The organism is Microbacterium sp. LS_15 (assembly GCF_041954735.1).
Taxonomy (GTDB): Bacteria; Actinomycetota; Actinomycetes; order Actinomycetales; family Microbacteriaceae; genus Microbacterium.
Window position 1 is genome coordinate 56236 of sequence record NZ_JAVAYD010000001.1, and the last position, 223539, is coordinate 279774.

The following is a 223539-nucleotide window of genomic DNA, read 5'->3' on the forward strand; positions in this document are numbered from 1 at the left end:
GGACACGCACGGATCAGCCTGAGCGTCGAGCGCGACAACGTCGCCCGCAACCTCTATCGCGCCGAGGGGTTCACCGTGGTCGCGCAGAACGGGTCGCGGCAGACCATGGCGCGCGGCACGAGCTGACGTCGCCGTCGAATCCCCGGAATGCCGCGTCATTGCGGGGCTATGTCGGGTGCTGGTCGTAACGTGAGAGCATGGCCAGGAGCACCACGAAGTCAGCGCGCGCGTCCGAGAGCGCCCCGCCTCGCCCCAAGAGGCAGGCGGCTCCGAAGGCCCAGGCTGCGCCGAAGAAGTACATCGACGATGTCGACAAGCCCCCGGTGATCGTCCGCGCGTGGGGCGGTCTCGCCCACGGCGTGGGTGGCCTCTTCCGTGCCTTCGGTCCCGAGACGCTCGAGAAGGACGACCGTCGCGACGGCTTTCCGTTCCTCCTGGTGCTGCTGGCGATCGCCGGCGCGGTGAACGAGTGGTTCTTCATCGGCAGCGAGGTCGCCGCGAATATCAGCGCGTACTCCGTCGGCCTCTTCGTGGGGCGGGTCGCGTTCATCATGCCGGTCCTGCTCCTGCTGCTGGCCGGTTGGCTCTTCCGTCATCCCTCGTCCGTCCACGACAACGGACGCATCGGAATCGGCTTCGGGATGTTCGTGCTCGCGCTGTCGGGCATCTTCCACGTGGCGGGTCCGCGACCGCATCCGAACCAGGGCATGCCGGCCCTCAGCGAGTCCGGCGGCCTGCTCGGATGGCTGATCGGGCAGCCCCTGACGTATCTGACGGACATCCCGGCGTATCTCGTGCTGTCGCTGCTGGTGGTGCTCAGTATCCTGATCCTCACGAAGACGCCGCCGAACCGCATCGGCCAGCGCCTCGGCGACCTCTACGCGTGGATGTTCGACGCCGAGCGCACCGAGAAGCCGGCAAAGGATGCCGCGGCGATCGATGACGCGGACAAGGTCGACGACCCCGACGTGCTGCCCTGGTGGCGGCGCAACAAGACCGGTCGCGAGGAGGATCCCGACGAGGGGACGCTCGGCTCCGACGACATCACGGCGCTCCTCGGGACCCAGGAGGCTACGCCCGCCTACGACCAGGCCGTCACGGTCGCCAACCCGTACGACGCGGCGACGGAGGTCCTGTCCGACGTGCGCTCGGTGACCGACGCGCTCGCGGAGCAGCAGACCACGGCGCTCCTCGACGACGAGTCGGACACGGGCGAGATGCCCGAGCTCCCGGGGCTCGACGGCTTCGGCACCGACGGCCCCGGCGACGGCGGCCCTCAGGCTCCGGTCGCGCCGTACATCCTCCCGTCGCCCGGCGTGCTGGCGGAGGGCCCGCCCTCGGTGGCCCGCTCGGAGGCGAACGACCGCATCGTCGAGCAGATCACCAGCGTGCTGTCGCAGTTCAACGTGGATGCGAAGGTCACGGGGTTTTCCCGCGGTCCGACGGTCACCCAGTACGAGGTCGAGGTGGGGCACGGCGTCAAGGTCGAGAAGATCCTGCAGCTGAGCAACAACTTCGCGTATGCCGTGGCATCCAACGACGTGCGCATCCTTTCGCCGATCCCCGGCAAGAGCGCCATCGGCATCGAGATCCCCAACACCGACCGCGAGACGGTCGCGCTGGGAGACGTGCTCCGCTCGCAGGCGGCGCACAAGAGCACGCACCCGCTGACCATCGGCGTGGGCAAAGACGTCGGCGGCAACTTCGTGGTCGCGAACCTCGCGAAGATGCCGCACCTCCTCGTCGCCGGTTCGACGGGTTCCGGTAAGTCCAGCTTCGTGAACTCGATGATCACGAGCCTGCTCATGCGCGCACGTCCCTCGGACGTGCGGATGGTCCTGATCGACCCGAAGCGCGTCGAGCTCACCAGCTACGCAGGAGTGCCGCACCTCATCACGCCGATCATCACGAACCCGAAGAAGGCCGCCGAGGCTCTGCAGTGGGTCGTGAAGGAGATGGACATGCGGTACGACGACCTCGCGTCGTTCGGGTTCCGCCACATCGACGACTTCAACAGGGCCGTCCGGGCCGGCGAGGTCGAGGTGCCCGTCGGCAGCGAGCGCGTGCTCAAGCCGTACCCGTATCTGCTGGTGGTCGTCGACGAGCTCGCCGACCTCATGATGGTTGCTCCACGCGACGTCGAGGACTCGATCGTCCGCATCACGCAGCTCGCCCGTGCGTCCGGCATCCACCTGGTCCTCGCCACGCAGCGCCCAAGCGTCGACGTCGTGACGGGTCTGATCAAGGCCAACGTCCCATCGCGTCTCGCCTTCGCCGTCACCAGCGTCACCGACAGCCGTGTGATCCTCGACAGCCCCGGTGCCGACAAGCTCATCGGTCAGGGTGACGCCCTGTTCTCGCCCATGGGGTCGTCCAAGCCCTTCCGTCTGCAGGGTGCGTGGGTCGACGAGAAGGAGATCGACGCGGTCGTCAAGCACGTCACGCGTCAGGCTCGTCCCGAGTACCGGCCGGACGTGCAGGAGGCCATGGAGCCGAGCAAGAAGAAGGAGGTCGACGAGGACATCGGAGACGACCTCGAACTCCTCCTCGCCGCGGCCGAGCTCATCGTGTCGTCGCAGTTCGGCTCCACGTCGATGCTGCAGCGCAAGCTGCGCGTCGGCTTCGCCAAGGCGGGCCGCCTGATGGATCTGCTCGAGTCGCGGGAGATCGTCGGCCCGTCCGAGGGATCGAAGGCCCGCGACGTCCTCGCGACCCCGGAGCAGCTCCCGCAGGTCATGGCGAAGCTCCGCGGTGAGGACGTGCCGGCCCCTGCCGGTGCCACCCCCGCAGCGCCGGCCGCTGCGGGAGCCGCTGCCCCGCGCGACCCGGTCGAGGCGCAGTTCGAAGGCCTGCCCGAGGTCGAGGCCGATGGCGATGAAGACGCCTGGGGACTGACGGGGCGCGACTGATGGCGATACCCCGGCAGCTGCCCAACGCGATCACGGTCGCACGCATCCCCCTCGCGGTCGTCTTCTTCGTCCTGCTCCTGCTCGGCGGCACCTACGGCCTGACCGATCTGGCCGTTCGCTGGATCGCCGCGGTCCTCTTCATCGTGGCCATCTCCACCGACTGGGTCGACGGCTACCTCGCCCGGCGCTACGACATCGTCAGCGATTTCGGCAAGCTCTGGGATCCCATCGCCGACAAGCTCCTCACCGGGGCCGGTTTCATCGGCCTCGCCATCCTCGCCGAACTCAACTGGTGGGTCGTCGTCGTGATCCTCGTGCGCGAGTGGGGGATCACCATCCACCGCTTGATCGTCGCGAAGGAGCACGTGGTCGCCGCGGCGTGGATGGGCAAGCTCAAGACCGCCGTGCAGGGTGTCGCTCTCGGATGGGCGCTGCTGCCCTTGCACGTGGTGATCGGCCTGTGGCCGTGGGTGCTCGTGACGGCTGTGCTCATGATCATCGTCCTGATCCTCACGGTGGCGAGCGGGATCGACTACATCGTCGCCCAGGTCAGAGGATCCAGGCGGTTGGCGTGACGATCGCCTCCGACGTCGTCGAGGCCCTCTCGGCCCGCGGATGGACGCTGGGCGTGGCCGAGTCGTTGACGGGCGGCGCCGTCGCCGCGGAGCTCGTCAGCGTCCCCGGCGCCTCGGCAGCGCTCTGGGGTGCCGTCGTGGCTTACGCGACTCCGGTCAAGCACTCGTTGCTCGGGGTCGACGAGGCGCTCCTGTCGGAGCAGGGGCCCGTTCACCCGCGCGTGGCGCTGCAGATGGCTGACGGAGTGCGCCGCGCCGTCGGTGTCGGACGACCGGCCGACGTCGGGATCGCGACGACCGGCATCGCCGGCCCGGACTCGCCCGACGGTCAGCCCGTGGGCACCGTGCATGTCGCGGTCGTGACTCCGGAGAGCTCCGCGAGCGAATCGTTCCGATTCGACGGCGACCGCGTGAGGATCCGCGCCGCTTCGGTGGACGCCGTGCTCTCGCTGCTCCGTCGGATGACACGGGAATAGCGAACGGGACGTGCCGGTTGTCGTAAATGTGCTCACACCGAAAGCACAGCGTGCAAGGGTAGATTTTGTGACAGTCGATACGACTAGACTGACGATTCCATCGGGGGAGACCTCGAGTAGGCGATCTGGGAGGAGGTTCCGATGATTCTCGTACGGCAGGAAATCGGCGATGTTCTGAGGGACTTCCGTCTTCAGAAGGGGCGGACGCTCCGCCAGGTCGCGAGCAAGGCGTCTGTCGCCCTCGGATACCTCAGTGAGGTCGAGCGTGGACAGAAAGAGGCCTCGAGCGAGATCCTCGCGTCGGTGGCCGATGCGCTCGACGTCCCGATCTCGACGATCATGCGCGAGGTCGGTGACCGCATCTCGGTTCTCGAGGGCATCCAGGTGTTCCCCGACGTCGTCCCCGACGACCTCGTGGCTGCTGTCGAGCCCGAACTCTCGCTCCACTGACATCGAGTCCCCGACTCTTCATGCGTCGTAGTGAGTTCCTCCGCGCTGTGGAGGCCGAATTCGGTGGGCGTGCGTCGTCCCTGGTGAGCGACCTGGTGCTCACAGGATTGTCCGGTCGTACGGCCGAGGGTGCCCTGGACGCGGGGATTCCTCCGCGCGACATCTGGCTCGCGCTGTGTGCTGAGACGGATGTGCCTCTCGAGCGCCGCCACGGCGCCGGGCGGCTCGAGCCTCGCAAGCGCTGAGCCGCGACGGCGGAGCGGAGCGGCTTCGAGATCCGCGACGTCTTCCTCGGCGTGTCGTCGAAGATGTGTTCGAAACAGGCGTAACGTTCTGCACAAGTGGTTCGGAGGCCACGTTCTCCCCGTTCATTGGGCTCACGCGATGCAATGTCGGTGGCCCCTCGTACGGTGATAACAGGCCGAAGAGCCATACGCCTTGTCGGAGAGTTCGTCCCGATCCCGGGACGACCGCGACAGCCTACAGGCGGCACCACGCGAGCATAAGGAGCACGTCATGCCATCACCCGCAGACCGCGAGAAGTCCCTCGAGACCGCACTCGCTCAGATCGACCGCCAGTTCGGAAAGGGCTCGGTCATGCGGCTGGGCAGCGATGAGCGCGCCCCCGTCGCCGTGATCCCGACCGGTTCGATCGCTCTCGACGTCGCTCTCGGCGTCGGCGGGCTCCCGCGTGGCCGCATCGTGGAGATCTACGGACCCGAGTCATCGGGTAAGACCACGCTCACGTTGCACGCGATCGCCAACGCCCAGCGCTCCGGCGGCATCGCAGCGTTCATCGACGCGGAGCATGCGCTCGACCCCGACTACGCCGCCAAGCTCGGCGTCGACATCGACGCGCTCCTCGTCTCGCAGCCCGACACGGGTGAGCAGGCGCTCGAGATCGCCGACATGCTCGTGCGCTCCGGCGCGATCGACCTGATCGTGATCGACTCCGTCGCAGCCCTCGTGCCCCGTGCTGAGATCGAGGGTGAGATGGGAGACTCGCACGTCGGCCTTCAGGCTCGCCTGATGTCGCAGGCGCTCCGCAAGCTGACCGGTGGTCTCAACCAGACCAACACGACGATGATCTTCATCAACCAGCTGCGCGAGAAGATCGGTGTGTTCTTCGGATCGCCGGAGACCACGGCCGGTGGAAAGGCGCTCAAGTTCTACGCGTCGGTGCGCATGGACATCCGTCGCATCGAGACCCTCAAGGACGGCACCGACGCTGTCGGAAACCGCACCAGGGTCAAGGTCGTCAAGAACAAGATGGCTCCTCCGTTCAAGCAGGCGGAGTTCGACATCCTCTACGGCGTCGGCATCTCCCGCGAGGGCAGCCTCATCGATTTCGGCGTCGACCACGGCATCGTGAAGAAGTCGGGGTCCTGGTACACCTACGACGGAGATCAGCTCGGACAGGGCAAGGAGAACGCCCGCACGTTCCTGATCAAGAATCCCGACATCGCTCTCACGATCGAGACGCAGATCAAGCAGAAGCTCGGGATCGGCGGGCCGGCTGCTGCTGCTCCCGGTGACGAGCTCGCCGAGCGTCGTCCCGCGTAGAAGCCATGCGCAGGCAGTTCGACGGTCGGGGAACGACTGCTCCTATGACCGGAGCGTGCGATGAGTGATCATCATGGGGGCGAGTCCGAGCGGCTCGCTCCCGTGACGCCGCTGTTCGGCAGGCGGCGCGGGGCATCCGAATCCGACGACGCGGGGGATCGGATTCCGCGCCTGGACGAGCACGGGTCGCGCTCGCACGGGTCGCGCTCGCATACGACGGGAGACGGCGTCTCGGACAAAGCCCGTCGCGCAGCCGAAGTGGTCGTCCCGCGACGCACCGGCGATGCGGGACTCTGGCGGTCGACCTGGAACGGCGACGACCTCAGCGGATCGATGGCGGAAGAGGCGTCGGACGGTTCCCCGAGCGAACGCCATCCTGCGCGGGGTGCGGCAGGACGAGGTCCCCGTCTGCGTCCGCTCAACGCTGTGCCCGATTCTTCGAGCGATGCATTCGGAGAGGCGGGAACGGGCGCGCGGTCTCCGCACAGCGATGAGGAGATCCGTGCGGCAGCGGAGGAGCTCCTCGTGCGCAAGCTCCGCTCGCGCTCGCTGTCGGTCTCCGAAGCGCGTCTCGTGCTGCGAGGCTACGAGAACGACGGTCGCCGTCTCGATGCGCACCAGGTCGACGATGTGGTCGCGGAGTTCGAGCGGCGCGGCTATCTCGACGATGCCGTGCTCGCCGAGCAACTCGTCACCGGGGGAGTGCAGCGCAAGGGGCAGGGGCGCGTCGCTCTCACTCGTGCGCTCGCTCAGCGAGGAATCCCGCGCGAGGTCATCGACGCCGCTCTCGAAGAACTGCCGGATGACGACGCCGAGCGTGCCCTCGAGTTCGCCCGGACCAAGGCGACGTCGCTGGCCCGGCTCGATCCCGACACGGCGCTCCGCCGTCTTGTGGGGCAGCTCGCGCGCCGCGGCTACAACGGCGGAGTCGCCATGAGCGCGGCGAAGACCGCGCTGGCGGAAGCGTCCGGCCGCGGGTCGAGCGGAGTGCGCTTCGTCGACTCGGACTGATTCCACGACGATCGGATCCTCGCTGCCCGCTCGCGCTCCGTCGAGCACAGCCGGTGTCCCGTCGACACGCTCGTAGAATGGAATCATCATGAGTATCCCGCGCAGCGAGCCGACGATCATCTCCTCGTCGTCGGCGGCGATCGACCACGACGGCAGACAGCGTTCCTACGAGGTGCGCACCTTCGGCTGTCAGATGAACGTGCACGACTCCGAGCGTCTCTCCGGGTCGCTCGAGAGCGCCGGTTACATCCGGGCGGATGTCGGCGACGAAGCCGACGTCGTCATCATCAACACCTGCGCGGTGCGCGACAACGCAGCGGGCAAGCTGTACGGCACACTCGGACAGCTCGCTGCTGTCAAGCGGCGCAAGGACGGCATGCAGATCGCCGTCGGCGGGTGCCTCGCGCAGATGGACAAGCAGGCCGTGCTCGACAAGGCGCCATGGGTCGACGTGGTCTTCGGCACGCACAACATGGGCTCGCTCCCCGGACTGCTGGAACGCGCACGTCACAACGGCGAGGCGGAGATGGAGATCCTCGAGTCGCTCGAGATCTTCCCGTCGACGCTTCCGACCAAGCGCGACTCCGCCCACAGCGGGTGGGTGTCGATCTCCGTCGGCTGCAACAACACCTGCACGTTCTGCATCGTCCCGAGCCTGCGAGGCAAGGAGAAGGATCGCCGACCCGGCGACATCCTGAACGAAATCCGGCTGCTCGTCGAAGACGGCGCGATCGAGGTCACGCTGCTCGGACAGAACGTGAACTCCTACGGTGTCGAATTCGGTGATCGACAGGCCTTCGGCAAGCTCCTCCGCGCGACCGGCGAGATCGAGGGACTCGAGCGCGTCCGCTTCACCAGCCCGCACCCCGCGGCGTTCACCGACGACGTGATCGACGCCATGGCCGAGACTCCGAACGTGATGCCTCAGCTGCACATGCCGCTGCAGTCCGGCAGCGACCGCATCCTCAAGGCCATGCGCCGTTCCTACCGGAGTGAGAAGTTCCTCGGCATCCTCGAGCGCGTTCGCGACCGGATCCCGCACGCCGCGATCACGACCGACATCATCGTCGGATTCCCCGGCGAGACCGACGAGGACTTCGAAGACACCATGCGGGTCGTCGAGCAGTCGCGCTTCGCCAGCGCCTTCACCTTCCAGTACTCCATCCGAGAGGGCACTCCGGCGGCCACGATGGCGGATCAGGTGCCCAAGGCAATCGTGCAGGAGCGTTACAACCGTCTCATCGCCCTGCAGGAGCGCATCTCCCTCGAGGAGAATCAGAAGCAGGTCGGTCGCGAGGTCGAGGTGCTGGTCTCGACAGGCGAGGGCAAGAAGGATGCCGAGACGCACCGCCTCACCGGACGAGCGCAGGACAACCGACTCGTGCACTTCGAGGTCACCCCCGGCTCCGACCTTCCGCGCCCCGGCGACGTCGCGACGGTGACCATCAGCCACGCGGCGCCGTTCCACCTGCTCGCCGACGATCCGACGGGAGCGCCCCTGCGCATCCGCCGAACCCGCGGTGGCGACGCCTGGGACCGCGCCCAGGCGGAGTCGTGTGCGGTGCCCGCTCCGGCGTCCTCCGGCGGAGCACGAGCGGTGTCGCTCGGCCTCCCCACGCTTCGCGTCGGCGTGTGACCGCAGACAGCGTCGCCTCGGCGTCGGGCACTCCGAAGCTGTGGGTCGTCGTCGGTGCGACGGGGACGGGCAAGAGCGATCTCGCCCTCGACCTCGCCGAAACCCTGCGTGCGCGAGGCAACCGCGCGGAGATCATCAACGCCGATGCGATGCAGCTCTACCGGGGCATGGACATCGGCACGGCGAAGCTGACGGTCGACGAGCGTCGCGGCATCCCGCACCACCTGCTCGACGTGCGCGATGTCGACGAGGAAGCGGCCGTGGCCTGGTACCAGCCGCTCGCACGCGCCGCGGCGGCTGACATCCACTCCCGTGGAGGCGACGCGATCCTCGTCGGCGGATCCGGTCTGTACGTCTCCAGCGTGGTCTTCGACTTCGCGTTCCCGCCACGCGACACCGCTGTCCGCGATCGACTCCAACGAGAACTCGACGACAGCGGTCTCGACGCGCTGCTCGCCCGGCTGAGGCGACTCGACCCCGCCACGGCGGATCGCATCGACGCCAAGAACGCGCGACGAGTGATGCGAGCCCTCGAAGTGCTCGAGCAGGGGAGCGCGACCCACGGGGCCGCACTCCCGTCGGAGCCTGCGCTCTGGCACCCCGACACCCGAATCGTCGGCCTGCACGTCGACAGGTCGCACCTGGTCGAGCGTCTCGACGAGCGCGTGGAGCGGATGTGGCGGGCGGGTCTCGTCGAGGAGGTCGCCGGCCTCCGCTCCCGTGGGCTGGAGCGCGGCGCGACCGCTCGCCGAGCCATCGGGTATGCCCAAGCCCTCGCGCAACTCGACGGGCAGCTCTCCGAACGCGAGGCGATCGAGCAGACGCAGGCGCTCACGCGTCGATACGCGCGTCGACAGGTCTCCTGGTTCAAGCGGTACGCCGATCTCGAATGGCACGACGCGCCCATCGACGCGGGATCACTCCTCTCGAGGTGAGTCGAGCTCACCGAGCGGCGCCCGTGCAGCAGGCGCGGTGTGCGCCGCGAATGTCGGAGGTCGGTGGGAACCTGGCGGCATGACCACCCACTTCTACACCGCGTCGAGCCTCGACGGCTTCATCGCGACAGACGATCACTCCCTCGACTGGCTGCTCTCGCAGGACATCGACCAGGACGGCCCGATGGCGTACCAGGAGTTCGAGCGGGGGATGGGTGCCCTCGCGATGGGTGCGTCGACGTATGAATGGGTGATGCGACATGAGCAGGGCACGTGGGGGTACGCACAGCCGACGTGGGTGTTCACGCACCGCGACCTCGACCGCCCGGAGCAGGGCGACATCCGCTTCGCTCAGGGTGACGTCGCGGCCGCGCACGCGGAGATGGTCGAGGCCGCCGGCGGGAAGGACGTCTGGGTGGTCGGCGGGGGAGACCTCGCGGGGCAGTTCGCCGACGCCGGGCTCCTCGACGAGGTGTGGGTGCAGTACGCCCCGGTGACCCTCGGCTCGGGCGCTCCACTGCTTCCCCGTGCGCTCACCCTCGAGCTGCGGGAGGTCGCCCGCAACCGCGCCTTCCTGTGTGGTCGCTACCGCGTGGTCAAGGACTGAGACCGCGCGATCCTAGACTCGGAGGATGGCCTGGAGCATCCGCGCATTCGACGATCGTGACACGGAAGCGGTCATCGCACTCTGGGAGGAAGCCGGTCTCACCAGGCCCTGGAACGATCCGCGCCGAGACATTCAACGGAAGCTCCAGGTGCAGCCCGAGCTCTTCCTCGTCGCCGTCGACGACAGCGACGACAGCGACGGCACCGACGGCATCACACCGCGCATCGTCGGTACGGTGATGGCGGGGTACGACGGACACCGCGGCTGGCTGTACTACCTCGCGACCGCTGTGAGCCATCGGGGGCGCGGTGTCGCCCGCGCCGTCGTCACGGAGGCCGAGCGGTTGCTCCTCGCCATGGGGTGCCCGAAGATCCAGCTCATGGTCCGCGAGGGCAACGAATCGGTGCTGGCCTTCTACGACAGCCTCGGATACGAGCGCTTCTCGGTGAGCAACACCGGCAAGCGGCTGATCGTCGACGCATAGCCGCGATCCCTAGACTGGAGGCATGGTCGCATTCACCAAGGGGCACGGCACGGGCAACGACTTCGTCATCATCGCCGACCCCGACGGCACGCTCGAGCTGAGCGCGGAGCAGGTCGCTGCGCTCTGCGACCGTCACTTCGGAATCGGCGCAGACGGCATTCTCCGCGTCGTGCGTTCAGCGGCGATCCCGGAGGGACGTGCCTCCCTCGACGAGGAGCCCGCCGCCGAGTGGTTCATGGACTATCGGAACGCCGACGGATCGCTCGCGGAGATGTGCGGGAACGGCATCCGCGTCTTCGCCCACTACCTGCTGCGGTCGGGCCTCGCGACGCTGGAACCCGGATCGACCCTTCCGATCGGCACCCGCGCAGGGGTCCGCGACATCACCCGCAGTGACACCGGATACCAGGTCGACCTCGGCGCATGGCGACTCTCGGGCGGCGACCCGCTCGTGAAGGCCGACGGCCTGGCGGTCACGCGTCCGGGACTCGGCATCGACGTCGGCAACCCGCACGTCGTCGTCGCTCTCGCCGAAGACGCCGAGCTCGCCTCCCTCGAACTGCACCGCGCGCCGGAGCTCGACCCCGCACCGCCGCACGGCGCGAACGTCGAGTTCGTCGTCCCCGCCGAGCCGCTCGTGCGGGACGGGATCGGGCATGTGCGCATGCGCGTGTCCGAGCGAGGCGTCGGGGAGACGCTGAGCTGCGGCACGGGAGTCGCGGCGACGGCATTGGCGGTCCGCCACTGGGCGGGCGCGCACGCGCCGGATCACTGGCGGGTCGAGGTCCCGGGCGGCGTGCTGGGCGTGCGGATGTTCCCCGCGGAAGACGGAGAGCACGTCGGCCTCTCCGGACCGGCACAGCTCGTGTTCAGCGGCGAGGTCGAGCTGGTCTGACCCGCCCTGCTCGCCGGCGTGTCAGTCGTCGTCGAGGGGCACCGTGATGGGCTCGGTGGGCGGGGTGCCGTGCTTGCGCACCTTGAGCACCCGGTATCCCTTGGCCGTGGCGGTGCGGTAGACGCTGAAGCCGGGGTGGAAGGTCGCGCCGATCCAGCGCTGGAGCGAGTCCGCGCCGAGATTGCGCTGCACCACGAGCCAGGCGTCGCTGCGTTCGTCGAGGCGTGGGATCCACTTCTCCAGCAGGCCGTGCAACTCGTTCTTCCCGACGCGGATCGGCGGGTTCGAGCGGATGGAGCGGAACATCACGTCGCCGGGAACATCTTCAGGGCGACGGGCGTTGACATTGGTGAGGCCGAGAGACGCCGCGTTGCGGCGGACCAGGTCGAGAGCACGCTCGTTGACGTCGACCGCCCAGACGGTCGCGTGCGGCGAGGCGAGCGCCATCGACAGGGAGATCGGACCCCACCCGCTGCCGAGGTCGAGAAGATGGCCTCCCGGCGGCACAGGAGGCGTATTCGCGAGCAGGACCGCAGTTCCGGCGTCCAGCCGATCCGGGCTGAAGACGCCACCCGCTGTGGTGACGTCCAGCTCGCGGCCTGCGAGCGATACACGGATCGTGCGCAGGTTCTCAGGACTCGCCGGGGCCGCAGTGAAGTAATGGTCGGACCCCATACCGTGAGCGTAGCGGACAGCGCGGGCTAAGGTTAAGGCTCGCAACCAAACCCAGAGAACAGGGACGGATGACGGATACCACGACACACTCGACCGGCGACGACGCGCTCGACCGCGTGCTCTCGAACGCCGAACGGCGCACCGAGCCGCGAGTCTTCGGCGCAGCGCAGGCGCTGCAGGACCGCGAGACGGCGGCGCACGCGACATCGGACGGGGAGCAGTGGGACCTCGAGGATCGTCACGCGCTCCGTCGCGTCGCGGGGCTCTCCACGGAGCTCGAGGACGTCACCGAGGTCGAGTACCGGCAACTGCGGCTCGAGAACGTCGTCCTCGCCGGCGTGTACCCGCAGGGTGCGCAGGACGATGCCGAGAACTCGCTGCGTGAACTCGCCGCCCTCGCCGAGACGGCCGGCGCCGTCGTTCTCGACGGAGTGCTGCAGCGTCGACCGCATCCCGACGCCGCCACCTATCTCGGGCGCGGCAAGGCGCAGGAGCTCAAGGACATCGTCGCGGCGGTCGGCGCCGACACCGTGATCGCCGACACCGAGCTGGCGCCCAGCCAGCGTCGCGCGCTCGAGGACGTGGTGAAGGTCAAGGTCATCGACCGCACGACCGTCATCCTCGACATCTTCAGCCAGCACGCGAAGAGCCGCGAGGGCAAGGCGCAGGTCGAGCTCGCTCAACTCGAGTACCTCCTGCCGCGTCTTCGTGGGTGGGGTGAGTCCATGAGCCGTCAGGCCGGTGGCCAGGTCGGCGCCGGCGGCGCGGGCATGGGCTCCCGCGGACCGGGTGAGACGAAGATCGAGCTCGACCGTCGCCGGATCCGCACCAAGATGGCGCTGCTGCGCCGGCAGATCCGCGACTTCGGTCCCGCTCGCGAGGCGAAGCGCGCCGAGCGCAAGCGCAACACGATCCCTTCCGTCGCGATCGCCGGGTACACGAACGCCGGCAAGTCGAGCCTCCTCAATGCGCTCACGAGCGCGGGCGTGCTCGTCGAGAACGCGCTGTTCGCGACTCTCGACGCGACCGTGCGTCGATCCGAGACGTCCGACGGCCGCGTGTACACGCTGACCGACACCGTGGGGTTCGTGCGCAACCTGCCGCACCAGCTGGTCGAGGCCTTCCGGTCGACGCTGGAGGAGGTGGGCGACGCCGACGTCGTGCTGCATGTGGTCGACGGTTCGCACCCCGATCCGGCGGGTCAGCTGCAGACCGTTCGCGATGTGATGGGCGATGTCGGGGTCAGGGACCTGCCCGAGCTGGTCGTCTTCAACAAGGCCGACCTCATCGCACCGGACGAGCGCCTTGTGCTGCGGGGCCTCGAGCCGAAGGCGCACTTCGTGTCGTCGCGGTCGGGCGAGGGCATCGACGAACTGCGCGCGGCGATCGAGGAGGCTCTGCCGAAGCCCGCAGTCGAGGTGCACGCGGTCGTCCCGTACGATCGCGGTGACCTCGTCGCGGCGATCCACGAGACGGGCATGCTCCTGTCTGTGGACCACCGGGAAGACGGGACCCTCGTGCACGCGCGGGTGTCGGAGCGGCTCGCCGCCGACCTGGAGCCCTTCGCGGTCGACGCCTGACGGTCAGGCAGGCCAGGGCAGAGGGTCAGCGGGCGAGGAAGCGCGCCTCGACCGTCGCCGAGATGACGATGTCCTCGGGCTCGTACTCCATCGCCGGCGTCGCGTCGGCCGCGTAGGCGGCGCCTCTGGACGCCTTCATGATCACCGGGGGCATCGGCGATGGCTGCCCGCTCGAGATGAGGCCGACGTCGGCGATCTCACGGGGTGTGACCTCGACCAGCCCCAGTGCGCCTGCGTAGGCCTCCGCGCGCGTCACAGCGACGCTGACGGCCTCGGCGGCCACGGTCCGCTCGGTCTCTGCGCGGGTCGCGGGCGTGAGGTGCCAGTCCACCCAGCCGAGCTCGACACCGTCCCAGGGCGAGACCTCGGAGACCCATTCCGACAGGTCAGGCGCCTCGGCGAACGTGGCGGTGAGGTCGATGCTCGCGTAGTACACGGGAGCGAGGCGCTTGCCCTCGGTGTTCCAGGGGCGCTCGGCCCGCACGGAGAGTCGCTTGCTCGTCCAGTCGACCACCGCTCCGGTATCCGCCCTGCTCGTGATCGAGTCGCGCACGGGCTCGGTGAGCCGCGTCACCCGGTCGACGACGGCTGCGCGATCCGGGCCGTCCGCGCGCACGCTGACCTGGATGGTCGCCCGTTCAGGTGCGATGCGCGTCTCGTGTTCTCCGCGGACCGTGATGGTGACTTCGCTCATGACCGCGACTCTACGCCAGGAGTTCGGAGGGGGACGGAATGGCAGAGACCGCTTCGACGTTGTAGTCTGTGATGCTCGGGGACTTCGCTCCCCGAGGTGAAAAATCCACAGAGTGACAGCGGCTCCTTCGAGAGAAGGACCACGGGGCTGATCGGTTTCGACAGCGCCTGTGAATCCACGAGAAGCGGGCCGAGGATGCAGAGTTATCTCGTAAACGCTCTCTGCAAAACAATAGTTGCCGAAACCAAGCGCAACGACTTCGCCCTCGCTGCCTAAGCGAGCCCGATAGTCCGTCAGACCGTATGTGATTCCGATACGGATCCTGGCGTCATCTAGGAATCTTGCTGCGTGACGGCGTCTGGACGTCACGTGGGACTCTTCCCAGGCTGGGCTCGTCGACTTGGGTGTCTGTGACAAAGGTCGGAGCCGAGCAGAACGCTTCCACAGACTGCGCCCGGAGAAGGCGTGGAGACTCAGCGTTGGACGGGGGTTCGATTCCCCCCAGCTCCACCAGGTCGCTGTCACACGGAACGAGGCCCGCCTCCCTGGTATCACGAGGGAGGCGGGCCTTCTCTGCGTACAGGAGGTGCGCAGCGGCGAGGTCAGGAGGTCGGGACGAGACCGGTCCCGACTGCCGTCGGAGTATGCTGCGGACCGGCATCCCTTTCAGTCGGCAAGGAAGGTTACGCCCGACCTTCGCATCACGCCATGGGGTGTGTCGCCGGGTTCGATGAACGTACGGTCGGAATTCAGAGCCGATCCCCGAACGCGGAATGGGGTTCCGACGGGGCGCTCCGACGGAGGGGTTCTCACATTCCGGTGGCGTCGTCTGCTTCGTGAGAACCCCTCCTTTGTCGAGGATCGGGCGATCTGCCGAGCGACGGACAACCTGCGAGTGCACACATCTTGAGGGCGTATCGTCAGTGGATGAGTGCACAACTGAAGAACGATTCCCCGCTCGGCCTCGGTTCCGTCCTGGTCGGCTCCCTACCGCCGACGCTGATGACGGACGACGCCCCCGATCGGTACACCGTCGAGGCGGTGTTCACCAGGCAAGCGGACCGCGACGAAGCCGCTGCGATTCACGACGGTGCGACCCGCGATCACCTGACGTCGTCCGGGTTTCCCACCGTCGAACTCCGCGTATCGGACCGACGCCTCGAGATCGCCAACACCAACCTCGAAGAACTCCGCGACGGTCTTGCCACCGTGATCGCAGACCACCTCGCCGCGATCAGCCTCGCCCTGCGCGCTGAACGAGAGCTGGCCGCGCTTCGATTCAGCGAAGCGACCGAGCTCGAACAGCGACGCGCAGCCGCCGTCGCGGATCTCGCCGAATCCGTGGTGTTCTCCCGCCCCGCCCACCCGGCAGCACACGACGCGATCGTGGCGAGCGGACCCCGCTGAACTGCCCGATCGCCGCGGCGGGGTCCGCCCGTCCCCATGGCACGATGATCCCACCGTCGACACCCCCGCACCACCCCGTGTCCGCGCGGGGGCTTCGTCGCGCCCGCGTACTCCGCGGCGCTGGCACGGGATCAGCGGGAGCCGTCGAGGGCGTCGAGCGCAGCGCGCGCCGCTGTCACGGCATTCTCGGCCTCGTCGGCGGCCCGCGACGCCTCTGCGCGGCGTTCGCTCGCGTCTGCGGCATCGGTCATGGCGTGTTCCGCCTCCCTGCGGGCGCGGTCGAGTTCTTTCTCGAGCTCGGCCACTCGCGAGGTGAGGTCGTCGATTCGGCCGGCCGCTTCCTCGGCGACGCGTTCGGCCTTGGCGGCATCGCGCGCAGCCCGCTCGCGGGCCTGCTCCGCCTCGCGCACCGCCCGTTCCGCGTCGCGGCGCGCGCGGCGGGCCTTCAGTTCGTCGGGCGGTGCCGAGGGCGCGAGCGGCGCGGAGGGGAGGCCGCCGCCGACGATCGTGTCCATGGCGTCGGCGAACGTCCCGGTGGGCTCGAGCTCCCGCACCAGCCGGCCCGAGGCGACAGCGGCTGCGGCATCCGGGTCGAAGAACGCCGCGGAGATCGTCTGCTGCACGGCATCCCTCGTCGACGGGGTGACCCGCTCGCCTCTCGATTCCGCGAGATCCGCCGCGGCTGCCGCCAGCCGGGCGGTGAGCGCGCGGCGATCGCGTCCGAGCTGCGCGAGTGCTTTCGCGTCGAGGTCCTCCTGCGCCTCGCGCAGCTCCGCCGCGAGCTGCAGGGCCTCGCCGAGCTGGGACGCGCGTTCGCTGGCGAAGACGTTGACGACCCAGGCGGCGACGGACGGCTTGCGCAGGGCGCGGATGCCGGTCGCCAGCGCCTTGTCCGACGTATCGGCGGCTCGGGCGTTGCGTGCGGCGATGAAGTCGCCGAGCGGCTGGGTGTAGAGCTCGGCTGCGATCTCGGAGAGGGAGGATGCCGCGCTCATGCGAGCGAGGTTACACCGCGGCGGACTCGCCCACCTTGTCGATGGCCGCGGTCTCTGCGGGCTCGGGCACGAGATACATCCCGGTGGGGGTGTTCGCCGTGTAGGCGAGAGCTTCGACCCAGGCGCGGTTGACGGAGGGAGAGCGGCTGCCGAAGTACTTGAAGACGATCGAGCTGCCGGAATGGATCCAGACCGTCGTGCGGCCACCGCCGACGCTGGAGTCCTCGCGCCACGAGAAGGGGAACGGCTCGCCACGGCGCAGCTTCGCGGTCATGACCAGCTGGATGTGGGTGAGGGCGCGGTCCTCGATCTCGACCTTCGGTCCGCCCTCGTAGATGAACTTGCCCATCCTCGGTCCTTCTGCTGCGTCACCACGGAGCTTGCATCACAAGGCACGATCGGGTGATCGCTGAGTGGAGATGGTCTCACTCTCACACGCCGCGACGCAGCCGGTATGCCGGCGGCGAGGGTGGCGTGCTTCCTCTTCGCCCGGTGTAATCACCGGTGCGCGGAATGTGCTCTTCAGCCAGCCCAGTCGATGAGGATGAGTCCCTGGCGGGTATCGGCGAACTTCACCCATCCGTCACCGAACAGGTACGTCATGCCGTAGCCGTCTTCGTCGGTGCCCATCGAGAACTGCGGGTTCTCGGTCAGGTAGATGCCGTCGGCACCGTCCTCGCGTGTCCAGCCCTCTCCGAGTAGCGCGGTCTGCGCGCGCGACGCGTCGTCCGGATCGATCTGCGACCACCCGTACAGCTGGCCGTGGTCGGATGCGACGCTGTAGTCCGCCCAGAAGCACAGCAGACCGTCGGGGAGCGGCACGTCGCCGATCACGAATTCCTTCTCCTCGAACGTCCACCCCTGTGAGGTGAGTGCGTCGACGGTGCCCGGCGAGATGATCGTGTCGCAGGCCGGTTCCGCAGCGTCAGCGGTCGGAGTCGGCGACGACGCGGGCGCGGGCGTCGCACTCGGCGTCGGCTTCGGCGCATCGGGCGTCGGCGAGGCGTCCGAGTCGGGCGTCGCCCCGCACGCGGTGAGCGCGAGGGCGAGGAGAAGGATGCCGAACACGGCGGCGGGGATGCGGGGCTTCATCGCTGGCTTCCGGATCAATCGTGCAGGAGCTCGAGGAACGCGTCGTGGAGGACGCCGTTGGTGGCGAGTGTCGACAGGTCGGAGATCGTCTCCGCGCCGTCGAAGCCGGTCATGCGTCCGCCGGCTTCGCGGACGATCGGCACGGCCGCCGCGATGTCGTACTCCTTCACGTCGAACTCGGCGACCATGTCGATGCGGCCTTCGGCGAGGAGCATGTAGGCGTAGATGTCGCCGTAGGCGCGGTCGCGCCACACGCGGTCGGCGAGGCGGAGGAGCTGGTCGCGGTGACCGGCGCGCGTCCACTGGGCGATGCTCTGGAAGCTCACACTCGCGTCATCGAGGGAGTCGACCGCCGACACCTCGATGCGCCGGGGGTCGTGATCGGTCGCGGTCCACGCGCCGAGGCCCGCAGCGCCCCACCACCGTCGTCGGAGTGCCGGCATGCTCACCACTCCGACCTGCGGCACGCCGTCGATCGCGAGGGCGATCATGGTGCCCCAGAGCGGCACGCCCCTGAGGAAGTTCGCCGTGCCGTCGATCGGGTCGATGATCCATTGCCTGTGGGTGTCGCCTTCGGCGCCGAACTCCTCGCCGAAGACGCCGTCGTCAGGGCGCTCGGTCGAGAGGACGTCGCGGATCGCGCGCTCGGTGGCGAGGTCGGCATCCGTCACGTGCGAGCTGTCCGCCTTCCTCGACACCTGCAGGTCGGCGGAGTCGAAGCGGGGCAGGGACTGCGCGTCGGCGGCGTCGGCCAGCCGGAGGGCGAGCTCGAGGTCGCGGGACAGGTCGGCGGCAGCGGGGGTGGCGGTCACGCCTCAAGGATAACCGGCGTCGTTTCCAGGCGAGCGGCAGCGGCGACATGCGGCGACACGCGCGGGCTCGATGCGCCCCGGCCTCGATTTCGCCCAGCGCTCGTCGGCTGGTAATGTAATTCCTCGGTCGGGGAATCACCCGGACCACGCACCTCTAGCTCAATCGGCAGAGCAACTGACTCTTAATCAGTGGGTTCAGGGTTCAAGTCCCTGGGGGTGCACGGATCAGCCTCGGAATCTCTCGCCAGATTCCGGGGCTTTTTCGCGTCCACGGCGCCCCGTGCCGGCGGGCGCTCACACCACGGCGACGACGGTTCCGTCTGTCAGAAGCGTCAGGGTGTCGAACGTCAACGGCATCACGGTGTGCGGAGGACCGGCCGCCGCCCAGATGACATCGTGGTCGCGCAGTGCCTCGTCGATGAACGTGCGCAGGGGAGAGGGGTGCCCGACGGGCGCGACGCCGCCGATCGCCTGTCCGGTGGCCTCACGCACGACGGCGGGCGGAGCCATGGACACGTCGACCGCCCCGATCGACCGCGCGAGAACGTCGAGGTCGACGCGATGGCCGCCGCTCGTCATCACGAGGATCGGCGCGCCGTCGGCCTCCAGCACCAGGCTGTTCGCGATCGCCGCGACCTCGCAGCCGATGGCGTCGGCTGCCGCCCTGGCCGTCCGAGCGGAGTCCGGCAGCACCCGGATCTCCGCCTCGACGCCCGCGCGGGCGAGGTGCTGGCGGACGAGGATGCTGCGCTCGGAGAGATCGGCCATGGCCCCACCGTACCGAGACGGTGGGGCCATGCGATCACGCGGCGTCGCCGATGAGGATCGCCGCGGCATCCTCGGTCTCGGCGTCCGCAGGCTCGTCGTCGATGTGCGCGAGAGCCTTGCGTCCGAGGAACACGGTGAGAGCGGCGATGAGCACGGCCGCAGCGGCCACGAGGTACGGCACGGTGGCGTTGAGCGCGTGCCACAGGGCTGCGGCGAGCGGCGGCGCCATGGCTCCGCCGAGGAACCGCACGGCCGAATAGGCGGAGGAGGCGACGGAGCGGGGCAGGTCGGTGGCCTCCATGACCGCCTCGGTGAGCACGGTGTTCATGATGCCGAGCAGCAGACCGCCGATGACGATGCATGTCACGAGCGCGGCGGCGGACGAGACCAGCAGCCCGGCGACGACGAGGTCGACGGCGAGGAGCGGGAGGACGAGGAGGATGACGCGGGTGCGCGGCATCCGGCGCATGAGGAAGGGTGCGACCCAGACGCTCGTCACAGCCAGCGCTACGCCCCAGCCGAAGAACGTGAACCCGATGCCCATCGCACCGAAGCCGAGGGGGAACGGCGAGAACGCGAGCAGGATGAAGAAGCCGATGTTGTAGAACAGCGCGGCGACCGCGAGGATCGCCAGGGCCGGACGCCGCAGTGCCGTGAACGGGGCGGAGAACGGCACGGGTGTGCGCTTCTCCTGCGGGCCGCGCAGCAGCACGAGAACCGCCACGAACGCGATCGCCATGAGCACCACGACACCGAAGAACGGGGCGCGCCAGCTCTGCTCGCCGAGGATGCCGCCGAGCAGCGGACCGATGGCGATGCCCAGACCGAGCGCGGCCTCGTAGAGCACGATCGCCGCGGCGCTGCCTCCGGACGCGGCGCCCACGATCGTCGCCAGCGCGGTGGAGATGAAGAGCGCGTTGCCGAGTCCCCATCCCGCGCGGAAGCCGATCACGGCGTCGACGCTGCCGCTCAATGCGCACAACAGCGCGAAGACCACGATCAGTGCGAGGCCGATCAGCAGGGTGCGCTTCGCGCCGATGCGGCTCGAGATCCAGCTGGTGACGAGCATCGCGACGCCCGTCACGGCGAGGTAGCTCGTGAAGAGCAGCTCGGTCTCGAACGGACTCGCCTGCAGGGACTCCGCGATCGCCGGGAGGATCGGATCGACGAGCCCGATGCCCATGAAGGCGACGACGCAGGCGAAGGCGACTGCCCAGACCTGTGCCGGCTGCTTCCACACGGAGGTGGTGGTACTGCTGCTCACTGCGATGCTCCTGTCGAGTCGGTGGTGGTGTGCGCGGCGAGGATCTCGGCGGCCCTGGTCAGGGCTCGCCAGTCGTCGGCGTCGAGATCGGTGAATCGCGGTGCCAGGGTGTCGCGGAACTCCTCCCGCCACGCGTGCAGGGCGCGGGATCCCTCCGGAGTGATCGCGACCGCGGTGGCCCGGGAGTCCTCGGGGACGGGGGAGCGCAGCACGAGGCTCTCCCGCTCCAGTGCGCCGAGCAGTCGCGTCATGCCGGGCTGCGTGGTCCGCGCGGCCTGGGCGAGCTCGCCGACCCGTCTCGGTCCGTTCTGCTCGAGTAGGCTCAGGACGCGCCACTGCGCGGCCGGGGCCTCGTTCCCGGCGTCCTGAGCGGCGATGCGCGCGAGGGCATAGGAGGAGAGGACGAGCGAGGGGATGACGTCCTGGCGATTCATACCATGAAGTATATACCCAATGGTATGTAAAGGAGGTCAGCGGCGTGCGCCCGAGATCCGCGCTGACAGCTGATGGGCGTGCGCGAGCAGGATCCGTCCGAGCTCGGGCGTGCGATCGGGGCTGAAGCGGAACTCCACGCCGGTGAGGCTGAGGGCCCATTCCGGGCGGCCCTGGCGATCGAAGACCGCTGCCCCCAGGCCCCAGCTGCCCTCGACGATGAGCCCGGGGTTCACGGAGTAGCCGCGCTCCTTGGTCTCGACGAGGCGGGTGCGCAGCGCTGCCTCACCGTGCGTGCGACCCCATCCTTCCGCGAGTTCGGGGTGGCGGTCGAGGTAGGCATCCACATCGTGGTCGGGGAGGAAGGCGAGGATGGCCAGCCCGGCGCTGGCGACGCCCAGCGGGAATCGCACGCCTTCGCTGAGCACGAACGACCGGATCGGGAACGAGCCCTCCTCGCGCAGCAGGCAGACGGTCTCATCCGCCCGTCGCACCGAGAGGAATGCGCTCTCCTCGGTCTTGACGGCGAGCGAGCGCACGATGTCGCGAGCAAGTGCCGTGATGTCGTACCGGGCCGCCGCGACAGATCCCATGAGGAAGAGCTCGGGCCCCGGCATCCAGCGTCCGGTGTCGTCGGAGCGGTCCACCAGACCCTCGGCGCGCAGCGCGGACAGCAAGCGGTGCGCGGTGGACCGCGAGAGGTCGGCCGCCTGCGCGAGCGACTGCAGGCTCGCTCCGTCCGCGCCGCCGGCGGTCACCAGCCGCAGCAGCGAGGCGGCGCGGGCGATCGCCTGCGCCCCGGGGACGGTGCGGATCTGTCGTTCCATAATGTGGACGCTAGGTGAGAGAGCGGCCACATCGCAAGAGCGGGCTTCCTCCGAGGCCCGCGGAGAGCGCACGCTGGACGAAAGCACGTCTTCGAAGGAGCACACGTGATCGACAAGCAGTGGGCGTCCGCCTCGGACGCCGTCGCCGACATCCCCGACGGAGCATCGCTCGCTGTCGGCGGTTTCGGACTCTCCGGCAATCCGATCGCCCTCATCGAGGCGCTGCTCGCGCAGGGCACGACGGGCCTCAGCATCGTCAGCAACAACTGCGGCGTCGACGACTGGGGGCTCGGAATCCTCCTCCGCGCCCAGCGCATCCGCAAGATGACCTCGTCGTACGTAGGGGAGAACAAGGAGTTCGAGCGGCAGTTCCTCTCCGGCGAACTCGAACTCGAGCTGACCCCGCAGGGCACCCTCGCCGAGAAGCTGCGCGCAGGCGGCTCCGGCATCGCCGCCTTCTACACGCAGACCGGAGTCGGCACGCAGGTCGCCGAGGGAGGACTCCCGCGCCGCTACCGCTCCGACGGAACCGTCGATGTGGCGTCACCGGCGAAGGACGTGCGGACGTTCGACGTCGCAGGCACGCCCCGTGAGTACGTCCTCGAGGAGGCGATCACGACCGACTTCTCGCTCGTGCACGCTCTCGCGGGCGACCGCCACGGCAACCTGATCTTCAACAAGGCCGCCCGCAACTTCAATCCGCTGGCCGCCATGGCCGGGCGCGTCTGCATCGCGCAGGTCGAGCGCCTCGTCGAACCGGGCGAACTCGACCCGGACAGCATCCACCTCCCCGGTGTCTTCGTGCATCGGGTCGTCAAGGTCGGCACCGACATCCCCAAGCGCATCGAACGGCGCACCGTCGCCACGGAAGGAGCCTGACATGGCGCTCACGCGTGACGAGATGGCCGCGCGCGCCGCGGCCGAGCTCGAGGACGGCTCCTACGTGAACCTCGGCATCGGGCTGCCGACCCTCGTACCGAACCACGTGCCGTGCGACGTCACGGTCGTGCTGCAGTCCGAGAACGGCATCCTCGGGGTCGGACCCTATCCGACCGAGGATGCTGTCGACCCCGACCTCATCAACGCGGGCAAGGAGACCGTGACCGTGCTCGCAGGCGCCGCGTTCTTCGATTCGGCGACGAGCTTCGGGATGATCCGCGGCGGGAAGATCGACGCCGCGATCCTCGGAGCGATGCAGGTGTCGGCGAGCGGCGACCTCGCGAACTGGATGATCCCGGGCAAGATGGTCAAGGGACCGGGCGGCGCCATGGACCTCGTGCACGGAGCCGCGCGGGTGATCGTGCTCATGGAGCACGTCGCGAAGGACGGGTCCGCGAAGATCGTGAACACGTGCAGCCTCCCCCTCACCGGTCGCGCGGTGGTCGACCGGATCATCACCGACATCGCCGTGATCGACGTGACCGCAGAGGGTCTCGTGCTCGTCGAGACAGCTCCGGGAGTCACCGTCCAGCAGGTGATCGACGCCACCGAGCCGCCGCTCATCATCGCCCCCGCACTCGCACACTGACCGCGAGCCGACCGCAGACATCGGAAGGATGCCGACATGACACACCACACCGCACCCGACGACCACGACGTCGTGATCGTCGCCGCAGCGCGCACCCCGCAGGGCCGCCTCAAGGGGCAGCTCGCCCGTTTCACCGCCCCGGAGCTCGGCGCTCTCGCGATCCGTGGCGCCCTCGAGCGGGGAAGCGTGGATGCCGCCGACGTGGATGCCGTGATCGTCGGTCAGGTCCTCGCTGCCGGGTCGGGGCAGAACGCCGCTCGCCAGGCCGCGATCGGCGCGGGCATCGGCTGGGACGTGCCCGCGCACTCCGTGAACAAGGTCTGCTTGTCGGGCCTCACCGCGATCATCGATGCGGCACGGATGATCCGCACCGGCGATGCCCAGGTCGTGGTCGCCGCGGGGATGGAGTCGATGACGCGCGCCCCGCACCTGCTGATGGGGTCGCGCGACGGATGGGCGTACGGGTCGGTGGAGGTGCTCGACCACATGGCGTACGACGGACTGACCGACGCCTTCGACCGCGAGAGCATGGGGGCGTCGACCGAGCGGCACAACGAGCGCTACGAGGTGTCGCGAGAGGCACAGGACGCGGTCGCCGCGCTCTCGCATCAGCGTGCGGCGGCTGCCCAGCAGGCCGGAGTGTTCGACGCGGAGATCGTGCCCGTCGAGGTGCCGCAGCGCAAGGGGGAGCCCCTCGTGGTGTCGACGGACGAGGGCGTGCGCCCCGACACCACGGTCGAGTCGCTCGCGGGACTTCGAGCGGCGTTCGCCCAGGGCGGTTCGCTGACCGCCGGGAACTCGTCGCAGATCTCCGACGGCGCCTCCGCCGTCGTGGTGACCACGCGCGGCACGGCGGCCGCGAAAGGCTGGGACGTGCTCGCCACCGTCGGCGCGAGCGGTCAGACGGCCGGGCCGGACAACTCACTGCACGCGCAGCCGGCTCGCGCCATCGAACAGGCCTGCGAGAAGCAGGGCATCGCTCCCGCCGACCTGGACCTCGTCGAGATCAACGAGGCGTTCGGAGCCGTCGTCGCGCGGTCGCAGTCCGAGCTCGGCCTCGACAGCGCGGTCGTGAACATCCACGGCGGCGGCATCGCGATCGGGCATCCGATCGGCGCATCGGGCAACCGTCTGGTCGTCCACGCCGTGCACGAACTGACGAGGCGCGGCAACGGAGTGGCGGCCGTCGGACTGTGCGGCGGCGGCGGTCAGGGCGAAGCGCTCCTCCTCACCCGCTGAGGGGCCGCCTCACCCGGTGAGAGCGAGGCGGTGGACGGTCAGCGCGAGCGCTTCAGTTCCTTGGAGAGGTTCTTCTCCTTCTTCTCCCGCTCCTTCTGCTGCTTGGCGTAGACGGGGGAGTCCTTCGAGACCGGCTTGCCCTGCTTGGCGCGCCGGGTGTCGATGACGGCGCCGATCGCGAGGGCGAACGTGATGCCCCAGCTCACCCACGCGAGCGCGGCGCGCCAGGTGATCGGCGTCTCGCGGGAACCGCGGAGCAGGGAGGCGCCCGACATGATCGCGCCGAGGAGTCCGGTGCTGGTGAGGTAGTTCATGCCACACACGCTACCCGGCGTGCGGCGCGGCTCGCCCAGCCTTGACAACCCGGCGCGACCCTGTCAGGGCGCGCGGCAGCCGGAAGCCGTCCAGCGACAGCCGATCGGAGCGCGGTACCATGGAGGGGTCGCGGCTGGTCCGCGGCCGCACCCGTGTATCTACCGGCCGCCGGCTCCCCGGCGGACAGCGGCGGCACCCGACCCCGCGTCCGCGGACGCGCGAGAGCCATGACACACGCTTCCTCCTCGACATCCTCCGTCGACACGGCGACGCCGCCCGCCTCAAGCCTCATCCGCACGGCGGGCATCTCCTACTTCCTCATCGCGTTCATCGCGCGTCTGCCTTTCGCGATGATGGTCGTCGGCGTGCTCACGGTCGTCGTCTCGGCGCGGGGCTCCCTGTCGCTCGGCGGGCTCACCTCCGCCGCGGTCGGCCTCGGCACCGCATGTTTCGGGCCCCTGCTGGGCGCGGCCGCCGATCGGTTCGGTCAGCGCTTCGTGCTGGTCGCTCTCGCGATCGCCAACGGTGCGATGCTCGTCGTGTTCACCCTCGTCGTCTACGGCGAGGCCGCCGATCTCCTCGTTCTCGTCGCCGCGTTCGGCATCGGCGCGACCGCGCCGCAGGTGGCGCCGATGTCGCGCTCCAGGCTGGTGACGATGATCACCGAGCGGATGCCGGAGTCGGTGCGTCCGCGCACGCTGTCGGGAACCATGGCGTATGAATCCGCCGCGGATGAGACCGTGTTCGTGTTCGGGCCCTTCCTCGTCGGCATCCTCGCGTCCGTGATCGCGCCCTGGGCGCCCCTCATCGGAGCGGCCGCGCTCACCGTCCTGTTCGTGGGAGGCTTCGCGCTGCACCCGAGTGCCAGGGCCGTGTCGATCCACCGCGGCGACGACGGGAGGGCGCCGTCCTCGGCATCCGAGCTGCTCCACCCCCGGGTGCTCGTCGTCGTCCTCGGCATCCTCGGCGTCGGGATGTTCTTCGGGACCACGCTCACGTCTCTCACCTCGTTCATGGCCGATCGGGGTGCGTCGGAGGAGGCCGGACTGCTCTACGGCGTCATGGGCGTCGGTTCGGCGCTCCTCGCACTCGGTGTGGCCTGGCTTCCCGCGCGGTTCACGCTGCGCGCCCGCTGGCTCGTCTTCTCGGCGATCCTGCTCGGCGGAACCCTGCTGCTGCTGCTCGTGGACGCCCCGGCGACGATGATGGTGGCGCTCGCCATCATGGGCGTCGGCATCGGGCCGACGCTCGTGACGCAGTACAGCCTCGGAGCCGCTCGCAGCCCGCTCGGACGCTCGGCGACCGTCATGACCATGCTCGGATCCGCGGTCATCGTCGGGCAGTCGATCGGCGCAGCCGTCGCGGGGGAGCTCGCCGAGAACCTCGGAACGGGGGCTGCGCTCGCGCTCCCGATCGCCGCGGCCGGGGTAGCGTTCGCCGCGGCGCTTGTCAACTGGCGCCTGAGTGGCACAGCACCTCGCGTAGCCTCGGTCTGAGCCTCTGTAGCCTGAGGAGCACCGCACCGGATCGTCAGGAGCCTTCCCCCATGCCCGCAGATTTCGTCGTCGTCGCCAACCGCCTCCCGGTCGACCGCATCGTCGGTCCGGACGGCGCGGAGGAATGGCGGACGTCGCCCGGCGGTCTGGTCGCAGCCCTCGAGCCGATGATGCGCAGCGCCCGCGGAGCCTGGGTCGGCTGGCCCGGGCAGCCCGACGCCGAGCTCGAGCCGTTCGAGATCAACGGCATCGATCTGGTGCCGGTGTCGCTGAGCGCCGACGAGGTCGCCGATTACTACGAGGGCTTCGCGAACGACACCATCTGGCCGCTCTACCATGACGTGATCGCGCCGCCGCAGTACCACCGGGAATGGTGGGACGCGTACGTGCGGGTGAACCGCCGCTTCGCGGAGGCCGCCGCATCCGTCGCGGCCCAGGATGGGACGGTGTGGGTGCACGACTACCAGCTGCAGCTCGTGCCGCAGATGGTGCGCGACCTGCGTCCTGACGTGACGATCGGGTACTTCCACCACATCCCGTTCCCGGCGCACGGCCTCTACGCCCAGCTGCCGTGGCGCGACCAGGTGCTCACCGGTCTGCTCGGGGCGGACGTGATCGGGTTCCAGCGTGCTCAGGACGCCACGTACTTCCTCACGGCGGTCCGCCGTCGCCTCAAGTACGAGGTGAAGGGCTCGAACGTCGCCGTGCCGACGGCCGACGGTGGCACACGGTCGGCGGTCGCCAAGGCGTTCCCGATCTCCATCGACACCGCGCCCTATCTCGAACTCGCGGCCCGCCCCGACATCAGGGCGCGTGCGCAGGAGATCAGGGAGAGCCTCGGCAACCCCTCCAAGATCCTGCTCGGCGTGGACCGGCTCGACTACACGAAGGGCATCCGTCACCGCATCAAGGCGTACGGCGAGCTGCTGGAGGACGGTCGTCTCGACGTCGAGGACGTCACCCTTGTGCAGGTCGCGAGCCCCAGCCGGGAGCGCGTCGACGCCTACGTGCACCTGCGTGACGAGATCGAGCTCGCGGTCGGCCGCATCAACGGCGACCACGACACGATGGGGCACACGGCGATCCGCTACCTGCACCAGGGGTATCCGCGCGAGGAGATGGTCGCGCTCTACCTCGCGGCGGACGTCATGCTCGTGACGGCTCTCCGGGACGGCATGAACCTCGTCGCCAAGGAGTACGTCGCCACGCGCGCCGACAACAGGGGAGTGCTGGTGCTCAGCGAGTTCACCGGCGCCGCCGACGAGCTCAGACAGGCCGTGCGCGTGAACCCCCATGACATCGCAGGGCTGAAGGACGCCATCATGTCCGCGGTCGAGATGACGCCGGCCGAGCAGTCGAGGCGGATGCGATCGCTGCGCCGCCGGGTGCTCGAGAACGACGTCACCGCGTGGTCGAATTCCTTCCTCAAGGCTCTCTCCGAGGTCAGGGCGCGCTGATCCGGACGGCCATACTGGAGGGGACCCGTCGATTGGAGACTCTCCCGTGACCCGCAGCTGGACCCCCGGATCGTCCGACCCCGTCCTGAGCGCCATCGCCGCGACACAGCGGCTGGTCGTCGCACTGGACTTCGACGGGACGGCGTCTCCGCTCGTTCCCGACCCGATGGCCGCGCGGGCGCTCCCCGAGGTCGCGGCGCAGGTCGCGCGCCTCGCCGAGCTCCCCGACACGGTCGTGGCCTACGTCTCCGGTCGGAGCATGCACGATCTGCGCGTCATCACGGAGCACACCGACGACTCGCTCATCGCCCTCGCCGGCTCGCACGGTGCGCAGTACTGGTACCCGGGAGTGGGCGACGCGGACGCCGACGGTCCCGCGACGGCCGACGGCGATCGCGAGGAGCTCTGGGCCGCCGCCCGCCCCATCATCGACCGATACGAGGGTGCGGAGCTCGAGCCGAAGACGTTCGGGATGGGGGTCCACACGCGTACAGCCACCCGCGAGGTCGAGAAAGCGGTGTTCGCCGAGATCGACGAGCTGGTCGCCGCGCGCTTCCCGCACTGGCGTCGTCGCTCCGGCCACCGCGTCCTGGAGTTCTCGTCGCGGACGGAGGGGAAGGATGCCGCGATGGCGGCGCTCCGCGCACACTTCGCCGCCACTGCGATCCTCTTCGCCGGCGACGACGTGACCGACGAGGACGCGATGCGCGTGCTCGAGGGCGAAGATCTCGGCGTGCGGGTCGGACCGGGGGAGACCGCGGCGACCCTGCGTGTGGAGAACCCACAGGAGATCGCCCTCCTTCTGGGCGCCCTGGCGGACGAGCGCGCTGCCCGTCGGGAATAGACTTCCGTCATGTCCTCGCCTGACACCGCCCCTCACGAGTCCATCGATATCAAGCCCCGCAGCCGCGTCGTCACCGACGGCATCGAGGCGACGACCTCTCGCGGCATGCTCCGCGCCGTCGGCATGGGCGACGCGGACTGGGACAAGCCCCAGATCGGCATCGCCTCGAGCTGGAACGAGATCACCCCCTGCAACCTGAGCCTCGACCGGCTCGCCCAGGGTGCGAAGGAGGGCGTGCACTCCGGCGGCGGATACCCGCTGCAGTTCGGCACCATCTCGGTCTCGGACGGCATCTCGATGGGCCACGAGGGCATGCACTTCTCCCTCGTGTCGCGCGAGGTCATCGCCGACTCCGTCGAGACCGTGATGATGGCGGAGCGTCTCGACGGCTCGGTGCTGCTCGCCGGCTGCGACAAGTCGATCCCCGGCATGCTCATGGCCAGCGCCCGCCTCGACCTGTCGAGCGTGTTCCTGTACGCGGGATCGATCGCGCCCGGCTGGGTGAAGCTCTCGGACGGCACGGAGAAGGACGTCACCATCATCGACTCCTTCGAAGCCGTCGGCGCCTGCCGTGCGGGGCTCATGAGCGAGGAGGACCTCAAGCGCATCGAGTGCGCGATCGCTCCGGGCGAGGGCGCGTGCGGCGGCATGTACACGGCCAATACCATGGCGTCCGTCGCCGAGGCGCTCGGGCTCAGCCTTCCCGGCTCCGCGGCACCGCCCGCTGCCGACCGTCGTCGCGACTACTTCGCGCACCGGTCGGGCGAGGTCGTCGTGAATCTGCTCCGCCAGGGGATCACCACCCGCGACATCCTCACCAAGGAGGCCTTCGAGAACGCGATCGCCCTCGCGATGGCCCTCGGCGGCTCGACCAACGTGGTCCTGCATCTGCTCGCGATCGCCCGCGAGGCCGACGTCGAGCTGAGCCTGCACGACTTCAACCGCATCGGCGACAGGGTGCCGCACGTCGCCGACATGAAGCCGTTCGGCAAGTACGTCATGAACGACGTCGACCGTCACGGCGGCATCCCCGTCATCATGAAGGCGATGCTCGACGAAGGGCTGCTGCACGGCGACGCGCTCACCGTGACAGGCAAGACGCTCGCCGAGAACCTCGCAGAGCTCGACCCGCAACCGATCGACGGCGAGGTCATCCACACGTTCGACAACCCGATCCACGCCACGGGCGGGCTCACGATCCTGCACGGCTCGCTCGCGCCCGAGGGCGCCGTGGTCAAGACGGCCGGCTTCGACGCCGCGGTGTTCGAGGGACCCGCACGCGTCTTCGAGCGCGAGCGCGCGGCGATGGACGCCGTCGCCGATGGGTCGATCGAACCGGGCACGGTCATCGTCATCCGCTACGAGGGACCCAAGGGTGGACCCGGCATGCGCGAGATGCTCGCCATCACGGCGGCCATCAAGGGCGCGGGGCTCGGAAAAGATGTACTACTCTTGACGGACGGACGATTCTCAGGCGGCACAACCGGCCTGTGCATCGGCCACATAGCACCCGAAGCGGTGGACGCAGGTCCCATCGCCTTCGTGCGCGATGGTGATCTGATACGGGTCGATATCGCAGCTCGCTCTCTCGACCTACTCGTCGACGAGGCGGAGCTCGCCTCCCGCCGCTCTGGCTGGGAGCCGCTTCCCCCGCGCTATACCCGTGGCGTTCTTGCCAAGTACTCGCGTCTCGTGCGGTCCGCCGCCGAGGGCGCGACGACCGGCTGATCCGATCCGCCGGACGGGTTCCCGACCCCGTCTGGGGACCGACGTCGCCCACAGACCATCAGAAGGAAAGTCATGACTGCTGACTCCGTCTCGGCCGTGCCGAGGCCACCCGCACCCAAGTCGTCCGCTCCCGAGATCACCGGGGCGGAGGCCGTCGTCCGCTCGCTCGAACTGCTCGGCATCACCGACGTGTTCGGTCTGCCGGGTGGCGCGATCCTCCCCGTCTACGACCCGCTGATGGACGCGAAGCAGCTGCGACACATCCTGGTCCGCCACGAGCAGGGGGCCGGACACGCCGCCGAGGGATACGCGTCGTCGTCGGGAAAGGTGGGCGTGTGCATCGCGACCTCCGGACCGGGCGCGACCAACCTCGTCACCGCGATCGCCGACGCCTACATGGACTCCGTGCCGCTGCTCGCGATCACCGGCCAGGTGTTCTCGACCCTCATGGGCACGGACGCGTTCCAGGAGGCCGACATCGTGGGCATCACGATGCCGATCACCAAGCACTCGTTCCTCGTGCGGGATGCCGCGGACATCCCGGGCGCCATCGCCGCCGCGTACGAGATCGCCTCGACCGGCCGCCCCGGCCCCGTGCTCGTCGACATCACGAAGGACGCGCAGCAGGCCGTCGCCCCGTTCGTGTGGCCTCCCAAGATCGACCTTCCCGGCTACCGCCCGGTGACCAAGGCGCACGGCAAGCAGATCCAGGCCGCCGCGGCGCTGCTCGCCGAGGCCAAGAAGCCCGTGCTGTACGTCGGTGGCGGAGTGATCCGCGGTCGCGCCTCGGCCGAGCTCCTCGCCCTCGCCGAGACCACGGGCGCACCGGTCGTGACGACGCTCATGGCCCGCGGCGCGTTCCCCGACTCGCACCCGCAGCACCTGGGCATGCCCGGCATGCACGGCACGGTCCCGGCCGTGCTCGCGCTGCAGGAGGCCGACCTGCTCGTGTCGCTCGGCGCCCGGTTCGACGATCGCGTGACCGGCAAGGCGTCCCTGTTCGCGCCGAACGCCAAGGTGGTGCACGTCGACATCGACCCTGCCGAGATCTCGAAGATCCGCACGGCCGACGTGCCGATCGTCGGCGACGTGCGCGACGTGCTCGTCGACCTCGAGAGCGCGTACCGCAGCGCAGCCGGGGGCACCGCTCCCGACACCGAGGAGTGGTGGTCGTACCTCGACGGCCTCCGCACCGAGTTCCCGCTGGGATACGCGCCGACCACCGACGGCCTCCTCGCGCCGCAGTACGTGATCCAGCGCATCGGCGAGCTCACGGGCCCGGAGGGCATCTACGCCGCGGGCGTCGGCCAGCACCAGATGTGGGCCGCGCAGTTCATCAAGTACGAGCGTCCGAACGCCTGGCTGAACTCCGGGGGAGCGGGCACCATGGGCTACTCGGTCCCCGCCGCCATGGGCGCCAAGGTGGCCGAGCCCGACCGTCACGTGTGGGCGATCGACGGCGACGGCTGCTTCCAGATGACCAACCAGGAGCTCGCCACCTGCGCGATCAACAACATCCCGATCAAGGTCGCCGTCATCAACAACTCCTCGCTGGGCATGGTGCGCCAGTGGCAGACCCTCTTCTACGACGGGCGTCACTCGAACACCGACCTGAACACGGGCCACGGCACCATCCGCATCCCCGACTTCGTGAAGCTCGCCGAGGCCTACGGGTGCCTCGCGATCCGCGTGGAGAAGGAGGAGGAGGTCGACGCCGCCATCAAGCTCGCGCTCGAGACGAACGACCGTCCCGTCGTGATCGACTTCGTCGTGAGCGCCGATTCCATGGTGTGGCCGATGGTGCCGCAGGGCGTCAGCAACAGCTACGTCCAGTACGCGCGTGACCACGCGCCCGCATTCGACGAGGAGGACTGACCATGACGACGCACGTGCTGAGCCTCCTCGTGGAGGACACCCCCGGCCTGCTGACGCGAGTCGCCGGACTCTTCGCCCGACGGGGCTTCAACATCCACTCGCTCGCGGTGGGCGTCACCGAGGTGCCGAGCATCTCGCGCATCACGGTGGTGGTCGATCTCGACGACCTGCCTCTCGAGCAGGTGACCAAGCAGCTCAACAAGCTGATCAACGTCATCAAGATCGTGGAGCTCGACTTCTCGACGTCCGTGCAGCGCGAGCACATGCTCATCAAGGTGCGCACCGACAACACCACCCGATCGAACGTGATCGAGGTCGTGAACCTCTTCCGCGCCTCCGTGGTCGACTACGCCTCCGACGCCCTCGTCGTCGAGGTCACGGGCGACCGCGGCAAGGTCGAGGCACTGCTCCGGGCCCTCGAGCCCTTCGGCATCAAGGAGATCGCGCAGTCCGGTCTCCTCGCGATCGGCCGCGGCGGCAAGAGCATCACCGAGCGCGTCCTGCGCGGCTGACCCTTCACCAAGCTCAGGGACCACGTGTCCCGATCAACCACGAACAAGGAGAAAGAACCAGTGAGCACCGAGATCTTCTACGACGCTGACGCCGACCTGTCCATCATCCAGGGCAAGAAGGTCGCGATCGTCGGCTACGGCTCGCAGGGCCACGCCCACGCGCAGAACCTGCGCGACTCGGGTGTCGAGGTCGCGATCGCCCTCAAGGAGGGCTCGAAGTCCGCGCCGAAGGCGGAGGAGGCCGGCTTCGCGGTCAAGACCGTCGCCGAGGCCACCGAGTGGGCCGACCTCATCATGATCCTCGCGCCGGACCAGCACCAGCGCACCATCTACAGCGAGTCGATCGCCCCGAACCTCACCGCGGGCAAGACTCTCGCCTTCGCGCACGGCTTCAACATCCGCTTCGGCTACATCGACGCTCCCGAGGGCGTCGACGTGATCCTCGTCGCGCCGAAGGCGCCCGGCCACACGGTGCGCCGCGAGTTCGTCGCCGGCCGCGGCATCCCCGACATCATCGCTGTCGAGCGCGACGCCTCCGGCAACGCCTGGGCGACCGCCCTCTCCTACGCGAAGGCGATCGGCGGCACCCGTGCCGGTGTCATCAAGACGACCTTCACCGAGGAGACCGAGACGGACCTCTTCGGCGAGCAGGCCGTGCTCTGCGGTGGCATGAGCCACCTCGTGCAGGCCGGCTTCGAGACCCTCGTCGAGGCGGGCTACCAGCCGCAGATCGCGTACTTCGAGGTGCTGCACGAGCTCAAGCTCATCGTCGACCTCATGTGGGAGGGCGGCATCGCCAAGCAGCGCTGGTCGATCTCCGACACCGCCGAGTTCGGTGACTACGTCTCGGGCCCGCGCGTCATCGACGAGCGCGTCAAGGAGAGCATGAAGGGCGTTCTGTCCGACATCCAGTCTGGCGCTTTCGCCAAGCGTTTCATCGAGGATCAGGACAACGGTGGCGAGGAGTTCCTGGCGCTGCGTGCCAAGGAGGAGACGCACCCGATCGAGGCCACCGGCAAGGAGCTGCGTTCGCTCTTCGCCTGGAAGCAGCAGGACGAGGACTACGTCGACGGCAGCGCTGCGCGCTGACGGCGACGTAGTCCTCGGAAGGCTGCGCTGGTCTGGCCGCTGCGCGGCCGCCGGCCTTCGGTCTGGGTCGACGGCAGCGCTGCGCGCTGACGGCGACGTAGTCCTCGGAAGGCTGCGCTGGTCTGGCCGCTGCGCGGCCGCCGGCCTTCGGCCTGGGTCGACGGCAGCGCTGCGCGCTGATCGACCGACGAACAGCAACGGGCCCGGTGCGAATCGCACCGGGCCCGTTCTGCGTCCGGATTCACTCCGCGGGCGCGGCGTCCTCCACCTGGATCGGCGCGTCCGCCGGATCGGCCCACACGGGCGCGGGCAGGGGGGTGTCGATCTGGCCGTTCTGGATCGCCCGCAGCGCCTCGGTGATCTCGTCGGCGTTCTCCGGCACGGCGAGACCGCAGGTCCGCAGCTCCGAGGCGAACTTCAGCGTGAGTCGGATCTTGCCGGCCTCGACGGCCTCGGCAGTCGTCCCGGTGAGCTTCTCGCTCCCGGTCTGGATGTCGGAGACCTCGTCGCACACGTGGTAGACCGCGCCCCCGGCGACCCACACCACCTCGTCCTTCCCGAGCAGCTGGATGACGGTGGACTGGTCGGCGGTGTACTGCTCGACGGAAGGCGGATCGAAGTCGATCCCCAGGACGACGGCAAGGGCGGCGAGGACGATGCCCACGACGCCGGCGGTGGCCTTCTGCCCCTTGTTCATGTCCTTGTTCAGGAAGATCAGGATGATCAGCGGGAGGAAGGCGACGATCGCGATGATCGCGCCGAGCTGGTTCTGCACGAAGAAGCGGACCTTGTCCGACTTTCGCGCCGGGTCCAGCCGGTTCGCCTTCTTCCAGAGGATCGAGCCGGTGATCGACAGCGCCGCGATCACGACGAGCATGACCAGCAGCGTGATGAACGCCCACTGGGGGAACTGGGCCGTGGCGTTCTGGCTCTCCAGCAGGCCGGTGTCGGTGTCGCGGACGAACGTGCCGTCCTCGCCGACCACGACGCGCTGACGCAGCACCCAGAAGATGGCGACGGCCTCGGCGGCGATCGCGACGGCCCACAGGGCGACCGCGATCCATCGGAACGCCGTCGCCTTCGATCTGGCCCGCGCGGTCGGCGTCCAGCCCGCTGCGGGCTCTCCGGCCGCGCCGGTCGACCGCGAACGGTCTGTGCGATTGTTGTCCTCGGTCACTGCGATCCCTCCCCACCGTGGGCGCTTCCCGGCCCGGATACCCCCGAGCCTAGTGGAGCCGGTGTCCTACGCTGGAGACATGACATCCGATTCCGACGACGATGCCCTGAGCTGGGACGGTGACGAGGGTCGCACCTCGAAGCGACCGCCTCGAGAGGATGCCGGTCGGCCCTCGCCCGTGCAGGATGCCGCAGCGGAGCCGTCGGTCGTCGAACCATCGACCGAGGCCGCGCGGTCGTCGGATGCCGCGGCTCCGGTCGACGCGGAGAGCGACGCGGGCGTCCTGCTCGATGACGAGCGCCCCTCTCTGAGCACGGGCATGCTGCTCGCGCTCGGCGTCGTCGGCGGGATCTACCTCCTCTACAGCGTCGGCTGGGTCGTGGGCGGCCTGCGACTCAAGCCGCTCGCGAACTTCTTCGTCGCCGATGCGATGTTCCTCCCGTGGTTCGTGCTCGCCGTCGCGGCACCGGCGCTCTGGTTCCTCGCCGGGTGGGTGCTCACGCGCGGCAAGGCGACCTGGACCCGTCTGTCCGTCCTCCTGCTGGGAGTGGTTCTGCTCGTGCCCTGGCCCTTCGTGACGGTGGGGGCGATCGGATCATGACCGCCACGCGTCCCGCATCCCCGACTCCGTCGTCGCCCCGCTGGGTGACCGGGCTCGTCCTCGGCCTCGCAGGCCTCTTCTACGCGTACGCGATCTGGAACGCGATCGCGCACCTCATCACGATGGCGCAGAGCGGCATCGACGGCGCCGGGTGGGTGACGCTGCTGTTCGGCGTCGTCTTCCCCGCGATCGTCTTCGTGTTCGCGTACCTGATCGGTCGCCGTCGTCGTGCCGGCGAGCTCGCGCTCGCGCTGCTGGCCGGTCTGGGCATCGTGGCGGTGTTCTGGCTGAGCCTGCTGGCCTACAGCCTCACGCTGCCGACCGCCTGAGGCGTCGTCGTCCGTCACACGTCCGGGAGGCGGGGGAGCGCTCGGGTACAGTTGAGGTGATCGCGCCCCCACGGTGTGCGGCGCATCGGCCCCTCCCGCCTGTCGCGCTGCCCCGAAGGATCCACTGTGCCGAAGCCCGTCGTGCTCATCGCCGAAGTTCTCTCTCCCGCCACGATCGAGGCCCTCGGCCCCGACTTCGACGTCAGGCACGTCGACGGGACCGATCGCGAGGCCCTGTTCGCGGCCCTCGCCGAGGCGAACGCGGTGCTGATCCGCTCGGCGACGCAGATCGACGAAGAGGCTCTCGCGCACGCTCCGCAGCTCAAGGTCGTCGCCCGCGCCGGCGTCGGACTCGACAACGTCGACATCAAGGCGGCGACCACCGCCGGTGTCATGGTGGTGAACGCCCCCACCTCGAACATCGTCTCGGCCGCCGAGCTCACCGTCGGCCACATCCTGAGCCTCGCCCGCCGTATCCCCGCCGCTCACGCCTCGCTGTCGTCCGGCGCCTGGAAGCGCAGCTCCTTCACCGGCGCCGAGCTGTTCGAGAAGACCGTCGGCATCGTCGGACTGGGCCGCATCGGCGCCCTCGTCGCGGCCCGACTCGCCGCGTTCGACATGCGGGTCGTCGCCTACGACCCCTACGTCACCTCCGCGCGCGCCCAGCAGCTCGGCGTGCAGCTGCTCTCGCTCGACGAGCTGGTGGCGGAGTCCGACTTCCTCACGATCCATATGCCGAAGACCCCCGAGACCACGGGCATGATCGGCGCAGAGCAGTTCGCAGCCATGAAGCCGACGGCCTTCGTGGTGAACGTGGCCCGCGGCGGCCTCATCGACGAGGAGGCGCTCCATGAGGCGCTCGTCGCAGGTGAGATCGCGGGCGCCGGCCTCGACGTGTTCACGTCCGAGCCGCCGGTCGAGGGCGGCTCCGCGCGGGCGCTCCTCGACCTGCCCAACGTCGTCGTGACCCCGCACCTCGGCGCGAGCACCGAGGAGGCCCAGGAGAAGGCGGGCGTCTCGGTCGCGAAGTCGGTGCGTCTCGCGCTCGGCGGCGACCTCGTGCCCGACGCGGTGAACGTCGCCGGCGGTGTCATCGACCCGTACGTGCGTCCCGGCATCTCGCTCGTCGAGAAGCTCGGCCAGATCTTCGCGGCTCTCGCGACGTCGCCGCTCACGAGCCTCGACGTCGAGGTGCACGGCGAGCTCAACGACTACGACGTGAGCGTCCTGAAGCTCGCGGCCCTGAAGGGCGTGTTCACCAACATCGTCAGCGAGACCGTGTCGTACGTGAACGCTCCGCTGCTCGCCGAGCAGCGCGGCATCGCGGTCCGCCTGCTCAAGGACGACGAGAGCGACGAGTACCGCAACGTGATCACGCTGCGGGGCGCCCTTTCCGACGGCTCGCAGCTCGCGGTCTCCGGCACGCTGACCGGTCCGAAGCAGACCGAGAAGCTCGTCGGCATCAACGACCACGCGCTCGAGCTGCCGATCGAGAAGCACCACGTCGTGATGCTCTACACCGACCGCCCCGGCATCGTCGCGGTCTACGGCCAGAAGTTCGGCGAGGCGGGCATCAACATCGCCGGTATGCAGATCGCGCGACTCGCCGCGGGAGACCAGGCCCTCAGTGTCCTCACGCTCGACTCGCCGGTGTCCGACGAGCTGCTCGACGACGTCCGCGACGTGATCGACGCCGACCTGTTCCGTCAGATCGAGATCACCGAGGTCTGATCGGAACCGACGAAGAGGGAGGATGCCGCGCACCGCGGTGTCCTCCCTCTTCTCTGTCCGCGCCGCCGGTCAGGGCGCCGTGGCGCGAAGGACCAGCGCGAGCAGCGCCTCCAGCTCCTCGCGGTGGGGTACCAGGTGCTCCTCGCCGTTCACGTCGAGGGAGTTGTTGAAGTACAGGCCGTCGCTCACGAGCATCACGAGGTCGAGACTGGCGCGGTCGCGCACGTGCGGGCGGATCGTGTCCTCCCAGCGCCGTCGGACGTGGCGGAGGGCGTCGCCGGCCGCGACGGAACCGCCCTGGGCGAGGCGTGACGTGGCGATGAGGGCGCGGTCGAGCGCGTCGTCCTCCATCACCGAGGTGCGCACGTAATAGGCGACGGGACCCTCGTCGTGCGCGTTCATGCGTTCGAGGTCTGCCGTCGTGAGCCTATCGAGACGGTCGAGCAGGCCGGCGACGAGGTCGTCCTTCGAGCCGAAGTGATAGAGGAGGCCGCCCTTCGAGACGCCGGCTTCCTTGGCCGTGGCGTCGAGGGTGGCCGTTCGCTCGCCGTCGTTGATCACGATCTTCTCGAACGCGTCGAGCACGCGCTCGCGGGCGAGGGGAGGTCTGGGCATCGGGGTCCTCTGCTCGGCGGATTCCTGTCTTCACGGTACGCCAGGGGAGCGGTGATTCTGTTACTATACCATCCGGACGGTTTAGATTCAGGCCGCCGCAACTCGAAAGGTGTTCCTCATGACCCGCACGGCGTCGATCCCGACGACGGAGACGGAAGCCCCCCGCGTCGGGGCCCGCGGCTGGGCGGCTCTCGTCGTCCTCATGCTGCCGGTGCTGCTCGTCTCGGTGGACAACACGGTGCTCAGTTTCGCCCTGCCCGAGATCTCCATCGCGCTCGGCCCCTCGGGGACCGAGCAGCTCTGGATCATCGACGTGTACCCGCTCGTGCTGGCCGGGCTCCTCGTGACCATGGGAACGCTCGGCGACCGTTTCGGACGCCGCAGGATGCTGCTGATCGGCGCGACCGGTTTCGCGATCGTGTCGGCGCTGGCGGCGTTCGCGCCGACCGCAGGTCTACTCATCGCCGCACGTGCCCTGCTCGGCTTCTTCGGAGCCATGCTCATGCCGTCGACACTGTCGCTGCTGCGGTCGATCTTCCAGAACCGCGACCAGCGGCGTCTCGCGATCGCGGTGTGGGCGTCCGCGTTCTCGGCGGGTGCGGCGCTCGGTCCGATCGTCGGCGGCTTCCTGCTCGAGCACTTCGCGTGGGGATCGGTGTTCCTCATCGCGGTTCCCGTGCTGATCCCGCTGCTCATCGCCGCGCCGCTCCTCGTACCCGAGAGCCGCGACCCCCACCCCGGACGAATCGACCCGGTCAGCATCCTGCTGTCGATGGCCGCCATGATCCCCGTGGTCTACGCGATCAAGTCGTTCGCGGTCGACGGTCCGTCGCTCACCGCGGGCGGCTGGGCGCTGCTCGGCGTGATCATGGGGTACCTGTTCGTCCGACGCCAGCTCCGAGCCGACATCCCCATGCTCGACATGGCGCTGTTCCGCCGAGGCACGTTCTCGGGAGCGATCCTCGTGAACCTGCTCAGCGTCGTCGCACTCGTCGGCTTCCTCTACTTCGTCTCCCAGCATCTCCAGCTCGTCCTCGGGCTCTCGCCGATGGTCGCGGGCCTGGCGCTCGTGCCCGGCATGGTGGCGATGATCGTCGCCGGCCTCAGCGTCGTGCCGATCTCGCGTCGAGTGCGCCCGCACGTCCTCGTGCCGGCCGGCCTGGTGTTCTCGGTCGCCGGATACCTTCTCGTTGCCCTGTCGACCGAGGATCACGGTGTGGCGCCGCTCATCATCGCCTTCGTCGTGCTGGGCATCGGCATCGGCGCCGCCGAGACCATCTCGAACGAGCTGATCCTCTCGAGCGCTCCGGCTGCGAAGGCCGGAGCAGCGAGCGCCGTGTCGGAGACCGCCTACGAGCTCGGAGCCGTGCTCGGCACGGCCGTGCTCGGCGGACTCATCACCGCGTTCTACCGCGGCGCGCTCGTGGTGCCGGACGGCATCCCCGCCGACGCCGCGCACGCGGCATCCGAGACCCTCGCCGGGGCGTACACGGCTGCGGCCGAGCTGCCGGGCGAACTCGGCGACGCCCTGTGGGCTGCGGCATCCGCGGCGTTCGGCTCCGGTGTGCTCGTGACGTCGCTGATCGGTGCGGGACTCGTCGTGGTCGCGGGGGTCATCGCCGCCGTCACACTGCGCAAGGCGCCCTCTCACTGACCGCTACGCTGGGGGGACCGGTCCGCTCGACGCCGCCAGGCGGAGCAGGCCGGTCCGTCCCGATGCAAGGAGTCCCATGTCGCGTGTCGTGAAGCTGGCCGTCATCCCCGGCGACGGGATCGGCCCCGAGGTCATCGCCGAGGCCGAGAAGGTGCTCGACGCGGTCACGGCAGACGCAGACGTGACGTTCGACAAGACCCGGTTCTCGCTCGGCGCAGACCGGTTCCTCGCCACGGGCGACACCCTCACGGACGACGACCTCTCGGCCATCGCCGCGCACGACGCGATCCTGCTCGGGGCCGTGGGGGGAACCCCGGGCGACCCGCGTCTGAAAGACGCCAACATCGAGCGCGGCCTGCTCCTGAAACTGCGGTTCACACTCGACCACTACGTGAACCTGCGTCCGTCGAAGCTCTTCGCCGGCGCCCCCGGCCCGCTGGCCGAACCGGGCGAGATCGACTTCGTCGTGGTGCGCGAGGGCACCGAGGGGCCGTACGTCGGCAACGGCGGAGCGATCCGCACGGGCACCCCTCACGAGGTCGCGAACGAGACGTCCGTCAACACCGCCTTCGGTGTCGAGCGCGTCGTCCGCTACGCCCTCGACCTCGCCGAGCGTCGGCGCAAGAAGGTGACGCTCGTGCACAAGACGAACGTGCTGGTGCACGCGGGCGCCATCTGGCAGCGGATCGTGAACGAGATCGCCGCCGAGCACCCCGACGTCTCCGTCGACTACCTCCATGTCGACGCCGCCACGATCTTCCTCGTGACCGATCCGTCGCGCTTCGACGTGATCGTCACGGACAACCTCTTCGGTGACATCCTCACCGACCTCGCCGGAGCCGTCACGGGCGGCATCGGCCTCGCAGCCTCGGGGAACATCAATCCCGACGGCGCGTTCCCCTCGATGTTCGAGCCCGTGCACGGTTCGGCGCCCGACATCGCCGGTCAGCAGAAGGCCGACCCCACGGCCGCGATCCTCTCGATCGCCCTCCTGCTCGACCACCTCGGCCTCCCGGAGGAGAGTGCCCGCGTGCACGCCGCCGTCGAGGCCGACATCGCCGCCCGGTCGGGCGCGCGAACGACCGCGGAGATCGGCTCCGCGATCACGGCACGCCTCTGAACAGCAGGCGTAGGCTGAAGCGGCGCGACGATGCGCCCACCCACGAGGATTGGATGAAGACATGACGACCATCGATGCCGAGACGACCGTGGCTCCGTTGGAGTTCGCGGTGACGAAGAACCTCAACGCGGCCACCCCGGCGCGCGTCGCGGAGGTCCTGGAGAACCCCGGATTCGGTGTCGTGTTCACCGACCACATGGTGGACATCTGCTGGTCGGCCAAGGGGGGATGGCACCGTCCGCGCGTGCAGCCCTACGGTCCGATCCCGCTCGATCCCGCAGCATCCGTCCTGCACTACGCGCAGGAGATCTTCGAGGGCATCAAGGCCTACCGGCACGCCGACGGCTCGATCCACACCTTCCGCCCCGACCGCAATGCGGCGCGCATGCAGGCGAGCGCCAGGCGTCTCGCTCTGCCGGAGCTGCCGTCCGAGTACTTCGTCCAGTCGCTGCGCGAGCTCATCGCCGTCGACGGACGCTGGGTGCCGTCCGGAGCGGACCAGAGCCTGTACCTGCGCCCGTTCATGTTCGCCAAGGAGGCGTTCCTGGGCGTGCGTGCCGCGCAGAAGGTCGCGTACTACGTCATCGCCAGCCCGGCCGGCGCCTACTTCACCGGTGGCGTGAAGCCCGTGCGCATCTGGCTGTCGGAGGAGCACGCCCGCGCGGGTCGCGGCGGCACCGGCAAGGCCAAGACGGGCGGCAACTACGCCTCCAGCCTGCTGCCCCAGGCGCTCGCGAGCCAGAAGGGCTGCGACCAGGTGGTCTTCCTCAACGAGGACGACAACGTCGAGGAGCTCGGCGGAATGAACGTCGTGTTCGTGTTCAAGGACGGCCGCGTCGTCACGCCGGAGTCGGACAGCATCCTCGAGGGCATCACTCGCGACTCGCTGCTGCAGCTGGCCGAGGACCGCGGCTACACGGTCGAGAAGCGACCGATCTCGATCACGGAGTGGCGCGAGGGCGTGGCCTCCGGAGACATCGTCGAGGTCTTCGCCTGTGGAACCGCTGCGGTGGTGACGCCGATCGGTGCACTCGTGGGCGACGGATTCGACGAGCCGCAGCCGCTGGGCGAGCTGGCCCTCTCGCTGCGCGAGGAGCTCACCGACATCCAGTACGGACGTCGCGAGGACCGGCACGGCTGGCTCGTGCGCCTCGACGGCTGAGCGTTCCGGCGCGATCGGGCTGGATAGGCTGGATGCATGAAGATCGCGCGGTTCAGCCATGACGACGCCATCCTGTTCGGGATCGTCGACGAGTCCGACCTCGTCGTCCTGACGGGCGACCCGCTGTACGCCGGGTACGAGACGACCGGTGACCGCGTGCCGATCGCGGATGCCGTCATCCTCGCTCCCGTGATCCCTCGCTCCAAGATCGTGTGCGTGGGCAAGAACTACCACGACCACGCCGCCGAGATGGGGGGAGAGGCGCCCGCCGAGCCCCTGCTGTTCCTCAAGCCCAACACGTCGGTGATCGGCCCGGGCGACGCGATCGTGCGACCCTCCATCTCCGAGCAGACCGAGTTCGAGGGCGAGCTCGCCGTGGTGATCGGCCGCGTCGCCAAGAACGTCTCCGCCGAGAACGCTCTCGACCACGTGCTCGGCTACACGATCGCGAACGACGTGACCGCTCGCGACCTCCAGCGCAAGGACGGTCAGTGGACGAGGGCGAAGGGATTCGACACGTTCTGCCCGCTCGGCCCGACCATCAACACGGACTTCGACCCGTCGACCGCGACGATCCAGACCCGGGTGAACGGCGAGGTGAGGCAGCAGGCGCCGCTCAGCGACATGATCCACTCCATCGCCGACATCATCGAGCACGCATCGGCGGTGTTCACGCTGCTGCCCGGCGACGTGATCCTCACCGGTACGCCCGCCGGTGTGGGCACGTTCAGCGCGGGAGACACGGTCGAGGTCGAGATCACCGGCCTCGGTATCCTGCGCAACGCCGTGCGCGACGCCTCTCCTGCGTCATGAGCGATGTCGCCCTCTCGGCGGCGCAGGTCCTCGGCGTTCAGCGGCGCACCGTCCTGATCCTGTCGATAGGGCAGGTTCTGGGTGGCATCGCATTCGGGGCGACCGTGTCGCTGGGGGCTCTGCTCGCAGCCGACATCTCGGGCAGTGACGCGCTCTCGGGTATGGCGACGGCCTCCGTGACACTGGGTGCCGCGCTCTGCGCCATCCCGCTGGCCCGGCTCGCCGCGCGGGTGGGGCGCCGCCGGGCTCTGACCCTCGGCAACCTCTTCGCGCTGGTCGGCATCGCCGTCGTCATCACCGCCGCCTCCCTGCGGCTCTTCCCGCTGCTGCTCGTCGGCATCGTCATGATCGGAGCCGGGAACGCCGGCAACCTGCAGTCGAGGTTCGCCGCGACCGACCTCGCCTCTCCGCAGCATCGGGGCAGGGATCTGTCGATCGTCGTGTGGGCTACGACCATCGGCGGGGTCGCGGGACCGCTGCTCCTCGGCCCGGGCGAAATCGTCGGAGAGATCATCGGGATGCCGCCGCAGACGGGCTCGTACGCCTTCTCGTTCGTCGCGCAGTGCGCGGCCCTGGCGCTGTATCTCATCGCCCTGCGCCCTGATCCGCTGCTCACGGCGCAGAGGCTCGCTGTCGCGGCAGCAGCGACCGTGGGCCGTGTCATCGAGGACCGCCCCGTCGTGGCGCGCTACGCCATCTTCGCGATCGCCGGCTCGCACGTCGTCATGGCCTCGGTCATGGCGATGACTCCCGTGCACCTCGCTCACATGGCGCACGGCGCACACGGCATGGCGCCGACCCCGGCCGACGTCTCGGCCCTCGTCGGCATCACGATCGCCCTGCACGTCGGCGGCATGTATGCGCTGTCGCCGCTGTTCGGCATCCTCGCCGACCGCTGGGGGAGGCTGCGCGTCGTCCTGCTCGGGCAGGTGCTGCTCGGCGGCGCTCTGGCCTTCGCCGTGTTCGTGAACGATCAGGAGTGGGGAGTCATGGTCGCGCTGATCCTGCTCGGACTCGGCTGGAGCGCCGCCACGGTCGCCGGTGCGGCGCTGCTGACCGAGGCGAGCGCCCCCGAACTCCGCACACGGCGGCAGGGACGCAGCGACTCGCTGATGAGTCTCTCCGCCGCGGCCGGTGCCGTGCTCGCCGGCGTCGTCCTCGCGAACTTCCAGTACGCCGGGCTCGGGATCGCGGCCTCCGTGCTCGTCGTCGCGATCGTCGCGCTGTCGCCGCTCGCCGTGCAGCGCCGCCGTGAGGAGATCACGACCTTGTGAGCGACAGGGCGATGTCGTGAAGGATTGGGCTGGTTCGGGCGCCGGTTACGCGGCGTCGTACGAATCCCTCTGCGTCGGTACCCTTCCGATGCTGCGTCGGAGCCTGGGCGCGGCTGACGGACGAACGATGCTGGACGTCGGCTCGGGGACTGGTGCGCTGGCCGCGGAGTTCCTCTCCGCTGGGTGGGACGTCACTGCGTGTGAGCCCGAGCAGACGTTGCGTGCCGTCGCCGCGCAACTCCGCCCCCAGCTGGCGCTGGTCGCGGGATCTCTTCCTGCGCTTCCGTTCCCTGATTCGGCATTCGACGTCACAGTCGCCAACTTCGTGCTGAACCACGTTAGCGACCCCCGCGCCTCGGCGCGCGAGCTCGTCCGTGTCGCCCGCACAAGGGTCGCAGCATCGATCTGGTCGACGTCACCCTCCTGGTTCTGGCGCGAGGTATATGACCGGGCCGGTCTCGCACCGATCGAGGCCACGCGGCTTGCGGCGGAGATGGACTTCGATCGATCAGCGGCGGGATTCGCCTCGATGCTCGAGGACGCCGGGTGGGCAGGCGTCGAGGTCGCAGAGCGCACCTGGACCTGGTACGCCTCGCCGCGGGAGCTCTGGGCGTCGGCGGAGGGGGGAGTAGCCACCGCCGGTGCGTTCTATCGTGCTCTGGATGCCGACGGGAGGGTGGCCTTTCGTGGCGGCTTCGACGCGGTCTGCGCCGACCGATGTGTCGGCGATCACGTCCCGCTCGAGCACACGGCCGCGATCGCGACCGCGCTCGCCCGGTGATGCAGCGCCGGCGCGCGGGGAGCACGACGCCTGCGCCGTAGAATCGAAGGGCTATGGCTACTCCTCACCCCCTCACGACGACGGCCAGCGGCGCCGACGTCCGCGTGCGCTTCTGTCCCTCGCCGACCGGTCTGCCGCACGTCGGCATGGTCCGCACCGCTCTGTTCAATTGGGCCTACGCCCGACACAACGGCGGAAAGATGGTGTTCCGCATCGAGGACACCGACGCCGCGCGCGACAGCGAGGAGAGCTTCCGACAGCTCGTCGACGCGCTCACCTGGCTCAAGATCGACTGGGACGAGGGCGTCGAGGTGGGCGGCCCGCACGCCCCGTACCGCCAGTCGGAGCGCCACGACATCTACCGAGGTGTCATCGACAAGCTGCTCGCGACCGGGGCGCTCTACGAGAGCTACTCGACCGCCGAGGAGATCGATGCCCGTAACGAGGCGGCGGGCCGTGCCAAGCAGCTCGGCTACGACAACTTCGACCGGGAGCTGACCGCCGAGCAGAAGGCCGCGTTCCGCGCCGAGGGGCGTCAGCCCGCGCTGCGCCTGCGCGTGCCGGACGAGGACGTCACGTACGTCGATCTCATCCGCGGCGAGGTGACGTTCCCCGCGGGGTCCTTCCCTGACTTCGTCGTGGTGCGGCCCAACGGCATCCCGCTGTACACGTTCGTGAACCCGGTCGATGACGCGCTCATGGGGATCACCCACGTGTTGCGCGGCGAGGACCTCATGCCGTCGACTGCCCGTCAGCTCGCCCTCTACGCGGCCCTCATCGACGCAGGCGTGACGACGTTCGTGCCTCGCTTCGCTCACATGCCGCTCGTGCTGGGGGAGACCGGCACGAAGAAGCTCTCGAAGCGCGACCCGCAGGCCGATCTGTTCCTGCACCGCGAGCGCGGGTTCATCCATGAAGGGCTGCTGAACTACCTGGCTCTGCTCGGATGGTCGATCGGCCCCGACCGCGACGTGTTCTCGCTGGACGAGTTCATCGAGGCGTTCGACATCACGAACGTCAACCCGAACCCGGCGCGCTTCGATCAGAAGAAGGCCGAGTCGATCAACGGCGACCACATCCGGATGCTGGGGGAGAAGGACTTCGCCGAGCGCACCATCCCGTACCTCGCCGCCGCGGGGCTCTTCGACGAGCCGACGCACGAGCAGCTCGTCCTCGCCTTCCGGGCGGCGCCGCTCGTGCAGGAGCGCGTGCAGCTGCTGGGCGATGTGCCGGGGATGCTCGGCTTCCTGTTCGTCGACGAGGTGTCGTACGACGCTGATGCGCTGAAGGGGCTCCCGGCCAATGCCGCGGAGGTGCTGCAGGTCTGCGTCGCGGCTCTCGAGCCCGTCGAGGAGTTCACCCCGGAGAAGATCCAGGATGCTCTCGCCACCGCCCTCGTCGAGAACCTCGAACTGAAGCCCCGCGTCGCCTACGGCCCGCCGCGCGTCGCGATCACCGGTCGGCGTGTGTCGCCGCCGCTGTTCGAGTCCATGGAGCTGATCGGGAAGGACGAGTCGCTTCGCCGCCTCCGCGGTCTGGCTGACGTCCTGTCTCAGTGACGGCACGCCCGGGTAGGCGACCGGAGTGAGGCGTTTTGGCATTCCGGTCGCCGCTCGGGTAGGCTTGACTCTCGGTGCGAGGCTCCGGTTTCGCCCTTGGGGTATGGTGTAATTGGCAACACGGCTGATTCTGGTTCAGTTGTTCTTGGTTCGAGTCCAGGTACCCCAGCAGAACGAAAACCCCCGCTCAGGCGGGGGTTTCGTCGTTTTCGGTCAGTTCGCCACCGATGCGGCGGCGACGTGCTCCGACGCGGTTCAGGTCGAGGGCCCGTCACCGACGATCCCGCCGAGCGTCGTCAGACACACATCGACGATGAGAGGCCGAGCGACCTCGGCGGTGGTCTGGTCCTGGTACGTCAGGGCCAGGGTGACCAGCACGCCGAGGGCGCCGGTGACTCGGGCCCGACGATGCAGGCTCGAGGCCTCGTCGATTCGGAACATGTCCGACACCAGCGCTCCGATCCGCGCGAGTCCGGCGAGCAGCCGCTCGTCTTCGATCGGCGGGAGGGAGGCGAGCACGACCCTCGCCCACCCGGGGTGGCGGAGGGCGAGCTCGACCAGGGCCGCGATGGTCGCCGCGTCTCGCGCTCGGTCGTCGTCGAGCCCCGTCACCTCGGCGTGCACGCTCTCCGTGAGCCGTACGCACTGGTCCAGAGCCGCGTCGATGAGAGCATCCTTCGAGGGGAACCTCCGGAGCAGGCCGGTCTTCGAGAACCCGGTCGCATCAGCCACGGCCTGGATTGAGGTCTCTCTCGCTCCCCGGCGCGCGACGAGCGAGGCCGCCGTGTCGAGGACGGCCTCGTCGATCTCGGCGTGGGTGGGCCGCACCGGTCGTGACGAGAGGATCATGCGCGCACCGTCGCCGACCGCCCGCGGAGCACGAGGGCGGTGACGCCCACGAGCAGCTCCCACGCGAGGATCGTGTACACGGCGATCCGCTCCCACACGCCGTCGGCGAGCAGGGTGAACGCGGCGGAGTTCGAGTCGACGAGGAGCATCACCAGGCCGAGCAGCCCGATGACGCCGAGCGCGACGGATGCCGAGCCCAGCCATCGCGGGGACTCCCGCAGCGCGGTCCTGCCCGCGACGATCGCGGCGACGTTGCCGGCGATGATCGCCATCGCCGCCCCGAGCACATGGAGCGAGATGAGTCCGTTGTCGGCGTTCGTCTGGCTGCCGGGGAACAGCCCGACGAGGATGATGCCCACGGCGTGCACGAGGGCTGCGCCGAGGAACCATCGACGTGCACCGCGCCGCCAGCCGCCTGCGCGGACGGTGAGGGCTGCAGCGCTCGCGAAGAGCACGCCGTGCAGCACGAAAGCGGCGTTCATCACGAGGTGCAGCGGCGAGTCGATCGTGCGCCCCTGGAACTGTCCGACGTCGGGGACGCCGAGGTCGCTGATGTAGTTGGTGGCGTACGAGTACCCGGGGAAGGCTGACGCACTCACCGCCTCCGCGACGAGGTAGATCGCGGCGGCGAGGATCCACAGCACGGCACTCTTGGACTGAATCGGTCGCATACGGACCATATTAGTCCGCAGCGCCGTGTGCGATCAGAGCGGCGTATCGACCCTCCATTCCCACGCGCACAACGTGGACGGACCGCCCATAGTGGGCCGCGAGCGACGCCCCCCACACTGAACGACAACAGGTCGACCGCCGCCGGCGGCCAGGTCAGAGACGGAGCATCATGGAGTCGTTCGAGGTCGCAGTCGTCGGGATGGGAGCGCTGGGCAGCGCCGCCACCTATCACCTCGCCCGTCGAGGAGCCAGGGTGGTCGCCTTCGAGCAGTACGAGCTCGGTCACGTCCGCGGCGCGTCCCACGACACGTCCCGGATCGTGCGCACCTCGTACGGGTCCTCGGCGTACGTGCGCCTCGCACAGTCGGCCTATCGCGACTGGGCGGACCTCGAAGCCGAGTCGGGGGAGCGCCTGTTGACGATCACCGGCGGCATCATCATGCTCCCCGTGGCCGGCCCGTACTCGGCATCCGACTTCACCGCCGCGCTCACGGAGTGCGATGTCGAGCACGAACTGCTCTCGCCCGCCGAGGTGCACGCCCGGTGGCCGCAGTTCCACGTGCCCGACGATGTCGAGACCGTCTACACCGCCGACACCGGCATCGCGCACGCGTCTCGCACCGTCGCCACACTGCAGATGCGCGCTCGCGTCCACGGAGCCGACATCCGCGACCGCACCCCCGTCGTCGCGCTCGAGCCGGACGGCGACGGCGTCATCGTGCGCACAGCCCAGGGGGACATCCGCGCGCGGAAGGTCATCGTCACGGCCGACGCGTGGACCAACGAACTGCTCGAGCCCCTCGGCGCGGCCATCCCGCTCGACATCATGCAGGAGCAGGTCAGCTACTTCCGTCCCGAGCACCCCGAACAGTACGACCGCTCGTCCTTCCCCGTGTGGATCTGGGAGGACGACGAGTGCTACTACGGCTTCCCGACGTACGGAGAGCCGACGATCAAGGCGGCGCGCGATGTGTCGGAGAACCGTATGACGCCGGCCACCCGGTCGTTCGTCCCCTCGCCGGAGCTCATCGAGCAGCTCACCGGTTTCATGCACGACGTGATCCCCGGTTCCGGACCGGAGCTGCGCACGGTGACCTGCCAGTACGCCCTCACCAAGGACCGTCGGTTCGTGCTCAGCGCCCTGCCGCAGCACCCCGACATCATCGTCGGACTGGCCGCCGGACACGGATTCAAGTTCACCCCGGCCCTGGGCAGGGTGCTCGCGGAGCTCGCGCTCGACGGCGAATCCACCGACGACCTCAGCGAGTTCGCCGCAGCGGACGCGATGATCCTCGCCTGACCGGGAATCCGCTCGTGACCCGGTATATCCTCCAGCGCATCCTGTCGTCGCTGCTCGTGCTGTTCATCCTGTCGGTCCTCGTGTTCTCGATGGTGCGGATCATCCCGGGCGACCCGCTCGCGGCCTTCGTCGACCCGGCCAACCCCGATCCGGCGAAGCTGGCGGCGCTCCGCGAGGAGCTCGGTCTCGACCGGCCCTGGATCACGCAGTACTTCGCGTGGCTGCTGGGTGTCGTGCAGGGGGACTTCGGGCGGGCGATCACCGTGCCCGGTGAGGTCTCGGCGCTGATCGCCGCCCGCCTGCCTCTCAGCCTGACCCTCGCCGTCATGGCCACCGTGTTCGGCACCGTGCTCGGCATCCCGGCCGGCGTCCTCGCGGCCACGCGCTGGCGCCGGGTTCCCGACCACCTGGTGCGCGGGTTCTCGTTCGTGCTCCTCGCCACCCCGCCGTTCGTGCTGGGAACGGTGCTGGTCCTCGTCAACTCCCTCACCCTGAGGCTGCCGCTCGTGGGGTACTCGGGCGCCGCGAACGACCCGCTCCGCGCGATCGGAGTGCTGATCCTGCCGGCGCTCCTCATCGGCATCGTCCTCGCGGCGATCGTGGCGCGCTACACCCGGGGAACACTGCTCGACACGCTCGGACAGGACTTCGTGCGCACGGCACGAGCGAAAGGCGCCTCCGCCGGCGTGCTGGTCGGGCGCCATGCGCTGCGCAACGCCCTGATCCCCGTGACGACGGTCATCGGTATCGAGCTGGCAGCCCTCGTCGGCGGCACCGTCGTGATCGAGGCCGTCTTCTCGCTCCCGGGGATGGGGTCGCTGCTGCTCACCGGCATCCGCTCGTCCGACTACCCGATCATCCAGGCCAGTGTGCTGCTGATCGGCGTGGTGTACGTGGTGATCAACTTCGCCGTCGACCTGCTGTATCCGCTGATCGATCCCCGAGTGAGGGTGCACGCACGATGACCGTCACAAGAGAACTCGCCCTCGCCGAGATCGCGGGAAGGCGCTCGCGCCGCCGTCGCTTCGGCCCGTCGTTCTGGAGCGGAGCGGGGATCCTCGCGGTCATCCTCGTCGTCGCCGGCTGGATGACGCTGTGGCCCCTGCACGACCCGTTCGTCGCGGCGGGGCCTGCCCTCCGACCGCCGAGCCTCGACAACCCGCTCGGCACCGACAACCTCGGCCGCGACACCTTCACCCGACTCGCCCTCGCCGCGCGCACCAGTCTCGTCATCTCCGGCGCGGCCGCGCTGCTCGGTGCCGTCATCGGCACCTTCTTCGGCCTGCTCGCCGGCTACGTCGGGGGATGGGTGGACGCCGTGATCATGCGCATCGTCGACGCGGTGCTCGCCCTCCCCGCGATCCTCGTGGCGCTCGTCGTCGGAGTCGTGATCGGCAACGGGCCATGGCCGCTCATCCTCGCCCTCGGGCTCGTGTTCGCCCCCGGTTTCGCACGGGTCATGCGCGCGCCGGTCATCGCCCTCCGGGAGCGCGACTTCGTGCTCGCCGCCACTCTGAGCGGCGTCCGGCCGGCCAGGGTCATCGTGGAGCACCTGCTGCCCAACGTGCTGACACCGCTGTTCGTGCAGTTCGCGTCGGTGGCATCCCAGGTCGTTCTCATCGAGGCAGCCCTCAGTTACCTCGGTCAGGGCGTGCAGGCTCCCGAGCCCTCTGCGGGGCGCATGATCAGCGAGTTCACGCGGTTCATGCAGATGAACCCGCTGCTCATCATCCTTCCCTCGCTCGTGATCATCCTGCTGTCCGCGGCGTGGAACCTCCTCGCGGACGGCCTGCAGGACTATCTCGCGCCACGCCGCGAACCCGCCTTCTCGCTGGGACGGCGGACGAAGCGCCGCGACTCCGCGAACCCCGACCGCACCACCACACCCATGCACCACACCCGAACGGAGTAGAGGTATGAACAGACGACACTGGGCAGGGGTGGCGGCACTCGCCGTCGCGACCCTGACGATCGCCGGATGCACGTCCGGCGGCGGCACCGGCAACGGCGGGCAGGACGCGGGCGACCCGGTCGCCGGCGGCACCCTCACCTGGGGTGTTCCGGCCGAGCCGTCCGCAGGCGGGATCGATCCGATGGTCGCCTCGACCATCGCGGCCGAGGTCATCTACTCGATGGCCTACGACACCCTGCTGACGCGCGACGACGACGGAACGATCGAACCCGCGCTCGCGACCGAATGGGAGCAGACCGACGACACGACCTGGGTGTTTCAGCTGCGCGACGACGTCATGTTCGCAGACGGCACCCCGTTCGACGCCGGGGACGTCGTCTACTCGTTCGAGACCCGCAAGGACGGCGGCACGAACGCGACCTACCTCAGCCTCATGGAGAGCGTCGAGGCGACAGGTGACTACGAGGTCACGTTCCGCTTCAGCGCACCGGACGGCACGTTCCTCGACGCGGTCTCCGCCCGGCAGACCTTCCTCATCGTCAGCGAGGAGGCGTACGGCAATGCCTCGGAGGAGGAACGGCAGACGAGCAGCGTCGGAACCGGCGCCTACCAGGTGACGGAATGGAACCAGGGTGTCTCGGTCACCCTGGAGAAGAACGAGAACTACTGGGGCGAGGAGCCCTACATCGACACGATCGTGTTCGAGCTGTACCCCGACGAGAACACCCTCCTCGCCGCCGTGCAGCAGGGCAGCGTGCAGGCCGCGGCGTTCATCGACGGCAGTCTCGCGCAGCAGGCGGCATCGTCGGGGTTCACGCTCGGTGACGCCGCGTTCCGCCAGAACCTCGCGGTGTACGTCAACCCCGAGTCCGGGCCGCTGGCCGACATCGACGTGCGACGGGCCTTCTCGCTCGCGCTCGACCGGCAGGCGATCGTGGACACGGCGATGCTCGGCAACGCGGGCATCTCGTTCGTGCCACCAGCGGGAGACCCCGGAGCCACCGACGCGACCACTCTGCCCTACCATGAGCGCGACGTCGACGAGGCGAAGCGCCTGCTCGCGGAAGCCGGACAGCCGAATCCCGAGATCACCCTCAGCTACATGGGCGATGTCGCCGCAGCGCACCACCCGGTCTACGAGATGATGCAGCAGCAGCTCGCCGAAGCGGGCATCACCCTCAACCTCAAGGCGACGCCCCTCGCGGAGATCTCGCCGATCTTCACCACCGGCGAGTCGTGGACCGACCTCGTGGCGATCCCCGGCAGCCCGCGTGCCTCGGCCGCCTACTACCTCGAGCCGGTGCTGCTCGAGGGCGGCTACTACAACCACTGGGACGGCAACCCCGACGCCGACAAGGCGCGCGAGCTGCTCGTGCAGGCGAAGTCGGCGGCGACGCCCGAGGAGTACGCCGACCTCATCGCGCAGCTCGCGACGGAGGCCGCAGACAAGGCGCTCGAGTTCGTGCCGGCGGCCGTGCCGGTGTACTTCGAGGTGTGGGACTCGAACAAGCTGCACGACTACGAGAATGACGCGTTCTACGCGCGATCGGCTCTCGACCACGCCTGGCTGACCCAGTGAGGCCCCGCCCCGACGCCGCGCATCCTGCGGCGTCGGGGCACCCTACCCGCACGCTCGACAGGAACGAGAAGCGCATGACCGAAGACACCGACGCCCTGCGCGTCGACGACCTCAGCATCGCCTACGGCGGCGCCCCGCCCTCGGTCTCCGGCGTCTCGCTGCGCGTGCGCAAGGGCGAGATCGTCGGGGTCATCGGCGAGTCGGGCAGCGGCAAATCGAGCATCGCCCTCGCCATGATGGGCCTGCTGCCTGACTCGGCGCGCGTGACGGCGCGCAGGCTCGACGTGGCCGGCAAGGACATGAACGACGCGGGCGAGCGCGACTGGGCGAAGATCCGCGGCCTCGCGGCATCGATGGTCTTCCAGGAGCCCATGTCGGCACTCAACCCCTGCATGCGCATCGGCGCGCAGATCGCCGAGGTCCTGCAGATCCACGGGAAGGCTGACCGACGCCAGGCCAGGTCGCGGGCACTCGAGATCCTCCGACTCGTGCAGATGCCTGACGCGGAGAAGCGCCTGGACTACTACCCGCACCAGCTGTCGGGCGGACAACGGCAGCGCGTCGTGATCGCGATCGCCGTCGCAGCCGGACCCGACCTCTTGGTCGCAGACGAACCGACGACCGCCCTCGACGTGACCGTGCAGGCGCAGATCCTCGACCTCATCCGCACCCTGCGGGACGAGACGGGGATGGGAGTGCTGTTCATCAGTCACGACCTGGGCGTGATCGGACAGCTCTGCGAGCGCGTCGCGGTGATGTACCGCGGGCGGGTCGTCGAGTCCGGATCGGCTCGCCGGGTGCTCGACGATCCACGGCATCCCTACACCCGCGCTCTGCTGGAGAGCATCCCTCGTCCGTCGGTGCCCGTGCGCTCGCCCCTCGCCGTCATCCCCGCCGTCAACGACTTCGCCGAGGTGGCGCCCGTTCTGGAGGAGGCCTCATGAGCGACGACGTCCTCCGCGTCCGCAACGTCACGCAGCGCTTCGGTCACGGCAACGACACCATGACAGCCCTCGACGACGTGAGCCTCACGGTGCCACGAGGACAGACGCTGGGTCTGGTCGGCGAATCGGGGTCGGGCAAGAGCACCCTCGCGCGGGCCATCCTGCTGATGCGCACGCCCACCGCCGGCACGATCGAGTTCGACGGGACCGACGTCACCGGCCTGCGCGGCAGTGCCCTGCGGCGCCATCGCCGTCGCGTCCAGATGGTCTTCCAGGACCCGAACGACTCCTTGGATCCGCGCTTCACGGTCGCTCGATCGATCGCCGAACCGCTGGTCGCGGCCGGCGTCGGCGCGAAGGAGCGCCGGCGACGGATCGCCGACGCCCTCGACCGTGTGGCGCTGCCGATGGATGCCGCGGGACGCTACCCGCACGAGTTCTCCGGCGGACAGCGTCAGCGCATCGCGATCGCCAGGGCGATGGCGGCCGAGCCCGAGTTCGTCGTCCTCGACGAGCCCACGTCGGCCCTCGACGTGTCGGTGCAGGCCCAGGTGCTGAACCTGCTCGTGCAGCTGCAGAAGGACTCCGGGGTCACATACCTCTTCATCACCCACAACCTGTCGGTCGTGCACCACATCGCGCACCGCGTCGCGGTCATGCATCGAGGCCGCGTCGTCGAGGAGGGCACGGGGGAGCAGGTCATGAACGCCCCCGAGCACCCCTACACGCGGACACTGCTCGAATCGATGCCCGTGCTGTACCGGAGCTGACTCACGAGAGGAGACAGCCATGCGCGTTCAGAAGCGCGGCGGCGACCACCACGACTGGGAACTCTACGACGGTGCCGGTCGCATCGGCATCGAGTGGTTCTTCCGCCAGACGACATCGCTGCCCATCTCGGTCATGATGTACCGGCTGGAACCCGGAGCCGAGGAGGGACAGCACCACCACCTGGGTGGCGATCCGGACAGCTGCTCGCCGGGCAGCTCGGACGAGCTGTACGTCGTCACCAGGGGCGAGGTCGTCGTCACCTCCGGCGACGATCGGCGCACGTTAACGCCGGGCGATGCGTTCTACGCACCGGAGGGCATGCGTCACGGCGTGCGGAACGAGTCGGATGCCGTCGCCGAACTGGTGCTCGTGTTCGGTCCGCGCGGCCCGCACCCCTTCCCGCAGACGGGGCTGGAGGTCTTCGACGCGGAGGCGGAGCGCTAGGAACTCGGAGCGCGCAATCGCTCGCGCAGCTCGTCGAGCCTCACGGCGATCCCGATGCGGAACATCCGCTCGTCGTCGCGCCATCCCGGCCCGAGCACGTGATCGAGTCGGTCGAGACGCTGGAGGATCGTGTTGGTGTGGAAGTTCAACGCGCGCGCGGTGCGGGTCGGGCTCGCATTGTGGCGCACGAAGGCTCGGAGCGTGCCGAGGAGATCCGCGTTGCGATCCGCGTCGTAGTCGCGGACGGCGCCGATCGTGTCGCGCAGGAAGGTCGACAGGCCCTCCGCGTCGGCATCGAGCACCGCCGAATAGGGGAGGAAGTCCTCGACGTGCGCGGTCAGGCCGTCGAGACCGAGCGCCGCCAGCAGGCGCGCGGTGCGTCGCGCGGAGAGGAACGCGGCGGGGAGCGGGTCGCGATGCGGCGGAGGGACGACGAGGGTCACCGCATCCTGGATCGCCGCCGAGACCTGGGACCGCAGCTGCTCGAGATCGACATCGACGCGGGTGTGCTCGCGAGCGGCGACGACGAAACCGCGATACTCGCCCACGAGCGCGCGGTCGTCCAGCGAACGAGACAGCGCGCGTGCGGCAGCCGCCTGCTGGTCGCCGGGCACGGACAGCAGGAGCAGCGAGTCCAGTGCGCCGAGATCGACGGCGAGCCGCCGCGCGCGACGCTCGACGTCGGACCGGCGCTCCGGCACGTCGTCGAGCAGATCGGCGATCAGCTCGCTGCGCACCCGGCGGTCGGCCCCGGACGCCGCCTCCTGCTGCAGCTCGAGCAGCGCCCCGACCTGCGCGGCGCGCTCGATCGTGCGCAGGTCGACGGCACCCAGCTCGAAGGCCCCGTCGCCGAGCAGCAGGGCGCCGAAGTGCCGGCTGCCGGCGGTCAGCGCCGACACGGCGCGCACCCCGGGGCCGGCGATCGGCACGCAGTGTCCGTGGCGTCGGCTTTCGGCGAGAGCCGACCGCACCGGTTCGCCGAGCGACAGCATCCCCGGGGCGAGGGGGAGTCCGGCCGCGGCGATCACGTTCTCCTGCGCGTCGATGATCGCGACGGCCCGGCCGAGTGCCGAGGCCAGCGTCTCGGCCACCGGGGCGAAGCCGCCGCCGGCGAGCACCGCCTGGACGAGCTCCTGATGCACCGTGTTCGCGCGGTCGCGCTCGACGAGATGGGCGGTCAGGCTCTCCAGCGTGCGGCGGCTCGCGTCCTCCGAGTCGCGCAGGTCCCGCAGCGTCTGCGTCGTCTGCAGGATCACCGACGCATGGTCCGCCAGGGCGGACAGCAGCGCCACCTCGTCGGGGGAGAACTCCTTCTTCTCGCGATTGCCGACGAACAGCACGCCGAGCACGTCGTTGCTGCTGAGCATCGGCACGCCGAGGAGCGAGACGAGTCCTTCGGCGGACACCGCATCGTCGATCCCCGCGTCATGGCGGTCGGCGGTGTACGTCGCGTAGTCGGCCGCCCAGTGGGCCGAGCGCGACTCGACGACGACGCTCGCGAGCCCGCGCCCGGGCGGCACGCGCAACTGCTGGAACGACGCGCTCACGGACCCGCTCGTCTCGCGCACCCGAAGCTCCGCCGTGTCGGGGTCGAACTCCGACAGGTACGCGAGATCGACGCCCATCATCTCCCGCGCGCGCTGCACGAGTCGGGCGAGCACAGCATCGCTGTCGCGCAGCTCGGCGAGCTCGCGCGCGCTGGAGAAGAGGGCGGTGAGTTCGTGCTCGCGACGACGCAGGCGCGACAGTTCGCGCTGGGTGCGGGCCACACGCTCGGCGAGCAGCGCCGCATCCGCCTGACCCGCGCCGAGACGGCGCAGCGCGTCGCTGACCCCCGTCGGGCCGACGAGCGCAGGGTCGTAGGCGGCGTCGAGGAGCGAGGCGATCGCATCGTCGTGCTCGGGCATCGTCGTCCCTTCCGCGGTGGTCTGCGCCGGCGGGCGCCCGAGTTCAGTGTCGAGCATGACCGTCGTGGTCTTCAAATCCGGTCGGCGCTGCGCTGCTCCTCGCCGCGCGCGGCGGTGCGCAGCAGTGCGCCGGCGAGGTCGGGCCACAACTCGTGCGGGATGAGGTGCCCCATGTCGGGGTGCACCTGCAGCTCAGCGCCGGGCACGGCCTCGGCGATGTCGACCGCTCCGGCCCAGTGCAGCACATCGTCGTCGCGCCCGTGGAAGACCAGCGTCGGCGCCCGCACGCCGCGCAGATCCTCGAGCCGCTCGGGCGCGCGTCGCAGCGCCGCCCACTGCCGCGAGAAGCCGGCCGGGTGGTAGCCGCGGTCGTAGGCGTCACCGGCGGCGCGCACGTGCCAGTCGACCTGCGGGTCGTACCGACCGGGGGCGCCCGCCTGCACCGCGGCGGCGGCGAAGGCGACCGCCTGCTCCCTCGACACGCGCACCGGCGGCTCGGCGAGCTCCGGGCGCTCCCCGTGCAGCACGTATCGAGGTGACTGCCCGGGGAGGGTGGAGAGGAGCCCGAGGCTGCGCACGCGCTCGGGGTGGTGGATTGCGAGCATCTGCGCCATCATCCCGCCCATCGAATGCCCGGCGATGTGGGCGGACGCGACGCCCAGTTCGTCCAGCACGCGCAGCACGTCCTCCGCGAGATCGATCAGGTCGTAGCCGCCGTCGACCTCGTCGTCGTCACCGAACAGCTGCGACAGCCCGGTGTCGCGGTTGTCGAAGCGCACGACCCGCAGACCTCCGTCGACGAGCAGCCGGATGAACTCCTCGTCCCAGCTGAGGAGTTGCGCCCCGCCGCCCGAGACGAGCACGAGGACGGGGGAGTCGTCGGCGCCGAAGACCTCGAAGTAGAGGCGCACGTCGGCGGATTCGGTGTACGGCATCGGTTCTCCTCGCGCGTCGGGATCGGGGTCGAGCGTCGGGTGTTCTGCGAGTCTAGGTTCGCGACAGGGCGGGAGTGATGTGTCGACCGCATATACGAGCGCCCTGGCGATGAGCGTTCCACCCATCGTCGCCCCTGTCGTGCGCTCCTAGTGTCATCTGTGACCCCAGCGCCGCGGACCCGGCGGCTGGATGGAAGGAAGGTGGCCGATGCCGACCAACAGCCGAATCTCCGGACTGCGCGATCACACCCCCGACGAGCGGCTCTCGCTCGTCGCGGAAGGAGCCGGGATCGAGCCGGACTCCCTGAAGGCGTTGCGTCCCGATGACGGCCTCTCGCTCGCGCAGGCCGACCACATGATCGAGAACGTCGTGGGGATGGTCGGCATCCCGGTCGGCGTCGCCACGAACTTCACGATCGACGGCGTCGACCGGCTCGTGCCGATGGCGACGGAGGAGCCGAGCGTGGTCGCAGCGGCGTCGAACGCCGCCCGCATGGCCCGCGACCTCGGCGGCTTCACGACCTCGTACACCGGCGACGTCATGATCGCGCAGATCCAGGTGCTCGACGCCGTCGACCCTCACGGCACGCGCTTCGCGCTGCTGGAAGCCGAGAGCGAGCTGCTTGCGCTCGCGAACGAGCAGGACCCGATGCTCGTCTCGCTCGGCGGCGGCGCCTTCGCCATTTCGGTGCGGGTGCTGCCCACCCGCGCCGGCACGCAGGTCATTGTGCACCTGCACGTCGACGTGCGCGACGCGATGGGCGCGAACGCCGTCAACACCATGGCCGAGGCGATCGCCCCGCGCATCGCCGAGGTGGCCGGCACGCGGACCCTGCTGCGCATCCTCACCAACAAGGCCGAGCTGCGCCTCACCCGCGCCCGCGCCGTGTTCGACGCCGAGATGCTCGGCGGAACGCAGGTCGTCGACGACATCGTCGCCGCGAGCGCGTTCGCCGAGGCGGACGCCTACCGTGCCGCCACGCACAACAAGGGCATCATGAACGGCATCACGGCGGTCGTGCTCGCGACCGGCAACGACACCAGGGCCGTCGAGTCCGGATGCCACTCGCACGCCGCGCGCGCCGGCGGCTACACCGCGCTCTCGCAGTTCGAGAAGGATGCCGACGGCAACCTCGTCGGCACCCTGGAGGTGCCCCTCGCGGTCGGCCTCGTGGGCGGCGCTACGCGGGCCCACCCCACCGCGCAGGCCGCCGTGCGCCTGCTCGGCGTCGAGACGGCCCGCGAGCTCGCGAGCGTGATCGCCGCGGTCGGCCTCGCGCAGAACCTCGCCGCGTGCCGCGCGCTCGCCGCCGAGGGCATCCAGCGGGGGCACATGACCCTGCACGCCCGCACGATCGCCGCCTCGGCGGGCGCGGAGGTCGACGAGATCGGCGCGGTCGCCGCGCGCATCGTCGCCGACCGCCGCATCCGCGTGGAGCACGCCCGCGAGGTGCTCGCCGAGCTGCGCGCCGGGGCATCCGCATGACCGACGCGCTGCCCGCCCCTCGGGTCGTCCGCGAGGAGGGCCTGCCGGCCCGCGTCACGGTGTTCGAGGTCGGCCCCCGCGACGGCCTCCAGGCCGAGACCGACATCATCCCGGCGCTGATCAAGGCGCAGCTGTGCCGACGGCTGTACGCCGCGGGCAGCCGTGACGTCGAGGTGACGAGCTTCGTCCCGCCGACGTGGATCCCGCAGCTCGCCGACGCCGAGCAGGTCGTCGCGGCGCTCGAGGTGCCCGAGGGCGCCCGGGCCGTCGGCCTCGTGCCGAACCTGCGCGGTCTGCAGCGCGCGCTCGACGCCGGCATCCGCGAGGTGTCCGTCGTGGTGAGCGCGACCGAGTCGTTCGCCCAGGCGAACCTCAACACGACCCGCTCGGGCGCGATTGACCGCGCGGTCGAGGTCATCGCCGAGGCGACCCGTCAGGGTGTGCCGGTGCGCGGCTACGTGTCGATGGCGTTCGGCGACCCGTGGGAGGGCTCCGTCGAGTCCGACGCCGTTGTCTCGGCGGCCGGCGCCCTGCACGAGGCGGGTGCCCGCACCATCGCCATCAGCGACACGATCGGCGTCGCGACGCCCGGTCACACGGCGTCCATTATCGGCGAAACGCGGGCCGCCGGCGTCCCCGTCGAGGCGATCGCGCTGCACCTGCACGACACCTACGGGCAGTCCCTCGCCAACGTGCACGCGGCCCTGCGCCTCGGAGTCGCGGAGTTCGACGCGTCTGTCGGCGGACTCGGTCGGTGCCCGTACGCCAAGGGCGCGACCGGTAACCTCGCGACAGAGGATCTCGTGTGGATGCTGCACGGGCTGGGCATCGAGACGGGACTCGATCTCCGGGCCCTCGCCGCCACCACGCTGTGGCTCTCCCGGCTCCGCAACGTCCGCCCCGCGTCGAACGTCGCCCGCGCGTTCGCCGCCGCGGGGCTCGACGCCCCCGAACCCGCACAGGAGGTCACCACCGCATGATCGACACCACCCTCCCCGCACCCGGCGCCCTCGCCGGCGTCACCGTGATCGACCTCTCGCGTGTGCTGGCCGGTCCCTACGCGTCACAGACCCTCGCGGACCTCGGCGCGACCGTCATCAAGGTCGAGAACCCCCGCGACCCCGACGTCTCGCGCGGCTTCCCGCCGTACCTGACCGATGGCGACGAGGAGTTCAGCGCCTATTACGCGCAGTACAACCGCGGCAAGCTCGGCGTCGGCCTCGACCTCGCGACGCCCGAGGGCAAGGAGGTCCTGAAGGATCTCGTCCGCGGAGCCGACGTGCTCGTCGAGAACTTCCGTCCGGGCACGATGGAGAAGCTCGGCGTCGGCTACGAGGTGCTGCGCGAGGTCAACCCGCGCCTCGTGTACACCGCCATCTCGGGGTACGGCCGCACGGGCTCGCGCAGCCGGCGCCCCGCGTTCGACAACACGGCGCAGGCCGCGGGCGGCATCTGGTCGATGAACGGCTACGCCGACCAGCCGCCGGTACGCGTCGGCGTCACGATCGGCGATCTCTCGGCGACCCTCTTCGCCGTGATCGGCACGCTCGCGGCCCTGCGTCACGCCGAGGCCACCGGCGTCGGCCAGGTCGTCGACGTCGCGCAGGTCGACAGCATCGTCGCGCTCACCGAGACCGCCGTGGTCGACTACACGGTCACGGGCAACGTCGCGTCGCCGCAGGGCAACGCCCACGCCTGGGTGCGACCGTACGAGCTGTTCGACTGCGCGGACGGCCAGGTGTTCTTCGGGGCGTACACGGACAAGCTCTGGAACGCGAGCTGCGACCTCTTCGGCACGCCCGAGCACAAAGAGGATCCGGAGATCGACACCATGCGCAAGCGGTTCGACGACGACGTCTACGAGCGGCGCGTCAAGCCGATCGTCGCCGGGTGGCTCGCGAGCCGCACGAAGCAGGAGCTCGAAGACCTCGCGGGCGATGTGGTGCCCCTCACCGCGATCAAGACGATCGGCGAGGTCGTCGACGACCCGGGGACCGCCGAGCGCGACATGATCGTCGAGGCCGACTACGGAGACCTCGGCGTCCTGCGCATGTTCGGCCAGCCCATCAAGCTGTCGGAGACACCCGCGACCCCGGCCCGCACGGCCAACAGGTTCGCCGAGCACGCCGACGAGGTGCTCGCGACGTACGCGGGTTACGACGCCGCGCGCATCGCCGAACTGCGTGCCGCAGGGGTGCTGCCGTGAGCCCGTCGCCGCGGGTCGTGCGCACCGAGCCGATCACGACGGGCACGGTCGAGGCGTACCGCGGCACGTTCGCCGCATCCGATCCCGTGCTCGACGCGGGCGATGTGCTGCCCGCGGGGTGGGAGGGCGTGTTCTTCCCGTTCGCGGTGCCGCTCGCCGACCTGCGCCCGGACGGCACGCCCGCGCGGGACGGCGTCGTGCCCGAGATCGACCTGCCGCGACGGATGTACGCCGGGGAGACGACGGAGTTCCTGCGGCCGATCCGCGTCGACGACGAGGTCACGCAGACCACGACGCTCGGCGGCGTCGTCGAGAAGTCCGGCTCGCGCGGTCGGCTGACCTTCGTCGACATCGCCCGCGAGTACGCGGTCGACGGGGAGGTCGCGGTGCGCAGCGTCTGGCACGACGTGTTCCTCGAGGCGGCCGACCCCGATGCGCCGCAGCGTGCCCCGCAGCCGCAGCCGCAGGTCGCGGCCGAGGCCGACTGGGTCGAGGAGATCTCCCTCGACGCGCGGCAGCTGTTCCGTTTCTCGGCGCTCACCTTCAACACGCACCTCATCCACTACGACCGGGCGTGGGCGCGCGACGTCGAGGCGCTGCCCGACCTCCTCGTGCACGGACCGCTCACGCGCATCCTGCTCATGGACGCGGCCCGGCGCCACGCCGACGGACGCGTGCCCGCCCGTCTCGACGTGCGGGCGATCGCGCCCATCCTCGTCGACCGGCCGCTGCGGCTCGTGGGGGGCGGCGCGACGGGCGACGGCCTGCGCGTGACGGCTCTCGACGCCGACGACGTCGTGCTCGCCACCGCCGACATCGCGTTCTCCGACCGCTGACACTCTTCCCCCGGGCGTATCGCTGTGCACACAGCACAGTTCACGGACAAGCACTGTCGCGACAGAACATTGCCGCCACCGCCGTGTCTCCGTAGCGTGAATACGGCGGATTGACGCCGTCGCCCCTCGGCTTTCGAATCGCTTGATGTGCGACTTCGACCCGACGATTTCCGCAATTCAAGCGATTCGAAAGTTCACCCGACAGCCACCCGACAGCCCGACCTGGAGACGCCATGAGGCACAACCCCGACTACGCGCTCGACGACGTCGACGCCGTGCGCGCGCTCGTGCGCGAGAACCCGTGGGCGACGATCGTCAGCCACGTGCCGGGTGCGGGACTCGTCGCCTCGCACTACCCGGTGCTGCTCGAGGAGGATGCCGAGGGCATCGTGCTGGTGAGCCACGTCGGCCGCCCCGACGAGCGGCTGCACGAGCTGGGACGGCACGAGACCATGGTGATCGTGTACGGCCCGCAGGGCTACGTCTCGCCGGGATGGTACGAGTCCTCTCCGGCGGTCCCCACGTGGGACTTCGCTGTCGCACATCTGCACGGCACCCCCGAGCTGCTGTCCGACGAGGAGAACCTCGCGGTGCTCGACCGGCTCGTCGCTTGGTTCGAGAGCCCGCTTCCCGACCCGTTCCTCATGCACCGCACGCTGGAGAACACCGCGTACGCCGAGCGGATCGTGCACGGCACGGTGGGCTTCCGGCTGCGGGTGGAGCGCATCGACGCCAAGGACAAGATGAGCCAGGACAAGCCGGCGGCCGTCATCGCGCGCGTCGTCGAGGCGCTGCGCCGCCCCGGCCCCTACGAGAACCCGAAGCTCGCCGACCGCATCGCCGCGGTCAACCATGAGGTGCTGCAGGCACAGGAGGAGACAGCATGACCGCGTTCGTCGGAGTGCAGGACATGGTCGAGTGGATCGCGCGCCGCGGCGCGGAGGCCATCATGACCGAGATGGCCGACACGATCGAGGCGGACTTCCGTCGGTGGGAGTCGTTCGACAAGAGCGAGCGGGTCGCGAACCACACCCCGTTCGGGGTGATCGAGCTCATGCCGATCAGTGACCCCGACACGTACGCCTTCAAGTACGTCAACGGGCACCCGTTCAACCCGGGGCGCGGGTACCAGACCGTGACGGCGTTCGGGGTGCTCGCCGATGTGCACAACGGCTACCCGGTGTTCCTGGCGGAGATGACGATGCTCACGGCCCTGCGCACGGCGGCGACCTCGGCGATGGTCGCCCGTCGTCTCGCGCGCCCCGACTCCAGAACCATGGCGATGATCGGCGCGGGCAGCCAGGCCGAGTTCCAGGCGCTCGCGTTCCGCGGTGTGCTCGGCATCTCGCGCCTGCGCGTCTTCGACGTCGACCCCGCGGCCTCGGCGAAGTTCGTGCGCAACCTCGAGTCGCGCGGGTTCGACATCACGGTGTGCTCCTCGGCGTCCGAGGCGGCGGCCGGCGCCGATGTCGTGACGACGTGCACAGCCGACAAGGCGGTCGCGCAGGTGCTGACCGACGCCGACGTCGCCCCGGGCATGCACATCAACACGATCGGCGGCGACTGCCCGGGCAAAACCGAGCTGGATCCGCGGATCCTGGAGCGCGGGCCGGTGTTCGTGGAGTACACGCCGCAGACGCGGGTGGAGGGGGAGATCCAGAACGTCGCGGCGGACTTCCCGGTGACGGAGTTCTGGCGGGTGCTGGACGGCACGGCGCCGGGCCGCACCTCGTCTGAGCAGGTGACGATCTTCGACTCGGTGGGGTTCGCGCTGGAGGACTTCTCGGCCCTGCGCCACCTGCGCGCGGATCTCGCCGGCAGCGGGCTGGACACCGAGATCGACCTCGTCGCGACGCCCGACGACCCCAAGGACCTGTTCGGCTTCGCGACCTCGCCCGTCCCCGTCGCCTGACGCCGCGAGAACCCCGACCCTGCGCCCCGGGCGCCGAGAGGAGCACGATGTCCGAGACCCTCACCCTCCGCGGCGCGCGTCCGTACGACGGCGGCGAGCCGATCGACGTCGTGGTGCGCGACGGCCTCATCGCGGCGATCACGCCCCAGGGCGCGACGGATGCCGTCGGCGAGGTCGTCGACGTCGCCGGGCGCTGGATCGGGCCGGGGTTCTGGGACGCGCACGTGCACTTCACGCAGCACGTCATCCGCCGCCGCCGGCTCGACCTCACCGAGACCCGCAGTGCCGACGATGTGCTCGCGATCGTGCGCAGGGCGCGCGCCGAGGGGGCGCCGCTCACCGACGGGATGCTGATGGGCTACGGCTTCCGCGACGGTCTCTGGCCCGTGCCCGCCACCCTCGATGCGCTCGACGCGACCGTCGCCGACGTGCCGGTCGTGCTCGTGAGCGGCGATCTGCACTGCGGTTGGATGAACCGGGCCGCGGCCGCCCGCTTCGGCGTGGAGCTCGACGCGACGGGTGTGCTGCGGGAGGGGCCGTGGATCAGCCTGCTGCACTCCTTCGACGAGGCCGCGCACCTGCCCGCCGACGCCTACGCCGATGCGGCGGACGCCGCAGCCGCCCGCGGCGTGGTCGGCATCGTCGAGTACGAGAACACCGACAACGTGTCCGAGTGGTCGGAGCGCACGAGCGCGGGGCTGCGCAGTCTGCGCACCGACATCGCGGTGTGGCCCGACCGGCTCGAGTCCGCGATCGCGGCGGGGTATCGCACGGGCGACCTCGTCGACGACGCGGGCCTGGTGACCTTCGGGCGGCTCAAGGTCGTCGTCGACGGGTCGCTCAACACCCGCACCGCCTGGTGCTGGGACCCGTACCCGGGGATGGATCCCGGCCACCCGCACGCGTGCGGACTCGAGAGCGTGCCGATCCCCGAACTGCGCCGGCTGCTGCACCGGGCGCGCGGCGCGGGCATCGAGGCGGCCGTGCACGCGATCGGCGACCGCGCCAACACGGAGGTGCTCGACACGTTCGCGGAGCTCGGCATGAGGGGCGTGATCGAGCACGCGCAGCTCGTGCGCGACGACGACTTCGCCCGGTTCGCCGAGCTCGGTCTCATCGCGAGCGTGCAGCCCGAGCACGCGATGGACGACCGTGACGTCGCCGACCACCACTGGGCGGGCCGCACCGCCCGCGCCTTCGCGTTCGGGTCGCTGCACCGCTCCGGTGCCGCACTGCTGCTGGGGTCGGATGCTCCCGTCGCGCCCCTCGACCCGTGGATCTCACTCTCCGCCGCGACGGCCCGCAGCCGCGGCGACCGTGCGGCGTGGCATCCGGAGCAGCGGCTGCCGCTCGACGTCGCGCTCGCGGCATCCGTGCGCAGCGCGCTCGCGGTGGGAGAACCCGCCGACCTCGTGGTCACCGACCGCGACCCGTACGCCAGCGACCGCGACGAGCTGCGCGGCATGCCTGTCGCCGCGACGCTGCTCGGCGGCCGATTCACCCACCGGGAGCTGTGAGATGAGCACACTGACCTTCACGAACGGCCGGGTCTTCACCGGCGAGTCCGAGACGGCGTTCGCGTCGGCGTTCCGCATCGTCGACGGACGCGTCGACTGGGTGGGCGACGCCGCCGAGGTGGCCGACGCCGACGCCGTCGACCTCGGCGGGCGCACGGTGCTGCCGGGCCTCATCGACAGCCACACCCATCCCGCTCTGCTCGCCGGCACCGCGGCCGCCGTCGAGTGCTTCCCGCCGGCCGTGCGCAGCGTCGACGATCTCGTCGCCGTGCTGCGGGGCCACGCCGACGCGGTCACCGATCCCGGCGCGTGGGTGCTGGGCCGCGGCTTCGACGACACGAAGTTCCCCGACGGACGGATGCCGACGGCCGCCGACCTCGACCGGGTGAGCACCGACCGGCCCGTGCTCGTGTGGCGCTGCGACGCCCACTCCGCCGTCTGCAACACGCGAGCGCTCGAGCTGGCCGGCATCAGCGCCGAGACGCCCGACCCCGACGGCGCCCGGTTCGAGCGCGACGCCGACGGCACCCCGAACGGCGTGCTCACCGAGATCGCCGCGGTGAACGCCGTCGCTGAGTGGATCCCCGCCCCGACCGCCGACGAGCAGATCGACGCGCTCGTGACGATCGGCGAGGAGCTCGCCTCGCGCGGCATCGTCGCGGTCTGCGACCTGCTGTCGTCGCGCATCGACCGCCCGCTCCAGACCTTCCGCGCTGCCGCGCAGCGCGGGCTCCGTGCCCGGGTCGCGCTCTACCCGGGATGGGACCCCGCAGCTCCCCTCGCGGATCTCGACCCCGTCGACCGCGAGGGCGAGGTGCGCGTCGGCGGCGTCAAGGTCGTGCTCGACGGCGCGTACTCGAACCGCACCGCCTGGGTGCACGAGGCGTACCCGGGGTCGTGCGACCACGGTCTGCGCCTCGTCGACGACGACGATGTGCTCGCCGCGGGGGAGTGGGCGCGCCGCAACGGCGTGCAGCTCGCCGTGCACGCGATGGGCGACCGGGCCCTCGACCGCGTCGTGGAGCTCTTCGAGGGGCAGGAGCCCTGGCTCGACGGCATCCCGTCGGTGCGCATCGAGCACGCCACGATCGTGAGCGATGCGTATCTCTCGCGTCTGCGCGCGGCACGGATGCGGTTCGGCATCGCCACACACACGGTGTTCTTCTTCGCCGAGTACGACGGGTACGAGAAGGCGCTGCGGGTCGAACAGGTCCCTGACGCGTATCCCATCGCCCGGCTCTTCGCCGGGCTCGATCCGCTCGCTCTCTCGTCCGATCGCCCCGCCACCGCGTGGAGCGGCGCCGACGACGTGATGCTCTCCGTCGAGGCCGCAGTGCGCCGCCGTACCTACAACGGCGTCGAGTTCGGCCCGGAGGCGGCGATCACGGTACCCCAGGCGCTGCTGCTCTACACCTCGCGGGCGGCGCGTCTGTCGCCGCTCACCGGTGTCGGGATGCTGGCCCCCGGGTTCGACGGCAGCTTCGCGGTGCTGGAGCGCGACGTGTTCTCGGTGGCGGCCGACGAGATCGCCGACGTGCGCGTCGCCGAGACCTGGATCCGCGGAGAGCGGGTGTTCCGAAGGGAGAGGATGTGACCGACGCGTCCTTCCGCCCCCTCGAGGGCGTGCGCGTGATCGATTTCACGAGGCTGCTCGCCGGGCCCTCGGCGACCATGACGCTCGCGGAGCTCGGAGCCGAGGTCGTCAAGGTCGAGCAGCCGGGGTCCGGCGACGAGACCCGGCACTGGGGTCCGCCGTTCGTGCACGGATCGAGCGCCTACTTCCAGGCGATCAACCGCGGCAAGCGCAGCATCGTCCTCGATCTCACCGCCGAGGCGGATCGGGAGGTCGCGCACGCGCTGATCGCATCGGCGGACGTCGTCGTGGAGAGCTTCCGTCCCGGAGTCGCCGACCGGCTGGGCATCGGCGCCGAGGAGATGGTCGCCCGCTTCCCGGCGCTCGTGTACGCCTCGATCAGCGGCTTCTCGCAGACGGGACCGCTGTCGGCGGAACCGGGGACGGCCGTGACGGTCGAGGCCGAGTCCGGTCTCATGCACGTGACCGGCTACGAGGGCGCGGATCCCGTGCGCTCGGGGGTCGCGATGGTCGACATCGCGACCGGCATGGCCATGGTGAACGGGGTGCTGGCTGCGCTGCTGGAACGCGAGCGCACGGGCCGGGGTCGACGTCTGGAGTTCTCGCTGTTCGCGACGGCTCTCAGCGCGCTGGGCACCGTGATCGCCTCGTCCTCCGCGGGCGGGCCTCCTGCCAAGCCGTGGGGGAGTTCGCATCCGTCGATCGTGCCGTATCGCGCGTTCGCGGTGGCGGACGGGCACGTCGTCCTCGGGGCGACGAACGACCCGATGTTCGCGCGGCTGATCGCCGCGCTCGACCTCGGTGCCGAGCTCGGTGGCGAGGGGTGGGCGCGCAATCGCGATCGGGTCGCGGGTCGAGCGGAGATCGAGGGCGTCCTCGCCGGACGCCTCGCCGATCTCGACCTCGACGTCGTCGTCGAGCGCCTGCGAGCCGCCCGCGTCCTCGTCGCACAGGTGCGCAGCCCCGAGGAGGCCGCGCGGGGAGCTCAAGCCGCGGCGCTGGGGATGATCGACGACGACGACGGGGTCACGATCGCCCGCTCCGCGCTGGCGACGAACGGCACGGCCAGACTGTCGAGGGCCCCCGTGCTCGACGCTGACGGGCCGGCGCTCCGAGCCGAACTGCGGTCGTGATCACGGTCCACCGACTGCGCGGATCACCCGTCGCCGAGCAGGCGCACCCGGCAGGCGAGCTCGACCGCGAAGCGGGCGTCGGGGTCGTCGAGGTCGATGCCGAGCAGTTCGCGGATGCGCCGCATCCGATACCCCACCCCGTTCGGATGCAGCATGAGCTCGCGCCCCGCGTGCACGAGCGAGCCCCCGTGCGCGAGGTACACGAGCAGCGTGCGCACCGACTGCCGTGCCCGATCCGCGCCGAGCTCGTCGAGCGGACGCAGGATGTCGTGCAGGAGCTCGCGGCTGATGGGCGAGGCGTACACGTCGAGCAGCACGCGGCGTAGACCCGTGACGTCGGTGAGCTCGACGCCGCCGAGGCGCCCGGCGGCGATCGCCGACTCGGCCGCGATCCGGGCCTCGGCGGCGGACTGCCGGAGTCCCAGCGCGCCGAGCTGCGGGGTGCCCAGGCCCAGGGTGTAGGCCCAGTCGGCGCCCGCGAGCTCCTGCGCCCGCTGCTGGATCCGCGTCGCGATCTCGCGCACCCGTCGCTGGTGGTCACCCGCGCCGTGCTCCTCGGTGCACACGAGCACGAGGTCGTCCTGCAGGAACGCGACGTGCCACATCTCGTCGCGCGCCTCGACGAGCTGCAGCGCGAAGAGCTCGAGCGCCGGTTGCACGCTGCGGGGCGCCCGCGCGTCGGGGTCGGCGCGGCGGGTCGGGCTGAGCCATGCCACGACGTGCGAGCGGGCGAGCGGCAGCCCGAGACGTGCGGCCTGCGCCACGAAGCCCTCGGCCCGCGAGGGGTCGGCCAGCACGAGCTCGACGAGCAGGTCGGCGCGCGACTGGGTCGGAGCGTAGCGGTCGCGGCTCTGCCGCTGGGCGACGCGCGAGAGCAGCGACGCGATCACCGGCAGGGCCACGGCCGTCGCGCCGTCCGACGACCCGGCGACGAGGCGTCCGATCGGCACCTCGCCGATGAACACGGCGTCGGAGTCGGTCCAGGATGCCGCGGGGTCGGCGACGATCGACAGCTCGACCCCGAGCGCGCCGCCCGCGGCCGACAGGATACTCTCGGTCGAGCCCTCGGGCGACGCGGCGGCCGCCGAGGCCAGCTCGATCGCCCTGGCACCCCGCATCATCGCCTCGGACGCCCCTCCCGAGATGGCGCGGTCGATCGTCTTTGCGAGCTCGGCGGCCGGCACCCCGGTGGCGGAGAACACCGGCACACCGCCGCGTTCCGCGAGCACCCGCGCCGTCTCGGCGAGCGTCAGCGACGCGGTGAACACGAGCCCGGCGAGGCCGCGCGCGCTCGCCTGCCGCAGGGCCACGTCGATGCGGAACGGCGGCGGCTGCTCCTCCTCGGTCAGGATCGCGAGCGTGCCCTCGGACAGTCCGTCGAGACGGTCGATCGCGGCGAGGTCGACGCGCACCACGCGCCGATCGTCGGCGGGCCCTGCGTGGAGCCGCAAGCCGAGTCGGTCGGCGTCGTCGCGCAGGTCGACGAGTGTGTACTGTGCCATGCGCACAGTATGCACGGAAACACTGGATGCGGGGAACATTGCCCACCGCCGGATGCCTTCGTACCGTGAACACATGGCTCAGACTCCTCCCGCCGACCTCGTCGCGGCGCCGATCACCGAGATCACGGCAGACGACATCGCCGCCCTCGGCGTGGGAACCGCGATTCTCGGTACCGGCGGCGGCGGCGCCGTCTACACCGCGCAGATCACCGTCGAGAACGCGCTGCGCACGCACGGCGCCGTGCCGCTCGTGCAGGTCGACGACCTCGGCCCCGACGACGTCGTGATCCTCATGTCGGGCATCGGCGCCCCCACGGTCGGCATCGAGATGCTGTCGGCGTCGGGCCAGATCCACGCGCTGCTGGCGGAGGCGGAGCGGCTGCTCGGACGCCCCGTCACGACCCTGATGGCCGCCGAGATCGGCGGCAGCAACGGCATCCACCCCATCGGCTGGGCGGCCCGGCTGGGCCTGAAGGTGCTCGACGCCGACGGGATGGGCCGCGCGTTCCCCGACGCCGCGATGGTCGCGATGAACGTCGCGGGAGTGCCGTGCGAGTGGGCCGTGCAGAGCGACGTCGTCGGCAACATCTCGGTCATGAAGACGATCGACCTGCACTGGCTCGAGCGCCATGCCCGTGCGCTCACGGTCGCGAGCGGCTCGATCTGCATCGCCGCGCACTACCCCCTCACCGCCGACACCGTGAAGGGCGCGGTCATCGAGGGCACGGTGACCGCGGCGATCCGCGTCGGCCACGCCCTCCTGTCGGCGTCCGACCCCGTGACCGCGATCGCCACCGAGCTCGACGCGCGCGTGCTGATGACGGGCAAGATCACCGACCTCGACCGCCGCACGGTCGGCGGGTTCGTGCGCGGCTCGGTCACGGTCGCGGGCACCGGCGCCGATCGCGGGCGGCTGCAGCGCATCGAGCTGCAGAACGAGAACCTGCTCGTACTCGAAGACGGCGAGGTGCTGGTGAGCGTCCCCGACCTCATCACGATCATCGACGCCGAGACCGGGCACGCGATCACCACCGAGATGCTGCGCTTCGGCCAGCGGGTCTCGGTGCTCGCCTGGGCGTGCGACCCGATCTGGCGCACCCCGCGCGGGCTCGAGCTCGCCGGACCAGCGGCGTTCGGCTACGACCTCCCGTACGTCCCCTTCGAAGGAGCGACCCGATGACCGCGCGCGACCTGTCCATCGGCGTCGACGTCGGCGGGACGAACACCGACGCCGTGGTGCTCGACGGCGACGGCCGGGTGCTCGCGTGGACCAAGCGGGCCACCACCGACGACATCACGGGCGGCATCCGCGCCGGCATCCGCGACGTGCTCGCCGCGATCGGCGACGACCGCTCTCGCGTCTCGCGCGTCATGCTCGGCACCACCCACGCGACCAATGCGATCGTGCAGCGCCGGCAGCTCGATCGCGTCGCGATGATCCGCCTCGGCGCTCCGGCGGCGACCGAGTACCCGCCGCTCACCGGCTGGCCGTCCGACCTCGTGCAGATGGTGCTCGCGGGCTCGGCCATGCTCGGGGGCGGCCACATGGTCGACGGCACGCCCATCGCGCCGCTCGACCGCGACGGCATCCTGCGCTTCGTCGACGGCCTCGACGGATTCGACGCGATCGCCGTCGCCGGGATCTTCAGTCCCTCGTCGCCGGAGCAGGAGCTCGAGGTCGCCGAGATGCTGCGCGCCCACCTCGGGCAGGACACCCGTGTGTTCCTCAGCCAGGACATCGGCCCGACGGGTCTGCTCGAGCGCGAGAACGCGACCCTGCTCAACGCGGCGCTGTACAGCGTGGCGCGCTCGGTCACCGAGGCCCTCGTGACGGTCGTCGCCGAGGAGGGGCTCGACGCCACGACCTTCTTCGCGCAGAACGACGGCACGCTCATGTCGCTCGACTACGCGGCGCAGTACCCGGTGCTGACGATCGGCTCGGGTCCTGCGAACTCGATCCGCGGCGCCGCGTACCTGTCGGGGCACGACGACGCGATCGTCATCGATGTGGGCGGCACGACCTCCGACCTCGGCGTGGTCGTCGGCGGCTTCCCGCGGGAGTCCACGCTGCCCCGCGAGATCGGCGGCGTGCGCACGAACTTCCGCATGCCCGACGTGCTCAGCGTGGGGATCGGCGGCGGCACGATCGTCGACGTCGCGTCAGGCCGCGTGGGCCCGGACTCGGTGGGATACCGCATCGACCGCGAGGGGCTCCTGTTCGGAGGATCCACCCCGACGCTGACGGATGCCGCCGCTCTGGCCGGCAGTCCGGTCGCCGGTCGCCGGCTGCCCGCCCTCTCGTCGACCGTGTCGTCGGCCCTGGAACGCGCGCTCGCGCTCGTCGCCGACCGCCTCGACGAGGCCGTGGAGCGGCTGTCGCTCGGCCGCATGGACATCCCGCTGGTCGTGGTCGGCGGCGGAGGCTTCCTCGTGCCAGACAGCCTCGCCAGCGCCGGCAGCATCCTGCGTCCCGACCACGGCGGCGTCGCGAACGCCGTCGGCGCCGCGATCTCGCTCGCCGGCGGCCGTGCCGACCAGATGGCGCCCATGGGCGACCGCGAGTCCGCGATCGAGCAGGCCTCCGAGGCGGCCGTCGCGAAGGCCATCCAGGCCGGCGCCGACCCCCTGCAGGTCTCGGTCGTCGAGGTCCTCGAGACGCACGTCCCCTACACCACGCAGCCGACCGTGAACGTGACGGTCAAGGCGGCAGGCCCGCTCGCCCGGCTCGCGGCCGATATGCCCGTCCGCTGACGGTCCGGCCCGACCATCCCTCCCGCACCGACGCTTCACCCCACCCGAATCAGGAGATCGCTATGAAACGCAGTACCGCACTACCCGTGGCCGCCGCTCTCTCCGTCCTCGCCCTGACGCTGACGTCCTGCGCGGGCTCCTCTGATCAGGCCGGTCCCGACGAGGGCGACTTCGTCTCGGGCGGCACGTTCGTCACCGCCGTGGGCGACGATCCGGGCGACTTGAATCCGCTCAAGGCCGTCTCGCCCGACACGTTCTCGGTCGTGAGCATCGCCTACGAGTCGCTCATCGCCGTGACCGACGAGGGCGAGCTCGTGCCCTGGCTCGCCGAGAGCTGGGACGAGACCGGCACCGAGGTCGTCTTCACCCTCAAGGACGGCATCACCTGTTCCGACGGGTCGGAGTTCACCGGGCAGACCGTCGCCGACAACCTCAACTACAACGCGGATGCCGCGAACGCCACGTTCTCGTACGGCTCGGTCATCGACGAGAGCATCTCGGCCACGGCCGACGGCAACACGGTCACCGTCACGAGCACCGCGAACAACCCGTTCCTCGCCGTCAACGTGGGCACGATCATGCTCGTGTGCGACGCCGGTCTCGCCGACACGACCTCGCTGTCGGACACGACCGACGGCACCGGGCTCTACGCGCTCAGCGACATCAAGCCCGGCGACACGTACACCTTCTCCAAGCGCGACGACTACACGTGGGGTCCCGACGACGTCACGAGCGAGACCGCGGGTCTGCCCGACGCCATCGAGGCGCGGGTCGTGACCGACGAGAGCACCGCAGCAAACCTGCTGCTGTCGGGCGAGCTCAACGCCGCGACGATCTCGGGCGCCGACCGCTCGCGCCTCGACGGTGCGGGCCTCACCCACACGGGTGTGCGCAACCCCGTCGGCATGATGCTCTTCAACGAGAAGGAGGGGCGTCCTTTCGCCGATCCGCTCGTGCGCGAGGCACTGTCGACCGCGATCGACCGCGACGAGGTCGGCACCGTGATCGCCGACGGCGAGGGACTCGAGTCGATCTCGCTCGTCACGAAGAACCCGCTTCTGTGCGTCGCCGACGAGCCGGAGTGGACCCTGCCCGACACCGACCTCGACAAGGCGGGCGAATTGCTCGACGAGGCCGGCTGGACGCTGGGATCCGACGGCCTGCGCGAGAAGGACGGCCAGCCGCTCACGATCAAGTTCGTCTACAACGCCCCGACCTCGACCCACGCGGCCGCGGCCGAGCTGGTCAAGCAGACGTGGGACGAGCTGGGTGTGACGACCGAGCTGCTCGCGAACGACGCGGCGGCCTGGTCGGAGCAGCTGTTCTCGACGTTCGACTGGGACACGGGTTGGGTGCAGGTCGCTCCCGGCGGCCCGATCGTGCTCTCGACCTTCTTCGACGGCGCGACCCCCGACCAGGGCGGCCTGAACTTCATGTGGGTCGACAACCCCGAGTACTCGGAGCTCGTCGCCGAGGGATCGAGCGCGACCCCCGAGGACAGCTGCGCGATCTTCCAGGATGCTGAGAAGCAGCTCATCGAGCGCTTCGACGTCTTCCCGGTGATCGACAACATCCTGCCGACCTACCAGTCCGGCGCGGTGTTCGAGCAGCCGAACTTCATCCAGCCGACCTCGATCCGGATGCTGGGCTGACATGACGACGACTCCTCCTCCCGTGACCGCCGAGGTGGTCGACACGACCACGGCCGCCCTGGCGGCGCGGGCGGAGGAGCGCCGTCTGCGTCGGGGGCTCTCCCCGCGCACCGCGTTCCTGCTGCGACGCCTCGGCCGACTCGTCATCTCCCTGGCGGTCGTGGTCGTCGCCTCGTTCCTCCTCATGTACCTCGTGCCCGGCGACCCGGTGCGCGCGGCTCTCGGACAGAGCGCGACCCCGCAGCTCGTCGAGGCGACTCGCGCACAGCTGGGACTCGACCGGCCGATGGGCGAGCAGTTCCTCCGGTTCGTCGGCGGGCTCGTCACCGGCGACCTCGGCACCTCGGTGCGGCTGCAGCGGCCCGTGATCGACGTCATCGCGCAGCGGTTCCCGACGACGTTGCTGCTCGCCGTGCTCGCGTTCGTCATCGCGATCGTCGGAGCGCTCCCCGCGGGTATCGGGGCGGCCGTCCTCGCCCGCTCCGGTCGCCGCCGCGGCCTGTCGATCGCCGTCTCGGCGGTGCTCGGCATCCTCATCGCCGTGCCGAGCTTCCTCGTGTCGGTCGCGCTCATCGCGCTCTTCGCGGTCGAGCTGGGCTGGCTCCCCGCCGCCGGGTGGGGCAAGCCCGCCGACGCAGTGCTGCCGGTCGTCGCGCTCGCCATCGGCCCCATGGCCTACCTCGTGCGCATCGTGCAGGTCGAGATGCTCGCCGTGCTCGACACGACGTACATGACCACGGCCCGCGCCAAGCGGCTTCCCCGGCGGCTGCTGTACCTGCGGCATTCGCTGCCGAACATCGTCACGTCGACCCTGACCGTCGGCGGCCTGATCCTCGCGGGACTCACCGCGGCGACCGTGCTCATCGAGACCGTCTTCGCGATCCCCGGGCTCGGCACCATCATGGTGTCGTCGGTCGGCGCGAAGGACTACCCCATGGTGCAGGGCGTGGTCATCGTCTACGCCCTCATCGTGCTCGGGGTGAACCTCGTCGTCGACGTGATCCTCGCCACCATCGATCCCCGATCGTCGATCACGGAGGGCTGAGACATGACCATGCGCTCCCGCTTCCTCACCCCGACCGGGGTGTTCGCCCTCGTCGGCACGGCACTGCTCGTCTTCCTCGCCGTGGCCGGTCCTCTGCTGTGGGGGTCGGCGGCCGACACGACCGACGTCTCGTCGCGACTGCTCGGCGCGAGCGCCGCCCACCCGTTCGGCACCGACGAGCTGGGCCGCGACATCCTCGCCCGGGTGCTCTCGGCGACGCGCCTCACGCTGCTGCTCACGCTCGGCGCGACGGCGATCGCACTCGCCGGCGGCATCGTGTTCGGCCTCGTCGCCAGCATCCTGCCGCGCCACCCGCGCCGCCTGCTCACCGGACTGCTCGACATCCTGCTCGCGTTCCCCTGGCTGCTCATGGTGCTGTTCTTCACCGTGATCTGGGGAGCGACGGCCACGGGCGCGATGCTCGCGATCGGATTCGCCGGCATCCCCTCCTTCGCCCGACTCGTCTACAACCTCGCCTCCTCGGTCTCGGGCCGTGACTACGTGCGCGCCGCCCGGGTGGTCGGCGTCGGCCCCGTCGGCATCCTGCTGCGGCACGTGCTGCCGAACATCGCCAACCCCTTCTTCGTCAACGCCGCCGCCACGGCGAGCGTGACGCTGCTGTCGTTCGCGGGCCTGTCGTTCCTCGGACTCGGCGTGCAGGCCCCCGCCTACGACTGGGGTCGCATGCTGCAGGAGGGCATCCTGCGCATCTACGTCAACCCTCTCGCCGCGATCGGCCCCGGCATCGCGATCGTGCTCGCCGGTCTCGTCTTCACGCTGCTGAGCGAGGCGGTCGCCGCGAGCCGGGGTGCAGGATTCCGCGCCGTCGCGGCGCGGGCCGCGGGCGCCGTCACTCTCTCGGCGCGACGCACGGGTCGCACGGTCGTCACCGCGGAGCCCACGGGCGAGATCGTGGCCGAGATCCGCGACCTCCGCATCGCGTTCGGCACCGCCGGCGGCGGCACGGTCGAGCGCGTGCGCGGCGTCGACCTGCGCGTCGCCCGCGGCGAGATCGTCGGCATCGTGGGGGAGTCCGGATCGGGCAAGTCGCTCACGGCGATGGCGCTCGCCGGACTGCTCGGCGATGATGCGATCATGTCGACCTCGTCGCACCGCTTCGACGACCTCGACATGACGCGTATGCCCACCGCCGCCGACCGGGCTCGGCTGGGCGTCGAGCTGGGCATGATCTTCCAGGACCCGCTCACCTCGCTCAACCCCGCGCTGACGATCGGGCGCCAGCTCACCGAGGTGCCGGAGGTGCACATGGGGATGCGGTCGAAGGAGGCGCGTGCGCGTGCAGCCGACGCCCTCGGCGCCGTCGGCATCCCGAACCCGGCCTCGCGGCTCTCGCAGTACCCGCACGAGTTCTCGGGCGGCATGCGCCAGCGGGCGATGATCGGCATGGCACTCACGGGGCGTCCGCGCCTCATCATCGCCGACGAGCCGACGACCGCGCTCGACGTGACGGTGCAGCGCCAGGTCATGGGCGTGCTGCACCGGGCGCAGGAGGAGACGGGGGCGGCGATCGTCTTCATCTCGCACGACATCGCCCTGGTCTCGGCGTTCTGCGACCGCGTCATCGTGATGAAGGACGGACGGATGGTCGAGACCCTCGCCGCCGACCGCATCCGCGAGGATGCGCAGCATCCGTACACGCAGGCCCTCATCGCGTGCCTGCCCGACATGACCAGCGACCGCACGCAGCCGCTGCCCGTGATCCCGCCCGGGCTGCGGCCCGAGGCGCTCGACGAGCCGGAGTCGACGCCGGTGGCGGACGCCCACGACCAGGAGGTGCCGGTGTGAACGCGCTCGAGATCGACGGGCTCAGCGTCCGCTACGGCCGCACCCGCGTCGTCGACGGGGTGAGCCTCGCCGTGCCGAAGGGCCGCACAGTCGGGCTCGTGGGCGAGTCCGGATCGGGCAAGAGCACGATCGCGGCCGCCGCCGTGGGCCTCGTGCGTCCCGAATCCGGGTCGATCCGCGTCGACGGCGTCGAGGCGACGGGTGGCGGGTCGGCGGCACGTCGCGCCCGCCGGCGCATGCAGCTCGTCTTCCAGGACCCGTTCTCGGCGCTGGACCCGCTCATGCCGATCGGCGACTCGATCGCCGAGGCGCTGCGCGCGACCGGCCGCCGCTGGACCCGCGCAGAGCGCATCGCCCGCGTGCGCGAGCTGCTGGCGCAGGTGCACCTCGACCCCGAGCGCGCCGGCGAGCGCCCGGGGGCGTTCTCGGGCGGGCAGCGTCAGCGCATCACGATCGCCCGCGCTCTCGCGGGTGAACCCTCGGTGCTCATCGCCGACGAGGTCACGAGCGCGCTCGACGTGTCGGTGCAGGGTGCGATCCTCAACCTGCTGCGCGAGGTGCAGCAGGACCTCGGCCTGTCGATGCTCTTCATCTCGCACAATCTCGCGGTGGTGCGCTACATCAGCGACGAGGTGTGCGTGATGCGCCATGGCACGCTGGTAGAGAGCGGACCCACCGAGGAACTCCTCGCGCACCCCGCCGACCCCTACACGCGGGACCTGCTCGATGCGGTCCCGGTTCTCGGAGAGAGGATGCACTTCGGATGACATCTCACAGCGGCACCCCGCCCACGCCGACCGCGGGTGCCGCGGTCGGCGCCTTCGCGACCGAGGCCGAGGCCCTGCGGGCAGACCTCGTCGCGGTGCGCCGCGAGCTGCACGCCGCGGTCGAGATCGGTCTCGAGCTGCCGCGCACGCAGGAGATCCTGCTGCGCGAGCTCGACGGTCTGGGGCTGGAGATCACCTGCGGCGCGTCACTGTCATCCGTCACCGCCGTGTTGCGCGGCGGACGTCCCGGACCCGTGGTGCTGCTGCGCGGAGACATGGACGGGCTGCCGATCGCCGAGGCCACGGGGCTGCCGTTCGCCGCGACCTCGGGGGCCATGCACGCGTGCGGGCACGACCTGCACATGGCGGGCGTGCTCGGCGCCGTGCGGCTCCTCGCCGCGCGCCGCGAAGAGCTTCCCGGCACTGTCGTCTTCATGTTCCAGCCGGGCGAGGAGGGTCAGGCCGGCGGCCGCGTCATGATCGAGGAGGGCGTGCTCGACGCCGCAGGCGAACGGCCCGTCGCGGCGTACGCGATCCACGTCGACAGCGCCACCCCGAGGGGGCAGCTCGTGACGCGCGAGGGCGCCATGATGGCGAGCGCGAGTGCGCTGCGCATGACGCTGCACGGTACGGGCGGTCACGCCGCATTCCCGCAGCTCGGGATCGACCCGGTCCCCGTCGCAGCGCAGCTGATCCTCGCGGTGCAGACCTTCGCAGCGCGGCGCCTGCCGGCGACCGACCAGGCCGTCATCTCGATCACGCGCCTGAGCAGCGACTCGGAGGCGAGCAACGTGCTGGCCGCGGCGGTGCATCTCGAGGCGAACATCCGCACGCTGTCGATGGCGACGCTCGACACCGTGCGCGGTGAGCTGCCGACCATGCTCGCGGGTATCGCCGAAGCGAACGGATGTCGGCTGGAGACCGAGTTCATCGCGTCGTACCCCGTGACCTACAACGATCCTCCGGAGACGCGGGAGGTCCTGTCGGTGCTCGACGACCTCGTCGGCTCCGAGAGGGTCACGCGGTTGGCGGCACCGTCGATGGCCTCCGAGGACTTCTCGTACGTCCTGCAGGAGGTCCCGGGAGCCCTGGTGTTCGTCGGCGCAGCCCCCGACGGGGGACCGATGCCTTTGCACTCCGAGCACGCGGTCTTCGATGATGAGGTACTTCCGCTGCAGGCGACGGTTCTCGCCGAGCTGGCGTGGCGCCGACTCGCGCGGGGCTAGACCTGGTCGGTCCGGCCTCGCGCGAGTCGGCGGGTCAGCGGCGGCTGTCCGCGCGCGGGGTCAGCGCTGTGGCGCCTGCGACCTGGGCGTCCGTCGTCGCTGACGCGCGGGGGAGCGTCTCCGGCAGAGACGCGATGCCGATCACGCCGATCACGCTGAGGCCCACGAGGTAGGCGGCGACGAGCCAGGGCGTGCCGCCCGTGAGCCCGACGAGGGCCGTGGCGACGAGCGGCGCGGTGCCGCCCACGAGCGCCGCGGGGATCTCGCGGGAGATCGCGATGCCGCTCCACCGCATGCGCGTGGGGAAGAGCTCGGCGAGCATGGCGGCACTGACGCCGATCGTCGCTCCCTGCACGATGGCGAGGCCGAGGATCAGGCCGAGCGCGACGAGCACCGAGTTCTCGGTCTGGAACAGGAGGAAGAGCGGGAACGCGAACACGATCGCGAAGATCGCGGCGCCCAGCAGCACGGGTTTGCGGCCGATCCGGTCGGCGAGCCTCCCGAACCCGAGGGTGGCGGGGATGGTGAGGAGCTCGGCGACGATGAGGCCGATGAGCGCGTGCGTGGGATTCACGGTCAGGGTGCCGGTCGTGTACGAGATCGAGAACGTCTGGACGATGTACACCCACGGCAGGGCGAACACGAAGAACGCCATACCGGCGAGCAGCGTGCGCCAGTGCGAGCGCACCGCGAGGGCGAGCGGCGCGTGCGACACGGTGCCCTCACGCTCCGCCGCCTCGAACGCCGCCGTCTCCTTCACGCGCAGACGGAAGTAGAGGGCGAACGCGACGATCACGATGCTCGCGATGAACGGGATGCGCCAGCCCCACGCCTGGAACTGGTCGGAGGGCAGCAGGCTGATGAGCGCGAACGTCGAGGTCGCGAGAGCCATGCCGAGATAGACGGAGGCTCCGGGGAAGCCGGCGATGAACGCGCGGTTCCGCGTGTCCGACGACTCGCTGGCCATGGTCATGGCGCCGGCGAACTCGGCCCCGGCGCCCGCGCCCTGGAAGAGACGCAGCACGATGAGGAGGATCGGCGCCCAGATGCCGATGGTCTCCGCGGTCGGCAGGAGCCCGATGAGCGTGGTGGCGATACCCATCATGAGCAGCGTCGCGAGCAGCGTGCCCTTGCGACCGATGCGGTCGCCGAAGTGGGCGAAGACCAAGCCGCCGATCGGACGCGCGCCGAAACCGACGGCGAACGTCGCGAAAGCGCCGAGGAGCCCGGCGAAGTCGCCCCCGCCCGGGAAGAACAGCGGCGCGAACACGAGGGCCGACGCGAGACCGTACAGCGTGAAGTCGTACCACTCGATGATCGTTCCGACCGAGCTTCCGATCACGGCTCGGCGTCGCTGGTCTCGCGGATCCAGTCCGGGGCGGTCGATGTCGTCGGCGATGTCGATGTCCATGGCACTCCACTGTGTCGGGCACGCCGGTCGTCGGCGGCGATCTCCAGGCTAGGAAAACCGGACTCGCGACCTCATGTGCGCGGAGCACACCATCGGGTCGGGATGGTGGGCTCAGTCCACACCGTCGTGCGAGCGTCGGCTGCTCACCGCGCTGTCGCTGCGCACCACCGTGTGCGCGGGAGCCACGGGAACGGCGCCGATGTGGTGGCGCGGGCCATGGTTCGCGCAGGCGGCTCGCTGACACGCTGGAGCCACGGCGTCGACGAGGACGCCGTGGAAGGAACGCACCCATGACATCGGCATCCACCGCCCCGCGCGGATCGACCGGATCCTCGGAACCGAACCCGGCCCCGTCCTCGCAGATCCGCACCATCGTCGCCTCGAGCGTCGTCGGCACAACCGTCGAGTGGTTCGACTTCTTCGCCTACTCGACGGCCGCCGCGCTGATCCTCAACTCCCTGTTCTTCCCCGACTACGACCCGTTGGTCGGCACGATCCTCGCCTTCGGCGGCATCGCGGTCGGCTACTTCGGCCGTCCACTGGGCTCCATCATCTTCGGGCACTTCGGCGATCGGATCGGACGCAAGAGGATGCTGGTGCTGTCGCTCGTTCTCATGGGCGTCGCCACGTTCCTCATCGGCCTCCTGCCGACCTACACCGCGATCGGGATCGCCGCTCCGATCCTGCTGATGGTGCTCCGGTTCGTGCAGGGGTTCGCCCTCGGCGGCGAGTGGGGCGGTGCGGTCCTGCTCGTCGTCGAGCACGCCGAGCCGCGGCGTCGCGCCTTCCTCGGCAGCTTCCCGCAGGTCGGTCTCGCTCTGGGGCTCACGCTCTCGACGCTCGTCTTCCTTCCGCTGGTGGCGCTGCCGGGTGACGCGTTCTCGACGTGGGGCTGGCGGGTGCCGTTCCTCATCAGCGCGGTGCTGGTGCTCGTCGGCCTGTTCATCCGGCTCCGGATCACCGAGACCCCGGAGTTCGAGAAGATGCGCGAAGCCGGACGCGAGGCGCGTGTTCCGCTGTGGGACACGCTCAAGACGCACCCGGGTCAGGTGATCTTCGCGGCGTTGAGCTTCGCCGTCATCGGCGCGGTGTTCTACATGCTGTTCACGTTCAGCCTCACGTACGGCACCCGCTTCGTCGGTCACACCCAGCCGGAGATGCTGACGATCGCGACGGTGTGCTCGGTGCTGGCGCTGGTCGGACTCCCGCTCGCCGGCCGGCTCGCCGACCGCTTCGGCGTGGCGCGGGTCTTCGCCGCGGGCACCGTCGTCTCGGTCGTGCTCGCGTTCCCCGCCTTCTGGCTCATCGACACGGGCAGCCTCCTCGCCGCGTACGTCGCGTACATCGCGACGACGGTCGGCTTCTGCGCGACCTACGGCACCCTCGGCGTGCTCTACGCCCAGGCGTTCGACGTGCGCATCCGCTACACGGGCATGTCGCTCGCGCTGGGCATCGGCACCATCGCCGGCTCGGCGTTCGTGCCGATCATCTACCTCGAGCTGCTCGACGTGTTCGGCGGCTCCTGGGCGATCGCCCTCTACATGGTGGTCGCGGGACTGGTGACGCTCATCTCGGTCACGGTGCTGCACCGCCTCACCCGTCGCGCTGCCGGACGCGACGGCGAATCATCCACGACCGAAGGAATCACCCGATGATCGACGACACCACGCGCCACCTCCTGAGCGGATGGGCCGGCATCGACGCCGCGCCCGGGTCCCTGGCGGGGGTGGTGGTGGTCGACGTCACGCGTGTGGTCGCCGGGCCGTACTGCTCGATGATCCTCGCGGATCTCGGAGCCACCGTGATCAAGGTCGAGAACCCCGACGACCCCGACTACACCCGCACCTTCCCGCCGCTGCTGCCCGGCACGGACGGCGAGTCTCTGAGCGGCTTCTTCGCCCAGTTCAACCGCAACAAGCTGGGGGTCACCCTGAACCTCAAGAGCCCCGGCGCCGCCGAGGTGCTCGACCGGCTCGTACGACAGGCCGACGTGGTCGTCGAGAACTTCCGCCCGGGCACGATGGAGCGGCTCGGACACGGGTACGACCGGCTCAGGGAGGTCAATCCTCGCCTCGTGTACGCCGCGTTGAGCGGGTACGGGCAGACCGGTCCGTATCGGCTGCGTCCCGCGTACGACAACAGCGCGCAGGCCACGGGCGGCCTGTGGTCGATGAACGGGGAGGCGGGCCGACCGCCCACGCGCGTCGGGACGATCATCGGAGACCTCGCGGCGAGCCTGTACGGGGTGATCGGCATCCTCGCGGCGCTCAGGCACGCCGAGCAGACGGGCGAGGGGCAGCTCGTCGACATCTCGCAGCAGGACTCGGTGCTGACCCTCACCGAGAACGCGGTCGTGTCGTACACGGCAGAGGGCATCGTGCCGGAGCCGCTCGGCAACGAGCACCCGTTCGTGCGCCCGTACGAGCTGTTCCCCTGCAAGGACGGGTTCGTGTTCTTCGGCGGATACACCGACAAGTTCTGGCGCATCTCGTGCGAGACCTTCGGAAGCGCGGCCGATTGGGCGGACCACCCCGACCTGCAGGCGATGGCCACGCGGTTCGATGCCGACGTGTACCGCGAGAAGGTGCGCCCGCTCGTGCTGGGATGGTTCGCCGACCGCACGAAGGCCGAGCTCGAGGGCCTCGCCGGCGACCTGGTGCCGCTGAGCGCGGTCAAGGACATCGGCGAGGTCGTGGAGGACCCGCAGATCGCGGCGCGGGGCATGATCGTGGAGACCGAGTACCCCGGCCACGGATCGCTGCGCACGTTCGGCTCGCCCGTGAAGCTCGACCGGACGCCGCCGCAGACGTCGGGAGCGGCGCCTGCGCGCGGCGAGCACACGGACCGGGTGCTCGCCGACCTGCTCGGGTTCGCGCCGGACGACGTCGCGGCACTGCGTGCGGAGGGTGCGATCTGATGTCGATCCGGCTGGAGAGCGACGGCGGTATCGGGATCATCACGATCGACCGCCCCGAGAAGCTCAACGCGCTCACACTGTCGATGTACGACGAGCTCGGGGCCGCCTTCGCCGAGGTCCGCGACGATCCGGGCATCGGGGTCGCGGTGCTCACGGGGGCCGGCGACAGGGCCTTCTGCGTGGGGGCCGACCTCGGGGAGTCGATCCCCGCTCTCACCGCGGAGAGGTTCGACATCAGCGAGTGGGATGCCGCCCATCAGAAGCACTCGACCCTCGAGAAGCCGGTGATCGCGGCGATCAACGGACTGTGCCTGGGCGGCGGTTTCGAGATCATGCTGTCGACCGACATCCGGCTCGCAGCCGCCGAGGCGCAGTTCGCCCTGCCCGAGACGGGGGTGGGCGTGGTCCCGGCCGGCGGCACGCTCGTGCGACTGATCCGTCAGATCCCGTACGCCTTCGCCATGGACCTGATGCTGCGGGGCACCCGCATCGATGCGGAGACGGCGCTGAGATACGGCCTCGTGAACCGCGTCGTACCCGGAGCAGACCTCATGAACGAGGCGATCGGACTCGCGGAGGAGCTGCTGCAACGCAGCGGGACCGCCATCGCCACGGTGAAGCGCGCCGTGCGCGCCCTCGCCGACCTGCCGGAGGACGAGGCGTTCCGGCAGGAGGCCGCTCTCGGTCAGCAGGCGTTCGCGAGCGACGACGCCCGTGAGGGTCTCGACGCGTTCGCGACGCGACGGCCGCCGTCGTTCCCGTCGCGCACGGCGATGCGGGTCGGCTCGCCCTCATAGACTGCTGGCAGTCCCGATCGTCGCTGCCCGAGGAGACGCATTGACCGACACAGCAGTGAGCCCCGCCGCGCTCGTGCGCGAGGTCCTCGCGGCGACGCGTGCGCAGCCGGGCGAGCGCACGACGGCCGTGAGCAGGATGCTCGTCGAGGCCGACGTGCCTGCCGAGGAGCGCGACCAGCTCGTCGCGGCGGTGCGCGACTCCCAGCAGCAGACCGCGCGACTGCGTCGGCGCGCGACCGAGCTCGAGGCGCTGTTCTCGACCGCGCGCGAGCTCGTGCGACTGCAGGACGTGACCGACGTGCTGCGCCGGCTCGTGGAGCGGGCGCACGAGCTCATGGGCACCGATGTCACGTACCTGTCCGAGGTCGACAACGAGCAGGGCGATCTCCGCGTGCGGTACTCGGCGGGCACCGTCACTCCGGAGTTCCGCGACCTGCTGGTGCCTGCCGGCTACGGGCTGGCGAGTCTCGTGGCGGAGACGCGCGAGCCGGCGTGGGTCAGCAGCTACCCGGACATGGCCGAAGCTCCGCACGACGCGGGCATCGACACCGCGGTCGAGCGGGAGGGACTGGTCTCGTTCCTCGGTGTTCCTCTCGCCATCGGCGACGAGGTGCTCGGCGCGCTGTTCGCCTGCAACCGGTTCTCGCATGACTTCACCCCCGATCAGGTGCTGCTGCTCTCGGCGTTCGCCGACCACGCCGCGGCCGTCCTGCACAGCGCGCGGGTGCTCGCGGAGAGCGCGGCAGCGCGTGCGCACGCGGAGGAGGCCTACCGCGAACTCGAGCGGCACGTGTCGGCGACGAGGGTCGTCGGAGCCATCCATGAGGAGCTGACGGCGGCGGTGATGTCGGGTGCCACCGTCATCGACCTCGTCTCCACGCTCTCCGATCGTCTCGGTCGCCTGGTCCGTGCGGTCGACGAGGCTGGCCGCCCGCTCGACGCGAGCGCGGACACCCGGGCTGCGCTCCCGTCTCGACGATCACTCGGCGACGCGATCCGTGAGAGCAGGACGAGCGGTCATGCCGTGCTCGTGCAGGGTGAGGAGGGCGCCCGGTGGCTGGTCGTCGCGATCATCGGCGTCGATCGGGTCCTCGGGGCGATTCTCGCCGAAGACGCCGACGCGGCGACCCATGACGTCGCGCGTCTCACGATGGAGCGTGCCGCGCAGGTCGCAGCCCTCGTCTCCTTCAAGCGCGACGCCGTCTCGGCGATCCGAGCGGAGCGTCGGGCCCGCGTGCTCGCCGCAGTGCTCGACGGGGATGCCGACGCCGCGGCACTGGCCGTCGAGCTCGCCGAGCCCGTCGTGGCGGCCGCGGTGCTGGATGTGCGCGGACACGAGGGAGCCCTCGGGCTGGCCGCGGAGGCGGTCGGCGACGAGGGAGTGGTGGCGGTGCGTGACCACCGACTCGTCGTGGCATGGACCACCGTCGACGTCGAGGGCGTCACCGAGCGCGTGCGACGCGTGCTCGCGGACCGCCTCGGCGATCCGGGTCTCTCCGCGGTAGTCGTGTCCGCCGTGGAGGGCGTGGCGGCGCTGAGGTCGTCCGTCGACCGTGCGGCCCGCGATCTGCGCTTCCTCGATCCGCTCGGCATCCGCGGCGTCACGGTGCGTTCTGCCGACTTCGCCCCGTACCACGTGCTGACCTCGGGCGACCCTGACGCCGCGGCTCGTTTCGTCGACAGTGTGCTCGGGCCCGTGCGAGCGTGGGACGAGCGACGAGGCACAGTGCTCGTCGAGACCCTCGGCGCCTATTTCGACCGGGGCGAGAGCAGACAGGCCACGGCCGCCGCGCTGCATGTGCACCCGAACACGGTGCAGCAGCGGTTGGATCGCATCTGGTCGCTCCTCGCGGGCGAGGCCGACGACGCGGAGTTCCGTTTTCGACTTCAGGCGGCCGTGCGTCTCGAACTGCTCAGACGCGCTCTGCGCTGAGGCCGGCCCGGCGACGCGTCACTCGCACTCTCCGAGGAAGCCGAGGTAGCAGACGGCCTCGTGGGTCTCGGCGGGACGGTAGTCGTCGTTCGATACCTGTCGGGTGTCGATCTCGGGCGTCCGCGTCAGATTCCCATACGTGCCGAGTGTCGCGACGTACGCGCCTTCGCTGTCCTGCGCCCGCATCTGGCTGATCGCGTTGCTGTAGTCCGCGCAGATCGCCGTTGCGGTCTCGGTCAGCTCCACACCGGCGCAGTTCGCGTCGTAGCTGGCCTGCAGCAGGTTGGTGCAGTCGGTCCAGTCCTGGTTGACGTAGCAGGGGTTCACGGTGTCCATAGAGACGTCGTAGCGACCGGTCTCGTATTCCTCGCTGTGGAAGGTCTCCGGCTGCTCCGGCACGTCGACCTTGGTCCAGTGCCGTGCCGTCGTGAAGGCCGTGACGACGACGATGGCGATGATCAGCAGCAGCGCACCGAGGATCGACAGAGTCACCCACAGACCCACGTTGCGCTTCTTCGCCGGGGCGCCGTCCGACGGCATCCCGGCATACTGCGTGGTTGCAAAAGAAGGGGAGCCGGGGTCGCCGCCGGCGGTCACCGCCGTCGGAGCGTACGCCGCCGTCGGCTGTGCGTCCGGTGCCGGTGCACCGGGGTACGACGATGTGGGAGCGCCCGGGTACGGCGCGGTGGGAACGCCCGGGTACGGCGACGTGGGCGTCTGGGCGTGCTGCGGGGCAGGGGAGAAGGGCGGCGGTGCGGCGTCGAAGCCCGGCGCGGCCGCGGGTGCGCCGGCAGCCGGTTCCGGCGAGACGGACGGCGCAGCGGGTGGCGGGGGAGTCTGCTGCGCGGCGGCGGGCTGGAGGGAGAGCCAGTAGGCGTACCAGCCCTGAGAGGATGCCGGATCGTCGGCGACCTGCTGCGCTTCGACGTCACTGAGCTGCAGACCCAGCGGGCCGCGCATGTCCGCTCGCTTGAGGGCCTCACGGAACTGATCGAGTGACATCGTCATACACATGAGGATGGCAGACGAGCGTCGCCGTCGACAATCCGCGGCGGGCGTCGGCAGCTGCCTAGAGATGCGGAGCGCACTATCAGATCGCCCGCATCCGACGCCACGCCCTTTCCGCCCGCGGTGGCGTCGGGCATCGTCGATACCGTGCCGAGACGACCGATCAAGGGAGGCTGCGCATGGCGCTGACACGAGTGGTTCCGGGGGAGGAGCCGGGTATCCGTCGTGTGCGTTCGGGGTCGGGGTTCCGCTATCTCGATGCCGGAGACCAGCCGGTCGCCGAGGCCGACCGCGAACGCATCCAGGATCTGGTGATCCCGCCGCGCTGGACCGATGTGTGGATCGCGGCCGATCCGCTGGCGCACATCCAGGCCGTCGGCACCGATGACGCCGGCCGTCGCCAGTACCTCTATCACCCGCTGTGGCGCGCGGGGCGCGACCAACGCAAGTTCGCCAGAGCGCTCCGCCTCGCGGCTGCCCTGCCTTCGGCCCGCCGACGGGTGACCCGCGCGATCGGCGAACCGGGGCTGTCGAAGGAGCGCGCTCTCGCCGTCGCCTTCCGTCTGCTCGACGACGGAGCTCTGCGGATCGGCTCGGAGCGCTATCTCGTCAAGCACGGAAGTCGGGGCCTGAGCACCCTCCGTCGCCGCGACGTGCGGATCGACGGGAACACGGTGGCGCTCGAGTTCCCCGCGAAGAGCAAGCAGCTCGCGTCGATCGAGATCACCGACGGGCCGCTCGCCGAGGCGCTGTCGGAGTTCGCGGTGGGCTCTCCGCGAGCGACGCTGCTCGCGTATCGCAAGGGCCGCCGACGCGTGCGGCTGACGTCGAACGAGATCAACGCGTACCTGCGGGAGGTCGCCGGGGCGGCGTTCACCGCCAAGGACTTCCGCACGCTGCACGGGACGATCCTCGCGGCCGACGCCCTCGCGCGGATCGGTCCGCTCGAGGGCAAGAACGAGCGCCGCAAGGCGGAGCGGCTCGCCGTGCAGGCGACGGCGTCCGCCCTGGGCAACACGATCGCCGTCGCCCGCAACAGCTATATCGACCCGCGGGTGTTCCGTCTCTACGCGCGCGGTCGAACCCTCGATCTCTCGGTATCTCCGGAGACCGCGATCAGACGACTGCTCGGCAAGTGATCACCGTCGGACGCCCGCGCCTGCTCGGCCGGGGCGGCCGAGGCGAGGCCGGATGACAGGATGGAGCCATGGACACAGCCAACCTCACCCGCGAGGAGACCGCCGCGCGATCCGCGGCGATCACCGTGCGCGGCATCCGCATCGAGCTCGATCTGACGGGCGCACCCGAGCGGGCTCGCCCGGGTTTCCCGACCACGACGACGCTCGAGTTCTCCTCGACGGACGAGTCGACCTGGCTGGACTTCATCGGGCTCTCCGTCGATCGCCTCGTCGTCAACGGCCAGGAGCGCGACATCGACTACGACGGTGCTCGCATCCGCCTCTCCGATCTCGCCGCCGACAACGTGGTGCGCGTCGAAGGCACGGGCGCGTACAGCCGCTCCGGCGAGGGGCTGCACCGGTTCCACGACCCCGCCGACGGGCTCACCTACCTCTACACCCAGTACGAACCGGCCGATTCCCGACGGGTGATGGCGTGCTTCGAGCAGCCCGACCTCAAGGCGTCGTACACGTTCGTCGTCGATGCGCCGGCCGGGTGGCAGGTGCTGTCGAACCAGTCGGCGACCTCCGTCGACGTGGGCGTCGGAGTGCAGCGCGTGGAGTTCGCCCCCACGCTTCCGATCTCGAGCTACATCACGTCGGTCGCGGCCGGCCCCTACACGAAGGTCGACGGCGCATGGCAGCGCGACGACCAGAGCATCGCGCTCGGCGTGTTCGTCCGGCAATCGCTCGCGCAGTACCTCGAATCCGACGAGATCCTCGAGATCACGCGGCAGGGCCTGGACTTCTTCACGGATGCCTTCGCCTACCCGTACCCGTGGGGCAAGTACGACCAGATCTTCGTTCCGGAGTACAACCTCGGCGCCATGGAGAACCCCGGGCTCGTGACCTTCACCGAGTCGTACCTGTCGCGCGGCGCGGCGACCGACGCGCAGCGAGCCGCCAGGGCCAATACGATCCTGCACGAGATGGCTCATATGTGGTTCGGTGACCTCGTGACCATGAAGTGGTGGGACGACCTGTGGCTCAAGGAATCGTTCGCCGATTACATGGGCGCGCATGCCTCGGCGGTGGCGACCCGGTTCCATGACGCGTGGGTGAAGTTCGCCGCGAGCCGTAAGGCGTGGGCGTATCAGCAGGACCAGCTGCCCACCACGCATCCGATCGTGGCCGACATCACCGACCTCGAGGCGGCGAAGCTCAACTTCGACGGCATCACCTACGCCAAGGGCGCTGCGGTGCTCAAGCAGCTCGTGGCATTCGTGGGCGACGAGGCGTTCTTCGAGGGCGCGCGACGGTACTTCGCGGCCAACGCCTACGGCAACACCACGCTCGACGACTTCCTCGTGCAGCTCAGCGCCGTCTCCGGCCGCGACATGACCGAGTGGTCACGCGCGTGGTTGCAGACCACCGGCCTGTCCACGCTCCGGCTCGACCGCTCGGGCGACAGCCCGGTGCTCGTGCAGCAGGATCCACGGCCGCATCGCCTGCGGATCGGTCTGTACGACCGCGTCGACGGTCGCATCGTGCGGCGGGACCAGATCTCGCTCGACATCTCCGATGAGCGCACCGAGGTCGAACTCGCGGAGGCCGACCTCGTCCTCGTGAACGACGACGACCTGACCTACGCGAAGGTGCGTCTCGACGAGCGCTCGCTCGCCACGGTCGAGGAATCCCTGTCGATGATCGAGGACCCGCTGGCCCGTGCTCTCGTGTGGTCGTCGCTGTGGAACGCCACTCGCGACGGCGAGCTGGCCGCCTCGCGGTACACCGCGATCGTCCGGGCCCACGCTCCGGCCGAGTCGAACATCGGCCTCCTCGTGGGCGTGCTCGCCAACGCGGCCTTCGCCATCCGTCACTTCGTCGCCGACGCTCGTCGCGGCGATGAGCAGCGGCTGTGGGTGGAGGCGACGTGGAGCGCTTTGCAGCATGCCGAGCCCGGGAGCGACGCGCAGCTCTCCTGGGCGCGCGCCCTCGCCGCGGCATCCGCCTTCGACGACGTCCGGCACGTCGAGGTGCGGGGAATCCTCGACGGCGGAGCGCCCGAGGGCCTCTCCGTCGACCCGGATCTCCGCTGGCAGTTGCTCACCGGACTCGCCACGACCGGGCACGCCGACCTCGCCGACATCGATCGCGAAGCAGAGGCCGACGACACCGGCAGCGGCCGCACGGCCGCCCGCCGCGCCAGGGCATCACGACCGGAGGCCCCGGTTCGCGCGCAGGCGTGGCGCACGGCGTGGGACGATGAATCGCTGAGCAACGATCACCTGGATGCCGAGATCGGCGGCTTCCGCGCCGGAGGCCGCCGCGACCTCATCTCCGGCTTCGATGACGAGTACTTCGCGCGCATCGCCGACGTCTGGCGGACGAGGAGCATCGAGCTGGCGCAGCGTCTGGTCGTCGGGATGTTCCCGGCCGCGGACTCGCTCGAGCCGGTGGACGGATGGCTCGCGCAGAACACCGACGCTCCGGCGGCGCTACGGCGGATCGTCGTGGAACAGCGCGATCACCTCGCTCGCGATCTCCGCGTGCGCGCAGCCCAGTAGTCGCTCAGGAGGACGCGAGCTCGCGCGCTGCGCGCTCACCGAGAGCGCGCAGCGCGGGCCGATCGTCGCTCTCGGTGAGGAAGACCGCCGTCAGGTACGCCGCCCAGGCGCGAGCGCGCACCCACGTGTCGTCGTCGTATCGCCCCGCCGCGGCGGCGACGAACGCCGAGCGGCCCTCGGGATCGAAGAGGAGCCAGCTCGCCGCGAGGTCGTAGGCGGGGTCGCCGGAGGTGACGTCGCCGAAGTCGATGAGCGCGGCGAGAGATCCGCTCACCACGAGGACGTTGCCCGGGTGCAGATCGCCGTGGATCCAGACCGTCTCGGATGCCGGAGCGGCGGCGACTCCGGCATCCCATGCCGATTGCATCGGCTCCGTCTCGTCGAGCCGCGCGAGCCGCGTCCGCATCGCCCTGTCTCGCACCGGGAGCGGCACGCCGCGCACCGGGTTCCGCGGCGCGTCGGCGGGCGCGGGCCGATGCAGGGCGCCGAGAGCCCGGGCCAGGTCCGGCGCCCACGGCGTGTTGGCGCGCATCCGCGGTCCGAGAGCAGGAGTGCCGTCGATCCACGGAACGACCGACCAGGGCCAGGGGAACGCCTCGGTCGGCGCACCGTGGACCACGGGCTCCGGGGTGCGGATCCCGAGCTCGGCCAGACGCGGACCCAGTATCGGAAGCGCTCGCTGCTCGTGTCGGATCAGCGACGAGGCGAGCGCCCGCCTGGGGACCCGCACGGCGAGCTCGTCGCCGAGTCGCCAGATCGCGTTGTCCCAACCCTCTGCGACCTTCCTCAGCGGGAGGTCCGCGAGCCGCGCCGAGTCCTTCTGGGCGCGCAGAAGCGCGCGGACGTCGTCCTCGTCGATGCGGCGTTCGGCGGCGGGGGAGTCCGCCACCGTCAGAGGTCGAGCGAGTCGTTCGGCTCGAGTGCGAAGAACTCGCCGCCGTTCTGCTCGGTCGCCCACTTCAGGCGGTCGCGGTGCATGGACTTGCCAGCGACCGACAGGGTCATGTCGTGCGTGCCGAACGCGCGGCGCGGCTTGACCGCGAGCACGTAGTCCATGGCCTCGCCGATCTTCAGCCACGGTGCGCCGAGAGGAGCCGCGAGCGTTCCCACCTCGACGCCCTCGGGCACCGCGTACGAGTCGCCGGGATAGTAGAACTCGCCGTCCACGAGCACGCCCACGTTCTCGGGCACGGGCAGCGACGAGTGGATGACCTCGTGCGTCCCGCCGAAGAATCGCAGCTCGAACGGTCCGGCCGTCACGGTGTCGCCCGGAGCGACCACGGTGATGTCGTATCCCTCGGCCGCCTTCGCGACTCCGGCAGGGCCGAAGATCGGCGTGCCTGGTGCGGCGCGCAGGATGCGGTCCAGGTGCTCGGGCGTCCAGTGGTCGGGATGTTCGTGTGTGAGGACGACGGCGACGAGACCGCTGAGGTCGTCGAGGGGGCTGGTGAAGGAACCAGGATCGATCAGCAGGACGTCATCGCCCTTGTCGATGCGGAGAGCGGCATGTTCGAATTTCGTGACGCGCATGAGCCGAGTCAACTCCGTTCCGATCGGTCTCGCAAACGGCTTGACAGCCCGCCACGCCCGGGATCCCGCTCCCTTCGGCCTCGATTTGGCGCAGTGAGAATCGCCGTGGCATACTTGAACGGTTGTCGCGGGACGGAAACGCTCCGCAAGACGGCCCCATCGTATAGCGGCCTAGTACGCCGCCCTCTCACGGCGGTAACGCGGGTTCGAATCCCGCTGGGGTCACACAACACGCGAAAGCCCTCGGTTCTCCGAGGGCTTTCGTCGTTTCTAGATCCCGAGCCGCCCGACGAACGCCGGCTCCGAGCGGGAGCTAGGTGTTCGGCCGTCCGGTCGCCCGCGTCGAGCCCGTGAGCCAGAGCGCGACGACCGTGCACGCCAGCGAGAGCGCGGCGAGCGGAAAATCCAGCCCGTACGTCGTGATCGCGATGATCGGAGCGATGAACACCAGGACGGCGATCACGCAGATCCGCATCCCGGGGAACCGGGGGGTGCCGGGGCCCGGCGCCGCCTCGAACCGCACGAGCCACAGCGACGCCGCCCAGACGACGGCCAGGACGAGCAGCAGGAAGAGCGGTCGCGTCCACCACCAGACCGCGCTACCCGGCGCGGGCATCGGCATCGGAAGCAGCAGCTCGATCCCGATCAGGATCATGATGACCGGCAGGTGCCAGAGGTAGATGGTCATGAGGCGCGAGCCGACCACGAACACCACGCCCTGCGCGGCCCGGGTCTCCATCAACGCGGTGAGGGGTCTGTGCAGCAGGGTGAGACCCGCCGCCTGGATCACCGCGAGGACCGCCATCGGCGTGGTCGGCGGCCACTGATTGCCGAGCATGCTCCACGAGTAGCCGTCGAGCGAGACGAGGCCCCACAGCGCCAGATACCCGCCGGTCATGACGAGCACGAGCTGCCACCACGACCGACGCGAGAACCAGCCGTCGAAGAGGAAGAAGCCGACCTGCTGCGCGAACAGCCAGACGAACACGATGTTCGGCACCCCGAAGAGCTCCTGCCCGGCGCCGTACCCCTCGGGAGGCACGGGTTGGATGCCGAGCAGACCGCCGACCACGATGTAGCGGAACCCGTCGACGAGCAGAGCGAGGCCGAGCAGCACGAGCAGCACGCGCGCGCCGTACCTCTCGTGCAGGCGCATCATCGTCGGTGCGGCCGCCTGCACGATCAGGTAGGCGGCGAGGAACCACAGCGGCGAGCCGACGCCGACCGCGACGACATCGACGAGCGCGGGGTCGACGCCCAGCAGGCGCACGGCGCCCAGCGCGACCGTGAAGAAGACGAACAGCGGCACGGCAGGACGAGCGAGACGAGCCAGGCGCACGCGAACGAACGAGTCGGCGCTCTCCCCGCGGCGCTGCGCGGAGCGCCACCCGGCACGTGCCGCATAGCCGCCGACGACGAAGAAGAGCGGCATGATGTTCGCGACCCACGTGGCTGCGCTGAACCAGGGCTGCGCCTCGACCGTCCGCTCGATCAGCAGCGAGCCGTCGGACGCCCGCCCCACCCCCGTGAAGAGGATGTGCACGAACACGACCAGCACCACGCAGACGACGCGGGCGAGGTCGAGAGTGAGATCGCGTCCGACCGGTATCGCGCGGGCGGTCGTATCGGTGGCGGCACTGCTCATGCCGACGACTCTAGCGGCGGGCGTCGTCACGGCCCGCTTCTTCCGTCGTCCGTCGTCAGTCGTCAGAGGAAGCTGGCGCGGCATCAGCTCGCGCGAGGCGGCGCTGCCGACGGACGCGACGGACGAGCCAGACGATCAGCGCCACGACGGCGGCGACCGCGAGCCACGGGAGGAGGAATCCGATCGCGATCACCAGCGCGTTGAGCGAGACCACGAGACCGTTCCAGCCGGCGAGCAGGCCGTCGCCGAAGCCGGCCGGGTCGGCCGTGGTCGGTGCGCCCGCTTTCGTCAGCTGCACCTGCACGCTCGACATCGCCACCTGATCGTCGAGGGCGGCGAGCTGCTGCTCGTAGGACTCGAGCTGCGCCTGGCGGTCGGTCAGGGCGACCTCCGCCTCGATGAGCTCCGAGACGCTGCCCGACTGCGCCATGAGTTCCGTCAGCCGCTGGACCGACGCCTTCGTGGCGTCGACGCGGGCTCGAAGGTCGATCGCGGTCGAGGTGACGTCCTGCTTCGAGATCGATGACGACACGACCTCGCCGGAGTCGCCCAGCTGGTCGATGACCGCGGTCAGGTCGGCGGACGGGATCCGGATGCTGATCCAGCCGTACCCGGAGTCGGGCGGCGCGGGCATCGAGGTGTCATCGACCGCGAGACTCCTCCCGACCTCGGTGCTCTCGATGTAGCCGCCCCGTTCCTCTGCGAGCGTGCTGATCTCGTCTGCCGCCTTCGCGATGTCCTTCACTTCGAGGGTGACGTATCCGGTCGCCACGATCTCGCGGTCCGCTCCGTCCACGGCGCCCGGCACGACCACTGCGGTATCGGCCCCCGGTGCGGCCTCCGAAACGCCCTGAGGGGCGCTGCGATCGGGTGAACCCCCACTCGAGTCCTGCGCAGTACCGCCCGTGAGCATCTCACCGCCCTCCGCCGTGCTCGCCGCGCTCCCTCCCACGCTGTCGAGGATGGGCGGCGTCACGAGCACGCCGACGACGAAGGCTGCGGCGATGCCGGCCCCGGTCAACCAGCGGCGACGGCGGACGCGCGAGCGGTCGGCGGTCGGCGCAGGGCGGGGCCGTTCCGCGGCGATCTCGTCGAACACGGCGCCCTCGATGCGGGCGACGGCTTCGTTCGAGAGTTCCGGTAGGTCAGGGGTCTTGTCGTTCATGCGTCGCTCGCTTCCTTGACGGCACCCCGCAACTGGGTGCGCACTCGCGAGAGACGGTTCCGAACGATGGCATGGCTGACCCCGAGCTGTTCGGCGGCGGCCTGGTACGCATAGCCCTCGGCGGCGCAGAGCCGGAAGATCTCCCGGTCGAGCTCGCCGAGCGTCCCGACCTCCTCCGCGATCCGGTCGGCAAGGGCGGCCGTGATCACCTGCTCCTCGACGCTCACGGTCGCGGGCAGCGTCTCATCGACGCCATCCGCCGTGTGAGCCTGGTCACGACGACGCTGGCGCAGGCGGTTGGCCGCCTGGAACCGGCAGATCGTCGCGAGCCACGGCAGCGCGGACTCGCCCTGGAGTTCGAGTCCTGGCAGCTTGCGCCACGCCGTGACGAAGGTCTCCTGCGTCACGTCCTCGGCATCGGCGGGTGCACCGACGATCCCGTGGGCGATCCAGTAGACCGGTCGCACATACGAGCGGTACAGCTCGCGGAAGGCGCTCTCGTCGCCTGCTGCGGCCTGCGCCACCCATCTCTGATCACTCGTCTGCACGGCATCCTGCTTCCGTTCGGTGTCTCTCACCCGGAAAGTGTCGGCGGATGCCCTATCGTCTCAGAATCAGTGCGCGGATGTGCCGCTCGCGCCGGCCTGCGCGGCCTTGATGGTGCTCTGCGACATCTTGTCGATCCAGGCGAGGGCCAGGGCGGACACGATGAAGACCATGTGGATCACGACCTGCCACAGCACGCCGGTCGGCGTGTAACTGCCCAGCCCGGCGGCCTCGGCCTTGCTGATGCCGTCCTCGTCCATGTTGCCGACGGCGATGAATGTCTTCAGCAGGTGGATCGAGGAGATGCCGATGATCGCCATCGCGAGCTTCACCTTCAGGACGTTCGCGTTGACGTGCGAGAGCCACTCGGGCTGATCGGGGTGCCCGTCCGTGTTGATGCGCGACACGAAGGTCTCATAGCCGCCGATGATCACCATGATCAGCAGGTTCGCGATCATCACCACGTCGATGAGACCGAGCACGCTCAGCATGATCGTGGCTTCGTTGATGTGCGTGATGTTGTGCATCACATCGTCGACGATCAGATGCCAGAGCTCCACCATGAAGACGACGACGTAGACGATCTGAGCGATGATCAGGCCGATGTACAGAGGCGCCTGCAGCCAGCGGCTCACGAAGATGAGCGATCCGATGGACCGGGCCCACGGGTTGCGAGCGGTGGTCTCGAGCGGCGCGGCGACGGGGCCGGCGTTGTCGATGGGAGAAGTCGGTGTCACAGCGACCATTCCACCACGGCTGCGGGTCTAGCATGGACATCGCGAGGGGGAGTATCCCGGATCCGCGCGTAACGTCATCACGAGCATCGGCGAAGCTGCTCCGGGCGCGCGACGCACCTGTGTGCGGGGGAGAGACTTTCGGTCTTTTCCGTGCCTCCCGAAAGGTCCCGTGTGACTGTGGACATCCCTCTCTGGTTCGAGATCACCTCGATGGTGGTGCTGAGCCTCATCCTGCTCGGCGATCTGCTGCTCATCCGTCTGCGCCCGCACATCCCGTCCACGAAGGAGTCGACCCTCTGGGTGGTCTTCTACGTCGGGCTGGCGCTGCTCTTCGCCGTGATCCTCGGCAACGTCGCCGGCTGGCGCAACGCCGGGGACTTCGTCACGGGCTGGGCTCTGGAGTACAGCCTCTCGGTCGACAACCTCTTCGTCTTCGTGCTGATCATGGCCCAGTTCGCGGTGCCGCGTCGGCTGCAGCAGCAGGTGCTGATGGTGGGCATCATCATCGCCCTCGTGCTCCGCGGCGCCTTCATCCTCGTCGGCGTCACGATCATCGAGCACTTCTCGCCGATCTTCTACATCTTCGGCGCCTTCCTGATCTACACCGCCATCAAGCAGGCGATGCCGGAGGGCGAGCACGACGACGACGTCAAGCGGGAGAACTTCATCGTCCGGCTGCTGCGTCGCCGCATCGACATCAGCGAGACCTACGACGGCTCGAAGATCCGCACCACGGTCGACGGCACGCGCATGTGGACCCCGATGATCATCGTGTTCATCACGATCGGCGTGACCGACCTCATCTTCGCGATCGACTCGATCCCGGCGATCTTCGAGATCACGACCAACGGCTTCCTCGTGTTCGCGGCGAACATCTTCGCGCTCATGGGTCTCCGGCAGCTGTACTTCCTGCTCGGCGACCTGCTCGACCGCCTGCGCTACCTCCACTACGGCATCGCCGTGATCCTCGGGTTCATCGGCGTCAAGCTCATCCTGCACGCACTCCACGAGAACGAGCTGCCGTTCATCAACGGCGGCCGGCACGTCGAGTGGGTGCCCGACATCGACAACCTCGTCTCGCTCGGGGTAATCGTCGTCTCGATGACCGTGGCGACGGTCGCGAGCCTCGTGGCATCCGCTCGCGAGAAGCGCGCCGAACGGATCGCGCCGTCGGTCGAGTGAGCGCCTCACCCCGCTGACCAGAGCTGCTCCGCCTCGAGCGTGAGATCGATGACCTGACGCAGCAGGGCTCCGACCGTGGTCGACTGCAGCAGCGTGAACTGGTCGTATTCGCCGAGCGGAGCGATCGCGGCGAGCTGCCAGGAAGCGGCGAGCGGATCGTCGGAGATCTCGGTATCGGCGTCCCACCGTCCGTCGACCCGGGAGAGCACGCGCCGCACGATCGCTTCCGCCTCGGTGCGCAGCGGAGTCAGCGCGTCGTTCCAGCTGAGGTCGGCCAGCGGCGACACCGCGGCGCGCGGGTAGGGGTCGTCGTCGAGCCACTGGTCGATCGTGAAGCGCTGCGTCCCCACGGCGACGGTGTGCAGCACCTCCGCGCCGGCCGTCACGCTCACCAGCCGAGCCATGGTGCCGATGCCGCTTCGTCGATCGCCCCCGCCCACCTCGTGTCCGCGCTCGATGAGCACGACGCCGAACTGCGGGTCGTCGTCGTCGAGCAGGTGTCCGATCATCGTGAGGTATCGCGGCTCGAACACCCGCAGGGGGAGCGGGGTGTACGGGAACAGCACCGAGCCGAGCGGGAACATCGGTATCGCAGTCATGACCCCAGTCAACACCGCGCGACGTACAGTGAACAGATGCGCAGACCCCGCCCCGACACTCCCGGCCCCGGACAGGAATCCGTCTGGGACTACCCCCGTCCTCCCCGGGTCGAGCGCGTGGCGGAGCGCGTCACGATCACCCTGGGCGGCCAGGTCATCGCGGACACGACGGATGCCGTGCGCGTTCTCGAGACCAGCCACCCGCCGGTGTACTACCTGCCGATCGCCGACTTCGTCGACGGCGCTCTCGTCGACGCGCCCGGGTCGTCGTTCTGCGAGTTCAAAGGAGCGGCTCGGTACCTGGACGTGCGGGGTGGCGGCGTGGTCGCCGCGGGGGCCGCGTGGAACTATCCGCAGCCGTCGCCGGGTTTCAAGGTGCTCTCCGACAGGGTCGCGGTGTACGCCGCGCCGATGGACGCGTGCACGGTGGGCGACGAGGTCGTCACCCCGCAGCCGGGAGGCTTCTACGGCGGGTGGGTGACCTCGACGGTCGCCGGTCCCTTCAAGGGCATCCCGGGCTCGATGGGCTGGTAGCCCGACAGTCGGAACCGCGCTCAGAAGGCCCGCAGGTTCGCCTGGAGTCCGCCCTCGACATATTCCCGGCGCAGGATGCCGCGGCGGCGCAGCACCGGGACGAGCTCGTCGAGCGTGCGGTGCAGCGTGACGGGGTGGAAGTCGCCCCACAGCAGCACGCCGTCGTTGCCCCAGTCGCCGAGCTCCTCGATGAGGTCGGCGAACTCCTCTGCCGTTCCGACGAACCCTGACCGGTCGGTGATGCGACCCGCCTTGGCCAGCGCGGTGAGGTGCGCGCGGAGCGGTGCGTCGTCACCGCGGTCTCCGACCAGGCGCTGGATGCTGCCCCGCGAGACGTGCGGTCCGAAGATCGACAGGTCGAGCGGACGGTCGAGATCCAGCGCCGTGAGATCGGTCTCCAGGTCGCTCGACTGCTTGCGCGCGATCTGCACGAGCGCGGCGTCGTCGGGGTGGGCGGACGCGGCGACGATGCGGTCTGCTTCCTCCGAGGAGGCGGTGATCACCGGCTGGATCGCGAAGAGGATCTTGATGTCGTCCGGTGCGCGCCCCGCGGCGACGGCGGCGTCGTGGATCTTCGCGCGGTACGCCCTGACCGACGCTTCGTTCAGAGGGGCGAGCGCGAGCTGCACGTCGGAGTTCGCACCGGCGAAACCGAGGCCGCGCCCTGACCCGCCGGGGGAGACGATGGCCGGCTCCCCGTCGGTGAAGGGGATCGCGTTGAGCGGGCCGTCGAAGGAGTAGTACTCGCCTCGGTGCTGCGTCGCGGAGAGCCGGCTTCCGTCGGCGTACACGTCGGTCGACCGGTCGGCGACGAGCGCTCCTTCCTCCCAGCTGCGCCAGAGGGAACGGATGCCGTCGAGCCACTCCTCCGCACGGTCGTAGGCCTCGTCATGGCCGAGCTGCGCGGCGTCCGAGAAGTGCCTGGCGCTGCCCGTGTCGGTGACGACGTTGAGGCCGAGGCGGTGTCCGCTCAGGTGCTGCAGCGTCGCGAACTGGCGCGCGGCCGTGTACGGCAGGTATGCCGCGGGGTTGACGGTGGGCACCACGCCGAGGTGACGTGTCGTCTGGAAGAGATACGGCGCGAGCAGCAGCGGGTCGTGCTTGGGTCCCCCGAATGCATGCCGCACCCGGAGGTCGATGGTCTCTGGCGAACCCATCGACGGCGCATCCTCGATGATGACGAGGTCGAAGCCGGCCTGCTCGAGGGTGCGTGCCGCCTCCTGGTAGATCTCGGGGCGCGTCCAGTCGTAGCCCCAGTCGAGCGAGGGGTAGCCCCATCCCTGCGGTCCGAATCCGCGGGCGAGGAACCACCCGAAGTGCTGAGGCCTGCTCATGCCACCGCCTCGCGGGCGGGTGCGAGGACGCGCGTGAGGTCGGCGATGAGGTCGGCGACGTCTTCGATGCCGATCGACAGACGCAGGGTGCCGGCACGGACGCCGAGCACATCGCGCTCCTCGTCCGTGCGCGAGGCGTGGCTCGTGGTGCCGGGGTGCAGCACGAGAGAGCGCACGTCGCCGATGTGCGTCATGTGCGTGAAGACCCGGACATCCTCGACGAAGGCGCGCGCTGCCTCGAGCCCGCCGCGCAGGGTGAACGTGAAGATCGACCCGTATCCGCCGGTCAGGTAGGTGTCGGCGAGACGGTGGTGAGGGTGGCTCTCGAGGCCGAGGTAATCGACGCTCTCGACGGCGTCCTGCGCGGCGAGCCAGCGGGCCACGTCCAGCGCGTTGCGCGACTGCCGCTCGACGCGGAGGCCCAGCGTCTCGGCGCCCTGCCCGATGAGGAAGGCGTTCAGCGGAGACGGCGATGCCCCGAATCGCGGAGCGACCGACTCGCGGGCGTACGCGAGTCGTGCGTTGCCGCCGTGTCGCGCAGCCACGCTCGCGAGGCCACCGCGCCCAGGCAGCACGAGGTGCGGGGCGTTGTGTCCCGCCTTCGCCGCATCGAACCGCCCGTCGTCGACGAGCACACCGCCGAGTACCGATCCGTGCCCGGCGAGGAACTTCGACGCCGAGTGCACGACGATCGCTGCTCCGTGCTCGATCGGACGGCAGAGGTACGGGGTGGCGAGGGTGTTGTCGACGATGAGCGGGATGGCGGCCTCGTCACCGACCGCGCTGACGGCGGCGATGTCGAGCAGGTCGTTCCGCGCGTTCGCGATCGACTCCGCGAACAGGGCTCGAGTGTTGGGCCGGATGGCCTCTCGCCATGCGTCGGGATCGTTGATGTCGTCGACGAAGCTCGTCTCGATCCCCAAGCGGGTGAGGTTGTCGAGGAAGAGCCCGCGCGTCCCCTCGTAGATGTGCGTGGATGAGACGATGTGGTCTCCGGCTCCGGCGACCGTGAGCAGCGCGGTGGCGACGGCGGCCTGACCGCTCGCCACCATGACCGCGTCCGTGCCGGACTCGAGGGCGGCCAGCTGCCGCTCGACCGCGCGGACGGTCGGGTTGCCGGTGCGGGTGTACCCGAAGCCGTCGCCCGTGCCGAAGTGGTTGGCCGCGTGATCGAAGTCGTCGAACTCGAAGCCCGCCGTGAGGTAGATCGGGGTCGCGCGCGACGCCGCCGGCTGCTGATTCCGGGCGGCGTGGACGGCCTTGGTGGCGAAGCCGAGGGAGTCGTCGGTCATGCGGGTGCCTCTCGATGGTGCGGGTCACAGTACTGTGTCACGGCGTGACTCGCCGCGCGGAAGCGGTGGTAACCTGACGTCATGCGGATCGTGCTCCTTCTTAGCGGCCGCGACGAGACCTCGTTCTGAGCCCCTCCTCGTCGCGGAGTCCATCGTGGGCCGAACCGCCAGCTTCAGGAGAACCGCATTGAACACCCCCGCATCGGAGTCCGCTCCCGCACGCCGCAGGACACTGGCCGAGAAGGTCTGGGACGACCATCTGGTCGTCAAGGGCGAGAGCGGCGAGCCAGACCTCATCTACATCGACCTGCACCTCGTGCACGAGGTGACGAGCCCGCAGGCCTTCGACGGTCTGCGCGCAGAGGGGCGTCCGCTCCGTCGCCTCGATCTCACGATCGCCACGGAGGACCACAACACCCCCACGTGGGAGATCGACAAGCCGATCGCCGACCTCACGAGCCGCACCCAGATCGAGACGCTGCGGCGCAACGCCGCCGAATTCGGCGTGCGGCTGCACTCGCTGGGTGACGCCGAGCAGGGCATCGTGCACGTGGTCGGTCCGCAGCTCGGCCTCACGATGCCGGGCATCACGGTGGTCTGCGGCGACTCGCACACCTCGACGCACGGTGCGTTCGGAGCCATGGCCTTCGGCATCGGCACCAGCGAGGTCGAGCACGTCATGGCCACGCAGACCCTGCCGCTCAAGCCCTTCAAGACCATGGCGATCAACGTCGAGGGCACGCTGCGCCCCGGCGTCACGGCGAAGGACATCATCCTCGCGGTCATCGCCAAGATCGGCACCGGCGGCGGACAGGGCTACGTGCTCGAGTATCGCGGCAGCGCGATCCGCGCCCTCTCCATGGAGGGACGCATGACGATCTGCAACATGTCGATCGAAGCCGGTGCCCGTGCGGGCATGGTCGCGCCGGACGAGACGACGTTCGCGTACCTCGAGGGGCGTCCGCACGCGCCGAAGGGACAGGACTGGGAGGATGCCGTCGCCTACTGGCGCACGCTTCCCACCGACGACGGCGCCGAGTTCGACGCCGAGGTGTTCATCGACGCCGACGACCTGGAGCCGTTCGTCACCTGGGGCACCAACCCCGGCCAGGGCAGCTCGCTGTCGGCCTCCGTGCCCGACCCGGCGCAGATCGCCGACCCCAACGAGCGCGCCGCCGCCGAGCGCGCGCTCGAGTACATGGACCTGGCTCCCGGCACACCGCTCAAGGAGGTTCCGGTCGACGCCGTGTTCATGGGGTCGTGCACGAACAGCCGCATCGAGGACCTGCGGGCCTTCGCGTCCATCATCAAGGGCAAGAAGAAGGCCGACGGCGTCCGCGTCATGGTCGTCCCCGGCTCGGCACGCGTGCGGCTCGAGGCCGAGGCCGAGGGGCTCGACCAGGTCATCAAGGACTTCGGGGCGGAGTGGCGCTTCGCCGGCTGTTCGATGTGCCTCGGGATGAACCCGGACCAGCTCGCACCCGGAGAGCGCTGCGCGTCCACCTCGAACCGCAACTTCGAGGGTCGTCAGGGCAAGGGCGGCCGCACGCACCTCGTGTCGCCGCTGGTGGCCGCGGCGACCGCGATCCGCGGCACGCTGTCCAGCCCCGGGGACTTGATGAGCGATGCGTCGACGAGCACGGCGACGCAGGTGGAGGTCTGACCATGGAGAAGTTCACGACGCACACCGGTATCGCCGCACCGCTCAAGCGGTCGAACGTCGACACCGACCAGATCATCCCGGCCGTCTTCCTCAAGCGCGTGACCAAGACGGGCTTCGACGACGCCCTCTTCCACGGCTGGCGGCAGGAGCCCGACTTCGTGCTCAACCAGGACGCGTTCCAGGGCGCGAGCGTGCTCGTGGCAGGTCCCGACTTCGGTACAGGATCGAGCCGCGAGCACGCGGTGTGGGCACTCCGCGACTTCGGATTCAAGGTCGTGCTGAGCCCGCGCTTCGCCGACATCTTCCGGGGGAACTCGGGCAAGCAGGGCCTGCTCGCTGCGACCATCTCGGAGGAGGATCTCGAGCGCATCTGGGCCGAGATCGACCGGAATCCCGGTGTTTCCATCACCGTGGACCTCGAGCAGCGGACCGCGTCGATCGGCGACATCCAGGCCGAGATCGGTATCGACGATTACACTAGATGGCGGCTCATCGAAGGGCTCGATGACATCGGGCTCACCCTGCGCAACGAAGACAAGATCGCGCAGTTCGAGGCCCGTCGCGAGTCGTGGCGGCCCCGGACTCTCCCCGTTCAGTGAACGGAGGGGCGGGGGAGCCGAGGGCGACCCCGCCCCGAATTCCTTGAACGAAGTGAGGCCCGAATGACGACACCTGTGCGCGACGCTCTCCCCGACGGGGTCCCCCCGCTGACCGGAGACGTCCTCGCCATTCGAGGAGGGCGACCGCTGCGCGGTCGCGTCGACGTCAAGGGCGCGAAGAACCTCGCGACCAAGGCGATGGTGGCGACTCTGCTGGGCGAGACCGCCAGCACGCTGCGCGACGTCCCAGCCATCAGCGACGTCGCGGTCGTGCGGTCGCTGCTCGAGGTGCACGGGGTTCGTGTGGCGGAAGGCGACGAGCCCGGATCGCTCACCTTCGACCCGAGCGACGTCGAGTCGGCCCACTTCGAGGAGATCGACGCCCACGCCGGAGCCTCGCGCATCCCGATCCTGTTCTGCGGTCCGCTGCTGCACCGGCTCGGACAGGCGTTCATCCCCGATCTCGGCGGATGCCGCATCGGCGACCGTCCCATCGACTTCCACCTCGACGCGCTCCGAAAGTTCGGCGCCACGGTCGAGAAGCTGCCGAGCGGCATCCGTCTCTCCACGGGCGGAGCCCGACTGCACGGCGCGAACATCCACCTGCCGTACCCGAGCGTCGGCGCCACGGAGCAGGTCCTGCTCACCGCGGTCCGCGCCGAGGGCGTGACCGAGCTGCGCAATGCGGCGATCGAGCCCGAGATCATGGACCTCATCGCGGTGCTGCAGAAGATGGGCGCCATCATCTCCTACGAGCCCAACCGTGTGATCCTCATCGAGGGCGTGGAGAAGCTGCGCGGGTACGACCACCGGTCGATCTTCGACCGCAACGAGGCGGCGTCCTGGGCGTCGGCAGCGCTCGCGACGGACGGCGAGATCTTCGTCGGCGGCGCGAAGCAGCAGGAGATGCTCACGTTCCTCAACGTCTTCCGCAAGGCGGGCGGCTGGTTCGACATCCAGGAGGACGGGATCCTCTTCCGTCGTGAGGGCGACCTCAAGCCGGTCGTGGTGGAGACCGACGTCCACCCCGGCTTCATGACCGACTGGCAGCAGCCGCTCGTCGTCGCCCTGACCCAGGCCAAGGGTCGCTCGATCGTGCACGAGACCGTGTACGAGAACCGCCTCGGCTTCACCGACGCCCTCGTCAAGATGGGCGCGGACATCGTCGTGCACCCGCGCGGGCTGCAGGCCGGCCCGCGGCGCGTCCCGCGTCGCGACCTCGAGCAGGCCGCCGTCATCACCGGTCCGACGCCGCTGCACGGCGCGGACATCGTCGTGCCGGACCTCCGCGGCGGCTACAGCCACGTGATCGCGGCGCTGACGGCCGAGGGCGAGTCGAAGGTGTCAGGAGTCGATATCCTCAGCCGCGGCTACGAGAAGTTCCTCGCCAAGCTCGACGCTCTCGGCGCCGACTTCGACGTCCTCCGGTGACCCCGATGGGTTCCCGGTCGACGGAGACCACGCGACCGAGCCTGTTCTGGCCGCTCGCGGTGATCGTGATCCCGCTGATCTCGCTGTTGGCGAAGATCCGCATCACGGGTGCCGAGAAGCTTCCGCAGAAGGGCGCCTTCGTCCTCGCGCCGAACCACTACTCGGAGTTCGACCCGCTGATCGTGGCGCTCGCGGTGTGGCGCATCGGTCGCGCACCGCGGTTCATGGCCAAGGAGAGCCTGTTCCGTGTGCCCGTACTGGGATGGTTCCTCACCCACACGGGCATGATCCCGGTCGCGCGCACGTCGTCGGCGTCGGCCGCCAAGCAGACGATGAAGCAGTCGGAGGAACTCGTCGAGCACGGCCGAGGGGTCATCGTCTACCCCGAGGGCACGCTCACGCGCGACCCCGACATGTGGCCGATGCGCGGCAAGTCGGGCGCGGTCCGGCTCGCTCTCGCCGACGGCATCCCGCTGATCCCCGTGGCCCATTGGGGCACTCAGGCGATCATGGGGCGCTATCAGAAGGGCCTGAGTCTCTGGCCGCTGCGCAAGCGCGTGGAGGTCGTGGTCGGCGACCCCGTGGACGTCTCGGACCTCCGCGGTCGCGCGGGCGAGCCTGCAGCGCTGAACGAGGCCACCACCAGGCTCATGAATGCGATCACGGCTCTGCTCGAGGAGCTGCGCGACGAGAAGGCGCCGGCGGAGCGCTGGAACCCCACTGCCCACGGACAGAAGGAGACGGGTCGCCTTGACTCCTAAGCGGACGATTCCGAGCGGTCCCCGGGTCGCGGTGATCGGCGCCGGGAGCTGGGGGACCACCTTCGGCAAGATCCTCGCCGACGGCGGGGCGCAGGTGACCATGTGGGCGCGTCGCGCCGAGCTGGCTCACGAGATCGACGAGGCCAAGCGCAACTCGAAGTACCTGCCGGGCATCAACCTGCCGCGCACGATGAGCGCGACGCACGAGCTGGCCGTCGCGATGCGCGACGTCGACCAGGTCTACCTGTCGGTGCCGAGCCAGTCGCTGCGCGAGAACCTCAAGGCGCTGCGCCCGCTGCTCGCGGGCGGTGACGCCAAGATCGTCAGCCTCATGAAGGGTGTCGAGCGCTCGACGGGTCTGCGCATGAGCCAGGTCATCGAGCAGGAGCTGCGGTGCGATCCCGAGCGCATCGCCGTGGCATCCGGCCCGAACCTCGCGCTGGAGATCGCGCGCGAGCAGCCGACGGCGGCCGTGATCTCCTCGCGGAGCCAGGAGACAGCGGAAGAGGTGGCGCGGGCCGCACGCAACGACTACTTCCGCACCTTCGTCAACACCGACGTCATCGGCACCGAGTTCGGCGGCGTGCTGAAGAACCTCATCGCGGTCGCCATCGGCATCGTCGACGGGGTCGGTTACGGCGAGAACACCAAGGCGTCGATCATCACGCGAGGGCTGGTCGAGATGACGGACTTCGCGGTCGCCAACGGCGCCCATCCGGAGACGCTGCAGGGGCTCGCCGGGCTCGGCGACCTCATCGCGACGTGCCAGTCGCCGCTGAGCCGCAACAACACGGCCGGGCGCCTGCTCGGCCAGGGATACAGCTTCCAGGACGTGGTCAAGCAGATGCAGCAGACGGCCGAGGGGCTCGCCTCCGTCGCGCCGGTGCTGCAGCTCGCCCGCGAATCCGACGTGGACATGCCCATCGTCGAACAGGTGAAGATGGTGCTCGACGGGAAGATGGATCCCCGCGACATCGCACCCCACCTCACGACGGACGACGACACCCCGCAGGGGGAGAGGACCAACCATGGACAAGCAGAGGGTGGTGGTGCTCTTCGGCGGGCGCTCCAGCGAGCATTCGATCAGTTCCGCAACGGCGGGCGGGGTGCTGGGCGCGATCGATCGTGATCGCTACGAGGTGATCCCCGTGGGGATCACGCGTGAGGGCGCCTTCGTCCTCGAGGACGACGACCCGACGAAGTTCCCGTTGGATGCCGCGCATCTGCCAGAGGTCGTCGACAACGGCACCCGCGTGCTGTGGCCGGAGCCCGGCGGCGACCGCACGCTGCGCGTGGTGCAGGCCGACGGCACGGTCGACGGTCTCGGCGAGATCGACGTGGTGCTGCCCATCCTGCACGGACCGCACGGAGAGGACGGCACGATCCAGGGCTACTTCGACACCCTCGAGGTGCCGTACGCCGGCGGCGGCGTCCTGGACTCCGCGCTCTGCATGGACAAGCACTTCATGAAGGTGGCGCTGCAGGCCGCGGGCATCTCCGTCGCCCCCTGGCGCACCGTGCGTGCCAGGGAGTGGGCGTCGCAGCCCGACGCCGTCCGCGCCGCCGCTGCGGAGCTGGGCTCACCGCTCTTCGTGAAGCCTGCCCGCGCCGGATCGAGTGTCGGGGTGTCGAAGGTCGAAGCGCTCGACGAGCTCGATGCGGCCCTCGCCGTCGCCTTCGCGGAGGACGACAAGGTGCTCATCGAGACCGGTGTGGTCGGGCGGGAGATCGAGGTGGCCATCCTGGAAGGCGCCGAGGGCATTCGAGCATCGCTTCCCGGGGAGATCGTGCTCACGTCGCGCGGGTTCTACGACTTCGAGGGCAAGTACCTCGGCGGAGACGGCGTCGACGTCGTGTGCCCGGCCGACCTCGACGACGCACAGGTGGCGGCCATCCAGGACGCGGGTATCCGCGCTTTCGACGCGGTCGACGGTCGCGGCCTGGCTCGCGTCGACATGTTCCTCACCGCGTCGGGCGAGCTCGTCGTCAACGAGCTGAACACGATGCCCGGTTTCACTCCGATCTCGATGTTCCCCAAGTGCTGGGTCGTCTCGGGTCTGAGCTACGGGGATCTCATCTCCGAGCTGATCGAGGCCGGCCTGCGCCGCTGAGCGCGACGGCTCGGCCGGCGGTCAGCCCTCGGTCGAGCCGTCGTCGGCGCTCTCGTCTGCGCCGTCCTCGGTCGGCACGCGATCGGTGCACCGCGCCGTGGCGGGCGCGAGACCGGCCCGGATGCTCGTGGACAGCTGTTCCACGACCGTCCGGAAGTCGATCTCCGAGCCTCGGCGGATGATGACCTCGATCGCCGGGTCCCGTCCGTAGGTGACGAGACGCTGCCGCTCCTCCTCCTGGTCGAGCACGAGCCAGTCGACCCCGCCGATCGTGGTGCACACGTCGGTCGACGGCGCGGGGGGCTCGACGCCGCAGCGGAGCACCACGGTCGGATCGCCCCAGGCGCCCGTGGCCTGCGCGTCGGTCCACACCCGGTCGAGTTCGCCCACGGCATCGGGCAGGAGCACCGAGACCTCGGCGCACGCCGGGTTGTCGGCGTCGTCGGCCGGCTCGAGGTGGATGGTGGTCGAGCATCCGGCGAGGCCGGCTGCGGCGACCAGCATGCCCGCGACGAGGAGAAGACGGCGAGAGGTGGGCATGCATCCAGGCTACCTTTGACAGCATGCCCTCCCGACCCGATGCCGACGACCCGCGCCTCGGCGACCTGTCGGAGGGGGAGATCCTCCGAGCCATCCTCGCGCGCACGGCGCAGGCGTCGCACACGCTGATCGGCCCCGGCGACGATGCGGCTGTCGTGGCCGCACCGTCGGGCTCCGTCGTCGCGACCACCGACACCCTGGTGCACGGGCCCGACTTCCGACTCGCCTGGTCGAGCGGATTCGACCTGGGATGGAAGGCGGCGGCGGTCAACCTCGCCGACGTCGCGGCGATGGGCGCGCGTCCGACGGCGCTCCTCGTGGCACTGGCCGTGCCGCGCGATCTCCGGCTCTCTTTCGTGGAGCGGCTCGCCGACGGTTTCCGTGAGGCGTGCGCGGCGCTGGCTCCCGGCTGCGCGGTGGTCGGCGGCGACCTCACCGTGTCGGATGTGCTCACCGTCGCGGTCACGGCTCTGGGTGACCTGGAGGGCCGTGCTCCGATCACGCGCAGCGGTGCCCGTCCCGGAGACACGGTGGCGGTCGCGGGTGAGCTCGGGCACGCCGCGCAGGGACTCCAGCTGCTCTTCGGCCGGTTCCGTGACGGCGAGATCCCGGTGCCGGTCGATGTCGCGGTGCTCGGCGACGGCGACCGTGCGGCCCTCGACGCGCAACTGCGTCCTTCGCCCCCGATCGGGTTGGGTCCGATGGCGGCGACAGCCGGCGCGACGGCGATGATGGACGTCTCCGACGGACTCGCGCTGGACGCGCGGCGCATGGCGGCGGCATCCGGGGTGACGATCCACCTGTCTGCGGCGGCGCTCGGCGACGATCCGGTGCGTGCTCTCGCCGGGGGTGAGGACCACGCGCTGCTGGCCGCGTTCCCGGGCACGGTTCTGCCGCCCGGCTTCCGACGCATCGGCGAGGTCGGGGATCGATCGGACCACGACCTGCTCCTCGACGGCGATCCGGTCGACGTCAGCGGCTGGGACCCGTACCGAGACTGGGACGCGGCGTCAGGCTGAGGAGTCGGCCCCTCGGGGCGTCGCCCACCACAGGGTCGTGTCGCCGTAGGTCTTCTCGCGGAGCAGCTCGAGTCCGGCGGCGGAGAGGTCGGGCGGGGTGGACCGCCTCGCGCGTTCGATCACGACGAGTGCCTCCGGGGCGAGGAGCGGCGCGAGTGCGAGGAGGTCGCCGTTCATGGCCTCATCGCCCAGATCGTAGGGCGGGTCGGTGAAGACGAGGTCGAAGGGCCCCGTCGCACGCTGCAGGAAGGCGCGGACGCTGCTCTGGTGAACGCGTGCGGGGGAGAGGCCCCCGGCTTTCGCCACGATGCCGGCGTTGCGGCGGATGATCCCCACCGCGGCGCGACCGTGTTCGACGAGGTCGACGGACGCGGCGCCCCGGCTCGACGACTCGAGGCCGAGGGCCCCCGAGCCGGCGTACAGATCGAGGACACGAGCTCCGGACATCGCGTCGGCGGATTCGAGGGCGCCGAACAGCGATTCCCGCACCCGGTCGCTCGTGGGGCGGGTGCCGCTTCCCGGCACGTCCAGTCGGGCGCCCCTGGCGGCCCCGGCGATGATCCTCGTCACCCGTTCACGATACGACAGCGTCCGTGCACGCCGTGTCGGCGCCGCCTTCTAGACTCGGACCATGCCGCTCTCGCTCGACACGTCTCTGCAGGAGGCGCTCGGCGCGACCCCGGCGAAGGCGCTCGACCGGGCTTTCGGTATGGCGACGGTCGGCGATCTGCTCTCGCACTATCCGCGACGGTACGCGGATCCGGGAGAGCTCACCCCGATCCGCGAGCTCCCGATCGGCGAGACCGTCACGATCGTCGCCGAGGTGCTGTCATCGAGTGCTCGGGCGATGCGCAATCGACGTGGCGCGATGGCCGACGTCGTGATCGGCGACGGCATCGGGAAGATGTCCCTGACGTTCTTCGCGAAGAATCTCGGGGCGGCGAAGTGGCGGTCGGAGGAGCTGGCGGTCGGCCGCCGTGGCGTGTTCTCCGGCAAGGTCGGCGAGTTCAACGGGGTCACCCAGTTCGCGCATCCCGAGTACGAGCTCTTCGACGACGAGGACGCCGCGCGGCGACGCGCGGACGCGCGTGCCGCCGTCCTGATCCCGATCTACCCGGCGACCTCCAGCCTGCAGACCTGGCAGATCGCGAAGTTCGTCGGCAGGGTCCTCGACGACCTCGGGGATGTGCCCGAGCCGCTCGCCCCCGACGTCCGGTCCGGGGAGGAGCTGCTGACGGCACGCGAGGCGCTCGAGCAGATCCACCGTCCCAAGACCCGCAATGACATCGATCCCGCCGTCCGCACGCTGCGCATGCACGAGGCGCTCACCCTGCAGACGGCGCTGCTGCAGCAGCGCGACGCGGTGCGGGCCCTCTCGGCCACGACGCGGCCGGCCGCGCCCGGGGGACTCCTCGAACGCTTCGACGCGGCGCTTCCGTACTCGCTCACGCCCGACCAGCAGACCGTCGGCGACCAGATCGCGCACGACCTCGTCGGGTCATGGCCCATGAACAGGCTCGTGCAGGGCGAGGTGGGCTCCGGTAAGACCCTCGTCGCGCTTCGCGCCATGCTCCAGGTCGCAGAGTCCGGTGGGCAGGCAGCGCTCATCGCACCGACGGAGGTGCTTGCAGGGCAGCACCTCCGATCGATCACGAAGATGCTCGGTCCCCAGCTCGCGCCGCTCGTCATGCCGACGCTGCTGACCGGGCAGATGCCTGCGGCGGAGCGACGCAAGGCCGCGCTGCGCGTCGCCTCGGGCCAGTCGCTCATCGTCGTCGGCACGCACGCGCTCCTCGGCGAGAAGACCACCTTCGCCGACCTCGGTCTCGTCGTGGTCGACGAGCAGCACCGCTTCGGCGTGGAGCAGCGCGAGGCGCTCCGCGCCAAGGGGTCGAGTCCGCACGCCCTCGTCCTGACGGCGACGCCGATCCCTCGCACAGTCGCGATGACGGTGTTCGGCGACCTCGACACATCCGTCATCCGCACGATGCCGAAGGGGCGCGCGGGTATCGAGTCGTTTGTCGCGCCCCTCGCCGAGCATCCCGGCTGGTTCAACCGCGTCTGGGAGCGCGCCGCAGAGGAGATCGCGCAGGGCCGTCAGGTGTTCGCCGTCTGCGCGGCGATCGACACCACGAAGAAGACCGCCGAGGTGGGTGAGCAGGCACTCCTGCAGGGCGAGGGCGCGGCCGGTCCCAAGTGGGGCGTGGTGCAGCTCGACGAGGCGCTGGCCACGCATCCGACCCTCGGCGGTCTGCGCAGAGCGGTCCTCCACGGACGCATGCCGTCGGATGAGAAGGACGCCGTGATGCAGTCCTTCGCCCGCGGCGACATCGACCTGCTGATCGCCACGACCGTGATCGAGGTCGGCGTCGATGTGCCCAACGCCTCGACCATGATCGTCCTCGACGCCGACCGCTTCGGCGTCTCGCAGTTGCATCAGCTCCGCGGGCGCGTCGGGCGAGGGGGCGTGCCGGGCCTCTGCCTCCTCGTGACCGACGCCGAGGCGGGTTCGGTCGCGCGTGAACGCGTGGATGCTGTCGCTGCGACGCTCGACGGATTCGCCCTCGCGGAGGTCGATCTCGAACTCCGCGGAGAGGGCGACGTGCTGGGAGCGGCCCAGGCCGGAGTGCGCTCGTCGCTCAAGCTGCTGCGCGTCGTCAAGGATTCCAAGCTCATCGTGCGGGCGCGAGAGCTCGCCGAGGCGATCCTCGCGGACGACCCCGATCTCACGGCGAATCCCGGCCTCCGAGCCGCGATCGCGCGTCGCGTGACGGAAGAAGACCGCGCCGCGCTCGCGAAGAACTGACCTCACTTCGAGGTGCCCTAGGCTGGATGCATGAGCAGCCGGATCGCCGTCGTCCCGGGTTCCTTCGATCCGCCCACCCTCGGTCATCTCGATGTGATCAGGCGCGCGGCGAAGCTGTACGACGAGCTGCACGTGCTCGTCGTCCACAACCCCGGCAAGGAAGCCATGCTGCCGATCGCGCAGCGCATGTCGCTGCTGGAACAGTCGATCGCCGAGGACGGGATGGACGGCAACGTCATCGTCGGGTCGTGGAGTATGGGCCTGCTCGTCGACTACGCCCGCGACGTCGACGCCGGCGTGCTGGTCAAGGGCATCCGCTCGCAGGTGGACGTCGCCTACGAATCCCCGATGGCGATCGTCAACCGCCATCTCGCCGACATCGAGACGGTGTTCCTGCTGCCGGATCCTGCGCACGCCCTGGTGTCGAGCTCGCTCGTGCGGCAGGTCGCCGGGCTCGGCGGAGACATCTCGCCGTTCGTTCCGCCGGCCGTCGCCTCGTTCCTCGACACCGGCTCCCGCGGGATCTGACCGTCCCTTCGCCGGGCCTCCGCACTCAGGCGCCGACCAGCCCCGGGCCCCGCCGAGCCGGTAGCATTGCGGGGTGCGTTCCCGATTCAACGGCCCCTTCGTCCTCCCCGTCCGCGACATCGTTCGCAAGCCGGGGGAGATGCGCGAGCATGCCTTCACGGTGACTCTCGCCGAGCCGTGGGGCGAGGGAATCGTGTCCTTCGCCCAGGGTTCCGAGCTCGATCTCGATGTGCGGCTCGAGTCGGTCCACGAGGGCATTCTCGTGTCCGGCGCGGCTGATGCGGAGTACTCCGGAGTATGCGGTCGGTGCCTCACCGACATCGCCCGGCCCGTCGAAGTCGAGTTCCAGGAGCTTTTCGCGTATCCTGGTGAGGAAGAAACTGACTTCGAGGTTCAAGACGACCACGTGGATCTTGAAACTCTTGTCAGGGATGCGGCCGTATTGTCGCTTCCATTTCAGCCGGTGTGTCAGCCGGATTGCCCCGGGCTCGACCCGGTCACGGGCGAGAGGCTGACCGAGAGCACCGGATCGGAGCAGGCAGCTCCCATCGATCCTCGATGGAGTGCGCTCCAGCAGATCACAGACCAAGACGGCGCGGCAGAGAGCAGCGCCGCCGAGAAAGAAGAGAGCTAGTCATGGCTGGTAACCCCCCGAAGCGCAAGGTCTCCCGTTCCAACACCCGCTCGCGTCGCGCGCAGTGGAAGGCCGAGGCTCCCGCGCTCGTCAAGACCGTCGAGAACGGCAAGGTCGTCTACAGCCGTCCTCACCAGGCGAAGGTCGTCACCGACTCGCAGGGCACCGAGCTCTTCCTCGAGTACAAGGGCCGCAAGGTCGCTGACGTCTGAGTCGCGACTCCCGATCGTGACAGAGGTCCCTGGGGGGACGAGACCTCTCCCTGAGAAGCTCCGCGTCGATATCGACGCGGAGCTTCTGGAGTTGGCGCTCACCCACCGCTCATACGCCTACGAGCACGGCGGTATCCCTCACAACGAGCGCCTCGAGTTCCTCGGCGACTCGGTGCTCGGGCAGGCGGTGACCGTGATGCTGTTCACGAGCCACCCCGAGCTCGATGAGGGGGCTCTGGCGAAGCGTCGCGCGAGCGTCGTGTCGACGGTCGCGCTGGCGGAGGTCGCGCGGGGTATCGAGTTGGGCAACCACCTGCTGCTCGGCCGCGGCGAGGAGCAGACCGGCGGGCGCGACAAGGACTCGATCCTCGCGGACACGATGGAGGCCGTCATCGGCGCCACGTTCCTGTCAGCCGGCCCCGATGCCGCGACGGAACTGGTGCTGCGGCTGACCGAGCCGCTGCTCGCCGATCCCGAGCGCTACGGCGCGGCGATGGACCCGAAGACGAGCCTGCAGGAACTCGCGGCCCGCCTCGGGCTGACCGCTCCGCAGTACTCCATCGAAGCCAGCGGTCCCGACCACGACCGTCGCTTCACCGCGACGGTGACCGTCGGTGACGTCAGCATGAACGGGCTGGGCAGCAGCAAGAAGACGGCAGAGATGGCTGCAGCGCTGAGCGCGTGGCGTCTGCTCGACGAGCGTGCCTGAGCTCCCCGAGGTCGAGGTGGTGCGCGCCGGGCTCGCCCCCGCCGCGATCGGCTCGCTCATCACCGCGGTCAGCGTGTTCGATGAGCGCGCACTGACCCGGCATGCGGCGGGCGCCGAGGACTTCGTCGCCCGGCTCGAGGGACACCGGTTCGCTGCGGCCGACCGGCGCGGCAAGTTTCTGTGGCTCCCGCTCGACTCCGGTGGCACCGCGTTGATCGCCCACCTGGGCATGAGCGGGCAGATGCTGCTCCGCGCGCCCGATGCGCCGGCCGAGCGGCACGAGCGGATCCGGATCAGCCTCGAGCACCCGACGCACGGTGAACTGGCCATGGTCTTCGCCGATCAACGGACGTTCGGATCTCTGGCCGTCGACGAGCTGCGCGACGACGGGCCGTCGCGGATCCCGTCGCAGGTGCTCCACATCGCGCGCGATCCGATGGATCCGCTCTTCGACGACGCGGCGTTCCTCGCCGCGCTCCGGCGCAGGAGCAGCGGCATCAAGCGTGTCCTCCTGGATCAGCAGGTGATCAGCGGAGTCGGCAACATCTATGCCGATGAGTCGTTGTGGGCGGCACGCATCCACCCGGAGACCGCCGCGTCCGCCCTCTCGACGCCGGCGGCCTCGCGGCTGCTCGCCGAGATCCGAGCGGTGCTGGCCAAGGCCCTCGCCGAGGGCGGCACGAGCTTCGACGCGCAGTACGTCAACGTCAACGGTCAGGCCGGGTACTTCGCGCACTCCCTCAACGCGTACGGACGCGGGGGTGAGCCGTGTCCGCGGTGCGGCGGCCCGATCCGCCGCACCGCGTTCATGAACCGGTCGAGCCACTACTGCCCGCGCTGTCAGCGCCGCCGCTGACGCGACCGGCGCTCACGCCGCCGCGAACGACCGCGCCAGCAGCGGTCGGGTCGCGCGCGTGCTCGCCCAGACGACGCCGATCCCGATCGTGACGACCACGACGATCGTCAGCACCGATTCCGGTGCCGTGATGAGGGCGATCCCGAGCAGCGGGAAGACCAACACCGCCGCGCACAGCGCCGAGCCGATCGCGGTGATGAGCAGCGGCGACATGATCGCGCGGCGTCGTGCGCGGTCGACCGTCTCGAGCGGCATCCCCAGGTGGTGCAGGCTCCGGTGGAGCTCGCGCTGATCGAGGATCGCCGCCGCCTGGTTCACGCCCACCGACGCCGCGACCATGAGGAACGACGCCACGAGCGTGATGATGAGGCCGGTACGCATGTCGACGGCGAGAGCGGCTTCGTCGGAGGCGGCATCCCCGCTGCCGAGCACATTCATGAGCGAGACTCCGGTGCCGGCGAACACGGCCATGAAGCTCGCCATCGCGATCCCGCTCACCTGGCGCCACGCGCTCTTCGGGGAATCGAGCACGAGACGAGCCGCCAGGAGCCGTTCCGGATGCTCGGCTCGACGCAGCTGCCGCGAGGCGATGACCTTGATGACCCACGGGCCCAGCACGTTCACGACGGCGAGCGCGATCGCGAAGAGCACGGCGAGCACCGTGATCGTCGTCACGATGCCGGCCACCGAGGGGAAGATCTTGATCAGCACGAACACCAGAGCGAGGACGGAGACGCCGATGAGGGCGCGGAACCAGTGCGCGTTCGACGCGGTGGTGCGCATGCGAACGCCGAGAGGCGAGATGATCACCCGGCGGAGACCGAGCGCGGCGCTGGCTGCCGCGACGAGGAGGATGCCGCCGACCACCGCGAGCACGACGAGCGGCGGGAGCACGACGGCCTCAACGCCCAGCGCCTCCCCGCGGAACGGGATCAGGCCGATGAGCGGGCTGATCGCGAGGGCGACGAGCACTCCGACGGTGGCGCCGGCGGCGGCCACCAGCACGGACTCGACGACGGTCGCGACACCGACACCCAGGGGCGTCACCCCGAGAAGGCGCAGGGTGGAGAGACGCTCGTCGCGTCGCCGAGCCGAGAGACGGGCGGCGGCTCCGCCGAGGTTCGCCAGCGGGACGATCAGGAGCACCAGCGCGATGGCGGCGAGTGCCTGGTAGACGGGCGCGAACTCGTCGGTCCAGCTCCAGAAGGACTGCGCGCCGCCGACCACGGTGAGGACGAGGGCGGTGACGATCGCGAAGGCCGTCGCCGGGAGTGCGAGGAACGCCGTCTGGCCGCGTGCCGGACGAAGCAACAGGGCGAGGACGCGCGGATTCATGCGGACACCGCCGGGGAGACGACCTGGCCGTCGCGCACCGAGACGATCCGTGAGCAGCGGGACGCCACCTCGGGGTCGTGGGTGACGACGAGGAGCGTCCGCCCCTGACCCGTGGTCGACCAGAGCAGGGCGTCCATCACCTCGTGCGAGGTGTGCGAGTCGAGCGCACCGGTCGGTTCGTCCGCGAAGACGAGCTCGGCGCCCGTCGCCTGCGCACGCGCGATCGCGACACGCTGCGCCTGGCCGCCGGAGAGTTCGCCGATGCGACGGTCCTCCATTCCGGCGAGTCCGAGTGCCGCGAGCCACGATGCCGCGTGGTTCACGGCATCCGCTCTCTTCACGCCGTTGATCATGGAGGCGAGCGCGACGTTCTCGACGGCGGTGAGCTCGGGAATGAGCAGACCCTGCTGGAACACGAAACCGAAGCGCTCGCGTCGCAACCGTGATCGGGCCGACTCGCCCAGGGCCGACAGCTCGACGGGGTGTCCGGTGGTCGGCTGGAACGTGACGGTGCCGGAGTCCGGGGTGACGATGCCGGCGAGGACGTGCAGGAGCGTGGTCTTGCCCGATCCGGAAGCGCCCATGATCGCCACGGACTCGCCGGAGCGGACAGTCAGGTCCACCCCGGCGAGCGCGCGCGTGGTGCCGTAGGACTTCGTGAGGGATCGGGCTTCGAGGACGGATGCGTTCATGCTTCCAGCCTCGCCCGCCGCTTCGCGTACGTCGTCGGCTTCCCGGATGATCCGTGGGCGTCCCCCTACATCGCTCGGATGATCCTCACGAGAGCCGCTTCTGCCAGGCGCCGGCGTACGACACCGCTCGGAAGCCGAGGGCTTCGTTGATGCTCAGCATCGGACGATTCTCCTCGGCGTTGAAGGTCGATACGGCGGGGGAGTCGGGCATCAGCTCCCGCCAGCGCAGCAGGTTCGCGCACTTGACGATCATGCCCAGCCTGTGGCCGCGGTGCGCGCTGGATACGAGGGTGCCGAACTGGTGTGTCGTGGCCGTGCGGTCCGCCCCGATCAGCAGCTCGTTGTACGCCACGAGATCGCCGGTCGGCACATGCTGCACCGCCGTGACCGCGAACGCCTGACCCGCGGAGGTCAACCTCGCGTCCCGGCGTTCGACGCGCTGTGCGTCCCATTCCTCGGCGACGAACTGCATGTCGCCGCTCGGCGCATCCGTCGACAGACGCGCGAGGATCCCCGCATACCCGTCCCGGTACTCCTCGGGGGTCGGTGCCATCCATTGCACGATCCGATAGTCCGGCCCGGCGACGGCGAGGGCTTCGTCGAGGGCGCCCTCGATCACGGACGGGTCAGCGCGCAGATCGAGTTCGCTGTTGCGTTCGACCTGCTCGCACACGAAGCCGTCTGCCTCGAGCGCGTCGGAGAGAGCCGTGGCCGGGAGCCGGCCCCACCCTGTCCGGGGCACGATCATATGATCCGTCTCGATCGGGCGGTGCAGTGACCACGCCTGGATGAGGGACCGGCCATGTGCGCGCGCCTCCTCTTCCGCGCGGGACAGGAGAGCATTCTCGACTCCCATTCCGGCGAAGCGGCGCGCCACGAGCACGTCGATCTCAGCGGCCTGCGCATCGGCCTCCCTGGCGTAGTCGATCGTGATCATGCCGGCGATCCGGTCGTCGATCCTCGCCACGAGACCGGTGTGCAGCGTGTCGGTCTGGTCCTGCCACGCCGGCAGCATCTGCGCCGCGTTCGGAGCGAGGTCGGGGATGCCGGTCGCCTCATCGCAGACGAGGCGATTGAGCTCGCCGTAGGCGAGGAAGTCCCCCGCGTCGTCGCTCTCGAGGGACGCGGGCACGATGAGCGGCGTGATCGTCAGTGTGGACGTGGTCATGAGAGGTCCTTCCGCCATGCGCCTTCGTACGCGATGGCCTCGAAGCCCATGGCTTCGTTGATGGAGAGCATGGGCCGGTTCTCCTCGGCGTTGTAGGTGACGACGGCTCGCGACTGCGGGGCGAGGTCGCGCCACGTGGCGAGCGACGCGCACTTGACCAGCTGCCCCAGGCGGTGCCCGCGGTGCTCGCGGAGCACCAGTGTGTCGTGCTGGTGAGTGGTGGCCGTCATGTCGGGTCCGATGCCGATCTCGGTGAAAGCGGCCAGCTCGCCGCTCTCGAGATGCTGCGCGACGGTGACGAGCAGGCGTTGACGCATCTCGACGATGCGCTTCTCCCCGGCGACGACGCGCTCGGCGTCCCACCTCTCCTCGTCGGCTTCCAGGCCCGCGGAGGGAGCGTCGGTCGACATCCGGGACTTCAACCACGCGTAGCCGTCGAGATGCTCGGGCGGGGTGGGCACCTCCCACTGCAGCACACGGTATCCGACGGCTGCGCGGACGGCGTCGTCGTGGAGGGCGGCCGAACGGCCCGCGGCGGGACCATCGAGGTCGAGCCGACTCACCCGGTACACCTGTTCCAGCGAGAAGCCGTGGCGCAGCAGGAACCGGGAGACGTGGTCGTCCGGCACGCTTCCGTGTCCGGTGCGCGCGGTGATCCGGTCGCCCGAGGATGCCGGCTGCTCGGTCCAGTTCTGGATGACGGTCCTGCCGTGCTGCCGGGCTGCTGCTTCGATGTGAGGGAGCACGGCGGTCCCGATGCCCCGGCCCCACACCCGCGGGTGGATCTCGATGCTCGCGATCGCCGTGCGCGACCCCTCCTCGCGGGGGATGTCGACGACAGCGCGTCCGACGATCTCGCCCGCGACGCGGACGGCCCAGACGGTCGTGGTGCGTTCCGGACGCGACCTCAGCAGTGGCAGCAGTGCCTCGGGCTCGAGGTCCTGTTCGTCGCGTCCGGTGATCGCGCGATAGACGTCGTTGCGGACGCGGGCGAGTTCGCGGAACTCGCCCGCGCCTGCCGCATCCGCCCGCGCCGGGAGCACGAGCGGATGCAGCGTCGCATCTACGGTGAGCACGATGCTCATGATGTCCTTCCGATCAGCGCAGCTGGCGCTGCAGGTCGAAGGTGAGCAGGGCGTACGTCTCGGCGACGGAGCGTTCCCGTCGGTCGAGAGCGAGCAGATCGCCGGAGACGCGGGACGAGCGGCGTTCCCGTCGCGGGCGCTGCGCCCTCTGCAGCAACCACAGGCCGATGCGGAGGGAGAGACGGTCTGCGAGCGCGAGGCGACGCAGGTCGTCGGGTGCGGGGATGTGGAGGACCTGCTGGTCCTCGGTATCCGGTGGGTGGGTGGTGGAACGGTGCAGCGTGATGTTCACGATGATTCCTTCGAGGGGTGATGGTGTGAGTGCGGTGACGCAGACGGCGCAGACCCCTCGAGAGGAGGGGTGGCGCGGTGGGAGCACGAGCCCGGGAGGTCGCGGAGCGGGGAAGCCGGGGTCGGCGGGAAGCCGTGATCCTGAGGATCAGGGCGAGGCGGCACGATGACGCGCCAGTCGGACGCCCGATAGCGGGCGGAGTCCTGCTGCCGCGGCTCTAGGACAGAGCGCTGCTACGACGGACGCCGGCGGTTACCGAGTGCGCAAGGCGCGGCGCAAAGGGCGCGGCGAGGCCTGTGGCCTGTGCGTTCAGCTGAGTGATCATCATCGGTAACCTCCTTTCGTGTGGCGATCCGGAGGTTCACGGTAGCGAAAGCTCACAGCTGACGTCAAGCATCCCGGGCGTGTCCGGCGTGTCGCGGCGTCGGGACGATCGCCTCCGCACCGCGCGGGATGCCGGTCCTGGCGCGGGATTCCGGTAGCGTATGGGCGTGATCCAGCCCGGAAGCGCGGTACGCGCATGCATCTGAAGAGCCTGACCCTCAAGGGGTTCAAGTCCTTCGCGCAGCCGACCAGCTTCGTCTTCGAACCGGGCGTCACGTGCATCGTCGGGCCGAACGGCTCGGGCAAGTCGAATGTCGTCGATGCTCTCGCGTGGGTGATGGGGGAGCAAGGCGCGAAGACCCTTCGCGGCGGGAAGATGGAGGACGTCATCTTCGCCGGTACGTCGACGCGAGGTCCGCTCGGCCGTGCGGAGGTGCAGCTGACGATCGACAACGCCGACGGCGCCCTGCCGATCGAGTACGCCGAGGTCACCATCAGCCGCACGCTCTTCCGCAACGGATCGAGCGAGTACGCGATCAACGGCGAGTCCTGCCGACTGCTCGACGTGCAGGAGCTGCTCAGCGACTCGGGTCTCGGCCGCGAAATGCACGTCATCGTCGGCCAGGGGCGCCTCGACACCGTCCTGCAGGCTTCGCCCGAGGACCGTCGCGGCTTCATCGAGGAGGCCGCCGGGATCCTCAAGCATCGCCGGCGCAAGGAGAAGACCCTGCGCAAGCTCGATGCGATGGAGACGAATCTCACGCGTCTGAGCGATCTCGCCGGGGAGATCCGCCGCCAGCTGAAACCACTGGGCCGTCAGGCCGAGATCGCGCGCGAGGCGCAGACGATCGCAGCGGTCGTGCGGGATGCCAAGGCGCGGATCTTCGCCGACGACGTCGTCGCCCTGCGCACAGCGTTGGCCGATCACACGCGGACGGAGCATGAGCGTCACACCGAGCGGCTCGTGCTCTCGGATCAGGCGGAGGCCGTGCGTGCGAACATCGCGCGCCTCGAGCAGGACCAGAACTCGGTGGCCGTCGATCAGGCTCGCGGGGTGGCGTTCGGGCTCGAGCAGGTGCAGGAGCGCATGCGCGGTCTGTACACGCTCGCCAACCAACGACTCGCCCTGCTCGGGTCCGAAGAGGACGACGCCGCGGTGACCGCGGTGACCGTCACGCAGAGCACGATCGACGAGGCCAAGGCGGAGATCACGGAGATCTCCGCAGGGCTCGGCGACGCGCAGGATGCCGCGGCGGCCGCCAGCCGCGAGGTCGTCAGCGCCCGTGCAGAGCTCGACACGCTCGACGTCGAAATCGCCGAGCAGAGCGCCCTCGTCTCGGAATACGACATGCGGTTGACCTCGCTGCGCGGCGCCGCGGATGCTGCGGCGTCCGCTCTGGCGGCGGTGCGCGGCGCAGTGCTCCGGCAGGAGAACGCTCTCGAAGCCGCGCACACCCGACGCCGAGAGGCCGCAGAAGCGCTGGAGGCCATCGATACCGCGGAAGCCCCCGAGGGCACCGCCGCCGAGTACTCGGCCGCCTACGAGAGCGCGCAGCGCGCGGCGACGGCCGCCGAGGCCGAGCGGGAGACGCTTCGCGAACGGCTGCACGCGGCGGAGCGCGAGGTCGACGCCCTCACGGCGAAGGCCGCGGCCCTGGGAAGCGCCCTCGCCCTGTCCGGAGGGGCGGCCGAGATCGTGAAGACCGGGGGAGACGGCATCCGCGGTCTCGTCGGCGACGCGGTCCAGGTGAAGTCCGGGTTCGAGGCGGCGATCGCCGCCGTGCTCGGCCCGCTGGCGGAGGGCGTCCTGGTGGACGAGGCGGCGCAGGCCTTCGCCCTGGCATCCGATGCCGCGTCGCAGGGCCGGGGAGTCGTCGACTTCGTCGTCGCCGATGCGATCCGGCCTGCCGTCCAGCTGCCGGAGCTTCCGGGGGTCACGCCCGCCGTCGACACGGTCACGGCGCCCGCCGGGGTGCTCGGCATCCTCTCGCACGTGCTCATCGCCGGCGACCTCGACGAGGCTCGCGCAGCGCGCAGCGCGCTGGACGCTCTCGGTGACACGACGACGACCGTCGTGACGACCACGGGAGACGTGGTCACGGCGCAGACCCTCCGCACGGGATCCGGCGGAGAGCGGTCGCGACTCGAGCTCGCTGCGGAGCGGGATGCCGCGAAGGAGCGCCTCGCGGAGGTGCAGGTCGTCGTCGACTCGCTGCGCGAGGCCCGCGAGGATGCGAACGAGATCGTCGAGACGACGCGGCGGCAGTCGAAGGACGCGCTGCGCGCCCTGCGCGAGCACGATGCGGCGCTCGCGAGCCATGCGGAGCAGGTCAACCGGATCACGGTCACCCACGAGTCGGCGGTCGCGGAGTGCGACCGGCTCGGGGCGGGACTGGCTCAGGCGCAGTCCGCCGTGGAGGAAGCAGAGGCGAAGGCTGCCCGCGCGAAGACAGAGCTCGACGAGGCGGTGTCGGCACCCCGGCCCGTTCTCGACGCCTCCGCCCGAGACGGTCTGCTGGAGGCTCTGGAGCTCGCGCGCGAGGGCGAGGTCAGAGCCCGCCTGGAGATCGAGACGTTGCGGGAGCGCGTCCGCGCGGCCCAGGCACGGGTCGCGAGCCTGGAGCGTCAGCGCGAGCAGGAACGGGATGCCGCGGCGGAGGCAGCGCGTCGCGCGGTGATCCGTCGCGCTCAGCGGGAGGCGGCGTCGGGCGTCGCGTCAGAGCTCCCGCGCATCCTGGACTCGATCGACCGCTCCGTGGCCGAAGCCCGCCTCGCGTTGGGGGAAGCCGAGGCTGCGCGCTCCGCGCAGAACGAAGAGCTGACCGCTCTCCGTGCGCAGGAGACGTCGCTGCGCGAGCGCCTCGCAGGCCTCACCGAGAGCGTCCACGGCCTGGAACTGCAGATCCACGAGAAGAAGCTGCACCTCAACAGCCTGCTCGAACGCGTCGCCTCGGAGCTGGCCCTCGACGAAGATATTCTCGTCGCGGAATATGGTCCGGATCAGCTGGTTCCGCGGGATCCCGGGGCCGAGCCGGCGGACGGCGAACTGCTCGACGACACGGCCATCCTGTTCGACCGCCGCATCCAGCAGCGTCGCCTCGCCGACGCCGAGCGCAAGCTCGCTCAACTGGGTCGCGTGAACCCCCTCGCGCTCGAGGAGTTCGCGGCCCTCGAACAGCGGCATGCCTTCTTGACCGAGCAGCTCGCCGATCTCACGCAGACGCGGCAGGACCTGCTGACCATCATCGCCGACCTCGACGAGCGGATGCAGACGATCTTCGCCAGTGCGTTCGAGGACACCAAGGAGGCCTTCGGGCAGGTCTTCCCGCTGCTGTTCCCCGGCGGCTCGGGCAGCATCTCCCTCACCGACCCCGACAACATGCTCACGACGGGCATCGAGGTCTCGGTCCGACCCGTCGGGAAGAAGATCGAGCGGCTGTCGCTGCTCTCCGGCGGTGAGCGCTCCCTTGCCGCAGTCGCACTCCTCGTGGCGATCTTCAAGGCGCGGCCGAGCCCGTTCTACATCCTCGACGAGGTCGAGGCCGCGCTCGACGACGCGAACCTCGGTCGTCTGCTGACCGTGTTCGAGCAGTTGCGTGAGAGCTCGCAACTGCTGGTCATCACGCACCAGAAGCGCACCATGGAGATCGCAGACGCCCTCTACGGCGTCTCGATGCGACAGGACGGCGTGTCCGCCGTCGTCGGGCAGCGCGTCGGCGACCGCGCCGCCGCTGCCGCGGTCTGAGCGGCCCCGCGCGGATCAGCGACTGAGAGACCTCTCGAACTCCGCGACGGCAGGCGCGAATCCAGGCAGATCCTGCGGTCGATGTTGCGCGCCGGTCAAGACGACGTGGTGCGCCCCGCCGATGGAGAGGATCTCTGCGATGGACTCGTACTCGTCGTTCCATCCGCCGGTGACGACCAGCGTCGGGACGCCGTCGATCATGCGCGTTCGCACGCCGTGTCCCCACGGCACGTCGCGGGCCGCCCAGAAGGCCGCCACGGGTTGCTCTGCAGGCCAGCGTCCGGGATCGAAGGACCCTCCGAACATCAGCGGTCTCAGCATCGCCCAGAACCCCGCCAGGTCGCCCGAAGCGGCCAGGTCGCGCGCATCGGTCACGATACCGATGTGTCGTTCGATCGACTCGGTGCCGCGCGCCAGGTCATAGAGCGCGGGTTCGACGAGCACGAGACCTGCGACTCGGCGGGTCGTCGAAGCGAGAGCCGCAGGCACGGCCAAGAGGGAATGGGCGAAGACGACCGCGCCATCGGTATCCAGGGCGGCTTCGACGAGGGTCGTCTGATCGGCGACCAAGGCTTCCACCGGCATGGCCGCCGCCCGGTGAGAGGCGCCTGAGAGGGAGGGCCACGCGCGTTCGACAGCGCGCTGGGAGCTGTGGAGGAGGACCCGGGAGAAGGGCATTCCAGGATCGTAGCCGTAGGCTGGAGTCATGGCGGAGAAGTCCTGGTCCCTCACCCGTGCGCTGCGCGGGATGTTCGTCAAGCCCACGATCGACGAGACGACGTGGGAGGACCTCGAGACAGCGCTCATCACCGCGGATTTCGGTCCCGACATCAGCGAGCGCGTCGTCGACGAGCTGCGCGGCAAGGTCGAGCGCTATCGCACGACCGACCCGAAGGACCTGCAGCGCATGCTGCGGGAGACGCTCGAGGAGCACTTCGCGAAGTTCGACACGACGCTGAAGCTGACGGAGCGTCCGGCGGTCGTCCTCGTCGTCGGCGTCAACGGCGTCGGCAAGACCACGACGATCGGCAAGTTCACGAAGTTCCTCCGCGGCTACCAGCGGAGCGTCGTGGTCGGAGCGGCGGACACGTTCAGGGCGGCGGCGGTCGATCAGCTCGCCACCTGGGCGCAGCGCGGGGGAGCGGCGATCGTCCGTCCCCAGCAGGAGGGGCAGGACCCCGCATCCGTCGCGTACCAGACCATCGAGTTCGCGCAGCGCGAGGGCATCGAGATCGCGATCATCGACACCGCTGGACGCCTGCACACCAAGGGCGGGCTGATGGATGAGCTCACGAAGATCCGCCGGGTCATCGAGAAGCAGGCCCCGATCAGCGAGGTTCTCCTCGTGCTCGATGCGACGACGGGTCAGAACGGCGTCATGCAGGCCGAGGCGTTCCTGCAGCACGCCGGGGTCACCGGGCTCGTCCTGACCAAGCTGGACGGCTCTGCGAAGGGCGGTTTCGTCCTCGCGGTTCAGGAGCGCACCGGCATCCCCGTCAAGCTCCTGGGCCAGGGCGAGGGCATCGACGACCTCACCGGTTTCACCCCTCACGTGTTCGTGCAGTCGCTCGTCGGCTGACGACACGACGTGCACAGGACTACCGCCGCGACCACGAGGCTGGTTTCATAGCGTTATGGCGATCGAACACGATTACTTCGGACTCTTGTCGTCGGGCCCCGACGGCTCGATCTTCTGGTCGGAGACCGTGGAACTCGGCGATCAGAGTGTCACGGTCGACCTGACGGCTCCTGATCAGGATGACGTGTCGGCCGATGCCCTCGACATCGCGGCGTCTCTCATCGCCGGCCTCGAGACGGTGGACGGCACCGCCCGTCGCAGCATGCTCTCCGAGGTCGACGACCGCACCAGCGAGGTGACCGAGTACATCCTGCAGCAGCAGGAGGCCTACGGCGAGGAGCTCGAAGACGTGTTGATCGACGTCAGCGGCGACGCTGCTGTCGACATCATCCGATCGCTGCGGCTCATGAGCATGACGATCCTGGCGGACGAGCACGGTGGTTCCGAGCCGTTCGCTGTGCTCGAGTACGCGCTCGACGCCGACACGACCGACGACGTGCTGCTGGTGAACCTCGGCTCCGACGGTGCCGTGCTGTCGGTCATGAGCGCCGACTGACAGTCGGCGTTCTGCCCGATCTCAGACCGCCTGGGCGAAGCCGAGGTCTGCGCTCTCCGCGATGTGCGCCAGGTGGGCCGGGATCTCGCGTCCCTTCGACGTCATCGACTGCGCCCACAGCCGCCCGGCCCGGTACGACGAGCGCACGAGCGGTCCGGCGAGTACACCGAGGAAGCCGATGCGCTCCGCCTCCTCCTTGAACTCGACGAACTCCGCGGGCTTCACCCAGCGTGCGACAGGGAGGTGTCGCGGCGACGGGCGGAGGTACTGGGTGATCGTGATGATGTCGCAGCCGGCCTCGTGCAGGTCGTTGAGCGCCTGGACGACCTCTTCCGGCTCCTCGCCCATTCCGAGGATCAGGTTGGACTTCGTGATGAGCCCGGCGTCCCGTCCCTGGGTGATCACGTCGAGAGAGCGCTCGTACTTGAACGCCGGGCGGATGCGCTTGAAGATCCGCGGGACGGTCTCCACGTTGTGGGCGAAGACCTCGGGGCGTGCCTCGAAGATCTGGCCCAGGAACGCGGGGTCGGCGTTGTGCTCGTTCGCGAGGAGCTCGACCCCCGTGTTGGGGTTGAGCGCATGGATCCGCCGCACCGTCTCGGCGTTCAGCCAGGCGCCGGTGTCGGGCAGGTCGTCGCGCGCGACGCTCGTCACGGTGGCGTAGCGCAGGCCCATCCGCTGCACGCTCTCCGCCACGCGGCGGGGCTCGTCCGTGTCGTAGGCGTCCGGCTTGCCGGTGTCGATCTGACAGAAGTCGCACCGCCTCGTGCACTGCGAACCGCCGATGAGGAACGTGGCCTCGCGGTCCTCCCAGCACTCGAAGATGTTGGGGCAGCCGGCTTCCTGGCACACCGTGTGCAGGTCTTCGCTCTTCACGAGCGAGTGGAGAGCCGTGTACTCCGGGCCCATCTTGGCCTTGGTCTTGATCCACTCGGGCTTGCGCTCGATGGGAGTCTCGGCGTTCCGGATCTCGAGTCGGAGGAGCTTGCGCCCCTCGGGTGCGGCGGCGGTCATGCGGGGGCTCCTGCGAGGTCGGCGGTCGAGTAGACGGCGGTGAAAGCGGAGGCCACGGCATCCGCGATGTCGGAGGGGGAGACGTCGGCGCCGACGACCTCGCTCACGGTGGTGACCCCGGCGTCGGTGATCCCACAGGGGATGATGCCGCGGAAGCCGGACAGCGTGTTGTCGCAGTTGATCGCGAACCCGTGCATCGTCACACCCTGCTGCACCCGCACGCCGATCGCGGCGACCTTGTCCTCGGAGAGAGGGCGGCGCACCCAGACGCCGCTGCGCCCATCGACCTGGTAGCCGTCGACCCCGAGGGGGCGCAGTACGTCGATGAGCACGCGTTCGATCCTCCGGACATGCGCCACGACGTCCATCGGCTCGGCGAGCCGGACGATCGGGTAGCCGACCAGCTGTCCTGGGCCGTGCCAGGTGATCTTGCCGCCCCGGTCGACATCGATGACGGGGGTGCCGTCCTGCGGCCGCTCGTGGTCCTCCGTGCGCTTACCGGCGGTGTAGACCGCCTCATGCTCGAGGAGCAGCAGCGTGTCCGGCCGCGAGCCCGCGACCACATCGGCGTGGACGCGCCGCTGCAGGTCCCAGCCCTCCGTGTAGGGCACGTAGGCCGGTGCGAGACCGGCGGTGACGACGTCGAGCATGCGAGCACTCCCTCGTGAGGCGACCGTGGCATAGATGGATCGCGTCTAACAATACTCCTCCGGGTGAGGTCAGGGCGCTCCGCGGTCGCCGCGCGATACCGTGTCCTCATGACGACGACGAGCCGAGCAGGGCGCCCGAAGGCGTCGTCGCGCGAGACGCTCGCCGAGGCGGCGTGCGAGCTCTTCCTCGAACGCGGGTACGACGCGACCTCCGTCGCCGACATCACTCAGCGCGCGGGAGTCAGTCGTTCCAGCTTCTTCAACTACTTTTCGTCGAAGAGCGACGTGCTGTGGTCGGGTCTCGATGCACGCATCGACGGAGTGGGCACGGCCCTCGGCGAGCTCGGCGACCGCGCGGATGCCGCCGCGGTCCGGTCGATCCTCGTCGACGCCCTCCGCGGGTTCGCTCCCGATCCTCTCGCGCTGGCGCTCCGCAACCGTACGGCCATGGGCCTCGACGAGGAGCTCGCCCGCGACAGTGCGCTCCGGCTCGCGCGCCTCGCATCGATCGTCGCCTCCGCCGCATCCGGATCCGGTTTCTCCCGAATCCGCGCCGATGTCGTCGGTGCGGCCCACGCCGCCGCCGTGCTGTCGTCCCTCCGCGCGTGGGCGGAGCAGGGAGCGGGCTACTCGGCGCCGGAGACGGTGCTCGCGGACGCGCTGTCGAACCTCGAGGACCTCCGCTGGGGCTGACGCGGACATATCGGCGCGCGCCGGACATGTCCTGAGTGAACCCACCGAGAGGAACGCTCATGGACACGCACACCTTCGAGACACTGCTCGACTCATCAGCGCCCGCACGGCGCACGCTGGACCCGCGAGACGTGCGTGGACTCGTGTTCCGAGCGCGCTCTCAGGCGCGGCGAGTCGCACGTCGATCGCGGACGCTTGCCTTCGGCGGCGCGATCACCGCGCTTCTGGTCGGTGGATCCGGTCTCGCGGTCGCGTCCAGCGGGTGGCTCTGGGGGGACGGGCTGGAGAATTCCGATCGCAGTTACGCCTACACCTCTCCGACCTGGGGCGAGTGCGAGCTGCGGGTCAGCGGGTACGCGATCTCGAACCCGTTTCTGCAGGCCGATGTCAACACCGCCGTCGATGACTGGTTCGCCCATGCCGACGCGGAGGCCGCCGCGGCTCGGTACGTGCCCGAGTACCTGGATTCGATCCGCGCGAGCAACGCCGAGGCAGGCATGGATCCGGACGGCCCGCGGCAGGCGGATCTGGATGCCTGGCTCGCGCACGAACAGGCGCTCGGCGAGGCGCTGCACGACGAGCTCGTCGCCCGGGGCTTCGACAGCGCGGCACTCGCTGGTGCCTCCGCGCACAGTCAATTGCACTGCGACGGCGAGGACTGGGGCGGGGAGCGATGAACGCCCATGATCGGCGGCTGGTCGTCGCGTTCGAGACCAGTGCCTCGGATCTGCTTGCGTATCTCGAACGCCGCGTCGGCCCGGACGACGCAGCGGACCTCCTCGGCGAGACGATGGTCGTGGCGTGGCGCCGCGTGAAACAGCTGCCCACTGATGCGGAGGGTGCGCGGATGTGGCTGTTCGGCGTCGCCCGGGGCACTCTGCTGAACCACGCGCGGGGAGTGCGACGGCGGTGGGCGCTCGTCGATCGGATCCGGCTGGCGCCGAGTGCGTTGCACGCCCCCGGCGCCGACCAGGGGGCGGAGGTCAGGGACGCCATCGACCGCCTCGATCCCGACCTCGCCGACATGGTGCGACTCGTGCACTGGGATGGCTTCTCGCTCGCCGATGCGGCGTCGCTGCTCGGCATCCCGTCCTCGACGGCGCGTGGTCGCTACCAGCGGGCCAAGGCCGAGCTTCGTGCCGCGCTGAGCATCGAGGCCCCGCTCGCGTAGAATCACTAGAACCATGGCTACGTTTGGCACGCTCTCCGATCGGCTCACCGATACCTTCCGCAATCTGCGCACGAAGGGAAAGCTCAGCGCGGCCGACGTCGACGGCACCGTCCGCGAGATCCGTCGCGCGCTCCTGGACGCCGACGTCGCCCTCGCGGTCGTCAAGGAGTTCACGGCGAAGGTGCGGGAGCGCGCTCTCGGCGACGAGGTGAACAAGGCGCTGAACCCGGCGCAGCAGGTCGTGCAGATCGTCAACGAGGAGCTCGTGCAGATCCTCGGCGGAGAGCAGCGTCGGCTGCAGTTCGCGAAGACCGCTCCGACAGTGATCATGCTCGCCGGACTGCAGGGTTCCGGTAAGACGACGTTCGCGGGAAAGCTCGCCAAGCAGCTCGAGGGCGAAGGCCACACTCCGCTGCTGGTCGCGGCCGACCTTCAGCGCCCCAACGCCGTGAACCAGCTGCAGGTCGTCGCCGAGCAGGCCGGGGCCACCATCTACGCGCCGGAGCCGGGCAACGGGGTCGGCGACCCGGTCAAGGTCTCGCGCGACGGCGTCGAGCACGCCCGCCGCCAGCAGCATGACGTCGTCATCATCGACACGGCGGGCCGTCTCGGCGTCGACGCCGAGCTCATGAAGCAGGCCGCCGACATCCGCAAGGCGGTGGATCCCGACGAGGTGCTCTTCGTCATCGACGCCATGATCGGGCAGGATGCGGTCAACACCGCGAAGGCCTTCCAGGAGGGCGTGGATTTCACCGGCGTCGTGCTGTCGAAGCTCGACGGCGATGCGCGCGGTGGTGCTGCGCTGTCGGTCGCGTCGGTGACCGGCCGGCCGATCATCTTCGCCTCGACGGGCGAGCGGCTCGAGGACCTGGAGCCGTTCCACCCCGACCGGATGGCGAGCCGCATCCTCGACCTCGGCGACATCCTCACCCTCATCGAACAGGCCCAGCAGGCCTTCGATGAGGAAGAGGCCGCCAAGATGGCGGAGAAGCTCGCGACCGAGCAGTTCACCCTCGAGGACTTCCTCGACCAGCTTCAGCAGATGAAGAAGATGGGGTCGATGAAGAAGATGCTCGGGATGCTCCCGGGCATGGGGCAGATGAAGCAGCAGCTCGAGGACTTCGACGAGCGCGAGATCGACCGCACCGAGGCGATCATCCGTTCGATGACGCCGGGGGAGCGGCGCAACCCGAAGATCCTCAACGGTTCCCGCCGCCTCCGCATCGCGCGCGGGTCGGGAATGACGGTCACGGATGTGAACCAGCTGGTGCAGCGCTTCGATCAGGCCGCCAAGATGATGAAGACCGTCGCCCGCGGTGGCACGCCGAACATCCCCGGCATGGGTCCGGTCCCCGGCATGGGGCGTCCCGGTGCGTCGTCGAAGCGCGGCAAGAAGGGCAAGGGGAAGTCCTCCGGGTCTCGGTCGGGCAACCCGGCGAAGCGCGCGGCCGAGAACGCCGGGCTCGCTCCGGCTTCCACACCGACCGGCTCGGGCTTCGGACTCGGCGGCGGGTCGAAGGCTCCGTCCGAGGCCGACCTCGCTGAGATCCAGAAGCTGTTCGGCAAGAACTGACGCGGCTCAGACTCTCGCATCGGCGAGTTCGCCGGGCGTTCCCGTCTCCTGCGTGGGCAGGCGGCGAGGACGCACGGAGAGTTGACCGGCCACGAGCGCGACCAGCACGACGGCGATCCCGACCGCCTGCACGGGTGTGAAGACTTCACCGGCGATGGTCGTGCCCAGGATGGTCGCGACCACCGGAGACAGCAGCGCGAGCAGCCCCGGTGCGATCACGGGGAGCTGCTGGATGCCGCGGAACCACAGCGTGTACGCGACGAGTCCGCCGACGAGCCCCAACCAGAGGTAGCCGAGCACAGCGCCGCCGTCGACGCGTGCCGGGAATCCTTCGAAGAGCATGGTGAGGGGGAGCAGGAACAGCCCGCCGGCCGTGAGCAGCCAGCCTGCGTAGCCGACGGCACCGACCTCTGCGGGACGGCCCCACCTCTTCGTCAGGATCATGCCGAGCGCGGTCGACGTCACCCCGCCCACAGCGGCGAGGACGCCCACCAGGTCGAGCTGCGCTGTGGGGCCGAGGACGACGAGTGCCACCCCGACTGCCCCTGCGACCGCTGCGGCCGCGGTGGTCGGACGGATGCGGTCGCGCAGGACCATCGTGCTCATCGCGAGCAGGATGAGCGGCTGCACTCCGGCGACAGCCGCGGCGACTCCGCCCGGAAGCCGTTCCGCTGCGAGGAACAGCAGGGGGAAGAACGCGCCGATGTTCAGAACACCCAGGACCAATGACTTGGCCCACCATCCGCCGGACGGGAGGCGTCCGCCGATCGCGAGAGCGATGAGACCTGCGGGCAGGGCGCGGAGCAGGCCGGCGAGCATCGGGTGCCCCTCGGGCAGCAGCGATGTCGTCACGAGGTACGTGGTGCCCCACGCGATGGGGGCGAGTGCGGTGAGCAGGAGGATGGTCGGCCGGTTCATATCCTCAGCCTGACCCTGGTCGATCGATGAGTCCAACGCACTGTTGTCATGGCAACCATGAATAGCGATCATGGAGGGATGGACCTGCAGCAGTTGCGCTACGTCGTGGCCGTCGCCGCGACGGCCAGCTTCACCCGGGCCGCTGCGACCTGTTTCGTCACCCAGTCGGCGTTGAGCCATCGGATCGCAGCTCTCGAACGGGAGATCGGGCAGCGGCTGTTCGTTCGCACCAGTCGCAGCGTCGCGCTCACAGAGGCCGGTGAGGCCTTCCTTACGCACGCCCGGGCGGCTGTGTCGTCCGCGGACCAGGCGGTCGAAGAAGCGGCCGCGGCATCCGGAGCGATCGTCGGGGTGCTGCGGCTCGGCGTCATCCCGACGGTCACGGCGATCGACGTCGCCGGCACGCTCCGTGCGTATCGAGCGGCGCATCCGTCGTCACGTGTGGAGATGCGGATGGGGAACAGCGACGCGCTGATCGCTGCGATTCGCTCTCGGGAGCTGGATGTCGCCGTCCTGGGGTTGCGCGAAGGGGCTGTCCCCGACGGCGTGGCATCCCGGACGCTGGCGACCGAGAGGTTGCAGGCCGTATTCTCCGCAGACCATCGCCTCGCAGCGGCGACCTCCGTCGACCTCGCGGACCTGGCAGGAGAACTGTTCGCCGACTTCCCCGCGGGGACCGCGGGACGCATGCAGAGCGATGTCGCGTTCCGTGCCGCGGGCGTCGAGCGCGATGTGGCCTTCGAGGCCGACTCGGCCGAGCTCATCCTCGACCTCGTCGCATCCGGGCTCGCCGTCACCCTCCTCGCGCCAGGCGTGGTCCGCCGCTCCGTCGCGCGCGTGGCAGCCGTCGACGTGCGCGACGGACCCGCGCGGAGCGAGTACCTCGCGTGGCACGCGACAGACCCTCGGAGCGCCGCACGAGCATTCCTGAAAATCGCGAGCGATCGACCAGCCTGAGCCCGTCCGGGCCTGCCTGAGCTGCAGAACGGGCCCGGAGGGAATCCTCCGGGCCCGTTCCGTCACTGCGATGACATCACTTCACGTCTTCGTCGACCCAGTCCATCGACTTCGTGACGGCCTTGCGCCACAGACGCAGCTGACGGTCGCGCTCGGCTTCGTCCATCGACGGCTCCCAGCGCTTGTCCTCCTGCCAGTTGGCGGACAGGTCGTCGAGGCCGCTCCAGAAGCCCACGGCGAGGCCGGCGGCGTACGCGGCGCCGAGCGCGGTGGTCTCCGCGACGACGGGGCGCACGACGGGCACACCGAGGACATCCGCCTGGAACTGCATGAGTGCGTCGTTCGCGACCATGCCGCCGTCGACCTTCAGCTCGGACAGGTCGACTCCGGCATCCGCGTTCACCGCGTCGAGGACGTCGCGTGTCTGGAACGCCACGGCCTCCAATGCCGCCCGCGCGATGTGGTTCTTGTTCGCGTAGCGGGTGAGGCCGACGATCGCGCCGCGGGCATCCGGACGCCAGTACGGAGCGAACAGACCCGAGAACGCGGGGACGATGTAGACACCGCCGTTGTCCTCGACCTTGTCGGCCAGCTCCTCGACCTCAGGGGCGGACGAGATGATGCCGAGCTGGTCGCGCAGCCACTGGATCAGCGATCCGGTGACGGCGATCGATCCTTCCAGGGCGTAGTGCGTGGGCTGGTCGCCGAGCTTGTAGCCGACGGTCGTGAGCAGTCCGTTCTTCGAGCGGACGATCTCCTCGCCCGTGTTGAAGATCAGGAAGCAGCCCGTGCCGTAGGTGTTCTTGCTCTCGCCCTTGTCGAATGCGGCCTGCCCGAAGGTGGCCGCCTGCTGGTCGCCCAGGATGCCGGCGATCGGCGTCTCGCGCAGGAGCGACGAGCTCTCGGCCGCGCCGTACACCTCGGAGGAGGAGCGGATCTCCGGCATCATCGAGCGCGGCACGCCGAAGGCCTCGAGGATGTCGTCGCGCCACTCCAGCGTCTCGAGGTCCATGAACATCGTGCGCGAGGCGTTGGTGACGTCGGTCGCGTGCACGCCGCCGTCGATGCCGCCCGTGAGGTTCCAGAGCACCCAGCTGTCCGTGGTGCCGAAGAGCAGGTCCCCGGCCTCCGCCTTCTCGCGAGCACCGTCGACGTTCTCGAGGATCCAGGTGATCTTGGTTCCCGAGAAGTAGGTGGCGAGGGGAAGACCGACGATCGACTTGAAGCGATCGACGCCCTCGTCGCCGGCCAGACGGTCGACGATCTCCTGCGTGCGGGTGTCCTGCCAGACGATCGCGTTGTAGACAGGCTTACCAGTGGTCTTGTCCCACACGACGGCGGTCTCGCGCTGGTTGGTGATCCCGACTGCGGCGATGTCGTGGCGGGTGAGATCGGCGCGGCTCAGCGCCAGACCGATGACCTCCTGCACGTTGCGCCAGATCTCGGAGGCGTCGTGCTCGACCCAGCCCGCCTTGGGGAGGATCTGCTCGTGCTCCTTCTGTCCGGTCGCGACGATGCTGCCCTTCTTGTCGAAGATGATCGCGCGGCTCGAGGTCGTGCCCTGGTCGATCGCGATGATGTAGTCAGCCATGGATGTTCTCCTTCGAAGTCAGGTGGCGGTTCAGGCGAGGCCGAGGAGGGCCGGTGCGGCGACGGCGGCGAGCACGCCACCCACGAGCGGACCGACGACCGGGACCCACGAGTAGGACCAATCGCTGGAGCCCTTGCCCTTGATCGGCAGAATCGCGTGGGCGATGCGAGGACCGAGGTCACGCGCAGGGTTGATGGCGTAGCCGGTCGGTCCACCGAGCGACGCGCCGATGCCGACCACCACGAGGGCGACGGGAAGAGCGCTCAGCGGTCCGAGGCCCCCGGGCACGCCGATGTCGGCGACGCCGTAGTCGGCGAACGCGAACACCGCGAAGACGAGCACGAAGGTGCCGATGACCTCGGTGACGAGGTTCCAGCCGTAGGAGCGGATCGCCGGACCGGTCGAGAACACGCCGAGCTTGTTCGCGGGCTCGGGCTCCTCGTCGAAGTGCTGCTTGTACGCGAGCCACACGAGGATGGCACCGACGATCGCGCCGAGGAGCTCGGCACCGGTCGCCGTCGCGAACTGCGAGAAATCGATCTTGCCGGCGACCAGCAGGCCGATGCCGACGGCGGGGTTCAGGATCGCACCGGAGTACGCCGAGGCGAGGACACCCACGAAGACCGCGAGACCCCATCCCCAGTTGACCATCAGGAAGCCGCCGCCGTAGCCCTTGTTCTTGGCCAGGGCGACGTTGGCGACGACACCACATCCGAGGAGGATCAGCAGCGCTGTGCCGACGAACTCCGACAGGAAGTAGAGACCGAGATTCACATCAGTCATGTCTTCTTTGACCTTTCTCGCGTGCCGGAGCCCCTCTGCTCCGGCACTTTTCTTTTATTGTGGTTCGTCGCGAGGAGGGCGACGGTCGGAGGATCCCGTCAGCCGCGGGTGCGGGACGGGATGTGAAGTCCGTGGCGCTCGTTCAGCAGCGTCCGAGTCTCCTCGACCTCGGCGTCGTGACGGTCGCGATCCCAGTCGAGCAGCGCCGCGAGGGCGTCCGCCAGCTCGTCCAGCACCCCGGCGTCCGCGTTGCCGGTGAAGGCGATGCTGGTGCGACGCAGGACGACGTCCTGGAGCCGCGCGACGAGTTCGTTGCGCACCATCCACTCGAGCTCGCGCGTCGAGAGGTCGCCGCCAGCCAGGGGCGCGTCATCGCCCTGCTCGACGAAGGTCCAGACCTCCGCGGCGCGGGTGCCGTAGCGCGCGAGCAGCTTCTCGGCCCGGTCGCCGGCGCCGGCCAGGTTCTCCTGGATCCAGATGCGACGAGCCTTCTCGGTGCGCGGGAAGTCGCGTCCGCCTCCGATCGCGCGACCGGCGGTCGAGACGGTACGGGAGCGCCCGAGAAGGTCGAGCACGACATCGGAGAGCGATTCGCCGAGCGCGCGGAACGTGGTCCACTTCCCGCCCACGAGGCTGACCAGCGGGGTCGCGCCCTTCCTGTCGACCTCGACGCGGTAGTCGCGCGAGACGAACCCCGGTGCCGTGTCCTCATGGCGGGGGAGCGGGCGGATGCCGGAGAAGTTGAACACGATCTGCTCGCGAGTCACGGCGATCTGCGGGAACACGTGGTGGATGAGGTCGAAGAAGTAGTCGATCTCCTCCTCGGTGCACACGGGGACCTCGCGCGGGTCGGCGTCGATGTCGGTGGTGCCGACGAGCACCCGTCCCTTGAGCGGGTAGATCAGGACGATGCGTCCGTCGGAGTGCTCGAAGAAGATCTCGCGGCCCCGAGTCGCTTCCAGGAGCTCGGGGTGGTCGAGCACGATGTGCGACCCCTTGGTTCCGCCCATGAAGTGCGTGTCGGTGCCGAGTGCGTCGTTGGTCAGATCGGTCCACGGGCCCGAGGCGTTGACGACGACGTCGGCGGCGACGGTGAACTCGGTGCCGCTCTCGCGGTCACGCAGCACGACCTTGTCGCCATCGCGCGACACGGCTTCGACGTAGTTCAGCGCCACCGCGCCCGGGTGGGCTGCGCGGCCGTCCTGCAGCACATCGAGCGCGAGGCGCTCCGGGTCGTGCATCGACGCGTCGTAGTACGTGGCGGTGTACTTGATGCTCGGGTCGAGCGAGGGCAGCTCGGCGAGCGAGCGCTTGCGCCCGAGGAAGCGGTGACGCGGGACCGTGCCGCCGTCGCGCGAGAACGTGTCGTAGATCGTGAGGCCGATCTTGATCAGGAACGCACCGCGCTCCTGCGGCTTGCCGCTCTTGTGCGTGAGGAACCGCAGAGGCGCCGACAGGATCCCGGAGAACGTGGAGTAGATCGGGATGGTCGTCTGCAGCGGCTTCACGTAGTGAGGCGCGATCTTCAGCAGTCCGTTGCGCTCCTCGACCGACTCGCGGACCAGGCGGAACTCGCCGTTCTCCAGGTAGCGGATGCCGCCGTGGATCATGTGGCTCGACGCGGCGGAGGCCCCGGAGGCGAAGTCACCGCGCTCGACGAGGACGACATCGACGCCCTGGAGCGCCAGATCACGGAACGTGGAGATCCCGTTGATGCCTGCTCCGATGATGAGGACGCTCGTGCGTCCTGCTTCGCGAACGGCGCGAACCTCTGCGCGCTCCGGTGACGAGTGTGTCGACTCGATCATCTTCGACCTCCCTGTATTGCTTGCCCCCAGCATCGACCCGTGCGACCCTCACGCGCAAGCCCGTTGCACATATGTGCAAGGATCGGTGTCGAGGAGGTCGCCATGCCACACGCAGAGCCCGGATCCCGCGACTCCAAGCTGATCGCGGCGCTCACCGCAGCGCAGCTCTACTACATGCAGGACAAGACCATGGAGGTCATCGCGAAGGAGCTGAAGACCTCGCGGTCCTCGGTCTCCCGCCTCTTGAGCTTCGCGAGGGAGAGCGGACTCGTCGACATCCGCATCAATTCCCCGCTGGAGAGGCTCGGGATGCTCGAACAGCGGATCCGCGATCGACACCGGGTCGTGGCGCACGTCGTGCCGACGCCGGAGATCGTGAGCGAGGTCGAGCGGCTCGAGCGCGTCGCCCTCACGGCCGGCCGCCTGCTCTCGCAGTTCGTGGATTCGAACATGATCGTCGGGGTCGCGTGGGGATCGACCATCAGCGCGGTGAGTCGCGAACTCACCCAGAAGGAGACGCACAACACCACGGTCGTGCAGCTCAACGGAGCGGGCAACACCCAGACGAGCGGCGTGGAGTACTCCAGCGACATCCTGCAGCGGTTCGGCAGCGCCTTCGGCGCGCAGGTGCAGCAGTTCCCCGTGCCGGCCTTCTTCGACGACCCCTCGACGCGTGAGGCCATGTGGCGCGAGCGCAGCACGCGGCGGGTGCTCGACCTGCAGGCCAAGATGGACATCGCCGTCTTCAGCCTGGGCTCGCCGGCGGCCGAGGTCCCGAGCCGCGTCTACGTCGGCGGTTACCTGAGCCGCGACGACTACCGCAGCCTGCGCGAGGACCACGCGATCGGCGACGTCGCCACGGTGTTCTTCCGCGCGGACGGCTCCTGGAAGGACATCCGGGTCAATGCGCGCGCGACCGGTCCCGGTCTCGACAGACTGCGACGGGTTCCGCGGCGCGTCTGCGTCGTGTCCGGCATCCCGAAGCTCGCGAGTCTGCGTGCGGCGATCGCCGCAGACCTCGTCACAGATGTCGTGCTGGACGAGGGGCTGGCCCGCCGCCTGGTGGAGGACTGAGATCAGGGCCTCTCGGTCGAGGCCTCAGGACCCGACCGGAACTCCCTGATCAGATGCTGCACCACGGCTCGGAGGTCTCCGCCGGTCGCGTTCGCGATCGTGAGCTGGCGCTCGTAGCTGGCACCCTCGCTGAGGATCGTCGAGATGCTGCCGAACTCCCGCACGCATCCGAGTTCCACAGCCACCGGGGCCAGTTCGTCGAGGACCTCCGCGATGTGGTCGCGGACCGGGCGCTGCGCTCCCGCGGCATCGACGATGAGGCGTGCATCGAGCCCGTAGCGCGCCGCGCGCCACTTGTTCTCCCGGTGATACCAGGAGGGCATCGTCGCCCGTTCGCGTCCCTCGTCGATCTCGCGCGAGAGGTGCTCGACGAGAACCTGCACGAGTGCGGCGACGGCAGCGAGCTCCGGCAGGGTCGATAGTCCGTCGCACGCGCGGATCTCGATCGTCCCCCAGCGGGGAGCGGGACGGATGTCCCAGCGCACCTCGGTGGCGTCTGCCATGACACCGGTCCTGACCATGTCGTCGAGGTACGCCTCGTAGGCGGCCCAGTCCTGCAGTTGCCAAGGCAGGCCGGCGGTGGGGAGCTGCTGGAAGACCAGCGCGCGGTTCGAGGCGTACCCCGTGCGCTCGCCCGCCCAGAACGGGCTCGAAGCCGACAGTGCCTGGAGGTGGGGGAGATAGGCCGAGAGCGCGTTGATGATCGGGATGACCTTGCGCTGATCCTCGATGCCGATGTGCACGTGGATACCCCAGATCATCATGTTGCGCCCCCACCACTGGGTGCGCTCGATGAGCGTGTGGTACCGCGTCTTGTCGGTGACCTCCTGGTCGTACCACTGAGCGAACGGATGGCTGCCGGCGGAGAGCAGCTCGACACCGGCGGGGTCTGTCGCGGTCCGCACAGCGGCGATGGCGTTGGCGATGTCGTCGACGGCGTGCGCGACGGAGTCGCCGATCCCGCTCGTGACCTCGATGGTGTTCGTGAGCAGCTCGCCTGTCACCGTGTACCGTTCCTCGGCACTGTTCGCCTCGAGGACCTCCAGCAGCTCGGGGGCGCGCCCCACGAGGTCGCCCGTCGCCGGATCGGCGAGCATGAGCTCCCATTCCAGGCCGACGGTGGAGCGGTCTGAGGCGGCGAACTCGACTGTCACCCGCACAGTCTGGCACGCGAGTCGTGCGACACGACCGGGATCGTGTCCCCGCGTTTCGCGACTGGCCGCGGAGTCTGGCAGAATAGAGGGTCGGACGACGTGCTCGACCCTCTATCCAGCACGAGTCCTCCCTCTGAGCTTCCGCCGGATGTGCACCCCACTCTCCAGGCGACCGGTTCGTTTCCTTCCACACAATTCAGGAGAATCGTGGCTGTCAAGATTCGTCTCAAGCGCCTGGGCAAGATCCGTGCGCCCTACTACCGCATCGTCGTCGCCGACTCGCGCACCAAGCGCGACGGTCGCGTGATCGAGGAGATCGGCAAGTACCACCCCACCGAGGAGCCCTCGTTCATCGAGATCGACTCCGAGCGTGCGCAGTACTGGCTGTCCGTCGGCGCCCAGCCGACCGAGCAGGTCACCGCGCTCCTCAAGATCACGGGCGACTGGGGCACCTTCAAGGGCGACAAGGACGCGAAGTCCACCCTCAAGGTCGCCGACGAGAAGACCGCCTTCGAGGCGGACTCGTCGAAGAAGTCGGTCATCAAGCCCAAGGCGGAGAAGAAGGAGGAGGCTCCCGCAGAGGAGGCTCCCGCCGCCGAGGCCGACGCGGAGGCCGCTGAGGCTCCCGCCGCCGACTCCGAGTAATCCGCCGTGCTCGCCGCCGCGCTCGAACACATCGTCAAGGGGATCGTCGATCACCCTGAGGATGTCCGCATCAACGCCTCCACGTCGCCGCGAGGCGATCTCCTCGAGGTGCGTGTGCACCCCGACGATCGTGGACGCGTGATCGGGCGCGGCGGCCGCACCGCGAAGGCTCTGCGCACCCTCGTCTCCGCCCTGGCGGACGGGCGGCGCGTCCGCGTCGACGTCGCGGACGACTGACGTGGTGCCGAAAGACCGCAACCAGGGCAAGAACCAGCTCCGGGTGGGGCGCCTCGTCAAGGCCCACGGCCTCAAGGGCGCGTTGAAACTGGAACTGTACACCGACAACCCGGAGCGTCGCTTCACCCCGGGCGCCGAGTTCACGTTGCAGGTGCCCGAGGCATCTCCGTGGCACGGCAAGACCGTGACGGTCCGCGAGTACCGCGTCATGAACGCGAACTCCGTCGTCTTCTTCCAGGACGTCGACGATCGAGACGCCGCCGAGAGTCTCGTGCGTGCCATCCTCTGGATCGACCAGGATGCCGATGAGCCCGAGGACAACGCCTGGTACGACCACCAGCTCGTCGGGCTGGACGTCGTCCGCGACGACACCGTCGTCGGTCGTGTCATCCGCGTGGAGCACCTGCCCGCCCAGGACCTGCTCATCGTCAAGGCGCGCGAGCAGGAGATCATGGTCCCGTTCGTCGAGGCCATCGTCCCCACCGTCGACATCGCCGCCGGACGGGTCATCGTGACACCCCCGGCCGGCCTGTTCGAAGAGCTGCCCGACTCCGAGGACGCCGCGGATGCCGACGCGGAAGCGGATGCCGGTGAGTCGTCCGGCTCCGACGCGACCCCCTGAGCGCCGACCGGATCCTCTCGTGCGCATCGATGTCGTCTCGATCTTCCCGTCGTACTTCGACGGTCTGACCCTCTCACTGCTCGGCAAGGCTCGCAGCACGGGGCTGCTCGATCTGGCCGTGCACGATCTCCGCGACTGGACCCATGATCGTCACCGCACGGTCGACGACACCCCGTACGGCGGCGGTGCGGGGATGGTTATGAAGCCGGAGCCGTGGGCCGCGGCCATCGACGACCTCGCGCCGATCGACGCCTCCGCTCGACCGACCATCATCTTCCCGTCGCCCGCCGGCGAGGTGTTCACGCAGGCCACGGCGCGCGAGCTCAGCGAACGCGAGCACCTCATCTTCGGATGCGGACGCTACGAGGGCATCGACGAGCGCGTCTTCGAGTACGCGGCGGCACGGGGCGAGATGCGACTGATCAGTCTCGGTGACTACGTTCTGAACGGGGGAGAGGTCGCCACGATGGCGATGATCGAGGCCATCGGTCGCCTGGTCCCCGGAGTCGTGGGAAACCCCGAGAGCCTCGTCGAGGAGTCGCACGAGGACGGGCTGCTCGAGTACCCGTCGTACACCAAGCCCTCCCTCTGGCGGGATCGCCCGGTGCCCGATGTCCTGCTCAGCGGCAACCACGCCGCGATCGCCACGTGGCGTCGGGAGCAGCAGCTGGAGCGGACCAGGCTCCGCCGTCCCGATCTGCTGCCGGGCGACGCGTCCTAGAGCATCCGCTCACCGCGGGTGCTCGACGTTCCGCTCCGTCTGACCGTGTCGGACCAGGAGCACTCGCTCCGGCACGCGACGGTCCTGCGGGCTCATGCCCTCAGGACGGCACAAACGGTGCACGGCGTCGACGCACGGAGGCGATGCACCCGACTGGTACCGTCGGAGCATGGTCGATGAGGCGCTGGCGAGATCGTTCGAGGGAATCGGCGCGGACTACGACCGATACCGGCCCGGGTTCCCGTCGACCGCGGCAGATTCCATCGTCCCGCGACACGTCGATGTCGCACTCGACCTGGGAGCGGGCACGGGCAAGTTCACCGAACATCTGATGTCCCGCGCGAATCGGGTCATCGCGGTCGAGCCATCGGTCGCGATGCTCGATGTCCTCCGCGAGAAGCTGCCAGCCGTTGATTCTCTCGAGGGCAACGCGGAGCAGATCCCGGTCGCCGACGCGGCGGTGGACGTCGTGGCGGTGGCGCAGGCCTTCCATTGGTTCGATCGGGTGCCCGCGTGTGCCGAGATCGCGCGGGTGCTGAAGCCTGAGGGCACGCTCGGCCTGCTGTGGAACCGCTCCGATCCCGCGTGCTCGTGGGACCATGCGGCCTCGCGCGTCATCCATCCGGCCGTGGGCGAGGCCGATGAGACGACCAGCACGGCGGAGGAGCTTCCCGGGTTCCGTTTCGACCGTCTCGAATCGTTCCGCTGGGTCGAGCGGGTCACCCGCGCCGACTATCTCGCGCGGTGGTCGACCGTGAGCACGTTCCTCATCGCCGATCCGCCGGCGAAGGCGGCGATGACAGCCGCGATCGAGGGGATCCTGGACGCGGATGCCACGACAGGCGGCCGCGAGAGCTTCGACCTGCCGCACCTCACCGACGTCTTCCTGTACACCCGCGCATGAGGATCTGGTCGCTGCATCCCCAGTACCTCGATCGTCAGGGGCTCGTGGCGTGCTGGCGGGAGACCCTGCTCGCGCAAGCAGTCATCGCCGGACGCACCCGCGGGTGGGACAGGCACCCGCAGCTCGAGAGATTCCGCGCCGCACCCGAACCGCTCGACGCGCTCGGTTCTTATCTCGAGGGCATCGCGATCGAAGCCGACGAACGCGGGTATCGATTCGACCGGAGCCGAATCGATCGCCCGGCAGCCCGCCAGGCCGCCGCGCTCTCCGTCACGACCGGTCAGCTCGCCTTCGAATGGGGGCACCTCACGGCGAAGCTCACGGTGCGCAATCCCGACCTCCTCGAGGTCTGGTCGGGCGTGACGACGCCCGAGCCGCATCCGCTGTTCCATGTCCTCGACGGGCCGGTCGCAGGCTGGGAGCGCGCGTCGGAGGAGGAGTGAGCGCTGCGGCGTCAGGCCACCCCGAGGAACGATCGATCGGTGAGCACGATCGGCCCGTCGGCCGTCACGGCGACCGTGTGCTCGGAGTGCGCGCCGCGCGAGCCGTCGACGCTGCGCAGCGTCCACCCGTCTGGATCGGTGACCAATTCGTCGGTCGTGGCGAGCAGCCAGGGCTCCAGGGCGAAGACGAGTCCCTCGCGCAGGGGGAAACCGCGGCCGGCACGGCCGTCGTTGGGGACGTGCGGATCGCCGTGCATGATGCGGCCGACGCCGTGCCCGCCGAAGTCGGTGTTGATGGAGTACCCCTCGCCGTGTGACACCGCGGCGATGGCGGCCGAGATGTCGCCGATCCGGTTGCCGATGACCGCCGCATCGATCGCGGCGGTCAGCGCGCGCTCGGTGGTGTCGATCAGCCGGAGGTCTTCGTCGCGGGGTGTTCCGACGACGAACGAGACAGCCGAGTCGGCGACCCATCCGTCGACCGACACCGCGAAGTCCAGAGAGACGAGATCGCCGTCGCGGAGCGTGTAATCGTGCGGGAGCCCGTGCAGGACTGCGTCGTTCACCGAGGTGCAGATGACCTTGCCGAACGGGCTGGCGCCGAACGAGGGGTGGTAGTCGATGTAGCAGGACTCCGCGCCCGCCTTGCGGATCATGTCGTGCGCGCGGCGGTCGATCGCGAGGAGATTCGTGCCGACCTTCGTGTCGTCGCGCAGGGTCGCCAGGGTCTCCGCGACGAAGCGTCCGGCGGCGCGCATCTCGTCGATCTCGGCGGGGGTACGCAGTTCGATCATCGGGTGTCCTCTCGTCCCCTCCATTCTCCCTGATCCGTCAGCGAGGAGCCCGCACGCGCTCAGAGCGAACACTCCGGACGCGTACAGCATGCCGTCGTACGATCGAGGCATGTGGGTGCGTCAGGCGTTCTTCCGGTGGTTGCTCCCGGCCGCTTTCCTGCTGCCACTGTGGCTCTTCGTGGGGTGGGGAGTGTTCCAGGGCGGCTGGGCGATCCTGTGGGTGCTGTTCATCGCCGTGCCCTCCGTCTTCGTCGGGCAGCTGCTTCTCACGGTGCTCACGCGCTCCCGTCCTTCTGTGCGGGCCGAGCGGGCGGTGTCCTGGTGGGACGTCGCCGGATTCACCGTGTGGCACGGACTCACCATCGCCGTCGGCCTCTTCATCGACGGCGCCTTCGGATGGCTCCTGACCGCCGCGATCATCGCGGGTATCGCTCTGATCTGGCTGCAGCTGTGGCAGCTGTGGAACGAGGCGAGGGGGAGCGGGGCGCGCCTCCGCGAGACCATCTCCTGGTCGACCATCCCTCGCGTCGACGAGCCGACTCCGACCGCTCGACCGCGCGAGGTCATCGTCGTGCGCGAGACCGAACAGCGCGACGCCTGACGGACGGGCGCCGCGTTTTGGCGGCGGGCTGCATCCATGGCAGAATAGTTCTTTGTGCCGTGACCGGCTCTGCCTCAGGGGAGCCCGCGGACGCTTCGGCGCCGTTCAGCACACACCTTTTCTTGTTCCTTCCGAAATCATGCATCCGACCTGTGGCGAGTGCAGAGAGAGACGATCATGCAGATCCTCGACGCCGTCGACGCGGCTTCGCTCCGTTCCGACGTTCCCGTCTTCCACCCCGGTGACACGGTCAACGTGCACGTCAACATCACCGAGGGCAGCCGCTCCCGTATCCAGGTCTTCAAGGGCGTCGTCATCGGCCGCCAGGGAGACGGCGTTCGCGAGACCTTCACGGTCCGCAAGATCAGCTTCCAGGTCGGTGTCGAGCGCACCTTCCCCGTGCACTCCCCGGTGATCGACCACATCGAGGTCGTCACCCGCGGTGACGTGCGTCGCGCGAAGCTCTACTACCTCCGCCAGCTGCGTGGCAAGAAGGCGAAGATCAAGGAGAAGCGCGACAACTGACGCGCAGCTTCTCCACAGCACCCCGGGACACGATGTCCCGGGGTGCTTTGTTCTCCCCGGGGTGTGCGACCCTTGGTAGTGCCGCGTGAGCGCGGTGCGACTCTGTGAAGGAACCTGATGACGACTGACTCCGCATCCGCATCCACGCCTCGAACACGACGGCGCCGCGGATTCCTGGTCTTCCTCCGCGACGTTCTCATCATCATCGTCATCGCGGCCCTGGTCTCGTTCGTCGTGAAGACCTTCATCGTCCGCTCGTTCTTCATCCCCTCGGCGTCGATGGAGCGAACGCTCATGGTCGACGACCGGATCCTGGTCGATGAACTGACGCCGCGCTGGACCGACTACGAGCGCGGAGACGTCGTCGTGTTCAAGGATCCGGGGGGATGGCTCGAGGGGCAGCCGCAGACGCCGGCGCAGCCGCCGCTCATCCAAGCGGTCGACTGGGTGCTCACCGTCGTCGGGATCTCGGCCTCGGACTCGCAGGACCACCTCGTCAAGCGCGTCATCGGACTGCCGGGCGACCACGTCGTATGCTGCAACGCTCTCGGCCAGATCACCATCAACGGCGCTCCCATCGACGAGTTGGACTACCTCGATCTGCCGGAGGGGGACACTGCGGCATCCAACGAGCCCTTCGACGTGGTCGTGCCGGAGGACTCCATCTGGGTGCTCGGCGACAATCGCGACCGTTCGCGGGATTCCCGCGCACATCAGGATCTGCCCAGTGGCGGGTTCGTGCCGCTGGACAACGTCGTCGGCAAGGCGTTCTTCACGACCTGGCCGTTCGACCGCATGGGCACCATCGACGGTCATCACGACAGCTTCAACGGGGTGCCGGAGGCGGAATGACCGTCGTCGCACCGAAGCTCACCCTCGAACGCCGACTGCTCACCGAGGAGTGCGAGCTCATCATCTCGCTCGACGAGGTCGGTCGTGGCGCTCTCGCCGGGCCGGTCGCCGTCGGCGCAGCGGTGATGGACGCCAAGGGTGCCCGTCGACGCGTCCCGGAGGGGCTTCGCGACTCGAAGCTGGTCACGGAGAGACGACGGCCCGAGGTCGCCGCACGCGCTGCGGCGTGGGTGCAGGCATCGGGAGTCGGATGGGCGACCGCCGCGGAGATCGACCAGGTCGGCATCATGCGGGCGCTCGGTCTCGCTGCGTCGCGGGCCGTGCAGAGCGTCGTCGAGAAGGGTGTCGCTGTGTCCGACGCGCTCGTGCTCCTCGACGGCAATCACGACTACGTCTCCGCCGTGCACCCCGTGCCGCTGCGCGTGCGGTCCGTCGTCAAGGCCGACCGCGACTGCGCGTCGGTGTCGGCGGCGTCCGTGATCGCGAAGGTCGCCCGCGACACGTACATGGCCGAGCTGCACGTCGACCACCCGTCGTATCAATGGGACCGCAACAAGGGATACGCGAGCGTCGAGCATCGCGACGCCATCCGGTCGCTCGGGCTCTCGCCCCACCATCGGTCGTCCTGGGCGATCGCCGACGCGCCCACGCTGTTCTGAGCGTGCGACGACGAGCCGTGCCGACTCTAGGATGGACTCATCATGGATGAGGAAGCTTTCGACGACTACGACCGCGAACTCGAGCTGGCGCTGTTCCGCGAGTACCGCGACGTCGTCTCGCAGTTCCAGTACGTCGTCGAGACGGAACGGCGGTTCTATCTCGCCAACGAGGTCAACGTCGTCCGTCGCGACACCGAGCACGACTTCTACTTCGAGATCTCCATGAGCGACGTCTGGGTGTGGGACATCTACCGGGCCGACCGCTTCGTCAAGGCTGTCCGGGTGCTGACGTTCAAGGACGTCAACGTCGAGGAGCTCCAGCGCCGTGAGTTCGAGCTGCCCCAGGAGCTCTCGCTCGACGGCGAGTGATTTCTTCTGCACGACCGGCGAGATCCATGAGTTCTCCCCGATAGCCGTTCCTGCCTGTCGCCGCCCGCGTCAGACGGTGTCATCGGACGACAGGCTGTCGGCATGGCAGCGAAAGACGAACTCGGCAGGGCAGGCGAAGAGCGCGCAGCACGACACCTCCAGGATCGCGGATACGAGATCCTCGCCCGGAACTGGCGGTGCTCCCAGGGGGAGATCGACATCGTCGCGGCGACATCGGGATGGCTCTGCGTCGTCGAGGTGAAAACGCGATCCTCGGCCGCCTTCGGGCACCCCCTCGATGCGATCGACTCTCGGAAGCTCGGGCGGCTGTGGCAGCTGGCGTACGCCTGGGTCGCCGCGCACCCCGAGCGCGCCCGGGGGCTCGGGCTCCGCGTGGAGGCGATTGCCATCATGGGATCCGACCCCGCCTCGGGTGAGGTCGAGCATCTGGTGGATCTCGCGTGACCGTGGCCCGCACGTGGGCCGTCGCACTCACGGGCGTCGACGGACACCTTGTGGAGGTCGAGGCCGATCTGTCGAATCAGACGCCGGATTTCCGCATCATCGGTCTTCCCGACAAGTCGCTCGGAGAGGCGGTACAGCGCGTGCACAACGCCTGCAAGAACTCAGGGCTCGACCTTCCCCGGCGGAGGCTCACGATAAACCTCTCGCCGGCGAGCCTTCCGAAGCAGGGATCGTCTTTCGACCTGGGCGTGGCGGTCTGCGCTCTCGCCGCCGGTGGTGCGCTCGACGTCCGATCCATCCGCCGGACGGTGCACATCGGGGAACTCGGTCTCGACGGTCGACTGCGCCCCGTGTCGGGGGTCCTTCCCGCTGTCCTCGCCGCTGCACGCGCCGGATTCGATCGCGTCGTCGTTCCGGCGGCCAACGTCGGCGAGGCCACCCTCGTGCGGGGCGTCGATATACGCGCGGCCGTGTGTCTCGCGGAGGTCGCTGTGTGGCACGGTGCAGACGTGGCGGTTCCCGAGATCGAGCCCGTGGAGCGTCGTCTGGTCGAGCCCCCGGAGACGGGTTCGCCCGACCTCGCCGATATCGTCGGGCAGCACGACGCCGTCGAAGCACTCATCGTCGCGGCCGCAGGCGGCCACCACATGCTTCTCAGTGGACCACCTGGCGCGGGAAAGACCATGCTGGCGAGGCGACTGCCCGGCATACTCCCGCCGCTCACCGACGAGGAGGCGCTGGACGTCGCGTCGATCAGATCGCTGTGCGGGGAGAACGTGCGCGCCCTCGACGCGGTGGCTCCGCTCGAGGCGCCGCATCACAGCGCGTCGGTCGCCGCTCTCGTCGGCGGAGGTTCGCGGTCAGCGCGCCCCGGCGCCATCGTCCGCGCGCATCGTGGCGTGCTCTTCCTCGACGAGGCGGCGGAGTTCTCACGCGCCGCGCTCGACGCGCTTCGCCAGCCGCTCGAGTCGGGAACCATCGAGATCGGCCGGTCAGGCTTCACCGCACGCTTCCCGGCGCGATTCCAGCTGGTGATGGCGATGAATCCGTGCCCGTGCGGCCACTACGGGGTTCGGGGCGCCGAATGCGTCTGCCCGTCCGCGGCGATCCGCCGCTACGCGACACGACTGTCCGGACCCCTGCGCGACCGCGTCGACATCGAGCTGCAGATCGCGCGCGTCGCGCCCGCGCGCGCGGTGTCCGGTGCGCCGCCGCTGACGAACAGTCGGGACGCCGGCGCGCGAGTCGTGAGCGCTCGTGCCCGCGCCGCGGATCGATGGCGGGGGACTCCCTGGACGAGGAACGCCGACGTGCCGGGAACTCGGCTGCGTCAGATCGATGTGCGGATCCCGGCGGATGCGCGGACGCCTCTGGACCGGGCTCTCGAGCGGGGGCTGCTCACGCTGCGAGGGTACGACCGTGTGCTCCGGCTCGCGTGGACCATGGCCGACCTCGCGGATCTCGACCGGCCGGGCTTGGAACAGGTCGGTCGAGCCCTCTATCTGAAGCAGGGGTACGCGGCATGATCGAGGAGCTCCTCGCGGACGGATCGATTCGCGAGAGCCTTGCGCTCCTCGTGGCTTCGTCGGCATCGACCTCCGAGGAGGGCTTGGAGGAGATGGTCGCGCGCGTCGCATGGTCTGTCGTCGCGGAGCCGGGAGACGGAGTCGCCGGCGCGCTCGTAGCCGCGATGGGCGCGGCGGCCGCCTGGCGGACCGTGATCGACGGAGGCATGAGCAACGGGCTCATTGCGGTCGATCACGCCGCGAGCGAGCTCCGCGACGGGATCGCGCGCTGGCGCCCGCGCGTCTCGGTCGCTCGTGTCGGGTCGGCCCTTCACGATGCCGCCCACCTCGGAGCGCGGCTCCTCCTTCCCGGAGACGATGCCTGGCCCGAACCACTCGACGACCTGGAGGCACATGCGCCCTTCGTGCTCTGGACCAGGGGAGACGTCTCCGCACTGCGGTCAGACGAGCGGGTCGGGATCGTCGGCGCGCGTGCCGCCACGGGGTACGGCGAGCACGTGGTCGGTGAGATCGCCGGTGACCTCGCCGCGGCGAGTGTGTCCGTGATCTCCGGCGGCGCGTACGGCATCGACGGCGCGGCGCATCGTGCAGCCCTCGGCGTCGGCGGTGCGACCGTCGCCTTCCTCGCGGGCGGGATCGATCGCCCGTATCCGCAGGGGCATCGCGATCTCTTCCGACGCATCGTCGTCTCGGGAGCGATCGTGAGCGAGGTTCCCTGCGGGACGGCGCCGACGAAATGGCGTTTCCTCTCTCGGAACAGGCTGATAGCGGCGCTGAGCGATGCGACGGTGGTCGTCGAGGCCGGCTGGCGGAGTGGATCGCTGAACACGGCGGGTCATGCCGCCGCTCTGGGGCGTCCGTTGGGCGCCGTGCCCGGGCCGGTCACATCCCCGGCTTCGGCGGGGTGCCATCGACTGCTCCGAGAATACGATGCGCACTGCGTGACGACCGCGGAGGAGGTGCGCGAGCTGTGGCGTCCGTCGACCCATCCCCTCTCGACGACGCGCAACGATTCGCCCGAGCAGACGAGGCTTCTCGACGCCATGAGCGCGAGAACGGCATGGGACGCTGACGAGCTCGCCCGCCGGAGCGGCATCGCCCCGACCTCGGTGCGATCGCTCCTCGGCATCCTCGAGCTGGAGGGCCTTGTGCAACGGACCGAGCAGGGATGGAGGCGGCGCAGCGCGGACGAACGGCGGGGCTGACGCGGCGATCGACGAACGCGCGGCAAGCTGTCGGTATGGAGATCAGCGCTGCCATGTCGGCATTCGTCGACCATCTCGACCGGGTGCGTCGTCTGTCTCCCGCGACCGTCAGGGCGTACCGCTCCGACCTCCGTGATCTCTCCGCGATGGTCGGCGAGATCGGGGTCGGGCAGGTGACCTTGGAAGACCTTCGCGACTGGCTCTGGGCCGCGACGCAGCGGGGTGACGCGCGCTCGACTCTTGCCAGGCGAACCGCTGCGGTCAGGTCCTTCTTCGCCTGGGCGCAGGACGAGGAACTCATCGCGCACGACCCGAGCCTGCGCCTCGTCGCCCCGAAACGGGGACGCACCCTGCCGACCGTGGCATCGAAGGACTCGATGACAGCGCTCCTCGACGCCCAGAGGGAAACCGCGTCCAGCGGGGATCCCATCGCGCTTCGCGACCACGCGATCCTCGAGCTCCTGTACGGTGCGGGCATCCGCGTCTCGGAGCTCTGCGGTCTGGACATCGATGACGTGGATCTCGATCGCGGCACCGCCCGCGTGCTCGGCAAGGGGGCGAAGGAACGCGTCGTTCCCTTCGGGACGCCCGCTCGCGACGCCATCGGCGCATTCCTCACCCGCGGACGTCCGTTGCTCGCGGCCCGAGCGGCAGTGACATCGCCGGCGCTCCTCCTCGGCGTGCGCGGCGGTCGTGTGGGACCCCGGGCGGTCTACACGCTGGTGGCCGAGGTCCTCGCCCCGCTCGTCGGAGCAGAGACCGTCGGACCGCACGCTCTGCGCCACACGGCGGCGACCCATCTGCTCGACGGGGGTGCCGACCTGCGCGCCGTGCAGGAGATCCTCGGCCACGCGAGTCTCGGCACGACCCAGATCTACACCCACGTCTCGTCGGAACGACTGGCTGCGACCTACCGCCTGGCGCATCCGCGCGCCTGAGCGGAGCCGAGGGTCATCACCCGTCGTGGCAGCAGGGCAGCAGCACCGCGCGCGGCACGCTGCCGAACAGCAGCATCGGGTTCACATACTCGCCGCGAACGCGGACGCCGACATGCAGCGAGTTCGCGGCCGCATGGCCGCCGACGCCGACCGTTCCGATGAGATCGCCGACCGAGACCACCGTCCCGACGGCGATGTGCGACATCAGCGGCTCATAGGACGACACGAGCCCACCGCCGTGCTCGATCGTCAGCACGGGACGGTCCACGACGACCCCGCGGAAGGCCACGACGCCGACAGCGGGAGCCCGCACCTCGGAGCCGATCTGCGCTCGAAGATCGACGCCGCGATGTCCAGCCGCGTACCGGTGGGCGGGGGCGCGATACGGCTCCACCACCTCCTGCGGCGCCTCGACGGGCCATTGCCACCGTGGGTACTCGCCGCGATCGGGAGGGGTCGCTCCGTCGCCGACGGCGCGACCCGGCTGGAGGAGCAGAAGCAGCGCCATCGCGAGCAGTACCGCGAGTGCCAGTCGGTGTCTCATGGCGACAGCTTGACGGTCGCCGCGGAGGCTTTCGGACGTCCCCTCACGGTCTCCACGGGAGCCGGGGAGAAACGCCCTTGTCCCGCGAGTGGTGGAGGAGCAGTGGCCCCGGGGGATCCTGTATGCTGAAGGGGCACCTCGATATCGGGGTGACTACGCGTGCCCAGAGCGACTCCGGTCGCGGCATCCATTCCCACAGGTCCCGTTCTCGAACGGGCGGGAGTGCGCCGGGCACCAGGGAATCCGATCGTCCGATCGGTTCGACAAACCTCAACGGCGTGTTCTCGCGCCAGAACAAGGAGACGACCATGGCTGTGGTCACCATCCGCCAGCTGCTCGACAGCGGCGTGCACTTCGGACACCAGACCCGTCGGTGGAACCCGAAGGTGAAGCGCTTCATCCTGACCGAGCGCAGCGGTATCCACATCATCGACCTGCAGCAGTCGCTGGGCTACATCGACAAGGCCTACGACTTCGTCAAGGAGACGGTCGCCCACGGTGGCACCATCCTCTTCGTCGGCACGAAGAAGCAGGCTCAGGAGATCCTCGCGGAGCAGGCGACCCGTGTCGGCCAGCCCTTCGTGAACCAGCGCTGGCTCGGCGGCCTCCTCACCAACTTCTCCACCATCGCGAAGCGTCTCGCTCGCATGAAGGAGCTCGAGGAGCTCGACTACGAGAACCCCGCCGCATCGGGCTTCACCAAGAAGGAGCTGCTCCTCAAGAAGCGCGAGCTCGACAAGCTGCACAAGTCGCTCGGCGGTATCCGCAACCTCACCAAGACGCCGTCCGCCCTGTGGGTCGTCGACGCCAAGCGCGAGCACCTCGCGATCGACGAGGCCAAGAAGCTCGGCATCCCGGTCATCGGCATCCTCGACACGAACGCCGACCCCGACGACTTCCAGTACCCGATCCCCGGCAACGACGACGCGATCCGTTCCGTCTCGCTGCTGACGCGCATCATCGCCGACGCCGCGGCCGAGGGCCTGCAGCAGAAGCACAACCCCGAGTCCGGCGACGCGGAGCCGCTGGCCGAGTGGGAGAAGGAGCTTCTCGCGACCCCCGCTGAGGAGGTCACCGAGGCTGAGACCGCCGAGACGCCCGCCGACGCCGCAGGTGCCGAGGCCCACGACGAGGCGATCGCCGACGCTGCTGGTGAGGAGACCTCCGAGGTCGCCGCCGCCGAGGCAGCCGACGCCAAGTAATTCCGCGACCACCACACACATCACGAAGCAAGGAGCCACCACACATGGCCAACTTCACCATCGCCGACCTCAAGGCGCTGCGTGAGCAGCTCGGCACGGGAATGGTCGACACCAAGAAGGCGCTCGAGGAGGCTGACGGCGACGTCGAGAAGGCCACCGAGATCCTGCGCCTGAAGGGTGCGAAGGGCAACGCCAAGCGCGCCGACCGTTCCACCAGCGAGGGCCTCGTCGTCGCTCGCGAGCAGGACGGCGCCGTGACGCTGATCGAGCTCGCCTGCGAGACCGACTTCGTCGCGAAGAACGAGCGTTTCATCGCGCTGGCCGACAAGGTCGCCGACGCTGTCGCCGCCGTCAAGGCGGACTCGGTCGAGGCTGCCCTTGCCGCTCCGGCCGGCGACAAGAACGTCGAGACGGTCATCTCGGAAGAGGCCGCGATCATCGGCGAGAAGGTCGAGCTGCGTCAGGTCCGCACCGTGACCGGCGACAAGGTCGAGGTGTACCTGCACCGCACGAGCAAGGACCTCCCGCCGCAGATCGGCGTCGTCGTCGCCTACTCGGGTGACGATGCGGAGACCGCTCGCAGCATCGCTCAGCACATCTCGTTCGCCAACCCGTCGTACCTCTCCCGCGAGGACGTTCCGGCGGAGGCCGTCGAGAAGGAGCGCGAGATCGTCACCGAGATCTCCCGCAACGAGGGCAAGCCGGAAGCGGCTCTGCCCAAGATCGTCGAGGGCCGCGTCTCCGCGTTCATCAAGCAGGTCGCACTGCTCGAGCAGGACTACGCGAAGGACAACAAGCTCTCCGTCGCCCAGGTGGCGAAGGACGCCGGTATCACCGTGACGGACTTCGCGCGCTTCAAGGTCGGCGCGTAGCACGGTCGAAGGGGTTCGGATCCACGTGGTCCGAACCCCTTCTTCATGCCCACGAGGCACTATCTTGAATCGGGACGAGAGGACAACACCCATGACCGAACGCACCGGACGCCGCCGCGTCCTGCTCAAGCTCTCCGGAGAGGCGTTCGGCGCCGGACAGCTCGGCGTCAACCCCGACGTCGTCAGCCAGATCGCGCGCGACATCGCCGCAGCCGTCGATCGCGTGGAGATCGCCATCGTCGTGGGCGGCGGCAACTTCTTCCGCGGGGCCGAGCTGAGCCAGCGCGGCATGGACCGCGGACGCGCGGACTACATGGGAATGCTCGGCACCGTGATGAACGCTCTGGCCCTGCAGGACTTCCTCGAGCAGGCGGGCGCCCCGACGCGCGTGCAGTCCGCCATCTCGATGACCCAGGTCGCCGAGCCCTACATCCCGCGCCGAGCGGAGCGCCACATGGAGAAGGGTCGCGTCGTCATCTTCGGCGCAGGCGCCGGACTCCCGTACTTCTCCACCGACACGGTCGCGGCGCAGCGCGCCCTCGAGATCGGGGCGAAGGAGGTGCTGGTCGCCAAGAACGGCGTCGACGCCATCTACACCGCGGATCCCAACAAGCACGCGGATGCCGAGCGCATCGACCGCGTCACCTACCGCGACGCCCTGCAGCGCGGCCTCAAGGTCGTCGACTCCACGGCTTTCAGCCTCTGCATGGACAACAACATGGACATGCGCGTGTTCGGTATGGAGCCGGCAGGCAACGTGACGAAGGCGCTGCTCGGCGAACCGATCGGGACACTCGTCACCGCGTGACCTGACGGGCGTTCCGCGCCCGGCCCGATAGAATTCTTGAACACCCCGACGATAGGAGCCACCGTGATCGCGGACGTCCTCGCTGAAACCACCTCTCGCATGGCGCGGGCGGTCGAAGCCGCCAAGGAGGACTTCTCCACGGTGCGCACCGGCCGGGCGAACCCGCAGCTCTTCCAGAAGCTCCTGGTCGACTACTACGGCACGCCGACCCCGCTCGCGCAGCTCGCCTCCCTGGCCAACCAGGAGGCTCGCACCCTCATCATCACCCCGTACGACAAGTCGGCGCTCAAGGCGATCGAGCAGGCTGTCCGCGACATGCCGAACCTCGGTGCGAACCCCACGAACGACGGCAACCTCGTGCGTGTCACCATGCCCGAGCTCACGGCCGAGCGCCGCAAGGAATACGTCAAGCTCGTGAAGTCGAAGGCGGAGGACGCGAAGGTCCACGTCCGCGGCATCCGTCGCAAGTCCAAGGACGAGCTCGACGCTCTCAAGAGCGAGCTCGGCGAGGACGAGATCGCTCGCGGCGAGAAGGAACTCGACGTCCTCACGCGCCAGCACGTCGACCTCATCGACGACGCTCTCAAGCGCAAAGAGGCCGAACTCCTCGAGGTGTAGGCGGTATGTCCGACGATCCCATCGGCGAAGGACCCGAGACGCCGCATACGCGCCGCGATGCGCGCGATCCGGCGTTCGCTGCGGACGGAGCCCCGCTGGGCGATTCCGCATTCCCGGGGTTCGACGCCGACAGCATCCCTCCGCGCCCGCCGCTCCCCGCGGAGCCGGCAGCGGCCGCGCCGGTAGCGGCCGAGCCGGTAGCGGTGGAGCCGCCGGTCGTGGTGGCGCCGACGTTGGCGACCGCCGACCACAACGCGATCCGCGAGCAGTGGCGCGCAGCGCGCGACGAGTTCGGGACCCACGTCTCTCACGCTCGTGACCAGATCGACCAGGCCAACGAGCGGATCAAGGAGCGCACGGGGCGAGACCTGGTGCTGGCGATCCTGATCGGCCTCGCTTTCGGCGCTGCGCTCCTCGCCTCGCTGCTCTTCATCAAGATCCTCTTCGTGCCGTTCGCTCTGGCAGCGGCACTGCTGGGTGTCTACGAGCTCTCGCTCGCGCTGCGTGGCTCGGGCCGCCGCATCGACCTGATTCCGCAGTTCATCGCGGCGGGCTGCCTCGTCCTCTCCGCCTCCTTCCTCGACCTCTGGCTCGTCTGGGTGACCCTGTTCCTGGCCGTCGCGTTCGTCGTGGTGTGGCGCCTCATGGCCCAGATGGTCGCGAAGGACGGTCGGACGTACGGCGATGTGCTCTCGGATGCCGTCATCGGCGGATTCGTGCAGATCTACGTGCCTTTCCTCGCCGCTGTCGCGCTCATCCTTCTCGGTCAGGAGGGGGGCGAATGGTGGGTGCTGAGCTTCATCATGATCGCCGTCGTGGCCGACACCGGCGCGTATGCCGCCGGTCTCGCGTTCGGACGGCACCCGATGGCTCCGCGCATCAGCCCGAAGAAGACGTGGGAGGGCTTCGGTGGTGCGGTGGTCGGCTCGATCGCGGCCGGTGTGCTGCTCGCGATCTACCTCCTCCACCTGCCGTGGTGGATCGGGGTGATCTTCGGTGCGTCCATCCTCCTGTCCGCGACCCTCGGCGATCTCGGCGAATCCATGCTGAAGCGCGACCTCGGGATCAAGGACATGAGTTCGTGGCTGCCCGGCCACGGTGGCCTGCTCGACCGACTCGACAGCATCCTCCCGTCGACGATCCCCGCTCTCTGCCTCTACTTCCTCTTCTCCTCCTGGACGGTGCTGTGATGGCTTCAGAACAACGACTCGACGCGACGCAGGTCGACGATCCCCGTCCGGCATTCTCGCTGACGAGCGGGCGTACGCGCGGATACCATCGTGCCGCTGTCGACACCTTCCTCGCCGCCGCTCGGACGGCGTTCGAGGGCGGCGGCGACCTCTCCGCCGCCGACGTGCGCGTGGCGTCGTTCCCGCTGGTCAAGAACGGATACGTCATCTCCGAGGTCGATGCCGCTCTGGGCCGCGTGGAGGACGCTCTCGCAGGCCGGGCTCGCGAGCAGTCCGTGCGCGAGAAGGGCGCCGGGGCGTGGGTCGAGGAGGCCAGGGCCGAGGCGCAGGTCATCCTCGATCACCTCGCGCGTCCCAAGCGCCATCGCTTCGCGCGGACGGGTGTCCTGACGTTCGGTTACCGCGTGGACGAGGTCGACCACGTGGCATCGCGTATCGTCCGCTACCTTCGCGACGGCGAGCCGCTCTCTGCGGAGCAGCTGCGCGGCGCGGCGTTCCGGATGCAGCGCGGCGGGTACCGGGAGGAGCAGGTCGATGCCCTCCTGGACGCGACCATCGATGTGATCCTGGCGGTTCGCTGAACGTTTCCGTGGTCCAGCCCGACCCGATTGGGTAGACTGCCCCCTATCGTGAACTCCCGAAACGACATGATCCCTCATCGCAACGATAGCTCGCCGGTGCCCGCATCGCGAGTTCTCTCGCCGCGCGCGGGCTCGCGACGCCGCGGATTCGTCGGGTTCTTCAGCGCTCTGGCTGTCGTCGGGTTCGCCGCTGCCATGGTGGCTCCGACGGGCGTGGCTCTCGCCGAGCAGCCCGCAGACGCGGCTCCCGAGTCGGCTTATGCGGCGGCGCTGGCCGACACGCAGAACATCACGGTGACCGTGGAAGGCGCGGAGATCGCTCCCGTCCAGCGCGGTACGTTCTCGGTGTACGTGACACCCAAGCCCACGCCGACCCCGACCGTCGCGGCCAGCACCTCCGAGAAGGGCAGCTCCGGCGGTGGAGGGCCGCTGTTCTACACGGGCGGGGGCGCACCGGCTGAGTGGATGGCCGCGGCAGGCATCGCAGAGTCCGACTGGGGTTATGTCGACTACATCGTGTCGCGGGAGAGCGGCTGGAACCCGAACGCGACGAACAAGTCCTCGGGCGCATGCGGTCTCGTCCAGGCGCTGCCGTGCAGCAAGGTTCCCGGCAACGGCTACGACCCCGTCGACAACCTGCGCTGGGCCACGGGATATGCGACCGGTCGCTACGGCAGCTGGGCTGGAGCCCACGCCTTCTGGACCAAGAACCACTGGTGGTGACCTCGGGCCATGCCGCGCTCGCGCAAACGGCGTCCGGCGCGCCCTGACGCCGAGGACTCCCTGGAGCGCCTGCTCTCCTCCTGGAAGCGCACAGAGACACGTCGTGGCTCTGAGTGGACCGTTCAGCCCGTCTCGGCGATCCAGGCGCAGAAGGAGTACAGCTGCCCCGGCTGCGGGCGCGTGATCGCTCCGGGTACCGCGCACGTCGTGGTGTGGCGCGCTGACGGCGTACTCGGAGACGCGGCTGATCTTGCCGCGCGCAGACACTGGCATTCGCACTGTTGGAGGATCGGATGAGCATGGAAATCCGTGGACCGTTGGAACTGCCCGCCCGCCGGGAGGACATCGAACTCCGCACGGAGGACGACCTCACCCTGGTGGGCGAGCTGGCCCTCCCCGAGACCGCTCAGCCCGTCGCGACCCTCGTGACGTTGCACCCGCTGCCGACTGCCGGCGGTTTCATGGACTCCCACATCCTGCGGAAAGCCGCTGCTCGTCTTCCTGCTCTCGCCGACCTCGCCGTGCTGCGGTTCAACACGCGGGGAACGAGTTCGCCCCGCGGTACCAGTGAGGGCGCCTTCGACGGCGGAGCATCCGAGAGACTCGACGTCGCGGCGGCCATGGGGTTGGTCCGTGATCGGGCGTTGCCCCGTCCGTGGCTGCTGGGGTGGTCCTTCGGCACGGAACTCGCGCTGAAGTACGGCCGCGAGCACGATGTCGAGGGCGTCATACTGTTGTCTCCGCCGCTGCATCGCGCTTCCGACGACGAGGTCGCGGCCTGGGCGGGAGACGGTCGCAAGGTTGTCGTCCTCGTTCCCGAGCTCGACGACTACCTGCGCCCCGACGAAGCGCGCGAGCGCTTCTCCGCGATCCCGCACGCCGAACTGATCGCCGTGGACGGCGGCAAGCACCTGTGGGTGGGGGAGAGTCAGACCCGGCGCGTCCTCACCGAGATCGTGGCGGCGGTCAACCCGTCCGCCCTCCCGTTGCCCACGGAGTGGCCCGCTTAGAGCTCGTTCATCCGCGGGATGAGCACCTGCCGGTAGATGATCAGGATGCTGGCGGCCACGGGGATCGCGATGAGCGCGCCGAGGAGCCCGAGAAGGCTGCCCCCGGCGAGTGCCGCGACGACGACGACGGCCCCGGGGACCGACACCGCCCTGCTCATGATGCGCGGGGAGACCACGTAGGCCTCGATCTGCATGTAGATCAGGTAGTAGATCGCGGCGGCGATCGCCGTGGCGGGGGAGCCGAGCCCGGGAATCAGGCAGACGAGGACGATCAGGGTGGATCCGGTCAGCGTGCCGACGAGCGGGATCAGCGAGAAGAAGAACGCGACGACGGCGAGCACGGCAGGGAACGGGGCTTGGATGATCGAGAGGAAGATCATGCTGAGCACGCCGTTGATCACTCCGAGTGACACCTGGCCCATGACGTAATAGCCCACCGAATCGGTGATCTGCTCGGAGAGGTCGATGAAGCGATCGCGCTTCGACGCCGGGGCGAGCTGGTACACGGCCCTCTTGAGCGACGGCGTCGACGCCGTGAGGTAGATCGTCAGGATGAGCACGATGAATGCGCCGAACAGACCGGTCACCACCGACAGGCTGGCGTTGATGACGCGGTTCGTGATGTCGCCCAGGTTCGCGATGACCCAGGCCTGGGCTTCCTGCAGCACGCGCTGGACGTCGAGGTTCGGGAATGCGCCGGTGATCCATTCCTCGATGTCGCCGAGAAGACTCGGACGGCTCACGATCACGGTGATCTGACTCACGAGTTGTGAGATCTGATCGACGAGCACCGGGATCACGATGAGGATGATCCCGGCGAAGATGCCGAGAACGGCGACGATCGTGATGAGCACGGCGGACCACCGCGGGAGCCGCCGCCGCTCGAGGAACGAGACGAGCGGGTCGAGCCCCAGGCTCAGGAACAGCGCGGTGCCGACGTAGAGGAGGACGGTCGACAGACTCTGCACGCTCGTGATGAGCAGGATCCCCAGTCCCACTCCGAGCGTCGCCACGAGGGCGGTGCGGAAGGGATTGTGGATCTTCATCTGTGCTCCTCGGGGATCCGGTTGCTCAAGGTTATCCATCGCACCGACGCAGCCCCGGCGCGACGTGCCGCCGACGACGCGCGACCCGGCCCTCGTGGGCAACACACAGGTGATTTCGCTAGTCTGAAATGTCGAGTGTTGCGACTCGGGCGTGCGTCCGGGGCGCGTGAGGAGACTATTCGTGCGTTTCGTATGGGCCGTCGTGGCCTTCGTCCTGGCCGCGGGACTGATCGGTGCGGGCATCGCCCAGCGCACCGTGTTCATGGGGCCGTCGAGTCAGAAGGTCAGCGTCGAGGTGGATCAGCCGGCGCCGTTCGTGCTCCTCGATGGAGAAGTGCTGCGGGAGAACCCTGGCGCGCAGACCCTGCTCGTCCGCGGTGACGGCGACATCTTCGTCGCCTACGGGCGGACGGCAGACATGGAGGCGTGGCTCGCAGACGCCGACTACAACCATGTCAGCGTGGGGGACGAGGGTGCACTCGAGGTCGAGCACATCGCGGCGCAGGCATCCGAGGACGACTCCGACGGTGCGACGCCCACCCCGGCGCCGACCGAGACCCCCGCCGCCGGCGATGCAGCGACCGACGACACGACCGCAGACGCCGCCGCGGGGGAGGAGACCGGACGCAGCCCCGTCGGGTCCGACCTCTGGCTCGACTCGTTCACCGACACCGACTCGCTGATCGCCGACATGCAGGTCCCGGACGGCGTGAGCGTCATCATCGCCTACGACGGGGCGCAGGACGCTCCCGAGGACATCGTCGTGTCGTGGCCGCTCGACAACTCGACTCCGCTCGCCGGTCCGCTGCTGACAGCCGGCGCGATCGTCCTGGCCGTCGGGCTCGTGCTCTACGTCCTCGCCATCCGCCACCAGCGGCGTGGCCGTGGTCCCCGCAGGAAGGGCCTCGGCCCGCTCCCGGCGACCGAACCGATCGACGTGGCGCAGCTGCCGCCGGCTGAGCGCGCGGCCATCGAGCCACCGGCATCGGATGCGGACACTCCGCCCTCCCAGGAGGAGGCGGGGTCCGCTGATGAGCCTGCCGCTTCGAGCGGCGACCGTGCCGACGAGAAGCGCGCCGACAGCCGGGCGCAGCTGCCCTGGCGTCGCCGGCGGATACTTGCGCTCCCCGTCGTCGCGCTCACGGCAGTCCTGGCGACAGGATGCTCCCCGGACTCGTGGCCGCAGTTCGACCAGGCTTCGCCGACGCCGTCTCCCACCGAGACCGTGATTGCGCCGGAGAACCAGAAGCCGCCGGCGGTCACCGAGGCGCAGGCGAAGCGCATCCTCACGGAGGCCTCCGCCACGCTCGCCGAGGCCGACGCGGCGATAAACATCGACCTCGCAGGCACGCGGCTCGACGGACCCGCCCTCGCGGCGCGGACCACCGAATACGCGCTGCGGACGGCGATTCCCGAGACCCCAGTTCCCGCGGCGATCCCGACCGACGACGTCGAGGTCGTGCTTCCCGAGGCGACCGACCGTTGGCCCCGTACCGTGCTCATGCTCTCGAAGAGCGAGGGCGACGACACGGTGCCGCCCGTGATCCTCACGATGACGCAGCAGGACCCGTGGTCGAACTACAAGGTCACCAACATTGCCGATATGTCGGCTGATGCCGTGTTCCCGGACGTCGCCGCGTCGTGGCTCGGGACCTCCCTGGTTCCCGCCGACTCGGCGTTCCTCGGGCTGCCTCCGGGCGAGCTCGCGGCAGCGTACTCGGATGTCGTGGACGCTGCGGAGCAGAGTCCGTCGTACGGACTGTTCGACGACAACGCGCTGAACCTCGCCAAGACGATCAGGGACAGCCGCCAGGCCGTGGTGCAGAATCTCGCCGACAACGGTGCAGCGGAGACGTCGCAGACCTCGTTCGACATCGTTCCGGCGGATTCACCGCCCGTGTCGATGACGACCCTGGGCAGTGGTGCGATCGTGAGCGTGTCGCTCATCGACACCGAGAGCGTGACGCCGACTTCGGCGGACGCCGTGATCCGCTTCGGCGACAACGCTCAGGCCAAGGCGCTGACCGGTGTCACCGAGTCCGCCAAGGGTGTGACGACCAAGTACGAATTCCAGCTGTTCTTCTCGGTCCCCGCGCAGGGATCGACGGAGCAGATCAAGCTTCTCGCCGTCCGTCAGGACATTCTCTCCGTCGAGGTGATCAAGTGACCGATATCTCTCCCGCCGCGATGCGTGGCGCCGTCGACCTGTCGAGCCTGCGCAACCGTCCGTCTGCGCCTTCCGTGGGAGCCGCGCCGGCCCCCACGGGTGCGGTGACGGACGTTGTCGTCGACGCGACCGACGAGTCGTTCGGGCAGATCCTCGAGATCTCGCGCACGGTGCCCGTGGTCGTCGACCTGTGGGCTGAGTGGTGCGGGCCCTGCAAGCAGCTGAGCCCCATCATCGAGAAGGTCACGCGCGAACTCGGCGGACGCGTCCTCCTCGCGAAGGTCGACGTCGACGCGAACCCGCAGCTCGCGCAGGGGTTCCGAGCGCAGTCGATCCCGATGGTCGTCGCGCTGATCGCCGGGCAGCCGGTGCCGATGTTCACCGGCGCCGTGCCGGAGCAGCAGGTGCGCGAGGTGTTCGCGCAGCTGCTCCAGGTCGCCGCGCAGAACGGCGTCACAGGCACGCTCCCCGTCGGCGCTCCGGACGCGGAGGGCGCCGAGGCAGACGCCGAACCGCCGCTTCCGCCGTTGCACGCGGAGGCGTTCGCCGCGATCGAGGTCGGCGATTACGCCGCCGCGATCAATGCATACGAGAAGGCTCTCGCCGAGAATCCGCGAGACGAGGATGCCATCGCGGGGCTCGGGCAGGTGCGTCTCCTCGATCGGGTGCAGAAGCTCGATCTGCAGGATGCCAGGGCTGCGGCCGCTGCCGCGCCTCTCGACGTGCAGGCGCAGTTCGACGTCGCCGACCTCGATCTGGCCGGTGGGCACGTCGACGACGCATTCGGGCGACTCCTCGAGCTGTTCGCGCAGCTTCCGTCCGACCAGCGGACGCCGGTGCGCGAGCGGCTGATCGAACTCTTCGGGCTCATCGGCACCGCCGACCCGCGGGTCGTCTCCGCTCGGAACCGACTCTCGTCGCTGCTGTTCTGAGGACGGCTCGAGCGTGTGAGCGAAGAGGGCGGTGAGACCAGGTCTCACCGCCCTCTTGCACCTTCCCGGGCGTCAGCCGTGACTCACGGTGGGGACGTGCGGGTCGTTCTGGAGCCTCAGCCAGATCGTCGACAGCGCGGGCAACGTCACGGTCGCTACGGGGGCCGTGCCCTCTGCGCCCTCCGCGACGACCATGCCGAGGTTGCCCGACCCGCGACCGCCGAACGCGGCGGCGTCCGAATTGAGGATCTCCTGCCAGACGCCTTCGCGAGGCAGCTCCAGGCGGTAGCCCGTCCGCTCCACGCCGGCGAAGTTGCTGATCACGACGAGTCGTCCGCCGTGCGCGTCACGCCGCTCGAAGGCGATGACCGTGGGGTCCCAGGTGGGGGCCCCGAGGCGGGAGAACGAGGAAGCGTCGTTGTCGCGCTCCCAGAGCGGCGCTTGCGCGCGGTAGGCGTGGTTGAGCTCGCTGACGAACTGCTGCAGCTGCGCATGCGAGGGTTGATCGAGCAGCCACCAGTCGAGCTCGCGGGACTCCGACCACTCCGCGAGCTGGCCGAACTCCTGCCCCATGAAGAGGAGCTTCTTGCCCGGGTGCCCCCACATGTAAGCGAGATAGGCGCGGGCATTCGCGAGCTTGTGCCAGTGATCGCCCGGCATCTTCGACAGCAGGCTGCCCTTCCCGTGCACCACCTCGTCATGGCTGATCGGCAGCAGGTAGTTCTCGCCGAACGCGTAGACGAAGGAGAACGTCATCTCGCCCTCGTGGTGTGAGCGGTACATCGGGTCGCGCTCGATGTACTGGAGGGAATCGTTCATCCAGCCCATGTTCCACTTGAAACCGAAACCGAGGCCTGCGTGATCGGTGGGAGCGGTGACACCGGGGAAGCTCGTGGACTCCTCGGCGATCATGAGAACGCCGGGATGCAGGCGATACGCGGTCGCGTTGACCTCCTGCAGGAAGCGGATGGCCTCGAGGTTCTCGCGACCGCCGTGGATGTTCGGCTCCCACTCGCCCGCCTTGCGGGAGTAGTCGAGGTAGAGCATCGAGGCGACCGCGTCGACGCGGAGGCCGTCGACGTGGAACTCCTGCAGCCAGAACAGCGCGTTCGCGACCAGGAAGCCGCGGACCTCGGGGCGGCCGTAGTCGAAGATCAACGTGCCCCAGTCCTGGTGCTCGCCGCGTCGGGGATCCGGGTGCTCGTAGAGCGGCTGTCCGTCGAAGCGCGCCAGGGCGAACGCATCCTTGGGGAAGTGCCCCGGAACCCAGTCCATGATGACGCCGATGCCGGCCTGGTGCAGACGGTCGATGAGGTAACGGAGATCGTCGGGCGAACCGAACCGACTCGTCGCCGCGTAGTAGCCGCTGACCTGGTAGCCCCAGGAGCCGCCGAACGGGTGCTCGGCCAGCGGCATGAACTCGACGTGCGTGAACCCGGCCTCGATGACGTGGTCGATCAGCGGGTCGGCGATCTCGCGGTAGCCCAGCCCCGAGCGCCAGGATCCGAGATGCACCTCGTACACCGACAGCGGCTGGGCGACGGCGTGGGTGGCCGCTCTCCGGGTCATCCACGCGCCGTCGGACCAGGCGTAGGACGAGGCGGTCACGATCGACGCGGTCTCGGGCGGTGTCTGCGCCGCCTGCGCCATGGGGTCGGCCTTGAAGATCCAGGATCCGTCGCGCGTGCGGATCTGGTACTTGTACGTCGAGCCCACGGCGACGTCGGGGACGAAGAGCTCCCAGAGGCCGCTCACGCCCATGGAGCGCATCGCGTGGCCCTCGCCGTTCCACCCGTTGAAGTCGCCGACCACGCGCACGGCGGTGGCGTTGGGCGCCCAGACGGCGAAGGCCGCACCGACGTCGCCGTCGGTTTCCTTCCGGTGCGCGCCGAGCACCTCCCAGAGACGCTCGTGACGACCCTCCGCGATGAGATGCACATCGAGCTCGCCGAGCGTGGGTGTGTGCCGGTACGGGTCGCCGACCGTCGTCTCCTCGTCCTCGCCGTAGGCCGTCGCGACACGGTACGCGACGGGGGAGCCGTCGTGCTGGCCCTCCCAGATCCCGTGTGCGACGTGGTGGAGATCCAGGCGCGTGCCGTCACGGAACACCGCGGCGACCGTCGATGCGAGAGGGCGCCGTACGCGGATCACGGTGACGGTGCGCTCGGAGGCGTCGGCGTGCGGATGCGCGCCGAGAACGGAATGCGGATCGTGGTGTGTGCCGGCGGCGACGGAACCCCACTCCGTCGATGCGGTCGCGTCTTCGACGTAGCTCATGCTCGTCCCCTCACCTTCAGGATGTGCACCGGCTCGGCGAACGCGTCGAGCCGCACGTAGTTGTGATCCGTCCACGTCCAGACGGCGCCCGTCAGCAGGTCTTCGACCTCGAAGGACTCGCCCGGCTGGACACCCCAGACGGTCGTGTCCAGGTGCACGGTGGTCTCGCGCACCGAGTGCGGGTCGACGTTGGCGACGACGATGATCGTGTCGGACTCGCCCGTGCCGGTGAAGGCGGCGTCGAGGTGCTTGCTGTAGACGAGGATGGCGTCGTCGTCGCTCCAGTGCACCGAGAGGTTGCGCAGCTGACGCAGTGCCGGATGCTCGCGACGGATGCCGTTGAGGCGGCGGAGCAGCGGGGCGAGGGAGTCGCCGGCCTGCTCCGCGGCATCCCAGTCCCGCAGCTTGAACTCGTACTTCTCGTTGTCGATGTTCTCCTCGGAGCCGGGACGCGCGACGTTCTCGAAGAGCTCGTAGCCGGCGTACACGCCGTACACGGGCGCCGCGGTCGCCCCGATGCACGCGCGGATGCGGTACGCCGCCCTGCCGCCGAACTGGAGGTACTCGGTGAGGATGTCGTGGGTGTTCACGAAGAGGTTCGGCCGCATGTAGTCGCTGGTCTCGTGCGCGATGCTGTCGAGGAACTCCTCGAGCTCGGCCTTCGTGTTGCGCCACGTGAAGTAGCTGTAGCTCTGCTGGAACCCGACCGCGGCGAGTGCGCGCATGACGGCGGGCCTCGTGAACGCCTCGGCGAGGAAGATGACGTCGGGATCGGCGGCGTTGACCGTGGCGATCAGCCATTCCCAGAACTGCAGCGGCTTGGTGTGCGGGTTGTCGACGCGGAAGATCCTCACACCCTCGTGGACCCAGTGCTGCACGATCCGCAGCATCTCGGCGTAGATCCCGGCGGGATCGTTGTCGAAGTTCAGCGGGTAGATGTCCTGATACTTCTTCGGAGGGTTCTCGGCGTAGGCGATCGTGCCATCGGGGAGTGTGGTGAACCACTCGGGGTGCTCGGCGACCCAGGGGTGGTCCGGGGAGGCCTGCAGAGCGAGGTCCAGTGCCACCTCGAGGCCCTCATTGCGAGCGGCCCGGACGAAGGCGCGGAAGTCCGCCGGGGTGCCGAGCTCGGGGTGGATCGCGTCGTGCCCGCCCTCGGCCGAACCGATGGCGTACGGCGAGCCGGGATCCCCGGGCTCCGCGGTGAGGGTGTTGTTGCGGCCCTTGCGGTTGGTGGTGCCGATCGGGTGGACGGGAACGAGGTAGATGATGTCGAAGCCCATGTCCGCCACGGCGGGGAGGCGCTTCGCGGCGGTCCGGAGGTTTCCGCTCTTGATGGTTCCGTCCTTGAGACGCTTCGCGCCCTCGGATCGGGGGAAGAACTCGTACCAGGCGCCGACGCCGGCGGTGGTGCGCTCGACCAGGAGACGGTGGACGTCGGAGGCGGAGCGGAGCGTGGTCAGCGGCCTCTCGGCGAAGACGCGCGCGAGGTCGGGGTCGGTCGACAGTTCGAGCGTGCGCGCGGCGTCCCCGGTGCGCAACTCCGCAGCGAGGCCTGTGAGGAGTCGGCGCTGGGCGAGGGGACGATTCTTCTCGGCGGCCGCGCGCGTCAGGAAGTCGGCGCCCAGCGCGGCCATCACCGGCACGTCGACGCCGGCCGCGACCTTCAACTCCGCCGCGTGCGCCCACGTGGCGAAATCGTCGGAGAACGCCTCGAAACGGAAGGACCAGGTTCCCTGCACATCGAGCGCGATCTCGGTGCGCCACCGATCGGTGCCGTCGAGGAGGGGCTGAAGGCGGTGCAGGCTCTCCTCGCCGGCGGGAGAGGTCAGACGCAGCTGCACGCCGATGAGGTCGTGACCCTCGCGGAACGCGACGACTCCGAACGGGACGACCTCGCCCACGAACGCCTTCGGCGCGAAGCCGCCGGGGACAGCCGGTGTCGGAGCCGTGAGAGGTATGCGGCCCGCGCGCAGGTCGGTCGGATCCTGCACGGCGCCGAGCGGGCGCAGGGGGATCTCAGCGGGACTCCGGAAAGCCTTCGGGCGGGTACTCGTGCGTGCGGCCACTCCCCGACAGTACCGCGACGACCAGGCAGCGGGTAGCGCGCCGGACGACCGGCGCGCCGTCGGTCATTCGACGCGGAAGAGGTGCATAGACGTGCCGGGGATGGGCAGCACGTCGCCCGGCGCGTACACCTCGCCGTGGCTGTCCGGACGCTCGTCCGCACTCGACCACAGAGACACGAAACGGGTCGCATCATCCAGGGCGTCGGGCAGTCGGACGTCGATCGGCGACTCCGTGCCGTGCACGATGAGGAGGATGCGGTTGGCCGCTTCGCGGTCGGGCGTCGACGCGGCGACGTACTGCAGCGTCCGGTTGCCCGGATCGCTCCACTGCTCGCTCTCCATGGTCTCGCCGTTCTGGTCGAACCAGTCCATCACCGAGGCGTTGGGGATGTGCTCGCCGAGGCGCGCGTAGCGGCTGGGGCGCAGTGCCGGGTTCTCCTCGCGCAGGGCGATCAGGCGCGTGACGTGCGCGCGGAGATCCTCCTGCCACGGCTCCGGATCCCAGCTCAGCCAGGTGAGGGGCGAGTCCTGCGCGTAGGCGTTGTTGTTGCCCCGCTGCGACCGACCGACCTCGTCGCCCGCGGTGAGCATGGGGATGCCCGCCGACAGGAGCAGGGTGCCGAGGAGGTTCCGCATGGCCTTGCGGCGCGCGGAGAGGATGGCCGAGTCGTCGGTCGGCCCTTCGATCCCGTGGTTGAAGGCGCGGTTGGTGTCGGCGCCGTCGCGGTTGTGCTCGCCGTTCGCCTCGTTGTGCTTGACGTCGTAGGAGACCAGGTCGTGCAGGGTGAAGCCGTCGTGGGCCGTGACGAAGTTCACGCTCGCGAGCGGGCCGCGCTCCTCGGAGAACGTGTTCGACGAGCCGGCCAGACGCGTCGCGAAGCCGCCGATCCCGACGGGGGCGGACGCTCGTCGGGCGTAGTCGATGTCGCTCAGCCAGAAGTTGCGAACGCGGTCGCGATAGCGGTCGTTCCACTCGTGCCATCCCGAGGGGAAGTTGCCGGTCTGCCACCCGCCCAGCCCCACGTCCCACGGCTCCGCGATCAGCTTGGTGTCGCGGAGCACCGGGTCGGCGGCGATGGCTGCGAGCAGCGGGTGCTCTGGCGTGTAGGCGTGGGTCTCATCCCTGGCGATGGCGGTGGCGAGGTCGAACCGGAAGCCGTCGATCTGCATCTCCTGCGCCCAGTAGCGCAGCGAGTCGAGCACGAGTCGCGCCCCGGCATCCGTCGCCGTGTTCAGCGTGTTGCCGCATCCGGTCGTGTCGATGTAGACGCCCGACGCGTCCTGCCGGTAGTAGCCGGCGTTGTCGATGCCCCGCAGGCTCGACCTCGGACCTCCGATGCCCTCCTCGGAGGTGTGGTTGTAGACCACGTCGAGGATGACCTCGAGGCCAGCCTCGTGGAGCAGGCGCACCATGCCCTTGAACTCGGCCAGAACGGCCTCGGGTCCGCCCTTGCGTGCGTCCTCCGTCGCGTAGGCGGTGTGCGGGGTGAAGAAGTTGAGGGTGTTGTAGCCCCAGTAATTGGTGAGTCCTCGTTCGAGGAGCCGGGGCTCCGGAACGAAGGCGTGCACCGGCAGCAGCTCGATCGAGGTGATGCCCAGGGAGTGGAAGTACTCGATCATCGCCGGGTGCGCGAGGCCGGCGTAGGTGCCGTGCAGCGCGGGCGGCATGTCCGGCTGCCGCTTCGTGAGGCCCTTGAGGTGCCCTTCGTAGATCACGGTGCGATCGAGGGGGATGCGCGGTTTGGTGGACGCGCCCCAGTCGAAGCCGTCGGCGATCACGACCGATCGCCACTCCTCGTAGCCGCCGCCCTGGGCGAGCCCGCGTGCGTACGGATCGAGCAGCAGGGTCTCCGAGTTGAAGGTGTTGCCGGGGCCATGCGGGCCTCCGACGCGGATCGCGTAGCGGGCTCCGGGCTGGAGCAGGGGTGTCGTGACCTCCCAGACGCCTCCGGGGAGGCGCTCGAGGCTCATCTGATCGGTCGCCCAGTCGAGGTCTTCGGCGTCGAAGATCACGAGCTCGACCGAAGAGGCGTTCTGTGACCAGATGCGAAGCGTTCCGACGCCGTCGTGAAGACGGACGCCGAGGTGGTCGAGGGTGGAACCCCCGGGCACGGTGCTGTCTCGAGTCGCGGGCATGAGTACACCCTAGAGGTCTGGACCTGAGTGCCAGAATCCTGCGCGTATCGTCCCATCCCGGCGCCCCTCGTGGGTCGGTCGCGACAGTCGGCGAGCCGACGCGTGCGAAATGCGCGACCATGGAGGGATGCGGCATTACCTCGACCACGCGGCCACGACTCCGCTGCGTCCTGAAGCCCGCGAGGCATGGCTGAGGGCGAGCGAGGTGGTCGGCAACGCGTCCTCGACGCACGGCGCGGGGCAGGACGCGAGGCGCCTGCTGGAGGAGTCTCGCGAACGTGCCGCTGCGGTGCTCGACTGCGACCCGATCGAGGTGGTCTTCACCTCGGGTGGCACGGAATCGATCAATCTCGCCCTCAAGGGGCTGTGGGCCGCCCGCCGGAAGGGTACGGATGCGATCGTCATGCCCGATGCCGAGCATCACGCGACGATGGACACGGTCGGCGCGCTGGTCGCAGACGGCGCCGTGCTGCGTTCCGTCGGGGTGACGTCGCACGCGGCGATCGACGTGAACGCCTTCCACGACGCGCTTCCCGGCGCAGCCCTGGCCACGGCCCTCATCGCGAACAACGAGGCGGGAACCGTCAACGACGCGGATGCTCTGGCCAGAGCGTCGTCGGCGGCGAACGTCCCGCTGCATCTCGACGCCGTCTCCGCCCTCGGTCACACTCCGCTGTCGTTCCGTCGGCTGCGTGGGGATGCACCCGACGCGACCGGCCTCGTGGCGATGAGCGTCGCCGGTCACAAGATCGGCGCCCCCGTCGGCGTCGGCGCGCTCGTGACCTCGCGGACGGCTCGCCTGACCGCGCTGCTGCACGGCGGGGCGCAGCAGCGGAACCTCCGCGCCGGGACACAGGACGTCCCTGGCGCCGCAGCCTTCGCGACGGCGCTCGAGCTCGCGGAGTCAGAACGCGAAGCCGAAGCGGCAAGGCTCGGCGTCCTGCGCGACCGACTCGTCTCCGGCGTGCTCGCGCGCGTCCCGACGGCAGAACTGCTCGGCGATCCGAGCGATCGCCTACCGGGGAACGCGCAGCTGCTCTTCCCGGGTGCGGTAGGGGAGAGCCTGCTGTTCCTGCTCGACATGGCCGGGGTCGCGGCGTCCACCGGATCCGCCTGCCAGGCGGGCGTCGCAGAGCCCTCCCACGTCGTGATGGCGATGGGGCGCAGCGAGCAGGACGCCAGGAGCGTGCTGCGCTTCTCGCTGGGACGCACCTCGACGGACGCCGATGTCGACGCCGTGCTGACGTCGATCGCCGACGCCTATGTCCGGGCGTCCGGGGCCGGCTCAGCCGCGCGCTCGTAGACTGGGCCCATGAGGATTCTTGCGGCCATGAGCGGTGGCGTCGACTCCGCCGTGGCGGCCGCCCGCGCTGTGGAGGCGGGGCACGACGTCGTCGGTGTGCACCTCGCCCTGTCCCGGGCCGGTGGCACGCTGCGCACCGGCAGCCGAGGCTGCTGCACGATCGAGGACGCGCTCGATGCGCGGCGCGCGGCAGATCTGCTCGGCATCCCCTTCTACGTGTGGGATTTCTCCGAGCGGTTCCGCGACGACGTCATCGCGGACTTCGTGTCGGAATATCAGGCCGGACGCACACCGAACCCCTGCATGCGCTGCAACGAGAAGATCAAGTTCGCCGCTCTGCTGGAGCGGGCCATCGAGCTCGGCTTCGACGCCGTCTGCACCGGCCACTACGCCACGCTCGTGCCGACCGAGAGCGGACTGGAGCTGCACAGGGCGGCCGACAACGCGAAGGACCAGTCGTACGTGCTCGGCGTGCTGACGGCGGAACAGCTCGCACACACCTATTTCCCGCTCGGGACCACGCCGTCGAAGGCGGTCGTCCGAGCCGAGGCCGAGGCCAGGGGGCTGAGCGTCGCGCAGAAGCCGGACAGCCACGACATCTGCTTCATCCCCGACGGCGACACGCGCGGGTGGCTCGCCGAGAAGGTGGGCACCGCGACCGGCGAGATTGTCGACCGGACCGGGACCGTCGTCGGCTCTCACGAGGGCGCTCACGCCTTCACCGTCGGTCAGCGCCGAGGACTCAAGCTCGGCGTTCCCGCCCCCGACGGCAAGCCGCGGTTCGTGCTCGAGGTGCGCCCCGTGTCGAACACCGTGGTCGTGGGGCCGAAGGAGGCTCTCGCGACCCGGGAGATCGCCGGCGCGCGCTTCAGCTGGGCCGGCGCGGCTCCCGCCGAGAGCGAGTTCCGGTGCGACGTGCAGATCCGGGCGCACGCGGAGCCCGTCGCAGCGCATGCGTTCGTCGACCCGGACGGCGTCCGCGTGGTTCCGGACGAGCCGCTCGACGGCGTCGCCCCCGGCCAGACCGCCGTGCTCTACGTCGGCACGCGGGTGCTCGGTCAGTTCACGGTCGACCGCACGATATCAGCGGTGCCGGTCGGCGCGTAGCCCCCGTCGTTTGTCGGTGCCCGCTCGTAGACTGGCGGGGTGCCGGAGAACATCTCGTTGGAAGACGCCCGTACCGAGGCCGAGGAGCTGACGACCCGCATCCTCGAGGCCAAAGACGCCTACTACGGGCGCGACACCTCGATCGTCGACGACTTCACGTACGACGGCTGGATGCACCGACTTGAGGAACTCGAAAGGCTGCACCCGGAGCTGCAGGGGCAGGATTCGCCGACCCAGATGGTCGGCGCGGCGGAGGCCACGGGGCTCGCGACGATCGAGCACGCCGAGCGGATGCTGAGCCTCGACAACGTCTTCTCGATCGACGAGCTCCGCGAATGGGCCGCCAAGACCCGTGCTTCTGCGGGACGAGACGTGGACTGGCTCACCGAGCTCAAGATCGACGGCCTCGCGATCAACCTCCGGTACGAGAACGGACGCCTGACGTCCGCCGCGACGCGTGGAGACGGACGCGTCGGCGAGATCGTCACCGAGAACGCCTTGCGACTGCCCATGATCCCGGCGCGGCTCAACGGCACCGGGCATCCGTCCATCGTGGAGGTCCGCGGCGAGGTCTTCATCCCGGTGGCGGCGTTCGAGCGCTTGAACGCCGCGCAGGCGGATTTCCGTGAGCGCGCGTACGACGAGGCGCGCTCGCGCTGGGACGCGCGAGGAGGCGTGAAGAAGCCCTTCGACGAGGAGAAGGCCCGCACGACGGCCGCTCGACGATTCCCCTCCTTCGCCAACCCCCGGAATGCTGCGAGCGGCGGACTGCGTCAGCAGATCGACAAGAAGAACGGGATGGAGCTCGAGGCGGGCATGCTCCGCATCGAATCGCTCGATCTCTACGTGCACGGCATCGGCGCGTGGGAGAACCCGCCCGTCGCGGCGCAGAGTCAGGTCTACGACCTCCTCGCCGAGTGGGGGCTGCCGACGAGCCCGCACACCAGGGTCTGCTCAACGGTCGACGAGGTCGTCGAATTCGTCGAGTACTTCGGAGAGCATCGTCACGACATCGAGCACGAGCTCGACGGCATCGTCGTCAAGGTCGACGAGCTCGCACTGCACGACGAGTTGGGCGCGACGAGCCGCGCGCCTCGATGGGCCATCGCCTACAAGTACCCGCCCGAGGAGGTGCAGACCACGCTGCTCGACATCGTGGTGTCGGTCGGTCGCACGGGTCGTGCGACGCCGTTCGCCGTGATGGCCCCGGCCCATGTCGCCGGGTCGGTGGTCCGTCAGGCGACGCTGCACAACAAGGACGTCGTGAAGGCGAAGGGCGTCCTCATCGGCGATACCGTCGTGCTCCGCAAAGCGGGAGACGTGATCCCCGAGGTGCTCGGTCCGGTGGTCGAGAAGCGCAACGGTACAGAGCGCGAGTTCGTCATGCCCGCCGACTGTCCCGAGTGCGGAACCCCGCTGCGGCCGATGAAGGAGGGCGACATCGACCTCCGGTGCCCGAACGCCCGTTCGTGCCCCGCCCAGGTGCGCGGCCGGGTCGAGCACATCGGCTCGCGCGGCGGTCTCGACATCGAGGCGCTCGGCGAGGTGACGGCGGCCGCGCTCACGCAGCCGACGTCGCCGTCGACCCCGCCCCTCGAGACCGAGGCCGGGCTCTTCGCCCTCACGCTGGAGCAGATCGTTCCGATCGAGCTCGTCGTCAAGGATGCCGAGACCGGGCTGCCCAAGGAGGACGAGGACGGCCTCGTCAAGACGCGGGCGCCGTTCCGTCGCAATCCCACGGCTGCCGAGAAGAAATCGGGCATCGAGGGGCCGCAGCCCTCGTCGCAGGCGGTGACGCTGCTGGCGGAGCTGGAGAAGGCCAAGACGAAGGACCTCTGGCGTCTGCTCGTCTCCCTCAACATCCGCCACGTGGGTCCGTCTGCAGCCAGGGCGCTCGCGCAGTGGTTCGGTTCGCTGGATGCCATCCGGGCGGCGTCCCGCGACGAGCTCGCGGCTGTCGAAGGGGTGGGCGGCATCATCGCCGACTCCCTTCTCGCCTGGTTCGAGGTCGACTGGCACCAGGACATCGTGCGTCAGTGGACCGAAGCCGGCGTGCAGTGGGCGACCCCCGGCCACCCCGGCCCCGGAGGCGCCGTCGCCGAGGGAGGCGTGCTGGAGGGCCTCACGGTCGTGGCCACCGGGTCCCTCGACGGCTACACGCGCGACGGCGCACAGGAGGCCATCATCCAGGCGGGGGGCAAGGCTGCATCGAGCGTCTCGAAGAAGACCGACTACGTCGCTGCCGGCCCCGGCGCGGGGTCGAAGCTCGCGAAGGCCGAAGAGCTCGGCATCCGGGTCCTCGACGCCGCACAGTTCCGCATCCTCGTCACGGAAGGTCCGGACGCGCTGGACTGAGGCGACGAGCTGCGGTCAGTCCGCCGGCGCGGTGAGCTCTTTGACGAGGCGCTGCTCGTGCAGACCCTGCACGCTGCCGCCTTCGCCGATCTTCGCGGCGCCGTCCGGCACCCAGCCGCGGGATCGAGAGAAACCGATCGCGCGCTCGTTGCCTGCGAGGACCCACACGTACGCCGAGGTCCATCCGTCCATCCGCAACGCGTCCTCGGCGTGGCCGATGAGCGCACGACCGACGCCCTGCGCCCAGGCGTCCGGATGCGCGTACAGACCGGCGATCTCGCCGCGATCGGTCGTCTCGTCATCGCGTCCCGCGCCGAAACTCGCCCAGCCGACGATCCGACGGTCGAACTCGGCGACGACGAGTCGGTGGGCGACCGTCCCGTACCCGTCGGTTGCCTCGCCGACGAGCGAGCGCTCGATCCAGGTCGACCACATCGCCGTGCGCGCCTCGACGCTCTGCCGATCGAGCACGGCCTGATCGATGAGACCGACGTAGGCCGCGCGCCACGAATCGACGTGGACCACGGCGACGCCGCGCGCGTCCGCGACGGCGGCGTCTCTGATCAGCAACATCCGGTCACCGTCGCGCACTCCCGATGCCGAACGCCCGTCAGCTCTTGTGGCGGGGCTTACGGGCCGGACGGTCATCGCGGGCCGGACGGTCATCGCGTGCGGGGCGGTCGTCGCGACGGTCGTACCGCGGCCGATCGTCGCGGCGCTCGAAGCGGTCGCGTCCGCCCTCCCGAGGAGCACGTCGAGCGCCGGGGCCGCGGTCGGGCTTGATCTCGATCAACCGGCCCGAGATGCGCGTGTCGCGGAGCTTCTCGAGCACGGCGGCGTCGAGGTTCGCGGGCAGCTCGACGATCGAGAAGTCCGGACGGATGTTGATCGCGCCGAAGTCGTCGCGACCCAATCCGCCCTCGTTCGCGAGCGCGCCGACGATCTGACGGGGCTCGACGCGGTGACGACGGCCGACCTCGATGCGGTAGGCCGAGTAGTCGCCCCGGCCGCGGCGTTCGCGGGGCTCGCGGTTCTCCCGCGGTTCGCGCGTCGTACGTTCGCGCGGGGGACGGTTGTCGTACTCGACCGCCTTCGCGAGGGCGTCGTCTTCGGGGTCGAGCAGCAGCGGCTGGTCGCCCTGTGCGACGACCGCGAGAGCGGCGGCGACGTCGGCCTCCGGCACGTCGTGATTGCGCACGTAGTGGGCGATGATGTCGCGGAACTTCTCGATGCGGGTGCTCTCTCCGAGCGCCGTCGTGATCGCGTCATCGAAGCGGGCGAGGCGGGTCGTGTTGACGTCCTCGGTCGTGGGTAGCTGCATCTGCGTCGGCTGCTGCCGGGTGGCCTTCTCGATGTGCTTGAGCAGGTAGCGCTCGCGCGGGGTGATGAAGCTGATCGCATCCCCGGTACGGCCTGCGCGCCCCGTGCGGCCGATGCGGTGCACGTACGACTCCGTGTCGGTGGGGATGTCGAAGTTCACGACATGGCTGATGCGCTCGACGTCGAGTCCACGCGCTGCGACGTCGGTCGCCACGAGGATGTCGAGCTTGCCGTCCTTGAGCTGGTTGACGCTGCGTTCACGCTGCACCTGCGGCACGTCGCCGTTGATCGCGGCGGCCGAGTAGCCGCGGGCGCGGAGCTTCTCGGCCAGTGTCTCGGTCTCGTTCTTCGTGCGGACGAACACGATCATCCCGTCGAAGTTCTCGACCTCGAGGATGCGGGTGAGTGCATCGACCTTCTGCGCGTACGACACGACGAGGTAGCGCTGCGTGATGTTGGTGTTCGTGGCGGTCTTGGACTTGATCGTGATCTCTTCCGGATCACGGAGATACTGCTGCGCCAGGCGCCGGATCTGCGCGGGCATGGTGGCCGAGAACAGGGCGACCTGCTTCTCGACGGGGGTCTGCGCGAGGATCTGCTCGACGTCTTCGGCGAACCCCATCTTGAGCATCTCGTCGGCCTCGTCGAGCACGAGGTACTGCAGCTCGGAGAGGTCGAGGGTGCCCTTGGCGAGGTGGTCCATGATGCGGCCGGGGGTGCCGACCACGACGTGCACGCCGCGACGGAGCGCCGACAGCTGCACGCCGTAACCCTGCCCGCCGTAGACGGGCAGCACGTGCACGCCCTTCATCTTCGATGCGTACGACTCGAAGGCCTCGCAGACCTGGAGGGCGAGCTCGCGGGTCGGCGCGAGCACGAGGGCCTGCGGCGTCTTCTGAGCGACGTCCAGCCGCTCGAGGACGGGAAGGGCGAAGGCCGCGGTCTTGCCCGTGCCGGTCTGTGCCATGCCGACGACATCGCGGCCCGAGAGAAGGGTGGGAATGGTCGCGGCCTGGATCGGGGAGGGAGTCTCGTAACCGAGATCCTTGATGGCTTTGAGGACCGGCCCGGTGATTCCGAGCTCCTCGAATCCGGGTGTCGAGGGGGCGTCGGTGGGCGCAGCGTCTTCAGGAGTCACTGATCAAGGGTAGCGTCTCGCCGCGGACGCCGCCTGTGAGCTCTCGATCAGGAACCGCTCGTGAGCTCCGACAGCTTCTCCTTCACCTGACGACGCAGCACCTTGCCGATCAGCGACTTCGGCAGCTCGTCGACGACGAACACGCGGCGCGGCACCTTGTAGGGCGTCAGAATGCCGCGCGCGAACGCACGGACCGCCTCGACGTCGACATCGGAGGCCGGGTCGATGACGATCGCCGCGACGACCTCTTCGCCGGAGCGCTCGCTGGGAAGGCCGATGACCGCTGCGTCCATCACCTGAGGATGCTGACGCAGAGCGTTCTCGACCTCGGTCGGCGCCACGTTGAAGCCGCCGGTGATGATGAGCTCCTTGATGCGATCGACGATGCGGATGAACCCGCCGTCGTCGATCGTCACGATGTCGCCCGTGCGGAACCAGTCGCCGACGAAGACCGCGTCGGTCTCCTCCGGTTTGCCGTAGTAGCCGGAGAACACCTGGGGACCTCGCACGAGCAGCTCGCCGGCGGAGCCTGCCGGCACATCGACCGTCGGATTCTCCGGGTCGACCACGCGGCACTCGGTGCCGGGCAGCGGGAGTCCGACCGTGCCCGGCACGCGGTTGTCGGCGACGGGGTTGGCCATGAGCACGGGTGAGCACTCGCTGAGCCCGTATCCCTCGACGAGGTAGCCGTGGGTCGCCGCCTCGAAGGGCACGACGAGATCATGGGGGAGCGCCATGGCGCCCGATATCGCGACCTCGATGCCGTCGAGCGAGACCCCGGCGTCCGTGGCGGCAGTGAGCAGGCGATCGGCGATCGGCGGCACGAGTGGGAGGAAGGTCGCCGGGTGCTTCTTCATGACGTCGAGCACGAGGGCGGGATCGAACTTCGGGAACAGCACGAGCCGCGCGCCCATCGACATCGCGAAGGTGAGGCAGAGGGTCAAGCCGTAGGCGTGGAACATCGGAAGCACGGCGTACACGACGCAGCCGTTGCCGCGCTGGATCGACGGAACCCAGGCCTGCGCCTGGGCCGCGTTGGCGAGGAGGTTCCGGTGCGTGAGCGCCGCGCCCTTGGGGGTGCCCGTCGTTCCCGAGGTGTACTGGATGATCGCCAGGTCATCGGTCGACGGGCGGGGGTGCGACGCGGGCAGCGGCTCGGAACCCACCAAGGTCTCCCAGGTCACGGTTCCCCGGACCCGCTCGGTCAGAGCCGCCCGGGATTCGCGCGCTTTCGCGACCGGCAGACGGAGGGCGAGGCGCGTGAAGAAGGGCATGGCGCGCGTCACGTCGACCGAGATGAGGTTCGAGACGGCGAGGTCGGCGGGGAAGCCCTGCACGGTCGCCGTCACCTTGTTCCAGACGATGGCGTGCTTCGCGCCGTGGTCCTCGAACTGCTTGCGCAGTTCGCGAGGGGTATACAGCGGGTTGTGCTCGACGACGACGGCACCGAGCCGGAGCACCGCGTAGAACGCGACGATGTGCTGCGGACAGTTCGGCAGCACGATCGCGACCGGATCGCCGGCGCGGACGCCGAGGTCGCGCAGACCGGATGCGGCGCGGTCGATCGCGGCCTGCAGCTCGGCGTAGGTGGTCTCCCTGCCGAAGAACTGCAGTGCGGGGGCATCGGGGTAGTCGCGGGCCGACGCGGCGACGATGTCGATCAGAGATCCGGACACCGGCGCGAGGTCGTCGGGGACGCCGTCGGCGTAGCTGGCGATCCACGGGCGAGGAGGCTCATACGTGCTCACGAGCCCAGCATAGGACGGGGGTCATGCGCTCTGCGGGAGCGGGCTCGCGCGCGAACTAGACTGGAGGGGTGTCTGAAATCACCCCTGATCTTGTGCGCCATCTCGGCGTGCTCGCGCGCATCCAGCTGAACGACGACGAGGTGACGCTGCTCACGGGCCAGCTCGACGCCATCGTCGACAACATCGCCAAGGTGTCGGAGGTCGCGACGGCCGACGTCGCCGCGACCAGCCACCCGATCCCGCTGAGCAACGTCTTCCGACCCGACGAGGTCGGGCAGACGCTCACGCACGAGCAGGTGCTCCAGAACGCGCCGGACCAGGCCGACGGCCGGTTCCGCGTCACCGCGATCCTGGGAGAAGAGCAGTGAGCGACATCATCCGCCTGACCGCCGCAGAGCTCGCCGACAAGCTCGCCGCGCGCGAGATCTCGAGCGTCGAGGCCACTCAGGCGCATCTCGACCGGATCGCGGCGGTCGACGGCGAGGTCCATGCCTTCCTGCACGTGAACGAGGGCGCCATCGCCGCTGCCTCCGAGATCGACGCCCGTCGTGCGGCGGGGGAGCAGCTCGGACCCATCGCCGGCGTCCCGCTCGCCATCAAGGACGTCCTGGTCACCACCGACCAGCCGACCACCAGCGGCTCGCGCATCCTCGAGGGCTACCGCTCGCCGTACGACGCCACGGTCGTCGCGCGTTCACGGGCTGCGGGCCTCGTTCCGCTCGGAAAGACCAACATGGACGAGTTCGCCATGGGGTCGTCGACCGAGCACTCGGCGTACGGGCCGACGCGCAACCCCTGGGATCTCGACCGGATCCCCGGTGGATCCGGCGGTGGTTCCGCCGCTGCCGTCGCCGCCTTCGAGGCGCCTCTCGCGCTGGGCTCCGACACCGGAGGCTCGATCCGGCAGCCGGCCCATGTCACGGGAACGGTCGGGGTGAAGCCGACCTACGGCGGTGTGAGCCGCTACGGCGCCATCGCGCTGGCGTCGAGCCTCGACCAGGTCGGTCCCGTCACGCGCACCGTGCTCGACGCGGGTCTGCTGCACGACGCGATCGGCGGTCATGACCCGAAGGATTCCACCTCGCTCACCGACGCCTGGCCGTCGTTCGGCGATGCCGCCCGCGAGGGTGCGCGGGGCGATGTCCTCAAGGGACTCAAGGTCGGCGTCATCCGCGAGCTCCCCGACAGCGGGTTCCAGCCCGGCGTCGCGGAGTCCTTCCGCAGCGCGCTGGCGCTCATGGAGTCCCAGGGCGCGGAGATCGTCGAGATCGGCGCACCGCACTTCGAGTACGGCGTGGCGGCGTACTACCTGATCCTCCCCGCGGAGGCGTCGAGCAACCTGGCGAAGTTCGATTCCGTGCGCTTCGGGCTGCGTGTCACGCCGGACGGCAACCCCACGGTCGAGGACGTCATGTCCGCGACGCGCGACGCCGGATTCGGCGATGAGGTGAAGCGTCGGATCATCCTCGGCACGTACGCGCTCTCGGCGGGGTACTACGACGCCTACTACGGCAGCGCGCAGAAGGTGCGCACTCTCATCCAGCAGGACTTCGCCAACGCCTTCGCCGAGGTCGACGTCATCGCGACCCCGTCGGCGCCCACGACGGCGTTCAAGCTGGGGGAGAAGATCGACGACCCGCTGCAGATGTACCTCAACGACATCACGACGATCCCGGTGAACCTCGCCGGCGTCCCGGGCATCTCGATCCCCAGCGGTCTCGCGTCGGACGACGGCCTCCCCGTCGGCATCCAGTTCATCGCCCCTGCGCGTGAGGATGCCCGCCTGTACAAGGTCGGCGCCGCGCTCGAGACCGTGCTGCTCGACTCCTGGGGGGCTCCGCTCCTCACCCGTGCACCCCAGCTCGCAGGAGGGAACCGCTGATGGCCACCGCCAAGCTCATGGACTTCGACAAGGCGCTCGAGCTGTTCGAGCCCGTGCTCGGGTTCGAGGTGCACGTCGAGTTGAACACGAACACGAAGATGTTCTCCGATGCGCCGAACCCGGCCAACGAGCTGTACCACGCGGCCGAGCCCAACACGCTCATCGCGCCGGTCGACCTCGGCCTGCCCGGATCGCTGCCGGTCGTGAACGAGACCGCCATCCGCTCGTCGATCAGCCTCGGCCTCGCGCTCGGCTGCTCGATCGCGGCGTCGAGCCGGTTCGCGCGGAAGAACTACTTCTACCCCGATCTCGGCAAGAACTACCAGATCTCCCAGTACGACGAGCCGATCGCCTTCGAGGGATCGGTCGAGGTCGAGCTCGAAGACGGCACCATCATCCAGGTGCCGATCGAGCGCGCGCACATGGAGGAGGACGCAGGCAAGCTCACCCACATGGGTGGTTCCACCGGCCGCATCCAGGGGGCCGAGTACTCGCTCGTCGACTACAACCGCGCGGGCGTCCCCCTCGTCGAGATCGTGACGAAGACCATCTTCGGCACCGAACACCGCGCTCCCGAGGTCGCGAAGGCGTACGTCGCCGCGATCCGTGACATCGTGCGCGGACTGGGCATCTCCGAGGCGCGTCTCGAACGCGGCAACCTCCGGTGCGACGCGAACGTGTCGCTGCGTCCCCGCGGCGTGGAGAAGCTGGGTACGCGCACCGAGACGAAGAACGTCAACTCGATGCGCTCCGTCGAGCGTGCGGTCCGCTACGAGATCCAGCGCCAGGCGCAGATCCTCGCCGACGGTGGGACGATCACGCAGGAGACCCGCCACTGGCACGAGGACACCGGCACGACCTCGCCGGGGCGTCCGAAGTCGGATGCCGACGACTACCGCTACTTCCCCGAGCCCGACCTGCTCCCGGTCGAGCCGGCGCCTGAGCTCATCGAGGAACTGCGAGCGGCCCTGCCCGAGCAGCCGGTCGCCCGGCGCCGCCGGCTGATGGCGGAGTGGGGCTTCACCGACCTGGAGTTCCAGGACGTGCGCAACGGCGGCCTCGTCGAGGTCGTCGAGGCGACCGTCGCGGCGGGCGCGACCCCGGCGACCGCCCGCAAGTGGTGGACGGGTGAGATCACGCGTCTCGCGAACGCGCAGGAGAAGGACGCGACCGAGCTCGTGTCGCCCGAGAACGTCGCCGCACTCCAGAAGCTCGTCGACGCGGGAACGCTCACCGACAAGCTCGCTCGCCAGGTGCTCGAGGGCGTCATCGCGGGCGAAGGCACACCGCAGGAGGTCGTCGATGCACGGGGTCTCGCTGTCGTCTCCGACGACGGAGCGCTGATCGCGGCGATCGACGAGGCCCTCGCCGCGCAGCCCGACATCCTCGCGAAGATCAAGGACGGCAAGGTGCAGGCGGCCGGTGCGGTCATCGGCGCCGTCATGAAGGCGATGAAGGGCCAGGCCGACGCCGCGCGCGTGCGCGAGCTGGTGCTGGAGCGCGCCGCGCAATGACATCACGGGCTCGGCCGCTCGAGGGCGGCCGGGCCCGCCCCGCATGTCGGCGGCCCGAGGAAGAATGGTGTCATGGGTCACGGTGACGGCAGAGGGCGCCTCGTGTCGACGGCGGACGCCGACGACACGGGAACCGGCATCCTGCACGTCGACATGGATGCGTTCTACGCAGCGGTCGAGGTTCTGGATGACCCGGGCCTCCGTGGTCTCCCGCTGATCATCGGTTCGCCGGACGGACGCTCGGTCGTGTCCAGTGCGTCCTATGAGGCCCGGCGCTACGGCGTGCGCTCGGCGATGCCGGTGTCGCAGGCGCTGCGCCTGTGCCCGTCCGCCCGCATCGTGCCGCCGCACTTCCACCGTTACCAGGCCGTCTCTCGTCAGGTCATGTCGGTCTTCGAGTCGATCACGCCGCTCGTGGAACCCCTCTCCGTCGACGAAGCCTTCCTCGACGTGCGAGGCGTTCGCCGTCTGTGGGGGAGTCCCGTCCAGGTGGCGGAACTGGTGCGCAGGCGCGTCTTCGAGGAGGTCGGCATCACCTGCAGCGTGGGCGTGGCCTCGACCAAGCACGTCGCGAAGATGGCATCGACGGTCGCGAAGCCCGACGGGATGCTCGTCGTCGCCGCGGCCGATACGCAGTCGTTCCTCGATCCCCGGCCTGTGCGCGCGCTGTGGGGTGTCGGTCCGAAGGCCGCCGAAGCGCTGGAGGGACGCGGCATCCGCACGATCCGTGACATCCGCGAGTCGTCACGTGACATGCTGGACCGCGCCGTCGGACCGGCTCTCGGCACGCGCCTGTCGCAGCTCTCCCGCGGAGAAGACGCCAGGGCGGTCGAGACGGAGCGCATCGAGAAGAGCATCGGCCACGAGGAGACGTTCGACACCGACATCACCGACCGCGAGTTCTTGAAGGCCGAGCTGCTGCGCCTGGCGGACCGGGTCGCAGCGCGGCTCCGCAAGGCCGAGTGGGAGACCGGCACGGTGTCGATCAAGATCCGCTTCGACGACTTCCGCACCCTTACCCGATCGCAGACGCTCGCCGAGCCCACGGCGGTCGGGCAGCGCATCGGAGAGGCGGCGCAGGCGCTGTTCGCGCAGATCGACCGACGCGACCCGGTGCGGCTCGTCGGCGTGCGGGCCGAGAAGCTCCGTCCGGCGGGCGCAGGCGGCTTCGGGCTCTGGGACGAGGACGAGGACTGGCGGCGCGTCGAAGGTGCCATGGACGACGCCGTCGCGCGATTCGGCTCCGCGACCATCACGCGCGCCAGGCATCTCGGGCGCGGAGACGGGCGCGGCGCGGCGCAGCATCCGAAAGCCCACGGCGTCGATTGACCCCTGCGCGGCGACGGCGCCTGGACTAGCGTTGACCCATGCCCAACATTGCACTGGAACTCGGAAAGCAGGCCGCGTCCTTCGGGGTCAAGACCGCCTACGGTGAGCCGCAGGACGTCGACGGCGTGAGCATCACTCCCGTGGCGTTCACCTACTCCGGCTTCGGCGGAGGAAGCGGAGACGGCGCGGAGGGCGGCGGTGGCGGTGGCGTATCGGTGCCCGTCGGAGTGTACGTGCGCCGCGAGGAGGGGCTGCGCTTCGAGCCGAACATCGTGACGTTGCTCGTCGTGGCCGTGCCCTTCGTGTGGGTGGCCGGACGGGCGCTCTCCCGCATCATCCGTGCCCTCAAGAAGTGACGATGCCGTCGCGGGTGCCCTCGAGCATGCCGCGACGGTGCTCGTCGGCGACATCCGCGATCTGGCGGTGTCGAATCCGGTCGTCCTGATCGACGGGCGGAGCGGGGCGGGCAAGACGACGCTCGCACGCATGCTCGTCGAGCGCTGGCCCGTGCAGGGTCGCGTGCAGTCGATCGCCCTCGACTCGATCTATCCCGGGTGGGACGGTCTCGACGCGGGCACGGAGCGCGCTCTCGACGGCATCCTCCGGCCTCATGGTCGCGGTCTGCTCGGGAGTTGGCGGCGCTGGGATTGGGAGAGCGAGGCGGATGCCGAGAGCCATGCTGTGGATCCCGCTCTCAGCCTGCTCGTCGAGGGCAGCGGCATCCTCACCCCCGCGACGGCGAAGATCGCGGATGTGACGGTGTGGGTCGAGTCGGCGGAGCGGCGACGGAAGGCGCGGGCGTTGGCGCGCGACGGCGACACCTACCGCCCGCACTGGGACCGATGGGCAGCTCAGGAGGACGAGCACGTGCGGAGGGACGACCCTCGGGCGCTGGCGACGCGCGTCGTGACCGTCCCCTGATCGTCAGTCCAGGCGGTCCGCTGCCTGCACCACGAGCTCGAGCCGATAGCCGAGCCAGTCGTAGACCCCGTATCGCGGGTCGTCGGGGTCGTGCTCGTCGTCGTACTCGATCCCGAGTCGGTCGGCGATGACCAACCGGAGTGCGGTGAGCGTCCGCATCCAGGCGTCCAGATCGGAGGAGGTCGCCATCACGTCGATCTGCGCGAACGCGTCCTCCTCCGAGGCGGCCTCCGCGCCCGGGAGCGACGAGGCGATCGTCGTGCGCACGGTGACCGCGTCGGTACGACGGCGGTCGATGAGGTCGTCGGCGGTCGCCGACCGGAACGCGCGAGCGGCCTCGTCGTCGTCGGGATAGGCGCTCGGCGTCAACCTCTCGATCGCGGTGTCGAAGGGATCGCGATCGACGCCGAGGAGGTCGATGAGATCGTCCAGCAGCTGAACGAGCTGGTGCCCCTCGATTACAGCCATCTGCAGAGTCACTCGTCGTTCGGCACTCACGAGGCGACCTTCCGCACCGTGGCCCAGAGTCCGTAGTCGTGCATGGCCTGCGCATGCACCTCCATGGTCTCGCGCGGTCCTGTCGCGACGATCGCGTGCCCCTCGTGGTGCACGGCGAGCATCAGCTGAGTGGCCCGTTCGGTCGAGTACCCGAAGTACGTGCGGAACACCCGCACCACGTAGCTCATGAGGTTCACGGGGTCGTTCCACACCACGACCTCCCATGGCTCCAAGGGGGCTGCGCTCAGCTCGACCTGCTCGTCGATCTCGGGGGTGGCGAGCGGACTCATGCCCACCCCAGTTCATGCAGCTGCTCGTCGTCGATGCCGTAGAAGTGCGCGATCTCGTGCACGAGGGTGGTGTGGACCTCGTCGCGCAGCTCGTCTTCGCCGTCGCACGCGGCGAGATGCGGCTCGCGGTAGACGACGATACGGTCGGGCAGCTCGCCCATGCCGTACTGCGTGCGCTCGGTGAGCGCGAGGCCGTCGTACAGTCCGAGGAGATCCAGGCTCCCGTCCTCCGGGCGGTCCTCCACGACGAAGACGACGTTGTCGAGTCCCTCGACCATGTCATCGGGAAGGCGGTCGAGTTCGTCGACGACGAGTTCCTCGAAGGCGTCGGCAGTCATGTCCATCCCTGCCAGCCTATTGCCGCTCGGCCGACGACGGTCAGTGCAGGAACGCGAGCAGGGCGGCGACTCCGATGAAGAGCACTCCGAACACCGTGTTGAGTGTGCGCTGTCCGCGTGCCGAGCGGGTGAAACGACGGAACGGGCGGGCGGCGGCGGCGAAGAAGCCCCACATGACGAGGATGTCGACGACGATCACCGTCGTGATGAGAACGAGGTACTGCGGCAGCTGCGGCTGGTCGAGGCGGATGAACTGCGGGATGAACGCCAGGAAGAAGACGATCGCCTTGGGGTTGAGGAGATTCACCCAGAATCCGCGGCGGATCATCGACCAGTGACCCTCGCGGGAAGCCGCGCCCTGCGCATCGATGTCTGCGGCTACCGAGGGTCGCGTCAGGATCAGCCGAACCCCCAGATAGACCAGGTAGGCAGCCCCGGCGTAACGGATCACCGTGAACAGCACCTCGGATCGCGACACGAGGAGGCCCACCCCGGCGGCCACGATCACGACGTGGACGATGAGAGCGAGCTGTTGGCCGACGATGCCCCAGATCGAGCGCATCCACCCCTGGTTCAAGGCGTTCGACATCGTGTTGATGGCGCCCGCTCCCGGCGTGAAGCTGATCACGACGCAGGCGAGGAGGAGCGAGAACCAGACTGCCGGCGACACCTCGCAAGTCTAGAGCTGCCGGTGGGAACTCTCAGACCCGCGCGGCACGACCGAACCCGGCCTCAGGTCGAGCCGGCGGAGCAGCTGGGCGTTGAGTGCGACGACGATGGTCGACAGTGACATGAGGATCGCCCCGACGGACATCGGGAGGACGAACCCGATCGGCGCGAGGATGCCGGCGGCCAGCGGCACGGACAGGAGGTTGTAGCCCGCGGCCCACCAGAGGTTCTGCGTCATCTTCCGGTACCCCGCCCGCGACAGCTCGATCACGGAGACCACGGTGCGCGGGTCGTCCGACGCCAGGATGACTCCCGCCGAGGCGATCGCCACGTCTGTGCCCGCGCCGATCGCGAGACCGACGTCGGCCTGCGCGAGCGCCGGCGCGTCGTTGACGCCATCCCCGACCATGGCGACCCGACGGCCTTCCGACTGCAGTTCACGGACGGTGGAGGCCTTGTCCTCCGGCCGCACGCCCGCGAACACTCGGCGGATGCCGAGATCGGCGGCCACGTGCTGCGCAACAGCGTCGGCGTCGCCCGTGACCATCACGACATCGATGCCGCGCTCCTGGAGCGCTGCGACGGCGACGGTCGACTCCGGGCGGACGGCGTCGGCGAGCCGCAGCGCACCGGCCACCCGGTGGTCGATCACGACATGCAGGATGATCGCGCCCTCCGAGCGCCATGCTCGCGCGGCCGCGAGCTCGGACAGTCCTTCACCAGCGAGCAGACGCGGTCCGCCCACGGCGACGTGCTGGCCCTCGACGGTGGCGCTCACGCCGACGGCGGGGGATGAGTGGAAGTCGGACGCGGACGGGACGGAGAGTCCACGCGCTTCCGCGGCGGCGACGATCGCCGCGGCCAGCGGGTGCTCGGAGTCGATCTCCGCGGCGGCCGCAGCGGCGAGCACCTCGTCTTCGACGAAGCCGGTCGCGGTGCTGACAGCGGTGACCTCGGGCTTTCCTGCGGTGAGCGTGCCGGTCTTGTCGAACAGCACGGTGTCGACGGTGCGCATCGTCTCGAGAGCGAGCCGGTCCTTCACGAGGACCCCGGCCCTGGCCGCACGCTCGGTCGCGATCGAGACCACGAGGGGAATCGCGAGTCCCAAAGCGTGCGGGCAGGCGATCACGAGGACAGTGATCGTGCGCACTACGGCCTCGTCGGGAAGGCCCACGATCGACCAGGCCGCGGCGGTGATGACGGCGGCGCCCAGCGCGAACCAGAACAGCCAGGCGGCTGCTCTGTCTGCGATGCGCTGAGCTCTCGACGATGACGACTGGGCGTCGGACACCAGCTTCTGGATCCCGGCCAGTGTCGTGTCGGCGCCGACGGCGGTCACCTCGACCCGGATGCCGGAGTCCGTGGCGACGGTACCCGCCACGACGGCGTCGCCCACACCGCGATCGACCGTCTTCGACTCCCCGGTGATCATCGATTCGTCGACGCTCGCAGAGCCCTGGGTGACACGGCCGTCAGCCGGTACGCGTCCGCCGGGGCGGACGACGACGACGTCGCCCACCCGCAGGTCGCTCGGCGACACGACGACGATGGTCGCACCGTCGACGCGCTCGGCCTCGTCCGGCAGCAACGCCGCGAGCGAGTCGAGGGCCGACGTGGTCTGCGCGAGGGAACGCATCTCGATCCAGTGCCCGATCAGCATGATGACGATCAGGAGGGCGAGCTCCCACCAGAACTCGAGCTCGTGGTGGAGGACACCGAGGCTGGCGCCCCACGAGGCGGCGAACGCGACGGTGATCGCGAGGCCGATCAGGAGCATCATGCCCGGTCGCCGCGAGCGCAGTTCTGCGACGGCGCCGGTGAGGAAGGGAGCGCCGCCCCAGACGTACATCACGGATCCCAGCACGGGGGATACCCAGCGAGCCCAGGACGGGATGTCGTAGCCGAGGATCATCGCAAACATCGGCGAGGTCGCGACGACCGGGACCGCGATCACGAGCATCAGCCAGAAAAGACGGCGGAAGCGCTCTGTATGGCCGGCGTGGTCGTGGTGCTCGGCGTGGTCGTGGTGCTCGGCGTGGCCGTGAACGTCGTCGTGAGCGTCGTCGTGATGACCAGCGTCGGGGCGATCCGCGTCAACGCGGTCCGGGGTGTGATCGTGCATCATCAGGGATCTCCGTTCTCTGCATCGACCACAACAGCATACCCCTAGGGGGTATTCCAGCAGACAAGAAAAAGGCCCGGGTCAACGACCCGGGCCTTCGTGGGGTGAGTAACGGGACTCGAACCCGCGACATCCGGCACCACAAGCCAGCGCTCTACCAGCTGAGCTATACCCACCATGTGCCGACCGGAATCGGCAACCAGACGAGTCTATTACATGTTTGGAGTGAACTCCGACACGGTACGGCTCGCGATGTCGCGCGCATCGTCGCTCGACGGCCCTGGTTCGTCGACGAAGACCGCTTCCCGGTAGTAGCGGAGTTCGCGGATCGACTCCAGGATGTCGGCGAGTGCGCGGTGACCACCGTCTTTCGAGGGCGCCTGGAAGAACACTCGCGGGTACCAACGCCGAGAGAGTTCTTTGATGCTCGACACGTCGACGTTCCGGTAGTGCAGCCACTGGTCGACCTGCGGCATGTACTTCGCGAGGAACATGCGGTCGGTGCCGATCGTGTTGCCCGCGAGTGGAGCCTTCTTCTCGACGGGAGCGAATCGCTTGATGTACGCGAGGGTCTGAGCCTCGGCCTCCGCCAGCGCGATGCCGAGCGGAATCTCCTCGCTCAGGCCGGAGGTCTCGTGCATCTTCGTGACGAAATCGTTCATATGGGCGAGCGCTTGATCACTCGGACGGATCACGACCTGGAACCCGGGATCGACCGGTCGGAGCTCGAAGTCGGTGACCACCACCGCGATCTCCACCAGTTCGTCTACAGCGAGATCGAGGCCTGTCATCTCGCAGTCGATCCAAACGAGCCGGTCGTTCTCAGACGCAGATACCATGCCGCCATCCTATCGACGGCTCCGACATCAGGGCTTCGGCGCGGTACGGTGGAGGTGTCCGCCTCCGTAGCTCAGGGGATAGAGCAGGAGCCTTCTAATCTCTTGGTCGCAGGTTCGAATCCTGCCGGGGGCACAATCATCTCGATCTCAGCCGCTGCGCAGAGCGGCGACGGCGTCGTCGGCACGCCAGAAGTCGCCGACCAGCCGGAACCGACCAGTGGGCAGGTGCAGCCGTTCCGCGCGGTACCGCAGTCCGAGCGGATCGGCGACGATACGAAGGTGTCCGAGTACTCGGCCCGTGTCGTCCTGCACGCGCCAGAGGTGAGCTGAGGCGCGGACGAGGTGCTCGCGTCGTGAGGACAGTCGGGGTGCGGCGTAGGGCACCTCTGGTGTGGTCAGAAGCTGGGTCTCGGACATCGGTATCTCCTCTCTGGTTCGAACATATGATCGGCCACCGACATTCCCTCCGCGCGGGTCGCACGCGGGGTCTTCCGATCTCTTCCGCACGAAGCGAGTGCCCACTCGACCTGTCCACAATCACCGGCGTTGGGCGCGCCAGCGCGGAACGCGGCGGCTCCTCCGCGGTGATGCTGTGAGCACCCGGGCGTGGGACCCGGCTCGCGAAGGAGACAGACATGCAGGACACCGTCACGATCATCGGCAACGTCGCCACCGACCCGACCCAGGGACGCACGGCTGGGGGAGTGCCGGTTGCGAACTTCCGCCTCGCCAGTACTCACAGGCGCTTCGACGAAGCCACGCAGACCTGGGTCGACGTCGGCACGAACTGGTACTCGGTCGCCGCCTTCCGTCATCTCGCGGAGAACGTCAAGGCGTCGCTGCGCGCCGGGGACAGCGTGATCGTCACCGGGCGGATGAAGATCCGGGCGTGGGAGAACAACGGCAAGCAGGGGACGAGCGTCGACATCGACGCGGATGCCGTCGGGCACGACCTCCGCTGGGGTACCACTGCGTACCGCAGGTCGTCGTCCCGATCGAGCTCTGCCGACCAGGACCGGGGGGCCGCCGACACGGCCCCGTCGAGCGCTACGTCGCCCTCGGAGGCGTCCGAGGACGCCCGTGCCATCGACACATCCTGGGCGGGCCCCGACCTCCCCTCCACCGAATCCGCGAGCGCTGATCCGGGCGCTTCCGGGTCCGCGGGCGACGCCTGGGGTGCTCCCTCCTAGCGGAGCGGCAGCGCGCGGCGCACGGTCGTCGCAGACGCCCCCGTAGACTCGGGGCGTGCTTCGACGACCGGCTTCCAGAACGGCGCGCGCTGCCGCTCTCCTCTCCGTCGCGGTGGGGGCGGTGCTCGTGTTGTCCGCGTGCGGTCCGCAGGGTGGCCCCACGCCGTCTCCGACCGCGGTGGAGACGAGTGCTGCACCGACGCCGAGCGGCCCCGTGCTCGTTCCGGAGGGTACGGCCGAGGAGAACCTGCCGCTGTTCTCGGCGGTCACCGCGCAGGTGTGGGCGTCCGATCAGCGCGCTGCCGGCCGCGCCTACATCGACGCGCTGATCGCCGCCGGCTTCGACCGTGACGCCATGCAGGCGACACAGGACGTCTCGACGGTGGGGAATCCTGCCGAGAGCCTGCAGTTCTCGGTGAGGTGGGGCGAGACGGAGTGCCTCGTGGGCCAGGTCGGGCCATCGACCGGCGAGCCCGTCACGGCGGTGCTGCCGCAGCTCGCCGAAGGCCGCTGCCTGATCGGCAGCACCCGACCGATCGACTGGTGATCCCGCGGGCCCGGGGCCGATCTCCCCGAGAGCGGATTCGTGGCGTAGCGCTCCGCTCGTCGGCTCGATGGGAGAGGGGCCGGTAGGCTGGAGTGTCGAACTTCGACGCCAACAGAAGGAGCGGTTTTCGGTGGCTGAGTACATCTACTCGATGGTCCGTGCACGCAAGGCGGTGGGCGAGAAGCTCATCCTCGACGACGTGACGATGTCGTTCCTCCCCGGTGCGAAGATCGGCATGGTCGGCCCGAACGGCGCCGGTAAGTCCACGATCCTCAAGATCATGGCCGGTCTGGACACGCCGTCGAACGGCGAGGCCAAGCTCACGCCGGGCTTCTCGGTCGGCATCCTGATGCAGGAGCCGGAGCTCGACGAGTCCAAGACGGTCCTCGAGAACATCCAGGACGGCATCGCGATCAAGGCGAAGCTCGACCGGTTCAACGAGATCTCGGCACTCATGGCCGATCCCGACGCCGACTTCGACTCGCTGCTCGCCGAGATGGGGACGCTCCAGGAGGAGATCGACGCCGCCGACGGCTGGGACCTCGACTCGCAGCTCGAGCAGGCCATGGACGCGCTCCGCACCCCGCCGGGAGACGCCGCGATCGCGCCGCTCTCCGGCGGTGAGAAGCGACGTGTCGCTCTCGCCAAGCTGCTCCTGCAGAAGCCTGACCTGCTGCTGCTCGACGAGCCCACGAACCACCTCGACGCCGAGAGTGTGCTGTGGCTGGAGCAGCACCTCCAGTCGTACAAGGGCGCGGTCATCGCGATCACCCACGACCGGTACTTCCTCGACCACGTCGCCGAGTGGATCGCCGAGGTCGACCGCGGACGCCTGATCGGCTACGAGGGCAACTACTCGACCTACCTCGAGAAGAAGGGCGAGCGCCTCGAGATCCAGGGCAAGAAGGACGCGAAGCTCGCCAAGCGCCTCAAGGAGGAGCTGGAGTGGGTGCGCTCCAGCGCCAAGGGCCGCCAGACCAAGTCGAAGGCGCGTCTCGCCCGCTACGAGGAGATGGCGGCGGAGGCCGAGCGGACCAGGAAGCTCGACTTCGAAGAGATCCAGATCCCGGCCGGTCCGCGTCTCGGCAACGTCGTCATCGAAGCGAAGAAGCTGCAGAAGGGCTTCGACGGGCGCTCGCTGATCGACGGCCTGAGCTTCAGCCTTCCGCCGAACGGCATCGTCGGTGTGATCGGCCCCAACGGCGTCGGAAAGACGACGCTCTTCAAGACCATCGTCGGCCTCGAGCCCCTCGACGGCGGTGACCTGAAGATCGGCGAGACGGTCAAGATCAGCTACGTCGACCAGTCGCGCGCGAACATCGACCCCGACAAGACGCTCTGGGAGGTCGTGTCGGACGGGCTCGACTTCATCACCGTCGGCAAGACCGAGATCCCGTCTCGCGCGTACGTCTCGAAATTCGGCTTCAAGGGACCCGACCAGCAGAAGAAGGCGGGCGTCCTCTCCGGTGGTGAGCGCAACCGACTGAACCTCGCGCTCACGCTCAAGGAGGGCGGCAACCTGCTGCTCCTCGACGAGCCCACCAACGACCTCGACGTCGAGACCCTCAGCTCGCTCGAGAACGCTCTGCTGGAGTTCCCCGGCTGCGCCGTGGTCATCACCCACGACCGGTGGTTCCTCGACCGGATCGCCACGCACATCCTCGCCTACGAGGGCACCGACGAGAAGCCCGACCAGTGGTACTGGTTCGAGGGCAACTTCGAGGCATACGAGGAGAACAAGATCGAGCGCCTCGGACCGGATGCCGCGAAGCCGCACCGCTCCACCCACCGCAAGCTCACGCGCGACTGACGCGATGACCGAGCACGCACCCGGGCCCCGCCTGCACATCCCGATCCACCTCCGCTGGGGGGATCTGGATGCGTTCAATCACGTCAACAACACCTCGATGCTCAAGCTGCTCGAGGAAGCACGTGTGCGAGCGTTCTGGCGGGCGGGCCCAGGGGAGCAGGCGCCCTCGACGGCGGTGCTCGACTCCGGCATCGACGAGGGCGTGCTCACGCTCATCGCGCGGCAGGAGATCGAGTACCTCGCTCCGGTGCCATACCAGCGGCGTCCCCTCGAGGTGCAGATGTGGTTCGGCAAGCTCGGCGGGTCCAGCGTCGAGGTCTGCTACGAGGTCCACAACGACCCCGCCGCGGAGCCGCGCACGATCTACGCGCGATCGACCGCGGTCATCGTGCTCGTCGACGCCGGCAGTGGACGACCCACCCGTCTCACGCAGGAGATGCGCGACGCCTGGGAGCCGTTCGTCGGCCCGTCCATCGAGTACGCGCACCGCTGAGCGGTCTGCGACGTCGCCGACCGACACGCGGTCGTGGCTGTCTCACGCCTGCTCGGGCACCCGCACCATGATCTCCTGAGCGACCGAGGCCACCAGCTCGCCGTCGCGGGTGAAGATCCGGCCCTGCGCGAGCCCACGACCACCGCGGGCGTTGGGCGACTCCTGCACGTACAGGAGCCACTCGTCCACGCGCGCGGGTCGATGCCACCACATCGCGTGGTCGAGGCTGGCGACCTTGAGGCCGGGAAGGGCCCAGTACAGGCCATGCGCGCGCAGGATCGACTCCTGGATCGTCATGTCGCTCAGATACGCGAGGGCTGCCCGGTGGATGCGGGGGTCGTCGGGCAGAGGTGCCCGCATCCTCATCCACACGCCCTGCTCGGGCACCTGCGAGTCGTCACCGGGCAGGAACAGCGGGCCCTCGACGTGACGCACGTCGGCCGCACGGTCGCTCAGCATCCGAGACGTGCCCGCGGGCAGCCCGTCGACCCGCTCCTCGTCAGGGAGGAGGCTCTCGGGATCCGGCACGTCGGACGGCATGGGAGCCGAATGCTCCACACCGGGCCCCTCGTCCTGGAACGACGCGATCATCGAGAAGATCGGCACGCCGTTCTGGTACGCCTGCGAACGCCGCGTCGAGAAGGATCGACCGTCATGAATGCGGTCCACTGCGATCGTGAGGCCCTGGCTCGCGTCACCCGGGCGCAGGAAGTAGCCGTGCATCGAGTGCGCCGCCCGGTCCTCGGGCAGAGTGCGTTCCGCAGCGAGCAGACTCTGCGCGAGCACCTGTCCGCCGTAGATCCGCCCAGAGGGCATCGGGTGCGAACGACCCGTGAAGATGTCCTCCGTGGTGCGAGCCCGGGTGTCATCGAGGTCGAGCACCTCCAGGAGCTGCTCGACAGTGCGGATCGCGTGCGAATCAGCGGTCATGACATCCCTCCGCAGCGGCCGGGGCGTCCGCTGGCCTTGATAGTTTAGAGGGTGTGTCCTCGCAGCTCGTCCTCGCCGATGCCCCCACCGCCAAGGACGTCCTGACGTTCGTCGGGCGGGCCGGCCGCATCTCCGATGAGGGCGTCCGACTGCAGGCGAACGGCGGAGTCCTCGCCCTGACCGCGGCTGCTCTCGCCCCGCAGGGGCTCTTCGACCACACCCCGACCGTGCTCGGAATGCGCGTCGTCCACGCCGACCCCGAGCTGGTCTGCGACATCGTGGTGGCCTCGCTCACCGCGACCGACGACGAGCGGATGCTCGACCTTCCCGAGACCGGGCTCTCCCCGGCATGGGCAGGCATCGCTCCGCCCCGCGCCGACTGGGAGCGGATCGGGAGCATCGCGGCATCCACCGTCGCGCAACGAGCGCAGTGGGGGATCAGCGCCGTCGCCCGAGGTGCGACCGACGGTGCGGGCGAGGAGGCCGTCCGCGCTCTGCGCGCCGCGATCTGGGGCGAGCCGGAGGACGACCTGCTCGGGCTTCCGAGGGGCGTGGCCTTCGCCGCCGATGCCTTCGGCTTCATCTCCGGCGAGGAGGACGTCGCTGTCATGCGGTCCGGTCGCTGGACGCGATTGGCCTTCCGCCGGGGGCACGTGCTGACTCGCGGCCCCGCCGCGATCGGGCTCACCGCGGTGCGCGGGACCGGCTCCGGCGACTGACCCGTCGGACGGCGCCCCGCTGGACGGCGCCCCGCTGGACGGCCCGCCCGGCGACGGCCATCCTCAGCGCGACGCCGCTCTCCCCGTCTGACGTCCCGAGAACAGGCAGCCGCCGAGGAACGTCCCCTCGAGCGCCCGGTAACCGTGCACGCCGCCGCCGCCGAATCCGCTGGCCTCGCCCGCGGCGTACAGCCCGGGGATCGGCGCGCCGTCCGCATCGAGGGCTCGACCGTCGAGGTCGGTGGTGATCCCTCCCAGCGACTTGCGGGTGAGGACGTGGAGCTTCACCGCGATCATCGGTCCCGCCGCCGGATCCTGGAGGCGATGGGGCGCTGCCGTGCGGATGAGGCGATCGCCCCGATAGCCGCGCATCGAGCGCAGCATCCCGATCTGCGCATCCTTCGTGAAGTCGTTCTCCATCTCGCGGTCACGGGCGACGACCTCGCGACGGACGTGATCGATGTCGAGCAGGTCGCCGCCGGGATGCTGCTGCATCTGCTCGAGCAGCGAGTCCAGGTCGTTCTCGACGATGAAGTCCTCGCCCTCGTCGAGGAACGCCTGCACGGGGCCGGTCGGTCCCTTCGCCAACCGTGATCGCAGGAGCAATCCGACGTCCTTGCCGGTGAGGTCGGGGTTCTGCTCGCTCCCCGACAGCGCGAACTCCTTCTCCACGATCTGGCGCGACGTGATGAACCAGGAGTGGTCGTGTCCGGTCCGACGCAGGTGAGCGAGCGTGCCGAGCGTGTCGAAGCCGGGGTAGAGCGGCCCGGGCAGCCGCGTGCCCGTGGCGTCCACCCAGAGGGACGACGGACCGGGAAGGATCCGGATGCCGTGCGACGGCCACACCGGGTCCCAGTTCGTGATGCCCTCGACGTAGTGCCACATGCGATCGCCGTTGATGAGCCGAGCGCCGGCAGCGGCGCTGACCTGCTGCATCGATCCGTCCACGTACGCGGGCACGCCGGTGAGCATGTGCTCCGGCGGAGTTCCGAGTCGTGACGGCCATGCCGCGCGCACGAGGTCGTGGTTCCCGCCGATCCCGCCCGAGCTGACGATGGTGGCGGCAGCCGTGATGTCGAAGTCGCCGATGACGTCGCGTGAGGACGGCACGCCGCGCTCCGCGGCGCTGGACGACAGGATGCTGCCGCGTGCGCCGGTCACCGCTCCATCGGTCGTCGCGAGCTCGGTCACCCGATGGCGGGGGAGGACGGTGAGGTGGCCGTCGCGTTCGCCCTGCTCGACGGCCGCGGCGAACGGCGCGACGATGCCCGGGCCCGTACCCCACGTGATGTGGAACCGCGGCACGGAGTTGCCAGGGCCGAGTGCGCCGTACCCGCCGCGTTCCGCCCAGCCCACGACCGGGAAGAAGCCGACACCCCGCTCGCGCAGCCACGCGCGCTTCTCACCCGCCGCGAACTGCAGGTACGCCTCCGCCCACCGGCGCGGCCATTCGTCCTCCGGCCGGTCGAAGCCGGCGGTGCCGAACCAGTCCTGCGTCGCGAGGGCGAGGGAGTCGCGGATGCCCATGCGCCGCTGCTCGGGGGAGTCGACGAAGAAGAGGCCCCCGAACGACCACCACGCCTGCCCACCGAGGTTCGTGCGCGGCTCCTGATCGACGATGACGACGCGCTTGCCGGCATCCAGCGCTTCACTCGCTGCGACGAGACCGGCGAGCCCCCATCCGATCACCAGGACATCTGCGGACAGGGTCTTCGTCGTCATGTGCTCTCCGTTGATTCCTGACGCGATCGGGTCTCGAGCGTCGGACGGCCGTCGGCTGAGGTGCCGATACCGGAGGGCTCGAACGTGTTCACCATGGCATATGCGGCGCGCTCCAGGTAGTCCCAGAGCGTCGATTCGTGCAGAGGCGACAACTGCGCCTCGTCCACGGCCGTGCGCATATGCTGCAGCCAACGATCACGGGCGTCCGGATTGACCCGGAAGGGCATGTGTCTCATCCGCAGCCGCGGGTGACCGCGTGTCTCGCCATAGGTCGTCGGACCACCCCAGTACTGCTCGAGGAACAGCAGGAGACGCTCCTCGGCCGGGCCCAGGTCCTCCTCCGGGTACATCGCCTTCAGCACGGGGTCGAGCGCGACCTCGCGGTAGAAGACCGACACGATCTTCGCGAACGTCTCACGTCCGCCGACCTCGTCGTAGAAGGTCACTTCTGGGTGCTCCCGTCGTCGTTCTGCTGCTTCTTGCGTCGCCAGATCCCGCGGTCGGGGATGACGGGCACTCCCGTGACCGCGTTGGGGCGCGTCTTCGGCGGGTTCGCACCCCGCACTCGGCGGGCGCCGTCCAGTCCGGTCGGGACGACGGTCGCCATGCTCGGCAGGTCGATCTCGTTCTCCCGCAGCGCGGTGCGGAGACGCTTGCGCAGCTCCTGCGCCACGTCGTCCTTCGCGTTCGCACGCGCCTTGATGACGATCCGCACGACGAGCGCCTCTCCGCCGATCGACTCGAGACCCCACAGCTCCGGCTTCTCGATGATGCGCGTCCGCCATTTCGGATCCTTGGCGAGTCCCTGCGCGGTCTCCAGCATGACCTGCTCGACCCGATCCAGATCGGCGTCCAGGGGCACGCCGATGTCGATGATCGCTCGTGCCCATCCCTGCGACATGTTGCCGATCCGGGTGACCTCGCCGTTGCGGACGTACCAGAGCGTGCCGTTGACGTCGCGCACCTGCGTGATGCGCACGCTCACATACTCCACCACGCCCGACGCCAGGCCGAGGTCCACGACGTCGCCGATGCCGATCTGGTCCTCGGCGACGATGAACATGCCGTTCAGGACGTCTTTGACGATGTTCTGCGCGCCGAAGCCGAGACCGGCGCCGACTGCGGCGGTGAGCAGCGTGAGGGAGCCGAGCAGGCTGTTGTCCAGCGCATTGACCACGAGGACGACGGCGATCACGACGAGCATGACGTTGACGATGTTCTGCAGGATCGTGCCGAGGGTGCGCGTGCGCTGCACGAGTCGCATGTCGGCGAGCGGCGACCTCTCCAGTGCTTGCGTGTCGTCGACGGCGGCCTTGTTCTTTGCCGTGTCGACGATGCGGTGCACGACGCGACGGATGACCACGCGCAGCACGAGGGCGATCAGGACGCAGGCGACGATGATGATCGCGACGTTCAGGGCTTTCATGCCGATCTCGCCGAGCACGCGCACGAACTCGGTCCACTCAGCCGAGGGGACGACTTCTTCGGGCGGGGGAGTGACTTCGGAAGGCAGGGGAATCATCCCTTCCAGGGTAGCGAGAAGGCCTCAGCGCGGGCTGGACGCACCGCGCTGAGGCCTTCGATCCGCTGAGCGTCAGTCGTCGGCGTCGCGCGACTGCGCGGCGAGTGCCCGCTCGACGTCGGCGAGGTTCTCCATCACGAGGCGGCGCAGGGCGGGTGCGGCGTCCTGGTGCTCCGCCAGCCAGGCGCGGGTCGCGTCGCGGAGCGCGACATCGGCGATCGCGGTCGGGAAAAGCCCCACGACCAGGTACTGCGCGATCTGATACGTCCGCGACTCCCAGATCGGCACGAGCATGTCGAAGTAGGGCTGGACGAACTCGCGGAGCGCGTCGACCCCGGCCGGGTGCACGAATCCGAGCGCGGCAGAGCGCACGATGGTGTTGGGAGCGTCGTCGCGCTCGATCAGCGAGGCCCAGGCCGCGCGCTTCGAGGCGATATCGGGAAGAGCTGCACGCGCCTGCGCCGCGAACTCCGCACCCTTGGCCGTGTTGTCGGCGGCCAGTGCCGCGTCGATCGCCGCAGCATCCGTCGCTCCGATGGTCGCGAGCCCCACGAGCAGCTGCCAGTTGAGGTCGGCGTCGATCTCGAGGCCGGGCAGCGTCTCCTCGCCCGAGCGGAGTCGACCGACGATGCCGGCGTGCTCGGGGGTGACGAGCGAGCCGGCGAACGCGGTCACGAACTGCAGCTGGCTGTCGCTGCCCGACTCCGCGCCCTCGGCGAGCGCCCACAGCCCGTCGGCGACCTTCTGACGGGCAGCCTCGCGCTGATCGGGGGAGACGTACAGCGTCGCGGCCGAGCGGAGCTGAGCGAGCGTGGTGCGCACCGTGGTCGACTCCGTCTCGCGGCCGATGTTGCCGAGCACGAGGTCGATGTAGTCCGATGCTGCCGTCTCGGCATCCCGCGTCTGGTCCCAGGCCGCGCCCCAGACCAGCGAGCGCGGAAGGGGCTCGCTGATGTCGGCGAGGTGCGCGATCGCGGTGGCGAGCGAGCGCTCGTCGAGGCGGATCTTCGCGTAGGCGAGGTCGTTGTCGTTCAGGAGCACGAGGTCGGGACGCTTGAGTCCCTGCAGCTCGGGCACCTCGGTGCGGTCGCCGTCGACGTCGACCTCGACGTAGTGCACGCGCACGAGAGAGCCGTCCCGCAGCGAGTAGAACCCGATGCCCAGCCGGTGCGGGCGGATCGTGGGGTAGTCCGCCGGCGCGGTCTGCGTCACGGCGAAGCGCGAGATCGTGCCGTCGGAATCCTCGACGATGAACGGCTCGAGCGTGTTCACACCCGCGGTCTCCAGCCACTTCTTCGACCAGGTGCTCAGCTCGCGACCGCTGGTCGCCTCGAGCTCGGTGAGCAGGTCGCTGAGCTCGGTGTTGCCCCAGGAGTGCTTCTGGAAGTACTGCGAGACACCGGCGAAGAACTGCTCGATCCCGACCCACGCCGCGAGCTGCTTGAGGACGGATCCGCCCTTCGCATAGGTGATGCCGTCGAAGTTGACCTGCACGTCTTCGAGGTCGTTGATCTCGGCGACGATCGGGTGCGTCGACGGCAGCTGGTCCTGACGGTACGCCCAGGTCTTCTCCATGGCGTTGAAGGTCGTCCATGCCTCGGTCCACTCGGTGGCCTCGGCCGTCGCGATGGTCGACGCCCACTCGGCGAACGACTCGTTGAGCCAGAGGTCGTTCCACCACTTCATGGTGACGAGGTCGCCGAACCACATGTGAGCGAGCTCATGCAGGATCGTGACGACGCGGCGCTCCTTGACGGCATCCGTCACCTTGCTGCGGAAGACGTAGGTCTCGGTGAAGGTGACGGCGCCCGCGTTCTCCATGGCCCCGGCGTTGAACTCCGGGACGAAGAGCTGGTCGTACTTGGCGAACGGGTACGGGACGCCGAACTTCGACTCGTAGTAGGCGAAGCCCTCGCGGGTCTTGTCGAAGATGTAGTCGGCGTCGAGGTGCTGCCACAGGCTCTTCCGTCCGTAGACGCCGAGCGGGATGACGCGGCCCGATGCGCTCGTCAGCTCCGAGAAGGTCGCCTCATAGGGGCCGGCGATCAGGGCCGTGATGTACGAGGAGATACGCGGAGTGGGCTCGAAGCCCCACGTGGCGATCGAGCTGTCGTCGTGCAGGATCGGTTCGGGCGTGGGGGAGTTGGAGACGACCTTCCACGCGGCGGGTGCCGTGATCGTGAACTGGAACGTCGCCTTGAGGTCGGGCTGCTCGAACACCGCGAAGACGCGGCGGGAGTCGGGGACCTCGAACTGCGAGTACAGGTAGACCTCGCCGTCGACCGGGTCGACGAAGCGGTGCAGACCCTCGCCGGTGTTCGTGTACAGGCAGTCGGCGTCGACCACCAGGACGTTCTCGGCCTGCAGGCCGGAGAGCGCGATGCGCGAGTCGGCGAAGACCTCATCGGGGTCGAGCTGCTCGCCGTTGAGGGAGATCTCGCGCACCTCGCGCGCGATCAGGTCGATGAACGTGAAGCTCTCGGGGGTCGCCGAGAAGCGCACGACGCTGCGGGAACCGAAGACCTCGGCGCCCTTGGTGAGGTCGAGCGACACCTCGTACGACTGGGTATCGATGACGTCGCGGCGCTCCTGCGCTTCGATACGGGTGAGGTTCTCTCCAGGCACAGCTGTACTCCCAGGGGTGAGGGGATGTCACCGCAACCCGGCGCAGTTGGCGCCCACGGCAACCATGACAGCCTACGCCAGCATCCCGGCCTGTCTCACGTCCGGGAGGTGAAAGGATGGAGGGGTGACTGCGATCGAGCCGAACACCGTCCCCTTTGCCTCAGCCGCCGCCGCGAGCGGAGCACCCTTCGTGACCACGCCGGTCGCGTACGACGGCATCCTGCTCGCGGGCTTCGGAGGACCAGAGGGGCAGGACGACGTCATCCCGTTCCTGCGCAACGTCACCCGGGGCCGCGGCATCCCCGACGAGCGCCTCGAGGAGGTCGCGCACCACTACCGCCACTTCGGCGGCGTGAGCCCGATCAACGGTCAGAACCGCATCCTCAAGGAGGCCCTGGAGGGAGAGCTGAAGCGGCGGGGCATCGACCTGCCGGTGTACTGGGGCAACCGCAACTGGAGCCCGTATCTGGAAGAGGTCGTGACCGAGGCGGCCGACGCCGGCCACACGACGCTCCTCGCGTTCGCGACGAGCGCGTACAGCTCCTTCTCGAGCTGCCGTCAGTACCGCGAGGACTTCGCCAGGGTGCTGCAGGAGACGGGCCTCGGCGAGACCGTCACGATCGACAAGATCCGTCCCTTCTACGACCACCCCGGCTTCGTCGAGTCGTTCGAGACGGGCGTCCGCGAGGCCGTCGAGTCGTTCCTCGGCCAGGGCATCGCGGCATCCGACATCCAGATCCTCTTCTCGACCCACAGCATCCCCACGGAGGACGCCCAGCGCTCCGGAGCCCGCGACATCGACTGGGGCGAGGGCGGCGCGTACGCCGCGCAGCACCTCGCGGTCGCCGCCTGGGTCATGGACCGGGTGCGAGCCACCGTGCCGGCCGCGGCCGACGTCTCGTGGGAGCTCGTCTACCAGTCGCGCTCCGGCCCCGCCTCCCAGCCGTGGCTCGAGCCCGACGTGTGCGACGTGATCGGCGAGCTGTCGTCGCGAGGACGCAAGGCGGTGGCCGTCGTGCCCGTGGGCTTCATGAGCGATCACATGGAGGTGCTCTGGGACCTCGACACCGAGGCCGCCGAAGCGGCGGAAGAAGCGGGACTCGCGTTCACCCGCACGCCGACGCCCGGCGTGGCCCCGTCGTTCGTCGCCGGGATCGTCGACCTCATCGAGGAGCGTCTCGAAGGGCGCCCCAACGAGGACCGGCCGCACGTCACCTCCCTACCCGGCGGCTTCGACGTCTGCCGACCGGGATGCTGCGAGAACATCCGCGCGGGGTTCAAGCCGGCCGCGGCCGGCGTCGCACCGTGATGTCGCACGTCGGCGGCCGATCCTAGGATGGGAGCCATGCGCATCCACATCGCCACCGATCACGCCGGTCTCGACTTCTCGACGCAGCTGCAGGATCACCTGCGCGCCGCAGGACACGAGGTCGTCGACCACGGCCCGGTGGAGTACGACGCGCTCGACGACTACCCGGCCTTCTGCATCCGCGCCGCCCGAGCCGTGGTCGCCGACCAGGCCGCAGGCATCGAGACGCTCGGAGTGGTGTTCGGCGGCTCGGGCAACGGCGAGCAGATCGCCGCGAACAAGGTGCAGGGCGTGCGCGCCGCGCTCGTCTGGAACATCTCGACGGCAGAGCTCGCGCGCCAGCACAACGACGCCAACGTGATCTCGATCGGAGCGCGTCAGCACACGTTCGACGAGGTGACGTCGTTCATCGACACGTTCATCGCCACCCCCTTCTCGGACGAGGAACGCCACGTGCGCCGCATCGCCCAGATCGCCGACTTCGAGCGCGACGGCTCGCTGCTCCCGGACCCGCGGGCCTGAGATGCCCGAGGGTCACTCCGTCCACCGGATCGCGCGGCAGTTCGATCGCAACTTCGTCGGCAAGGCCATGTCGGCGTCGAGTCCGCAGGGCCGGTTCGCCGAAGGGGCGGCGATCCTCGACGGTCGCGAGGCCGTGAGCGTCCAGGCCGTGGGGAAGCAGATGTTCCTCGAGGCGGAGGGCGACGTCTGGCTGCGCGTGCACCTCGGGCTGTACGGAGCGTGGGACTTCGCGGGCGAGATCGTCGTCGATCCGACGATCGCCTCGGCGAACGGGCGCATGGGGCAGACCAACCAGCGCGGCACCGTGCTCGACGAGCCCATCCTCGACGACGCGGGGGAGAACTCGCTCTCGTCCATCGGCGCGCCGCGACGCACGCGCGTGCACGTGCGCATGTCGGAGCAGACCAAAGGACTCGGAGACGACGTGGAGTGGCCGCCTCCGGTCGTCGGGCAGGTGCGTCTGCGCCTGATGACCGACATCACGGCGGCGGATCTGCGGGGGCCGACGGCCTGCGTGCTGCAGACGCCCGACGAGATGCTGGCGACCATCGCGAAGCTCGGCCCCGACCCGCTCGTCGGCGACCCGGTGGAGAACGAGGAGCGCTTCGTGCGCGCGGTGCGCAAGACGCAGACCGTGATCGCCCTGCTGCTCATGGACCAGTCGGTCGTCAGCGGGATCGGCAACGTCTACCGCGCCGAGATGCTGTTCCGGCAGCGCCTGAATCCGCACACCCCGGGCAAGCAGGTGCCGGAGGATGTCGTGCGCGCGCTGTGGCGCGACTGGGTGCGTCTGCTGGCGATCGGCGTCGAGACCGGGCAGATGATGACGATGGACGACCTCTCGCCCGAGGCCTACCGCGCAGCCATGGCGAGTCGCGACGACCGACACTGGGTCTATCACCGCGCCGGCCTGCCCTGCCGGGTCTGCGGCACCGAGATCGCTCTCGAGGAGATCGGCGCGCGCAAGCTCTACTGGTGTCCTCGCTGCCAGGCGTGACGCGGCGGTCATAGGCTGGGGGGATGCGTCAGAATCCTAGCTTCACCCTCGCGGACGTCGATGAGATCCGTCGTATCGTCGACGCGAATCCGTGGGCCACGATCGTCAGCAACGGCCCAGACGGACTGGTCTCGTCGCACTACGTCGTCCTGCTCGACGAGGACCGCGACGACTTGACGATCGTCGGCCACGTCGGTCGTCCCGACGACCTGATCCACGGCATGGGGGAGCGGGAGCTGCTGGTGGTGTTCCAGGGGCCGCACGGCTACATCTCCCCGGGGTGGTACGGCGACGTGCAGGCGGTGCCGACCTGGAACTACACGGCCGTGCACCTCGCCGGGATCCCGGAGATCCTCGACGACGAGGAGAACCTCGCCGTGCTCGATCGACTCGTCGACCGGTTCGAAGGATGGATGCCGGACCCCCGCCGCATGTGGGAGCGCCCCAACGACCCGGCGTTCGTCACCCGCCTCGCCTCGGGCACCGTGGGCTTTCGGCTCACCCCGACCCGCGTCGTCGCGAAGCGCAAGCTCAGCCAGAACAAGCCGGCGGAGACGGTGAATGCCGTCATCGAGGCGCTGGAGAGCGGCGGGCCGTACACGCACCCGGAGCTCGCCGCCGAGATGCGACGGGCACGGGACGCCCGCGCGGACGCGACCCGGTGAGCGCGGCGGTGGGAGAGGTCGTCGGGACCGTCGCCTCGGTGCGGATCGCAGGCCCCGGTCGCGAGTTCCTCATCGACGAGGAACCCGTCGACGTCTTCCTGGATGACGGGCGGATCGTCGACATCGCCCCGGCCGGCGCGGTGCCCGCCCGGGGGGAGGTGCTCGACGGTGACGGCGCATGGGTCGTCCCCGGCCTCTGGGACAACCACGTGCACACCGTGCAGTGGGCACTCGAATCGCAGCGCACGCCGCTCGGCGAGGCCTCCTCTGCGGCAGAGGCGGCGCGGATCATGTCCCAGGCGGCCCCGCTGCCCGACGGACGCCGCGTCGGCAGCGGATTCCGCGATGCACTGTGGCCGGACCAGCCGACCCTCGCTCTCCTCGATGCGGCGACGGGCGTCGTGCCGACGTACCTCATCAACGCGGACGTGCACAGCACCTGGCTGAACTCGGCGGCCCTGCGCCGGGAGGGGTTCGACGCCGTCGACGGAGTGCTCCGCGAAGCCGATGCCTTCGAGATCTCGCGGCGGCTCAATGCCGCCGATCCCGCCCACGGCGACCGTACTGTCGCCGCGGCAGGAGTGCAGGCCGCTGCGCGAGGACTCACCGGACTCGTCGACTTCGACATGGCCTGGAACGCCGATGCCTGGCCGCGTCGGGTCATGGCCGGATTCGCCGCGCACCGCGTCGAATTCGCCGTGTATCCGTTCGACCTCGACCGGGCGATCGGCGCGGGGTTGCGGACCGGCGAGACTCATGAGCTCGCGGACGCCCCGGAGGCAGGGCGCGGCCTCGTGCACGTCGGGCCGCTGAAGATCATCAGCGACGGATCGCTCGGCACCCGCACGGCTGCCTGCTCGCACGCGTACCCGGACGACCCCGCGAACTACGGAGTGCTGACGGTGCCGCCGGCCGAGCTCACCGAGCTCCTGACCACCGCGACCGGTGCGGGGCTGGGTGTCGCCGTGCACGCCATCGGCGATCGCGCCGTGACAGCCGCTCTCGACGCCTTCACGGCATCGGGGGCGGTGGGCACGATCGAGCACGCACAGCTGGTGCGCCACGCCGACCTCGCGCGCTTCGGTCGGCTCGGGGTCACCGCCAGCGTGCAGCCCCAGCACGCACTCGATGATCGCGACATCGTCGGTACCCACTGGTCGTCGCAGACGTCGATCGGCTATCCGCTGCGCGCCCTGCGAGACGCAGGAGTGGAGCTGCGATTCGGGTCGGACGCGCCGGTCGCACCTCTGGATCCCTGGCAGGCCATCTCGGCGGCCGTCGCACGAACGGACGACGAGCGCGCACCCTGGCACCCGGAAGAGGCACTGCGGTTCGACGAGGCGCTCGGCGCCAGCGTGCGATCGTCGACGCGACCTGGCGAAGTCGCCGACCTCGTGCTGTGCGGCGCCGACCCTCGCTCCGCCGACGGCACGACGCTGCGGCGGATGCCCGTCGTCGCGACGCTTCTCGGCGGGCGTCTCACCCATCGAGGCTGAGCGTCATCGCCGTCGGCACCGAGAGAACGACGAAGGGCACCGGGATCGCTCCCGGTGCCCTTCCTCTTCTGCCTGATTACGCGGCGATGTGCGAGACGAGGAACCAGCGGTCCTTCTCGAGGCCGCGCATGATCTCGATCGCGACGTCCTGGCTCGTGAGGTCGACCTCGTCCAGACCGTCGATCGCGGCCTTCAGGTCGACGAGGATCGCGTCGATGTCGGTGATGACGGCGCGGACCAGCTCGTCGGACTGCGTGAAGCCGGCCGGAACGGACGTGTCGCCCGCCTTGCCTGCGACCGTGCTGACGCGCGCGTCGATGGGGAGGCCGAGAGCGACGATGCGCTCCGCGGCGGTGTCGGCGAAGTCGCCGGCGTGGGCGACGATCGTGTCGAGCAGCTCGTGCACGCCGACGAAGTTCGCACCGCGGACGTGCCAGTGAGCCTGCTTGCCGTTGATCGTGAGGGCTTGGAGGCCGAGGACGACGGGGGAGAGGAACTGGGCGGCTGCGGCCGCGACGGTCGGGTCGCTGGCGGTGGTGGGAACGGTCTGTGCCTTGCTCATCGTGACTCCTCCGGGAGGTGGTTCTTCTGCCTGATGATGACAACGCTACTCGTCTGGATTCATTCCGCAAGCAAGCGAAGGCTCGGCTTAGCGGCCCGGAATCACGCGGAAATCCGGGCTTGTGAGGGTAGTCTCGCCTTATGAGCATCGCAGCTGGAGCATCCGTCCTCGCCCTCGGCGACAAGGTCCCCTCGATCGCCCAGGCGACGTTCGTCGCCGACGGAGCGCGCCTCGTGGGCGACGTGCGGATCGAGCCGGGTGCGAGCGTCTGGTACAACGCCGTGCTCAGGGCGGACTCGGCGGAGATCCTCATCGGCGCGGGCAGCAACGTGCAGGACAACGTCTCCGTGCACGTCGATTCCGGCCACCCGGTCCGGGTCGGCGCGAAGGTGTCGATCGGGCACAACGCGGTCGTGCACGGATGCACGATCGGCGACGGGTCGCTGATCGGCATGGGGGCAGTGGTGCTGAGCGGCGCTGTGATCGGCGCCGGATGCCTGATCGCCGGCGGGGCGGTCGTGCTGAGCGGCACGGAGGTTCCGGACGGGTCGCTCGTCGCAGGAGTGCCGGCGAAGGTGCGGCGAGCCCTCACCGAGGAGGAGCGCGAGGGACTCATCGCCAACGCAGACATCTACCTCGGGCACCTGCGGACGCACGAGGACGCGTCTCCGGTGTGATCGCACCCGCCCGCTAGGCTGGTGCTCACGGGGCGGTGGCCAAGCTGGTTAAGGCAGTGGGCTCATAACCCAACGATCGCGGGTTCAAGTCCCGCCCGCCCTACCGTCGAATTCGCGCAGGTACGAGCATGTCAAGGCCTTGTCCCGGTGATGCACGGGCTGGCACTGTGAAGCACGGAACGGCCGGGCTCACCCTGTCCGGCTCGTGCGGAATCTAGGAGGCATCATGACCATCGGCACCGGCGTCGTGCTCTTCGTGATCGGAGCGATCCTCGTGTTCGCCCTCAACATCCAGCTCGACTGGGTCGATCTCGACATGGTCGGCTACATCCTGATGGCGGCGGGTGCGCTCGTCTTCATCATCGGCCTGGTCCTGCTCGTCGCCCGTCGCGGTCGTCGCGACACGGTCGTCGAGCGCGATGTGATCTGACGCGGATCAGTCCGCTGCGGACTCGAGAGCCCCGGGGCCGGCTTCGATCGGTTCCGGGGTTTCGAGGTGCTCGTCGACGAGAGTGATGCCACCGCTGGAATTCGCGGAGTGCGCGAGATCCTCGATCCATCGCCGGCTCAGCTCGGGGGTCTCCGGTTCTTGGAAGACGAAGCGCAGCGGGATCGAGGGGTGGAGCCAGATGGTGGAGCGGCCGTTGGGCTGACCGTCGGGGTGACGCCAGCTGAGGGTGAAGCTCTCGTTGCGCCGGAGCTTCGTGGCGACGACGACTTTGAGGTGCGCGAGAGCGCGGTCGTCGATCTGGATCGGCTCGGAGTCGCCGTAGTACAGAGAACCCATATCTCGGAATCTAGGCTCTCGGAAAACGTGCTTCGCGCGGTCGACGTCCGCCACGCCAGTGAAGCGAACAGGGTGTTCGCCTGATGTCATCGGCGATGCTTCGCCGCCGTCACGGACGGCAACACCCCGAATGCCTCACGGTAGGCAGCGGCGAAGCGCGACGGGTGCGCGAATCCCCATCGTCGCGCGATCGCAGCCACCGTCGTGGGGACTCCCGATCGCAGTTCGCGGTGCGCGCCGTCGAGGCGCGCCTGCCTCAGGCATTCCGCAGGTGTGACATCCAGCGCACGGCGGAATGCGTACTGCAGACCGCGCGTCGAGATGTGCACGGCGGCCGCCACGTCGTCGATCGTGATCGGCCGGTGGGCGTTCTCGGCGATGAACGCGAGCGCGCGTCGGACCGTCACGGGCGCCGGCGCGGTCTGCGGCGAGCGTGACCGCCTGTTCAGGATGGTCGTGGAGAACGACGACAGCGTGGTGGTCGCCGCGTGGCGGGCGAGTTCAGCGCGAAGCAGCACGTCGCCGGTATCGAGGGCCTCGATGCTGCGCTCGACGTAATCGAACATCCGGTCCCACGCCTCAGCCGCCGCGGCCGTCGATGGAGAGAGGTCGGTGACGTGGAGCGCCATCGCGTCGTCGCCGGTGATGCGCCGTGCCAGAGCCTCGAGCGGCTCGCGGTCGAAAGCCAGCGCGGTGACGTGAGCGCCCTCTTCCCAGTGCGCATCCACGCGCGGGCCGTCCGTGAACCAGGGGCGGGTCGGGTCGAGGTCGGATCGGCTCGAGTTCATGCGGACGTCGCGCGCGTGCACACGGCAGGCGAGGAACTGGTCCTGGGGTTCGGCTGTGCAGTGGACCTGCGCGGCGAGTTCGTAGCGGATGACGCTCATGCCGGTGAGCTCTTCCGAGTGCCAGTCGAACCGGAACCGCTGCGGGTCGACGTCGTGCAGGATCGCCGAGGGGACGTACTGCTGCCAGGTGGCCTCGACGAGGGCGACGTCACGGGTATGAAGACGCACGGGGGAGATCCTCTCTCAGGAGCGCGCTGTGGGGGCGCACCGGCCACGTCCCGTCGATGGTGTCTTCGGGATCGATGCGGCCGATGCGGATGAAGTACTCAGTGAGGCTCGCCGCCTGGGAGCGGGCCCAGCCGATCTGCCTCGCGTGGAGCTCGCTGAGCGTCACGGGAAGCACGAACTGTCGGGCCAGCGCCTGGGCGATGCGACCGGCCGCGACGGCATCGGCGGAAGCATCGTGCGCATCCTCGAGGGGCACCGCGTAATGCGCTGCGACGACTTGCAACGTGCGCTTACCGGGCCGATATCGATCATAAGCCTTGTCGATGATGAGGGGGTCGATGACGGGGGACGGGTTCTCGAGCACCGGGATGCCGTGGCGTGTGGACTCGTGCGCGAGCAGCGAGAAGTCGTACGAGGCGTTGTAGGCGACGAGCGGAACCCCCTGTGCGAGCAGTGAGGCGAGCGCGGAGGAGACCTGCGCGACGACCTCGGACGCGGGGCGGCCGTGAGCGCGCGCGTGCGCGGTCGTGATCCCGTGCACGGCCGTCGCACCGTCGGGGATGGGGATGCCGGGATCGGCCATCCAGGTGCGGGCGGCGATCTCGACACCGTGCGCGTCGAGCAGGCCGACGTGCGCGGTCACGATGCGGTCGCTCTCGACGTCGACGCCGGTCGTCTCCAGATCGAACACCCCGACGCGCGTGATCCACTCGGGGATCGGGGCGTCGCGGGGCATGGGATCACGGTAGAGCCGGCCACCGACATCGGTCGGCAAGGACACGGGAGCGCTCCCCGGCATCCGTAGACTTGAGCCATGACCGTCCCGTCGCCGTACGCCGATCGCCTGAGCCGACTCCCGGTGGAGCGGCACGCCGTCGAGGTGCGCGGGGCGGCCACCGCCTACTGGGTGTACGGTCCGGCAGACGCCGAGGTCACCGTGATCGCGGTGCACGGGTTCCGCGGTGAGCACCACGGCCTCGAGTCCGTGCTCGCCTTCCTGCCGGAGGCCAGGGTCGTCGCTCCCGACCTGCCGGGTTTCGGCGAGTCGGCTCCCGTCCCCGGGAAGACGTACGACCTCGACGAGTACGCCGCGTGGTTGAGTGATTTCGCCGCGCAGGTCGCCCCCGGAGCCGTCATCCTCGGCCACTCCTTCGGCTCGATCGTCACCTCCGCCGCCGTCGCGTCAGGCCTCTCGACCCCGAAGCTGATCCTGATCAACCCGATCGGTGCGCCCGCGCTGGAGGGTCCGAAGGGCGTCATGACGCGCCTCGCGGTGCTCTACTACGCGCTGGGCGCGAAGCTGCCGGAACGGCTCGGCACCGCGCTGCTGAGGAACGGGCTGATCGTCCGGATCATGAGCATCGCCATGGCGAAGACCTCCGACCCGGCACTGCGACGATTCATCCACGATCAGCACGACACGTATTTCTCGCGCTTCGCCGACCGCGACGTGCTGCGGGACGCCTTCGTCGCGAGCGTCTCGCACGACGTGAGCCAGTTCGCCTCGTCCATCGACGTCCCGACACTGCTGATCGCGGCGCAACGCGACGACATCACGCCGATCGAGGTCGAGCGGGAGCTGGTGCAGCGCTTCCCCGAGGCGGAGCTCGTCGAGATCGCCCATGTGGGGCATCTGATCCACTACGAGACGCCGGCCGAGGCCGCCGGCGCGATCCGTCGCTTCCTCAGGATTCCCGTCTCGCGAGCCCGATGAGCCCGGCGACCCGGAACGGGATGACCTCGCCCATGGCGAGTGACGTCTCGGTGCGCTCGACCCCCTCGATCGACAGGATGCGGGCGTCGGTGTCGAACAGGTGACGGGCGTCGCGGCACGCGACCCGCGCGAGCAGGTCGATGGAGCCGCTGAGACCGTGCGCCTGCACCACCTCGGGGATGCGCGCGAGCTCGTTGATGATGCGCGGCAGCTCGGTCTGACGCACGCCGATGCTGACGAACGCCTGCAGGGGGAATCCGAGCACATCGGTGGAGAACGACCTCTCGTAGGAGAGGAAGACGCCGGTCTGCTCGAGACGCGCCATGCGCGCCTGGATGGTGTTGCGCGAGAGGCCGAGATTCTCGGCGAGCGCCACGATTGTGACTCGCGGATCATCGGCGAGCGCGGCGAGGAGTTCCAGATCGATACGGTCGAGGCCAGCCATAGTGCCAAAGAGTAGCAGGGCAGTATTCCGCTGAATTGAGCAACATGCTCAAGCGTTCTCTCATTGCTTGAGCGAGGTGATGAGCAGACGTACGCTCTGGTTAGCCGGTGACGATGCCGGCCCCGCGTGCCGCGCCCCACGAGGACGCCGCGAATGAGGAGGACGATGATGTCACCGCAGATCACCCCGATCGCCGACACCGCGCAGGATCTGGAGCTCGTCGAGCGCCTCCTGACCCCCGACGGCGCGCGGATCCCGCACCCGCAGCTCGACCGCTTCGTCGCGGACGTCGACCCCGCGCAGCTGCGCTCGCTGCTCCGGGACATGGTCGTGCTCCGCCGTATCGACACGGAGGGCGTCGCCCTCCAGCGTCAGGGCCAGCTCGGTCTCTGGGCGCCGTGCCGGGGGCAGGAGGCCACGCAGATCGGCACGGCACGGGCTCTGGACCCGCAGGACTACGTGTTCCCGAGTTACCGGGAGACCGGCGTCATCTACGCGCGCGGCGCCAAGCCCGGCGACTACGTGCGCATGTGGCGGGGTGAGGAGGGTGCCGGGCACGACCCTGGAGCACTCCGCGTCGCGCCGCTGCAGATCATCATCGGGGCGCAGTCGCTGCACGCGGTCGGGTATGCCCTCGGCATCCGTCACGAGGGATCCGACGAGGTGGCCGTCACCTACTTCGGCGACGGCGCGACGAGCCAGGGCGACGTGAACGAGGCGATGATCTTCGCCGCGTCGTACCAGGCGCCCGTCGTCTTCGTGTGTCAGAACAACCACTGGGCGATCTCGGAGCCGGTGGCGCTGCAGTCGCAGTACCCCCTCGCTGGGCGGGCGCCGGGCTTCGGCATCCCCAGCCTGCGGGTGGACGGCAACGATGTGCTGGCCTGCCTGGCTGCGATGCGGTGGGCGCTCGACCACGCTCGGTCGGGCAAGGGCCCCGCCTACATCGAGGCCGTCACGTACCGGATGGGGCCGCACACCACGGCCGACGACCCGACGAGATACCGCCCGGCCGAGGAGCTCGACGCGTGGCGCGACCGCGACCCGATCGCCCGTCTGGAGACCTACCTGCGGGGGATTGGCGAGCTGGGCGACGAGCATCTCGCCGAGACGCAGGCCGCCGCGGATGCGGTGGCGAAGGAGATGCGGGCGGAGTGCCTCGGCATGGTCACCCGTGAGCCGCTCGCGGTCTTCGACCGCGTGTACGCCGAGCCGCACGCCGGCCTCGAGCGCCAGCGCGACGAGTACGCGGCGTACCTCTCGACGTTCGAGGGCGAGGTCTGATCGTGGCGGAGCTCACTCTCGGGAAGGCTCTCGGAGCCGGACTGCGTCAGGCGATGCGCGACGACGACAGGGTCGTGCTGCTCGGCGAGGACATCGGGAAGCTCGGTGGGGTCTTCCGCATCACCGACGGGCTGCTCGACGAGTTCGGGGCCGCGCGCGTCATCGACACCCCGCTGGCGGAGTCCGGCATCGTCGGGATGGCGGTCGGACTCGCGTTCCGCGGATACCGCCCGGTCGTCGAGATCCAGTTCGACGGTTTCGTGTACCCGGCGTTCGATCAAATCGTCGCGCAGGTCGCGAAGCTGCACTACCGCACCCAGGGACGGGTGAGGATGCCGATCACGATCCGCATCCCGTGGGCGGGTGGCATCGGCGCCGCCGAACATCACTCGGAGTCGCCCGAGGCGTACTTCGTTCACACGGCTGGCTTGCGCGTGATCGCCGTCTCGAATCCGGAAGACGCCTATCGCAGCCTGCGACAGGCGATCGCGAGCGACGACCCGGTGATCTTCTTCGAGCCCAAGCGCCTGTACCACCACAAGGGCGAGGTCGACCTCGAGGCGCCCCTCGCGGACGCTGCGCCGATGGGACTCGCGCGCGTCGTGAGACCAGGCACGGACGCCACGCTCATCACCTACGGGGCGATGGTGGGCACCGCGCTGCAGGCCGCCGATGCCGCGGAGGACGAGGGCGTGTCGCTCGAGGTGATAGACCTGCGGTCGCTGTCGCCCGTCGACTACGACTCCGTGGCCGCATCGGTGCGCAAGACGGGACGCGTGGTCGTCGCGCACGAGGCCTCCCGTGAGGCGGGTGTGGCTGCCGAGGTCATCGCGAGCATCACCGAGCGCTGCTTCGAATTCCTCGAGTCGGCGCCGCTGCGGGTGACGGGTCACGACATCCCGTACCCGCCCGCGAAGCTCGAGAAGCACCACCTCCCCGACCTCGACCGGCTGCTCGACGCGGTCGATCGGGTCATGGACCGACCGAACAGCCTGACGGGGGCCGACGCATGATCGCAGAGTTCCGCCTTCCCGACCTGGGCGAGGGCCTGACCGAGGCCGAGGTCGTGCAGTGGCTCGTCTCCCCGGGCGACCCCGTCGCGTTGAACCAGACACTGGCCGAGGTCGAGACCGCGAAGGCCGTCGTCGAACTGCCCTCGCCGTACGAGGGCACCGTCTCGACTCTGCATGCCGAGGCGGGGGCGACCGTGGCCGTCGGGGCGCCTCTCATCGCCTTCGACGTGGAAGGCGGGGATGCGTCGGCGACCGCGCCTGCGCAGCCCGCCACCGCGGAGGCCGAGGAGAAGGCGCAGCCCAACCTCGTCGGCTACGGTGCGGCGCCGACGGCATCCGGTCGCCCCGCGCGTCGCGCGCGTCGTGGGGGAGCGGCGCGGCCCGCCGACACCGCCGTGCTCGAGGCGGCGCCGCACGACGCCACGCCCTCGCTGTCGTCGGAGACGGTCGTCGAGCGACCGCGCTCCACCCCGCCGGTGCGCGCGCACGCGAAGCGCCTCGGCGTCGACCTGGTGCTGATCGCCGTAGAGGTCGGTGACCGGCTCATCACGCGTGCCGACGTCGACGCCTACGCGGCTCGCGTCGGAGCGGCGCCGGTCATGGCCCCGCCGACGACTGCGTCGGCGATGCCCGCGTCGGCGATGCCCGACAGTCCGGGCGGACTCGGTGCGCGGGACCGCGAGACGCGCATCCCGATCCGCGGAGTCCGCAAACACACGGCGGCCGCCATGGTGCAGAGCGCGTTCACGGCGCCGCACGTCACGGTCTTCCACACGGTCGATGTGACCGCGACCATGGACCTCGTCGCCTCGCTGCGCGAGGATCGGCGTCTGGCCGAGCATCGGATCGGACCGCTGGCCGTGGTCGCCAAGGCCGTGTGCATGGCCCTGCCGCGCACACCGGGCCTCAACTCCCGGTGGGACGAGCAGGCGGGCGAGATCGTCGAGCACGGGTACGTCGACCTCGGCATCGCCGCGGCGACCGACCGCGGTCTCATCGTCCCGCACATCCGCGAGGCCCAGTCGCTCACGCTCACGCAGCTGGCCGACGCTATCGGCGCCCTGGCGAGCACGGCACGGTCAGGCAAGACATCACCGGCCGAGCTCGCCGGTGGCACCTTCTCGATCTCGAACATCGGCGTGTTCGGCGTCGACGCCGGCACCCCGATCCTGCCGCCGGGGCAATCGGGCATCCTCGCGGTCGGTGCGGTCCGGCGACAGCCCTGGGAGTACCGCGGTGAGATCGCGCTGCGGCAGCTGATGACGCTGAGCCTCTCGTTCGATCATCGGCTTGTGGACGGCGCGGAGGGTGCGCGCTTCCTCAAAGACGTCGCCGACGTGCTGGAGGAGCCGGGTCGCGCGATGCTGTTCAGCTAGGTGCACGCAGCGCTGCCTCCGCCATCGCCCCGAGAACCGACGCGGTGGTGGAGCGGCGCCGTGACGCGGACCGCGTGCTGTGCGGAGTGGAGTTGATGAGGCCGAAGCAGGCCTGCACGCGCAGCCGCAGCTCGTCGGAATCCGCATCGACGAGGGGCGCGAGCGTGCGGATCCACAGTTCGATGTAGGCGCGCTGCAGGCGCCGGACCTCGGCGTGGTCGCTCGCGGCGAGTTGTACGACGTCGCGGTCGTGCACGCGGATCACGTCGGCGTGGCCGAGCGCGAACTCCACGTGGAACGCGATCAGCGCCCGCATCCTCTCCGCGTCGTCCGCGGCCTTCGCCGCGACGTCGGTGCCACCCGAGACGAGGTCGTCGCTGACCTTGACCAGCACGGCGCCCAGCAGAGCCTGCTTGCCCGCGAAGTGGCGGTACACGGCGGGGCCGGACACGCCGACGGCCGCACCGATGTCTTCCAGGCTCACGCCGTTGTAGCCGCGCTCGGCGAAGAGGCGCGCGGCCTCGCGGAGGATGGCGTCGGAGCGCTCGGCTTTCGCTCGATCTCGAGCCGTCACAGGGGTTGTCATCTCAGTTAATCCTCGCTAACCTGAGCCCATCGGTTAGTGAACACTAACCGAAAGCGCATCGAGCGCGCCAGATCGTTACCGAGGCGCGATGTGGGTCGAGGAGGACAACACGATGCCCGTAACCCAGGAGGCCCTGGCCGACGAACTGCGCGAGCGCCTCGCGGCCGCCGCACTCGGCGGATCGGAGTCCTCGCGACAGAGGCACGTCGCCCGGGGGAAGCTGCTCCCGAGAGACCGCGTCGCGCGGCTTCTCGACGAGGGCAGTCCCTTCGTGGAGATCGCGCCGCTTGCCGCCGACGGTCTGTACGACGGCGAAGCACCTGGGGCCGGTGTGATCGCGGGCATCGGCCTCGTCCACGGTCGGCACGTGATGGTCGTCTGCAACGACGCCACCGTCAAGGGCGGCACCTATCTGCCCCTCACCGTGAAGAAGCACCTGCGCGCGCAGGAGATCGCGCTCGAGAACAGGCTGCCCTGCCTCTACCTCGTCGACTCCGGCGGTGCGTTCCTGCCGAAGCAGGACGAGGTGTTCCCCGACCGCGAGCACTTCGGCCGCATCTTCTACAACCAGGCGCGGATGTCTGCGGAAGGCGTCCCGCAGCTGGCCGCCGTGCTCGGCTCCTGCACCGCAGGCGGCGCCTACGTGCCGGCCATGAGCGATGAGACCGTCATCGTCCGCAACCAGGGGACGATCTTCCTCGGCGGGCCGCCGCTCGTGAAAGCCGCGATCGGCGAGGTCGTGACGGCTGAGGAGCTCGGCGGCGGCGAACTGCACGCCCGCCGCAGCGGGGTCGTCGACCACCTCGCCGACGACGACGAGCACGCACTCGAGATCCTCCGCGACATCGTCGCCACGCTCCCCGCTCCTGCCGCACCGGCATGGGACGTGCACGAGAGCAGGCCCCCCTCCGAACTCGGCTCGTTGTACGACGTCGTGCCGGTCGATGTGAACGAGGCGTACGACGTGCACGTGATCATCGACCGCCTCGTCGACGGAGACAGCTTCCGCGAGTTCAAGGCCGAGTACGGCACCACGCTCGTCACCGGTTTCGCCCGGCTGCACGGCCACCCAGTGGGTATCGTCGCCAACAACGGCGTGCTCTTCAGCGAGTCGGCTCTCAAGGGCGCCCACTTCATCGAGCTCTGCGACCAGCGCGGCATCCCCCTGCTGTTCCTGCAGAACATCACCGGCTTCATGGTCGGATCGGATGCCGAGGCCGGCGGCATCGCGAAGGACGGCGCGAAGATGGTGACGGCCGTCGCGAGCACCAGGGTGCCGAAGCTCACCGTGATCGTCGGCGGCTCGTTCGGCGCCGGCAACTACTCCATGTGCGGACGCGCCTACTCTCCCCGGTTCCTGTGGACCTGGCCGGCCAGCAGGATCTCCGTCATGGGCGGCGCCCAGGCCGCGTCCGTCCTCGCCACGGTGAAGGAGGATCAGCTCGCCGCTCGAGGCGAGTCGTGGAGCGCCGATGAGCGTTCCGCCTTCCAGCAGCCCATCCGCGAGCAGTACGAGACGCAGGGCGAGCCGTACTACGCGACGGCTCGGCTCTGGGACGACGGCATCATCGATCCCGCGCGAACCCGCGACCTCCTCGGTCTCGCACTCGACGTCGTCGCCCGCACCCCGCTGCCCGAGCCCCGCTTCGGCCTCTTCAGGATGTGACCGCCATGTCGACGACCCCGTACTTCTCCACCGTCCTCGTCGCGAACCGCGGCGAGATCGCCCGGCGGGTCATCCGCACGCTGCGGACCCTCGGCATCCGCAGCATCGCGGTGTACAGCGATGCGGACGCCGAGGCGCCGCACGTCAGCGAGGCCGACGACGCCGTGCGGATCGGACCTCCTCCGGCCGCCGAGTCGTACCTCGACATCGACGCCGTGATCGCGGCCGCACGGAGCACCGGCGCCCAGGCGATCCACCCCGGTTACGGCTTCCTGTCGGAGAGCGTGGGTCTCGCGGAGGCGTGCGCCGAAAGCGGCATCGTCTTCATCGGCCCCGGGGTCGATGCGCTGCAGATCATGGGAGACAAGGCGCGAGCCCGCGACCACGTCATGCGCTCGGGCGTCCCCGTGGTGCCGGGCTTCGACGCGCGCGGGCTGTCGGACCAGGAGATCGCCGACGAGGCGGGATCCGTCGGCTTCCCCCTGCTCGTGAAGCCCAGCGCGGGCGGCGGAGGCAAGGGCATGGAGGTGGTCGCTGATGCCGCCGGCCTCGCACCTGCCCTCGCCTCGGCGCGGCGGGTCGCGAAGGCGGCCTTCGGCGACGACTCGCTCATCCTCGAGCGGCTGATCCGCAGGCCCCGCCACATCGAGGTGCAGGTCTTCGGGGACGCACACGGAACGGTCATCGCGCTCGGCGAGCGCGAGTGCACCCTTCAGCGCCGCCACCAGAAGGTCATCGAGGAGGCGCCGTCTGCGGGCATCCCGGAGTCCACGAGGCAGACCCTCCTCGAAGCCGCCGTGCAGGCGGCGGAGAGCGTCTCGTACGTGGGCGCCGGCACCGTGGAGTTCCTCGTCGACGCCGACGCACCGGACGACGTGTTCTTCATCGAGATGAACACGCGGCTGCAGGTGGAGCACCCCGTCACGGAGGAGGTCACCGGCCTCGACCTGGTGGAGCGTCAGCTGTGCGTCGCCGCGGGCGGCAGGCTGGATCCGGCTCCGAAGCTGACCGGTCACGCGGTCGAGGCGCGGGTCTACGCCGAGTCCCCGTACCGCGGGTTCCTCCCGTCGACGGGACGGGTTCTGCTGTTCCAGCCGCCCACCGGTGTGCGGGTGGATGCCGCGGTGGAGTCCGGCTCCGAGGTGTCGGGCTTCTACGATCCGATGATTGCGAAGATCATCGCCGTGGCCGATGACAGGCAGACCGCGCTGCGCCGGCTGGACGAGGCGCTCGCTGCGACCGTGGTGCTCGGCGTGGAGACGAACATCGAGTTCCTCCGACAGCTCTGCCGCGACCCGCGAGTCGTGGACGGAGACCTCGACACGGGCATCATCGAGACGCTTCTGCCCGTCGTGGCGGAGCCGCCCTCACCGGCGATGCTCGCCGCCGCACGAGAGACCGTTCTGGCGGCCCGCGATGAGAAGGCCGACCGCGCGGCGCGCGCCGGCGGCGTGTGGGCGGCGCTCTCCGATCCGGAACGGCGCACTCTCGCCTTTCTGACGGAGGACGGCCAGGTGATCGACGGCGTCGAAGGGACGCGCGGTTCCCGAGCCTCGACGGCAGTGGACGCCGCTGGCGCGGTGTGGGTGAGCGAGGACGGGAGATCCGCCCGCCTCCTGCCGCTCGACCGACGGGCCGCCACCGTGAGGCGTCTGCAGACGCGTGACCAGGACGCGGCGGGAGCAGAGCCAGAGGGGCGTGCGCCCATGCCGGGCAGCGTCGTCGCCGTGCACGTCGTCGACGGAGCGACGGTGAAGGCGGGCGATCCGCTCGTCTCGATCGAGGCGATGAAGATGGAGCACCCGGTGCTCGCCCCGCAGGACGGCACTGTGCAGGTGCTCGTCGCCGTGGGGGACCAGGTTCGCCGCGACCAGCCGGTGGTGCGAGTGACGGAGGAGAACGAATGATGGATCAGCTGACCGACGAGGAGCGCGAGCTCGCCGCGATGGTACGGGAGTTCGCCGACACCGTCGTCTCGCCCCAGTCGTACGAGGCGGACCGCACGCACGCCCTGTCGATGGACGTCGTGGCGGCGATGGGCGACCTCGGGCTGTTCGGCCTTCCGTTCCCCGAGGAGTACGGCGGACAGGGCGGTGACTACATGGCGCTCGGCATCGCCATCGAGGCGCTCGGGCGCGTCGACCAGTCGATCGCCATCACGCTGGAAGCCGGAGTGAGCCTCGGCGCCATGCCGATCTTCCGCTTCGGCACCGAGGAGCAGAAGCAGGAGCTCCTTCCCGACCTCCTGGCCGGACGCGCCCTCGCCGGCTTCGGCCTCACCGAACCCGAGGCGGGCAGCGACGCCGGAGCCACGCGCACCACGGCCCGTCTCGAGGGCGAGGAGTGGGTGATCGACGGCTCCAAGCAGTTCATCACGAACTCGGGGACGCCGATCACGCGGTTCGTCACGGTGACCGCCGTCACCGGTCAGGCCGACGGGCGCAAGGAGATCTCGACGATCATCGTGCCCAACGGCACCCCCGGATTCACCGTCGAGGCCCCCTACGACAAGGTCGGCTGGAACGCGTCCGACACGCATCCGCTCACCTTCGACGGCGTCCGCGTGCCGGCGACGAATCTGGTGGGCGAGCGGGGGAGCGGCTTCCGCAACTTCCTCAGCATCCTCGACGAGGGACGGATCGCGATCGCCGCGCTGTCGACGGGAGCAGCGGAGGGATGCCTCGAAGCCGCCGTCGACTACGCGAAGAGCCGCACGATCTTCGGCAGCGCGCTCAGCACACGGCAGAACGCGCAGTTCACGCTCGCCCGCATGCGCGCCCGCGTGCACACGGCTCGGCTGGCCTGGCATCACGCCGCTCGCCTGCGCGACGCCGGGCGCCCGTTCGCCGAGCAGGCAGCGATCGCGAAGCTCGTCGCGGGGGAGGCGGCGATGGACAACGCGCGCGACGCGACGCAGATCTTCGGCGGCAACGGCTTCATGAACGAGTTCCCCGTCGCGAGGCACTACCGGGACTCGAAGATCCTCGAGATCGGCGAGGGGACGACCGAGGTGCAGCTGCTCGTGATCGCGCGGGCCCTCGGGCTCGCCGGGTAGCGTGGCGGCATGACCACGCACGACATCGTTCAGCGCGGGCTCTACTTCGAGGAGTTCGAGGTCGACGCCCGCTACCTGCATCGTCCGGGGCGCACCGCGACCGAGGCCGACAACGTGCTGTTCACCACGCTCACCATGAACACGCAGGCGCTGCACCTCGACGCGGCGTTCGCCGACGCGCGAGAGCCTTTCCACGCGCGCCTCATGAACTCCATGTGGACGCTGTCGACGATGGTCGGGTCGTCCGTCGCGCAGCTGACGCAGGGAACCCTCGTGGTCCAGCTCGGGTTCGGTGAGATCGCGTTCCCCCATCCGCTCTTTGCCGGTGACACTCTTTACACCGAGAGCGTCGTCTCCGAGAAGCGGCTGTCGGGCTCGCGCCCCGGCCAGGGCATCGTGTCCATCGCCCACACCGGTCGCAACCAGGACGACGTCGTCGTCGCGACCGCCACACGGTCGGTGCTCGTGCGCTGCCGTCCGGAGGAGGAGACCCGATGACGTTCGAGCTCGGACCAGCACTGCTGTTCTGCCCAGCCGATCGCCCGGAGCGTTTCGACGGCGCGCTCCGGAAGGCCGACGCGGTCATCCTCGACCTCGAGGACGCCGTGCTGCCCGACGCCAAGGTCGCGGCCCGGGGGAACCTCGTCGACGCGCCCCTCGATCCCGACCGCGTGATCGTACGGGTGAACTCGCCTGGGTCGGCCGAGTTCGTCTCGGATCTCGCGACGCTGAACCAGACGGACTTCCGCCGGGTGATGGTGGCGAAGACCGAAGACCCCGAGGCGCTGTCGGCTTTCGACGAGCGCTTCGAGTTGATCGCCCTGTGCGAGACGGCTCGCGGGGTGCAGGCCGCGGATCGCATCGCCGCCCATCCCCGCGTGGTCGCGATAATGTGGGGGGCCGAGGACCTCGTCGCCTCGCTCGGCGGCACCTCGAGCCGGACCGACGCCGGGGGGTACCGCGACATCGCCCGCTACGCACGGTCGCGGGTGCTCCTGGAAGCGGGCGCGCAGGGCAAAGCTGCGATCGACGCCGTGCACATCGACATCGACGACATCGCGGGACTCGAGGCGGAGGCTCGGGATGCCGCGGCGTCGGGCTTCGCTGCGACCGCGTGCATCCACCCGAGTCAGGTCGCGGTCATCCGGGCTGCGTATGCACCGGCCCTTGAGACGGTCGAGTGGGCCGGTGCCGTGGTGAGCGCGGCGGAGTCGGAGCGAGGCGTCTTCCGGTTCCGCGGGCGGATGATCGACGAGCCGGTGCTGCGGCACGCACGGTCGATCCTCGCCCGCGCGCGCTGAGCAGAGTCGTTAGGCCGCCGAGTGCGGTCGATCAGGGCAGGATCGCCGACTCGAGAAGTCGCAGGGAGCCCGGCGACGCCTCGAAGCGGTGCACAGAGCCGTTCGCGAGGACCTCGCCTACGCGGGGGAGCGTGCCACCGGACACGTGGTCGATCAGCGACCGGATCACCCCGCCGTGGGTGACGACAATCACGGACTCTGCCAGGGGCGCCGACCGCCGTCGCGAGTCCCTGGCGATGCCGTCGAGGGCGCGCAGCGCACGGTCGGCGACGCCCTCCAGAGTCTCGGCTCCCGGCACCGGGGCGAGCCAGTCGCCGTACAGCTCGAGGTACTCGGAGACGAGCTTGCCCTCGCCGGCGCCGAACTCGCGTTCCCGCATGTCGGGGACGAGCGTGGGGGAGTCCAGCCCGAGCTCGGCCGCGATGATCTCCGCGGTCTCACGCGCACGCACGAGCGGGCTGGCGTAGATCGCGTGGTGACCGCCGCCGGTGAGACGCCACGCAGCGGTCCGCGCATCCTCCCGCCCCGTTTCGTTCAGCGGGATGTCGGTCGACCCCTGGATGCGCCTGGCCAGGTTCCAGTCGGTCTGGCCGTGACGGACGAGAGTGATGAGGGTCATGAGAGCAGCTCCTGCAGGGCGGGGAGGACGTCGCTGGTGCCGGCGGCGATGGTCACGTCGGCCCACACGTCGGCGCGCGTCGGTTCGCGGTTGATGATGACGAGCGGGATGCTGCGGCGGCGCGCCCGCTCGACGAGGCGCACGCCCGAGTTCACGACGAGGGACGACCCGGCGACGATCATCGCGTCGCTCGACCGCAGCAGCGATTCGGCCGCCTTGAAACGGTCGAGCGGGACGTACTCGCCGAAGAACACGACGTCGGGCTTCAGCATCCCGTCGCAGACCGTGCACGACGGCACGACGAATCCCTCGGTGCTCTCCGGCAGCACGTCGCCGTCCGGAGCGAGCTTGACGTTCTCGGGCACCGTGATCCAGGGATTGCGGTCCTCGATCTGCGTGGCGATGTCGCGACGGTCGAAGACCTGGCCGCAGCGCAGGCACAGCACCCGGCGCATCGTGCCGTGCACCTCGATGACGTGCGAGCTCCCGGCGCGCAGATGCAGTCCGTCGACGTTCTGCGTGATCACGCCGCTCACACGGCCGGCTGCCTCCATCTGGGCGAGCGCGACGTGTCCGGGGTTGGGTTCCGCTCGGGCGAACGCGCGCCAGCCCAGATGACCGCCGACCCAGTAGCGGCGGCGTGCCGCCTCGTCGCCGAGGTAGCGCTGGATCGTCATGGGATCGGAGCGCGTGCGGGCGCCCTCGCCGCGGTAGGCGGGGATGCCGGAGTCTGTCGAGATGCCCGCGCCCGTGAGAAGGGCGATGCGGCGTCCGGCGAGGAGTTCGGCGGTGCGAGCGACGACGGCCGACAGCTCGGCCGGACTCGAATCGCTCACGGGACCTCCTGCAGCGAGTCTACGGCGTGACGCCGGCAGCGGGCCGCAGGTGGGAGAGTGGACCGGTGGAACTGCTGGAACTCACGGATGCCGACGACCCCCGCCTCGACGACTACCGCGGCCTCACGGACACGGCGCTGCGTCGGATCTCCGAGCCCACGGGCGGCCTGTACATCGCGGAGTCGGCCAAGGTGATCGAGCGCGCCGTCGCCGCCGGGCACCGGCCACGCTCCGTGATGGTGCAGCGGCGGTGGGTCGACGGCATCCGCTCGACGATGCAGGGTCTCGACGTCCCGGTCTACGTGGTCCCCGATACCGTCGCCGAAGCGGTCGCGGGGTTCGCCGTCCACCGCGGCGCCCTCGCCTCCATGCACCGCCCCGAGCTGCCGAGCGTCGCCTCGGTCGTGGCGGATGCTCGGCTGGTCCTCATCCTCGCCGACATCGGCGACCACGCGAACATCGGCGCCGCGTTCCGTGCGGCGGCCGGGCTGGGAGCGAACGCTGTGCTCGTGTCGCCCGGCTGCGCCGACCCGCTCTACCGGCGCAGCGTGCGGGTCAGCATGGGCACCGTGTTCCAGGTGCCGTGGACACGCATGCCCGACTGGACGGGCGCGATCGAGGTGCTCCACGACGCGGAGATCGCGACGGTCGCGCTGGCTCTCGACGACCGGGCGGTCCCTCTGAGCGAGTTCGTGCGCGAGCGCCCCGAGCGCGTCGCGCTGATGATGGGGTCCGAGGGGGACGGGCTGTCTGCGGAGGCGCTCGCGCTGGCCGACCACGTCGTGACCATCCCCATGAGCGGGGGAGTGGACTCGCTCAACGTCGCCTCGGCAGCCGCCGTCGCTCTCTGGGCACTCGGCGATCACTGACGCTCCGCCCGGGCACTGACGCTCCGCCCGGGTGCTGATCCCTGCCTGCTCTCT

At 69.5% G+C, this 223539-nt stretch carries 218 protein-coding genes, 6 tRNA genes and 1 other RNA gene (1 of these 225 only partly in view); 151 read left to right on the forward strand and 74 right to left on the reverse strand.

Annotated features, from left to right (window positions below; genetic code table 11):
• The 13 genes from RAC69_RS00270 to dapF form a co-directional block, all read left to right on the forward strand.
• A protein-coding gene (locus tag RAC69_RS00270; RefSeq protein ID WP_375084361.1) for a GNAT family N-acetyltransferase crosses the window boundary here: on the forward strand, positions 1 to 126 show its 3' end. Its footprint begins 366 nt before the window's first position; only the last 126 of its 492 coding nucleotides appear in the window; its start codon lies off the left edge, out of view; the stop codon is at positions 124 to 126.
• 71 nt (positions 127 to 197) lie between these two features.
• Positions 198 to 2909, forward strand: a complete 2712-nt coding sequence (locus RAC69_RS00275) for a DNA translocase FtsK (RefSeq protein WP_375084362.1) — start codon at positions 198 to 200, stop codon at positions 2907 to 2909.
• Entirely contained in the window at positions 2909 to 3484 is a 576-nt protein-coding gene (gene pgsA, locus RAC69_RS00280) for a CDP-diacylglycerol--glycerol-3-phosphate 3-phosphatidyltransferase (RefSeq protein ID WP_375084363.1), read from the forward strand. Before RAC69_RS00275 ends, pgsA begins: the two co-directional genes overlap by 1 nt.
• The gene (locus RAC69_RS00285; protein WP_375084364.1) at positions 3481 to 3960 is read left to right on the forward strand and encodes a CinA family protein; all 480 of its coding nucleotides are present in this window, start codon (positions 3481 to 3483) and stop codon (positions 3958 to 3960) included. The genes pgsA and RAC69_RS00285 overlap by 4 nt, the downstream gene beginning before the upstream one ends.
• A 141-nt stretch (positions 3961 to 4101) precedes the next feature.
• The gene (locus tag RAC69_RS00290; protein ID WP_144877397.1) at positions 4102 to 4410 is read left to right on the forward strand and encodes a helix-turn-helix domain-containing protein; all 309 of its coding nucleotides are present in this window, start codon (positions 4102 to 4104) and stop codon (positions 4408 to 4410) included.
• A gap of 20 nt (positions 4411 to 4430) precedes the next feature.
• Entirely contained in the window at positions 4431 to 4655 is a 225-nt protein-coding gene (locus RAC69_RS00295) for a DUF3046 domain-containing protein (protein ID WP_341934743.1), read from the forward strand.
• A 271-nt stretch (positions 4656 to 4926) separates the two neighbouring features.
• Entirely contained in the window at positions 4927 to 5973 is a 1047-nt protein-coding gene (gene recA, locus RAC69_RS00300; protein WP_096715854.1) for a recombinase RecA, read from the forward strand.
• Between the two features lie 60 nt (positions 5974 to 6033).
• The gene (locus RAC69_RS00305; protein WP_375084365.1) at positions 6034 to 6984 is read left to right on the forward strand and encodes a regulatory protein RecX; all 951 of its coding nucleotides are present in this window, start codon (positions 6034 to 6036) and stop codon (positions 6982 to 6984) included.
• A gap of 88 nt (positions 6985 to 7072) precedes the next feature.
• Positions 7073 to 8620, forward strand: a complete 1548-nt coding sequence (gene miaB, locus RAC69_RS00310) for a tRNA (N6-isopentenyl adenosine(37)-C2)-methylthiotransferase MiaB (RefSeq protein ID WP_375084366.1) — start codon at positions 7073 to 7075, stop codon at positions 8618 to 8620.
• On the forward strand, positions 8617 to 9555 hold the full coding sequence (miaA, locus tag RAC69_RS00315) for a tRNA (adenosine(37)-N6)-dimethylallyltransferase MiaA (protein WP_375084367.1): 939 nt from the start codon (positions 8617 to 8619) through the stop codon (positions 9553 to 9555). The genes miaB and miaA overlap by 4 nt, the downstream gene beginning before the upstream one ends.
• Positions 9556 to 9634: 79 nt before the next feature.
• The gene (locus RAC69_RS00320) at positions 9635 to 10162 is read left to right on the forward strand and encodes a dihydrofolate reductase family protein (RefSeq protein WP_375084368.1); all 528 of its coding nucleotides are present in this window, start codon (positions 9635 to 9637) and stop codon (positions 10160 to 10162) included.
• 25 nt (positions 10163 to 10187) lie between these two features.
• Positions 10188 to 10646, forward strand: coding sequence for a GNAT family acetyltransferase (locus RAC69_RS00325; protein WP_375084369.1), 459 nt, complete (start codon positions 10188 to 10190; stop codon positions 10644 to 10646).
• Between the two features lie 22 nt (positions 10647 to 10668).
• Positions 10669 to 11541, forward strand: coding sequence for a diaminopimelate epimerase (gene dapF / locus RAC69_RS00330; protein WP_375084370.1), 873 nt, complete (start codon positions 10669 to 10671; stop codon positions 11539 to 11541).
• A gap of 21 nt (positions 11542 to 11562) precedes the next feature.
• Here dapF and RAC69_RS00335 read toward each other — a convergent pair whose 3' ends face one another.
• The gene (locus RAC69_RS00335) at positions 11563 to 12216 is read right to left on the reverse strand and encodes a class I SAM-dependent methyltransferase (protein WP_375084371.1); all 654 of its coding nucleotides are present in this window, start codon (positions 12214 to 12216) and stop codon (positions 11563 to 11565) included.
• 68 nt (positions 12217 to 12284) lie between these two features.
• On the opposite strand from RAC69_RS00335, the gene hflX reads away from it, so the two are divergent.
• Entirely contained in the window at positions 12285 to 13796 is a 1512-nt protein-coding gene (gene hflX, locus RAC69_RS00340) for a GTPase HflX (protein WP_375084372.1), read from the forward strand.
• A 25-nt stretch (positions 13797 to 13821) separates the two neighbouring features.
• Here the strand turns inward: hflX and RAC69_RS00345 are convergent, their stop codons facing one another.
• Positions 13822 to 14490, reverse strand: coding sequence for an SIMPL domain-containing protein (locus RAC69_RS00345; RefSeq protein ID WP_375084373.1), 669 nt, complete (start codon positions 14488 to 14490; stop codon positions 13822 to 13824).
• A gap of 143 nt (positions 14491 to 14633) precedes the next feature.
• On the opposite strand from RAC69_RS00345, the gene ssrA reads away from it, so the two are divergent.
• Both ssrA and RAC69_RS00355 read left to right on the forward strand, forming a co-directional pair.
• Positions 14634 to 15003: a transfer-messenger RNA gene (ssrA, locus tag RAC69_RS00350) on the forward strand.
• A gap of 414 nt (positions 15004 to 15417) precedes the next feature.
• Positions 15418 to 15897: a hypothetical protein gene (locus RAC69_RS00355; protein WP_375084374.1), complete on the forward strand. Its 480-nt coding sequence runs from the start codon at positions 15418 to 15420 to the stop codon at positions 15895 to 15897.
• 131 nt (positions 15898 to 16028) lie between these two features.
• Here the strand turns inward: RAC69_RS00355 and RAC69_RS00360 are convergent, their stop codons facing one another.
• From RAC69_RS00360 to hisN, 4 genes are all read right to left on the reverse strand, one after another.
• Positions 16029 to 16892, reverse strand: a complete 864-nt coding sequence (locus tag RAC69_RS00360) for a transposase (protein ID WP_375084375.1) — start codon at positions 16890 to 16892, stop codon at positions 16029 to 16031.
• A gap of 10 nt (positions 16893 to 16902) precedes the next feature.
• Positions 16903 to 17241 carry an ATP-dependent DNA ligase gene (locus RAC69_RS00365; RefSeq protein WP_375084376.1) on the reverse strand — a complete coding sequence of 113 codons (339 nt, stop codon included), beginning with the start codon at positions 17239 to 17241 and terminating at the stop codon, positions 16903 to 16905.
• 173 nt (positions 17242 to 17414) lie between these two features.
• The gene (locus tag RAC69_RS00370; protein ID WP_375084377.1) at positions 17415 to 17984 is read right to left on the reverse strand and encodes a hypothetical protein; all 570 of its coding nucleotides are present in this window, start codon (positions 17982 to 17984) and stop codon (positions 17415 to 17417) included.
• Positions 17985 to 17998: 14 nt separating this feature from the next.
• Positions 17999 to 18796, reverse strand: a complete 798-nt coding sequence (gene hisN, locus RAC69_RS00375; RefSeq protein ID WP_375084378.1) for a histidinol-phosphatase — start codon at positions 18794 to 18796, stop codon at positions 17999 to 18001.
• Between the two features lie 148 nt (positions 18797 to 18944).
• On the opposite strand from hisN, the gene RAC69_RS00380 reads away from it, so the two are divergent.
• Positions 18945 to 19017: transfer RNA gene (locus RAC69_RS00380), tRNA-Lys, on the forward strand.
• A gap of 73 nt (positions 19018 to 19090) precedes the next feature.
• Here the strand turns inward: RAC69_RS00380 and RAC69_RS00385 are convergent.
• Genes RAC69_RS00385 through RAC69_RS00400 form a run of 4 tightly spaced genes read right to left on the reverse strand, consistent with a single transcriptional unit; the run spans position 19091 to position 22087 of the window.
• Positions 19091 to 19564 carry a YbaK/EbsC family protein gene (locus RAC69_RS00385; RefSeq protein WP_375084379.1) on the reverse strand — a complete coding sequence of 158 codons (474 nt, stop codon included), beginning with the start codon at positions 19562 to 19564 and terminating at the stop codon, positions 19091 to 19093.
• A 34-nt stretch (positions 19565 to 19598) separates the two neighbouring features.
• Positions 19599 to 20828, reverse strand: a complete 1230-nt coding sequence (locus RAC69_RS00390; RefSeq protein WP_341934706.1) for an MFS transporter — start codon at positions 20826 to 20828, stop codon at positions 19599 to 19601.
• Entirely contained in the window at positions 20825 to 21262 is a 438-nt protein-coding gene (locus tag RAC69_RS00395; RefSeq protein WP_375084380.1) for a MarR family winged helix-turn-helix transcriptional regulator, read from the reverse strand. The genes RAC69_RS00390 and RAC69_RS00395 overlap by 4 nt, the downstream gene beginning before the upstream one ends.
• Before the next feature lie 36 nt (positions 21263 to 21298).
• The gene (locus tag RAC69_RS00400; protein WP_375084381.1) at positions 21299 to 22087 is read right to left on the reverse strand and encodes an IclR family transcriptional regulator; all 789 of its coding nucleotides are present in this window, start codon (positions 22085 to 22087) and stop codon (positions 21299 to 21301) included.
• Positions 22088 to 22192: 105 nt separating this feature from the next.
• Here RAC69_RS00400 and RAC69_RS00405 point away from each other — a divergent pair, with 105 nt between their 5' ends.
• The 3 genes from RAC69_RS00405 to RAC69_RS00415 are packed head-to-tail and all read left to right on the forward strand — an operon-like array spanning position 22193 to position 24854.
• On the forward strand, positions 22193 to 22966 hold the full coding sequence (locus RAC69_RS00405; RefSeq protein ID WP_375084382.1) for a CoA transferase subunit A: 774 nt from the start codon (positions 22193 to 22195) through the stop codon (positions 22964 to 22966).
• 1 nt (position 22967) lies between these two features.
• Positions 22968 to 23615, forward strand: coding sequence for a 3-oxoacid CoA-transferase subunit B (locus tag RAC69_RS00410; RefSeq protein WP_375084383.1), 648 nt, complete (start codon positions 22968 to 22970; stop codon positions 23613 to 23615).
• Between the two features lie 36 nt (positions 23616 to 23651).
• A complete protein-coding gene (locus tag RAC69_RS00415; protein WP_375084384.1) occupies positions 23652 to 24854 on the forward strand; it encodes an acetyl-CoA C-acetyltransferase in 1203 nt (400 codons plus the stop codon).
• A 38-nt stretch (positions 24855 to 24892) separates the two neighbouring features.
• Here the strand turns inward: RAC69_RS00415 and RAC69_RS00420 are convergent, their stop codons facing one another.
• Positions 24893 to 25168, reverse strand: a complete 276-nt coding sequence (locus RAC69_RS00420; RefSeq protein ID WP_096715909.1) for a hypothetical protein — start codon at positions 25166 to 25168, stop codon at positions 24893 to 24895.
• Positions 25169 to 25396: 228 nt separating this feature from the next.
• On the opposite strand from RAC69_RS00420, the gene RAC69_RS00425 reads away from it, so the two are divergent.
• The 7 genes from RAC69_RS00425 (at position 25397) to ilvC (ending at position 34170) form a co-directional block, all read left to right on the forward strand.
• On the forward strand, positions 25397 to 26665 hold the full coding sequence (locus RAC69_RS00425) for an MFS transporter (protein WP_375084385.1): 1269 nt from the start codon (positions 25397 to 25399) through the stop codon (positions 26663 to 26665).
• Between the two features lie 50 nt (positions 26666 to 26715).
• Positions 26716 to 28122, forward strand: coding sequence for a trehalose-6-phosphate synthase (locus RAC69_RS00430; RefSeq protein ID WP_375084386.1), 1407 nt, complete (start codon positions 26716 to 26718; stop codon positions 28120 to 28122).
• A gap of 46 nt (positions 28123 to 28168) precedes the next feature.
• Positions 28169 to 28966, forward strand: a complete 798-nt coding sequence (gene otsB / locus RAC69_RS00435) for a trehalose-phosphatase (protein WP_375084387.1) — start codon at positions 28169 to 28171, stop codon at positions 28964 to 28966.
• A 9-nt stretch (positions 28967 to 28975) separates the two neighbouring features.
• Positions 28976 to 30694, forward strand: a complete 1719-nt coding sequence (gene ilvD, locus RAC69_RS00440; RefSeq protein WP_375084388.1) for a dihydroxy-acid dehydratase — start codon at positions 28976 to 28978, stop codon at positions 30692 to 30694.
• A 72-nt stretch (positions 30695 to 30766) separates the two neighbouring features.
• Positions 30767 to 32569: an acetolactate synthase large subunit gene (locus RAC69_RS00445; RefSeq protein WP_375084389.1), complete on the forward strand. Its 1803-nt coding sequence runs from the start codon at positions 30767 to 30769 to the stop codon at positions 32567 to 32569.
• A gap of 2 nt (positions 32570 to 32571) precedes the next feature.
• Positions 32572 to 33081, forward strand: a complete 510-nt coding sequence (ilvN, locus tag RAC69_RS00450; protein ID WP_341934694.1) for an acetolactate synthase small subunit — start codon at positions 32572 to 32574, stop codon at positions 33079 to 33081.
• 60 nt (positions 33082 to 33141) lie between these two features.
• Complete coding sequence (gene ilvC, locus RAC69_RS00455; protein ID WP_375084390.1) at positions 33142 to 34170, forward strand: ketol-acid reductoisomerase; 1029 nt, start codon at positions 33142 to 33144, stop codon at positions 34168 to 34170.
• A gap of 241 nt (positions 34171 to 34411) precedes the next feature.
• Here the strand turns inward: ilvC and RAC69_RS00460 are convergent, their stop codons facing one another.
• The gene (locus tag RAC69_RS00460) at positions 34412 to 35347 is read right to left on the reverse strand and encodes a hypothetical protein (protein ID WP_375084391.1); all 936 of its coding nucleotides are present in this window, start codon (positions 35345 to 35347) and stop codon (positions 34412 to 34414) included.
• Positions 35348 to 35426: 79 nt separating this feature from the next.
• Here RAC69_RS00460 and RAC69_RS00465 point away from each other — a divergent pair, with 79 nt between their 5' ends.
• The 3 genes from RAC69_RS00465 to serA all read left to right on the forward strand — a co-directional run bounded on the left by RAC69_RS00465 (position 35427) and on the right by serA (position 38008).
• Positions 35427 to 35948, forward strand: coding sequence for a hypothetical protein (locus tag RAC69_RS00465; RefSeq protein ID WP_375084392.1), 522 nt, complete (start codon positions 35427 to 35429; stop codon positions 35946 to 35948).
• Positions 35945 to 36277, forward strand: a complete 333-nt coding sequence (locus tag RAC69_RS00470; protein WP_375084393.1) for a hypothetical protein — start codon at positions 35945 to 35947, stop codon at positions 36275 to 36277. The genes RAC69_RS00465 and RAC69_RS00470 overlap by 4 nt, the downstream gene beginning before the upstream one ends.
• A 126-nt stretch (positions 36278 to 36403) precedes the next feature.
• A complete protein-coding gene (gene serA, locus RAC69_RS00475; RefSeq protein ID WP_375084394.1) occupies positions 36404 to 38008 on the forward strand; it encodes a phosphoglycerate dehydrogenase in 1605 nt (534 codons plus the stop codon).
• Between the two features lie 69 nt (positions 38009 to 38077).
• Here the strand turns inward: serA and RAC69_RS00480 are convergent, their stop codons facing one another.
• Positions 38078 to 38623 (reverse strand): TetR/AcrR family transcriptional regulator, encoded by a 546-nt coding sequence (locus tag RAC69_RS00480; RefSeq protein WP_341934688.1) that lies wholly within the window; start codon positions 38621 to 38623, stop codon positions 38078 to 38080.
• 118 nt (positions 38624 to 38741) lie between these two features.
• On the opposite strand from RAC69_RS00480, the gene RAC69_RS00485 reads away from it, so the two are divergent.
• From RAC69_RS00485 to RAC69_RS00520, 8 genes are all read left to right on the forward strand, one after another.
• On the forward strand, positions 38742 to 40277 hold the full coding sequence (locus tag RAC69_RS00485) for an MFS transporter (protein WP_375084395.1): 1536 nt from the start codon (positions 38742 to 38744) through the stop codon (positions 40275 to 40277).
• 76 nt (positions 40278 to 40353) lie between these two features.
• On the forward strand, positions 40354 to 41397 hold the full coding sequence (locus RAC69_RS00490; RefSeq protein ID WP_375084396.1) for a 3-isopropylmalate dehydrogenase: 1044 nt from the start codon (positions 40354 to 40356) through the stop codon (positions 41395 to 41397).
• 61 nt (positions 41398 to 41458) lie between these two features.
• Positions 41459 to 42559 carry a branched-chain amino acid aminotransferase gene (locus tag RAC69_RS00495; RefSeq protein WP_341934685.1) on the forward strand — a complete coding sequence of 367 codons (1101 nt, stop codon included), beginning with the start codon at positions 41459 to 41461 and terminating at the stop codon, positions 42557 to 42559.
• Positions 42560 to 42595: 36 nt separating this feature from the next.
• The gene (locus RAC69_RS00500; RefSeq protein ID WP_375084397.1) at positions 42596 to 43372 is read left to right on the forward strand and encodes a fumarylacetoacetate hydrolase family protein; all 777 of its coding nucleotides are present in this window, start codon (positions 42596 to 42598) and stop codon (positions 43370 to 43372) included.
• Entirely contained in the window at positions 43369 to 44646 is a 1278-nt protein-coding gene (locus tag RAC69_RS00505) for an MFS transporter (protein ID WP_375084398.1), read from the forward strand. The genes RAC69_RS00500 and RAC69_RS00505 overlap by 4 nt, the downstream gene beginning before the upstream one ends.
• A gap of 88 nt (positions 44647 to 44734) precedes the next feature.
• On the forward strand, positions 44735 to 45427 hold the full coding sequence (locus tag RAC69_RS00510) for a class I SAM-dependent methyltransferase (RefSeq protein WP_375084399.1): 693 nt from the start codon (positions 44735 to 44737) through the stop codon (positions 45425 to 45427).
• Between the two features lie 53 nt (positions 45428 to 45480).
• Positions 45481 to 46986 carry a glutamate--tRNA ligase gene (gltX, locus tag RAC69_RS00515; protein WP_375084400.1) on the forward strand — a complete coding sequence of 502 codons (1506 nt, stop codon included), beginning with the start codon at positions 45481 to 45483 and terminating at the stop codon, positions 46984 to 46986.
• 97 nt (positions 46987 to 47083) lie between these two features.
• Positions 47084 to 47155 (forward strand) — tRNA-Gln (locus RAC69_RS00520).
• Between the two features lie 86 nt (positions 47156 to 47241).
• Here the strand turns inward: RAC69_RS00520 and RAC69_RS00525 are convergent.
• Positions 47242 to 47835 (reverse strand): TetR/AcrR family transcriptional regulator, encoded by a 594-nt coding sequence (locus RAC69_RS00525; RefSeq protein ID WP_375084401.1) that lies wholly within the window; start codon positions 47833 to 47835, stop codon positions 47242 to 47244.
• Complete coding sequence (locus RAC69_RS00530; protein WP_375084402.1) at positions 47832 to 48506, reverse strand: DUF998 domain-containing protein; 675 nt, start codon at positions 48504 to 48506, stop codon at positions 47832 to 47834. Before RAC69_RS00530 ends, RAC69_RS00525 begins: the two co-directional genes overlap by 4 nt.
• 170 nt (positions 48507 to 48676) lie before the next feature.
• On the opposite strand from RAC69_RS00530, the gene solA reads away from it, so the two are divergent.
• The 7 genes from solA (at position 48677) to RAC69_RS00565 (ending at position 55457) form a co-directional block, all read left to right on the forward strand.
• Positions 48677 to 49807, forward strand: coding sequence for an N-methyl-L-tryptophan oxidase (solA, locus tag RAC69_RS00535; RefSeq protein ID WP_375084403.1), 1131 nt, complete (start codon positions 48677 to 48679; stop codon positions 49805 to 49807).
• 14 nt (positions 49808 to 49821) lie between these two features.
• Positions 49822 to 50772 carry an ABC transporter permease gene (locus RAC69_RS00540; protein WP_375084404.1) on the forward strand — a complete coding sequence of 317 codons (951 nt, stop codon included), beginning with the start codon at positions 49822 to 49824 and terminating at the stop codon, positions 50770 to 50772.
• Positions 50769 to 51719, forward strand: coding sequence for an ABC transporter permease (locus tag RAC69_RS00545; RefSeq protein ID WP_375084405.1), 951 nt, complete (start codon positions 50769 to 50771; stop codon positions 51717 to 51719). Before RAC69_RS00540 ends, RAC69_RS00545 begins: the two co-directional genes overlap by 4 nt.
• Positions 51720 to 51723: 4 nt before the next feature.
• Complete coding sequence (locus tag RAC69_RS00550; protein ID WP_375084406.1) at positions 51724 to 53298, forward strand: ABC transporter substrate-binding protein; 1575 nt, start codon at positions 51724 to 51726, stop codon at positions 53296 to 53298.
• Between the two features lie 74 nt (positions 53299 to 53372).
• A complete protein-coding gene (locus RAC69_RS00555; RefSeq protein WP_375084407.1) occupies positions 53373 to 54242 on the forward strand; it encodes an ABC transporter ATP-binding protein in 870 nt (289 codons plus the stop codon).
• Positions 54239 to 55012, forward strand: coding sequence for an ATP-binding cassette domain-containing protein (locus RAC69_RS00560; RefSeq protein ID WP_375084408.1), 774 nt, complete (start codon positions 54239 to 54241; stop codon positions 55010 to 55012). The genes RAC69_RS00555 and RAC69_RS00560 overlap by 4 nt, the downstream gene beginning before the upstream one ends.
• A gap of 19 nt (positions 55013 to 55031) precedes the next feature.
• The gene (locus RAC69_RS00565) at positions 55032 to 55457 is read left to right on the forward strand and encodes a cupin domain-containing protein (protein WP_375084409.1); all 426 of its coding nucleotides are present in this window, start codon (positions 55032 to 55034) and stop codon (positions 55455 to 55457) included.
• Here RAC69_RS00565 and RAC69_RS00570 read toward each other — a convergent pair.
• Together RAC69_RS00570 and RAC69_RS00575 are read right to left on the reverse strand one after the other, a co-directional pair.
• A complete protein-coding gene (locus RAC69_RS00570; protein ID WP_375084410.1) occupies positions 55454 to 57364 on the reverse strand; it encodes a helix-turn-helix domain-containing protein in 1911 nt (636 codons plus the stop codon). The genes RAC69_RS00565 and RAC69_RS00570 overlap by 4 nt on opposite strands.
• Positions 57365 to 57435: 71 nt before the next feature.
• Positions 57436 to 58299: an alpha/beta fold hydrolase gene (locus RAC69_RS00575; RefSeq protein WP_375084412.1), complete on the reverse strand. Its 864-nt coding sequence runs from the start codon at positions 58297 to 58299 to the stop codon at positions 57436 to 57438.
• 208 nt (positions 58300 to 58507) lie between these two features.
• Here RAC69_RS00575 and RAC69_RS00580 point away from each other — a divergent pair, with 208 nt between their 5' ends.
• The 9 genes from RAC69_RS00580 (at position 58508) to RAC69_RS00620 (ending at position 68983) form a co-directional block, all read left to right on the forward strand.
• Positions 58508 to 59785, forward strand: a complete 1278-nt coding sequence (locus RAC69_RS00580; protein WP_375084414.1) for a hydroxymethylglutaryl-CoA reductase, degradative — start codon at positions 58508 to 58510, stop codon at positions 59783 to 59785.
• Positions 59782 to 60765 carry a hydroxymethylglutaryl-CoA lyase gene (locus RAC69_RS00585; RefSeq protein ID WP_375084415.1) on the forward strand — a complete coding sequence of 328 codons (984 nt, stop codon included), beginning with the start codon at positions 59782 to 59784 and terminating at the stop codon, positions 60763 to 60765. The genes RAC69_RS00580 and RAC69_RS00585 overlap by 4 nt, the downstream gene beginning before the upstream one ends.
• Entirely contained in the window at positions 60762 to 61991 is a 1230-nt protein-coding gene (locus RAC69_RS00590; RefSeq protein ID WP_375084417.1) for a CaiB/BaiF CoA transferase family protein, read from the forward strand. Before RAC69_RS00585 ends, RAC69_RS00590 begins: the two co-directional genes overlap by 4 nt.
• Positions 61988 to 62827: a MaoC family dehydratase N-terminal domain-containing protein gene (locus RAC69_RS00595; protein WP_375084418.1), complete on the forward strand. Its 840-nt coding sequence runs from the start codon at positions 61988 to 61990 to the stop codon at positions 62825 to 62827. Before RAC69_RS00590 ends, RAC69_RS00595 begins: the two co-directional genes overlap by 4 nt.
• A gap of 233 nt (positions 62828 to 63060) precedes the next feature.
• Entirely contained in the window at positions 63061 to 63714 is a 654-nt protein-coding gene (locus RAC69_RS00600) for an FMN-binding negative transcriptional regulator (RefSeq protein WP_375084419.1), read from the forward strand.
• Positions 63711 to 64739 carry an ornithine cyclodeaminase gene (locus RAC69_RS00605; RefSeq protein ID WP_375084420.1) on the forward strand — a complete coding sequence of 343 codons (1029 nt, stop codon included), beginning with the start codon at positions 63711 to 63713 and terminating at the stop codon, positions 64737 to 64739. Before RAC69_RS00600 ends, RAC69_RS00605 begins: the two co-directional genes overlap by 4 nt.
• A gap of 47 nt (positions 64740 to 64786) precedes the next feature.
• A complete protein-coding gene (locus tag RAC69_RS00610) occupies positions 64787 to 66256 on the forward strand; it encodes an amidohydrolase (RefSeq protein WP_375084421.1) in 1470 nt (489 codons plus the stop codon).
• Between the two features lies 1 nt (position 66257).
• Positions 66258 to 67850: an amidohydrolase gene (locus RAC69_RS00615; protein WP_375084423.1), complete on the forward strand. Its 1593-nt coding sequence runs from the start codon at positions 66258 to 66260 to the stop codon at positions 67848 to 67850.
• On the forward strand, positions 67847 to 68983 hold the full coding sequence (locus RAC69_RS00620; protein ID WP_375084424.1) for a CaiB/BaiF CoA transferase family protein: 1137 nt from the start codon (positions 67847 to 67849) through the stop codon (positions 68981 to 68983). Before RAC69_RS00615 ends, RAC69_RS00620 begins: the two co-directional genes overlap by 4 nt.
• A gap of 23 nt (positions 68984 to 69006) precedes the next feature.
• Here the strand turns inward: RAC69_RS00620 and RAC69_RS00625 are convergent, their stop codons facing one another.
• Complete coding sequence (locus RAC69_RS00625; protein WP_375084425.1) at positions 69007 to 70485, reverse strand: PucR family transcriptional regulator; 1479 nt, start codon at positions 70483 to 70485, stop codon at positions 69007 to 69009.
• A gap of 73 nt (positions 70486 to 70558) precedes the next feature.
• On the opposite strand from RAC69_RS00625, the gene RAC69_RS00630 reads away from it, so the two are divergent.
• From RAC69_RS00630 to RAC69_RS00660, 7 genes are all read left to right on the forward strand, one after another.
• On the forward strand, positions 70559 to 71665 hold the full coding sequence (locus tag RAC69_RS00630; RefSeq protein ID WP_375084426.1) for a DUF917 domain-containing protein: 1107 nt from the start codon (positions 70559 to 70561) through the stop codon (positions 71663 to 71665).
• On the forward strand, positions 71662 to 73236 hold the full coding sequence (locus tag RAC69_RS00635) for a hydantoinase/oxoprolinase N-terminal domain-containing protein (protein WP_375084428.1): 1575 nt from the start codon (positions 71662 to 71664) through the stop codon (positions 73234 to 73236). Before RAC69_RS00630 ends, RAC69_RS00635 begins: the two co-directional genes overlap by 4 nt.
• A 62-nt stretch (positions 73237 to 73298) precedes the next feature.
• On the forward strand, positions 73299 to 74888 hold the full coding sequence (locus tag RAC69_RS00640; RefSeq protein ID WP_375084430.1) for an ABC transporter substrate-binding protein: 1590 nt from the start codon (positions 73299 to 73301) through the stop codon (positions 74886 to 74888).
• A gap of 1 nt (position 74889) precedes the next feature.
• Positions 74890 to 75933: an ABC transporter permease gene (locus tag RAC69_RS00645; protein ID WP_375084431.1), complete on the forward strand. Its 1044-nt coding sequence runs from the start codon at positions 74890 to 74892 to the stop codon at positions 75931 to 75933.
• Between the two features lie 3 nt (positions 75934 to 75936).
• Positions 75937 to 77739, forward strand: a complete 1803-nt coding sequence (locus RAC69_RS00650) for a dipeptide/oligopeptide/nickel ABC transporter permease/ATP-binding protein (RefSeq protein ID WP_375084433.1) — start codon at positions 75937 to 75939, stop codon at positions 77737 to 77739.
• Positions 77736 to 78506, forward strand: a complete 771-nt coding sequence (locus RAC69_RS00655; RefSeq protein WP_375084435.1) for an ABC transporter ATP-binding protein — start codon at positions 77736 to 77738, stop codon at positions 78504 to 78506. The genes RAC69_RS00650 and RAC69_RS00655 overlap by 4 nt, the downstream gene beginning before the upstream one ends.
• Positions 78503 to 79732, forward strand: coding sequence for a M20 family metallopeptidase (locus tag RAC69_RS00660; RefSeq protein WP_375084437.1), 1230 nt, complete (start codon positions 78503 to 78505; stop codon positions 79730 to 79732). The genes RAC69_RS00655 and RAC69_RS00660 overlap by 4 nt, the downstream gene beginning before the upstream one ends.
• A 34-nt stretch (positions 79733 to 79766) precedes the next feature.
• On the opposite strand, the gene RAC69_RS00665 is transcribed toward RAC69_RS00660, so the two are convergent.
• Positions 79767 to 81143, reverse strand: a complete 1377-nt coding sequence (locus RAC69_RS00665) for an MFS transporter (RefSeq protein ID WP_375084439.1) — start codon at positions 81141 to 81143, stop codon at positions 79767 to 79769.
• A 290-nt stretch (positions 81144 to 81433) separates the two neighbouring features.
• Here RAC69_RS00665 and RAC69_RS00670 point away from each other — a divergent pair, with 290 nt between their 5' ends.
• The 4 genes from RAC69_RS00670 to RAC69_RS00685 are packed head-to-tail and all read left to right on the forward strand — an operon-like array spanning position 81434 to position 86790.
• Positions 81434 to 82798 (forward strand): MFS transporter, encoded by a 1365-nt coding sequence (locus RAC69_RS00670; RefSeq protein WP_375084441.1) that lies wholly within the window; start codon positions 81434 to 81436, stop codon positions 82796 to 82798.
• Entirely contained in the window at positions 82795 to 84060 is a 1266-nt protein-coding gene (locus RAC69_RS00675; protein ID WP_375084443.1) for a CaiB/BaiF CoA transferase family protein, read from the forward strand. The genes RAC69_RS00670 and RAC69_RS00675 overlap by 4 nt, the downstream gene beginning before the upstream one ends.
• Complete coding sequence (locus tag RAC69_RS00680; protein WP_375084445.1) at positions 84060 to 84857, forward strand: enoyl-CoA hydratase/isomerase family protein; 798 nt, start codon at positions 84060 to 84062, stop codon at positions 84855 to 84857. Before RAC69_RS00675 ends, RAC69_RS00680 begins: the two co-directional genes overlap by 1 nt.
• 40 nt (positions 84858 to 84897) lie before the next feature.
• Positions 84898 to 86790, forward strand: coding sequence for a helix-turn-helix domain-containing protein (locus tag RAC69_RS00685; protein ID WP_375084446.1), 1893 nt, complete (start codon positions 84898 to 84900; stop codon positions 86788 to 86790).
• An 18-nt stretch (positions 86791 to 86808) separates the two neighbouring features.
• On the opposite strand, the gene RAC69_RS00690 is transcribed toward RAC69_RS00685, so the two are convergent.
• A complete protein-coding gene (locus RAC69_RS00690) occupies positions 86809 to 87798 on the reverse strand; it encodes a hypothetical protein (protein WP_375084448.1) in 990 nt (329 codons plus the stop codon).
• A gap of 179 nt (positions 87799 to 87977) precedes the next feature.
• Here RAC69_RS00690 and RAC69_RS00695 point away from each other — a divergent pair, with 179 nt between their 5' ends.
• Both RAC69_RS00695 and pepN (RAC69_RS00700) read left to right on the forward strand, forming a co-directional pair.
• The gene (locus tag RAC69_RS00695) at positions 87978 to 88937 is read left to right on the forward strand and encodes a DNA topoisomerase IB (RefSeq protein WP_341934639.1); all 960 of its coding nucleotides are present in this window, start codon (positions 87978 to 87980) and stop codon (positions 88935 to 88937) included.
• 68 nt (positions 88938 to 89005) lie between these two features.
• Positions 89006 to 91483, forward strand: a complete 2478-nt coding sequence (pepN, locus tag RAC69_RS00700; protein ID WP_375084449.1) for an aminopeptidase N — start codon at positions 89006 to 89008, stop codon at positions 91481 to 91483.
• A 4-nt stretch (positions 91484 to 91487) separates the two neighbouring features.
• Here the strand turns inward: pepN (RAC69_RS00700) and RAC69_RS00705 are convergent, their stop codons facing one another.
• Together RAC69_RS00705 and RAC69_RS00710 are read right to left on the reverse strand one after the other, a co-directional pair.
• On the reverse strand, positions 91488 to 92372 hold the full coding sequence (locus RAC69_RS00705; RefSeq protein WP_375084451.1) for an aminoglycoside phosphotransferase family protein: 885 nt from the start codon (positions 92370 to 92372) through the stop codon (positions 91488 to 91490).
• Positions 92373 to 92374: 2 nt separating this feature from the next.
• The gene (locus tag RAC69_RS00710) at positions 92375 to 93013 is read right to left on the reverse strand and encodes an MBL fold metallo-hydrolase (protein ID WP_341934636.1); all 639 of its coding nucleotides are present in this window, start codon (positions 93011 to 93013) and stop codon (positions 92375 to 92377) included.
• 152 nt (positions 93014 to 93165) lie between these two features.
• Between RAC69_RS00710 and RAC69_RS00715 the strand changes: the two genes are divergently transcribed.
• A tRNA-Glu gene (locus RAC69_RS00715) sits at positions 93166 to 93238 on the forward strand.
• 88 nt (positions 93239 to 93326) lie between these two features.
• On the opposite strand, the gene RAC69_RS00720 is transcribed toward RAC69_RS00715, so the two are convergent.
• From RAC69_RS00720 to RAC69_RS00735, 4 genes are read right to left on the reverse strand one after another with little or no spacing between them, the layout of a single operon-like run.
• Positions 93327 to 94658 carry an acyltransferase gene (locus RAC69_RS00720; protein WP_375084452.1) on the reverse strand — a complete coding sequence of 444 codons (1332 nt, stop codon included), beginning with the start codon at positions 94656 to 94658 and terminating at the stop codon, positions 93327 to 93329.
• 55 nt (positions 94659 to 94713) lie between these two features.
• Positions 94714 to 95823, reverse strand: coding sequence for a DUF4349 domain-containing protein (locus tag RAC69_RS00725; protein ID WP_375084454.1), 1110 nt, complete (start codon positions 95821 to 95823; stop codon positions 94714 to 94716).
• On the reverse strand, positions 95820 to 96401 hold the full coding sequence (locus tag RAC69_RS00730; protein ID WP_375084455.1) for an RNA polymerase sigma factor: 582 nt from the start codon (positions 96399 to 96401) through the stop codon (positions 95820 to 95822). Before RAC69_RS00730 ends, RAC69_RS00725 begins: the two co-directional genes overlap by 4 nt.
• Before the next feature lie 36 nt (positions 96402 to 96437).
• Positions 96438 to 97106, reverse strand: a complete 669-nt coding sequence (locus RAC69_RS00735; protein WP_341934630.1) for a TIGR00645 family protein — start codon at positions 97104 to 97106, stop codon at positions 96438 to 96440.
• Between the two features lie 177 nt (positions 97107 to 97283).
• Here RAC69_RS00735 and RAC69_RS00740 point away from each other — a divergent pair, with 177 nt between their 5' ends.
• On the forward strand, positions 97284 to 98288 hold the full coding sequence (locus RAC69_RS00740; protein WP_375084457.1) for a TerC/Alx family metal homeostasis membrane protein: 1005 nt from the start codon (positions 97284 to 97286) through the stop codon (positions 98286 to 98288).
• A gap of 5 nt (positions 98289 to 98293) precedes the next feature.
• On the opposite strand, the gene RAC69_RS00745 is transcribed toward RAC69_RS00740, so the two are convergent.
• Positions 98294 to 98887 (reverse strand): LON peptidase substrate-binding domain-containing protein, encoded by a 594-nt coding sequence (locus RAC69_RS00745; protein WP_341934628.1) that lies wholly within the window; start codon positions 98885 to 98887, stop codon positions 98294 to 98296.
• A 36-nt stretch (positions 98888 to 98923) separates the two neighbouring features.
• Here RAC69_RS00745 and RAC69_RS00750 point away from each other — a divergent pair, with 36 nt between their 5' ends.
• The gene (locus tag RAC69_RS00750; protein ID WP_375084459.1) at positions 98924 to 99421 is read left to right on the forward strand and encodes a DUF427 domain-containing protein; all 498 of its coding nucleotides are present in this window, start codon (positions 98924 to 98926) and stop codon (positions 99419 to 99421) included.
• Positions 99422 to 99441: 20 nt separating this feature from the next.
• Here RAC69_RS00750 and RAC69_RS00755 read toward each other — a convergent pair whose 3' ends face one another.
• Positions 99442 to 100755, reverse strand: coding sequence for an LLM class flavin-dependent oxidoreductase (locus RAC69_RS00755; RefSeq protein ID WP_375084461.1), 1314 nt, complete (start codon positions 100753 to 100755; stop codon positions 99442 to 99444).
• Positions 100752 to 102047 carry an O-acetylhomoserine aminocarboxypropyltransferase/cysteine synthase family protein gene (locus tag RAC69_RS00760; protein ID WP_375084463.1) on the reverse strand — a complete coding sequence of 432 codons (1296 nt, stop codon included), beginning with the start codon at positions 102045 to 102047 and terminating at the stop codon, positions 100752 to 100754. The genes RAC69_RS00755 and RAC69_RS00760 overlap by 4 nt, the downstream gene beginning before the upstream one ends.
• Before the next feature lie 187 nt (positions 102048 to 102234).
• Between RAC69_RS00760 and leuC the strand changes: the two genes are divergently transcribed.
• The 6 genes from leuC (at position 102235) to RAC69_RS00790 (ending at position 108612) form a co-directional block, all read left to right on the forward strand.
• Entirely contained in the window at positions 102235 to 103710 is a 1476-nt protein-coding gene (gene leuC, locus RAC69_RS00765; protein WP_375084465.1) for a 3-isopropylmalate dehydratase large subunit, read from the forward strand.
• A 2-nt stretch (positions 103711 to 103712) separates the two neighbouring features.
• Positions 103713 to 104309, forward strand: coding sequence for a 3-isopropylmalate dehydratase small subunit (gene leuD / locus RAC69_RS00770; protein WP_375084466.1), 597 nt, complete (start codon positions 103713 to 103715; stop codon positions 104307 to 104309).
• A 63-nt stretch (positions 104310 to 104372) separates the two neighbouring features.
• A complete protein-coding gene (murA, locus tag RAC69_RS00775) occupies positions 104373 to 105740 on the forward strand; it encodes a UDP-N-acetylglucosamine 1-carboxyvinyltransferase (protein ID WP_375084468.1) in 1368 nt (455 codons plus the stop codon).
• A 5-nt stretch (positions 105741 to 105745) separates the two neighbouring features.
• Positions 105746 to 106501 (forward strand): lysophospholipid acyltransferase family protein, encoded by a 756-nt coding sequence (locus tag RAC69_RS00780; RefSeq protein WP_375084470.1) that lies wholly within the window; start codon positions 105746 to 105748, stop codon positions 106499 to 106501.
• Positions 106502 to 106532: 31 nt separating this feature from the next.
• Positions 106533 to 107630, forward strand: coding sequence for an NAD(P)H-dependent glycerol-3-phosphate dehydrogenase (locus RAC69_RS00785; protein WP_375085280.1), 1098 nt, complete (start codon positions 106533 to 106535; stop codon positions 107628 to 107630).
• Entirely contained in the window at positions 107530 to 108612 is a 1083-nt protein-coding gene (locus RAC69_RS00790; RefSeq protein ID WP_375084472.1) for a D-alanine--D-alanine ligase family protein, read from the forward strand. The genes RAC69_RS00785 and RAC69_RS00790 overlap by 101 nt, the downstream gene beginning before the upstream one ends.
• Positions 108613 to 108633: 21 nt before the next feature.
• On the opposite strand, the gene RAC69_RS00795 is transcribed toward RAC69_RS00790, so the two are convergent.
• Positions 108634 to 109152 (reverse strand): DUF3515 family protein, encoded by a 519-nt coding sequence (locus RAC69_RS00795; RefSeq protein ID WP_375084474.1) that lies wholly within the window; start codon positions 109150 to 109152, stop codon positions 108634 to 108636.
• Between the two features lie 23 nt (positions 109153 to 109175).
• On the opposite strand from RAC69_RS00795, the gene thiL reads away from it, so the two are divergent.
• Entirely contained in the window at positions 109176 to 110171 is a 996-nt protein-coding gene (gene thiL / locus RAC69_RS00800; RefSeq protein ID WP_375084476.1) for a thiamine-phosphate kinase, read from the forward strand.
• Here the strand turns inward: thiL and rsmD are convergent.
• The gene (gene rsmD / locus RAC69_RS00805) at positions 110163 to 110741 is read right to left on the reverse strand and encodes a 16S rRNA (guanine(966)-N(2))-methyltransferase RsmD (protein WP_375084478.1); all 579 of its coding nucleotides are present in this window, start codon (positions 110739 to 110741) and stop codon (positions 110163 to 110165) included. The genes thiL and rsmD overlap by 9 nt on opposite strands.
• Before the next feature lie 61 nt (positions 110742 to 110802).
• Here rsmD and RAC69_RS00810 point away from each other — a divergent pair, with 61 nt between their 5' ends.
• The 6 genes from RAC69_RS00810 (at position 110803) to mutM (ending at position 115916) form a co-directional block, all read left to right on the forward strand.
• The gene (locus tag RAC69_RS00810) at positions 110803 to 112977 is read left to right on the forward strand and encodes an ATP-dependent DNA helicase RecG (RefSeq protein ID WP_375084479.1); all 2175 of its coding nucleotides are present in this window, start codon (positions 110803 to 110805) and stop codon (positions 112975 to 112977) included.
• 30 nt (positions 112978 to 113007) lie between these two features.
• Positions 113008 to 113505 (forward strand): pantetheine-phosphate adenylyltransferase, encoded by a 498-nt coding sequence (gene coaD / locus RAC69_RS00815; protein WP_096715948.1) that lies wholly within the window; start codon positions 113008 to 113010, stop codon positions 113503 to 113505.
• Between the two features lie 139 nt (positions 113506 to 113644).
• Positions 113645 to 114139, forward strand: a complete 495-nt coding sequence (locus RAC69_RS00820) for a DUF177 domain-containing protein (RefSeq protein WP_375085282.1) — start codon at positions 113645 to 113647, stop codon at positions 114137 to 114139.
• A gap of 2 nt (positions 114140 to 114141) precedes the next feature.
• Positions 114142 to 114351 carry a 50S ribosomal protein L32 gene (gene rpmF / locus RAC69_RS00825; RefSeq protein WP_050721097.1) on the forward strand — a complete coding sequence of 70 codons (210 nt, stop codon included), beginning with the start codon at positions 114142 to 114144 and terminating at the stop codon, positions 114349 to 114351.
• Positions 114352 to 114367: 16 nt separating this feature from the next.
• Entirely contained in the window at positions 114368 to 115060 is a 693-nt protein-coding gene (gene rnc, locus RAC69_RS00830; RefSeq protein ID WP_375084480.1) for a ribonuclease III, read from the forward strand.
• Positions 115053 to 115916 (forward strand): bifunctional DNA-formamidopyrimidine glycosylase/DNA-(apurinic or apyrimidinic site) lyase, encoded by an 864-nt coding sequence (gene mutM / locus RAC69_RS00835; protein ID WP_375084482.1) that lies wholly within the window; start codon positions 115053 to 115055, stop codon positions 115914 to 115916. The genes rnc and mutM overlap by 8 nt, the downstream gene beginning before the upstream one ends.
• Before the next feature lie 12 nt (positions 115917 to 115928).
• On the opposite strand, the gene RAC69_RS00840 is transcribed toward mutM, so the two are convergent.
• The 5 genes from RAC69_RS00840 to RAC69_RS00860 form a co-directional block, all read right to left on the reverse strand.
• Positions 115929 to 117251: an FtsX-like permease family protein gene (locus RAC69_RS00840; RefSeq protein ID WP_375084483.1), complete on the reverse strand. Its 1323-nt coding sequence runs from the start codon at positions 117249 to 117251 to the stop codon at positions 115929 to 115931.
• On the reverse strand, positions 117248 to 117943 hold the full coding sequence (locus RAC69_RS00845) for an ABC transporter ATP-binding protein (RefSeq protein ID WP_375084485.1): 696 nt from the start codon (positions 117941 to 117943) through the stop codon (positions 117248 to 117250). Before RAC69_RS00845 ends, RAC69_RS00840 begins: the two co-directional genes overlap by 4 nt.
• An 85-nt stretch (positions 117944 to 118028) precedes the next feature.
• Positions 118029 to 119111: a GNAT family N-acetyltransferase gene (locus RAC69_RS00850; RefSeq protein WP_375084486.1), complete on the reverse strand. Its 1083-nt coding sequence runs from the start codon at positions 119109 to 119111 to the stop codon at positions 118029 to 118031.
• The gene (locus tag RAC69_RS00855) at positions 119108 to 120196 is read right to left on the reverse strand and encodes a GNAT family N-acetyltransferase (RefSeq protein ID WP_375084488.1); all 1089 of its coding nucleotides are present in this window, start codon (positions 120194 to 120196) and stop codon (positions 119108 to 119110) included. The genes RAC69_RS00850 and RAC69_RS00855 overlap by 4 nt, the downstream gene beginning before the upstream one ends.
• A 13-nt stretch (positions 120197 to 120209) precedes the next feature.
• A complete protein-coding gene (locus tag RAC69_RS00860; RefSeq protein WP_375084489.1) occupies positions 120210 to 120488 on the reverse strand; it encodes a hypothetical protein in 279 nt (92 codons plus the stop codon).
• Positions 120489 to 121008: 520 nt separating this feature from the next.
• Here RAC69_RS00860 and smc point away from each other — a divergent pair.
• Positions 121009 to 124557, forward strand: coding sequence for a chromosome segregation protein SMC (smc, locus tag RAC69_RS00865; protein ID WP_375084491.1), 3549 nt, complete (start codon positions 121009 to 121011; stop codon positions 124555 to 124557).
• 15 nt (positions 124558 to 124572) lie between these two features.
• Here smc and RAC69_RS00870 read toward each other — a convergent pair whose 3' ends face one another.
• Positions 124573 to 125142, reverse strand: a complete 570-nt coding sequence (locus tag RAC69_RS00870) for a hypothetical protein (protein ID WP_375084492.1) — start codon at positions 125140 to 125142, stop codon at positions 124573 to 124575.
• Positions 125143 to 125263: 121 nt separating this feature from the next.
• Here RAC69_RS00870 and ftsY point away from each other — a divergent pair, with 121 nt between their 5' ends.
• Positions 125264 to 126136: a signal recognition particle-docking protein FtsY gene (ftsY, locus tag RAC69_RS00875; RefSeq protein WP_375084494.1), complete on the forward strand. Its 873-nt coding sequence runs from the start codon at positions 125264 to 125266 to the stop codon at positions 126134 to 126136.
• 55 nt (positions 126137 to 126191) lie between these two features.
• Positions 126192 to 126692, forward strand: a complete 501-nt coding sequence (locus RAC69_RS00880; protein ID WP_341934604.1) for a DUF2004 domain-containing protein — start codon at positions 126192 to 126194, stop codon at positions 126690 to 126692.
• Positions 126693 to 126713: 21 nt separating this feature from the next.
• On the opposite strand, the gene lipA is transcribed toward RAC69_RS00880, so the two are convergent.
• Positions 126714 to 127706, reverse strand: a complete 993-nt coding sequence (gene lipA, locus RAC69_RS00885) for a lipoyl synthase (RefSeq protein WP_251585439.1) — start codon at positions 127704 to 127706, stop codon at positions 126714 to 126716.
• Positions 127703 to 128392, reverse strand: coding sequence for a lipoyl(octanoyl) transferase LipB (gene lipB, locus RAC69_RS00890; protein WP_375085284.1), 690 nt, complete (start codon positions 128390 to 128392; stop codon positions 127703 to 127705). The genes lipA and lipB overlap by 4 nt, the downstream gene beginning before the upstream one ends.
• Positions 128393 to 128464: 72 nt before the next feature.
• On the opposite strand from lipB, the gene RAC69_RS00895 reads away from it, so the two are divergent.
• Genes RAC69_RS00895 through ffh form a run of 4 tightly spaced genes read left to right on the forward strand, consistent with a single transcriptional unit; the run spans position 128465 to position 131793 of the window.
• The gene (locus tag RAC69_RS00895) at positions 128465 to 129049 is read left to right on the forward strand and encodes a TetR/AcrR family transcriptional regulator (RefSeq protein ID WP_375084496.1); all 585 of its coding nucleotides are present in this window, start codon (positions 128465 to 128467) and stop codon (positions 129047 to 129049) included.
• Positions 129050 to 129108: 59 nt separating this feature from the next.
• On the forward strand, positions 129109 to 129726 hold the full coding sequence (locus RAC69_RS00900) for a hypothetical protein (RefSeq protein WP_375084497.1): 618 nt from the start codon (positions 129109 to 129111) through the stop codon (positions 129724 to 129726).
• Positions 129723 to 130220 (forward strand): RNA polymerase sigma factor, encoded by a 498-nt coding sequence (locus RAC69_RS00905; RefSeq protein ID WP_375084498.1) that lies wholly within the window; start codon positions 129723 to 129725, stop codon positions 130218 to 130220. The genes RAC69_RS00900 and RAC69_RS00905 overlap by 4 nt, the downstream gene beginning before the upstream one ends.
• Before the next feature lie 13 nt (positions 130221 to 130233).
• On the forward strand, positions 130234 to 131793 hold the full coding sequence (gene ffh / locus RAC69_RS00910; RefSeq protein WP_341934602.1) for a signal recognition particle protein: 1560 nt from the start codon (positions 130234 to 130236) through the stop codon (positions 131791 to 131793).
• Between the two features lie 6 nt (positions 131794 to 131799).
• On the opposite strand, the gene RAC69_RS00915 is transcribed toward ffh, so the two are convergent.
• Complete coding sequence (locus RAC69_RS00915; protein WP_375084499.1) at positions 131800 to 132711, reverse strand: EamA family transporter; 912 nt, start codon at positions 132709 to 132711, stop codon at positions 131800 to 131802.
• 48 nt (positions 132712 to 132759) lie between these two features.
• Here RAC69_RS00915 and RAC69_RS00920 point away from each other — a divergent pair, with 48 nt between their 5' ends.
• Complete coding sequence (locus tag RAC69_RS00920) at positions 132760 to 133668, forward strand: LysR family transcriptional regulator (protein WP_375084501.1); 909 nt, start codon at positions 132760 to 132762, stop codon at positions 133666 to 133668.
• 76 nt (positions 133669 to 133744) lie between these two features.
• Here RAC69_RS00920 and glpK read toward each other — a convergent pair whose 3' ends face one another.
• From glpK to RAC69_RS00935, 3 genes are all read right to left on the reverse strand, one after another.
• Positions 133745 to 135259, reverse strand: a complete 1515-nt coding sequence (gene glpK, locus RAC69_RS00925) for a glycerol kinase GlpK (RefSeq protein WP_341934598.1) — start codon at positions 135257 to 135259, stop codon at positions 133745 to 133747.
• 30 nt (positions 135260 to 135289) lie between these two features.
• Entirely contained in the window at positions 135290 to 136042 is a 753-nt protein-coding gene (locus RAC69_RS00930) for an MIP/aquaporin family protein (protein ID WP_341934597.1), read from the reverse strand.
• A 98-nt stretch (positions 136043 to 136140) separates the two neighbouring features.
• Positions 136141 to 137850 carry an FAD-dependent oxidoreductase gene (locus RAC69_RS00935; protein ID WP_375084503.1) on the reverse strand — a complete coding sequence of 570 codons (1710 nt, stop codon included), beginning with the start codon at positions 137848 to 137850 and terminating at the stop codon, positions 136141 to 136143.
• Between the two features lie 102 nt (positions 137851 to 137952).
• Here RAC69_RS00935 and RAC69_RS00940 point away from each other — a divergent pair, with 102 nt between their 5' ends.
• Positions 137953 to 138924: a sugar-binding domain-containing protein gene (locus RAC69_RS00940; protein ID WP_341934595.1), complete on the forward strand. Its 972-nt coding sequence runs from the start codon at positions 137953 to 137955 to the stop codon at positions 138922 to 138924.
• 2 nt (positions 138925 to 138926) lie between these two features.
• On the opposite strand, the gene RAC69_RS00945 is transcribed toward RAC69_RS00940, so the two are convergent.
• On the reverse strand, positions 138927 to 140078 hold the full coding sequence (locus RAC69_RS00945; protein WP_375084505.1) for a glutamate--cysteine ligase: 1152 nt from the start codon (positions 140076 to 140078) through the stop codon (positions 138927 to 138929).
• Between the two features lie 207 nt (positions 140079 to 140285).
• On the opposite strand from RAC69_RS00945, the gene rpsP reads away from it, so the two are divergent.
• The 6 genes from rpsP to RAC69_RS00975 all read left to right on the forward strand — a co-directional run bounded on the left by rpsP (position 140286) and on the right by RAC69_RS00975 (position 143650).
• On the forward strand, positions 140286 to 140723 hold the full coding sequence (gene rpsP / locus RAC69_RS00950; RefSeq protein ID WP_341934593.1) for a 30S ribosomal protein S16: 438 nt from the start codon (positions 140286 to 140288) through the stop codon (positions 140721 to 140723).
• A gap of 6 nt (positions 140724 to 140729) precedes the next feature.
• Positions 140730 to 140960: an RNA-binding protein gene (locus RAC69_RS00955; RefSeq protein ID WP_096715970.1), complete on the forward strand. Its 231-nt coding sequence runs from the start codon at positions 140730 to 140732 to the stop codon at positions 140958 to 140960.
• A gap of 1 nt (position 140961) precedes the next feature.
• Positions 140962 to 141582: a ribosome maturation factor RimM gene (rimM, locus tag RAC69_RS00960; protein ID WP_375084507.1), complete on the forward strand. Its 621-nt coding sequence runs from the start codon at positions 140962 to 140964 to the stop codon at positions 141580 to 141582.
• A gap of 19 nt (positions 141583 to 141601) precedes the next feature.
• Positions 141602 to 142303: a tRNA (guanosine(37)-N1)-methyltransferase TrmD gene (gene trmD / locus RAC69_RS00965; protein ID WP_375084509.1), complete on the forward strand. Its 702-nt coding sequence runs from the start codon at positions 141602 to 141604 to the stop codon at positions 142301 to 142303.
• 169 nt (positions 142304 to 142472) lie between these two features.
• Positions 142473 to 143207, forward strand: a complete 735-nt coding sequence (locus RAC69_RS00970; protein WP_375084510.1) for a class I SAM-dependent methyltransferase — start codon at positions 142473 to 142475, stop codon at positions 143205 to 143207.
• Entirely contained in the window at positions 143204 to 143650 is a 447-nt protein-coding gene (locus RAC69_RS00975) for a pyrimidine dimer DNA glycosylase/endonuclease V (RefSeq protein ID WP_375084512.1), read from the forward strand. Before RAC69_RS00970 ends, RAC69_RS00975 begins: the two co-directional genes overlap by 4 nt.
• Positions 143651 to 143661: 11 nt before the next feature.
• Here the strand turns inward: RAC69_RS00975 and map are convergent, their stop codons facing one another.
• Entirely contained in the window at positions 143662 to 144444 is a 783-nt protein-coding gene (gene map / locus RAC69_RS00980; protein ID WP_375084514.1) for a type I methionyl aminopeptidase, read from the reverse strand.
• Between the two features lie 88 nt (positions 144445 to 144532).
• Here map and RAC69_RS00985 point away from each other — a divergent pair, with 88 nt between their 5' ends.
• From RAC69_RS00985 to RAC69_RS01025, 9 genes are all read left to right on the forward strand, one after another.
• Positions 144533 to 145045, forward strand: coding sequence for an MFS transporter permease (locus RAC69_RS00985; protein WP_375084515.1), 513 nt, complete (start codon positions 144533 to 144535; stop codon positions 145043 to 145045).
• A gap of 177 nt (positions 145046 to 145222) precedes the next feature.
• The gene (gene rplS, locus RAC69_RS00990; protein WP_050721068.1) at positions 145223 to 145570 is read left to right on the forward strand and encodes a 50S ribosomal protein L19; all 348 of its coding nucleotides are present in this window, start codon (positions 145223 to 145225) and stop codon (positions 145568 to 145570) included.
• Positions 145571 to 145687: 117 nt separating this feature from the next.
• The gene (gene lepB / locus RAC69_RS00995; protein WP_375084517.1) at positions 145688 to 146422 is read left to right on the forward strand and encodes a signal peptidase I; all 735 of its coding nucleotides are present in this window, start codon (positions 145688 to 145690) and stop codon (positions 146420 to 146422) included.
• Complete coding sequence (locus RAC69_RS01000) at positions 146419 to 147081, forward strand: ribonuclease HII (protein WP_375084518.1); 663 nt, start codon at positions 146419 to 146421, stop codon at positions 147079 to 147081. The genes lepB and RAC69_RS01000 overlap by 4 nt, the downstream gene beginning before the upstream one ends.
• Positions 147082 to 147123: 42 nt before the next feature.
• Entirely contained in the window at positions 147124 to 147450 is a 327-nt protein-coding gene (locus tag RAC69_RS01005) for a DUF2469 family protein (RefSeq protein WP_017204525.1), read from the forward strand.
• 102 nt (positions 147451 to 147552) lie between these two features.
• Positions 147553 to 147915, forward strand: coding sequence for a YraN family protein (locus RAC69_RS01010; RefSeq protein ID WP_375084520.1), 363 nt, complete (start codon positions 147553 to 147555; stop codon positions 147913 to 147915).
• Positions 147912 to 149441, forward strand: a complete 1530-nt coding sequence (locus tag RAC69_RS01015) for a YifB family Mg chelatase-like AAA ATPase (RefSeq protein ID WP_375084521.1) — start codon at positions 147912 to 147914, stop codon at positions 149439 to 149441. Before RAC69_RS01010 ends, RAC69_RS01015 begins: the two co-directional genes overlap by 4 nt.
• Positions 149438 to 150646 (forward strand): DNA-processing protein DprA, encoded by a 1209-nt coding sequence (gene dprA / locus RAC69_RS01020; RefSeq protein WP_375084522.1) that lies wholly within the window; start codon positions 149438 to 149440, stop codon positions 150644 to 150646. The genes RAC69_RS01015 and dprA overlap by 4 nt, the downstream gene beginning before the upstream one ends.
• A gap of 35 nt (positions 150647 to 150681) precedes the next feature.
• Positions 150682 to 151584: a tyrosine-type recombinase/integrase gene (locus RAC69_RS01025; protein ID WP_375084523.1), complete on the forward strand. Its 903-nt coding sequence runs from the start codon at positions 150682 to 150684 to the stop codon at positions 151582 to 151584.
• A 16-nt stretch (positions 151585 to 151600) separates the two neighbouring features.
• Here RAC69_RS01025 and RAC69_RS01030 read toward each other — a convergent pair whose 3' ends face one another.
• A complete protein-coding gene (locus tag RAC69_RS01030) occupies positions 151601 to 152128 on the reverse strand; it encodes a murein hydrolase activator EnvC family protein (protein WP_375084525.1) in 528 nt (175 codons plus the stop codon).
• A 308-nt stretch (positions 152129 to 152436) separates the two neighbouring features.
• Here RAC69_RS01030 and rpsB point away from each other — a divergent pair, with 308 nt between their 5' ends.
• The 9 genes from rpsB to RAC69_RS01075 all read left to right on the forward strand — a co-directional run bounded on the left by rpsB (position 152437) and on the right by RAC69_RS01075 (position 159132).
• Positions 152437 to 153330 (forward strand): 30S ribosomal protein S2, encoded by an 894-nt coding sequence (gene rpsB / locus RAC69_RS01035; RefSeq protein ID WP_341934577.1) that lies wholly within the window; start codon positions 152437 to 152439, stop codon positions 153328 to 153330.
• 44 nt (positions 153331 to 153374) lie between these two features.
• On the forward strand, positions 153375 to 154202 hold the full coding sequence (tsf, locus tag RAC69_RS01040; protein WP_096715985.1) for a translation elongation factor Ts: 828 nt from the start codon (positions 153375 to 153377) through the stop codon (positions 154200 to 154202).
• A gap of 91 nt (positions 154203 to 154293) precedes the next feature.
• Positions 154294 to 155010, forward strand: coding sequence for a UMP kinase (pyrH, locus tag RAC69_RS01045; protein WP_096715986.1), 717 nt, complete (start codon positions 154294 to 154296; stop codon positions 155008 to 155010).
• A gap of 63 nt (positions 155011 to 155073) precedes the next feature.
• A complete protein-coding gene (gene frr, locus RAC69_RS01050; RefSeq protein WP_341934576.1) occupies positions 155074 to 155628 on the forward strand; it encodes a ribosome recycling factor in 555 nt (184 codons plus the stop codon).
• A 5-nt stretch (positions 155629 to 155633) separates the two neighbouring features.
• The gene (locus tag RAC69_RS01055) at positions 155634 to 156818 is read left to right on the forward strand and encodes a phosphatidate cytidylyltransferase (RefSeq protein ID WP_375084527.1); all 1185 of its coding nucleotides are present in this window, start codon (positions 155634 to 155636) and stop codon (positions 156816 to 156818) included.
• Entirely contained in the window at positions 156818 to 157399 is a 582-nt protein-coding gene (locus RAC69_RS01060; protein WP_375084529.1) for a DivIVA domain-containing protein, read from the forward strand. Before RAC69_RS01055 ends, RAC69_RS01060 begins: the two co-directional genes overlap by 1 nt.
• Before the next feature lie 96 nt (positions 157400 to 157495).
• Positions 157496 to 158122, forward strand: coding sequence for a transglycosylase SLT domain-containing protein (locus tag RAC69_RS01065; RefSeq protein ID WP_341934573.1), 627 nt, complete (start codon positions 157496 to 157498; stop codon positions 158120 to 158122).
• A 9-nt stretch (positions 158123 to 158131) separates the two neighbouring features.
• Entirely contained in the window at positions 158132 to 158419 is a 288-nt protein-coding gene (locus tag RAC69_RS01070; protein WP_341934572.1) for a hypothetical protein, read from the forward strand.
• A gap of 2 nt (positions 158420 to 158421) precedes the next feature.
• Positions 158422 to 159132 carry an alpha/beta hydrolase gene (locus RAC69_RS01075; RefSeq protein ID WP_375085286.1) on the forward strand — a complete coding sequence of 237 codons (711 nt, stop codon included), beginning with the start codon at positions 158422 to 158424 and terminating at the stop codon, positions 159130 to 159132.
• Here RAC69_RS01075 and RAC69_RS01080 read toward each other — a convergent pair.
• Entirely contained in the window at positions 159129 to 160178 is a 1050-nt protein-coding gene (locus RAC69_RS01080) for an AI-2E family transporter (RefSeq protein WP_375084531.1), read from the reverse strand. The two genes, RAC69_RS01075 and RAC69_RS01080, sit on opposite strands and share 4 nt — an antisense overlap.
• Before the next feature lie 181 nt (positions 160179 to 160359).
• On the opposite strand from RAC69_RS01080, the gene RAC69_RS01085 reads away from it, so the two are divergent.
• Together RAC69_RS01085 and RAC69_RS01090 are read left to right on the forward strand one after the other, a co-directional pair.
• Positions 160360 to 162345: a glycosyl transferase gene (locus RAC69_RS01085; protein WP_375084532.1), complete on the forward strand. Its 1986-nt coding sequence runs from the start codon at positions 160360 to 160362 to the stop codon at positions 162343 to 162345.
• Positions 162346 to 162365: 20 nt separating this feature from the next.
• Positions 162366 to 163277 (forward strand): tetratricopeptide repeat protein, encoded by a 912-nt coding sequence (locus tag RAC69_RS01090; protein WP_375085288.1) that lies wholly within the window; start codon positions 162366 to 162368, stop codon positions 163275 to 163277.
• Positions 163278 to 163349: 72 nt separating this feature from the next.
• On the opposite strand, the gene glgB is transcribed toward RAC69_RS01090, so the two are convergent.
• The 3 genes from glgB to glgX all read right to left on the reverse strand — a co-directional run bounded on the left by glgB (position 163350) and on the right by glgX (position 169759).
• Positions 163350 to 165554 carry a 1,4-alpha-glucan branching protein GlgB gene (glgB, locus tag RAC69_RS01095; RefSeq protein ID WP_375084534.1) on the reverse strand — a complete coding sequence of 735 codons (2205 nt, stop codon included), beginning with the start codon at positions 165552 to 165554 and terminating at the stop codon, positions 163350 to 163352.
• The gene (locus RAC69_RS01100) at positions 165551 to 167623 is read right to left on the reverse strand and encodes an alpha-1,4-glucan--maltose-1-phosphate maltosyltransferase (RefSeq protein WP_375084536.1); all 2073 of its coding nucleotides are present in this window, start codon (positions 167621 to 167623) and stop codon (positions 165551 to 165553) included. Before RAC69_RS01100 ends, glgB begins: the two co-directional genes overlap by 4 nt.
• A gap of 63 nt (positions 167624 to 167686) precedes the next feature.
• Positions 167687 to 169759, reverse strand: coding sequence for a glycogen debranching protein GlgX (gene glgX, locus RAC69_RS01105; protein WP_375084538.1), 2073 nt, complete (start codon positions 169757 to 169759; stop codon positions 167687 to 167689).
• A 127-nt stretch (positions 169760 to 169886) separates the two neighbouring features.
• Here glgX and RAC69_RS01110 point away from each other — a divergent pair, with 127 nt between their 5' ends.
• The 3 genes from RAC69_RS01110 to ligA are packed head-to-tail and all read left to right on the forward strand — an operon-like array spanning position 169887 to position 174524.
• A complete protein-coding gene (locus RAC69_RS01110; RefSeq protein WP_375084540.1) occupies positions 169887 to 171062 on the forward strand; it encodes a cysteine desulfurase family protein in 1176 nt (391 codons plus the stop codon).
• Positions 171063 to 171071: 9 nt separating this feature from the next.
• Positions 171072 to 172169, forward strand: a complete 1098-nt coding sequence (gene mnmA, locus RAC69_RS01115) for a tRNA 2-thiouridine(34) synthase MnmA (RefSeq protein ID WP_375084541.1) — start codon at positions 171072 to 171074, stop codon at positions 172167 to 172169.
• 39 nt (positions 172170 to 172208) lie between these two features.
• The gene (gene ligA / locus RAC69_RS01120) at positions 172209 to 174524 is read left to right on the forward strand and encodes an NAD-dependent DNA ligase LigA (protein ID WP_375084543.1); all 2316 of its coding nucleotides are present in this window, start codon (positions 172209 to 172211) and stop codon (positions 174522 to 174524) included.
• 15 nt (positions 174525 to 174539) lie between these two features.
• Here ligA and RAC69_RS01125 read toward each other — a convergent pair whose 3' ends face one another.
• Genes RAC69_RS01125 through RAC69_RS01135 form a run of 3 tightly spaced genes read right to left on the reverse strand, consistent with a single transcriptional unit; the run spans position 174540 to position 178730 of the window.
• Complete coding sequence (locus RAC69_RS01125) at positions 174540 to 175097, reverse strand: GNAT family N-acetyltransferase (RefSeq protein WP_375084544.1); 558 nt, start codon at positions 175095 to 175097, stop codon at positions 174540 to 174542.
• Positions 175098 to 175134: 37 nt separating this feature from the next.
• On the reverse strand, positions 175135 to 176982 hold the full coding sequence (locus tag RAC69_RS01130; RefSeq protein ID WP_375084546.1) for a DEAD/DEAH box helicase: 1848 nt from the start codon (positions 176980 to 176982) through the stop codon (positions 175135 to 175137).
• A gap of 47 nt (positions 176983 to 177029) precedes the next feature.
• The gene (locus tag RAC69_RS01135) at positions 177030 to 178730 is read right to left on the reverse strand and encodes a long-chain-fatty-acid--CoA ligase (RefSeq protein WP_375084548.1); all 1701 of its coding nucleotides are present in this window, start codon (positions 178728 to 178730) and stop codon (positions 177030 to 177032) included.
• 68 nt (positions 178731 to 178798) lie between these two features.
• Between RAC69_RS01135 and gatC the strand changes: the two genes are divergently transcribed.
• From gatC to RAC69_RS01165, 6 genes are all read left to right on the forward strand, one after another.
• Complete coding sequence (gene gatC, locus RAC69_RS01140) at positions 178799 to 179098, forward strand: Asp-tRNA(Asn)/Glu-tRNA(Gln) amidotransferase subunit GatC (protein ID WP_341934559.1); 300 nt, start codon at positions 178799 to 178801, stop codon at positions 179096 to 179098.
• Positions 179095 to 180612: an Asp-tRNA(Asn)/Glu-tRNA(Gln) amidotransferase subunit GatA gene (gene gatA, locus RAC69_RS01145; RefSeq protein ID WP_375084550.1), complete on the forward strand. Its 1518-nt coding sequence runs from the start codon at positions 179095 to 179097 to the stop codon at positions 180610 to 180612. The genes gatC and gatA overlap by 4 nt, the downstream gene beginning before the upstream one ends.
• Complete coding sequence (gene gatB, locus RAC69_RS01150) at positions 180612 to 182126, forward strand: Asp-tRNA(Asn)/Glu-tRNA(Gln) amidotransferase subunit GatB (RefSeq protein ID WP_375084551.1); 1515 nt, start codon at positions 180612 to 180614, stop codon at positions 182124 to 182126. Before gatA ends, gatB begins: the two co-directional genes overlap by 1 nt.
• Before the next feature lie 72 nt (positions 182127 to 182198).
• Complete coding sequence (locus tag RAC69_RS01155) at positions 182199 to 183455, forward strand: DNA polymerase IV (RefSeq protein WP_375084553.1); 1257 nt, start codon at positions 182199 to 182201, stop codon at positions 183453 to 183455.
• A 38-nt stretch (positions 183456 to 183493) separates the two neighbouring features.
• Positions 183494 to 183811, forward strand: a complete 318-nt coding sequence (locus RAC69_RS01160; protein WP_144877562.1) for a hypothetical protein — start codon at positions 183494 to 183496, stop codon at positions 183809 to 183811.
• Complete coding sequence (locus tag RAC69_RS01165) at positions 183795 to 184376, forward strand: hypothetical protein (RefSeq protein ID WP_375084555.1); 582 nt, start codon at positions 183795 to 183797, stop codon at positions 184374 to 184376. Before RAC69_RS01160 ends, RAC69_RS01165 begins: the two co-directional genes overlap by 17 nt.
• A 3-nt stretch (positions 184377 to 184379) precedes the next feature.
• Here RAC69_RS01165 and RAC69_RS01170 read toward each other — a convergent pair whose 3' ends face one another.
• From RAC69_RS01170 to orn, 7 genes are all read right to left on the reverse strand, one after another.
• On the reverse strand, positions 184380 to 184844 hold the full coding sequence (locus RAC69_RS01170) for a DUF2017 family protein (protein WP_375084557.1): 465 nt from the start codon (positions 184842 to 184844) through the stop codon (positions 184380 to 184382).
• Positions 184845 to 184870: 26 nt separating this feature from the next.
• Positions 184871 to 185164: an ATP-dependent Clp protease adapter ClpS gene (gene clpS, locus RAC69_RS01175; RefSeq protein ID WP_341934553.1), complete on the reverse strand. Its 294-nt coding sequence runs from the start codon at positions 185162 to 185164 to the stop codon at positions 184871 to 184873.
• Positions 185161 to 185508: a metallopeptidase family protein gene (locus RAC69_RS01180; protein WP_375084560.1), complete on the reverse strand. Its 348-nt coding sequence runs from the start codon at positions 185506 to 185508 to the stop codon at positions 185161 to 185163. The genes clpS and RAC69_RS01180 overlap by 4 nt, the downstream gene beginning before the upstream one ends.
• A 34-nt stretch (positions 185509 to 185542) precedes the next feature.
• Positions 185543 to 186172 carry a LysE family transporter gene (locus RAC69_RS01185; RefSeq protein ID WP_375084561.1) on the reverse strand — a complete coding sequence of 210 codons (630 nt, stop codon included), beginning with the start codon at positions 186170 to 186172 and terminating at the stop codon, positions 185543 to 185545.
• 9 nt (positions 186173 to 186181) lie between these two features.
• A complete protein-coding gene (locus RAC69_RS01190) occupies positions 186182 to 188296 on the reverse strand; it encodes a heavy metal translocating P-type ATPase (RefSeq protein WP_375084563.1) in 2115 nt (704 codons plus the stop codon).
• Between the two features lie 97 nt (positions 188297 to 188393).
• Positions 188394 to 188469, reverse strand: a tRNA-His gene (locus tag RAC69_RS01195).
• A 36-nt stretch (positions 188470 to 188505) separates the two neighbouring features.
• Positions 188506 to 189132 carry an oligoribonuclease gene (gene orn, locus RAC69_RS01200; protein ID WP_375084565.1) on the reverse strand — a complete coding sequence of 209 codons (627 nt, stop codon included), beginning with the start codon at positions 189130 to 189132 and terminating at the stop codon, positions 188506 to 188508.
• 60 nt (positions 189133 to 189192) lie between these two features.
• Between orn and RAC69_RS01205 the strand changes: the two genes are divergently transcribed.
• Positions 189193 to 189265: transfer RNA gene (locus tag RAC69_RS01205), tRNA-Arg, on the forward strand.
• A 14-nt stretch (positions 189266 to 189279) separates the two neighbouring features.
• On the opposite strand, the gene RAC69_RS01210 is transcribed toward RAC69_RS01205, so the two are convergent.
• The gene (locus RAC69_RS01210) at positions 189280 to 189549 is read right to left on the reverse strand and encodes a hypothetical protein (protein ID WP_375084567.1); all 270 of its coding nucleotides are present in this window, start codon (positions 189547 to 189549) and stop codon (positions 189280 to 189282) included.
• A 218-nt stretch (positions 189550 to 189767) separates the two neighbouring features.
• Between RAC69_RS01210 and RAC69_RS01215 the strand changes: the two genes are divergently transcribed.
• From RAC69_RS01215 to RAC69_RS01230, 4 genes are all read left to right on the forward strand, one after another.
• Positions 189768 to 190322: a single-stranded DNA-binding protein gene (locus RAC69_RS01215; RefSeq protein ID WP_375084568.1), complete on the forward strand. Its 555-nt coding sequence runs from the start codon at positions 189768 to 189770 to the stop codon at positions 190320 to 190322.
• A gap of 55 nt (positions 190323 to 190377) precedes the next feature.
• Entirely contained in the window at positions 190378 to 190869 is a 492-nt protein-coding gene (locus RAC69_RS01220) for a hypothetical protein (RefSeq protein ID WP_375084570.1), read from the forward strand.
• A gap of 130 nt (positions 190870 to 190999) precedes the next feature.
• Positions 191000 to 192679 (forward strand): energy-dependent translational throttle protein EttA, encoded by a 1680-nt coding sequence (gene ettA, locus RAC69_RS01225; protein ID WP_251585365.1) that lies wholly within the window; start codon positions 191000 to 191002, stop codon positions 192677 to 192679.
• 4 nt (positions 192680 to 192683) lie between these two features.
• Positions 192684 to 193172, forward strand: a complete 489-nt coding sequence (locus RAC69_RS01230; protein ID WP_341934545.1) for a thioesterase family protein — start codon at positions 192684 to 192686, stop codon at positions 193170 to 193172.
• Positions 193173 to 193214: 42 nt separating this feature from the next.
• Here the strand turns inward: RAC69_RS01230 and RAC69_RS01235 are convergent, their stop codons facing one another.
• Positions 193215 to 194102 (reverse strand): acyl-CoA thioesterase, encoded by an 888-nt coding sequence (locus tag RAC69_RS01235; RefSeq protein ID WP_375084572.1) that lies wholly within the window; start codon positions 194100 to 194102, stop codon positions 193215 to 193217.
• Positions 194103 to 194155: 53 nt separating this feature from the next.
• Here RAC69_RS01235 and RAC69_RS01240 point away from each other — a divergent pair, with 53 nt between their 5' ends.
• Entirely contained in the window at positions 194156 to 194821 is a 666-nt protein-coding gene (locus RAC69_RS01240; RefSeq protein ID WP_341934543.1) for a hypothetical protein, read from the forward strand.
• A 63-nt stretch (positions 194822 to 194884) separates the two neighbouring features.
• On the opposite strand, the gene RAC69_RS01245 is transcribed toward RAC69_RS01240, so the two are convergent.
• The 4 genes from RAC69_RS01245 to pepN (RAC69_RS01260) all read right to left on the reverse strand — a co-directional run bounded on the left by RAC69_RS01245 (position 194885) and on the right by pepN (RAC69_RS01260) (position 200690).
• Positions 194885 to 196543, reverse strand: coding sequence for an FAD-binding dehydrogenase (locus RAC69_RS01245; RefSeq protein ID WP_375084574.1), 1659 nt, complete (start codon positions 196541 to 196543; stop codon positions 194885 to 194887).
• On the reverse strand, positions 196540 to 196989 hold the full coding sequence (locus tag RAC69_RS01250) for a globin (RefSeq protein WP_375084576.1): 450 nt from the start codon (positions 196987 to 196989) through the stop codon (positions 196540 to 196542). Before RAC69_RS01250 ends, RAC69_RS01245 begins: the two co-directional genes overlap by 4 nt.
• A complete protein-coding gene (locus tag RAC69_RS01255; protein ID WP_375084578.1) occupies positions 196986 to 198065 on the reverse strand; it encodes a mechanosensitive ion channel family protein in 1080 nt (359 codons plus the stop codon). Before RAC69_RS01255 ends, RAC69_RS01250 begins: the two co-directional genes overlap by 4 nt.
• Positions 198066 to 198137: 72 nt before the next feature.
• On the reverse strand, positions 198138 to 200690 hold the full coding sequence (gene pepN, locus RAC69_RS01260; RefSeq protein ID WP_375084580.1) for an aminopeptidase N: 2553 nt from the start codon (positions 200688 to 200690) through the stop codon (positions 198138 to 198140).
• Positions 200691 to 200814: 124 nt separating this feature from the next.
• Between pepN (RAC69_RS01260) and RAC69_RS01265 the strand changes: the two genes are divergently transcribed.
• From RAC69_RS01265 to RAC69_RS01285, 5 genes are read left to right on the forward strand one after another with little or no spacing between them, the layout of a single operon-like run.
• Entirely contained in the window at positions 200815 to 201999 is a 1185-nt protein-coding gene (locus RAC69_RS01265) for a ferrochelatase (protein WP_375084582.1), read from the forward strand.
• Positions 202000 to 202035: 36 nt separating this feature from the next.
• Positions 202036 to 202521, forward strand: a complete 486-nt coding sequence (locus RAC69_RS01270; RefSeq protein ID WP_375084584.1) for a ribose-5-phosphate isomerase — start codon at positions 202036 to 202038, stop codon at positions 202519 to 202521.
• 1 nt (position 202522) lies between these two features.
• Positions 202523 to 203518 (forward strand): Fpg/Nei family DNA glycosylase, encoded by a 996-nt coding sequence (locus tag RAC69_RS01275; RefSeq protein WP_375084586.1) that lies wholly within the window; start codon positions 202523 to 202525, stop codon positions 203516 to 203518.
• Positions 203519 to 203541: 23 nt separating this feature from the next.
• A complete protein-coding gene (locus RAC69_RS01280; RefSeq protein WP_375084588.1) occupies positions 203542 to 204183 on the forward strand; it encodes an FMN-binding negative transcriptional regulator in 642 nt (213 codons plus the stop codon).
• Positions 204180 to 205679: an amidohydrolase gene (locus tag RAC69_RS01285; protein WP_375084590.1), complete on the forward strand. Its 1500-nt coding sequence runs from the start codon at positions 204180 to 204182 to the stop codon at positions 205677 to 205679. The genes RAC69_RS01280 and RAC69_RS01285 overlap by 4 nt, the downstream gene beginning before the upstream one ends.
• 76 nt (positions 205680 to 205755) lie before the next feature.
• Here RAC69_RS01285 and RAC69_RS01290 read toward each other — a convergent pair whose 3' ends face one another.
• Entirely contained in the window at positions 205756 to 206241 is a 486-nt protein-coding gene (locus RAC69_RS01290; RefSeq protein ID WP_341934535.1) for a DNA starvation/stationary phase protection protein, read from the reverse strand.
• 140 nt (positions 206242 to 206381) lie between these two features.
• On the opposite strand from RAC69_RS01290, the gene RAC69_RS01295 reads away from it, so the two are divergent.
• The 3 genes from RAC69_RS01295 to RAC69_RS01305 all read left to right on the forward strand — a co-directional run bounded on the left by RAC69_RS01295 (position 206382) and on the right by RAC69_RS01305 (position 207348).
• Positions 206382 to 206918 carry a gamma carbonic anhydrase family protein gene (locus RAC69_RS01295; RefSeq protein WP_375084591.1) on the forward strand — a complete coding sequence of 179 codons (537 nt, stop codon included), beginning with the start codon at positions 206382 to 206384 and terminating at the stop codon, positions 206916 to 206918.
• Positions 206919 to 206947: 29 nt separating this feature from the next.
• Positions 206948 to 207021, forward strand: a tRNA-Ile gene (locus RAC69_RS01300).
• Between the two features lie 123 nt (positions 207022 to 207144).
• On the forward strand, positions 207145 to 207348 hold the full coding sequence (locus tag RAC69_RS01305) for a DUF6458 family protein (protein ID WP_341934533.1): 204 nt from the start codon (positions 207145 to 207147) through the stop codon (positions 207346 to 207348).
• A 6-nt stretch (positions 207349 to 207354) separates the two neighbouring features.
• Here RAC69_RS01305 and RAC69_RS01310 read toward each other — a convergent pair whose 3' ends face one another.
• The 3 genes from RAC69_RS01310 to RAC69_RS01320 form a co-directional block, all read right to left on the reverse strand.
• Positions 207355 to 207705: a hypothetical protein gene (locus tag RAC69_RS01310; protein WP_375084593.1), complete on the reverse strand. Its 351-nt coding sequence runs from the start codon at positions 207703 to 207705 to the stop codon at positions 207355 to 207357.
• Positions 207706 to 207791: 86 nt separating this feature from the next.
• On the reverse strand, positions 207792 to 208721 hold the full coding sequence (locus tag RAC69_RS01315; protein WP_375084595.1) for a helix-turn-helix transcriptional regulator: 930 nt from the start codon (positions 208719 to 208721) through the stop codon (positions 207792 to 207794).
• Positions 208702 to 209457 (reverse strand): 3'-5' exonuclease, encoded by a 756-nt coding sequence (locus RAC69_RS01320; protein ID WP_375084597.1) that lies wholly within the window; start codon positions 209455 to 209457, stop codon positions 208702 to 208704. The genes RAC69_RS01315 and RAC69_RS01320 overlap by 20 nt, the downstream gene beginning before the upstream one ends.
• A gap of 78 nt (positions 209458 to 209535) precedes the next feature.
• Here RAC69_RS01320 and RAC69_RS01325 point away from each other — a divergent pair, with 78 nt between their 5' ends.
• A complete protein-coding gene (locus RAC69_RS01325; protein WP_375084598.1) occupies positions 209536 to 210435 on the forward strand; it encodes an alpha/beta fold hydrolase in 900 nt (299 codons plus the stop codon).
• On the opposite strand, the gene RAC69_RS01330 is transcribed toward RAC69_RS01325, so the two are convergent.
• Entirely contained in the window at positions 210407 to 210880 is a 474-nt protein-coding gene (locus RAC69_RS01330; protein ID WP_375084599.1) for an Lrp/AsnC family transcriptional regulator, read from the reverse strand. The two genes, RAC69_RS01325 and RAC69_RS01330, sit on opposite strands and share 29 nt — an antisense overlap.
• 168 nt (positions 210881 to 211048) lie before the next feature.
• On the opposite strand from RAC69_RS01330, the gene pdhA reads away from it, so the two are divergent.
• The 3 genes from pdhA to RAC69_RS01345 are packed head-to-tail and all read left to right on the forward strand — an operon-like array spanning position 211049 to position 214553.
• Positions 211049 to 212164 (forward strand): pyruvate dehydrogenase (acetyl-transferring) E1 component subunit alpha, encoded by a 1116-nt coding sequence (gene pdhA, locus RAC69_RS01335; RefSeq protein WP_375084601.1) that lies wholly within the window; start codon positions 211049 to 211051, stop codon positions 212162 to 212164.
• Between the two features lie 2 nt (positions 212165 to 212166).
• Positions 212167 to 213177: an alpha-ketoacid dehydrogenase subunit beta gene (locus tag RAC69_RS01340; RefSeq protein WP_375084603.1), complete on the forward strand. Its 1011-nt coding sequence runs from the start codon at positions 212167 to 212169 to the stop codon at positions 213175 to 213177.
• Complete coding sequence (locus RAC69_RS01345) at positions 213174 to 214553, forward strand: dihydrolipoamide acetyltransferase family protein (protein ID WP_375084605.1); 1380 nt, start codon at positions 213174 to 213176, stop codon at positions 214551 to 214553. The genes RAC69_RS01340 and RAC69_RS01345 overlap by 4 nt, the downstream gene beginning before the upstream one ends.
• Here the strand turns inward: RAC69_RS01345 and RAC69_RS01350 are convergent.
• The gene (locus RAC69_RS01350; protein WP_375080874.1) at positions 214546 to 215139 is read right to left on the reverse strand and encodes a TetR/AcrR family transcriptional regulator; all 594 of its coding nucleotides are present in this window, start codon (positions 215137 to 215139) and stop codon (positions 214546 to 214548) included. The genes RAC69_RS01345 and RAC69_RS01350 overlap by 8 nt on opposite strands.
• Positions 215140 to 215227: 88 nt before the next feature.
• Between RAC69_RS01350 and RAC69_RS01355 the strand changes: the two genes are divergently transcribed.
• Genes RAC69_RS01355 through RAC69_RS01375 form a run of 5 tightly spaced genes read left to right on the forward strand, consistent with a single transcriptional unit; the run spans position 215228 to position 221161 of the window.
• Positions 215228 to 216805 carry a carboxyl transferase domain-containing protein gene (locus tag RAC69_RS01355; RefSeq protein ID WP_375084607.1) on the forward strand — a complete coding sequence of 526 codons (1578 nt, stop codon included), beginning with the start codon at positions 215228 to 215230 and terminating at the stop codon, positions 216803 to 216805.
• 5 nt (positions 216806 to 216810) lie between these two features.
• On the forward strand, positions 216811 to 218712 hold the full coding sequence (locus RAC69_RS01360; protein ID WP_375084608.1) for an acetyl/propionyl/methylcrotonyl-CoA carboxylase subunit alpha: 1902 nt from the start codon (positions 216811 to 216813) through the stop codon (positions 218710 to 218712).
• On the forward strand, positions 218712 to 219860 hold the full coding sequence (locus RAC69_RS01365; protein WP_375084610.1) for an acyl-CoA dehydrogenase family protein: 1149 nt from the start codon (positions 218712 to 218714) through the stop codon (positions 219858 to 219860). The genes RAC69_RS01360 and RAC69_RS01365 overlap by 1 nt, the downstream gene beginning before the upstream one ends.
• A 9-nt stretch (positions 219861 to 219869) precedes the next feature.
• Positions 219870 to 220358 (forward strand): MaoC family dehydratase, encoded by a 489-nt coding sequence (locus RAC69_RS01370; protein WP_375084612.1) that lies wholly within the window; start codon positions 219870 to 219872, stop codon positions 220356 to 220358.
• Positions 220355 to 221161 (forward strand): HpcH/HpaI aldolase/citrate lyase family protein, encoded by an 807-nt coding sequence (locus RAC69_RS01375; protein ID WP_375084614.1) that lies wholly within the window; start codon positions 220355 to 220357, stop codon positions 221159 to 221161. The genes RAC69_RS01370 and RAC69_RS01375 overlap by 4 nt, the downstream gene beginning before the upstream one ends.
• 31 nt (positions 221162 to 221192) lie before the next feature.
• On the opposite strand, the gene RAC69_RS01380 is transcribed toward RAC69_RS01375, so the two are convergent.
• Together RAC69_RS01380 and RAC69_RS01385 are read right to left on the reverse strand one after the other, a co-directional pair.
• Entirely contained in the window at positions 221193 to 221780 is a 588-nt protein-coding gene (locus RAC69_RS01380; protein WP_375084615.1) for a histidine phosphatase family protein, read from the reverse strand.
• Positions 221777 to 222616, reverse strand: a complete 840-nt coding sequence (locus RAC69_RS01385) for a Sir2 family NAD-dependent protein deacetylase (RefSeq protein WP_341934519.1) — start codon at positions 222614 to 222616, stop codon at positions 221777 to 221779. Before RAC69_RS01385 ends, RAC69_RS01380 begins: the two co-directional genes overlap by 4 nt.
• A 65-nt stretch (positions 222617 to 222681) precedes the next feature.
• On the opposite strand from RAC69_RS01385, the gene RAC69_RS01390 reads away from it, so the two are divergent.
• Positions 222682 to 223485, forward strand: a complete 804-nt coding sequence (locus tag RAC69_RS01390) for a TrmH family RNA methyltransferase (protein WP_375084618.1) — start codon at positions 222682 to 222684, stop codon at positions 223483 to 223485.
• The last annotated feature ends 54 nt before the right edge of the window (positions 223486 to 223539 follow it).

Bases quoted from the DNA above. Each gene is read 5' to 3' on its own strand.
- RAC69_RS00275 (WP_375084362.1), top strand. From the start codon at position 198: ATGGCCAGGAGCACCACGAAGTCAGCGCGCGCGTCCGAGAGCGCCCCG.
- pgsA (WP_375084363.1), top strand. From the start codon at position 2,909: ATGGCGATACCCCGGCAGCTGCCCAACGCGATCACGGTCGCACGCATC.
- RAC69_RS00290 (WP_144877397.1), top strand. From the start codon at position 4,102: ATGATTCTCGTACGGCAGGAAATCGGCGATGTTCTGAGGGACTTCCGT.
- RAC69_RS00295 (WP_341934743.1), top strand. From the start codon at position 4,431: ATGCGTCGTAGTGAGTTCCTCCGCGCTGTGGAGGCCGAATTCGGTGGG.
- recA (WP_096715854.1), top strand. From the start codon at position 4,927: ATGCCATCACCCGCAGACCGCGAGAAGTCCCTCGAGACCGCACTCGCT.
- RAC69_RS00305 (WP_375084365.1), top strand. From the start codon at position 6,034: ATGAGTGATCATCATGGGGGCGAGTCCGAGCGGCTCGCTCCCGTGACG.
- miaB (WP_375084366.1), top strand. From the start codon at position 7,073: ATGAGTATCCCGCGCAGCGAGCCGACGATCATCTCCTCGTCGTCGGCG.
- RAC69_RS00320 (WP_375084368.1), top strand. From the start codon at position 9,635: ATGACCACCCACTTCTACACCGCGTCGAGCCTCGACGGCTTCATCGCG.
- RAC69_RS00325 (WP_375084369.1), top strand. From the start codon at position 10,188: ATGGCCTGGAGCATCCGCGCATTCGACGATCGTGACACGGAAGCGGTC.
- dapF (WP_375084370.1), top strand. From the start codon at position 10,669: ATGGTCGCATTCACCAAGGGGCACGGCACGGGCAACGACTTCGTCATC.
- RAC69_RS00335 (WP_375084371.1), bottom strand. From the start codon at position 12,216: ATGGGGTCCGACCATTACTTCACTGCGGCCCCGGCGAGTCCTGAGAAC.
- hflX (WP_375084372.1), top strand. From the start codon at position 12,285: ATGACGGATACCACGACACACTCGACCGGCGACGACGCGCTCGACCGC.
- RAC69_RS00345 (WP_375084373.1), bottom strand. From the start codon at position 14,490: ATGAGCGAAGTCACCATCACGGTCCGCGGAGAACACGAGACGCGCATC.
- RAC69_RS00355 (WP_375084374.1), top strand. From the start codon at position 15,418: ATGAGTGCACAACTGAAGAACGATTCCCCGCTCGGCCTCGGTTCCGTC.
- RAC69_RS00360 (WP_375084375.1), bottom strand. From the start codon at position 16,892: ATGAGCGCGGCATCCTCCCTCTCCGAGATCGCAGCCGAGCTCTACACC.
- RAC69_RS00365 (WP_375084376.1), bottom strand. From the start codon at position 17,241: ATGGGCAAGTTCATCTACGAGGGCGGACCGAAGGTCGAGATCGAGGAC.
- RAC69_RS00370 (WP_375084377.1), bottom strand. From the start codon at position 17,984: ATGAAGCCCCGCATCCCCGCCGCCGTGTTCGGCATCCTTCTCCTCGCC.
- RAC69_RS00385 (WP_375084379.1), bottom strand. From the start codon at position 19,564: ATGGCCGATCTCTCCGAGCGCAGCATCCTCGTCCGCCAGCACCTCGCC.
- RAC69_RS00395 (WP_375084380.1), bottom strand. From the start codon at position 21,262: ATGAATCGCCAGGACGTCATCCCCTCGCTCGTCCTCTCCTCCTATGCC.
- RAC69_RS00400 (WP_375084381.1), bottom strand. From the start codon at position 22,087: ATGGAACGACAGATCCGCACCGTCCCCGGGGCGCAGGCGATCGCCCGC.
- RAC69_RS00410 (WP_375084383.1), top strand. From the start codon at position 22,968: ATGGCGCTCACGCGTGACGAGATGGCCGCGCGCGCCGCGGCCGAGCTC.
- RAC69_RS00415 (WP_375084384.1), top strand. From the start codon at position 23,652: ATGACACACCACACCGCACCCGACGACCACGACGTCGTGATCGTCGCC.
- RAC69_RS00420 (WP_096715909.1), bottom strand. From the start codon at position 25,168: ATGAACTACCTCACCAGCACCGGACTCCTCGGCGCGATCATGTCGGGC.
- RAC69_RS00425 (WP_375084385.1), top strand. From the start codon at position 25,397: ATGACACACGCTTCCTCCTCGACATCCTCCGTCGACACGGCGACGCCG.
- RAC69_RS00430 (WP_375084386.1), top strand. From the start codon at position 26,716: ATGCCCGCAGATTTCGTCGTCGTCGCCAACCGCCTCCCGGTCGACCGC.
- ilvD (WP_375084388.1), top strand. From the start codon at position 28,976: ATGTCCTCGCCTGACACCGCCCCTCACGAGTCCATCGATATCAAGCCC.
- RAC69_RS00445 (WP_375084389.1), top strand. From the start codon at position 30,767: ATGACTGCTGACTCCGTCTCGGCCGTGCCGAGGCCACCCGCACCCAAG.
- ilvN (WP_341934694.1), top strand. From the start codon at position 32,572: ATGACGACGCACGTGCTGAGCCTCCTCGTGGAGGACACCCCCGGCCTG.
- RAC69_RS00465 (WP_375084392.1), top strand. From the start codon at position 35,427: ATGACATCCGATTCCGACGACGATGCCCTGAGCTGGGACGGTGACGAG.
- RAC69_RS00470 (WP_375084393.1), top strand. From the start codon at position 35,945: ATGACCGCCACGCGTCCCGCATCCCCGACTCCGTCGTCGCCCCGCTGG.
- RAC69_RS00480 (WP_341934688.1), bottom strand. From the start codon at position 38,623: ATGCCCAGACCTCCCCTCGCCCGCGAGCGCGTGCTCGACGCGTTCGAG.
- RAC69_RS00485 (WP_375084395.1), top strand. From the start codon at position 38,742: ATGACCCGCACGGCGTCGATCCCGACGACGGAGACGGAAGCCCCCCGC.
- RAC69_RS00490 (WP_375084396.1), top strand. From the start codon at position 40,354: ATGTCGCGTGTCGTGAAGCTGGCCGTCATCCCCGGCGACGGGATCGGC.
- RAC69_RS00495 (WP_341934685.1), top strand. From the start codon at position 41,459: ATGACGACCATCGATGCCGAGACGACCGTGGCTCCGTTGGAGTTCGCG.
- RAC69_RS00500 (WP_375084397.1), top strand. From the start codon at position 42,596: ATGAAGATCGCGCGGTTCAGCCATGACGACGCCATCCTGTTCGGGATC.
- RAC69_RS00505 (WP_375084398.1), top strand. From the start codon at position 43,369: ATGAGCGATGTCGCCCTCTCGGCGGCGCAGGTCCTCGGCGTTCAGCGG.
- RAC69_RS00510 (WP_375084399.1), top strand. From the start codon at position 44,735: ATGCTGCGTCGGAGCCTGGGCGCGGCTGACGGACGAACGATGCTGGAC.
- gltX (WP_375084400.1), top strand. From the start codon at position 45,481: ATGGCTACTCCTCACCCCCTCACGACGACGGCCAGCGGCGCCGACGTC.
- RAC69_RS00525 (WP_375084401.1), bottom strand. From the start codon at position 47,835: ATGATCCTCTCGTCACGACCGGTGCGGCCCACCCACGCCGAGATCGAC.
- RAC69_RS00530 (WP_375084402.1), bottom strand. From the start codon at position 48,506: ATGCGACCGATTCAGTCCAAGAGTGCCGTGCTGTGGATCCTCGCCGCC.
- solA (WP_375084403.1), top strand. From the start codon at position 48,677: ATGGAGTCGTTCGAGGTCGCAGTCGTCGGGATGGGAGCGCTGGGCAGC.
- RAC69_RS00545 (WP_375084405.1), top strand. From the start codon at position 50,769: ATGACCGTCACAAGAGAACTCGCCCTCGCCGAGATCGCGGGAAGGCGC.
- RAC69_RS00550 (WP_375084406.1), top strand. From the start codon at position 51,724: ATGAACAGACGACACTGGGCAGGGGTGGCGGCACTCGCCGTCGCGACC.
- RAC69_RS00555 (WP_375084407.1), top strand. From the start codon at position 53,373: ATGACCGAAGACACCGACGCCCTGCGCGTCGACGACCTCAGCATCGCC.
- RAC69_RS00560 (WP_375084408.1), top strand. From the start codon at position 54,239: ATGAGCGACGACGTCCTCCGCGTCCGCAACGTCACGCAGCGCTTCGGT.
- RAC69_RS00565 (WP_375084409.1), top strand. From the start codon at position 55,032: ATGCGCGTTCAGAAGCGCGGCGGCGACCACCACGACTGGGAACTCTAC.
- RAC69_RS00570 (WP_375084410.1), bottom strand. From the start codon at position 57,364: ATGCCCGAGCACGACGATGCGATCGCCTCGCTCCTCGACGCCGCCTAC.
- RAC69_RS00575 (WP_375084412.1), bottom strand. From the start codon at position 58,299: ATGCCGTACACCGAATCCGCCGACGTGCGCCTCTACTTCGAGGTCTTC.
- RAC69_RS00580 (WP_375084414.1), top strand. From the start codon at position 58,508: ATGCCGACCAACAGCCGAATCTCCGGACTGCGCGATCACACCCCCGAC.
- RAC69_RS00585 (WP_375084415.1), top strand. From the start codon at position 59,782: ATGACCGACGCGCTGCCCGCCCCTCGGGTCGTCCGCGAGGAGGGCCTG.
- RAC69_RS00590 (WP_375084417.1), top strand. From the start codon at position 60,762: ATGATCGACACCACCCTCCCCGCACCCGGCGCCCTCGCCGGCGTCACC.
- RAC69_RS00600 (WP_375084419.1), top strand. From the start codon at position 63,061: ATGAGGCACAACCCCGACTACGCGCTCGACGACGTCGACGCCGTGCGC.
- RAC69_RS00605 (WP_375084420.1), top strand. From the start codon at position 63,711: ATGACCGCGTTCGTCGGAGTGCAGGACATGGTCGAGTGGATCGCGCGC.
- RAC69_RS00610 (WP_375084421.1), top strand. From the start codon at position 64,787: ATGTCCGAGACCCTCACCCTCCGCGGCGCGCGTCCGTACGACGGCGGC.
- RAC69_RS00615 (WP_375084423.1), top strand. From the start codon at position 66,258: ATGAGCACACTGACCTTCACGAACGGCCGGGTCTTCACCGGCGAGTCC.
- RAC69_RS00625 (WP_375084425.1), bottom strand. From the start codon at position 70,485: ATGGCACAGTACACACTCGTCGACCTGCGCGACGACGCCGACCGACTC.
- RAC69_RS00630 (WP_375084426.1), top strand. From the start codon at position 70,559: ATGGCTCAGACTCCTCCCGCCGACCTCGTCGCGGCGCCGATCACCGAG.
- RAC69_RS00635 (WP_375084428.1), top strand. From the start codon at position 71,662: ATGACCGCGCGCGACCTGTCCATCGGCGTCGACGTCGGCGGGACGAAC.
- RAC69_RS00640 (WP_375084430.1), top strand. From the start codon at position 73,299: ATGAAACGCAGTACCGCACTACCCGTGGCCGCCGCTCTCTCCGTCCTC.
- RAC69_RS00645 (WP_375084431.1), top strand. From the start codon at position 74,890: ATGACGACGACTCCTCCTCCCGTGACCGCCGAGGTGGTCGACACGACC.
- RAC69_RS00650 (WP_375084433.1), top strand. From the start codon at position 75,937: ATGACCATGCGCTCCCGCTTCCTCACCCCGACCGGGGTGTTCGCCCTC.
- RAC69_RS00660 (WP_375084437.1), top strand. From the start codon at position 78,503: ATGACATCTCACAGCGGCACCCCGCCCACGCCGACCGCGGGTGCCGCG.
- RAC69_RS00665 (WP_375084439.1), bottom strand. From the start codon at position 81,143: ATGGACATCGACATCGCCGACGACATCGACCGCCCCGGACTGGATCCG.
- RAC69_RS00670 (WP_375084441.1), top strand. From the start codon at position 81,434: ATGACATCGGCATCCACCGCCCCGCGCGGATCGACCGGATCCTCGGAA.
- RAC69_RS00675 (WP_375084443.1), top strand. From the start codon at position 82,795: ATGATCGACGACACCACGCGCCACCTCCTGAGCGGATGGGCCGGCATC.
- RAC69_RS00680 (WP_375084445.1), top strand. From the start codon at position 84,060: ATGTCGATCCGGCTGGAGAGCGACGGCGGTATCGGGATCATCACGATC.
- RAC69_RS00690 (WP_375084448.1), bottom strand. From the start codon at position 87,798: ATGACGATGTCACTCGATCAGTTCCGTGAGGCCCTCAAGCGAGCGGAC.
- RAC69_RS00695 (WP_341934639.1), top strand. From the start codon at position 87,978: ATGGCGCTGACACGAGTGGTTCCGGGGGAGGAGCCGGGTATCCGTCGT.
- pepN (WP_375084449.1), top strand. From the start codon at position 89,006: ATGGACACAGCCAACCTCACCCGCGAGGAGACCGCCGCGCGATCCGCG.
- RAC69_RS00710 (WP_341934636.1), bottom strand. From the start codon at position 93,013: ATGCGCGTCACGAAATTCGAACATGCCGCTCTCCGCATCGACAAGGGC.
- RAC69_RS00720 (WP_375084452.1), bottom strand. From the start codon at position 94,658: ATGAGCAGTGCCGCCACCGATACGACCGCCCGCGCGATACCGGTCGGA.
- RAC69_RS00725 (WP_375084454.1), bottom strand. From the start codon at position 95,823: ATGAACGACAAGACCCCTGACCTACCGGAACTCTCGAACGAAGCCGTC.
- RAC69_RS00745 (WP_341934628.1), bottom strand. From the start codon at position 98,887: ATGACTGCGATACCGATGTTCCCGCTCGGCTCGGTGCTGTTCCCGTAC.
- RAC69_RS00750 (WP_375084459.1), top strand. From the start codon at position 98,924: ATGCGCAGACCCCGCCCCGACACTCCCGGCCCCGGACAGGAATCCGTC.
- RAC69_RS00755 (WP_375084461.1), bottom strand. From the start codon at position 100,755: ATGAGCAGGCCTCAGCACTTCGGGTGGTTCCTCGCCCGCGGATTCGGA.
- RAC69_RS00760 (WP_375084463.1), bottom strand. From the start codon at position 102,047: ATGACCGACGACTCCCTCGGCTTCGCCACCAAGGCCGTCCACGCCGCC.
- leuD (WP_375084466.1), top strand. From the start codon at position 103,713: ATGGAGAAGTTCACGACGCACACCGGTATCGCCGCACCGCTCAAGCGG.
- murA (WP_375084468.1), top strand. From the start codon at position 104,373: ATGACGACACCTGTGCGCGACGCTCTCCCCGACGGGGTCCCCCCGCTG.
- RAC69_RS00780 (WP_375084470.1), top strand. From the start codon at position 105,746: ATGGGTTCCCGGTCGACGGAGACCACGCGACCGAGCCTGTTCTGGCCG.
- RAC69_RS00790 (WP_375084472.1), top strand. From the start codon at position 107,530: ATGGACAAGCAGAGGGTGGTGGTGCTCTTCGGCGGGCGCTCCAGCGAG.
- RAC69_RS00795 (WP_375084474.1), bottom strand. From the start codon at position 109,152: ATGCCCACCTCTCGCCGTCTTCTCCTCGTCGCGGGCATGCTGGTCGCC.
- thiL (WP_375084476.1), top strand. From the start codon at position 109,176: ATGCCCTCCCGACCCGATGCCGACGACCCGCGCCTCGGCGACCTGTCG.
- RAC69_RS00810 (WP_375084479.1), top strand. From the start codon at position 110,803: ATGCCGCTCTCGCTCGACACGTCTCTGCAGGAGGCGCTCGGCGCGACC.
- coaD (WP_096715948.1), top strand. From the start codon at position 113,008: ATGAGCAGCCGGATCGCCGTCGTCCCGGGTTCCTTCGATCCGCCCACC.
- RAC69_RS00820 (WP_375085282.1), top strand. From the start codon at position 113,645: ATGCGCGAGCATGCCTTCACGGTGACTCTCGCCGAGCCGTGGGGCGAG.
- rpmF (WP_050721097.1), top strand. From the start codon at position 114,142: ATGGCTGGTAACCCCCCGAAGCGCAAGGTCTCCCGTTCCAACACCCGC.
- RAC69_RS00840 (WP_375084483.1), bottom strand. From the start codon at position 117,251: ATGAATCCGCGCGTCCTCGCCCTGTTGCTTCGTCCGGCACGCGGCCAG.
- RAC69_RS00845 (WP_375084485.1), bottom strand. From the start codon at position 117,943: ATGAACGCATCCGTCCTCGAAGCCCGATCCCTCACGAAGTCCTACGGC.
- RAC69_RS00850 (WP_375084486.1), bottom strand. From the start codon at position 119,111: ATGACCACGTCCACACTGACGATCACGCCGCTCATCGTGCCCGCGTCC.
- RAC69_RS00855 (WP_375084488.1), bottom strand. From the start codon at position 120,196: ATGAGCATCGTGCTCACCGTAGATGCGACGCTGCATCCGCTCGTGCTC.
- smc (WP_375084491.1), top strand. From the start codon at position 121,009: ATGCATCTGAAGAGCCTGACCCTCAAGGGGTTCAAGTCCTTCGCGCAG.
- RAC69_RS00870 (WP_375084492.1), bottom strand. From the start codon at position 125,142: ATGCCGGTGGAAGCCTTGGTCGCCGATCAGACGACCCTCGTCGAAGCC.
- ftsY (WP_375084494.1), top strand. From the start codon at position 125,264: ATGGCGGAGAAGTCCTGGTCCCTCACCCGTGCGCTGCGCGGGATGTTC.
- RAC69_RS00880 (WP_341934604.1), top strand. From the start codon at position 126,192: ATGGCGATCGAACACGATTACTTCGGACTCTTGTCGTCGGGCCCCGAC.
- lipA (WP_251585439.1), bottom strand. From the start codon at position 127,706: ATGACCGCCGCCGCACCCGAGGGGCGCAAGCTCCTCCGACTCGAGATC.
- RAC69_RS00895 (WP_375084496.1), top strand. From the start codon at position 128,465: ATGACGACGACGAGCCGAGCAGGGCGCCCGAAGGCGTCGTCGCGCGAG.
- RAC69_RS00900 (WP_375084497.1), top strand. From the start codon at position 129,109: ATGGACACGCACACCTTCGAGACACTGCTCGACTCATCAGCGCCCGCA.
- RAC69_RS00905 (WP_375084498.1), top strand. From the start codon at position 129,723: ATGAACGCCCATGATCGGCGGCTGGTCGTCGCGTTCGAGACCAGTGCC.
- ffh (WP_341934602.1), top strand. From the start codon at position 130,234: ATGGCTACGTTTGGCACGCTCTCCGATCGGCTCACCGATACCTTCCGC.
- RAC69_RS00915 (WP_375084499.1), bottom strand. From the start codon at position 132,711: ATGAACCGGCCGACCATCCTCCTGCTCACCGCACTCGCCCCCATCGCG.
- RAC69_RS00920 (WP_375084501.1), top strand. From the start codon at position 132,760: ATGGCAACCATGAATAGCGATCATGGAGGGATGGACCTGCAGCAGTTG.
- glpK (WP_341934598.1), bottom strand. From the start codon at position 135,259: ATGGCTGACTACATCATCGCGATCGACCAGGGCACGACCTCGAGCCGC.
- RAC69_RS00930 (WP_341934597.1), bottom strand. From the start codon at position 136,042: ATGACTGATGTGAATCTCGGTCTCTACTTCCTGTCGGAGTTCGTCGGC.
- RAC69_RS00935 (WP_375084503.1), bottom strand. From the start codon at position 137,850: ATGATCGAGTCGACACACTCGTCACCGGAGCGCGCAGAGGTTCGCGCC.
- RAC69_RS00940 (WP_341934595.1), top strand. From the start codon at position 137,953: ATGCCACACGCAGAGCCCGGATCCCGCGACTCCAAGCTGATCGCGGCG.
- RAC69_RS00970 (WP_375084510.1), top strand. From the start codon at position 142,473: ATGGTCGATGAGGCGCTGGCGAGATCGTTCGAGGGAATCGGCGCGGAC.
- RAC69_RS00975 (WP_375084512.1), top strand. From the start codon at position 143,204: ATGAGGATCTGGTCGCTGCATCCCCAGTACCTCGATCGTCAGGGGCTC.
- map (WP_375084514.1), bottom strand. From the start codon at position 144,444: ATGATCGAACTGCGTACCCCCGCCGAGATCGACGAGATGCGCGCCGCC.
- RAC69_RS00985 (WP_375084515.1), top strand. From the start codon at position 144,533: ATGCCGTCGTACGATCGAGGCATGTGGGTGCGTCAGGCGTTCTTCCGG.
- rplS (WP_050721068.1), top strand. From the start codon at position 145,223: ATGCAGATCCTCGACGCCGTCGACGCGGCTTCGCTCCGTTCCGACGTT.
- lepB (WP_375084517.1), top strand. From the start codon at position 145,688: ATGACGACTGACTCCGCATCCGCATCCACGCCTCGAACACGACGGCGC.
- RAC69_RS01000 (WP_375084518.1), top strand. From the start codon at position 146,419: ATGACCGTCGTCGCACCGAAGCTCACCCTCGAACGCCGACTGCTCACC.
- RAC69_RS01005 (WP_017204525.1), top strand. From the start codon at position 147,124: ATGGATGAGGAAGCTTTCGACGACTACGACCGCGAACTCGAGCTGGCG.
- RAC69_RS01010 (WP_375084520.1), top strand. From the start codon at position 147,553: ATGGCAGCGAAAGACGAACTCGGCAGGGCAGGCGAAGAGCGCGCAGCA.
- dprA (WP_375084522.1), top strand. From the start codon at position 149,438: ATGATCGAGGAGCTCCTCGCGGACGGATCGATTCGCGAGAGCCTTGCG.
- RAC69_RS01025 (WP_375084523.1), top strand. From the start codon at position 150,682: ATGGAGATCAGCGCTGCCATGTCGGCATTCGTCGACCATCTCGACCGG.
- RAC69_RS01030 (WP_375084525.1), bottom strand. From the start codon at position 152,128: ATGAGACACCGACTGGCACTCGCGGTACTGCTCGCGATGGCGCTGCTT.
- rpsB (WP_341934577.1), top strand. From the start codon at position 152,437: ATGGCTGTGGTCACCATCCGCCAGCTGCTCGACAGCGGCGTGCACTTC.
- tsf (WP_096715985.1), top strand. From the start codon at position 153,375: ATGGCCAACTTCACCATCGCCGACCTCAAGGCGCTGCGTGAGCAGCTC.
- pyrH (WP_096715986.1), top strand. From the start codon at position 154,294: ATGACCGAACGCACCGGACGCCGCCGCGTCCTGCTCAAGCTCTCCGGA.
- RAC69_RS01055 (WP_375084527.1), top strand. From the start codon at position 155,634: ATGTCCGACGATCCCATCGGCGAAGGACCCGAGACGCCGCATACGCGC.
- RAC69_RS01060 (WP_375084529.1), top strand. From the start codon at position 156,818: ATGGCTTCAGAACAACGACTCGACGCGACGCAGGTCGACGATCCCCGT.
- RAC69_RS01070 (WP_341934572.1), top strand. From the start codon at position 158,132: ATGCCGCGCTCGCGCAAACGGCGTCCGGCGCGCCCTGACGCCGAGGAC.
- RAC69_RS01075 (WP_375085286.1), top strand. From the start codon at position 158,422: ATGGAAATCCGTGGACCGTTGGAACTGCCCGCCCGCCGGGAGGACATC.
- RAC69_RS01080 (WP_375084531.1), bottom strand. From the start codon at position 160,178: ATGAAGATCCACAATCCCTTCCGCACCGCCCTCGTGGCGACGCTCGGA.
- RAC69_RS01090 (WP_375085288.1), top strand. From the start codon at position 162,366: ATGCGTGGCGCCGTCGACCTGTCGAGCCTGCGCAACCGTCCGTCTGCG.
- glgB (WP_375084534.1), bottom strand. From the start codon at position 165,554: ATGAGCTACGTCGAAGACGCGACCGCATCGACGGAGTGGGGTTCCGTC.
- glgX (WP_375084538.1), bottom strand. From the start codon at position 169,759: ATGCCCGCGACTCGAGACAGCACCGTGCCCGGGGGTTCCACCCTCGAC.
- RAC69_RS01110 (WP_375084540.1), top strand. From the start codon at position 169,887: ATGCGGCATTACCTCGACCACGCGGCCACGACTCCGCTGCGTCCTGAA.
- mnmA (WP_375084541.1), top strand. From the start codon at position 171,072: ATGAGGATTCTTGCGGCCATGAGCGGTGGCGTCGACTCCGCCGTGGCG.
- RAC69_RS01125 (WP_375084544.1), bottom strand. From the start codon at position 175,097: ATGTTGCTGATCAGAGACGCCGCCGTCGCGGACGCGCGCGGCGTCGCC.
- gatB (WP_375084551.1), top strand. From the start codon at position 180,612: ATGGCCACCGCCAAGCTCATGGACTTCGACAAGGCGCTCGAGCTGTTC.
- RAC69_RS01155 (WP_375084553.1), top strand. From the start codon at position 182,199: ATGGGTCACGGTGACGGCAGAGGGCGCCTCGTGTCGACGGCGGACGCC.
- RAC69_RS01160 (WP_144877562.1), top strand. From the start codon at position 183,494: ATGCCCAACATTGCACTGGAACTCGGAAAGCAGGCCGCGTCCTTCGGG.
- RAC69_RS01170 (WP_375084557.1), bottom strand. From the start codon at position 184,844: ATGGCTGTAATCGAGGGGCACCAGCTCGTTCAGCTGCTGGACGATCTC.
- clpS (WP_341934553.1), bottom strand. From the start codon at position 185,164: ATGAGTCCGCTCGCCACCCCCGAGATCGACGAGCAGGTCGAGCTGAGC.
- RAC69_RS01180 (WP_375084560.1), bottom strand. From the start codon at position 185,508: ATGGACATGACTGCCGACGCCTTCGAGGAACTCGTCGTCGACGAACTC.
- RAC69_RS01190 (WP_375084563.1), bottom strand. From the start codon at position 188,296: ATGATGCACGATCACACCCCGGACCGCGTTGACGCGGATCGCCCCGAC.
- orn (WP_375084565.1), bottom strand. From the start codon at position 189,132: ATGGTATCTGCGTCTGAGAACGACCGGCTCGTTTGGATCGACTGCGAG.
- RAC69_RS01210 (WP_375084567.1), bottom strand. From the start codon at position 189,549: ATGTCCGAGACCCAGCTTCTGACCACACCAGAGGTGCCCTACGCCGCA.
- RAC69_RS01215 (WP_375084568.1), top strand. From the start codon at position 189,768: ATGCAGGACACCGTCACGATCATCGGCAACGTCGCCACCGACCCGACC.
- RAC69_RS01230 (WP_341934545.1), top strand. From the start codon at position 192,684: ATGACCGAGCACGCACCCGGGCCCCGCCTGCACATCCCGATCCACCTC.
- RAC69_RS01235 (WP_375084572.1), bottom strand. From the start codon at position 194,102: ATGACCGCTGATTCGCACGCGATCCGCACTGTCGAGCAGCTCCTGGAG.
- RAC69_RS01245 (WP_375084574.1), bottom strand. From the start codon at position 196,543: ATGACGACGAAGACCCTGTCCGCAGATGTCCTGGTGATCGGATGGGGG.
- RAC69_RS01255 (WP_375084578.1), bottom strand. From the start codon at position 198,065: ATGATTCCCCTGCCTTCCGAAGTCACTCCCCCGCCCGAAGAAGTCGTC.
- RAC69_RS01270 (WP_375084584.1), top strand. From the start codon at position 202,036: ATGCGCATCCACATCGCCACCGATCACGCCGGTCTCGACTTCTCGACG.
- RAC69_RS01275 (WP_375084586.1), top strand. From the start codon at position 202,523: ATGCCCGAGGGTCACTCCGTCCACCGGATCGCGCGGCAGTTCGATCGC.
- RAC69_RS01280 (WP_375084588.1), top strand. From the start codon at position 203,542: ATGCGTCAGAATCCTAGCTTCACCCTCGCGGACGTCGATGAGATCCGT.
- RAC69_RS01290 (WP_341934535.1), bottom strand. From the start codon at position 206,241: ATGAGCAAGGCACAGACCGTTCCCACCACCGCCAGCGACCCGACCGTC.
- RAC69_RS01295 (WP_375084591.1), top strand. From the start codon at position 206,382: ATGAGCATCGCAGCTGGAGCATCCGTCCTCGCCCTCGGCGACAAGGTC.
- RAC69_RS01305 (WP_341934533.1), top strand. From the start codon at position 207,145: ATGACCATCGGCACCGGCGTCGTGCTCTTCGTGATCGGAGCGATCCTC.
- RAC69_RS01310 (WP_375084593.1), bottom strand. From the start codon at position 207,705: ATGGGTTCTCTGTACTACGGCGACTCCGAGCCGATCCAGATCGACGAC.
- RAC69_RS01320 (WP_375084597.1), bottom strand. From the start codon at position 209,457: ATGCCCCGCGACGCCCCGATCCCCGAGTGGATCACGCGCGTCGGGGTG.
- RAC69_RS01325 (WP_375084598.1), top strand. From the start codon at position 209,536: ATGACCGTCCCGTCGCCGTACGCCGATCGCCTGAGCCGACTCCCGGTG.
- RAC69_RS01330 (WP_375084599.1), bottom strand. From the start codon at position 210,880: ATGGCTGGCCTCGACCGTATCGATCTGGAACTCCTCGCCGCGCTCGCC.
- pdhA (WP_375084601.1), top strand. From the start codon at position 211,049: ATGTCACCGCAGATCACCCCGATCGCCGACACCGCGCAGGATCTGGAG.
- RAC69_RS01345 (WP_375084605.1), top strand. From the start codon at position 213,174: ATGATCGCAGAGTTCCGCCTTCCCGACCTGGGCGAGGGCCTGACCGAG.
- RAC69_RS01350 (WP_375080874.1), bottom strand. From the start codon at position 215,139: ATGACAACCCCTGTGACGGCTCGAGATCGAGCGAAAGCCGAGCGCTCC.
- RAC69_RS01355 (WP_375084607.1), top strand. From the start codon at position 215,228: ATGTGGGTCGAGGAGGACAACACGATGCCCGTAACCCAGGAGGCCCTG.
- RAC69_RS01360 (WP_375084608.1), top strand. From the start codon at position 216,811: ATGTCGACGACCCCGTACTTCTCCACCGTCCTCGTCGCGAACCGCGGC.
- RAC69_RS01365 (WP_375084610.1), top strand. From the start codon at position 218,712: ATGGATCAGCTGACCGACGAGGAGCGCGAGCTCGCCGCGATGGTACGG.
- RAC69_RS01370 (WP_375084612.1), top strand. From the start codon at position 219,870: ATGACCACGCACGACATCGTTCAGCGCGGGCTCTACTTCGAGGAGTTC.
- RAC69_RS01375 (WP_375084614.1), top strand. From the start codon at position 220,355: ATGACGTTCGAGCTCGGACCAGCACTGCTGTTCTGCCCAGCCGATCGC.
- RAC69_RS01380 (WP_375084615.1), bottom strand. From the start codon at position 221,780: ATGACCCTCATCACTCTCGTCCGTCACGGCCAGACCGACTGGAACCTG.